Source organism: Stenotrophomonas maltophilia, from assembly GCF_006970445.1.
GTDB lineage: Bacteria > Pseudomonadota > Gammaproteobacteria > Xanthomonadales > Xanthomonadaceae > Stenotrophomonas > Stenotrophomonas maltophilia_AU.
In genome coordinates, this window is sequence record NZ_CP033877.1 from 4,222,132 (window position 1) to 4,448,877 (window position 226,746).

205 protein-coding genes, 2 tRNA genes and 2 pseudogenes (2 of these 209 cut by a window edge) are annotated in these 226,746 nt (G+C 67.3%); 81 read left to right on the top strand and 128 right to left on the bottom strand.

From position 1 onward, the window contains the following. Positions 1–315: the 3' portion of a hypothetical protein gene (locus EGM71_RS19375; RefSeq protein ID WP_188486485.1), read on the top strand. It extends 129 nt beyond the left edge of the window; only the last 315 of its 444 coding nucleotides appear in the window; its start codon lies off the left edge, out of view; its stop codon occupies positions 313–315. A gap of 670 nt (positions 316–985) precedes the next feature. On the opposite strand, the gene EGM71_RS19380 is transcribed toward EGM71_RS19375, so the two are convergent. Beyond that, entirely contained in the window at positions 986–1,255 is a 270-nt protein-coding gene (locus EGM71_RS19380) for a helix-turn-helix transcriptional regulator (RefSeq protein ID WP_188486487.1), read from the bottom strand. A gap of 1,082 nt (positions 1,256–2,337) precedes the next feature. On the opposite strand from EGM71_RS19380, the pseudogene EGM71_RS19385 reads away from it, so the two are divergent. Continuing rightward, positions 2,338–2,946: pseudogene (locus EGM71_RS19385) on the top strand (ATP-binding protein); the annotation flags it as partial. Between the two features lie 240 nt (positions 2,947–3,186). On the opposite strand, the gene EGM71_RS19390 reads toward EGM71_RS19385, so the two are convergent. The 3 genes from EGM71_RS19390 to yidA all read right to left on the bottom strand — a co-directional run bounded on the left by EGM71_RS19390 (position 3,187) and on the right by yidA (position 7,222). Then, a complete protein-coding gene (locus EGM71_RS19390) occupies positions 3,187–3,573 on the bottom strand; it encodes a hypothetical protein (RefSeq protein ID WP_188486488.1) in 387 nt (128 codons plus the stop codon). Between the two features lie 122 nt (positions 3,574–3,695). Next, positions 3,696–6,014 (bottom strand): TonB-dependent receptor, encoded by a 2,319-nt coding sequence (locus EGM71_RS19395; protein ID WP_188486490.1) that lies wholly within the window; start codon positions 6,012–6,014, stop codon positions 3,696–3,698. 374 nt (positions 6,015–6,388) lie between these two features. Then, the gene (yidA, locus tag EGM71_RS19400; RefSeq protein WP_188486492.1) at positions 6,389–7,222 is read right to left on the bottom strand and encodes a sugar-phosphatase; all 834 of its coding nucleotides are present in this window, start codon (positions 7,220–7,222) and stop codon (positions 6,389–6,391) included. A gap of 149 nt (positions 7,223–7,371) precedes the next feature. Here yidA and EGM71_RS19405 point away from each other — a divergent pair, with 149 nt between their 5' ends. Next, complete coding sequence (locus EGM71_RS19405) at positions 7,372–8,028, top strand: exopolysaccharide biosynthesis protein (protein WP_188486494.1); 657 nt, start codon at positions 7,372–7,374, stop codon at positions 8,026–8,028. 65 nt (positions 8,029–8,093) lie between these two features. On the opposite strand, the gene EGM71_RS19410 is transcribed toward EGM71_RS19405, so the two are convergent. From EGM71_RS19410 to EGM71_RS19425, 4 genes are all read right to left on the bottom strand, one after another. After that, positions 8,094–8,774 (bottom strand): hypothetical protein, encoded by a 681-nt coding sequence (locus tag EGM71_RS19410; RefSeq protein ID WP_188486495.1) that lies wholly within the window; start codon positions 8,772–8,774, stop codon positions 8,094–8,096. Positions 8,775–8,849: 75 nt separating this feature from the next. Then, positions 8,850–10,160, bottom strand: coding sequence for a PQQ-dependent sugar dehydrogenase (locus EGM71_RS19415; RefSeq protein ID WP_188486497.1), 1,311 nt, complete (start codon positions 10,158–10,160; stop codon positions 8,850–8,852). Then, positions 10,153–10,593, bottom strand: a complete 441-nt coding sequence (locus EGM71_RS19420; protein WP_188486499.1) for a DUF2231 domain-containing protein — start codon at positions 10,591–10,593, stop codon at positions 10,153–10,155. The genes EGM71_RS19415 and EGM71_RS19420 overlap by 8 nt, the downstream gene beginning before the upstream one ends. Before the next feature lie 108 nt (positions 10,594–10,701). Then, positions 10,702–11,112 carry a hypothetical protein gene (locus EGM71_RS19425; protein ID WP_223224506.1) on the bottom strand — a complete coding sequence of 137 codons (411 nt, stop codon included), beginning with the start codon at positions 11,110–11,112 and terminating at the stop codon, positions 10,702–10,704. A gap of 252 nt (positions 11,113–11,364) precedes the next feature. Between EGM71_RS19425 and EGM71_RS19430 the strand changes: the two genes are divergently transcribed. Then, complete coding sequence (locus tag EGM71_RS19430) at positions 11,365–13,131, top strand: S8 family serine peptidase (RefSeq protein WP_014038799.1); 1,767 nt, start codon at positions 11,365–11,367, stop codon at positions 13,129–13,131. Beyond that, a complete protein-coding gene (locus tag EGM71_RS19435) occupies positions 13,131–13,709 on the top strand; it encodes a hypothetical protein (RefSeq protein ID WP_014038800.1) in 579 nt (192 codons plus the stop codon). Before EGM71_RS19430 ends, EGM71_RS19435 begins: the two co-directional genes overlap by 1 nt. Before the next feature lie 143 nt (positions 13,710–13,852). Here EGM71_RS19435 and EGM71_RS19440 read toward each other — a convergent pair whose 3' ends face one another. Genes EGM71_RS19440 through cyoA form a run of 5 tightly spaced genes read right to left on the bottom strand, consistent with a single transcriptional unit; the run spans position 13,853 to position 18,398 of the window. Further along, a complete protein-coding gene (locus EGM71_RS19440; RefSeq protein ID WP_188486503.1) occupies positions 13,853–14,533 on the bottom strand; it encodes an SCO family protein in 681 nt (226 codons plus the stop codon). An 11-nt stretch (positions 14,534–14,544) separates the two neighbouring features. After that, positions 14,545–14,877 (bottom strand): cytochrome o ubiquinol oxidase subunit IV, encoded by a 333-nt coding sequence (gene cyoD, locus EGM71_RS19445; RefSeq protein ID WP_006399830.1) that lies wholly within the window; start codon positions 14,875–14,877, stop codon positions 14,545–14,547. Between the two features lies 1 nt (position 14,878). Beyond that, the gene (cyoC, locus tag EGM71_RS19450) at positions 14,879–15,514 is read right to left on the bottom strand and encodes a cytochrome o ubiquinol oxidase subunit III (RefSeq protein ID WP_005414759.1); all 636 of its coding nucleotides are present in this window, start codon (positions 15,512–15,514) and stop codon (positions 14,879–14,881) included. After that, positions 15,511–17,487: a cytochrome o ubiquinol oxidase subunit I gene (cyoB, locus tag EGM71_RS19455; RefSeq protein WP_188486505.1), complete on the bottom strand. Its 1,977-nt coding sequence runs from the start codon at positions 17,485–17,487 to the stop codon at positions 15,511–15,513. Before cyoB ends, cyoC begins: the two co-directional genes overlap by 4 nt. Positions 17,488–17,492: 5 nt before the next feature. Further along, the gene (cyoA, locus tag EGM71_RS19460; RefSeq protein ID WP_188486507.1) at positions 17,493–18,398 is read right to left on the bottom strand and encodes a ubiquinol oxidase subunit II; all 906 of its coding nucleotides are present in this window, start codon (positions 18,396–18,398) and stop codon (positions 17,493–17,495) included. Between the two features lie 183 nt (positions 18,399–18,581). Between cyoA and EGM71_RS19465 the strand changes: the two genes are divergently transcribed. The 4 genes from EGM71_RS19465 to EGM71_RS19480 are packed head-to-tail and all read left to right on the top strand — an operon-like array spanning position 18,582 to position 22,454. Next, entirely contained in the window at positions 18,582–19,997 is a 1,416-nt protein-coding gene (locus tag EGM71_RS19465) for a PLP-dependent aminotransferase family protein (RefSeq protein WP_188486509.1), read from the top strand. A gap of 55 nt (positions 19,998–20,052) precedes the next feature. Next, complete coding sequence (locus tag EGM71_RS19470) at positions 20,053–20,331, top strand: hypothetical protein (protein WP_223224508.1); 279 nt, start codon at positions 20,053–20,055, stop codon at positions 20,329–20,331. Continuing rightward, on the top strand, positions 20,331–20,930 hold the full coding sequence (locus EGM71_RS19475) for a DUF6436 domain-containing protein (RefSeq protein ID WP_188486511.1): 600 nt from the start codon (positions 20,331–20,333) through the stop codon (positions 20,928–20,930). The genes EGM71_RS19470 and EGM71_RS19475 overlap by 1 nt, the downstream gene beginning before the upstream one ends. A 9-nt stretch (positions 20,931–20,939) precedes the next feature. Then, on the top strand, positions 20,940–22,454 hold the full coding sequence (locus EGM71_RS19480; protein WP_188486513.1) for a PLP-dependent aminotransferase family protein: 1,515 nt from the start codon (positions 20,940–20,942) through the stop codon (positions 22,452–22,454). 107 nt (positions 22,455–22,561) lie between these two features. Here EGM71_RS19480 and EGM71_RS19485 read toward each other — a convergent pair whose 3' ends face one another. The 3 genes from EGM71_RS19485 to EGM71_RS19495 form a co-directional block, all read right to left on the bottom strand. Next, positions 22,562–23,863, bottom strand: a complete 1,302-nt coding sequence (locus tag EGM71_RS19485; RefSeq protein ID WP_188486515.1) for an aminotransferase class V-fold PLP-dependent enzyme — start codon at positions 23,861–23,863, stop codon at positions 22,562–22,564. Then, the gene (locus EGM71_RS19490) at positions 23,863–26,265 is read right to left on the bottom strand and encodes a TonB-dependent receptor plug domain-containing protein (protein WP_188486517.1); all 2,403 of its coding nucleotides are present in this window, start codon (positions 26,263–26,265) and stop codon (positions 23,863–23,865) included. Before EGM71_RS19490 ends, EGM71_RS19485 begins: the two co-directional genes overlap by 1 nt. 226 nt (positions 26,266–26,491) lie before the next feature. After that, positions 26,492–26,875, bottom strand: a complete 384-nt coding sequence (locus EGM71_RS19495; RefSeq protein ID WP_223224509.1) for a hypothetical protein — start codon at positions 26,873–26,875, stop codon at positions 26,492–26,494. A 189-nt stretch (positions 26,876–27,064) separates the two neighbouring features. Between EGM71_RS19495 and EGM71_RS19500 the strand changes: the two genes are divergently transcribed. From EGM71_RS19500 to EGM71_RS19510, 3 genes are read left to right on the top strand one after another with little or no spacing between them, the layout of a single operon-like run. After that, positions 27,065–27,892, top strand: a complete 828-nt coding sequence (locus EGM71_RS19500; protein WP_188486521.1) for an AraC family transcriptional regulator — start codon at positions 27,065–27,067, stop codon at positions 27,890–27,892. A 13-nt stretch (positions 27,893–27,905) separates the two neighbouring features. After that, complete coding sequence (locus EGM71_RS19505; protein ID WP_188486523.1) at positions 27,906–28,985, top strand: alpha/beta hydrolase family protein; 1,080 nt, start codon at positions 27,906–27,908, stop codon at positions 28,983–28,985. Between the two features lie 54 nt (positions 28,986–29,039). Next, a complete protein-coding gene (locus tag EGM71_RS19510) occupies positions 29,040–29,726 on the top strand; it encodes a VOC family protein (RefSeq protein ID WP_188486525.1) in 687 nt (228 codons plus the stop codon). Between the two features lie 19 nt (positions 29,727–29,745). Here EGM71_RS19510 and EGM71_RS19515 read toward each other — a convergent pair whose 3' ends face one another. Next, positions 29,746–30,273 carry a hypothetical protein gene (locus EGM71_RS19515; protein WP_188486527.1) on the bottom strand — a complete coding sequence of 176 codons (528 nt, stop codon included), beginning with the start codon at positions 30,271–30,273 and terminating at the stop codon, positions 29,746–29,748. 81 nt (positions 30,274–30,354) lie between these two features. On the opposite strand from EGM71_RS19515, the gene EGM71_RS19520 reads away from it, so the two are divergent. Continuing rightward, positions 30,355–30,981, top strand: a complete 627-nt coding sequence (locus EGM71_RS19520) for a YiiX/YebB-like N1pC/P60 family cysteine hydrolase (RefSeq protein ID WP_188486529.1) — start codon at positions 30,355–30,357, stop codon at positions 30,979–30,981. 54 nt (positions 30,982–31,035) lie between these two features. Here EGM71_RS19520 and EGM71_RS19525 read toward each other — a convergent pair whose 3' ends face one another. From EGM71_RS19525 to ubiA, 3 genes are all read right to left on the bottom strand, one after another. Further along, complete coding sequence (locus tag EGM71_RS19525; protein WP_188486530.1) at positions 31,036–31,200, bottom strand: hypothetical protein; 165 nt, start codon at positions 31,198–31,200, stop codon at positions 31,036–31,038. 273 nt (positions 31,201–31,473) lie between these two features. After that, positions 31,474–32,898 carry a short-chain fatty acid transporter gene (locus EGM71_RS19530; protein ID WP_188489915.1) on the bottom strand — a complete coding sequence of 475 codons (1,425 nt, stop codon included), beginning with the start codon at positions 32,896–32,898 and terminating at the stop codon, positions 31,474–31,476. A 373-nt stretch (positions 32,899–33,271) separates the two neighbouring features. Further along, positions 33,272–34,165, bottom strand: a complete 894-nt coding sequence (gene ubiA, locus EGM71_RS19535; protein WP_005411493.1) for a 4-hydroxybenzoate octaprenyltransferase — start codon at positions 34,163–34,165, stop codon at positions 33,272–33,274. A 149-nt stretch (positions 34,166–34,314) separates the two neighbouring features. On the opposite strand from ubiA, the gene EGM71_RS19540 reads away from it, so the two are divergent. The 3 genes from EGM71_RS19540 (at position 34,315) to EGM71_RS19550 (ending at position 37,554) form a co-directional block, all read left to right on the top strand. Continuing rightward, positions 34,315–34,391: transfer RNA gene (locus EGM71_RS19540), tRNA-Arg, on the top strand. 72 nt (positions 34,392–34,463) lie between these two features. After that, the gene (locus EGM71_RS19545; RefSeq protein ID WP_188486532.1) at positions 34,464–35,594 is read left to right on the top strand and encodes a helix-turn-helix transcriptional regulator; all 1,131 of its coding nucleotides are present in this window, start codon (positions 34,464–34,466) and stop codon (positions 35,592–35,594) included. Between the two features lie 82 nt (positions 35,595–35,676). Next, positions 35,677–37,554, top strand: coding sequence for an aspartyl protease family protein (locus tag EGM71_RS19550; RefSeq protein ID WP_188486534.1), 1,878 nt, complete (start codon positions 35,677–35,679; stop codon positions 37,552–37,554). Between the two features lie 91 nt (positions 37,555–37,645). On the opposite strand, the gene EGM71_RS19555 is transcribed toward EGM71_RS19550, so the two are convergent. The 15 genes and pseudogenes from EGM71_RS19555 to EGM71_RS19625 form a co-directional block, all read right to left on the bottom strand. Further along, entirely contained in the window at positions 37,646–38,095 is a 450-nt protein-coding gene (locus tag EGM71_RS19555; protein ID WP_188486536.1) for an adhesin, read from the bottom strand. After that, positions 38,092–38,526, bottom strand: a complete 435-nt coding sequence (locus EGM71_RS19560; RefSeq protein WP_188486538.1) for a hypothetical protein — start codon at positions 38,524–38,526, stop codon at positions 38,092–38,094. Before EGM71_RS19560 ends, EGM71_RS19555 begins: the two co-directional genes overlap by 4 nt. Before the next feature lie 88 nt (positions 38,527–38,614). After that, the gene (locus tag EGM71_RS19565; protein ID WP_188486540.1) at positions 38,615–38,881 is read right to left on the bottom strand and encodes a hypothetical protein; all 267 of its coding nucleotides are present in this window, start codon (positions 38,879–38,881) and stop codon (positions 38,615–38,617) included. Positions 38,882–39,086: 205 nt separating this feature from the next. Next, complete coding sequence (locus tag EGM71_RS19570) at positions 39,087–39,380, bottom strand: hypothetical protein (RefSeq protein ID WP_188486542.1); 294 nt, start codon at positions 39,378–39,380, stop codon at positions 39,087–39,089. A gap of 682 nt (positions 39,381–40,062) precedes the next feature. Beyond that, positions 40,063–40,560 carry a hypothetical protein gene (locus EGM71_RS19575; protein WP_223224510.1) on the bottom strand — a complete coding sequence of 166 codons (498 nt, stop codon included), beginning with the start codon at positions 40,558–40,560 and terminating at the stop codon, positions 40,063–40,065. A 563-nt stretch (positions 40,561–41,123) separates the two neighbouring features. Then, positions 41,124–41,513 (bottom strand): ankyrin repeat domain-containing protein, encoded by a 390-nt coding sequence (locus tag EGM71_RS19580; RefSeq protein ID WP_188486543.1) that lies wholly within the window; start codon positions 41,511–41,513, stop codon positions 41,124–41,126. Positions 41,514–41,811: 298 nt separating this feature from the next. Next, entirely contained in the window at positions 41,812–42,177 is a 366-nt protein-coding gene (locus tag EGM71_RS19585; RefSeq protein WP_188486545.1) for a hypothetical protein, read from the bottom strand. Next, positions 42,174–42,419: a hypothetical protein gene (locus EGM71_RS19590; protein WP_188486547.1), complete on the bottom strand. Its 246-nt coding sequence runs from the start codon at positions 42,417–42,419 to the stop codon at positions 42,174–42,176. The genes EGM71_RS19585 and EGM71_RS19590 overlap by 4 nt, the downstream gene beginning before the upstream one ends. Before the next feature lie 259 nt (positions 42,420–42,678). Next, positions 42,679–43,188 carry a hypothetical protein gene (locus EGM71_RS19595; protein WP_188486549.1) on the bottom strand — a complete coding sequence of 170 codons (510 nt, stop codon included), beginning with the start codon at positions 43,186–43,188 and terminating at the stop codon, positions 42,679–42,681. A gap of 445 nt (positions 43,189–43,633) precedes the next feature. Then, positions 43,634–44,569, bottom strand: a pseudogene (locus EGM71_RS19600) (RHS repeat-associated core domain-containing protein); the annotation flags it as partial. A 231-nt stretch (positions 44,570–44,800) separates the two neighbouring features. Then, positions 44,801–45,211 (bottom strand): DUF4279 domain-containing protein, encoded by a 411-nt coding sequence (locus EGM71_RS19605; protein WP_188486551.1) that lies wholly within the window; start codon positions 45,209–45,211, stop codon positions 44,801–44,803. Next, on the bottom strand, positions 45,208–49,890 hold the full coding sequence (locus EGM71_RS19610) for an RHS repeat-associated core domain-containing protein (RefSeq protein WP_223224511.1): 4,683 nt from the start codon (positions 49,888–49,890) through the stop codon (positions 45,208–45,210). Before EGM71_RS19610 ends, EGM71_RS19605 begins: the two co-directional genes overlap by 4 nt. Positions 49,891–50,205: 315 nt before the next feature. After that, the gene (locus tag EGM71_RS19615) at positions 50,206–51,561 is read right to left on the bottom strand and encodes a Gfo/Idh/MocA family protein (RefSeq protein ID WP_164115020.1); all 1,356 of its coding nucleotides are present in this window, start codon (positions 51,559–51,561) and stop codon (positions 50,206–50,208) included. A 65-nt stretch (positions 51,562–51,626) separates the two neighbouring features. Further along, on the bottom strand, positions 51,627–54,602 hold the full coding sequence (locus EGM71_RS19620) for a TonB-dependent receptor (RefSeq protein WP_188486553.1): 2,976 nt from the start codon (positions 54,600–54,602) through the stop codon (positions 51,627–51,629). A 133-nt stretch (positions 54,603–54,735) separates the two neighbouring features. Then, positions 54,736–58,095, bottom strand: a complete 3,360-nt coding sequence (locus EGM71_RS19625) for a TIM-barrel domain-containing protein (RefSeq protein ID WP_188486555.1) — start codon at positions 58,093–58,095, stop codon at positions 54,736–54,738. 322 nt (positions 58,096–58,417) lie between these two features. Between EGM71_RS19625 and EGM71_RS19630 the strand changes: the two genes are divergently transcribed. The 6 genes from EGM71_RS19630 (at position 58,418) to EGM71_RS19655 (ending at position 65,759) form a co-directional block, all read left to right on the top strand. Continuing rightward, complete coding sequence (locus tag EGM71_RS19630; protein WP_188486557.1) at positions 58,418–59,584, top strand: SIS domain-containing protein; 1,167 nt, start codon at positions 58,418–58,420, stop codon at positions 59,582–59,584. Continuing rightward, a complete protein-coding gene (locus EGM71_RS19635) occupies positions 59,577–60,515 on the top strand; it encodes an ROK family protein (RefSeq protein WP_188486559.1) in 939 nt (312 codons plus the stop codon). The genes EGM71_RS19630 and EGM71_RS19635 overlap by 8 nt, the downstream gene beginning before the upstream one ends. A 16-nt stretch (positions 60,516–60,531) precedes the next feature. Next, entirely contained in the window at positions 60,532–61,866 is a 1,335-nt protein-coding gene (locus EGM71_RS19640) for a D-tagatose-bisphosphate aldolase, class II, non-catalytic subunit (protein ID WP_188486560.1), read from the top strand. A gap of 33 nt (positions 61,867–61,899) precedes the next feature. Beyond that, the gene (locus tag EGM71_RS19645) at positions 61,900–62,676 is read left to right on the top strand and encodes a DeoR family transcriptional regulator (protein ID WP_188486562.1); all 777 of its coding nucleotides are present in this window, start codon (positions 61,900–61,902) and stop codon (positions 62,674–62,676) included. Then, the gene (gene nagA / locus EGM71_RS19650) at positions 62,673–63,788 is read left to right on the top strand and encodes an N-acetylglucosamine-6-phosphate deacetylase (protein ID WP_188486564.1); all 1,116 of its coding nucleotides are present in this window, start codon (positions 62,673–62,675) and stop codon (positions 63,786–63,788) included. Before EGM71_RS19645 ends, nagA begins: the two co-directional genes overlap by 4 nt. A 168-nt stretch (positions 63,789–63,956) precedes the next feature. Continuing rightward, on the top strand, positions 63,957–65,759 hold the full coding sequence (locus EGM71_RS19655; protein ID WP_188486566.1) for an MFS transporter: 1,803 nt from the start codon (positions 63,957–63,959) through the stop codon (positions 65,757–65,759). Positions 65,760–65,810: 51 nt separating this feature from the next. Here the strand turns inward: EGM71_RS19655 and EGM71_RS19660 are convergent, their stop codons facing one another. The 6 genes from EGM71_RS19660 to EGM71_RS20895 all read right to left on the bottom strand — a co-directional run bounded on the left by EGM71_RS19660 (position 65,811) and on the right by EGM71_RS20895 (position 69,819). After that, complete coding sequence (locus tag EGM71_RS19660; RefSeq protein WP_188486568.1) at positions 65,811–66,281, bottom strand: SecDF P1 head subdomain-containing protein; 471 nt, start codon at positions 66,279–66,281, stop codon at positions 65,811–65,813. Continuing rightward, positions 66,278–66,829 carry an HdeD family acid-resistance protein gene (locus EGM71_RS19665; RefSeq protein WP_188486570.1) on the bottom strand — a complete coding sequence of 184 codons (552 nt, stop codon included), beginning with the start codon at positions 66,827–66,829 and terminating at the stop codon, positions 66,278–66,280. The genes EGM71_RS19660 and EGM71_RS19665 overlap by 4 nt, the downstream gene beginning before the upstream one ends. A 58-nt stretch (positions 66,830–66,887) precedes the next feature. Then, positions 66,888–67,583: a ComF family protein gene (locus EGM71_RS19670; RefSeq protein WP_188486572.1), complete on the bottom strand. Its 696-nt coding sequence runs from the start codon at positions 67,581–67,583 to the stop codon at positions 66,888–66,890. Positions 67,584–67,667: 84 nt separating this feature from the next. Next, positions 67,668–69,008, bottom strand: a complete 1,341-nt coding sequence (locus EGM71_RS19675; protein ID WP_188486574.1) for a chloride channel protein — start codon at positions 69,006–69,008, stop codon at positions 67,668–67,670. A 241-nt stretch (positions 69,009–69,249) separates the two neighbouring features. Further along, positions 69,250–69,492, bottom strand: coding sequence for a DUF3658 domain-containing protein (locus tag EGM71_RS20890; RefSeq protein WP_317608640.1), 243 nt, complete (start codon positions 69,490–69,492; stop codon positions 69,250–69,252). A gap of 18 nt (positions 69,493–69,510) precedes the next feature. Continuing rightward, entirely contained in the window at positions 69,511–69,819 is a 309-nt protein-coding gene (locus EGM71_RS20895; RefSeq protein ID WP_223224512.1) for a hypothetical protein, read from the bottom strand. Between the two features lie 159 nt (positions 69,820–69,978). Here EGM71_RS20895 and bioB point away from each other — a divergent pair, with 159 nt between their 5' ends. From bioB to bioC, 5 genes are all read left to right on the top strand, one after another. Further along, on the top strand, positions 69,979–71,022 hold the full coding sequence (bioB, locus tag EGM71_RS19685; RefSeq protein WP_188486576.1) for a biotin synthase BioB: 1,044 nt from the start codon (positions 69,979–69,981) through the stop codon (positions 71,020–71,022). A 67-nt stretch (positions 71,023–71,089) separates the two neighbouring features. Further along, positions 71,090–72,313, top strand: a complete 1,224-nt coding sequence (bioF, locus tag EGM71_RS19690) for an 8-amino-7-oxononanoate synthase (protein ID WP_188486578.1) — start codon at positions 71,090–71,092, stop codon at positions 72,311–72,313. An 18-nt stretch (positions 72,314–72,331) separates the two neighbouring features. Next, on the top strand, positions 72,332–73,111 hold the full coding sequence (gene bioH / locus EGM71_RS19695) for a pimeloyl-ACP methyl ester esterase BioH (protein WP_188486580.1): 780 nt from the start codon (positions 72,332–72,334) through the stop codon (positions 73,109–73,111). A 29-nt stretch (positions 73,112–73,140) separates the two neighbouring features. Beyond that, a complete protein-coding gene (locus EGM71_RS19700; protein WP_188486582.1) occupies positions 73,141–73,920 on the top strand; it encodes an SDR family oxidoreductase in 780 nt (259 codons plus the stop codon). A gap of 12 nt (positions 73,921–73,932) precedes the next feature. Then, the gene (bioC, locus tag EGM71_RS19705; RefSeq protein ID WP_188486584.1) at positions 73,933–74,817 is read left to right on the top strand and encodes a malonyl-ACP O-methyltransferase BioC; all 885 of its coding nucleotides are present in this window, start codon (positions 73,933–73,935) and stop codon (positions 74,815–74,817) included. Positions 74,818–75,022: 205 nt separating this feature from the next. Here bioC and EGM71_RS19710 read toward each other — a convergent pair whose 3' ends face one another. Then, positions 75,023–75,667: a YdcF family protein gene (locus EGM71_RS19710; RefSeq protein WP_188489919.1), complete on the bottom strand. Its 645-nt coding sequence runs from the start codon at positions 75,665–75,667 to the stop codon at positions 75,023–75,025. Beyond that, positions 75,652–76,614 carry a pyridoxal-phosphate dependent enzyme gene (locus EGM71_RS19715; RefSeq protein ID WP_188486586.1) on the bottom strand — a complete coding sequence of 321 codons (963 nt, stop codon included), beginning with the start codon at positions 76,612–76,614 and terminating at the stop codon, positions 75,652–75,654. Before EGM71_RS19715 ends, EGM71_RS19710 begins: the two co-directional genes overlap by 16 nt. Positions 76,615–76,774: 160 nt before the next feature. On the opposite strand from EGM71_RS19715, the gene EGM71_RS19720 reads away from it, so the two are divergent. Together EGM71_RS19720 and mnmG are read left to right on the top strand one after the other, a co-directional pair. Next, on the top strand, positions 76,775–77,263 hold the full coding sequence (locus EGM71_RS19720; protein WP_188486588.1) for a hypothetical protein: 489 nt from the start codon (positions 76,775–76,777) through the stop codon (positions 77,261–77,263). Between the two features lie 548 nt (positions 77,264–77,811). Continuing rightward, a complete protein-coding gene (gene mnmG / locus EGM71_RS19725) occupies positions 77,812–79,701 on the top strand; it encodes a tRNA uridine-5-carboxymethylaminomethyl(34) synthesis enzyme MnmG (protein ID WP_188486590.1) in 1,890 nt (629 codons plus the stop codon). A 205-nt stretch (positions 79,702–79,906) separates the two neighbouring features. Here mnmG and smeC read toward each other — a convergent pair whose 3' ends face one another. From smeC to smeA, 3 genes are read right to left on the bottom strand one after another with little or no spacing between them, the layout of a single operon-like run. Next, positions 79,907–81,322 carry a multidrug efflux transporter outer membrane subunit SmeC gene (smeC, locus tag EGM71_RS19730; protein ID WP_188486591.1) on the bottom strand — a complete coding sequence of 472 codons (1,416 nt, stop codon included), beginning with the start codon at positions 81,320–81,322 and terminating at the stop codon, positions 79,907–79,909. Continuing rightward, on the bottom strand, positions 81,319–84,468 hold the full coding sequence (gene smeB, locus EGM71_RS19735; RefSeq protein ID WP_188486593.1) for a multidrug efflux RND transporter permease subunit SmeB: 3,150 nt from the start codon (positions 84,466–84,468) through the stop codon (positions 81,319–81,321). The genes smeC and smeB overlap by 4 nt, the downstream gene beginning before the upstream one ends. Before the next feature lie 12 nt (positions 84,469–84,480). Continuing rightward, positions 84,481–85,677 carry a multidrug efflux RND transporter periplasmic adaptor subunit SmeA gene (smeA, locus tag EGM71_RS19740; RefSeq protein WP_188486595.1) on the bottom strand — a complete coding sequence of 399 codons (1,197 nt, stop codon included), beginning with the start codon at positions 85,675–85,677 and terminating at the stop codon, positions 84,481–84,483. A gap of 117 nt (positions 85,678–85,794) precedes the next feature. Here smeA and baeS point away from each other — a divergent pair, with 117 nt between their 5' ends. From baeS to EGM71_RS19790, 10 genes are all read left to right on the top strand, one after another. After that, a complete protein-coding gene (gene baeS / locus EGM71_RS19745) occupies positions 85,795–87,198 on the top strand; it encodes a sensor histidine kinase efflux regulator BaeS (RefSeq protein ID WP_188486596.1) in 1,404 nt (467 codons plus the stop codon). After that, complete coding sequence (locus tag EGM71_RS19750) at positions 87,195–87,884, top strand: response regulator (protein WP_188486598.1); 690 nt, start codon at positions 87,195–87,197, stop codon at positions 87,882–87,884. The genes baeS and EGM71_RS19750 overlap by 4 nt, the downstream gene beginning before the upstream one ends. An 83-nt stretch (positions 87,885–87,967) precedes the next feature. After that, positions 87,968–88,789 (top strand): nucleotidyltransferase domain-containing protein, encoded by an 822-nt coding sequence (locus tag EGM71_RS19755; RefSeq protein ID WP_188486600.1) that lies wholly within the window; start codon positions 87,968–87,970, stop codon positions 88,787–88,789. Positions 88,790–88,946: 157 nt separating this feature from the next. Next, entirely contained in the window at positions 88,947–89,477 is a 531-nt protein-coding gene (locus EGM71_RS19760; RefSeq protein WP_188486602.1) for a gamma carbonic anhydrase family protein, read from the top strand. Between the two features lie 123 nt (positions 89,478–89,600). After that, the gene (locus tag EGM71_RS19765) at positions 89,601–90,290 is read left to right on the top strand and encodes an RDD family protein (RefSeq protein WP_049444195.1); all 690 of its coding nucleotides are present in this window, start codon (positions 89,601–89,603) and stop codon (positions 90,288–90,290) included. Beyond that, the gene (locus EGM71_RS19770; protein ID WP_188486604.1) at positions 90,287–91,279 is read left to right on the top strand and encodes a stage II sporulation protein M; all 993 of its coding nucleotides are present in this window, start codon (positions 90,287–90,289) and stop codon (positions 91,277–91,279) included. Before EGM71_RS19765 ends, EGM71_RS19770 begins: the two co-directional genes overlap by 4 nt. Then, on the top strand, positions 91,269–92,885 hold the full coding sequence (locus EGM71_RS19775; RefSeq protein WP_188486606.1) for a DUF4129 domain-containing protein: 1,617 nt from the start codon (positions 91,269–91,271) through the stop codon (positions 92,883–92,885). The genes EGM71_RS19770 and EGM71_RS19775 overlap by 11 nt, the downstream gene beginning before the upstream one ends. Then, positions 92,882–94,066: a DUF4350 domain-containing protein gene (locus tag EGM71_RS19780; protein WP_188486608.1), complete on the top strand. Its 1,185-nt coding sequence runs from the start codon at positions 92,882–92,884 to the stop codon at positions 94,064–94,066. The genes EGM71_RS19775 and EGM71_RS19780 overlap by 4 nt, the downstream gene beginning before the upstream one ends. Next, positions 94,063–95,049, top strand: a complete 987-nt coding sequence (locus EGM71_RS19785; RefSeq protein WP_012512415.1) for an AAA family ATPase — start codon at positions 94,063–94,065, stop codon at positions 95,047–95,049. The genes EGM71_RS19780 and EGM71_RS19785 overlap by 4 nt, the downstream gene beginning before the upstream one ends. Further along, on the top strand, positions 95,046–96,344 hold the full coding sequence (locus tag EGM71_RS19790; RefSeq protein WP_188486610.1) for a DUF58 domain-containing protein: 1,299 nt from the start codon (positions 95,046–95,048) through the stop codon (positions 96,342–96,344). The genes EGM71_RS19785 and EGM71_RS19790 overlap by 4 nt, the downstream gene beginning before the upstream one ends. A 768-nt stretch (positions 96,345–97,112) precedes the next feature. On the opposite strand, the gene EGM71_RS19795 is transcribed toward EGM71_RS19790, so the two are convergent. From EGM71_RS19795 to EGM71_RS19805, 3 genes are read right to left on the bottom strand one after another with little or no spacing between them, the layout of a single operon-like run. After that, positions 97,113–97,772 (bottom strand): hypothetical protein, encoded by a 660-nt coding sequence (locus EGM71_RS19795; protein WP_188486612.1) that lies wholly within the window; start codon positions 97,770–97,772, stop codon positions 97,113–97,115. Then, a complete protein-coding gene (locus EGM71_RS19800; RefSeq protein ID WP_188486613.1) occupies positions 97,772–98,950 on the bottom strand; it encodes a glutathionylspermidine synthase family protein in 1,179 nt (392 codons plus the stop codon). The genes EGM71_RS19795 and EGM71_RS19800 overlap by 1 nt, the downstream gene beginning before the upstream one ends. Before the next feature lie 7 nt (positions 98,951–98,957). Beyond that, entirely contained in the window at positions 98,958–99,530 is a 573-nt protein-coding gene (locus EGM71_RS19805) for a DUF1190 domain-containing protein (RefSeq protein WP_100441825.1), read from the bottom strand. A gap of 484 nt (positions 99,531–100,014) precedes the next feature. Here EGM71_RS19805 and ilvD point away from each other — a divergent pair, with 484 nt between their 5' ends. From ilvD to EGM71_RS19820, 3 genes are all read left to right on the top strand, one after another. After that, positions 100,015–101,853, top strand: a complete 1,839-nt coding sequence (ilvD, locus tag EGM71_RS19810; protein WP_188486615.1) for a dihydroxy-acid dehydratase — start codon at positions 100,015–100,017, stop codon at positions 101,851–101,853. Positions 101,854–101,961: 108 nt separating this feature from the next. Next, entirely contained in the window at positions 101,962–103,134 is a 1,173-nt protein-coding gene (locus tag EGM71_RS19815; protein WP_188486617.1) for a DUF418 domain-containing protein, read from the top strand. A gap of 27 nt (positions 103,135–103,161) precedes the next feature. Further along, positions 103,162–103,755, top strand: coding sequence for a hypothetical protein (locus tag EGM71_RS19820; RefSeq protein ID WP_188486619.1), 594 nt, complete (start codon positions 103,162–103,164; stop codon positions 103,753–103,755). 12 nt (positions 103,756–103,767) lie between these two features. Here EGM71_RS19820 and dinG read toward each other — a convergent pair whose 3' ends face one another. The 3 genes from dinG to aroE all read right to left on the bottom strand — a co-directional run bounded on the left by dinG (position 103,768) and on the right by aroE (position 107,239). Next, positions 103,768–105,870 (bottom strand): ATP-dependent DNA helicase DinG, encoded by a 2,103-nt coding sequence (dinG, locus tag EGM71_RS19825; RefSeq protein WP_071228543.1) that lies wholly within the window; start codon positions 105,868–105,870, stop codon positions 103,768–103,770. Positions 105,871–106,036: 166 nt separating this feature from the next. Then, positions 106,037–106,390, bottom strand: coding sequence for a hypothetical protein (locus EGM71_RS19830; RefSeq protein WP_188486621.1), 354 nt, complete (start codon positions 106,388–106,390; stop codon positions 106,037–106,039). 3 nt (positions 106,391–106,393) lie between these two features. Then, positions 106,394–107,239, bottom strand: coding sequence for a shikimate dehydrogenase (gene aroE, locus EGM71_RS19835; RefSeq protein ID WP_188486622.1), 846 nt, complete (start codon positions 107,237–107,239; stop codon positions 106,394–106,396). 49 nt (positions 107,240–107,288) lie between these two features. On the opposite strand from aroE, the gene EGM71_RS19840 reads away from it, so the two are divergent. Further along, positions 107,289–108,161, top strand: coding sequence for a TolB family protein (locus EGM71_RS19840; RefSeq protein ID WP_188486624.1), 873 nt, complete (start codon positions 107,289–107,291; stop codon positions 108,159–108,161). 140 nt (positions 108,162–108,301) lie between these two features. Here the strand turns inward: EGM71_RS19840 and EGM71_RS19845 are convergent, their stop codons facing one another. From EGM71_RS19845 to EGM71_RS19860, 4 genes are all read right to left on the bottom strand, one after another. Then, the gene (locus EGM71_RS19845) at positions 108,302–108,571 is read right to left on the bottom strand and encodes an SHOCT domain-containing protein (protein ID WP_188486628.1); all 270 of its coding nucleotides are present in this window, start codon (positions 108,569–108,571) and stop codon (positions 108,302–108,304) included. Positions 108,572–108,603: 32 nt separating this feature from the next. Beyond that, complete coding sequence (gene hemB / locus EGM71_RS19850; protein WP_006400669.1) at positions 108,604–109,593, bottom strand: porphobilinogen synthase; 990 nt, start codon at positions 109,591–109,593, stop codon at positions 108,604–108,606. A 19-nt stretch (positions 109,594–109,612) separates the two neighbouring features. Then, positions 109,613–110,530: a bestrophin family protein gene (locus EGM71_RS19855; protein ID WP_188486630.1), complete on the bottom strand. Its 918-nt coding sequence runs from the start codon at positions 110,528–110,530 to the stop codon at positions 109,613–109,615. Positions 110,531–110,653: 123 nt separating this feature from the next. Continuing rightward, entirely contained in the window at positions 110,654–110,902 is a 249-nt protein-coding gene (locus tag EGM71_RS19860) for a hypothetical protein (protein WP_005420185.1), read from the bottom strand. Positions 110,903–111,088: 186 nt separating this feature from the next. On the opposite strand from EGM71_RS19860, the gene EGM71_RS19865 reads away from it, so the two are divergent. Then, on the top strand, positions 111,089–111,553 hold the full coding sequence (locus EGM71_RS19865; protein ID WP_014038879.1) for a hypothetical protein: 465 nt from the start codon (positions 111,089–111,091) through the stop codon (positions 111,551–111,553). A gap of 341 nt (positions 111,554–111,894) precedes the next feature. Here EGM71_RS19865 and EGM71_RS19870 read toward each other — a convergent pair whose 3' ends face one another. The 4 genes from EGM71_RS19870 to EGM71_RS19885 all read right to left on the bottom strand — a co-directional run bounded on the left by EGM71_RS19870 (position 111,895) and on the right by EGM71_RS19885 (position 117,380). Beyond that, the gene (locus EGM71_RS19870) at positions 111,895–113,694 is read right to left on the bottom strand and encodes a DUF885 domain-containing protein (RefSeq protein ID WP_188486632.1); all 1,800 of its coding nucleotides are present in this window, start codon (positions 113,692–113,694) and stop codon (positions 111,895–111,897) included. Positions 113,695–113,761: 67 nt separating this feature from the next. Next, positions 113,762–114,277: a cytochrome c oxidase assembly factor Coa1 family protein gene (locus EGM71_RS19875; RefSeq protein WP_188486633.1), complete on the bottom strand. Its 516-nt coding sequence runs from the start codon at positions 114,275–114,277 to the stop codon at positions 113,762–113,764. Positions 114,278–114,302: 25 nt separating this feature from the next. Beyond that, positions 114,303–116,528: a S9 family peptidase gene (locus tag EGM71_RS19880; RefSeq protein ID WP_188486635.1), complete on the bottom strand. Its 2,226-nt coding sequence runs from the start codon at positions 116,526–116,528 to the stop codon at positions 114,303–114,305. A 162-nt stretch (positions 116,529–116,690) separates the two neighbouring features. After that, positions 116,691–117,380: a glutathione binding-like protein gene (locus tag EGM71_RS19885; protein ID WP_188486637.1), complete on the bottom strand. Its 690-nt coding sequence runs from the start codon at positions 117,378–117,380 to the stop codon at positions 116,691–116,693. Positions 117,381–117,492: 112 nt separating this feature from the next. Here EGM71_RS19885 and EGM71_RS19890 point away from each other — a divergent pair, with 112 nt between their 5' ends. Continuing rightward, the gene (locus tag EGM71_RS19890) at positions 117,493–118,113 is read left to right on the top strand and encodes a TIGR00645 family protein (RefSeq protein ID WP_135967433.1); all 621 of its coding nucleotides are present in this window, start codon (positions 117,493–117,495) and stop codon (positions 118,111–118,113) included. A 200-nt stretch (positions 118,114–118,313) separates the two neighbouring features. After that, positions 118,314–119,327: an energy transducer TonB gene (locus EGM71_RS19895; RefSeq protein WP_188486639.1), complete on the top strand. Its 1,014-nt coding sequence runs from the start codon at positions 118,314–118,316 to the stop codon at positions 119,325–119,327. A gap of 81 nt (positions 119,328–119,408) precedes the next feature. Here EGM71_RS19895 and EGM71_RS19900 read toward each other — a convergent pair whose 3' ends face one another. Continuing rightward, positions 119,409–119,663: a hypothetical protein gene (locus EGM71_RS19900; RefSeq protein ID WP_188486641.1), complete on the bottom strand. Its 255-nt coding sequence runs from the start codon at positions 119,661–119,663 to the stop codon at positions 119,409–119,411. Between the two features lie 78 nt (positions 119,664–119,741). On the opposite strand from EGM71_RS19900, the gene EGM71_RS19905 reads away from it, so the two are divergent. Continuing rightward, positions 119,742–120,539, top strand: coding sequence for an AraC family transcriptional regulator (locus EGM71_RS19905; RefSeq protein WP_188486642.1), 798 nt, complete (start codon positions 119,742–119,744; stop codon positions 120,537–120,539). 99 nt (positions 120,540–120,638) lie between these two features. After that, positions 120,639–121,349, top strand: coding sequence for a transposase (locus EGM71_RS19910; RefSeq protein WP_188486644.1), 711 nt, complete (start codon positions 120,639–120,641; stop codon positions 121,347–121,349). A gap of 22 nt (positions 121,350–121,371) precedes the next feature. Here the strand turns inward: EGM71_RS19910 and EGM71_RS19915 are convergent, their stop codons facing one another. The 4 genes from EGM71_RS19915 to EGM71_RS19930 form a co-directional block, all read right to left on the bottom strand. Continuing rightward, on the bottom strand, positions 121,372–122,556 hold the full coding sequence (locus tag EGM71_RS19915) for an ABC transporter permease (protein WP_188486646.1): 1,185 nt from the start codon (positions 122,554–122,556) through the stop codon (positions 121,372–121,374). Next, entirely contained in the window at positions 122,553–123,299 is a 747-nt protein-coding gene (locus EGM71_RS19920; protein ID WP_135967438.1) for an ATP-binding cassette domain-containing protein, read from the bottom strand. The genes EGM71_RS19915 and EGM71_RS19920 overlap by 4 nt, the downstream gene beginning before the upstream one ends. Next, positions 123,296–124,822, bottom strand: a complete 1,527-nt coding sequence (locus EGM71_RS19925; RefSeq protein WP_188486648.1) for an alpha/beta hydrolase — start codon at positions 124,820–124,822, stop codon at positions 123,296–123,298. The genes EGM71_RS19920 and EGM71_RS19925 overlap by 4 nt, the downstream gene beginning before the upstream one ends. A 68-nt stretch (positions 124,823–124,890) precedes the next feature. Beyond that, positions 124,891–126,093 (bottom strand): GGDEF domain-containing protein, encoded by a 1,203-nt coding sequence (locus EGM71_RS19930; RefSeq protein ID WP_188486650.1) that lies wholly within the window; start codon positions 126,091–126,093, stop codon positions 124,891–124,893. 154 nt (positions 126,094–126,247) lie between these two features. Between EGM71_RS19930 and EGM71_RS19935 the strand changes: the two genes are divergently transcribed. The 3 genes from EGM71_RS19935 (at position 126,248) to EGM71_RS19945 (ending at position 129,490) form a co-directional block, all read left to right on the top strand. Beyond that, positions 126,248–126,733 (top strand): DUF1203 domain-containing protein, encoded by a 486-nt coding sequence (locus tag EGM71_RS19935; RefSeq protein WP_188486652.1) that lies wholly within the window; start codon positions 126,248–126,250, stop codon positions 126,731–126,733. A 233-nt stretch (positions 126,734–126,966) separates the two neighbouring features. After that, a complete protein-coding gene (locus EGM71_RS19940; RefSeq protein WP_188486654.1) occupies positions 126,967–128,136 on the top strand; it encodes a lytic polysaccharide monooxygenase in 1,170 nt (389 codons plus the stop codon). A 178-nt stretch (positions 128,137–128,314) separates the two neighbouring features. Next, entirely contained in the window at positions 128,315–129,490 is a 1,176-nt protein-coding gene (locus EGM71_RS19945) for a lytic polysaccharide monooxygenase (RefSeq protein ID WP_188486656.1), read from the top strand. 113 nt (positions 129,491–129,603) lie between these two features. On the opposite strand, the gene EGM71_RS19950 is transcribed toward EGM71_RS19945, so the two are convergent. Further along, on the bottom strand, positions 129,604–130,353 hold the full coding sequence (locus EGM71_RS19950) for a ferredoxin--NADP reductase (protein WP_188486658.1): 750 nt from the start codon (positions 130,351–130,353) through the stop codon (positions 129,604–129,606). Between the two features lie 84 nt (positions 130,354–130,437). On the opposite strand from EGM71_RS19950, the gene EGM71_RS19955 reads away from it, so the two are divergent. From EGM71_RS19955 to EGM71_RS19975, 5 genes are all read left to right on the top strand, one after another. After that, positions 130,438–131,406 carry an ABC transporter ATP-binding protein gene (locus EGM71_RS19955; RefSeq protein ID WP_188486660.1) on the top strand — a complete coding sequence of 323 codons (969 nt, stop codon included), beginning with the start codon at positions 130,438–130,440 and terminating at the stop codon, positions 131,404–131,406. After that, entirely contained in the window at positions 131,403–132,194 is a 792-nt protein-coding gene (locus EGM71_RS19960; RefSeq protein ID WP_188486662.1) for an ABC transporter permease, read from the top strand. Before EGM71_RS19955 ends, EGM71_RS19960 begins: the two co-directional genes overlap by 4 nt. Before the next feature lie 434 nt (positions 132,195–132,628). Beyond that, positions 132,629–133,396, top strand: coding sequence for a hypothetical protein (locus EGM71_RS19965; RefSeq protein ID WP_188486664.1), 768 nt, complete (start codon positions 132,629–132,631; stop codon positions 133,394–133,396). Positions 133,397–133,696: 300 nt separating this feature from the next. Further along, positions 133,697–134,635, top strand: coding sequence for a 2-dehydropantoate 2-reductase (panE, locus tag EGM71_RS19970; RefSeq protein ID WP_188486666.1), 939 nt, complete (start codon positions 133,697–133,699; stop codon positions 134,633–134,635). Beyond that, the gene (locus tag EGM71_RS19975) at positions 134,632–135,516 is read left to right on the top strand and encodes an epimerase (protein ID WP_223224513.1); all 885 of its coding nucleotides are present in this window, start codon (positions 134,632–134,634) and stop codon (positions 135,514–135,516) included. The genes panE and EGM71_RS19975 overlap by 4 nt, the downstream gene beginning before the upstream one ends. 27 nt (positions 135,517–135,543) lie before the next feature. On the opposite strand, the gene EGM71_RS19980 is transcribed toward EGM71_RS19975, so the two are convergent. Continuing rightward, on the bottom strand, positions 135,544–136,341 hold the full coding sequence (locus tag EGM71_RS19980; protein ID WP_032129204.1) for a TatD family hydrolase: 798 nt from the start codon (positions 136,339–136,341) through the stop codon (positions 135,544–135,546). 67 nt (positions 136,342–136,408) lie between these two features. Here EGM71_RS19980 and hrpB point away from each other — a divergent pair, with 67 nt between their 5' ends. Further along, positions 136,409–138,913: an ATP-dependent helicase HrpB gene (gene hrpB / locus EGM71_RS19985; protein WP_188486668.1), complete on the top strand. Its 2,505-nt coding sequence runs from the start codon at positions 136,409–136,411 to the stop codon at positions 138,911–138,913. 162 nt (positions 138,914–139,075) lie between these two features. Further along, positions 139,076–139,450 (top strand): hypothetical protein, encoded by a 375-nt coding sequence (locus EGM71_RS19990; protein WP_005420251.1) that lies wholly within the window; start codon positions 139,076–139,078, stop codon positions 139,448–139,450. Positions 139,451–139,543: 93 nt separating this feature from the next. On the opposite strand, the gene EGM71_RS19995 is transcribed toward EGM71_RS19990, so the two are convergent. The 3 genes from EGM71_RS19995 to EGM71_RS20005 all read right to left on the bottom strand — a co-directional run bounded on the left by EGM71_RS19995 (position 139,544) and on the right by EGM71_RS20005 (position 141,371). Continuing rightward, a complete protein-coding gene (locus tag EGM71_RS19995; protein WP_049447048.1) occupies positions 139,544–140,083 on the bottom strand; it encodes a pseudouridine synthase in 540 nt (179 codons plus the stop codon). A 68-nt stretch (positions 140,084–140,151) separates the two neighbouring features. Further along, a complete protein-coding gene (locus tag EGM71_RS20000) occupies positions 140,152–140,418 on the bottom strand; it encodes a hypothetical protein (protein ID WP_223224514.1) in 267 nt (88 codons plus the stop codon). A 95-nt stretch (positions 140,419–140,513) separates the two neighbouring features. Further along, complete coding sequence (locus EGM71_RS20005; protein WP_188486672.1) at positions 140,514–141,371, bottom strand: class I SAM-dependent methyltransferase; 858 nt, start codon at positions 141,369–141,371, stop codon at positions 140,514–140,516. A gap of 169 nt (positions 141,372–141,540) precedes the next feature. On the opposite strand from EGM71_RS20005, the gene EGM71_RS20010 reads away from it, so the two are divergent. The 4 genes from EGM71_RS20010 to EGM71_RS20030 all read left to right on the top strand — a co-directional run bounded on the left by EGM71_RS20010 (position 141,541) and on the right by EGM71_RS20030 (position 145,974). Then, on the top strand, positions 141,541–142,497 hold the full coding sequence (locus EGM71_RS20010) for an aldo/keto reductase (protein WP_188486674.1): 957 nt from the start codon (positions 141,541–141,543) through the stop codon (positions 142,495–142,497). 646 nt (positions 142,498–143,143) lie between these two features. Next, positions 143,144–143,216 (top strand) — tRNA-Thr (locus EGM71_RS20020). A 356-nt stretch (positions 143,217–143,572) separates the two neighbouring features. Further along, positions 143,573–144,697, top strand: a complete 1,125-nt coding sequence (locus EGM71_RS20025; RefSeq protein ID WP_188486676.1) for a slipin family protein — start codon at positions 143,573–143,575, stop codon at positions 144,695–144,697. Positions 144,698–144,753: 56 nt separating this feature from the next. Continuing rightward, the gene (locus EGM71_RS20030) at positions 144,754–145,974 is read left to right on the top strand and encodes an RtcB family protein (RefSeq protein WP_188486677.1); all 1,221 of its coding nucleotides are present in this window, start codon (positions 144,754–144,756) and stop codon (positions 145,972–145,974) included. A gap of 78 nt (positions 145,975–146,052) precedes the next feature. Here EGM71_RS20030 and EGM71_RS20035 read toward each other — a convergent pair whose 3' ends face one another. The 4 genes from EGM71_RS20035 to EGM71_RS20050 all read right to left on the bottom strand — a co-directional run bounded on the left by EGM71_RS20035 (position 146,053) and on the right by EGM71_RS20050 (position 149,835). Continuing rightward, on the bottom strand, positions 146,053–146,673 hold the full coding sequence (locus EGM71_RS20035) for a ParB-like protein (RefSeq protein WP_188486679.1): 621 nt from the start codon (positions 146,671–146,673) through the stop codon (positions 146,053–146,055). Continuing rightward, positions 146,670–148,340 (bottom strand): SulP family inorganic anion transporter, encoded by a 1,671-nt coding sequence (locus EGM71_RS20040; RefSeq protein ID WP_188486680.1) that lies wholly within the window; start codon positions 148,338–148,340, stop codon positions 146,670–146,672. Before EGM71_RS20040 ends, EGM71_RS20035 begins: the two co-directional genes overlap by 4 nt. Before the next feature lie 144 nt (positions 148,341–148,484). Beyond that, entirely contained in the window at positions 148,485–149,390 is a 906-nt protein-coding gene (locus EGM71_RS20045; RefSeq protein WP_188486682.1) for an NAD(P)/FAD-dependent oxidoreductase, read from the bottom strand. After that, a complete protein-coding gene (locus EGM71_RS20050; RefSeq protein ID WP_188486684.1) occupies positions 149,380–149,835 on the bottom strand; it encodes an Rrf2 family transcriptional regulator in 456 nt (151 codons plus the stop codon). Before EGM71_RS20050 ends, EGM71_RS20045 begins: the two co-directional genes overlap by 11 nt. Positions 149,836–150,018: 183 nt before the next feature. Here EGM71_RS20050 and EGM71_RS20055 point away from each other — a divergent pair, with 183 nt between their 5' ends. Both EGM71_RS20055 and dkgB read left to right on the top strand, forming a co-directional pair. Beyond that, a complete protein-coding gene (locus tag EGM71_RS20055) occupies positions 150,019–152,139 on the top strand; it encodes a methyl-accepting chemotaxis protein (protein ID WP_188486686.1) in 2,121 nt (706 codons plus the stop codon). 257 nt (positions 152,140–152,396) lie between these two features. Further along, the gene (gene dkgB / locus EGM71_RS20060) at positions 152,397–153,206 is read left to right on the top strand and encodes a 2,5-didehydrogluconate reductase DkgB (protein WP_188486688.1); all 810 of its coding nucleotides are present in this window, start codon (positions 152,397–152,399) and stop codon (positions 153,204–153,206) included. 113 nt (positions 153,207–153,319) lie between these two features. Here dkgB and EGM71_RS20065 read toward each other — a convergent pair whose 3' ends face one another. Further along, complete coding sequence (locus EGM71_RS20065; RefSeq protein ID WP_188486690.1) at positions 153,320–154,027, bottom strand: alpha/beta fold hydrolase; 708 nt, start codon at positions 154,025–154,027, stop codon at positions 153,320–153,322. Positions 154,028–154,125: 98 nt separating this feature from the next. Between EGM71_RS20065 and EGM71_RS20070 the strand changes: the two genes are divergently transcribed. Next, on the top strand, positions 154,126–154,506 hold the full coding sequence (locus EGM71_RS20070; protein ID WP_100441868.1) for a YbjQ family protein: 381 nt from the start codon (positions 154,126–154,128) through the stop codon (positions 154,504–154,506). Positions 154,507–154,534: 28 nt separating this feature from the next. Here EGM71_RS20070 and EGM71_RS20075 read toward each other — a convergent pair whose 3' ends face one another. Together EGM71_RS20075 and mgtE are read right to left on the bottom strand one after the other, a co-directional pair. Then, positions 154,535–157,255, bottom strand: coding sequence for a bifunctional acetate--CoA ligase family protein/GNAT family N-acetyltransferase (locus EGM71_RS20075; protein ID WP_188486692.1), 2,721 nt, complete (start codon positions 157,253–157,255; stop codon positions 154,535–154,537). Between the two features lie 86 nt (positions 157,256–157,341). After that, positions 157,342–158,712, bottom strand: coding sequence for a magnesium transporter (mgtE, locus tag EGM71_RS20080; RefSeq protein ID WP_188486694.1), 1,371 nt, complete (start codon positions 158,710–158,712; stop codon positions 157,342–157,344). Between the two features lie 346 nt (positions 158,713–159,058). On the opposite strand from mgtE, the gene EGM71_RS20085 reads away from it, so the two are divergent. Then, positions 159,059–160,846 (top strand): monovalent cation:proton antiporter-2 (CPA2) family protein, encoded by a 1,788-nt coding sequence (locus tag EGM71_RS20085; RefSeq protein WP_188486696.1) that lies wholly within the window; start codon positions 159,059–159,061, stop codon positions 160,844–160,846. A 196-nt stretch (positions 160,847–161,042) separates the two neighbouring features. On the opposite strand, the gene EGM71_RS20090 is transcribed toward EGM71_RS20085, so the two are convergent. From EGM71_RS20090 to EGM71_RS20220, 27 genes are all read right to left on the bottom strand, one after another. Beyond that, positions 161,043–164,381: an ankyrin repeat domain-containing protein gene (locus EGM71_RS20090; RefSeq protein WP_188486698.1), complete on the bottom strand. Its 3,339-nt coding sequence runs from the start codon at positions 164,379–164,381 to the stop codon at positions 161,043–161,045. Further along, positions 164,374–164,634 (bottom strand): YcgL domain-containing protein, encoded by a 261-nt coding sequence (locus tag EGM71_RS20095; RefSeq protein WP_014648833.1) that lies wholly within the window; start codon positions 164,632–164,634, stop codon positions 164,374–164,376. Before EGM71_RS20095 ends, EGM71_RS20090 begins: the two co-directional genes overlap by 8 nt. A gap of 160 nt (positions 164,635–164,794) precedes the next feature. Then, entirely contained in the window at positions 164,795–165,235 is a 441-nt protein-coding gene (locus EGM71_RS20100) for an excinuclease ATPase subunit (protein ID WP_100441874.1), read from the bottom strand. Positions 165,236–165,294: 59 nt separating this feature from the next. Beyond that, positions 165,295–166,533: a beta-ketoacyl-ACP synthase gene (locus tag EGM71_RS20105; protein WP_014038923.1), complete on the bottom strand. Its 1,239-nt coding sequence runs from the start codon at positions 166,531–166,533 to the stop codon at positions 165,295–165,297. After that, a complete protein-coding gene (locus EGM71_RS20110) occupies positions 166,533–167,264 on the bottom strand; it encodes a 3-ketoacyl-ACP reductase FabG2 (protein WP_188486700.1) in 732 nt (243 codons plus the stop codon). The genes EGM71_RS20105 and EGM71_RS20110 overlap by 1 nt, the downstream gene beginning before the upstream one ends. Next, positions 167,261–167,716, bottom strand: coding sequence for a hotdog family protein (locus tag EGM71_RS20115; RefSeq protein WP_188486702.1), 456 nt, complete (start codon positions 167,714–167,716; stop codon positions 167,261–167,263). Before EGM71_RS20115 ends, EGM71_RS20110 begins: the two co-directional genes overlap by 4 nt. Further along, a complete protein-coding gene (locus EGM71_RS20120; RefSeq protein WP_188486704.1) occupies positions 167,713–168,897 on the bottom strand; it encodes a beta-ketoacyl-ACP synthase in 1,185 nt (394 codons plus the stop codon). The genes EGM71_RS20115 and EGM71_RS20120 overlap by 4 nt, the downstream gene beginning before the upstream one ends. Next, positions 168,894–169,451: a DUF3261 domain-containing protein gene (locus EGM71_RS20125; protein WP_188486706.1), complete on the bottom strand. Its 558-nt coding sequence runs from the start codon at positions 169,449–169,451 to the stop codon at positions 168,894–168,896. The genes EGM71_RS20120 and EGM71_RS20125 overlap by 4 nt, the downstream gene beginning before the upstream one ends. Next, positions 169,439–170,689 carry an NAD(P)/FAD-dependent oxidoreductase gene (locus EGM71_RS20130; RefSeq protein WP_188486707.1) on the bottom strand — a complete coding sequence of 417 codons (1,251 nt, stop codon included), beginning with the start codon at positions 170,687–170,689 and terminating at the stop codon, positions 169,439–169,441. The genes EGM71_RS20125 and EGM71_RS20130 overlap by 13 nt, the downstream gene beginning before the upstream one ends. 53 nt (positions 170,690–170,742) lie before the next feature. Continuing rightward, positions 170,743–173,097, bottom strand: a complete 2,355-nt coding sequence (locus tag EGM71_RS20135) for an MMPL family transporter (RefSeq protein ID WP_188486709.1) — start codon at positions 173,095–173,097, stop codon at positions 170,743–170,745. Further along, positions 173,090–173,713, bottom strand: coding sequence for a LolA family protein (locus EGM71_RS20140; RefSeq protein ID WP_188489925.1), 624 nt, complete (start codon positions 173,711–173,713; stop codon positions 173,090–173,092). Before EGM71_RS20140 ends, EGM71_RS20135 begins: the two co-directional genes overlap by 8 nt. A 2-nt stretch (positions 173,714–173,715) precedes the next feature. Then, the gene (locus tag EGM71_RS20145; RefSeq protein ID WP_014038931.1) at positions 173,716–174,147 is read right to left on the bottom strand and encodes an acyl-CoA thioesterase; all 432 of its coding nucleotides are present in this window, start codon (positions 174,145–174,147) and stop codon (positions 173,716–173,718) included. Further along, positions 174,134–175,684: an HAL/PAL/TAL family ammonia-lyase gene (locus EGM71_RS20150; RefSeq protein ID WP_188486711.1), complete on the bottom strand. Its 1,551-nt coding sequence runs from the start codon at positions 175,682–175,684 to the stop codon at positions 174,134–174,136. The genes EGM71_RS20145 and EGM71_RS20150 overlap by 14 nt, the downstream gene beginning before the upstream one ends. Further along, positions 175,674–176,615 carry an acyltransferase gene (locus EGM71_RS20155; protein WP_188486713.1) on the bottom strand — a complete coding sequence of 314 codons (942 nt, stop codon included), beginning with the start codon at positions 176,613–176,615 and terminating at the stop codon, positions 175,674–175,676. The genes EGM71_RS20150 and EGM71_RS20155 overlap by 11 nt, the downstream gene beginning before the upstream one ends. A gap of 1 nt (position 176,616) precedes the next feature. After that, positions 176,617–177,387 carry a glycosyltransferase family 2 protein gene (locus tag EGM71_RS20160; RefSeq protein ID WP_188486715.1) on the bottom strand — a complete coding sequence of 257 codons (771 nt, stop codon included), beginning with the start codon at positions 177,385–177,387 and terminating at the stop codon, positions 176,617–176,619. Beyond that, positions 177,377–179,062, bottom strand: coding sequence for an AMP-binding protein (locus EGM71_RS20165; RefSeq protein ID WP_188486716.1), 1,686 nt, complete (start codon positions 179,060–179,062; stop codon positions 177,377–177,379). The genes EGM71_RS20160 and EGM71_RS20165 overlap by 11 nt, the downstream gene beginning before the upstream one ends. Continuing rightward, entirely contained in the window at positions 179,055–179,606 is a 552-nt protein-coding gene (locus tag EGM71_RS20170; RefSeq protein WP_188486718.1) for a hypothetical protein, read from the bottom strand. The genes EGM71_RS20165 and EGM71_RS20170 overlap by 8 nt, the downstream gene beginning before the upstream one ends. Before the next feature lie 22 nt (positions 179,607–179,628). Further along, positions 179,629–179,886 (bottom strand): acyl carrier protein, encoded by a 258-nt coding sequence (locus EGM71_RS20175; protein ID WP_005411609.1) that lies wholly within the window; start codon positions 179,884–179,886, stop codon positions 179,629–179,631. Positions 179,887–179,903: 17 nt separating this feature from the next. Beyond that, positions 179,904–180,161 carry a phosphopantetheine-binding protein gene (locus tag EGM71_RS20180; RefSeq protein WP_005411610.1) on the bottom strand — a complete coding sequence of 86 codons (258 nt, stop codon included), beginning with the start codon at positions 180,159–180,161 and terminating at the stop codon, positions 179,904–179,906. Further along, complete coding sequence (locus EGM71_RS20185) at positions 180,148–180,945, bottom strand: lysophospholipid acyltransferase family protein (protein ID WP_049416042.1); 798 nt, start codon at positions 180,943–180,945, stop codon at positions 180,148–180,150. The genes EGM71_RS20180 and EGM71_RS20185 overlap by 14 nt, the downstream gene beginning before the upstream one ends. Beyond that, entirely contained in the window at positions 180,938–181,681 is a 744-nt protein-coding gene (locus EGM71_RS20190; RefSeq protein ID WP_188486720.1) for a beta-ketoacyl synthase chain length factor, read from the bottom strand. The genes EGM71_RS20185 and EGM71_RS20190 overlap by 8 nt, the downstream gene beginning before the upstream one ends. A gap of 216 nt (positions 181,682–181,897) precedes the next feature. Further along, the gene (gene cydB, locus EGM71_RS20195; RefSeq protein WP_100441889.1) at positions 181,898–182,911 is read right to left on the bottom strand and encodes a cytochrome d ubiquinol oxidase subunit II; all 1,014 of its coding nucleotides are present in this window, start codon (positions 182,909–182,911) and stop codon (positions 181,898–181,900) included. A gap of 1 nt (position 182,912) precedes the next feature. Then, on the bottom strand, positions 182,913–184,310 hold the full coding sequence (locus EGM71_RS20200; RefSeq protein WP_188486722.1) for a cytochrome ubiquinol oxidase subunit I: 1,398 nt from the start codon (positions 184,308–184,310) through the stop codon (positions 182,913–182,915). Between the two features lie 248 nt (positions 184,311–184,558). After that, a complete protein-coding gene (locus tag EGM71_RS20205; protein ID WP_188486724.1) occupies positions 184,559–184,774 on the bottom strand; it encodes a hypothetical protein in 216 nt (71 codons plus the stop codon). Continuing rightward, positions 184,771–185,424 carry an RNA polymerase sigma factor gene (locus tag EGM71_RS20210; RefSeq protein WP_188486725.1) on the bottom strand — a complete coding sequence of 218 codons (654 nt, stop codon included), beginning with the start codon at positions 185,422–185,424 and terminating at the stop codon, positions 184,771–184,773. Before EGM71_RS20210 ends, EGM71_RS20205 begins: the two co-directional genes overlap by 4 nt. Before the next feature lie 37 nt (positions 185,425–185,461). Beyond that, positions 185,462–185,791 carry a hypothetical protein gene (locus tag EGM71_RS20215; RefSeq protein WP_005414880.1) on the bottom strand — a complete coding sequence of 110 codons (330 nt, stop codon included), beginning with the start codon at positions 185,789–185,791 and terminating at the stop codon, positions 185,462–185,464. 70 nt (positions 185,792–185,861) lie between these two features. Then, on the bottom strand, positions 185,862–186,314 hold the full coding sequence (locus EGM71_RS20220; protein ID WP_188486727.1) for a hypothetical protein: 453 nt from the start codon (positions 186,312–186,314) through the stop codon (positions 185,862–185,864). Positions 186,315–186,475: 161 nt separating this feature from the next. On the opposite strand from EGM71_RS20220, the gene EGM71_RS20225 reads away from it, so the two are divergent. From EGM71_RS20225 to EGM71_RS20255, 7 genes are all read left to right on the top strand, one after another. Beyond that, positions 186,476–188,845 carry a S9 family peptidase gene (locus EGM71_RS20225; protein ID WP_188486729.1) on the top strand — a complete coding sequence of 790 codons (2,370 nt, stop codon included), beginning with the start codon at positions 186,476–186,478 and terminating at the stop codon, positions 188,843–188,845. Next, the gene (locus EGM71_RS20230) at positions 188,842–189,261 is read left to right on the top strand and encodes an NUDIX hydrolase (RefSeq protein WP_119006932.1); all 420 of its coding nucleotides are present in this window, start codon (positions 188,842–188,844) and stop codon (positions 189,259–189,261) included. Before EGM71_RS20225 ends, EGM71_RS20230 begins: the two co-directional genes overlap by 4 nt. A 30-nt stretch (positions 189,262–189,291) precedes the next feature. Next, positions 189,292–189,852, top strand: coding sequence for a hypothetical protein (locus EGM71_RS20235; RefSeq protein WP_188486731.1), 561 nt, complete (start codon positions 189,292–189,294; stop codon positions 189,850–189,852). Positions 189,853–189,887: 35 nt separating this feature from the next. Continuing rightward, positions 189,888–191,009 (top strand): hypothetical protein, encoded by a 1,122-nt coding sequence (locus EGM71_RS20240; protein WP_188486733.1) that lies wholly within the window; start codon positions 189,888–189,890, stop codon positions 191,007–191,009. A gap of 37 nt (positions 191,010–191,046) precedes the next feature. Beyond that, entirely contained in the window at positions 191,047–192,663 is a 1,617-nt protein-coding gene (locus EGM71_RS20245; RefSeq protein ID WP_188486735.1) for a hypothetical protein, read from the top strand. A 54-nt stretch (positions 192,664–192,717) separates the two neighbouring features. Continuing rightward, entirely contained in the window at positions 192,718–193,614 is an 897-nt protein-coding gene (gene hemF / locus EGM71_RS20250) for an oxygen-dependent coproporphyrinogen oxidase (RefSeq protein ID WP_188486737.1), read from the top strand. Between the two features lie 98 nt (positions 193,615–193,712). Beyond that, positions 193,713–195,233, top strand: a complete 1,521-nt coding sequence (locus tag EGM71_RS20255) for a hypothetical protein (RefSeq protein WP_188486739.1) — start codon at positions 193,713–193,715, stop codon at positions 195,231–195,233. Positions 195,234–195,310: 77 nt separating this feature from the next. Here the strand turns inward: EGM71_RS20255 and EGM71_RS20260 are convergent, their stop codons facing one another. Both EGM71_RS20260 and polA read right to left on the bottom strand, forming a co-directional pair. Further along, a complete protein-coding gene (locus EGM71_RS20260) occupies positions 195,311–195,790 on the bottom strand; it encodes a DUF421 domain-containing protein (protein ID WP_188486741.1) in 480 nt (159 codons plus the stop codon). A gap of 372 nt (positions 195,791–196,162) precedes the next feature. Further along, positions 196,163–198,937 (bottom strand): DNA polymerase I, encoded by a 2,775-nt coding sequence (polA, locus tag EGM71_RS20265; RefSeq protein WP_188486743.1) that lies wholly within the window; start codon positions 198,935–198,937, stop codon positions 196,163–196,165. Between the two features lie 98 nt (positions 198,938–199,035). Here polA and EGM71_RS20270 point away from each other — a divergent pair, with 98 nt between their 5' ends. After that, the gene (locus EGM71_RS20270; RefSeq protein ID WP_014038952.1) at positions 199,036–199,320 is read left to right on the top strand and encodes a DUF2782 domain-containing protein; all 285 of its coding nucleotides are present in this window, start codon (positions 199,036–199,038) and stop codon (positions 199,318–199,320) included. Between the two features lie 225 nt (positions 199,321–199,545). On the opposite strand, the gene EGM71_RS20275 is transcribed toward EGM71_RS20270, so the two are convergent. Beyond that, positions 199,546–199,992 carry a universal stress protein gene (locus EGM71_RS20275; protein ID WP_005411629.1) on the bottom strand — a complete coding sequence of 149 codons (447 nt, stop codon included), beginning with the start codon at positions 199,990–199,992 and terminating at the stop codon, positions 199,546–199,548. Positions 199,993–200,175: 183 nt separating this feature from the next. Between EGM71_RS20275 and EGM71_RS20280 the strand changes: the two genes are divergently transcribed. Then, positions 200,176–200,322 carry a hypothetical protein gene (locus tag EGM71_RS20280; protein ID WP_188486745.1) on the top strand — a complete coding sequence of 49 codons (147 nt, stop codon included), beginning with the start codon at positions 200,176–200,178 and terminating at the stop codon, positions 200,320–200,322. Positions 200,323–200,370: 48 nt separating this feature from the next. Here the strand turns inward: EGM71_RS20280 and EGM71_RS20285 are convergent, their stop codons facing one another. From EGM71_RS20285 to EGM71_RS20330, 10 genes are all read right to left on the bottom strand, one after another. Beyond that, entirely contained in the window at positions 200,371–200,925 is a 555-nt protein-coding gene (locus EGM71_RS20285) for a hypothetical protein (RefSeq protein ID WP_188486746.1), read from the bottom strand. Positions 200,926–201,010: 85 nt separating this feature from the next. Further along, the gene (locus EGM71_RS20290) at positions 201,011–201,337 is read right to left on the bottom strand and encodes a low molecular weight protein tyrosine phosphatase family protein (RefSeq protein WP_032129196.1); all 327 of its coding nucleotides are present in this window, start codon (positions 201,335–201,337) and stop codon (positions 201,011–201,013) included. Positions 201,338–201,444: 107 nt separating this feature from the next. Beyond that, positions 201,445–201,912, bottom strand: coding sequence for a DUF695 domain-containing protein (locus EGM71_RS20295; RefSeq protein WP_188486748.1), 468 nt, complete (start codon positions 201,910–201,912; stop codon positions 201,445–201,447). A gap of 179 nt (positions 201,913–202,091) precedes the next feature. Next, complete coding sequence (uvrD, locus tag EGM71_RS20300; protein ID WP_049398649.1) at positions 202,092–204,284, bottom strand: DNA helicase II; 2,193 nt, start codon at positions 204,282–204,284, stop codon at positions 202,092–202,094. 9 nt (positions 204,285–204,293) lie between these two features. After that, positions 204,294–205,715 (bottom strand): FAD/NAD(P)-binding protein, encoded by a 1,422-nt coding sequence (locus EGM71_RS20305; RefSeq protein WP_188486750.1) that lies wholly within the window; start codon positions 205,713–205,715, stop codon positions 204,294–204,296. A 45-nt stretch (positions 205,716–205,760) separates the two neighbouring features. Further along, positions 205,761–207,179: a cardiolipin synthase gene (gene cls, locus EGM71_RS20310; RefSeq protein ID WP_188489927.1), complete on the bottom strand. Its 1,419-nt coding sequence runs from the start codon at positions 207,177–207,179 to the stop codon at positions 205,761–205,763. A gap of 271 nt (positions 207,180–207,450) precedes the next feature. After that, positions 207,451–207,618 (bottom strand): 50S ribosomal protein L33, encoded by a 168-nt coding sequence (gene rpmG / locus EGM71_RS20315; RefSeq protein WP_169411268.1) that lies wholly within the window; start codon positions 207,616–207,618, stop codon positions 207,451–207,453. Between the two features lie 10 nt (positions 207,619–207,628). Then, positions 207,629–207,865 (bottom strand): 50S ribosomal protein L28, encoded by a 237-nt coding sequence (gene rpmB, locus EGM71_RS20320; RefSeq protein ID WP_005411638.1) that lies wholly within the window; start codon positions 207,863–207,865, stop codon positions 207,629–207,631. Between the two features lie 247 nt (positions 207,866–208,112). Beyond that, entirely contained in the window at positions 208,113–208,622 is a 510-nt protein-coding gene (locus tag EGM71_RS20325; protein WP_188486752.1) for a DNA polymerase III subunit epsilon, read from the bottom strand. 55 nt (positions 208,623–208,677) lie between these two features. Next, on the bottom strand, positions 208,678–209,571 hold the full coding sequence (locus EGM71_RS20330; RefSeq protein ID WP_188486754.1) for a LysR family transcriptional regulator: 894 nt from the start codon (positions 209,569–209,571) through the stop codon (positions 208,678–208,680). A 109-nt stretch (positions 209,572–209,680) separates the two neighbouring features. Between EGM71_RS20330 and EGM71_RS20335 the strand changes: the two genes are divergently transcribed. The 5 genes from EGM71_RS20335 to EGM71_RS20355 all read left to right on the top strand — a co-directional run bounded on the left by EGM71_RS20335 (position 209,681) and on the right by EGM71_RS20355 (position 216,887). Beyond that, on the top strand, positions 209,681–210,079 hold the full coding sequence (locus EGM71_RS20335; RefSeq protein ID WP_019661743.1) for a RidA family protein: 399 nt from the start codon (positions 209,681–209,683) through the stop codon (positions 210,077–210,079). A gap of 743 nt (positions 210,080–210,822) precedes the next feature. Next, positions 210,823–211,155: a hypothetical protein gene (locus EGM71_RS20340; protein WP_164115421.1), complete on the top strand. Its 333-nt coding sequence runs from the start codon at positions 210,823–210,825 to the stop codon at positions 211,153–211,155. Between the two features lie 56 nt (positions 211,156–211,211). After that, positions 211,212–212,465 carry a TolC family protein gene (locus EGM71_RS20345; protein WP_188486756.1) on the top strand — a complete coding sequence of 418 codons (1,254 nt, stop codon included), beginning with the start codon at positions 211,212–211,214 and terminating at the stop codon, positions 212,463–212,465. Beyond that, the gene (locus tag EGM71_RS20350) at positions 212,462–213,667 is read left to right on the top strand and encodes an efflux RND transporter periplasmic adaptor subunit (protein WP_188486757.1); all 1,206 of its coding nucleotides are present in this window, start codon (positions 212,462–212,464) and stop codon (positions 213,665–213,667) included. Before EGM71_RS20345 ends, EGM71_RS20350 begins: the two co-directional genes overlap by 4 nt. 10 nt (positions 213,668–213,677) lie before the next feature. Beyond that, positions 213,678–216,887, top strand: a complete 3,210-nt coding sequence (locus EGM71_RS20355) for an efflux RND transporter permease subunit (protein ID WP_188486759.1) — start codon at positions 213,678–213,680, stop codon at positions 216,885–216,887. 92 nt (positions 216,888–216,979) lie between these two features. Here the strand turns inward: EGM71_RS20355 and EGM71_RS20360 are convergent, their stop codons facing one another. From EGM71_RS20360 to EGM71_RS20400, 9 genes are all read right to left on the bottom strand, one after another. Then, positions 216,980–218,755: a DUF885 domain-containing protein gene (locus tag EGM71_RS20360; RefSeq protein ID WP_075676707.1), complete on the bottom strand. Its 1,776-nt coding sequence runs from the start codon at positions 218,753–218,755 to the stop codon at positions 216,980–216,982. Between the two features lie 343 nt (positions 218,756–219,098). Beyond that, complete coding sequence (locus EGM71_RS20365) at positions 219,099–219,446, bottom strand: lipid-A-disaccharide synthase N-terminal domain-containing protein (protein ID WP_188486761.1); 348 nt, start codon at positions 219,444–219,446, stop codon at positions 219,099–219,101. Then, on the bottom strand, positions 219,446–220,168 hold the full coding sequence (locus EGM71_RS20370) for a glycosyltransferase family 2 protein (RefSeq protein WP_049443806.1): 723 nt from the start codon (positions 220,166–220,168) through the stop codon (positions 219,446–219,448). Before EGM71_RS20370 ends, EGM71_RS20365 begins: the two co-directional genes overlap by 1 nt. 89 nt (positions 220,169–220,257) lie before the next feature. Further along, positions 220,258–221,223, bottom strand: a complete 966-nt coding sequence (locus EGM71_RS20375; RefSeq protein WP_057500911.1) for an NAD-dependent epimerase/dehydratase family protein — start codon at positions 221,221–221,223, stop codon at positions 220,258–220,260. 51 nt (positions 221,224–221,274) lie between these two features. Next, positions 221,275–222,006, bottom strand: a complete 732-nt coding sequence (locus tag EGM71_RS20380) for a suppressor of fused domain protein (RefSeq protein ID WP_188486763.1) — start codon at positions 222,004–222,006, stop codon at positions 221,275–221,277. Positions 222,007–222,131: 125 nt separating this feature from the next. Further along, a complete protein-coding gene (locus tag EGM71_RS20385) occupies positions 222,132–223,055 on the bottom strand; it encodes a ParB/RepB/Spo0J family partition protein (RefSeq protein ID WP_019338308.1) in 924 nt (307 codons plus the stop codon). Then, positions 223,055–223,852: a ParA family protein gene (locus tag EGM71_RS20390; RefSeq protein ID WP_188486765.1), complete on the bottom strand. Its 798-nt coding sequence runs from the start codon at positions 223,850–223,852 to the stop codon at positions 223,055–223,057. The genes EGM71_RS20385 and EGM71_RS20390 overlap by 1 nt, the downstream gene beginning before the upstream one ends. Positions 223,853–223,964: 112 nt before the next feature. Then, positions 223,965–224,603, bottom strand: coding sequence for a 16S rRNA (guanine(527)-N(7))-methyltransferase RsmG (rsmG, locus tag EGM71_RS20395; protein WP_188486767.1), 639 nt, complete (start codon positions 224,601–224,603; stop codon positions 223,965–223,967). Between the two features lie 39 nt (positions 224,604–224,642). Next, entirely contained in the window at positions 224,643–225,242 is a 600-nt protein-coding gene (locus tag EGM71_RS20400; protein ID WP_188486769.1) for a 4'-phosphopantetheinyl transferase family protein, read from the bottom strand. Between the two features lie 84 nt (positions 225,243–225,326). Here EGM71_RS20400 and EGM71_RS20405 point away from each other — a divergent pair, with 84 nt between their 5' ends. Further along, positions 225,327–225,578: a GlsB/YeaQ/YmgE family stress response membrane protein gene (locus tag EGM71_RS20405; RefSeq protein ID WP_005411656.1), complete on the top strand. Its 252-nt coding sequence runs from the start codon at positions 225,327–225,329 to the stop codon at positions 225,576–225,578. A gap of 72 nt (positions 225,579–225,650) precedes the next feature. Here EGM71_RS20405 and xth read toward each other — a convergent pair whose 3' ends face one another. Together xth and EGM71_RS20415 are read right to left on the bottom strand one after the other, a co-directional pair. Further along, positions 225,651–226,418 carry an exodeoxyribonuclease III gene (xth, locus tag EGM71_RS20410; RefSeq protein WP_188486771.1) on the bottom strand — a complete coding sequence of 256 codons (768 nt, stop codon included), beginning with the start codon at positions 226,416–226,418 and terminating at the stop codon, positions 225,651–225,653. 173 nt (positions 226,419–226,591) lie between these two features. Beyond that, positions 226,592–226,746: the end of a coniferyl aldehyde dehydrogenase gene (locus EGM71_RS20415; RefSeq protein ID WP_188486773.1), read on the bottom strand. It continues 1,255 nt past the right edge of the window; the window shows 155 of its 1,410 coding nt (coding positions 1,256–1,410); its start codon lies off the right edge, out of view — the gene reads right to left on this strand; its stop codon occupies positions 226,592–226,594.

Genomic DNA, 226,746 nt, shown 5'->3' on the forward strand with positions numbered 1-226,746 from the left:
TTTACGACGGTGCCCGAAGAGCGCTTTCGCAACATCGCCAACTTATTGGTTCATGAGGGAAGCGCACCTCCATGGTTTGCGAGCCTTCATTACATCGATTGGACGGGTAACACCAAGGATCTGCGGCTAGCCGCACCGCATCTAGGTGAGGCTTTGCTACTAGATGATCATGGCCCCTATGTACACCCAGGGCAGGAGCATCTCTGGGTGCGGATACCACTGTTTGCATCTCCCTATGCGCCAGAGGACGATGGACTGGCGATCGCATTTGGACTATTGCTTGATCGCATCAACTCAACGAGTAGCTTCATCTAGGCGTCGCTCCAAACAAAGCTAGAGCCCCAAGCCAAAGCGACGGGTACTCTAGGTCGTTCAGAAGCCTCCTCGTACTGCCAAGAGATCCTGTACGACGCCTCCGTCAAGCGGGATGAACTTGCCACGCAGTGGTGCAGCGCTTCCACAGTTAGTTCCCGACTCGGGTCGTCGTTGCCCAACGGTAGTGACCCGGCCGGTCAGCTGCGCGGAGCCGGCCAACTACTCGGCGTCTATGTCACGAAGTCAGCGCCCAGCTATCGCCACCTAGACTGGCAGTTCGGTGCGGCTGGCGAGCCTATCGACCATTTGGCAGAGATATTGTCAGTACTTCGCGAATTTGGTCCGTTCGAGATCGAGTCTGACGGACTAGCTCGCAGCAATGATTGGGTGAGGCTGAGTGGTTCCTCTCACCGCACGCATTGCTCGAAGGCGTCGCCCCCGCCGAAGCCCTGGCCACCGATCCGGCACGCGTGTTGCGGGCGGCCCGTAGCGAGTTCGAGCAAGGTAACTCATAGCTACGGGACCGATTCTCTTCGCTGGAAGCGCTCAAATCACCGCTTTGAGGCCGGGATAAACGCTACGCCAGAGTCAGCCGCAGGCTTGAACTATTGACCATCAGTAATAGAACTAGCAGCCACGCCATGATGGCGGCACGATGCTAATCCACGCGTCACCGAACTGGAAAGACACGCATAGTCTTCCACTCAGACATCAGAAGCGTGCTCGCCTCGGCAGCACTCATGCCAAGAGCCGAGGTCAGCCTGAGGTACTCGAGCAAGTCCAACCTCCGGGCACCAGCCTCAATGGAGGAGATGGTCTGCTGAGGCCAGTCCAGGCGTGAGGCAAGCGATACTTGGCTAATTCCCAAAGCCTCCCGTCTCGCTCGAAGTTGCTCTACGAGACGCCGATACGCTTCTTGGTAGATCGTCTTGGTTGCCATTCCGCCCACTCGTGGAAGCGGACAGCAATCTATGGTCCATCCTTGCTTTACACGAAAATCATGTAGACAGCCCAGCTGGCCGCTCGGTAAGATCACTCACTGGTAGGAGCCCTTGGAACTGAGTGCGCCATGGCCTTGACCAACCGACCCTCTCGACTCCAAGGCCAGACTTGGCCTCTCTGGTCGCGTCTCTTGGCCCCTACTACTCGTGCCTGTGGTGTGCGCTTGAAGACTCTGTCACAAGGAATGCGCCAGTCGCCTCAGATGACGAGCCTGTGCGGAGTTTGCTACGAAGCCTCCAAGCGGCAGGAGTAGTGCTGGCAAATACGAGCGAGTCTTCGTCCACTCGAAGGTCGCTTTACCACCCTATCTCTTGGACATACTCTCCAGCGTGGGATGCTCACCCAGCCCTTCGTGGCGCAATAGCCCTTGCCCTGAGGAGCTGGCAAGGGCCAGCCCATACGGAAGCTCGGGTCGCTCTCTGGGGGCGGCTTGTCAACGACGAGATCTCTGCCTATTTGGCAAACATCCTTCGACGGCACCGAGTAAGTCCAGAACGGGCAGACGGCGTCATCGCAATGCAAGAAAGCCCGTGGTTCAATCTCAGTTCGGGCAGACGGCGATATGTCGTTTGGTCGGGGATGCGTGTGGCAGCGAGTGTCATGTTGCAGACAGGGATGGATGAAGTGGCAGCCATACAAGCCCTGGGTAAAGAGATGCAACTTAGGTCGCGATGGCTTCAGCGACGTGAGCAAGAAGCTAGACTGGGCCCCAGAGAGTTCTGCTTCTTGCCCAATGCCGACTGGCGCAGCCCCATAGTTATTGAAGTCGCGCTAGAGAGCCTCTTGGGATCGAACTGTAACTACTGGACCCTGTGCCCTTCCGCATTACGTCTTAGAGACGAGGCAAGATCTAGCCGTCAGCTTTGAGAGGATCGATCACATCAATCTTGGTTCCAGCGAGCTGCGTAGGCAACTACATCGTGCTGCCTAACACTTAGTATTGTGTCATCGTTGCGCAACCGGTGTAGGCAGCACAGACATCGCGTCTCACCGGGGCTTGCGATCATGCCAATGGAGAGCTTCCAGCGCAAAATTCCAGAGTGGAACCGAAGTGCGTTGGAAACCCTGCGCGAGCCGCTGGAATCCGGCCACATCCGCATCGCCCGCGCGGCGCGGAGCGTGCAGTATCCCGCACGGTTCCAACTGGTGGCAGCGATGAACCCATGCCCGTGTGGCTGGGCCGGGGACCGTAGCAACCGCTGCCTGTGCAGCGACGAACGTATCAACCGCTACCGCGCGCGGGTGTCCGGTCCGTTGCTGGACCGCATCGACCTGCACATCAGCGTGGCACGTATGGACGCGGCGGAGCTGCGGGAGAGTACGCCGCTGGGTGAGCCCAGTGCTACGGTACGTGCACGGGTGGAAGCCGCCCATGCCCGGCAGCAGGCGCGTGGCGGGCTGAATGCCCATCTGCCACCGGCGGCGCTGCGGGCATGCACGAAGCTGAGCGAGGCCGATCAGGACTTACTGGAGCAGGCAATTGAACGCCTGCAACTTTCCGCGCGGGCCATGCACCGGATTCTGCGCGTGGCGCGCACGATTGCGGATCTGGCAGGTTGCGAGGTGATCCAGACGGCGCATCTGTCTGAAGCGATTGGCTATCGGCAGTTGGATCGGGGAAATGCATGAGCCTGATTGCCTGGAGCCCTCGTCCGCACGGGAGCAGCAACAATCAAAAAAATACCCCGGCCGCATGCCCAGAAGGACAGAGACGGTACCGGGGTGTACCTGACCACGCTACCGCACGGGAGACAAGCATTGCAATCCGCCGCAGTGGATGCGGCAGGTACATCTGCCACGCACGGCCTTCTACCTACAGTTGGACGCGAAGAGCGGTCGACTGACAGTCGACCCTACCAAGGGCAGGCATCAGGCTGCGGAATCAATCCGCCCGCGCCTCGCCAGCAACGCCACCCGACGGCTGACCAGCGCGTGGAGCTCCGCCAGCTCCGCCGCCCGGCCAGCCGTCATGTTGTCGCCGAACAGCACCCGCGACAGCCCCGCCGCCTCGCTGTCCTCCGGGCGCTGCCAACGGTCGCGATAGACCTTCTGGCAGACCAGCCACGCCTGCGGGAGCCCACCGCCGGGCAGCGGGCGGACCACGCGTTCGTAGACCTGCCAGAACTGGTACTCGGCCCGCAGGTCGATTGCAGGCGCCACGGACAGCGCCTGCCGGGGCCGTCCTGGGCCCCGGATGCCGAACAGCGGGGTTCGCGGGTTGTGCTGTGCCATGCCGACAGCATGACCCAGCAACATTGTGGGAACCTTGCGTCGCCGCCAGAAAATCCCTGTTGTTTGCGCAAGGCAGGTTTGTAGGCGGGTTTTGGGGGTCAGAGCCCTTTGCGCAGCAAAGGGCTCTGACCCCGCCACCCCTTGCCTCAGAACGCCATTGAGGTACTGAACATCAGCTGCCGGGGGGCGCTGCGCTGTAGGGTCTGGTAATCGCCCGAGAACGACGAGCCGGCGATGGTGGCGGTGCCGATGTTGTGGCGGTTGAACAGGTTGCTCACGTCCAGCCGCAGCTCCAGCCCCGGCACCACGCTGTCCGCACCGAAGCGGTAGGCGGCATAGGTATTGACCTGCCAGAAGGTCGGCACGCGGATATCGTTCTCGTAGGTGAAGGGCTGGCGCAGGTAGGAGGTGCTGGTGGCACCGAAGCGCCAATCACCGAAGTGCGCGGAAAGATCACTCACCAGCGAGATCTGCGGGTAGCCCGGTTGGGCGTTGCCCTTGATCGGGTACACCGTGTCGCCCACCACGAAATCGCTGTCGTAGTACGAACGGGCCACGGCCACGCCCTGGTAGAACTGCAGGTGGTCGGTCAGGTCGGCGGTGATGCCGAGGTCGGCACCAATCACGTGCATCTTCGGCATCAACCGCACGGTATTGATCTGAGCGAACTGGGTGCCGATGGCGGCCGATAGCAGGCGGTTGCGGATGTCGTTGTAGAACACATCGCCGGTGATCGTCAGCCGGTCGAAGCGGTGCGATGCGCCCACGGTGAGGTTCCAGTTCTTTTCCGGGCGCAGGGTGCCCGCCACGCGGTCGAACTCTTCCTGGTCGGTGATGGTCCATGCCGAGGCGGTGTAGCCGATGTTGCCACGCTGGGCCACGCGGTAACCGTTCATGGTATTGGCCAGGTCGATGAAGGCGTCGGTGGATTCGGTCGGGCTCCAGAACAGCGAGACGTGCGGCAGGAAGTTGCTTTTCGCGCGCAGCGTGCCGTTCACCGGCCGGTCCTTGGCATCACCCAGGCCGCCACCGCTGGTGCGGAAGTCCACGGCCTTGAAGCCGACACCCAGCTTCAGCGTGTCGTTCAACACGATGTCGTCCTGCAGGTAGAACTGGCGCGAGCGGGTCACCCAGCTCGATGCGTTGTCGGTCTTGAACGCGGGACCGTACACATCGAACGGACCGGTGGCCTTCAGCGGCGGGCCCTCGCCCAGCAGCGGCTGCTGGTACCACTCGGTCTTGGCCGCAGCCTTGCTCTTCTCCTGCCAGAAGCCGGCGGTGAAGGTGTGCGCGCCGGTCTCGAACTGCAGGTTGAGCATGCCGCCCAGCCGGTTGAGGCGCGGCGTCTGCACCTGTTCGGAGAATGGCGCGCCGTTGGGCGACGGTACGGTCGGGTCGGTCAGCGTGGCCTGCGTATGGCTGTTGGCGTTGTACAGCTGCACGTTGCCGCTCAGGGCCGGGGTGATCTGGAAGCGATGGTTGATCGAGGACACGCGGTCGCGGGTGGTCTGGCCGGTGTCGTACGGAATCAGTTCGGACAGCTCACCGCAGGTGTAGGCGCCGCAGGATTTGTCTGCGTTCTCGGGCGAGGCCACGTACCAGGCCCACGCGTAATCGGGATAGAAGATGTCGGCCTTCCAGCCCAGCTTGCGGATCATGTCGAAGGAAATGTTGTTGTAGCCCCAGACCTTGGCCTTGCTGTCAGACAGGAACACGGTGAAATCGCCCCAGGCGACGTCCTGCTGCAGCTTCAGGTCGCCGCGCAGGAAGTTCTGCGTGCCCTCGCCCTGGTACTTGTCGGCGGACACGCGCTGCAGGTCGACCAGCACTTTCGGGCCATGCTCGCCGAGCTGGCCGCTCTGCCCGGATACGGTGGTGACCAGCGTGTTGTTGCTGCCCACGCCCTGCTTCACGCGCAGGCTGGGCGTGTCCTGCAGGTCGCGCAGACGATATTCCAGGCTGCCGCCGTTGACGCTGCTGGAGAACACGCTGACCGGGGCGCCACCGGGGCTGACCGTGATCGCGCCGATGCCATCGGGCACGCCCACGTTCACCACGCTGGTGCCGGTAAGCGAGAGGAAGCCGTTGTCGTTCAGCGGCACGCCTTCGAAGGTGATGCCCATTTCATTCATGCGGAAGCCGCGCACGAACAGGCTGGTGGCGGAGATATCCAGGCCCAGCCCGTCGGTGGCGGTGTAGCTGGCGCCCGGCACCTGCTTGAGCATGGCCAGGCCGTTGTTGCCGGTGACCATCGCGTCGAGGTCTTCGGCCTTGATGATGTAGCGGTTTGGACCGACCACCTGGGTGGGCGCAACGGCCGCACCGCGCGGGGTAGCGATGACCTGCAGGGCGTTCAAGGTGGTGGGGGTGTCATGTGCTGCGTCGTGAGTCTCGGCGGCGTACGCAGGTGCGGTGATGGCCGTGATGATGGCCAAGGCGAGGCGCGTCGTGGGTGGGGTGTTCATGGGCAGATCCAGGTGCAGGGAGAGAGCGGCGCAGGCGCACGCCCAGCGCGTTGCAGCACCGATGGCGGCGCCCTGGCTGGCGATGCGATTGCGTTGAGGGAGTGACGGCGCAGTGCGCGGCGGTCAGTGGCAGAGGAAGTCGTTCGTCTGCCGCAGGATTCGATCGCGTGATTTCGACGTGCGAAATTCTTGCATCGCATTGCCGCATCCGCCATTGCGCCGTGGTACAGCGCCGATGGCGATGGGGATGGGTGGGTTATACGTGGGTATAGGTCGGTGCTTGCCCTTCATGTGTGCCAACCAAGGTTGGCACCTACCGGGGTGTCATGCGCGCCAACCAGGGTTGGCACCTACCAGGGCAGATGGGCGCGCGGTTACTGCAGAACGAAACGCTCGATCGCGCGCGCCACGCCTTCGTCTGCATTGCTGGTGGTCTCGAACCGCGCCACCGCCTTCACCGCGTCGATGGCATTGCCCATCGCCACGCTGGTACCGGCGTACTGCAGCATGGTCAGGTCGTTCTCCTGGTCACCGATGGCCATCACGTTGGCGCGGTCGATGCCCAGGTGCTCGGCCAGCTTCTGCAGGCTCGGCCCCTTGCCGGCGCGGTGGTCGAACACTTCCAGGAAGAACGGTGCGCTCTTCAGTACCGCGAAGCGCTCGGTCAGCTCGCTGGGCAGGCGCGCGATGGCGGCATCCAGCACGTCCGGCGCGTCGATCATCATCAGCTTGATGAAGGACATCGACGGGTCCATGTCGGCCACGCGGCGATACGACAGCGGCATCCGCGAGAGATGCGAGTCGGCCACGGTGTAGTAGCTGATGTCCTGGTTTGGCGTGTACATGCGCTGGCTGTCCAGCGCCTGGAAGTGCACGCCCAGGTCGCGGGCCACCTGCTCGCAGAACAGGAAGTCGTCGAAGCTGAGCGGATACTCGACCACGGTTTCGCGCGTACCGATGCGCTGCACCAGGCCACCATTGCAGGCGATGCAGTAGTCGTCGTCGCCGGTGATGCCCAGCTCGTGCAGGAATGGTTCCAGGCCCGGAACCGGGCGGCCACTGGTCAGCACGATGTGCACGCCCAGCGCGCGCGCCTGCGCGATCGCCTGTTTGGCCCGCGCGGTGAGCGTGTGGCTGGGGTCCAGCAGGGTGCCATCCATGTCGATGGCGACCAGTTCGATGGTCGATTGCCTGCGGCCCATGTCCATTGCGTTCAACTCGTGCGGGGCACGCCAGTTTAACCCCTCATGCCCGGTTCACCTCTTTGCCCACGTTGGCCGGGATACTGCGGGAGCCTGTGCGTCCCCCACCGCAGGACGGCCCATTGACCGCCCTTCCCTGGAGAACCTTGCGACGCATGACCTACCGTGCCCCCGAAACCAATGACAGCGCGCCCCTGGCCCAGCAGATCGAGCAGATGATCGACGAGCTGCCCGGCGACCAGGTGCGCGTCGGCACCCTGCTCAGCGCGCTGGGCGATGAAGGCCTGCTGCTGATCGTGATCCTGCTCTCGGCCATCTTCATCATCCCGGTGTCGATTCCCGGGCTGAGCACCGTATTTGGCGCCTCGATCCTGCTGATCGGCCTGAGCCGCGTGCGCAACCGCCCGCTGTGGGTGCCGCAGAAACTGGCGCGCCGCGAGATCGCCACCGACAAGCTGAAGGCCAACCTCGGCCGTGCGCTGAAGTGGGTGCACCGCATGGAGCGGTTGTCGCGGCCGATGCGGCTGGCGGTGATGGTGCGCTCGAAGAAGATGATGCGGTTGAACAACCTGATGCTGGTGTTCGCAACCCTGCTGCTGATGGCCCCGGCCGGGCCGATTCCCTTCAGCAATACCTTGCCGGCGCTGGCCCTGATGTCGTTTGCGATTGGCTTCATCCAGCGCGATGGTGCCGCGGTGGCGGCCGGTTACGGTTTCGTGGTGGCTACGGTGGTGTATTTCGGCGTGCTGCTGGGTGGCGTGGGGTTTGCTGCCGAGTCGGTGTTCAGCGGGCTGCGTGGCAACTCAAACTGATACTCGGCTGCGGGGTCGGGCATACGCGCAAGGCCGCGCCACGGTGGGCGCGGACGCACGTCACATCACATCACAAAGGTTCTACGCGGGCTGGGGCCGGGCGCGTTGTCGATCCAGAGCTTGAGTTCGGCGAGGTTTGCGAACTCCTTGGTGTACAGCTCACCGCCGACGACACAACACATCAACAGTTCGACGTCGTCGGCAACGTCACTTTCGCCTTTATCGTCGGTGTCATCATCCAGTGACAGCAGCCAGCGCACGTAGTCCCTGAAACCCTGAAAGTCGATTCCGACCTTCTGCGACACCATCGCCTGTGCAAACTCCTGGACCGTCTCGCACTGGATGGAGATGGGGCTGCTGAAGGTGATATCAGCCTGAGGAAGTTGGATGATCTCGGGAGTACAGACATAGGTTCCGTAGCTCCTCACGGGAAACTCGATATTGGCCCCCTGGGTCGATCGCCAGCCGATCAGATGGCAGCTTGCATGGATGTCAGACCACCCATCCAGGAGGCGGCACAGCTTCTTCCTGCGCGGCTTTCTTGCTTCAGTGGCTGCATCGCGCTTCTCATCCTTGAACTCTATCAGCGAGAAGTTCCGGCCATCTGAGGCAAGCACGTCCGCACCCAGCCGAACATCCTGATGGTCGGTTGGCGCGATGTAGGCACTATGACCCAGGTTCTCCAGTTCGCGTTCCAGGTTCCTGCTGAACGCGGCCACGTTGGACGTTTCATGATTCAACTTCATACGATGCTCCCTATCGACGGGGAGCATCGTAACGAAATGACCAGCATCGGGTCATCCGGTGCCGGCCAGCGGCCTTCATCGTGCCGACACCCGCCACACCACGTCGCCCACGTCGTCGGCCACCAGCAGCGCGCCTTCGGCATCCATCGCCATGCCCACCGGCGCACCCATCAGGGTCTTCTCGTCCTTCGAGGCGAAGCCGCTGACCACGGTCTGCGGCCGCCCGGTCGGCTTGCCGTCCTTGAACGGTACGTAGACCACTTCGTAGCCGCTCAGCGGCGAGCGGTCCCAGCTGCCGTGCTCGCCGATGAAGGCGCCGCCGTGGTACTGCGCCGGCAGTGCCTGGCCGGTGTAGAACAGCAACCCCAGCGGCGCCACGTGCGAGCCGATGGCGTAGTCCGGCACGATCGCCTTGGCCACCAGGTCCGGCCGCTGCGGCTGCACGCGCTCGTCCACGTGCTGGCCGTAGTAGCTGTAGGGCCAGCCGTAGAAGCCATCTTCCTTCACCGAGGTGAGGTAATCAGGTACCAGGTCGGCGCCGATCTCATCGCGCTCGTTCGCAACCGCCCACAGCGTGCCGGTGCTCGGCTCCCAGTCCAGCCCGGTCGGGTTGCGGATGCCCGACGCAAAGATGCGGCTGCCACGGGTGGCCACGTCCACTTCCAGCACCACCGCGCGGCGGTATTCGACGGCCAGGCCGTTCTCGGTGATGTTGCTGTTGGAGCCCACGCCCACGTACAGCTTGCTGCCGTCACGGCTGGCCAGCAGTTCCTTGGTCCAGTGGTGGTTGATGGTGCTGGGCAGGTCAGTGAACTCGCGGCCCTTGTCGGACATGCGGGTTTCACCGGGTACGTAGTGGTACTGCACGATGTTGCCGGTGTTGGCCACGTACAGCGTGTCACCGACCAGTTGGATGCCGAATGGCGAGTGCAGGCCCTCGATGTAGACGTGCTGGGTCCAGGTGTTCGTGCCCGGCGTGCGGCGCAGCAGGGTGACCCGGTTGCCGCCCTTGCCGGCCTTGCCCGAGCGCGCCTTCACCTTGCCGGCAATCCACTGCTTGGGCGTGGTGACCGGTTCTTCGCCGGGGCCGTTGCCTTCCACCACCAGTACATCGCCGTTGGGCAGGGTCAGCAGCCGCCGCGGATGCTGCAGGTTGGCGGCGATGCGTTCGATCTTCAGGCCCTCGGCCACCGTGGGCGACTGGCCGTCGGCCCAGCCGACGCCCGTGGGCACCTGCATCGGCGGCATCAGGAAGTTCTTCGGTGCCGGCAACGGCGGTTGTGCACCGGACTGGTCAGCGGGATGGTATTCGGCCTTGCCGGCACAGGCCGACAGCATCACGGCCAGCGCCAGGGCGGCCACGGTGGGCAGGATGTGCTTAGCCATGACGACCTCCCTGCAGCACCGGCGGCTGCATCGACAGCAGGATCAGGCCCAGTGCGATCAGGGCCACGGTCAGCGCCGACAGGATCGTGCCCGGCACTGCAACGGCATAGGCATCGCGGCTGTGCACGAAGGCGTTCCAGATGGCCAGCACCACCGCGACCAGGTTGAGGAAGAAGTCGATGCGGTCGATGCGGGTGGCGGTACCGTTGCGGCGCCAGACCGCGAACAGGTTGATCAGGCGCGGCACGATGGCGATCAGCAGGCCGAAGGTGATCAGCCAGGCGGCGGCCTTGCCCCACATCACCTCGGCGCTGTTGAGATAGATCGCGTCGAAGATCAGTGCGCCGACGAAGAAGCCGAAAGGTATCGGGTTCAACAGGCTGAACAGTGTGGTGCCGAGGCCGCGATGGGCCTGGGCGAGCGGATTGACCATCATCGTGCTCCGTGCGGAAGGGTGCACGGGCTGTAGTAGCACAGCAGGATGTGAGGGCGCGCGATGACGCCCCGGCGGGGCTGCCACACCCACCGCGCAGGCACCGCGCTACGTGGATTCGTCCTCGCGCACCTCGTGGAAGGGCAGCATCGTCTCGAAGCCGAATTCGTGTTCCATGCTGGTGCGGACCAGGCCGCCGATGGCGTAGCGGCTGGTGTTGGCATGCACGTCTATGCCACCGGGCCGCCATTCGGTGCGCAGATGCAGCGTCTCTGCGCGTCGCATGACGATCCGTTCCTCCTGCAGCAGCGCGCGACGGTGCTTCTTCATCAGCAGGCGCAGCGGTTTCACCGTGGTGATGCCGAATGCTGCCAGTTCGGGCAGCAACTCGGCGATATCGGCATCGTCGCCATAGTCGTGGCTGCGCGTATGCACGGCCAGCACCACTTTGCGGATGGCGGCAACCGAGAGCGGGGTCTGGTCCGCGCGCGCACGCCCGCGCTGCCGTTCGTTCTTCATGTGTGTGGTCATCTGCAAGTAGTTCTCCCTGTTTCCCACGACTCAAATTCAACCGCGCGAAGATGGCGTGAAGATGTTTGTGCGCACTGTCATAACCAGACGTACTAAGTGTTTGTGACGCAATTGGCACATCTGCAGATTGCTTGTGTGAAGAGGTAGGGGGTTGTTCGTTGTGTCGCGTTTGGCTCGTTGCGATGGGGCAGTTCCGCCCCGCCGTCCTGCCATGCCGATTCACAACAGAAGGATTCGTGTATGAAGCGACACACGCAACGCTCCGCGCCACCGCGCTCCGCGCGCCTGGCCCTCGCCACTGCCCTGGTGCTGGGCAGCCTGGCCGCCACCGCCCAGGCCCAACAGGCCGATCCGCTGGCGGGCATCCAGTGGCACCTGCTCAACACCGGGCAGACGGTACCAGCCGACACGCTACCGGTGGCCGGCAACGATCTGAACGTGGATGGCCTGTTCCGCAATGGCATCCGCGGCCAGGGCGTCACCATCGCCATCGTCGATGACGGCCTGCAGATCGCGCATCCGGACCTGGCCGCCAACGTGGCGGCGGTGGCCGGCAAGAACTTCACCAACGGTTCGAACAACCCGACCCCGACCAACCCGGATGTCGACAACCACGGCACCATGGTCGGCGGCATCGCCGGTGCGGTGGGCGCCAACAACCTGGGCGTACGCGGTGTGGCCCCGGCGGCGACGCTGAAGGGCTTCAACCCGATCTCGCGCTCAGCCCTGGGCAACCAGCAGAGCAACATCGAGTACGCCTGGTGGGATGGTGCTGAATCGGCCGACGTGCAGGTGTTCAACAACAGCTGGGGCGCCGGGCCGGGCAATCCGAACCTGCCGCTGGCGTACAGCGAAAACACGATTCGTTCGTATGAGCAGGCCCTGTCGGGTACGCGCGGTGGCCGTGGTGGCATCTACGTGAAGTCGGCCGGCAACAACTTCAACAATGCCTCGATCAGCCAGACCCAGGATGTCTGCACCACCGACACCAAGAACCGCAACACCGGCTGCGTGCCGGCCGGCCGCGATCCGCGCAACAACCTGTTCAACGTGATCACCGTAGGCGCGGTGCGCGCCGATGGCGTGCGCTCGTCGTACTCCTCCACCGGCTCGGCCCTGTGGGTGTCGGCCTTTGGCGGCGAGTACGGCCTGCAGGCCCAGTACGCCCCCGGCCTGGTGGCACGCGCGTACGACCCGGCCATCGTCACCACCGACGTGACCGGGTGCGCGCAGGGCAGCAACAAGAACACCAACCGCCAGAACACGCTGGACAGCAACCTGTCGGCCATCGACAGCACCTGCAACTACACCGCCAAGATGAACGGCACCTCGGCGTCGGCGCCGATGGTCTCGGGCGTGGCGGCACTGGTGCTGGAAGCCAATCCGAACCTGTCCTATCGCGATGTGAAGTACATCCTGGCCACCACCGCCACCCGCAACCACCCGAACCAGCCGGCGGTGACGCTGGCCGACGGGCGCACGCTGGTGCCGGGTTGGACGGTGAATGCCGCCAACCGTGCCTACAGCAACTGGTACGGCTTCGGTGTGGTCAACGCTGCGCGTGCAGTGCAGGTCGCCGAGAACTTCCAGTCGCTGGGACCGCTGGTCGACAGCGGCTGGCGCAACACCACGCGTACCGTGGCCATCGGCAACACCTCGGCCGCCGCCGCACGCCTGACCTTCCAGTTGGCCAACGGCGCGCGCAACATCGAAAGCGTGCAGCTGGGCTTCCGGGTCAACCACCGCAACACGCGCCAGCTGCAGTTCGTGCTGGTGTCGCCCAGCGGTACCCGCAGCGTGGTGCAGCCGGCGTTCACCGCGATCGGTTCGGGCACGGGTGGCGCGCAGAGCAACTTCACCAGCTGGGACCTGCTGTCCAGCAATGCCTTCCTGGATGAGAATGCCAGCGGCACCTGGACGCTGGAAGTCACCGACATGGGGCAGGCCGCGACCGCAGCATCGCGCGGCAACCTCGAATTCTTCAAGATCCGCGTTCTGGGGCACTGATGATGAAGACCACCATTCTGTTGAGCACGCTCGCCTTCGCGGCGATGACCTCCCCTGCCTGGGCACAGAGCTCGGGGCAGACCCCTCCGGCCAGGACCCTGTCGACCGTGGATGCGCAGGAACTGAAGGCGTCCGCTACCGGCCGCTCGTTCGATGTGGGCGGCACGCGCTTCCAGCTGTCCCCCTCGACCACCGTGAAGCAGGCCAGCGGCGGTCAGTTCACGATCACCCCGCAGGCGGCGGCGACCACCAGTTCGCGCACCAAGCGTTCGCTGGATAGTGCGGCGGCCGCGCCTGCTGATGCCGGTGCCGGCAAGTTCGCGGCAGCGGTCTCCCGTGACGGAGCGCCGGTGGTGGCGACGTCGCGGGTCAAGGTGTTCTTCACCGATGCAGCCTCGGCCCAGCGCGCGGCAACCGCCACCGGTGGCACCGTGGTGAAGGTTTCCAAGGCTTCGGGCCAGGCGATCGTGGAGTACCCGTCGGTGAACGCGGCACTGGATGCGAGCACCAAGCTGCTGTCCACCGCCGGTATCCGTGCGACCGAGCCGGACGTGGTGCAGTGGGAAGAGACCAAGTAAGGCGTTGAGTGGTGCCCCTGGCCGGTTGGCTCTCCTGGCCGGCCGGGGATTGCTACTGGAGGATGTGCGTGTCGACCAAGGTCGACACCTACCGGGGTAGCGCGCGCGACCAAGGGTCGGCACAAGCCGGGCTTGGCCCGGGATTACCGCGCGGCGAGTGTGCCGCTGTGCTTGAGGTGGCAGCTGGCCAGTGCGTCGTTGCCGGCGGCCGGGTGGCCGGGTTCGAGCAGCAGGCGCTGCACGTCCGAGAACAGCTTTTCCACCGGCATGCCGTACGGCGCGAACAGGCGCAGGCGGCCCTGGCGGTCGAACACGTAGCCACCGGCGATGTGGCTCATGGTGTAGGTATCCGGTACCTGGCCGGGCTCTTTTTCGTAGAACGCCTTGAAGTCGCTGGCCATCGCTGCCAGCTGTGCTTCGTTGCCGACCAGCGCGATCGCCTTGGGGTCGAACGCTTCCACATAGGTGCGCGCGACCTCCGGCGTGTCGCGGGCCGGGTCGACGCTGACAAACATCACCTGCAGCTGATCGGCATCCTTGCCCATCAGGTGCTTCACCTGGCTGAGCTCGACCATCGTGGTCGGGCACACATCCGGACAGCTGGTGAAGCCGAAGAACAGATAGGTCACCTGCCCCTGCAGATCCTTCGGGCCACGCACGGTGCCGTGGCTGTCGGGCATCGACCACTGCTGGCCAAGTTCTTCGCAGGCGATGTCCTTCGAATAGAAGTCCATGCGCGACTGCGCACTGCAGCCGGCCAGCAGGCCGAGCAGCAGGCCTGCGGCCAGCCGCAGGCCACGATGGGGGAACGCAATGCCTTTCACGGTTCGCAGGCTCAGTTGATCATCATGTGGTAGTGCATGCTCCAGATGATCCAGACCGACAGTGCGACGACGATGAACAGGATCACCAGGGTGAACACGAAGCTGGCCAGGTTCCAGCCACCTTCGGACTTGCGGTCCATGTGCAGGAAATAGACCAGCTGCACCAGGATCTGCGCCACCGCGAAGCCGACCAGCAGGAACAACGTGAGCGGCCGCGACAGCACCGGGTTCATCACCAGCGCGAACGGCACCACGGTCAGCAGCGCGCACAGCACGAAGCCGATCAGGTAGGACTTGGTGGAGCCGTGCGCATTGCCGGCGCGCGAGGTTTCGACGTGGGCCATGTCAGAAGGCTCCGATCAGGTAGACGAAGGTGAAGACGCAGATCCACACCAGGTCCAGGAAGTGCCAGAACAGGCTCAGGCACGAAACACGGGTGATGTTGGTCGGGGTCAGGCCACGGCGGTAGACCTGGTGCATGACCACCGCCATCCAGATCAGGCCGCTGGCCACGTGCAGGCCGTGGGTGGCAACCAGCGCGAAGAACGCCGACAGGTAGGCACTGGTGCTCGGGCCCGCGCCTTCGTGGATCAGGTGCGAGAACTCGTAGATCTCCATGCCGATGAACGAGGCACCGAGCACGAAGGTCACGCCCAGCCAGCGCAGCACCGCCGAGGTGTCGTGGCGATGCATCGCCAGCACGGCCTGGCCGTAGGTGATGCTGGAGACCAGCAGCAGGAAGGTCTCGGCCATCACGAACGGCAGCGAGAACAGCTCCTTGCCGGTGGGGCCGCCGGCATAGGCGGTGCTGAGCACCGCGTACGAGGCGAACAGCGAACCGAACAGCACCAGGTCGGACATGAGGTAGACCCACATGCCGAACACCTTCATGCCGCCCTGCTCGTGGCCATGGTCGTGTTCGTGGTGGTCCTCGTGCGCCTGCGTGTCGCTGGCCAGCTCCGGGCGGGTCAACAGGTTCATGCGCGTACCTCCTTCAACTTGGCCAGGCTGGCCGCTTCGGTGCGCGCCACCTCTTCGGAACTGACGTAGTAGTCCACGTCCTCGTCGTAGGACCGCACGATCAGGGTGACGATCATCGCGATGAAGCTGGCCGCGGCCATCCACCAGATGTGCCAGACCAGAGCGAAGCACAGCACCAGGATCCAGATGTTGAGGATCAGCGGCACGCCGGTGTTCTTCGGCATGTGGATCGGTGCGTACTTCTTCGGCGGCGGCGGCAGGCCACGCTTCTTCGCCTCATGGAAGGCGTCCAGCTCATCGGCCTTGGGCACCACGGCGAAGTTGTAGAACGGCGGCGGCGACGGCGTGGCCCATTCCAGCGTGCGTGCATTCCACGGGTCGCCGGTCAGGTCCAGGTTGCGCTTGCGGTCGCGCACGCTCACGTAGATCTGCACCAGCATCAGGATGATGCCCGCGAACACGAACAGTGCACCGATGAAGGCGGCGATCAGGTACGGCGTCCACGCCGGGTTGTCGTACTGGTTCATGCGGCGGGTCATGCCCATGAAGCCCAGCATGTACAGCGGCATGAAGGCCAGGTAGAAGCCGATCACCCAGCACGCGAACGACCACTTGCCCAGGCGCTCGTTGAGGGTGAAGCCGAACACCTTCGGGAACCAGTAGGCGAAGCCTGCCAGGTAGCCGAACAGCGCGCCGCCAATGATGGTGTTGTGGAAGTGGGCGACCAGGAACAGGCTGTTGTGCAGCAGGAAGTCCGCGCCCGGGATGGCCAGCAGCACGCCGGTCATGCCACCGATGGTGAAGGTGACCAGGAACGCGATGGTCCACAGCATCGGCACGCTGAACTCGACGCGGCCGCCGTACATGGTGAACAGCCAGGTAAAGATCTTCACGCCGGTGGGAATGGCGATGATCATCGTCATGATGCCGAAGAAGGCATTGACGCTGGCACCGGAACCCATGGTGAAGAAGTGGTGCAGCCAGACGATGAACGACAGGATGCCGATCGCCAGCGTGGCACCGACCATCGACTTGTAGCCGAACAGCTTCTTGCGCGCGAAGGTGGCGGTCACTTCAGAGAAGATGCCGAACGCCGGCAGCACCAGGATGTACACCTCCGGGTGGCCCCAGGCCCACACCAGGTTCACGTACATCATCGGGTTGCCGCCCAATGTGTTGGTGTAGAAGTTGAAGTCCAGGTAGCGGTCCAGGGTGAGCGCACCCAGCGCCACGGTCAGGATCGGGAAGGCGGCGATGATGATCACGCTGGTGACCAGCACGGTCCAGGTGAACACCGGCATCTTCATCAGGGTCATGCCCGGCGCACGCATGCGCAGGATGGTGATGAACAGGTTGACGCCGGTCAGCAATGTGCCGATGCCCGAGGCCTGCAACGCCCAGATGTAGTAGTCGACACCGACCCCTGGACTGAACTCGATGCCCGACAGCGGCGGATAGGCCACCCAGCCGGTCATGGCGAACTCGCCAACGCCGAGCGAGATCATCATCAGCGCTGCGCCGACCACGAAGATCCAGAAGCTGAAGGCGTTGAGGAACGGGAACGCCATGTCGCGTGCGCCGATCTGCAGCGGCACGATGATGTTCATCAGGCCGACCACGAACGGGGTGGCCACGAAGAAGATCATGATCACGCCGTGCGCGGTGAAGATCTGGTCGTAGTGCTCAGGTGGCAGGAAGCCATCGCTGCCCGGCCCGGCCGCGGCCAGCTGCGCGCGCATCATCAGCGCGTCGGCGAAGCCGCGCACCAGCATGACCAGCGCCACCACCACATACATGATGCCGATCTTCTTGTGGTCCACGGTGGTGAACCAGTCACGCCAGAGCGGGCCCCACAGCTTGAAGTAGCTCACCGCGCCAAGCAGCGCGAGGCCACCCAGCACCATGGCTGCCAATGTGACCACGACGATCGGCTCGTGCAGTGGCACGGCCTCCCACGTCAATTTACCCAACATGTTCGTTACTCCTGGGAAACCTGGGCACCGCCGGCAGCACCGGCCGGGGTGGCAGCAGCGGTGTTCTCACCGACGCCGATGAACTGGTCGATGACCTTCTTGAACAGCAGCGGTTCAACACTGGAGAAGTGCTGCACCGGCGCGTTCTTCGACGGTGCGGCCAGCGCCTTGAACTGGTTGAAATCCAGCGTCTGTGGTGCGCTGCGCACCTCGGCCACCCAGCGCTCGAAGTCTTCGTTGCTGCTGGCGGTGGCGATGAACTTCATGTTCGAGAAGCCATGCCCGCTGTAGTTGCCGGACATGCCACGGAACTGGCCGGGCTCGTTGGCGATCAGGTGCAGCTGCGTGCGCATGCCGGCCATCGCGTAGATCTGCCCACCCAGCTGCGGGATGAAGAAGGTATTCATCGTCGAGTTGGAGGTGATGTTGAACGCCAGCGGGCGGTTGGCCGGGAAGTTGAGCTGGTTGACCGTGGCGATGCCCAGGTCCGGGTACACGAACACCCACTTCCAGTCGGTGGCGATCACATCCACGTGCAGCGGTTCACCGGCCACGTCCAGCGGCTTGTACGGGTCCAGTTCGTGGGTCGACTTCCACACGATCACCGCCAGGCCGGCAATGATCAGCAGCGGCACGCCCCAGACCACGATCTCCACCTTGGTGGAGTGCGACCAGTCCGGCGTGTATTTCGCTTTGGTGTTGCCGGCACGGAAGCGCCAGGCGAACACGAAGGTCAGCACGATGGCCGGTATCACCACGATCAGCATCACGCCGATGCAGATCAGGATCAGGTCGCGCTGGGCGAGCCCGACCATGCCCTTCGAATCCAGCAGCACCCAGTCACAGCCCGACAGGCCGACGCAGGCCAGGGCGACCAGCGCCAGGCGGATGCGGTTCCAGCAGATATTCATTGGAGGTCAACCCTGTTGAAGAAGCGCGCTTGACCGGCTCGCCTGCGCGCAGCGCCCGGGCGTGGAGCGGCTACACTGTGGGTACGAGGTCGCCTACAAGAGGGCGAACCACTCCAATCAAGCCCATACAAGATACATCATTGTATGGACTTGTGCACCTGCACGTATGGAAAAGCCTGACCGATGACGCCACCTGCCGCCGGCCGCCGCCTGAAACACCCCAATCGCACCTGGGTTCGCCCCTTCCGCGAGGGCGCCGGCCCGCTGTACCTGCAGATTGCCCAGCAGGTGCGCGAGGCAGTGGATGACGGCGTGCTGCGCCCGGGCGACCGGCTGCCGCCGCAGCGCGACCTGGCCCAGCAGGTGGGCGTGGACCTGACCACGGTCACCCGCGCCTTCGCCGAGCTGCGCCAGGCCGGCCTGCTCGATGCGCAGGGCGCCGGCGGCACCTTCATCGCGCTGTCGGCCGGCAACCGCAGCACCTCGGTGGACCTGAGCATGAACATCCCGCCGCTGCTGGGCAGCGCGCCGTTCGCGCAGGGCATGGAGTCCGGTTTCCAGCACGTCGGCCAGCAGCTGGGCCAGGGCGAACTGATGAGCTACCACGTCGGCGCGGGCACCCGCGAGGACCGCGCCGCCGCCGTGCAATGGTTGGCCCCGATGCTGGGCACGGTCGGCGCCGACCAGGTGGTGATCTGCCCCGGCGCGCAGACCGCGCTGTGCGCGCTGATCCTGGCCCGCACCCAGCCGGGCGAGCTGATTGCCGCCGAGCAGCTGACCTACCCGGGCCTGCTGGCCGCCGCGCGCGTGCTGCAGCGGGGCGTGGTGCCAGTGGCGATGGACGCCGAAGGCATGCTCCCCGACGCACTGGAGGAGGCCTGCCAGCTACGCCGCCCGCGCCTGCTGTACCTGGTGCCGACCATCCAGAACCCGACCACGGCGACGATGTCGGCACAACGCAGGCAGGCCCTGCTGGCGGTCGCGAAGCGCCACGATCTGACCGTGATCGAAGACGATCCCTACTGGTTGCTGGCCGGAGACGCCGCGCCGCCGCTGGCCGCACACCGCGACGCCGGCTGTCCGGTCTATTACATCTCCACCCTGTCCAAGTGCCTGGCGCCGGGCCTGCGCACCGCCTACCTGGTGGTGCCGGCCGGCGAGCCGATGGAACCGGTGCTGGACGCGCTGCGCGCGATCGCGCTGATGCCGACCCAGTCGATGGTGGCGGTGGCCTCGCAGTGGATCCGCGGCGGCCAGGCCCAGGACATGGTGCAGCGCTTCCAGCAGGAGCTGCGCGAGCGCCAGGCGATTGCCGCCCGTTATCTGCCGGCCCGTGCCCAGGCACACCCGGCCGGCCTGCACGTGTGGCTGCCACTGCCGCCGCGGCTGGACCAGTATCGGCTGATCCAGGCCGCACAGGAGCAGGGGCTGGGCATCGCCAGCTCCGATGCCTTCAGCGTGGAAGAGCCGCCACCGGGCAACGCCATCCGCCTGTCACTGGGCGGCGCGGTCGACCAGGGTGCGCTGGCCGGGGCGCTGGCCAAGCTGAACGAGATCCTGTCTGAAGCTCCCGAGGCCCGGCACAACGCCATCGTCTGAACGGGGCGCATGGCGCTTTATCCATACAAGATGATATTTTGTATGCAATGTATGGATGAAGGGACGTGCCGCGATGCGCGCCGAGAAACTGAAGTTCCACCTGGTGATGGCCGGCTGTGGCGGCTTTGTGGTGCTGATGCTGGCCGCGCTGGCCTGGGTCTGCCTGCAGCCGCAGACCGTGGATGTACAGGCCGCCGAACGCCACGCCATCGAGCAATGCATGCAGCGCAGCGAGGATCCGTCGCGTAGCGAGATCCAGCGTCGCGCACAGGCTGATTCCTGCCGCGAGATGCGCAAGCAGTACGTGCATAAGTTCGGCGGGGACGCGTCCTGATGGGCGCAGCCGCGCCGCGCCGCCGCTGGCTGCTGCCGATGATGATCGCCCTCGCCTGCCTGTTCATGGCCGGCGTCGCGGCCGCGCTGTGGCAGTACTTCGGCTATAGCGCGCAATCCACGTTCACCGAACAGGCCATCGTCTTCGACGACTCGCAGCTGCGCCTGCCGGCCGATCTGGCCGGTGACACCGGCCGCATCCGCGTGGTGCATTTCTGGGACCCGGCCTGTGCGGTCTGCAACCGCGAAACCGGTGCGCACCTGAGCTACCTGATCAGCATGTACCGCCGCGCCGGCATCGACTTCTATGCGATCCGCCGCCCGGGTACCCAGGGCGAGCTGCCCAAGCCGCTGCGCGACAAGGTGATCAACCTGCCCACCATCGAGGGCATCGAGCACATTCCGGCCAGCCCCGCTGTCGCGATCTGGGATCGCCAGGGCCACCTCGCCTACGCCGGCCCGTACAGCATCGGCATGGTCTGCAACTCAGCCAACAGCTTCGTCGAACCACTGCTGGACAAACTGGTGCGCGGCGAAACCGTGCGCCCGAAAGGACTGCTTGCCGTGGGCTGCTACTGCCCCTGGCAGGCCAAGCGCTGAGGACGCGCAATGACATCACTGACGCTGGCCGGCGTGGCCGCCGCAAACAACAACGGCGGTCACCTGTCCGAACCGACCGATGGTTATGGACAGGCTCCCGCCGTTGAAAGCAACGATACGCCCCGACATGCTCCGTACATGCCGCGACCGGATGTCGCAGCCCGCGAATGGGTGCAGGACGTACTCGCGCACAACGGGCCGATCTATCTGCGCATCGTCAATTCGCTGGAGCGCACGGTGCGCCGCGGTGGTCTTGCACCGGGGCAACGCCTGCCCTCACAGCGCGCGTTGGCGCAGCAGCTCGGCGTCGACCTGACCACGGTAACGCGGGCATTCGACGAAGCGCGCAAGCGCGGCCTGATCGAAGCGCGTGGACCGCAGGGCAGTTTCATCGCACCGCCCAAGGCCGGCTTCGACCAGGTGGTGGACCTGAGCATGAACGTACCGCCGGTACCCGACGCCGATGCGCTGGCCGAAACGCTGCGGCGTGGTGCGGCCGCCGTGCTTGCGCGCAGCAACGCGCCGAACCTGATGACCTATCACCTGGGCGGCGGCAATCCGACCGATCGCCACGCGGCGGCACGCTGGTTGCAGCCGATGTTGGGCGCGGTGGACGATGCCTGCCTGCTGCTGACCGAGGGTGCGCAGGTGGCGCTGGCCGCGATCCTGCTCAGCCAGGGCCGCGATGGCGACGCGATCCTGTGCGACACGCTGGTCTACCCAGGGCTGCTGCAGGCCGCGGGGGCGCTTGGGCGGCGGCTGGTGCCGGTGGACGGCGACGAACACGGCATGTGCCCCGAGGCGCTGGTGCGGCAGGCGCGCGGGAGTGGCACGCGGCTGGTCTATCTCAACCCCACCTGCCAGAACCCGACCGCGCTGACGTTGTCGTTGCAGCGGCGCGAAGCGCTGGCGCGTGTACTGGAGAGCGAAGGCCTGTTGGCGATCGAAGACGATCCGTACTGGCACCTTGCCGAGAACACGCCGATACCACTGGCAACACTGGCACCGCGTCATGTGTTCCATGTGGCGACGTTGTCGAAGGTGATCAGCCCCGGCCTGCGCACCGCCTTCGTGCGCTGTCCAAGTGCCACGCACGCCGAAGCAATGGCATCGGCCCTGCGGGCCACCCGGCTGATGGGGCACCCGCTGGTGTCGGCGCTGGCCAGCCAGTTGCTGCTGGATGGCTCGGCGCAATCGCTGCTGGCGCAGGTGCGCATCGAGGCGCGCGAGCGCATGCGCATGGCGCGCTACCTGCTGGCGCCTTCGCTGCTGCTGCGTGCCGAAGGCCTGCATGCCTGGTGCCGGGTGCCAGTGCCATGGACCGACGCCACGCTGGTGCGGACCGCGCAGCTGCAGGGGCTGGCCATCGCTCCTTCATCGGCGTTCTGCCCGCCGGGGGTGCAGCATCAGAACGGCGTGCGGCTGTCGCTGGGGCTGGCAGCGGATCGCCGGCAGCTGGAGAGCGCGTTGCGGCGGATTGACCGGTTGTTGTTGTCGGACGCGTTGCCCGCGATCGAGCGGTAGGCGGGGAGCATCCACGCGGGGCGTGGATGTGCGCTGGACCTGGTAGTGCCGGCCGCTGGCCGGCAACGGCATGCACGGATCAGGAGGTTGCCGGCCAGCGGCCGGCACTACCCCAATGCCACCAGCGCCTGCACCAGCGCATCCATCTGCTCCGGCCGGGTGAACACCGACGGCGTCACCCGTACGCAGGCGCCGGTGTCCAACCCGTCGCGATGGGTGGTGAACACACGATGCTCGTCCAGCAGACGCTTCTGCAGCGCGACGTTGTCAGCCACGCTGGTGCGCCCGCGCAGGCGGAAGCTGGCCAGAGCGCTGGCCAGCGCCGGATCGGGCGAAGACAGCACTTCGATGTGCGCCATCTGCCGCGCTGGCAGCGTCCAGCGCTCACGCAGGTAGCGCAGGCGCGCCTGCTTGTTGGCCGCGCCGATGCGCTGGTGCAGCGCGATCGCTTCCGGCAGCGCCAGGTAGGCGGCGAAGTTGACCGTGCCGGTGTGTACGCGGCTGCCCACGCGGCCGTCGTCGGTCTCGCCCATGTACGGGTCGAGATCCGCAACGCGGCTCCTGCGCACGTACATCGCGCCGACGCCGACCGGTGCGCCAATCCACTTGTGCAGGTTGATGCCAACGAAATCGGCCTTGAGCTGCGGCACCGCGTAGTCGATCTGGCCAAAGCCGTGCGCCGCATCGACAATCACGTCGATACCCCGTGCGCGTGCACGCTCGGCGATCTCGGCCACCGGCAGCACCAGCCCATGGCGATGGCTGACCTGGGTCAGCAGCACCAGTTTCAGGCGTGGCAAGCGCGCGAACGCGGCCTCGTAGGCCTGCAGGATCTGCGCGTGATCGGGCACTGCCGGCAGCGCGATGCGCTCGACCTGCACGCCACGGCGCTGCTGCAACCAGCGCATCGCGCCGATCATGCTGTCGTAGTCGATGTCGGCGTACAGCACCTGGTCGCCGGGCTGCAGGCGGTTGTAGCCGCCGATCAGCGCCAGCATCGCCTCGGTGGCGCCACGGGTCAGTGCGATCTCGTCGGCGCCCACGCCCAGCAGTTCGGCCACCTGCCGCTGCACCGCCATGTACTGTGCCGGGAACTCACGACGGCCGTACCAGGCGTTGCCACGGTTCACTTCAGCGGTATGGCGCTGGTAGCTGGCCAGCGTCTCGCGGCCCATCGCGCCCCAGTAGCCGTTCTCCAGGTGGTTCACTTCATCGGTGATGTCGAAGTGGCTGGCCACGGTGGCCCAGTAGCCTTCATCGCGGGCCAGCACATCCGGTGCCGCGGTCGTTGCGGGAATCTGCATGGGCGCAGCGTAACGCGTGGCAGCCATGGCCGGCAGTGAAGACAGTGCGGCTGCGGCCGGCAGCAGGGTGCCGGCACGCAACAGGGAGCGACGGGTCGGGTCCATCAGAAGCTCAGCCGGTACTGTGCGTACAGGTTGGCGCCGTCGGTGTCATACGGCGCGTTGCGCGAGTAGACCAGGCCGCGGCTGGCCTGGAACACCGCCTCGTCCGGGTAGCGATCGAGCACGTTGTCGGCGCCGACGCGCAGGCTGTGGTGTTCGTTGATGCGATAGCCAACGGCCAGATCGAGGAAGCTCATCGCACCGAAGCGCTGGTAGATATCGCCCACCGCATTGCCACTGGAGTCGGTCCAGGCACCGTAGTAGCGCATGCGTGCCATCAGCGACCAGGCGCCGACATCCCAGCTGCCGGTCAGGCTGCCCTTGTGCTCGGGCAGGCGATCTTCGAACAGCACGCGCTGGGTCTCATTGGTGGCCACCGAGGTGCTGCCGTTGTCCACGCGGGTGCGGTTGTAGTTGTAGGCCAGGGTCAGCGTCATGCGACCGGCGCCAAGGTCGTGCAGGTAGTTGCCGACCACGTCCACGCCGGTGGTGGTGGTATCGAAGTCGTTGGTGAAGTAGTTCACCGAGGTATAGCCCAGCGGATTGGGCGTACCGGCCGGAATGGCGAAACTGGCCGACTGGCTGAAGCGGTCGGTGAGCTTGATCTGGTAGACATCCACCGAGCCGGACAGGCCCAGGTCGGTGCGCCAGGTCAGGCCCAGCGACGCGGTACGCGATTCTTCCGGCTTCAGCGGCCTGGCACCGAGCAGCTGCGCCAGCGGGTCGTTCGGCGACAGGCGGCCACTGGTGAAGATCTGCAGCGTGCGCGTATCCAACCCCTGGGTGGTGCTGGTGGTGTTGAGCTGCGCCGGGGTCGGTGCGCGGAAGCCGGTGGACACCGTACCGCGCAGGGCTACGTCCGGGGTGATCGCGAAGCGCGCCGAGAGCTTGCCGTCCAGCGTGCTGCCGAAGCTGGAGAAGTCCTCGTAGCGGCTGGCTGCACCGATGCTCCAGCGCTCGCCCAGCGGTACTTCCATGTCCACGTAGGCGGCCTTGCTGCGCTGGCTCCACTGCCCGGCCTGGCTGGCCGAGAAGCCCGGCGCACCGTTGGAGTTGGCTTCCAGGCCCGCGGCCGCGCCCGGACCCACTGCGTACGAGGCCGGGTCACCGGCGCGTACCTGGTAGGTCTCCTGGCGGAACTCGCCACCGAAGGCGACGTTGATCGGCTTGGACAGCGCGCCCACGTCCCACTCGTAGTTGAAGTCGGCGTTGGCGTTCTTCTCGGTCTGGGTCAGGCGGCCGAGATCGAAGTCGGTCGGGCTGGCCGGGCCGAGCGAGGCATTGATCGAGTTCTTCAAGCTGTAGTCGATGGCGTTGCGGCCATACGAGGCGCTGACATCCCAGCGCAGCTTCGGCGTGATCTTGCCGCGCAGGCCACCGACCAGCTGCAGGTCGTTCTGGACGTTGCCGTACTGCGGGCTGAAGCCGACCGGATACAGCGAGCGCAGGTTCCAGCCCGGGAAGATGGCGGTGGTGCGATACGCGCCGGTGGTGGTGTCCGGGTTGCGCCAGTTGAAATCACTGACGCCATCGCTGTGGCTGTACAGGCCGAAGGCATAGAGCTCCAGCGTATCGCTGGCATTGGCCTTCACGTTGAAGCCGACGCGGCGGCTTTCCAGTTCCGGCTGGCCCCAGCGCTGCACCGGATTGGGCACGTCCAGCTCCGGATGTGCAGCCTGGAAGGCGATCGCGTCCGGGCGCTGGCGCGTGCGCGAGGTAGCGTCGGAGTTGGACGATTCGGCGAACAGCACCAGGCTGCCATAGTCACCCAACGACCAGCCGGTGCGCGCACTGAAGTCGCGCGAGGCACCGTCGCCCTGCGCGTACTGCGAATAGCCGGCGGTGATCTCGGTGCCCGGACCATCCTCGAGGATGATGTTGATGACACCGGCGATGGCGTCCGAGCCGTATTGCGCCGACGCACCATCACGCAGCACCTCGATGCGCTTGATCGCACTGGTGGGAATCTGTGCCAGATCAGCGGCCTGTGCACCACGGTTGCCGAGCAGCGCGCTGCGATGGAAGCGGCGACCGTTGACCAGCACCAGGGTCTGGTCCGGCGACAGGCCACGCAGCGTCGCCGGACGCACGAACACCTGGCCATCTGCCATCGGCAGCCGCTGCACCACGAACGATGGCACCAGCTGGGCCAGCACGTCTTTCAGATCCGTGGATTCGACGGACCTGATGTCTTCCTTGGTGAACACGTCCACCGGCGCCAGCGTTTCGAACTGGGTGCGGTTGGACGCGCGGGTGCCGGTGACCAGCATCGCGTCGAGCTGGGTGGGTGCGGTGCGGCTGCCGCCTGCGGCATCGACCGCATCGGCCTCCTCTGCGATCGCGCCTCCTGCGCTGGCCATGGAAAGGGCAAGGAGGATGGAACGCGAAAGCTTCGAACGATGCACGGCAGGGCTCCGGGAGGACGCGACAGGGCCAGCACCTGTGCGGACACAACAGGCCTGGACAAGGCGCGCAGTCTCGGCCCGATGTGTGAAGGAGGCATGACGTCAGTACGACAGCTTGATGCGCCGACCATGGTTGGCCCCTGCCAGGGCCCATCCGTAGATCCACGCCATGCGTGGATGGGGAATGCCGACGGACACCCGGCCCTTCATGGCCGCGCACACCGCGTCAGCCGTTGCTCTCGTCGTCGAAGCCGAAGCGTGCCGGCCGTGCCGTTCGCAGCGGGACGAACATCGCGAGGACGAACACCACCAGGAAGGGAGCGGACAGGAACCCGAAGTCCTTGCTGCCAAAACCGATGAAGCTGGCACGCAGGTCACCGATCCATTCCAACCGCGCCAGCACCATCACCAGTCCACCGATGGTCGGGCCAGGCAGCCCACCGTGACCGCCCATCAGCAACGTGGGTGACAGCAACCCGGCCAGGAACGCGAAGCCGGCGCGGTAAAGCCAGGGATTGCCCTTCCAGCGCGACGCGCGCTTCACCATCAGCACCAGCAAGGCCAGTGTCAGCACCGCGGGCAGCACCAGGTAGACAAGTACCAGTTCCATCATGGGCTTGGCTCCGCTGGCCTGGCATCCCACGTCGTCGATCGCATTTTCCTGTCCCCATAACGTCCATGAAGCGCGCATTGTTGCCGGTACGCAGGCACACGCAAAGCCCCGGCAGCGCAAGAACTGCTAAACGCCACGCCTGCCGATCCGCTACTGTGCCCGGCATCGGATTCGGGGAACGGCAGGATGAGCGCGGCAGGCAAGGCGTTGTGGTACATCGAAACCCATGCGGACCAGCCATTGGCGCTGGCCGATATCGCCGCCGCAGCGGGGCTGTCGCCGTTCCATCTGTCACGCCTGTTCCAGGCCCGCACTGGCACCTCGGTGGTGCGCTATCTGCGGGGACGGCGCCTGACCGCTGCCGCGCAGCGGTTGGCCACCGGGGCGGGGGATATCCTGCAGGTCGCGCTGGGAGCCGGCTATACCACCCACGCCGCGTTCACCCGTGCCTTCAACGAACAATTCGGGCAGACACCGGAGCACGTACGCGAACAGGGCACCGATGGCCTGGCCCTGGTACAGGCGATCCGCGTGGACGATGCGCCGGCGCCCTGCGGCGAAGCGCCGCAGCTGCTCGACACGCCCGCTTTCCAGGTGGCGGGCATCGGCATGCGGCATACCCGCGACAGTGGCGGCGCGATTCCCGGCCAATGGGCGCAGCTCAACCGCGAATGGCCGACGCCCGCTCCAATCAGCTTCGGTGTGTGCTGCAACAGCGACGACGATGGCGGCTTCGATTACATTGCCGCACTGCCCGCCAGCGCGCTGCCGACCGTGCCGGCGCATTGGCAACGGGTGGACGTGCCGGCGCGTCGCTATCTTGTGGCCTGGCACGGCGGGCACATATCAGCCATCCGCTCGACCTGGTTCTGGCTGCTGGATCATTACCTGCCAGGCTCCGGCCTCAGCCTGGCCAACGCACCCGATCTGGAGCGCTACGACACCCGCTTCGACGAGCACACCGGCAACGGCGGCGTGGAGATCTTGTTGCCGGTGAACGAACGCCCACGCTGACAAGGAGTTGAGGATGCGCATGAAAGCCACTGTGATGGGAATGATGCTGATGTGCCTGGCGACCACCGCCACTGCCCGCGAATCCCAAGCGGCCGGCGAGCGGCATGGCACCACGTCGGTGGCCAGCGCCGCCGTGCGCGATGCGCAGCACCGCGACACCCTGCGCTACACGGCCTGGTACCCGGCACTGACCGGCAGCCGTGAAACCGCGCTGACCCTCGGACCACCCGATGCGCCGCTGTTCGACATAGGACGTGCCGCAATGGATGCGCCGGTGGCGGGTGATCGCCTGCCGACCCTGCTGATCTCGCATGGCAACGGCGGCAGCGCGCGCATGATGGGCTGGCTGGGCACCGCGTTGGCACGGGCGGGCTACCTGGTGATCGCAGTCGATCATCCGGGCAACAACGGTGCCGACACGATGACCCTGCCCGGCAGCGTGCTGACCTGGCTGCGCGCGGATGATCTGCGCGCCGCGCTGGTGGCAGTACAGGCGGATCCCGTGCTCGGTCCCCACGTCGACGCCGAGCGGCTGGGTGTCGCCGGATTCTCCGCCGGTGGCTACACCGCGCTGCTGGCCGCCGGTGCACGACCGGACCTGCAACGACTGCTGTCCTTCTGCACCGCGCATCCGTATGACGGTGTCTGCCGGCCCCAGCAGGAGGCCGCCACGCACACGATGGAGGCCCGTATTGCCGCTGCAGGCTCGCCGGAACTGTCGCCATGGATCTCCCGCGCCAATGAATCGCGCACGATCCCCGGCGTGCGCGCAGTATTCCTGCTGGCGCCAGCAATCGTGCAGGCCTTTGCGCCCGAGCAGCTGTCCTCGTTGCGGCAGTCGGTATCGATCGTGCTGGGCGAAGCGGACGCGGTTGCACCTCCACAGAGCAATGGCGAGGCCATGCACGCGGTGATGCCGGGCACGGAGCTGCAACGCCTGCCCGATGTGGGCCATTACGACTTCCTGGCCGCGTGCACTCCGGCAGGACAGCAGCGGTTGCCAGAGCTGTGCACCACGTCAGTGCCGAAGACCCAGACCCACGCGCTGGCGGTGGACGCAGCGCTGCAGTTCTTCGCCCACTCCCTGCGCTAGTGGCGACCGGGCGTGGCCCGGCGCTACAGTGGATGCGTCCAGGGAGGATCGATCATGCGCCTGCTGCACCTCACTCTGCCGGTATCCGATGTCGCCACCGTGGCCGCGTACTTCCGCGATGTGCTGCAGCAGCGCGTGGTCGGCAACCATGTGCACATCGGCTGGAGCACGATCGAACTGCAGCCTGCGGCAGGGCGTCCGGTCGGTGGCGTGCATCTGGCCTTCAACGTGCCGGACAACCGCTTCAGCGAGGCGATGGCCTGGCTGCGCGAGCGTACGCCACTACAGCGCAACCCGGCAGGACTGGATTACTTCGCGCTGGAAAGCAGCTGGCAGTCGCAGTCGGTGTACTTCACCGGCCCGGACGGCCTGATCCTGGAACTGATCGGCCGCCGCCGCTTGCCAGCCAGCGCGCGCGGCGGCGCCTTCCATGGCAGCGAACTGGCCTGCCTGAGCGAAGTCGGCCTGCCCAGCCGCGATGTCGACGCGGTGCGCGAACAGTCCAGTCAACGTTTCGGCCTGCAACCGATCAGCCCGCCTTCGCCGCAGTTCGCACCGATGGGCGACGACGAAGGCCTGCTGATCGTGGTCGCCGCTGATCGCACCTGGTTCCCGGAACAGAAAGACCTGCCCAATGCGCAGGGGCTGCTGCTGCAGATCAGCGATGTGGCTGGCCCGGGCGTTGTGGAAGACGTTGCATTGGGTTGGCGGGTGTCTTCATCACCAGCGCCCCGTCAGTGACCGCTGATCCGCTGCCGTCTCAGATCGACTCATCCTCACGCTTGACCAGCATCCAGCAGGGCGACTGCGCGAAGGTGTAGGTCTGCTGATCGCTGCTGTCTGGCGTGCGGATCTGTACCTGTCGCTGCCCGTCGGCCAGCGTGCTGACCTGCATCTCGCGGCCCTGCCCGGCCAAGGCGGCAGGATCGGGCATCACCGGCCACTCGACATCGGCCAGCGCCAGACGGCTTTCCACCTTGCGCGGTTCCGGCTCGGCCTCGGCATCGATGTAGCTGTCCAGCAGCGGATCGGCAGTGGCCTTCTCCTGCAGCGTGATCTCGTTGCCGAAATGCTTCAGGAACGCATCGAATTCCGGGTAGGGGCATTCGCTGCGGGCAGGGACCGGCGCGGGCTCCACCGTTGCAGCGGTGGTCGCTGGCGCGGCTCTGGGCGGCGGCGGCGTGACAGGCGTGGCCTCGGCGGGCGGTGCCTGCGGCGCCGGCGCGCAGGCAACCAGTGCCACGCCACAGGCGAGCATCAGCACTGCGGCAGAGCGGTATCGACACATGGGCTCATCCTGAATCCGGTCCGGTCGCCCCATGCTACCGCGCCCCCTACAATTCCGGCATCCCGCCTGCCCGAGACTGCCATGCACCGCCTTCTGCTCCTGATCGGCCTGCTGTTGCCCGCCCTGTGGCCGGCCGTGGCACTGGCCGTCGACCTCCACGAGGGCGATCTGCTGTTCGTCACCGCCGGCCGCAGCGGCCTCAGCGCAGCCATCGACGATGCCACCGGCAAGCAGGGGTCGACCAGCTTCGATCATGTCGCGCTGATCGCCTCCGCGCCGAAGGGCTGGGAGGTGTTGCACGCTGATGAGAAAGGATCGCGCCGGCAGTCGCTGTCCGATTTCCGCCAGGACGCGCGCGCAAAGCAGCGGCAGATCGTGGTCTATCGCCTGCGCGCGCCGCAGCAGTCCGCCATCAGGGATGCGGTTGCGACCGCGCGCACGATGCTGGGCAAACCGTACAACACGTCATACGTGTTGAACGAGGACAGCTACTACTGCTCGGACTTCATCGAGCGTGCGTTCCGTGCGCACCACATGTTCGCACTGCAACCGATGAACTTCCGCAACCCGCAGACCGGCGAGATCGCCCAGCACTGGGTCGATCTTTACCGCGGCATGGGCATGGAGGTGCCGCAGGATCAGCCCGGCACCAATCCGAACGACATGTCGGCAGCACCGGTGCTGCAACGTATCGGCGTGCTGGAATAAGCGAAGCCCCGCACAGGGCGGGGCTTCGCCAGTCACTCCGCGTGCGCGGCGCGGTCATTCTTCTTCGTCGTGGCCGCCCTGCTGCTGGTTGCGCTCTTTGCGCTGCTGATCCTGCTGCTGTTGCTGCTGTTGCTGCTGGTCACGACGGCCCTGCTGCTGATCCTGCTGGTTCTGCTGGCCCGGCTGCTTCTGGTTCGGGTTCTGGTTCTGCTGTGCCATGTCCGTTCTCCGAAAGCCACGCGCGAAATGCGGTGGACGGGGCCATCGTCTGCAGCAAAGAGTTAATCGCGCGTTGGTGGACGGCTACACCCGTGTGTACGCGCGTGAATGAACGCGCAGAGCCCCTTGCGGCACAAGCGGATGAAGGATTCATGCGGGTTCGGCATGTGCTCATGCCGGCCTTGCGGCCAGGCGCATTCATCGCATCCGCTGTCGGAAACACGCGCTGAACGAGGCTGGCGTCCACGTCGTGCACGGACGCCAACCCTGCATTCAGGGCATCACCGGTGGCACATACGCCAGGGTCATGCCCAGCAGCCACAGCAGGCCCAGCACCAGCGGGATGTGCACCAGCAACTGGATGAAGGTGAACCCCACGATGTCGCGCGCCTTCAGGCCCAGCACGCCCAGCAGCGGCAGCATCCAGAACGGGTTGATCAGGTTCGGCAGGGCTTCGGCCGCGTTGTAGACCTGCACCGCCCAGCCCAGGTGCGCCTTCAGTTCGTTGGCAGCCTGCATCACGTACGGCGCCTCGATGATCCACTTGCCGCCACCGGACGGCACGAAGAAGCCCAGCACCGCCGAATAGACGCCCATCACCAGCGCGAACGAATCCGTGCTGGCCACGTGCACGAACAGGCTCGACAGCCGGTGCGCCAGGGTCTGCCCATCACCGCCAGCGGCGTGGGTGAGGATCATCGCGATGCCGCCATACAGCGGGAACTGGATCAGCACGCCGGTGGTGCTCGGCACCGCCTTGGCCACCGCGTTGAGGAAGCTGCGCGGCCGCCAGTGCAGCAGCAGGCCCAACGAGATGAACAGGAAGTTGTAGGTGTTGAGGTTGGCGATGGCAGTGATCGCCGGCTTGCTGGCGAACTCGTTGAACAGCCAGCCGAATGCCAGCAGCGAGAGCAGCACGGTCAGCAGCGGGCTGTATTCCAGCCATTCGCCCGGGCGCGTGCGTCGCTGCAGAGGTTCCGGCTCGGCCTGCGCGGCGCCGGGGAACTCCTCGGCAGTACGCGCACTGCCGGCCGCGGGCGCGGTCAGCCAGGCGATCAACAGCGAGACCAGGATCAGCACCGAGGTCAGCGCGATCGACTGCCACAGGAAGATGGTTTCGGTGAACGGCAACACGCCGGTGATTTCCACCAGCCCCGGCGGCATGCTGGCCGGGTTGGCCTGCAGCTGTGCGGCCGACGAACTCAGCCCCATCGCCCACACCGCCCCCAGGCCGAGGTAGGCCGAAGCGCCAGCGGCGCGATAGTCCATGCGCAGTTCGGTACGGCGGGCCAGCGCTCGGACCAGCAGGCCACCGAACACCAGCGAGAAGCCCCAGCTGAGCAGCGAGGCGAGCATGCTGACCAGGCCCACGTACACCACCGCACCACGGCCAGTGCGCGGCACCCGGGCCAGGAAGTCGATGAAGCGGGCGACCACCGGCGCGGTCGCCACGGCGTAGCCACCGATGACCACGAAGGCCATCTGCATGGTGAAGGGGATCAGGCTCCAGAAACCGTCACCGAAGGCGCTGGCAGTGGCCTGCGGGGTCGAGCCGAAGCCCATCGCGGCCAGCGCGACGATGACCACGCCCAGCACCGCGAACACGTACGCGTCGGGGAACCACTTTTCCGCCCAGGCCGCCGAACGCAGCGCTGCGCGCGCCATCCAGCCGTCCTGTACTGCTGCCGTCGAGGCCATCATTCACCCTCCCAGGTTCAATGGATCGATTCTGGGCGGTGGGGTGCGGGCTGTCAGCCACCTATTGGTCGTAGGTGGCACAGAACGGTAGTGCCGGCCGCTGGCCGGCAACCTCGGGATCGCGCACGGGTGCAGCCGGCCAGCAGCCGGCTCTATCAAAACCCAGGGATCGTCGTAGGTGGGAGGATGGTAGTGCCGGCCGCTGGCCGGCAACTTCGGGATCGCGCACGGGTGCAGCCGGCCAGCGGCCGGCTCTACCAAAACCCAGGGATCGTCGTAGGTGGCAGGACGGTAGTGCCGGCCGCTGGCCGGCAATTTCCCAATCGGGATGGTCGTGCAGCCGGCCAGCGGCCGGCTCTACCAGGCCTTGGGCTCAACGCAGCGCCAGATCCACGGCGATACCCGCAAACAGCGCGGCACCCACCCAGTTGTTGTGCAGGAACGCCTTGAAGCACGGGCCGCGTTCGCGGTTGCGGCAGATCCAGAACTCGTACACCACCAGCGCGGTGGCGACGGCCACGCCGGCCAGGTAGTACCCGCCCAGCCCGCCGCGCACGCCAACCAGCGCCATCGTGGCCAGGAACAGCGCGTACAACACGCCCTGGATGACCAGGTCGAGATCACCGAACAGGATCGCGGTGGAGTGCGAGCCCATCTTCAGGTCGTCCTCGCGGTCGACCATGGCGTACCAGGTGTCGTAGGCGGTGGACCACAGGATGTTGCCGGCATACAGCAGCCAGCCCAGCATCGGCACCTCGCCCTGCACGGCGGCGAACGCCATCGGGATGCCCCAGCCGAACGACATGCCCAGGTAGACCTGCGGCAGATGGGTGTAGCGCTTCAGGTACGGGTAGCTGGCGGCCAGGAACACGCCGATGAAGCTGAGGCCGATGGTCAACCCGTTCAGGGTCAGCACCAGGCCGAACGCCACCAGCATCAGCACGGCGAACAGTGCCAGCGCGGCACGGCCGCTGATTGCGCCGGTGGCCAGCGGGCGCGCCTTGGTGCGCTCCACATGCGGGTCGAGCCAGCGGTCGGCGTAGTCGTTGATGACGCAACCGGCCGAGCGGGTCAGCCACACGCCGGCGGTGAACACGAACAGCGTCCACAGCGGCGGCAGGCCGCCCGCGGCCAGCCACAACGCCCACCAGGTGGGCCACAGCAGCAGCAACGTGCCGATCGGGCGATCAGCGCGCATCAGGCTCCAGTAATGCCGCCAACGCGGCGTCGCCGGCGACTGCGGCGAAGTGAGGGGGGTATCAGCCATGGCGATAGGATACTCCTGCCCCTCTGGCAGGGCTTTGCCCGTGGGGGGAGATTTGTTCGGCGAAACTGGATAGAATGCCCGTCCCGCATCGCCTCATGGCGCTGCGATGCCCGCCCCGGCACTGGCCGACGGCGCGGCGGTTCTACAACGCGCCCGTAGCTCAGCCGGATAGAGTAGTGGCTTCCGAAGCCATTGGTCGGGGGTTCGAATCCCTCCGGGCGCGCCATCTTCCCCTGTGTTGCCTGCACGTCGCCAGCTCGCGCTGGACGTTGCCACGTGCTTCATCAACACTGCGCGCATGACGCCACCGGATCTGCTGCAGCTGGCGGCAGGCGCTGCGATTCTGGGCCTGGCCGCCTTGTCCACCGGAGTGAGCTTCGGCCGCGCCCGGCGTGGCAGCCACCTGCTCACCACCTTCTTCGCCTGTTTCGCCGCCGCCAATCTGTTCGGACTGGTGCTGTTGGGTGGCCAGGCCTGGCTTTCGGCCGACGCGGTGCGCTGGTTGCGGGTCATTGAAGTGCCGCTGGTCTATCTGCTCGGTCCGCTGCTGTATGGCCATGCGCGTGTGCTGCTGTCACCTGCACCGGACCACGCATCGTCGCTGTCGCTCGCGCATCTGCTGCCGGCCATGCTCGCGTTCGTCGTTTCCCTGTTGAATGCTGTTGCCCCTTTCGACGTCTCGCCGCTGGGCAGGGTGCTGTTCCAGCTCAGCTTCCATGGCTGGCTGCTGCAGGGCACGCCCTACCTGCTGGCCACGCTGTGGCTCTCGCTGCGTAGGTCTTCGGCCCCACGCGGAACCGCGATCCAACGCAGCGGACTGCGCGGGCTGGCGATCGTGATGGCGGGCTGCTGGCTTGCCAGCGCGATGAACCGGTGGCCGCCGGACGCCGCTCCGCTGCTGGCCAGCATCGGGCTCAGCCTGCTGACCACCGCCGGCATGTATCTGCTGGCCTGCCGCGTGGTGCGGCAGCAGCTGCGCGCGCCTGCGAGTGCCGCCGCACCGGGCGTAGGGAATCTCATCCCCGCGCCCACCGAGGACGTCGCCGTCGCACGCTACGAACGCTCGGGCATCGACGCAGCACAATGCGCGGCCATCGCCAGCGCGCTGACCGCATTGATGCAGCACGAGCGCCTGCATGAGGCCCCGGGGCTCGATCTCCAGGGCTTGAGCCAGCACAGCGGCTGGTCCCCCAACCAGGTCTCGCAGGCGCTCAACCAGGGTTTGGGCCAGAGCTTCTCCGAGTTCGTGACCGGCTTCCGCATCACGGCCGCGAAGTCCTTCCTCTCCGACCCCGCCGACCCACGCAGCGTGCTGGACATCGGCCTGGCCGCCGGCTTCGGCAGCAAGTCCACCTTCAACAGCGCGTTCAAGCGCGCCACCGGGCAGACACCGAGCGAGTACCGCCGCAGCCGCGCCACCTCCGGCTGAACGTCCAATCCTTCACGCCCGGTCGAACGGCGCCCGCCGCTGCGTTGCCATCAGCGCTCGACCCGACGAAGAAGGTGATGCGATGCGATGGCAACGGATGATGTTCGGCCTGCTGTGGATGCTGGCGGTTCCCGTGCAGGCTGCGGTGGGGGATGCGGCGAGTGTGCTGGCCCGGGCCCGTGCAGCCAGTGGCGGCGAGCCGTGGCTGTCGGTGCAGCGCCTGCAGGCTGAGGGCGAGCAGTCGCTCGGTGGCTTGCACGGGCGCTGGCAGCTCAACCAGGACCTGCGCGCCGGTCGCTATGCCGAACAGGCCCAGCTGGGAGCCTTCACCGTCGCCCAGGGGTTCGACGGCCAGCTGTCCTGGCGGCGTGACTATGGCGGCGAGGTGGGCCTGCTGGACGGCAGCGTGCCACGCCGCACCGTGCGCACGCAGGCGTGGCTGGCCACCCGCGCCTACTGGTCCAGCGCCTATCCGGCCTCGCGCTTTGCAGGCCCACGCACCGAGGCCCACGACGGGCAGCGCTATGACGTGCTGGCGACGACGCCGGAGGGCGCGGACCCGATCGAACTCTGGTTCGACACCCGCAGTGGCCTGCTCGGCCGGGTGGTCATCGCCTCCGCGCGCACACCCACCGCCACCACGCTGGAAGACTACCGGGCGGTCGATGGCCTGCTGCTGCCCCATCGCCTCATCACTGACACCCTCGATGCCCAGGGCCGTGCCGATCCGCGGCTGCGCAGCGACGTGCAGGTGCAGCGCTACCGGGTGGATCTCCCTGTGCCGGATGGGCTGTATGCACCACCAGCGATGGCCGACGACAGCTACATCGAGGATGCCAGCGGCACCACCCGCGTCCCGTTCGACCTGATCAACAACCATGTCTACATCGAGGCCGACGTGGACGGCCAGCCGGCGCGCTTCCTGGTGGACACCGGCGCCATCAACCTGCTGACACCGATCGCCGCCAAGCGCCTGGGGCTGACCACAGCGGGCCGCCTGAGCGTGCATGGTGCCGGCGACAACGCCAGCGACCTGGGCCTGGCGCAGGCCCGCCACCTGCGCATCGGTGGCGCGCACCTTGCAAACCCGGTGTTCCACATCATCGACCTCGGCCAGCAGATCAACTCGATGGGCGTGCCACACGATGGCTTCATCGGCTACGAGACCTTCCTGCGCTTCGTCACCACCTTCGACTACGGCGCGCGCGTGCTCAGCTTCACCCGACCGGGCCACTACCAGCCGCCCGCCAACGCGGTGGTGCTGCCGTTCGAACAGGACGACCGCGCACCGGTACTGAATGGCGAACTGGACGGCATCCCGCTGCGGTTGTGGCTGGACACCGGTTCTCGCAATTCTCTGAGCCTGAGCAGCCCGTTCGTGCGTACCCATGGTCTGTTGGAGAAGTACCACGCCAGTGAGGAGGCGGTGCTTGGGTGGGGCCTCGGAGGCCCGGGCCGCGCGCGACCGGCCCGGCTCGGTGTGCTGCGCATGGGCAGCATCGAGGTCACCGGCCTGGTCGGTGACCTGTCCAGCACCGACAAGGGCGCGCTGGCCCTGGCCGACTATGGCGCGATTCTCGGTGGCGGCGTGCTGCGGCGCTTCTCCATGGGCATCGACTACGATGCCAAACGTCTCTATCTGGTGCCCAACGCTGAAAGCACGCAGGCCGATGCCTTCGACCGCAGCGGGCTGTGGTTGCAAGCCGAGCACGGTGCACTGCGTGTGGCCGATGTGGCGCCGACCAGCGCTGGTGCGCGCGCGGGGCTACGAAGGGATGATCGCATCGTCATGATTTCAGGCGAGCCGATTGCCACGCGGAGACTGGCGGACTGGCGTGCGCTGCTGCGTGAGCGCCCGGTTGGGACGCGCGTGGGCATCCGTTATCTGCGCGATGGCCAGCAGGTGGATACCGAGCTGGCGCTGGCGGACCGGGTGAATGAGCGCTGGTCTGCCGATTGAGATCGCGCAGACCGCTGTGGGGCACCCTCTGCGCATGCGGTGGGTGCCGCTGAGCGGGGGTGACCGGGAATCTCGCACAGCGGTGGCAACGTCAGGGAATGAACGATGCCGAGCGACGCTCGCAACCGGCTGCATCCCGTACCACGATGGAGTACTCCGTGTCCGCGCTGGATTGGCCGGGCAGGAATACGCCATCACCATCGAACAGAACGCTCTGCTGTTCACCCTGCCCGATCGACAGCCCGATCGCTCCCGGTGTGATTTCCTCAAGGATCACGTTGTAAGGCCGCCAGGCATCCTCGCCTGTACGCCTCATCTCTGCGCGAGCGGTCCTTGAGTTCAACCTGCGTCTTTCATCCACCCACAGCTGAAGTGGCTGATCAGCGTTGTGGGTGATCTGGAAGCGCCCGAAGGTCAACCCGTCGACTCTCTCGGTGCCAACATAGGTGAAATGGGCCGGCGGACACTTCGTGGTGCGGTTCGGATGCGCCGCACAGGATGTCAGTGCAACCACGAGGCAAAAGGCAGTCAAGCGCTTCATGGGTTCGAGGCCTGATGTGGGTTGTTGTCGCGGCGGCATGCGGCGGTGAGGGCAACCAGCACTACGCCCCAGAGCGGCGTGAGCAGCACGGCGCTCATCACCATCAGCGAAACCGGTACCTGCCAGAGCAGCGATGGCCTGAACCCGCTGAATCTATAGGCTTCCAGTGCAAGCACCACGACCTGGGCCAGAAGGCCCGCGAGCAGCCCCAAGCCAGCCCCCTTGGCAAGCCGCCTGATCGTCAGGCGACCAGCGGCGGGAACCCGTGCGCCAATTCCCAGCAACAGAAGGCTGACGGCATACAGCCAGAAGAAAACTTGATGTGAGTCGAAGGCGTAAAGCGCCCTGCCCACAATGTGCAGGAACAGCCAGAGCGCTCCACACGACACCGCGTAGGCCAGCCCGTACCGAAGAATCTGCCTGGCTTTCATCTTGTATCTCTCCGAGAGCGTGCAGACCGATCGCGTTCTTTTGTGGAGGAGCGCGGGAGCTCATGCACCTTGCCTCCCGCTTGGCGCCCTACTCGCGCAATGCATCGCGCAGCGCTCGAGAGTACCTGCCTGCCTCCAGCATTTGCAGCTGGACCAGTGGAATCCGATATCTCCTGAACAGTGCAGCCAGTTCCCAGACCTCCGCCTCCAGAACCGCATCTGGATCCAGGGGTAGATAGATGACATCCCCTCTGCCGACCACATTCCCGATGCAGCCGATTCGACCAATCCACTCGAAGAAGAACCGTTCATCCTGCTGAGAAAAGAAAACTACCCTTTTCGCTTCAAGCTCCATGGTAAATCACCGTCCATTCAACCAAGTAATTTGGATTACCCATCCCATTCCAGCCTTTGCACTGATTACTCTGGACCGGCGACAACGAACAGAGCTGTCAGCGCGCTGCAGAACATCCTGCGAAGACACTGTTGGGCTTCTCCTTCAAGCTCACAGCGATCACACGGCGCATGGGATGCTCCGGAACCTGCACGCATATCTGCAATCACACTTCTTCACTCAACCTCCCCCCTATCTCGTAGAGAAGGCAGGCCAGGGCGGAAAGATGATAGGCCAGTGGTTCCTGCTGCCCCAATGCGACTCTTTGAGTACCAGAGTAGTCATCGAAAAGACCTCCAACTTCAAGCTCCACCCGCTCACCGCCGATGGAGTGGCGTTCCGACCACGGCACCACGCGGTAGAACACGTCCTCCACTTCAATCTCTTGCAAGCCCCTGGAGCGCAGCTCGTCGAACAGTATTGATGAGACCTTTTCCAAGGTGTCCAAATTCATCTTCATGCTAGACATCAAATTCTAATTTCATAGGGCCAGGGTGGTACTGAAAAGAAGATTGCGCCTACCGACCCACAGCGGGCATCTGCGCCCCATACTGGAGGTGAGACGGAGAGTATCTGAAAATCAATATCTGCATATTTCCCGCATCCTGCCGAGAACGGCCGCACTTGCCCGTCCGACTTCGAGCTTCCGTATCAATCCAGCACATTCAGGCCGATCACCAGTTTTCGCTCCATAGATCACGGGCTCACCCTTCCTATCTACTCCATCCAAATAGAGCACTGCGCAATCACCAGCGATCGTACCAACGCGCACCGCACGAACCTTCTCGATACTGGCGTCTGGACCGGCTGCACCCTCGCACATCCCACCGTAGTACGCACTACTCAGCTCAGCGTAGATGGGTTTCAGCTGCAGCTCCCCTAAGCGGTCATTCCCGCATCCGCTCAGGGCGAGCACACAGACGGACGCGAAAGACAAAGCGCGTAGGAAGAAGCCTTTTGCATCGAGAGAACTCCTGAGCAACCCCGATTTCATTTGACTGCTTTCCATTACTCCCCAGAACGATCTGCTCGAACGCATTGGTCGTGCCGCGCAGATCCCCCTTGTGGTTGCCGAACGCGCCATTGGTCGCACCCCTGGCGTCATCCGCCAGATAGTAGGCGGAGCTCGACGCTTCAGCGCACTATAGCGCCGCCGAGCATCGACCGAATACGTTGGCGGGCTTCTCCCGAAGGCTCACGGCAACCACCCGTTGCTTCTGCTCACCGCAGCCCCCCATCACCCCATACATGATGAGAAGTCCCTTGTCGTTGACGTAGCCGATGAACTTGCCCCTACTTTCATCCGAAGCAGCCCTGGCGAGATAGACGCTCTCCCCGGGCGCTGGCTTCAGGTCACTCAACGGCATTGGACCGATCTTCCCTTCAACCTCTGATGCCGATACCACGACCAGCGAATGCTTCAACATCCACTCCGCAATGGCTGCTTCACTAGCAGGATCAAGCGTGGAAATGCGGTCAAGCGGCAGGGTCGTTGAATTGCCAGGGAAAATCGCACCGGACGAAACATCTACCCAGTCCGACTTCCATTCCGTATGTTGAAACTGGTGAATGCTGCAGCCCCCCAGCATTGGCAAGAGCAGCACCGCTGCACGCAAGATGCCAGCCTTCGGCATAGACATGAGAGCCCCAGAAAGGGCCGGCCAAATGCTAATTGCCATCTGCAACCCGTTCTGCAAAACGATCCAGGATTTGTACCTCGCGCCCAAGATGGTATGTCATCTTTTGACTTCCCTATCATGGGCTGGCGCTTGGCGTGTCGCTACTCTGCTCCGGGTTTGCGGCAGCGTGCGTAGTCGAAGCACCCGGCCTGCGCGCATAGCTGTAATCGGGATCCCGGCAGGCGCGCACGATCGGACTTCGTGCGTGCCTGATCACGCCCGGGAACCAGCACAGCACCAGCACTACCAGACAGATCATTCCCAGCCGTGTCCATTCACCCGCGACACTGGCCCCGATCAGCGGCAATGACGCCACCAGAATGATGACCTGTGTGTACAGAAGATAGAGCGTGTACGTGCCCAACCGCGGGTCTGAACGAAGCTCGACGCGACACCCCCGGCAGGACGTCTTCGCTTGACGCTTTCCAGCAAATCGCAGAGGAAAGCGCTGCCCGCTAGCGCCACAAAGTGGGCAGATGAAGGTCATCAGGCGCATCGGTAGAACTTCTCTTCAGAAATTTCCATCACCAGGCTCCATCTGCGGCGTCGACCATACGCACCACATCATCAAACCTCGGGTCCTGGCACATCATTTCCAGTGGTGTCCGATCAAGCTCATTCCCTGCGTGTGGGTCTGCACCACACCAGAGGAGATAGGCCGCTGCCGCGACGCTGCCATGTGCCACCGCGCTTGCCAGCGGCGTCAGATCAAGATCACCACGCACATCGATGGTGGTCACGAAGGGCATCAATGCGCTGAGGAGGGCCACATCGTTGTAATAGGCCACCACATGCAGGGGCGTGTCCTCATAGGCTCCCTGGGTCTCCGGACAAGTCAGCACCGTATCGCCGAAGTCAGTGTCGACACCGAGCCGGGAAAGCAGTTCGCTGAGTACAGGATCGATGATGTTCATCGGGCTGCAGGCACGGTAGAGCCCATTGCGTTGGCCCGATGGTGGTCCGTCCTGTAATCCATCTCTCCGTCAGCTCCCTGCCGGCCTACATGCCGCGCAGCCCGCCCCAGCTCAAACCAGGCGGTGTGTGCGCCGTGGAGCGATGCCCTCAATCGGTCAATGCGCCACCAAATCCGATCACTCCGCACCCACGATGGATTCACGCGGAAATGAAAATTCCGTCCCCATCCGGCGTGTCCGTCTGCTGTTGCCCCCGTGATCGATAGCTCGATTGCCCCCGGGAAGCTCTGCTCAAGAATCATGATTTGACGGGAATCAACCGGCCTTCCCAAGTGCCCTCTACTAGAAGTGCAATCTCTGCGCCGACAGAGGCCTCAATGAAGACCAAGGTGTCGCCATCGACAATTTCCCGGGCAGCCATTTGGTCTAGACCAAGGAGGAAGCAACACCGCTGGAATTCAAAGGAATCTTCCTTTCGATTGAAGACCTTAAGATCGAGCACGACATTCTGGCTAGAGAAACCATCAACGCTTGCTCTCCTGACTCGACCAAAGACCAAATCATAGGATGCCTGCGAAGATTCATCGAACAGAGAAACAGTCACACCTGACACCGGATCAAGACGAATTCCAGCCAGCTGGAAATCGTGGATATCAATACTCATAGGCGCACCTCTTTGGCCAATCGCTTGCCGGAACCCCCGTCTACTTCAACTGAGTGAATGCCATCAAAGATCATTAACCCAGGCTGGGGGCCAGGATACTCCGGCAACCCATTAAAGTTAGCATTGATATCAAAGATCGAGATTTCCAGGCGATTCGCTTCACACCATGAAAATCCGTTGGCCACGCAATCATGGAGACCACCATTTTCCTCAATGAATTCCTCCAAATCCTTAATCAACATTCAGCCCCCCTTACGGCACCGGCACTAGATTTCTCGGCGGGAACAAGCGCGACCCCTCCAAGAAAATGAGGCAGCTTGATGCGGTGCGCAGCCATGCGTCCCAATCAGTGCGCCAACCTTTTCCTTCTGCATCAAGATCAATCGGCGAGTGTGCCGTAGGCGTACTTGACCTGCGACCGTGAGCTTTCACGGCACTTCAATTCGGCAGCCGTCGCGGCCAATCCAGTCTACGTCAAGGCCAACTCCGCGCGAGTTGGCCTCAGAACTGGCGCAACCCATTCCCAACAGGTCTGCAGAGGACAGCCTCCAGATCTCGATCATTGCGACGATTCCACACGTATTGCCGCTGACCATCCGAGCCCATCATTATTATTTCTCGAGCATTCTTGCGAACATCCTGCAGAGGAACTGAAGGAGCAGCACACCTGTAATAGAGAGAGATGTTTGGCGGCAGCTCAGCATTAAATCCAAGCGAATCGCGAATCAGGGGCACCGACTCATTTCCAACCTCCAACATCCCGTTTTCCTCAATATAGCGCACCACATAGCTTGTATCATATGAAATATAGTAGAGGCCCGCCTCAGTATCCGACCGAATATTGATAGACGTAGCGTCACCAGGAATCGCCACAGCCTTTGCGACAGACAGATCACCTTCGTCAACTATTTTTGATAACGAATCATAGCTACGCCCCGCCTGATTGCAGCCGGAAATAATGACCACAAAAATCAATAGTGAAAATGCCAGTCCATTTACCTTAGTCTGCACCTTTCCACTCCGGAATGTAATTCTTCAGAAAAACACGAGACGAAACCGGGACATAGCTGGCACAACGCCTCGCACAATCTTCACCCAGCTTACACGCCGCTCCTTTGCGGTTTGCGGCCATGTCTCCATAGTTATCTATCTGCATCTCTGAATGACCCCTTGGACGGCCATCCCCGTAGAGGCCGACCCGGCCTGCATAGTAGTCCTTCACCTCTTTCAGCGCCATTAGCTCCAACACAACTCCGGGGTTACTTGTTACTTGGGTTGCCCGACAAGCCGCTAAGCAATGATAGAACTGATCTGAACCGGTTATTTTTCTCGACTTCATCTCCGAGTTATATCTTATAAGTATTCTGCCCGCCACGAGCGCATCACCGATGTCTGTCGCTGGCGGCGCCTCAGGCTGCTTCATTCGATACTTTCCGAACTGGAATTGCCCAGACTCCAAACCTAACGCATCCAGATTTGAGTTCGGATTCGACTCGGCATATGAGTATGTCGACACACCTGCTTCCAACCCAATCGGATCACTCTGCGAGTACCGCCCCACTGCTGGGTCATACTCACGCTGGTAGTTGTAGAACAACCCACTCGCACTCGTTGCCTGCTGGCCCGGGAAGCGCAGCGCCAGCTCGAACGCCACACCATCCCCATCCGGGTCGGTACTCGGAATCTGGTTGCCGAACACCTCGCTCTTGTTGCTCCACTCCCAGATCGCCACATCGCGCGCCGGGTCGATCACCACGCGCGGGGTACCCAGATGATCCGGCTGGACGTGGGCCAGCTCTGGCACACCTGCGCTTGGCACACTGATCAGCGCCACCGGGTAGTTGTCCAGCCAGATGGCCTGCTGCTGCGCCTGGCCCGTGGCCGAGTAGTTGCCCAGCCACTGCCCAGCCTCGTCGTACAACGTGATCTGCGCAACGCCACCGGCCGGGGTACGCAGCACGCGCTCACCGCGGTGGTTGTAAACGTAGTTTTCCAGCACGGCATCACCCTGCTTCACCGCGTTCATGCGGTTGGCATCGTTGTAGGTGAACGTCTTGCCGCCGATGCCGGTGGTGTTGCCCGCCGCGTCATGGCTGCGTACCTCGCCGTCCACGGCAGTCAGCCGGTGGCTGGTTGCGGGATAGGTGTAGCTGGCGGTGCCTGCCGAGGTGGTCAGCGCGGTGCGATTGCCGGTGGCGTCATAGGCATAGGTTTCAATCGGCGTACCGGTCGTACCGTCCTGGGTCTGGGTCAGACGGCCGAGCGTGTCGTAGGCGCACGTGGCGAGCACCGCCGAGCCTGCGCCGTTCTTCAGCTCGGTGATCGAACCGACCGGGTCATAGCCATAGCCCAGCGACAGGCCGCCCGCGGCCGGTTCATGCACCGCCTGCGGCCAGACACTAGGTCGCCCGGCCGCAGGGGCTCTGAGGACGGGGAATCTCAGGGGGGCGAAGCTGAACGCGCCTTTGCGCCGACCAGCCTTCCCCAGCTGTGCACCTCTTAGTGAACAGTACGTCCAAGAATGCGAACCGCCACAGCTTCCCAGGCGCGATGCGCTTGACCGAAGTCGAGCGCAGCACCTATCAGCGCAGTGTTGCGATGACTGCCACGTCATCGCCGAGCCTCAACTTGGGTATATATCGAACGAGAGATCTAAATCCAGGTCAGCAAGATGACGAAGAGTCCGACTTTTCAGGACGAAACCCGAATTAGTGGAAGAGAACCATCCTATAAAGAACTCGGCACGACCACCAGATGCGGCTATGCGCCTAAGGAAATCTTTCTTTCTCTCCAGCCCCATCACCAACTTATCCAATGAGGCTTCAAGCTCGTCGCCATCTTCAATCGAATACGCATGGCACCAGAATGATTCCTTTCTGACACCACCAATTTCCCTGCCATTCCCCGCTAGCTTTGGATCGCCAGCCGTGTAGAAAATCTCTGGAGCAAGCCCAAGCTCCCCCTCAAACAAAGAGGCGTCCATATCAGGGTGCGTGATTCGCAATGAAATAGCATATGTCGTTTTCTCAATCATGGCAGATAGTCATCCAATTTTCCCTGATCAGAGGCTTCGCCGCCCTCATTCACCCAGATCGAGCGATCAGGACTGACGCCGACCCAATCCTTTCCTCGAGCATTGATCCCACGCTTTATTCTGTGAATATCGCTACTGCTTAGTCCTGGGTATTGATCGATCGGCTTGGTGCCTGCGGGGCAGTCTTGGGGTCGCTGCTCTCTATCTGGCTTTGCGGCCATCTGAATCAGCGGTCGCACCGGACTTATGGGGCTCGTGATAATGCCAATTCCCTTTAGAACGATGTCTTGGGCAATGGCATCTGTATTGATGTAAATGTCTCCGGACTGTCCGTACTCGCCCCCCCCTCGATCCGGGTTGTAAGGAACATAGCCTGGTGGAGCAACTGGCAGAGGCAGGGGAATGGCCTGGAGTCCCAGGCTATCAACTCTTTGCAGAGAATTCCCTCCAACGTATCCGTAGGTGCTGATCCCACCTTGTAACCCAATCGGATCACTCTGCGAATACCGCCCCGCCGCCGTGTCGTACTCGCGCTGGTAGTTGTAGAACAACCCACTCGCATCCGTCGCCTGCTGGCCCGGGAAGCGCAGCGCCAGCTCGAACACCACGCCATCGCCGTCCGGGTCGGCACTCGGAATCTGATTACCGAACACTTCGCTCTTGTTGCTCCACTCCCAGATCGCAACATCGCGCACCGGATCGATCACCACGCGCGGCGTACCCAAATGATCCGGCTGTACGTAGGCCAGCTCTGCCACACCTGTGCTTGGCACATTGATCAGTGCCACCGGGTAGTTGTCCAGCCAGATGGCCTGCTGCTGCGCCTGGCCCGTGACCGAGTAGTTGCCCAGCCATTGCCCCGCCTCGTCATACAGGGTGATCTGCGCAGCGCCACTAGCCGGGGTACGCAGCACGCGCTCGCCGCGATGGTTGTAGGCGTAGCTTTCCAGTACGGCATTGCCCTGCTTAACCGCGTTCATGCGGTTGGCATCGTTGTAGATGAACGTCTTGCCACCGATGCCGGTGGTGTTGCCCACCGCGTCATGGCTGCGTACCTCGCCGTCCACGGCAGTCAGCCGGTGGCTGGTTGCGGGATAGGTGTAGCTGGCGGTGCCTGCAGAGGTGGTCAGGGCGGTGCGATTGCCGGTGGCGTCATACGCATAGGTTTCAATCGGCGTGCCGGTCGCGCCGTCCTGGGTCTGGGTCAGGCGACCCAGCGCGTCGTAAGCGTACTTGGCCAGCACCGCCGAGCCTGCGCCGTTCTTCAGCTCGGTGATCGAACCCACCGGGTCATAGCCGTAGCCCAGCGACAGTCCGCCCGCGGCCGGGTCGTGCACCGCCTGCGGGCGATAGTCCAGGTCGAGCGGACGCTGCAGCTGGCGGCCATTGCCATAAGTCCAACCGGTCGCCGCGCCGAAGGCCGCATAGGTCACGTTGTTCACCACGATCTGGCGCGCCTGGCCGGGCCGGGTCAGGCCGATCTGGCTGATGCGCCCCTGGGTATCGCGCACGTAGTCGGCCACACTGCCATCGGGGTAGGTCAGCGCGGTCAGGCGACCCGACTTGCTGTAGGCATAGCGCAGCGTGCTGGCAACGCCGTTGACGGTCTGCACCTTGCGGGTGACCTGGCCGAAGCGGTCGTGGCAGTACTGGGTGCTGCCATTGGCGTGCAGCACCTGCCCCAGCCGTCCCTTCGCGAAGCGCTCGTCGGCGGCACAGGCGGTCGGTGCCACGTCGTAGTTGTAGCCCACGTCCAGGTTGGGGTCCGGGTAGGCAATGCCGATCAGGCGGTTGAGTGCATCGTAGTGATAGGTGGCGGTGACGCCGCGTGCATCGGTAGTGGTCTTGCGGTTGCCTGCCGCATCCACGGTGAAGCTGCTGGCGCCACTGTCCGGGCTGACCTGGCCGGTCAGGTCACCGAACCCGTTGTAGGCGTAGGTGGTATGCAGGCCCTTCGGGTCGGTGACCTGGGTGACCTGGTCCAGCGCGTTGTACTGGCTGCGGATCTCGGCCGCGACGCCGCCGACGTCCTGCAGGGTCTGCGCCAGGCGGTTCAGCGGGTCGTACTGCTGGCTGGTCACGCGCTGCAGGGCGTCGGTGATCGTCTGCGGGTTGCCGTTGGCGTCGTAGACAAAGCCGGTGGCGTGATTGCCTGCGTCCTTCAGCGCGGTCAGCTGGCCAAGCGTGTTGAAGGTCCGTGCCAGGGTGCGACGCAGGGTTCCGCCGGTGTCCAGCGTGTCTTCCTTGAGGCGGTTGCCGGCGTTGTCCAGCGCATAGTGAATGGTGTTGCCCGCACTGTCCGCGATGTCCGTCAGCCTCTGGGCGGCGTCGTAGACATAGGTAACGCTGCTGCCGTCAGGCTCGGTGACCTGTTGCACCTGGCCGGTCGGCCAGTAGCTGATCTGGGTCACTCGATCCTCGGCAGTGGTCGCGCCGCGTACGGTGATCGAGGTCGGCCAGCCACGTGCATGGTAGGTGTAGGCGGTGACCACGCCGTTGGCATCCCTCGCCGACAACGGCCGCCCGAGTGCGTCGTAGGCCAGGGTCTCAACCGTCTGGCCCAGCGCATTGGTCACACTGCGCAGGTCGCCCTTGCGATAACTGCAGGCACCATTGGCCGCGCATCCCGCGTCGTCCGCGGTGTAGTAGGCATAGGTGGAGACATCCGCCACATCACTGCGTGGGCCATCCACGCTACGCAGCAGTCCTACCAGCGGGCACTCCGGGCCCTCGGCCTCACAGTAGGTCTGCGTGGTGACGCGGGTGTCACCGGTCACCATGTCGCGCACCGTGATGGTGGTTGGCTGGAGGCGTGCATTGCGTGCGATGCGGATCTCACGGTTACCGACGGTCTGCTGCACCAGCCGATTGCTGTCCATGGCCACGCGCGTTTCGCTGACGCGCTGATCCGGGGTACCCGCCGCTTCCGTCGTGGTGGTCACGCTGACGGCGCCTGCGGCAGAATCGCTGGCCTCAGCATAGGCGTAGCTGGTGACAACACCACGGCGATCGGTCAACGACTGCAGCCGACGCCGGAAATCGGTGCCCTCGGGCAGATAGGCGCGAGTGATGCTGCCGTTGCTTTCGGTGATGCCATTGACCTTGCGCGGAAGGCCGCTGGTACCGCTGGCGGTCAATGCGTAGGTGCTCTGCTTGCCCAGTGCGTCGGTAACGATGGTGGTGCCTGCCGGGGTGTACTCCAGGCGCACGCCATCAATGCCCACGTCGGCTTGACTGCAATCGCCGGAATGGCGGCTGCAGGTGACCCGCCCTTGCGTGTCATAGCCGTACCAGCTGTAGCGCTGGTTGTCTTCGGCGGTAATGCCAGTCAGGTAACCCGGGAAGCGGGCGTCTTCATAATGGTAAGTACGACTGGCGCCGTCTGCGTAGGTCGCACGGATCAGTTCGCCGGCCGGTGAATAGGCGTAGCTCACCACAGGCTGGCCGGCGACCATCACCGCGGAGATCAGCGAGTCGTCACCTGGCAGGAGGTACTGAATATCCAGACGCCGCCCGGTTGAATGGGTGACGCTGAGCAGGCGGCCACGGCTGTCGTGCGCATAGGTCAGCGACGTTCCGTCCTCGAAATCGCGACGCTGCATCAGGCCGGTGGAACTGAACAGGATGCGCTCCCCGGCGCGTGAGAGCAGCCAGTTGGAACCCTGCTGCGTTACCCGCTCGCCGCTGCCGTCATTGGCTTCGTAGTAGGCGCCGCGCTTGGGGAAAGCGAGGTGCGTGCCGTCCTGACCGATCCGACCGACCTTCACTTCGGTGCCCGGTGGGAACGTGGTGCTGTCCACACCGACCGTCAACCGCAGGTTGTGCGAGTGCGTCCAACCCGTGCCCAAGGCGGCTCCAGGCGTGCTGGTCAGCGAGTGGTAGTGACGGCGGAAGCTGATCCAGCCCAGATCGAAATCGGGCTCGGGCTGGGTCTTGTCACCTGTTGTCGGGTCGCATGGATTTCCAGGTGCATCACACTGTTGCGCGATCATCGGGCTGTGGTATCGGCGGGTCATCGCCGCCGTCCCCGTCTCAAGCGCCGGGGGCATGCCGCACATCTGCAGATCTTCACGCCACTTCATGATGGTGCTGCTGGTATTGGGGCACTTCACTTCCCGTGTCCGCTGGACAGGGCGTGGCGCTGTCATCGGCTCGCAGGTTGCACTGCCTGCATTGAAGAAGTGGTAGGAAACGGTGGCCACGCCCTGCTCACCCACATTGCTGCCATCGGCGCCGGCACCTGCGCCACCGCCAGGGATCCCCGTCCACGCCTGTGTCATCGAAACCTGCGGCGCCGGGCAGGCGGGCTCCATGGGCACCGTCAGCCTGAGCGCCTCGAACAGGGCCTCCTCCGAGCCATGCGCCTGGCTGTCGAAGCGGTATGTCCAATCAGTCTTGATCAGCTTCGCGGGCTTGATCGCGTAGTCATAGATGATCTTGTCGGTCAGGGTAGTGGTCCCCCGCATCTCCCAGCTGAAGGGGCCATAGGCCTGATGGGCGGCAAAGCGGGTTTCAATGTCCTTCTGTACCAGCTTCTCCGTCGCACGGGGCTGGTTGCCGGACGCGAACGCGAACCACTGCTTCTTCACCTCCTGCGCCTGAACCGCAGAGGTGCCCATGCATCCCAGCGCGGCCATCGCCAGCACTGCGCTCGACAGATCCTTCAATCGCTTCAACATCCCTGTTCTCCTTCCTGGACGAACACAGCACCGGCAGGAACGAGAACGTGGGGCGGTTGCCTCACCACGTCATGCGTCGGATCGTCCCTGGTCCGGAATGCGGGCTGACCGCACGGGGGACGTTATCTCCGATGTGGTTTACACATTCAAGTCAGAAACTGTGGAATGGGTCGGATTTCAGAGTTTTCTGATAAAGCGGGCGGCCGACCGAACGGGCGGCCGAGCGTGGGCCCGGCGCTACAGGGGCCAGTACGCCATATACAGCAACGCCGGGCATGGCCCGGCGTTTCCGTCACAGCATGGAAGGGGTAAACCTCAGTACTTCCCGTCGAATGCGAAGATCGGCTTGCGCTGCTTCCACGCACCGGCGGTGAAGTCCGGGAACTCCAGCGTCTGGAAGCTGTTCGCGATCGACTGCTCGCTCAACGGGGTGATCGCACTCCAGGTCACCGCGTCGTAGATGTCGATCGGCATCGGTGCCTTGGCCTTCAGCGCTTCAACAAAGGCATGGATGACGAACCAGTCCATGCCACCGTGGCCGGCGCTGGCGGCGGTGTCGGCATTCTGCTTCCACAGCGGGTGCTCGTACTCGTCCTGGTACTTCTTGAACTCTTCCCACTGGTGCGGCGGGCTGCGGCCTTCGATGTGGATCGAATGGTTCACGTCCATCCACAGGCCCTTGGTGCCCTGCACGCGGAAGCCCATCGAATACGGGCGCGGCAGCGAGGTATCGTGCTGCAGCAGGATGGTCTCGCCGTTCTCGCAGGCCAGCGTGGTGGTGACGATGTCGCCCAGCTTGAACTTCACCTTGGTGCTGGGATGGGTGGTGCCGCCACTCTTGGCCACAGTGTATTCGTGCAGGCCGCGCGCCTTGGTCGCGAAGGCGTTGATGTGGGTGAAGCGGTTGCCGCGGTTGATGCCGGTGTACATCGCGCAGGGGCCGATGCCGTGGCTGGGATACAGCTCGCCGTTGCGCTCCACCGAATGCTCGGTGCGCCAGCGTGCTTCGCTCCAGCCCTTGGGACCGAATTCCACGCCGCTGTCGTAGGGCTGGTTCGGGTCGCCGGAATTGAACTTCACGCCGCGCAGGTCGTGCTGGTAGCCGGCCTGCAGGTGCACCAGCTCGCCAAACAGGCCCTGGCGCACCATCTGCAACGCGGCCATCACGTCGCGGCGGTAGCAGACGTTCTCCAGCAGCATGTACGGGGTGCCGGTACTCAGCTGGGTCTTCAGCACGTCCCAGTGGTCCTGCAGGGTGATGCCGGCCACCACTTCACAGCCCACGGCCACGCCGGCCTGCATCGCGGCAATCGCCATCGGTGCGTGGTATTCCCACGGCGTGGCGATGATCACGCCATCGATGCCCTTCTGTTCCAGCAGTCGCTTCCAGGCATTGGTGTCGCGGTCCTGGCCATAGGTCTTCGGCGCCGGCTTGCCGGCCTTGGCCACCATGTCCACGGCGCGGCCAAGCATGATCGGCTCGATGTCGCACAGGGCGACCACCTCGACATCGTCGCGCCGCACCAGCTCCTTCAGCAGCACCAGGCCGCGCATGCCGGTACCGATCATGGCCAGGCGCACCTTGCGCCCGCGTGCCCAGGCCGGGGTCTGCGGCAGCAGGCTGCTGGCGGCGACAGCGGCACTGGCCGCGATGAATTCCCTACGCTTCATGGCAAACATCTCTCCTCTTGGCAGCGTGCCGGCCGCAGCCGGCACGCCAGGTCACGCAAACGGAATTACTTGAACCGGTAGCCGATGGTCACACTGTAACCACGGCCGAAGATGGTTGCGTAGTCACTGGAGTCACCCAGGAAGCTGTTCGGATCGTAGAACGGCAGGCGGTTGAACAGGTTCTTGACGGTGAAGCTCAGGTTCCACGCATCATCCGGGCGCCAGGTGACGCTCATGTTGGCGGTCCACCACGACGGCGCGCCGTCACACTTGCTCTTCTGCAGGGCCAGGTAGCCGCCGGTGCAGGTTTCCTTGTTGTTGCTCACTTCATCGACCTGGTCGGTGGCCCACTTGGTGCCGCCGACGTAGTTGACGAACATGCTGGTGGTCACCTGCTTGTAGGTCCAGTCGGCATTGAGCGTGGCACGCAGGCGCGGGTTGTTGTAGTAGCCCACCACGTCGCCGTAGTACCAGCCGTTCTCCGCGTCCATGTAGAAGCGGTTGCGGTTGGCGATGGTCGCGGCCAGGCCGATGTTCAGGTTGCCCCAGTCGCCCAGCGAGAAGCGGCTGCGCGCATCGATGTCGAAGCCGTCGATCAGGGTCTTGCCGCGGTTCTTGTACTGGCCCACCACGCTGGCTACGTTGCCGGCCGAGTAGCCCGGCAGGTTCGTCGGGCAGCTCACGCCGCTGGCGGGGTCGGCGCACATCGCCGCCAGCTGGGCCAGGTTGGCACGGTCGCTGTCGGTGATCGGCGAGCGCGACATCGAGATGATGTCTTCCATGCGGCGATAGTCCGGCGCGACGATTTCATTGTTGCGGTAGATGAACCAGTAGTCGGCCGACACCGACAGCCAGCTCGCCGGCTCGTAGACGAAGCCAAGGGTGGCGATCTTCGCCTTCTCCGGCTTCAGGTCCTTGTTCGGCTGGGTCATGCGCGCCACGGTGCGGCTGCAGTCGACGTTGAGCAGGGTCTTGCCGAGATCGACATCGCCCGGCCGCTGCGACTTCAGCAACAGGTTGGCGATGGCGTTGGTCTCGTTGCAGCGCAGCTCGTCACGGAAGCCGCCGAGCTGAGCGAACACGCCACCGTTGCCGGACTCGGCCAGGCTCGGTGCACGGAAACCGGTGGAGTACGTACCGCGCAGCATCAGCTGGTCGAACGCCTGGTACTTGAAGCCGATCTTCGGCGCGACGTTGGCGCTGAAGTTCGGGTACTTGTCCACGCGCACCGCGGCATCCAGTTCCAGCTTGTCGGTGATCGGTGCCACGGTCTCGGCGAACAGCGCGTAGGTGTTGCGCTTGCCGTCGAACCACGATCCGCCCTGCTGGGAAATCAGGCCATTGGCTGCATCGGCGTTGCCCGGGGTGTAGAAGGTTTCGCGGCTGGCGTTGAAGCCGAACGCGGCGCGCATCTCGCCGGCCGGCAGCTGGAACAGCGGGCCTTCGATCTTGCCGTCCAGGGTGTGCAGGCGCGTCCACGACTGGATGTCGAAGGTCGGGAATGCTTCGCGGATCAGCGCAGCGTTGGCTTCGCTGATCTCGCCGAACTTGTACGCCGGGTGGTCGGAGATGATCACGCGACCCGTGGTCGGATCGATCGAGTACGGGCCGAAGGCCTTTTCGAAGCCCTTGATGTTGACGTTGATCGTCTGGTACGTGGTGGAATGCGTACCGGCGCTGGCGAACGCGGTCTCCCAGTTCCAGTCACCCCGGTTGCCACGCGCGCCGGCCAGCACGCGGTAGCTCTTGTCGGTGTTGCGCTGGCCGAAGTAGTTCGGGCCGGCATCCTGCAGCAGGTAGTTCAGGCCGACCACGCCGCCCATCATCGCCTTCATTTCCGGGCTGGCGTGGTTGTACTCGTTGTTCGGGCCCAGGAACGGGTACAGGAACTGGTTGACGTTGTTGCCGGTGTTGCGCGAGAACCAGCTGGTCGGGTTGCCGGTGGTGGTGCCGTAGGTGCGCGGCGTGCCGCCGTTGGCACGCAGGTCGATATCGGTGTAGGTCGCCTCGGCGAAGATCTCGGTGCTGTCACCGACCAGGAAGGTACCGTTGAGGTAGGCGGTGTTACGCTCCGATTTTGCGCCCGCATCGACCTCGTTGTTCATCCAGGTTTCCCAGACGCAGCGCGGGCCGGCCGCTTCGCTGGTCAGCACGTTCTTGCAGCCGGGTGCAGCTTCCTGCACGCGGCGGCCGGTGACCGGATCGAAGGCGAAGTAGCTGCCCGGATTGAACTCGCCCGGCTTGCTGCCTACGCCCAGGCGCAGGTTGTTGAGGTAGTTCGGATTGTTGACGTAGTACTGGTCGGGCCGCTTGTCATAGAAGTCGGCCAGCGGAATCGCATCGCGGCGGTACATGTTGACCGCGCCGTAGATGTTGAAGCGGTTCTCGGTGAGGTCACCGAAGCCGGCGGTGATGCTGGCCTGGCGCTCGCCGTAGGAATCGATGCGCGACGAGGTGTCGTTGGTGAAGCTGACCTCGGCGCCCTGGAAGTTGCGCTTGGTGATCACGTTGATCACGCCGGCCACCGCGTCGGTGCCGTACACCGCCGAGGCACCGTCGGTCAGCACTTCCATGCGCTCGATGGCCGCGGCCGGGATCGCGTCGATGTTGACGAACTGGGTCTGGAAGCCGGCGGGCGCACCGTAGTACGACAGGCGACGTCCGTTCAGCAGCACCAGCGTGCCCTGTGCACCCAGGCCGCGCAGGTTGGCCTGCGAGGCACCATCGGAACCGGTGAACAGCGAGCGCGCATCCTGCTGCGCCGGGCGTGCGGCGGGCAGGTTGTCGAGCACCTGCAGCAGCGTGCGCGCGCCCATGTTCTGGATGTCCTGCTTGCTGATTACCTGCACCGGCGAGGCGGTTTCAACGTCGGTGCGGCGGATGTTGGAACCGGTGACCTCGATGCGGGCCAGGTCGGTGGCTTTGTCCTTGCTCTCCTGGGCGAAGGCAGGAGCGGCAATCGAGAACAACGCGCCGGCAATGGCCAGCGTCAGCGGAGCGATCGAGCGACAGGGGGGGCGGTGGTGGCGGGCGGGCAACATCGGGGTTCTCTCCTGGCAGGGGTGCGGCGCAAAAAGTGAGCGCGTGGGCGTTCGGCGGGCAAAACGCTCCCGGGCCACGGCCATGAGGGCCGTAGTCGGAATGGGCGGGGGGAGGAGCGGTGTTACGTAGGGGTCATGGGGCGACGATGCTGGCGGAGTCGCCCTCCTGGCCGATCAGTACGGCGTTGGCCCAGTTGGCGCAGACCTGGGCGGGTTGGCTGCCCTGCGCACCCAGCGTGCGCAGGCTCAGGGTGGAAAGGCCTCGGATGTCCAGCTCCGGCTTGACCACGCCGGGCGCCTTCACCAGGCCGCTGTCATACAGCAGGCGGTTGTCGCCCCAGACCTGGAACTGCAGGCCACCGGCGTTGCGGCAGGCGTCGTCGATGCCGAGGTCGGCCCGCAGCAGGTGCCAGCCGCCCTGCAGGCGCAGGTCGATGCGGCTGTTGGCGCCGACGCCCAGGCCACGGCGGAACTGCAGGCCGTTCATGCGCATGCCGGTGTCGCCACGGAAGGACTGGTCGGTGCGCAGCTGGCTGGCCAGCGCGGCCGGCACCGGCAGCTCGGAGAGATAGCGCTGCCGGGCCGGTCGCTCCGGTTCCTGGTGTTCAAGAATGTGGAAGGTGGACAGTGCGATCGGGCCGACATCGCGCGGCTGCAATGCATCGAACGCGCGGGCGCTGCCCTGTGCGGCGGTCACCATCGGGTCGGTGCTGCTGGCGCCGTCGCCTTCGGGGTTCTGCACGCTCAGCACGCGGAAGCGCAGCAGGCGGCCGGCGTGGGCCGGGAAGTCGATGCGCTGCACGCCTTCCTTCAGCTGCAGGCGGCCGCGGGCGATCGGCTCGCCCCACTCGCCATTGCTGTCGCCCAGGTACACCTCGTAGTCGCGGACCTGGCCGTGCTTCCAGTTCTTGTCGTTGCGCGGCGCGATGTCGATGCCATCGATCATCTTCCGCTCGCCGAAGCCGATCACCCACTCATGCGCGCCGGTGCGCACGGCCTGGTTGCGCACGCTGCGGAACCAGGTGCCCGGATCATCATCGAAGGCATTTTCCAGCGCATGGCCGGGTTCTTCGGCCGGGCGGTTGACCACCAGCAGGCTGTCAGCCGGCAGTTCGCGGCCCAGCACCGGCGCGGCCGGATAGGCATCGTCGGCGGCCGCGGCGGCCACCGCGAAGTCCAGCTGCAGCTGCAGTGGCTGGCGGATGTCCTGTGTGGCCGTGCGCACATGCACGGTGCCACGGCGCTCCTTGGCATCGAAGTACCAGCCTTCGGGCGCACTGTTGAAGGCGGCGGCATCGGCCAGCGCCGGCAATGCACGACCACCGGCCTGCACCGCGCGCGGCGCCTGGCGGCTGAGCACGCGCAGGCCGTAGCGGCGCTGCGCCAGCTGGCCGTTGTACTGGCCTTGCACGGCGTCGATCTGCACCTGCACCGGGCCACTGCCTTGTGCCGGCGCCTGCACGCGGATCTGCTGCGTGCTCGATTCGCCCTGCTGGTAGCGGCGGGTGTTGCCGTCATCTTCGTACAGCGTGTACTGCGAATCGCCCTGCGGGTACAGGTCGAACGTCACTTCATCGAGTGGTTTTTCGCCATCGAACAGCATCGACGGATACATCGGCAGGATCGCACCGGCACGCACGAATACCGGCAGCGTGGCCAGGTCGACCTGGCGGTCGAGCTGGCGGCCATCGGCGGCGGCCTGCACGCGGCGGCCGTCCCAGTAGTCGATCCAGCCGCCGGCCGGCAGGTGGATGTCGCGGCGCCAGCCACGACTGGCGGCCTGGCTGCGGTACACCGGCGCGACCAGCAGGTCGCGGCCGAGCAGGAACTGGTACTTGTAGGTTTCATCCTGCGCATGCGGGTCGCGCGGGTTGTCCCACATCAGGCCACGCACCGGTGGTGCACCGGTCTGCGCGGCCTCGTGCACCAGGCCGTACATGTACGGGGTCAGGCGCATCTTCAACTTCAGGTAATCGCGGTTGATGCTGCGATAGGGCTCGTCGTACCACCACGGGTGCTTGCGCGCATTCGACGACCAGCCGCTCATGCCCATCAGCACCGGGGTGAACGCCTTCCACTGCAGGTCGCGGGTGAAGGTCTCGGCGCTGCCACCGAAGATCGCGTCGACGTCGCCGCTGGCGTAGGCCATGCCGGACAGGCCCGAACCGACCAGGGTCGGCACGTGCCAGCGGATGTAATCCCAGCTGCTGCTCTGGTCGCCGGTCCAGGCCACGGCATAGCGCTGGATGCCGGCCCACCCCATCACCGTCCACAGGAACGGGCGCGAATCGGAATTGTCGAGGATGCCGTTGAAGGCCTGGCGGTTGGCGTCCATCGCGAACTGGTAGCCCTTGCCGGTCCAGGCCACGTCCAGCTTCTGCACGCGGCTGCCGGCCTTGCCCACTTCCCAGGCGATCTTGTCGACGCCGTTCTCGGTCCACAGGCCGGTGCGGAAACCATACTTGGCCAGGCCCTGCACGGTTTCCGGCAGCTGCTTGTAACCGCAGCCATAGCCATCGTTGGGCAGGATCCAGCCACCGGGCATGTCGTTGGCGCGGTACTGCTTGGCCACGCTGTCGATCACATCGGGCGTGGTGCCGGTCGGGCCGTCGCTCCAGCCTTCGGGCACGGTGCCGGGCTTCTTGCTGTTGTCGCCGTCGTTGTAGCAATCGGCATCGCCGTAGGACAGCGCCCAGCGCGCGACCATGTTGGGGCGGCCGGTCAGCTGCGTGTAGCGCTCGATCAGCTTCGGCAGATCGGCGCCGACGAAGTAATAGGCATCGAAGCGGTCTTCGCGATGCAGCAGCGTGGCCTGGTCGGGCTCGCGCAGATCGTAGCTGCCATCGCTCCACGTATTGCGCAGCATGCCCCAGCCGCGGCTGCTCAGCAGCATCGGTGCCGGGCTGGGGCGGTCGCCCTCTTCCCAGCCACCGGAATAGGACACTTCCAGCTCGCGGCCCTTGAACTGGTAGCGGCCGTTCTGCTGGCCACCGCCGTAATAGCCTTCGTCGGCCTGCGAGGACAGCACCTGCACGCTCTGCGTGGCATCCAGGTCCAGTGGTTGCAGCTCCTGCCAGAGGGCGGTGGGCTGGCCGTTGTCCAGCCGCTCCAGGCGCAGGCGCAGCGGCTGCCGTTGTACATGCAGCACCAGTGCATCGGTGCGCACGCGGATCTCCTGCGCGTCTTCTTCCAGCTGCGCCTGCACGTTCGCCTTGGGCTGCGGCAGCACGATCGGCGCGGCCTTGTCACCTGCACCGGTCAACTTGCCGTTGCGGCCAGCCTGCACGCGGATGATGTCGGTGGCCGGCAGCTCGATGCGGATGCGCGCGCCCTTGTCGGTCTGCAGGTCCCAGCCCTGCACGCCGTCGCGGCTGTCGCTGGCGGCCACCGAACGCAGGTTGCCGACCGGCTCGGCGCTGGCCGGCATGGACGCCAGCATCAATGCCGGCAACAGGGCCAGCATCAGCGGCGAGCGACGAACGCAGTTTTCCACGCGGACTCCCAACCCGTTCACCGGGCGTTTCGAAAGCGGTTGGGCCGACTCTAGGGCAGCGATTCGAAAGATGTCAACAAATTGAAAGGAAAAAGGAAGATATATTCTATTGAAACGAAAGTTGTTGCGCCGCAATACTTTGTGTAAGCGCTTGCAGGTGCCTGTTAAGCATTGTGCGATACGGCATTTCGTCGGTCCTTTCGTTTTCCCGGGCACCTCACGACGCGGAAAGTCACTCACCCATTTTCTTTCCTTTTACTTTCGATGTTTGACATTTCGAAAGAAAACACTGATGGTGCGCTGGCCCAACTGGAACCTCCGAATGGACGTCACCCTGCTTTCCGATGTGTCCGCCTGGCAGCGCCTTGGCGGAGCCGATACCGCTACCGAAATCGCCCAGCAGCCTGCGCTGTGGGAAGCCCTCGCACAGGACCTGTCGCGTGCCCGCGACCGCCTGCAGGCCTTCCTCGGCGACAGCCTCAATGATCCCAACCAGCGCGTGCTGTTCACCGGCGCCGGCAGCTCCGGCTTCATCGCCGAAATGGTGGCCGACGCGATCAACGCGCAGTGGCCAGCTGATGTACGCGTGGTGCACACCACCAGCCTGCTGACCCACCCGGCGCTGTACCTGCAGCGCGACCGCCCGACCCTGCTGGTCTCGTTTGGCCGCAGCGGCTCCAGCCCGGAGAGCGTGGCGGCAGTCGACCGCGTGCGCAGCGACGTGGATGACGCGCGCTTCCTCGACATCACCTGCAATGCCGATGGCGAACTGGCCCGTCGTGGCGCCGGCCGTGCCGATACCTGCACCCTGCTGATGCCTTCGGCCAGCTGCGACCGCGCCTTCGCCATGACCAGCAGCCTGACCTGCATGCTGCTGGCCGCGCTGACCGTGTTCGATCGTTCGCCGTGGGATGCGCGCGTGGCGCGCCTGAAGCAGATCGCCGCGCTGGCCCGCGAAGGCCAGGCGCAGTGGGATGCACCGGTGGCGGCGCTGGCGCAACGCCCGTTCAATCGCGTGATCTACCTCGGCAGCGGCCCGCTGGAAGCGCTGGCACGCGAGTGCGCGCTGAAGGTGCTGGAGCTGACCGCCGGCCGCGTGCTGGCGCTGGCCAACACCCCGCTGGGCTTCCGCCATGGCCCGAAATCGACGCTGGACGGCAACACCCTGGTGGTGGTGGTGCGCAGCGTGCAGCCGCTGGCGCGCCGCTACGAACAGGACCTGCTGGAAGAACTGCGCCGCGATGGCGTGGCCGGCCAGGTACTGGCGATCGGCCCGCATTCGGACATCGGTGCCGACGACGAGTACACCCTTGTGGTGCCGCCGCTTCACACCGCATCCGACGATCCGTGGCTGGCACCGGTGTGGCTGGGCTTTGCGCAGTTGTTCGCGCTGCAGCGCTCGGCCGCGCTGGGCCTGACCCCGGACAACCCGTTCCCGGACGGCACCGTCAACCGCGTCGTCAAGGGCGTCACCATCCACCATGGCTGAGCTGATCGCCCACGCCTGCTACGGCATCGACATCGGCGGCACCAAGATCGAGCTGGTGGCGTGCGATGCGGCGATGCAGGTCACCTGGCGCCGCCGCGTGGCCACGCCGCAGGGCGACTACGACGGTTTCCTGCAGGCGGTGGTGGCGCTGGTGGCCGAGGCAGACGCCGCACTTGGCCGTAGTGATGCGGCCATCGGCATCGCCCTGCCCGGTGTGCGCGACCGCCGCAGTGGCCGCCAGCTGAGCGCGAATGTACCGGCGTTGACCGGCCACAGCGTGGCGGCCGACCTGCAGGCGCGCCTGCAGCGGCCGCTGCATTTCGGCAACGACCTGCAGTGTTTTGCCCTGTCTGAAGCACACGGCGGTGCCGCCGACGGCTATCCCAGCATGTTCGGCGCCATCCTCGGCACCGGCGCTGGCGGTGGTTTCTGCCTGCAGGGCCGGCTGCTGTCCGGTTTCAACGGGCTGGCCGGCGAATGGGGCCACTGGAGCGTGCCCGGTCATCTGCTGCAGCGCCACGGCCTGCCGCTGATCGACTGCGCCTGCGGCCTGCAGGGCTGCGTGGAGCGTTATGTCTCCGGCAGTGGCGTGGCGATGATCGAACGCCACCTTGGTGGCAGCGCCGCCGACGCCAGCGCGGTGATCGCCCTGGCCGAGGCCGGCGATGCACGTGCGCGCAAGGCGCTGGACATCCACCGCGATCTGCTTGGCCACAGCCTGGCCGCGCTGGTGCTGGCGCTGGACCCGCACGTGATCGTGCTCGGCGGCGGCCTCTCGCAGTACGCACCGCTGTACCAGCTGCTGCCAGCGGCCATCGCCGCCCACCTGTTCAACGGCGTGCAGGTACCGCCGATCGTGCCGCCGCGTTTCGGCGATGCCGGCGGCGCACGCGGTGCCGCCCTGCTCGCCTGCCAACCCTCGTTTTCCTGATGTCCGGAGCCTGACCATGTCCCCGTTGCAGACCCTGCTTGCCTCCCACCGCGCCGGTGCCAACGTCGGCCTGTACAGCGTCTGCTGCAGCAACGAGCAGGTGCTGCGCGCGGCCATGCACGTGGCACTGGCACATGGCACCGTGCTGCTGATCGAGGCCACCTCCAACCAGGTCGACCAGTTCGGCGGCTACACCGGCATGACCCCGCCGCAGTACCGCGATTACGTGGGCACGCTGGCCGATGAAGAAGGCTTCCCGCGCGAGCGGCTGATCCTGGGCGGCGACCACCTCGGCCCGAATGCCTGGCAGAAGCGCCCGGCGGCCGAAGCGATGACCCACGCGCGCGTGCTGATCGAAGCCTACGTCGCCGCCGGTTTCCACAAGATCCATCTGGATTGCAGTATGTCCTGCGCCGACGATCCGGTGCCGCTGCCCGATGCCATCGTCGCCGCGCGTTCGGCTGAGCTGGCCGAGATCGCCGAACGCACCGCTGCCGAACATGGCCTGCCGGCGCCGGTCTACGTGATCGGTACCGAAGTGCCGATTCCCGGTGGCGAAGCCTCGCTGGCCGAGGGCCTGCAGGTGACCACGCCGGCCGCCGCCGCGCAGACCCTGGCCATCCACCAGCAGGCGTTCGACACGCCGCAGCTGCGAGATGCGTGGCAGCGCGTGATCGCGATGGTGGTGCAGCCCGGCGTGGACTTCGACCACAGCAGCGTGCACGAATACGACGCGGCCGCCGCCGGCACGCTGGCCGATTTCCTCGAACAGCAGCCGCGCATCGTGTTCGAAGCGCATTCCACCGACTACCAGCGCGAAAGCGGCCTGCACGCGCTGGTGCGCGACCACTTCGCGATCCTCAAGGTCGGGCCGGCGGCCACCTTCGCCTACCGCGAGGCGCTGTTCGCGCTGGCCGCGATCGAAGCCGAACTGCTGCCGGCCGCACAGTGCTCGCGTCTGCCGCAGGTGCTGGACGAGGTGATGGTGGCGCAGCCGAAGTACTGGCAGTCCTATTACCAGGGCGATGACGCCGCGCTGCGCCTGCTGCGCAGCTACTCCTTCAGCGACCGCTGCCGTTACTACTGGGGCGAGCCCGCGCTGGTGCAGGCGGTGCAGACCCTGTTCGCCAACCTGGAGCAGCACGCGCCGCCACTGGTGCTGCTCAGCCAGTATCTGCCGGAGCAGTACCGCGCCGTGCGTGAGGGCACGCTCGCCAACACCCCCACCGCACTGGTGCAGCACCGCATCGGCCTGTGCCTGGGCGAGTACGCCCGCGCCTGCAGCGCCAACCAGGCCGGAACCCGCGTGCAGAGCGCAGGTTCGGCTGCCAGCGTTCTTGCGAACGGCTAATCTCTACCTTTCCCCGCGAAACCGAGAATGGCCATGCGCAACACCCGCTCCCGCCGGCAACAGATCCTGCAGTTGCTGATCGAGCACGGCTCGGTGCAGGTCGCCGATCTGGTCGAGCGCTTCGGCGTGTCGGCGGTGACCATCCGTGCCGACCTGACCCACTTCGAGTCGCAGGGCCTGGCCAACCGTACCCACGGCGGTGCCACCCTGGTGCGCACGCCGCCACAGGAACAGGACATCCACGAGAAGGACGCGCTGAACCTTCCGCTGAAGGAATCCATCGGCGGCTGTGCCGCGCGTCTGGTGCAGCCGGGCGACAACATCATCATCGACTCCGGCTCAACCACGATGACGCTGGCGCGCCACCTGCGCGCGCACCGCGACGTGACGGTGATGACCAACGGGCTGAACATTGCCTGGGAACTGGCCAACGCACCGGGCATCAACGTGCTGCTGACTGGCGGCCTGCTGCGCCAGCAGTCGCTGTCGCTGCAAGGCAGCCAGGCCGAAGCCAGCCTCAACTCGTACAGCTTCGACACCCTGTTCCTGGGCGTGGATGGCCTGGACCTGCAGTTCGGCCTGACCACCCACGACGAGGCCGAAGCCCGCCTCAACCACCGCATGGTCGAGCGCGCGCGCCGCATCGTGGTGCTGACCGACGCCTCCAAGTTCGGCCGCGTCAGCCTGCACCGCATCGCCCGCCTCGACCAGATCCACGCCATCATCACCGACGCCGGCATCGACGACGCAACCCGCGAAGGGCTGCAGCGGCTGGGCATCGAAGTGATCATCGCCGAGCCTCCCGCATGACCGACACCCGCTCCCTGCACGGCCGCATCCTCACCCCGCTGGGTTGGCGGCGTGGCCACGTCCACTTCGATTCACATGTGCGCCAGCTGCAGGTGGATGACCACAGCGGCGCTGACGACCTGCAGCTGCCGCTGATCCTGCCCGGCTTCATCGACCTGCACGTGCATGGTGCGGCCGGCGTGGACCTGATGCAGGGTGGCGATGTCGCGCGCACCATCGCACGCACCCATCTGCGCTTCGGTACCACCACACTGCTGGCGACCACCATGACCGCCGGCCTGGACGAGATCGAGCACGCGCTGCACGGCGTCGCTGCGGCGATGGCGGCGCCCGATGCCGACGCCGCCAGCATCGTCGGCGTGCACTTGGAAGGACCGTTCATCAGCCCGCAGCGCCTGGGTGCACAGCCCAATCGTACGATCGAGGCGACGCTGGCGCTGGTTCAGCAGTTGCACGCGCTGGCGCCGATCCGGGTGATGACGCTGGCTCCGGAAATCGGCGAGCACACCGCACTGATACCCGCGCTTTCGGCAATGGGCATCCGCGTACAGCTCGGGCACAGCGCCGGCACCTATGAAGAGGGCGTGGCCGCGCTGCAGGCCGGTGCCTCCGGCTTCACTCACCTGTTCAACGGCATGACCGGCGTCGATCACTATCGCCCGGGCATCGCGGCGGCAGCACTGGCGCATGCACAGTACGCCGAGATCATTCCCGACCTGCAGCACATCCATCCCGGCGTGATCCGCCTGGCCGCGCGTGCGATTCCGCGCCTGTACGCAGTAACCGATGCCACCGCCGCCACCGGCATGCCCGACGGCGAGTACGCGCTGGGCGAGCAGCGCGTGCACAAGTGCGGCGGCTGCGTGCGACTGGCCACGGGTTCGCTGGCCGGCAGCGCCCTGACCATGGACCAGGCGCTGCGCAACCTGGTGCGCGTCGGCCTGGAGCTGGCCGACGCCTCGCAGCGCGTTTCCACCTTCCCGGCCGACTACCTGGGCCTGGGCGATCGCGGCCGCATCGCGCCCGACGCCCGCGCCGACCTGGTGGTGCTGGACGCCGAACTGCGCCTGCAGCGGGTGGTCATTGGCGGGCGCGTGGTCGATCTGAACTGAGCCGCGCATTGCTGTAGAGCCCAGCCATGCCCGGCTGCTTTTCGTACCGACATCGATGACGTCCGCGCCGTGCTTCGCGCGGCAAGCCGAGCATGGCTCGGCCTACATGAAGCGCGCAAGCGCAATGCCTCAGCCACGCACCATCCCCGTTATTCCAGGAATACGCCGATGACCGCAGCCGCCGCACCTGCCGTACCCGCTTCCACCGCTCCGCGCTGGCCCGTACGCTACCTGCTCTTCATCGGCGGCCTCGGTGGCCTGTTGTACGGCATCGACATCGGCATCATCGCCGGTGCCCTGCCCTATCTTGAAGCCACCGCCAGCCACGCGTGGCAGCTCAGCAGCCAGCAACTCGGCTTCGTGGTGGCGGCGGTACTGCTGGGCAGCGTGTTGTCGTCGCTGTTCGCCGGCATGGTCGCCGACCTGATCGGCCGCCGCGGCGCGATGCTGCTGGCCGGCCTGCTGTTCACCGCCTCGATTCCGATCATGGCGCTGGCCTCGGGGTATACACCGCTGCTGCTGGGCCGCCTGCTGCAGGGTGTCAGTGGTGGCCTGATCGGCGTGGTGGTGCCGCTGTACCTGGCCGAAGTGCTCAGCCCCGAGCGACGTGGACGCGGTGCGGCGATGTTCCAGCTGCTGCTGACCATCGGCCTGGTGTTGGCCGCACTGATCGGGCTGTACCACGCACATGCGGTGGATGCCGCCGCCGAAGCCGTGCGCTCGCTGCCGCTGGGGCAGCAGGCGCAGGAGCTGTTCACGGTGAAGGACCACGCCTGGCGCACCATCTTCTGGAGCTGCCTGGCCCCAGGCCTGCTGTTCTGCGCCGGCATCTTCTGGCTGTCCGAATCGCCGCGCTGGCTGGTGCGCCGCGGCCGCGTCGACGACGCCCGCCGCAGCCTGCAGCGGGTGCTGCCTGCGGCGCAGGTGGAACCCACCCTTGCACAGATCCAGGCACCGGAGTCGAGCAGCAACGATGGCAAGCGTGACCCGCTGCTCAGCCGCCGCTACGTGGTCCCGTTCGTGCTGGCCTGCGTGGTGCTGGCCTGCACCCAGGCCACCGGCATCAACTCGGTGCTGGCCTACGCGGTGAACATCCTCAACCAGGCCGGCCTGTCCGGCTCGGTCGCCAACGGCGCCGACGTGGCGATCAAGCTGCTCAACGCGGTGATGACCGTGGTCGCGCTGCTGCTGGTCGACCGCAAGGGCCGCAAGTTCCTGCTGATGCTCGGCAGCGGCGGCATCTGCGTGGCCCTGCTGGCCGCCGCCACCCTGTTCTTCCAGGCCGAGCGCGGCCGTGCCGACGTGCAGCCGCACCTGCAGGCCGCAGTCAGCGGCGACAGCCTGCAGCTGGTGCTGGACGACGCACAGTGGCAGCGCCTGGGCGGTGGCATCGACAGCGAAGGCCGGCCGATGCAGCTGACCGTGTCGTACGCCTACGGTGACTTCACCAATGTGCGCGCCCTGCGCAGCGACAGCCTGACCGACCGCGAGCTGCGCATCGAGCGTGCCGGGACCGTGCAGCCGGACAGTGTGATCGGCGCGTTCTTCCGCAAGCTGCATCTGAACCCGTTCGCCGACCCGGCCAAGGCCGCGCAGGCACCGCTGCACATCGAGCAGGCACGCATCGGCCCGGTGCCGCCGCCGGCCCACGGCTGGGCGGTGGCCGCCTGCATCCTGGTGTTCGTCGCGTTCTTCGCGGTCGGCCCCGGCGTCTGCGTGTGGCTGGCGCTGTCGGAGCTGATGCCCAACCGCATCCGCTCCAATGGCATGAGCATCGCGCTGCTGATCAACCAGTTCGTGTCCACCACCATCGCCGCGATCTTCCTGCCGACGGTGGGCCACTACGGCTATGCCAGCATGTTCGTGTTCTGGGCGGCATGCACCTTCGTGTTCTTCCTGGTGGCCGCATTCTGGCTGCCGGAGACCAAGGGCAAATCCCTAGAGGAGATCGAAGCTCGCTTTGCCCGGTAGCGGTCGACCTTGGTCGACCTCCGCGCGCAGCGCGGGTTCATGGCGCGCCCGTCATTCGCCAGTGATGTGCTTCGCCAGCTCCCGCGCCTCTGCAACGCTGGACAGCCCGCTCAGCATCATCGTTTCACCGAACGGCCCCTGCACCGTCGCCACCATCAGCACGCGGCCATCCACGCTGATCGCCGCACGCTGGCCGACCAGCGCTGCCGTACCATCGTGGATGCGCTGATGGGCTTCTGGCCGATAGCGGATCTGCAATGCCGGTTGCCCATTCGAGTCCTGCACGTAGCGCACATCGGCAATGTCCGCACTGCCGGCAATCGGCGGATCACGCAACGCCAGGGTCTGGCCCTGCCACTGCGCCGGGGAGCCCTTGCCGTCCGCATCGACCGCACTCAGGCGCACATCCACGCCGGCGCGCGGCGCATGATCCTTGCCTGCCAGCACACCGGGCGTGGCACCCGGCATGCATCCGGCCAGCACCAGCGCCGCGCCCAGCAGGAGCGGAAGCGCAACCCTCACTTCAGCTTCCGCAGCTTGAACGCCACCAGCACCTGCAACAGCCCGTACAGCAGGCTGCCGATGCCGATCCACAGCGTGGTCACCGCCACGCCTGCATACGGATTGGCAGCGAACAGCAGGCCCAGCACCACCGCCAGCACGCCGCTGAGAATCAGCAGCCACTCGCCCTGGATCTGCTTGCGCACCCGGATCGCGAACACGATGCGATAGATGCCGGCCACCAGCAGCCATGCCGCCAGGAACAGCACCAGCACGCTGGCGGTGGCCAAGGGATTGATCACCGCCAGGATGCCGAAGCCCAGCGAGGCGATGGCATACAGCGCCAGCCAGCCGCGCGAGGCACCACTGCCTCCGCTGACCAGTGCGAACAGGCTGATCACCCCTTCGACAATGGCCATCACGCCCAGCGTCCACGCCAGTGCCATCGCCGCCGACAGCGGCCAGCCGACGGCAACGATGCCGAAGCCCAGCGCAACCAGCCCATACAGCAGCAGGATCCACCAGCTGCGTGCAACCGCTGACAGCAAGGGAGACAGGGGGGAATTCATGGCTACTCCTTCAGTCCAGTACCGGCCTCATCCTAGCCCCCGGCGATGAAGAGAGCGATCACGGCACGCGCGCACAGACCCACACGCGCACTTCTTCTGCGCCTGCGCAGCGCAGTGTTTCGGCAATCTCCACCACCGTGCTGCCGGTGGTCATCACGTCGTCGACTACGGTCAGGCGCGTGGGCACCGGCCCATCGACATCGAACGCATCGAACAGGTTCTCCCGGCGCTGTTCGGCCGTGCGTTCGGACTGTGGCGCCGTATGCCGCTGCCGGTACAGCCCGTGCCAGACCGGCATCGGCAGCAGGCGACACAGTTCGGCGGCCTGGTTGTAGCCGCGCTGGCGCAGGCGGCGCCGGTGCAGCGGTACCGGCACCAGCGGTGGGCATGACCAGGGCGGCGGTGCGCGTCGCATCAACTGCGCCAGCAGGCGGCCGGCCGCCAGGTCCTGATGAAACTTGTAGCGCACCAGCAGCTGGTCGACCGGTGGCAGGTACAACAGGCTGGCATGGGTGGCCGTCTGCGGTGGTGCTTCCTCGCGGCAGCTGCCGCAGACGATCAGCGCGTTGTCGGGCAGCGGCAACGCGCAACGCAGGCAGGCGCGGCCGGACCACGGCAGGTCGGCAAGGCAGGCGCGGCACAGGTCAAGATCATCGTGGCCCGGGTCGCCGCAGACCAGGCACCGCAGTGGCAACAGAACGCGAAGCAGCGCACGGGGGACGGTGCTTGCCAGGTGCAGGACGTTGATGCGCATGCGCCAGCCTTCCATCGCTGCGCTGGTTTCGCCATCGGCGAAGCACGTGCTGCGGCGTCGGTGCTATCCGTCATCGCGTCCCCGTCAGGAAGGACGTTCGCGATGTCCAGCATCCGACGGCGGCGCAGCCGGCATCATCAACAACTCCGCCAGACCACGATAGATCGGCACCCGGCACACGAGCCCGGACACACCACGCGCGATCAACACCGTGGCCAGGATCGGCAGCAGCAGATCGCCGCTGTCGGTCAGCTCCAGCGAGATCACCGCCGAAGTCAGCGGTGCCTGGGTGACACCGGTCAGGTAGGCGCACATGCCCAGCAGCACGAACGCGCGCGGATCCACGCCCGGCATCAGCACCGCCAAGTTGTGGCCGAGGCCGGCACCGACCGCCAGCGCTGGCGAGAACAGGCCACCGGGGATACCCGCCACGTAGGACGCCAGATTCGCCAGCAGCTTCATCAGACCGAATTCATGGCCCACCATCGCCTGCCCCTGCACCAGGCTGCGCGCCTGTTCGTAGCCGGTGCCGAACGCCCCTTCGCCGAACGTCAACGCCAGCGCCACAACCACCAGGCCGCAGCCTGCTGCCAGCAGGACGGGATGCCGCTGCCGCAGCTGGCCCAGCCAACGCGGGCGGCCCGCGGCACTGGCCAGCACCGCGCGCGCGAACAATCCACCCAGCAATCCGGCCACTACGCCACACAGCAGGATCGCCAGCCAGCCCTGTCCCAGCGGAAGCCGCGCGCTTACATGGCCGAAATAGGTGTAGTTGCCGAGCAGGCCCAGCGACACCACGCCACCGACGATCACTGCGGTCAGCAAGGTGCCGGAAAACCGATGCTCGAAACGGCCGCTGAGCTCCTCGATGGCGAAGACGATGCCGGCCAGCGGCGTGTTGAACGCCGCCGCAATGCCCGCTGCACCACCGGCCAGCAGGAAGTGCGAGAGCTCGCGTGGATCCTTGAAGCCGAACCAGCGGCCAAACAGGTACATCAGGCTGGCGCCCACATGCACGGTGGGTCCCTCGCGCCCGACCGACGCGCCACCGAGCAGCGACAACGACGTCAGCAGCAGCTTGCCGGCTGAGACCGCAGGCGAAAGATTAGTCTTCCGGAATGGCTCATCGGGCTTGTCCAACGCAGCGATGACCTGCGGAATGCCGCTGCCCCGCGTGGGTTTCAGCACACCGGAAGTGAGCCACGCCAGCAGCGCGAAGATGCCCGGTGTGAGCAGCAGGGCCCACCACGGCGAATGCGAGGTGATGCGCTGGAACAGGTGGAAGGCCGCGTCGCTGGCCTTGGCGAACAGGATGGCCACCAGTGCCACGGCCACGGCGCCGCCCCAGAGTGCGGCGCGGCGCCGCCAGGCCTCACTGAGAACCAGCGCGGTGATGCGGCCGCGGAGGCGATGGAGATCGGTCATGCAGGGCAGTCTGGACGCTGCGGAGGAAGGCGGACAGCGGCTACTGTGGCTGAAGGCCTTGCAGGATGCGGTGAAATGCCCGGGCATGGATCCTGCTGACAGCCTGCCCCGTGCGTGCGCCGCTAGACGGGCAGCCGCTCCCGCCACCGGCGCTTTTCCACGCTGCGCACGTTGGGCTGCTGCCGCAGCCACTCCAGATAGCGCGGCAGATGTGCCAACTCATCATCGCTCGCATCACCGGTCAGGGCTGCTGCCGGATGTGCACTTCGCCATGGCGCATGCGCGCCAGGTCGCCCTGTGCTTCCAGTACGCCGCGCGCGACCAGTTTGCGCACGCGCTGGGCGTAGAAGACATCGGCAATGCCGGGGCGGCGCTGCGGGTCCAGCGACATCGCGTTGCCCACGATGCAGGCGATTTTTCGGAACTGCCCATCGCAGTGGGAAAGCAGTTGTGCATCGATCCGGGCGATGCCTCCATCGGTCAGCGCGGCGGTGTTTTGCCGCTACTGGTCAGTGAGATGGACATCGCTGTCGGGGCCTTCGTCCGTATCACGCAGGCAACCGTTTATCGCCAACAAGCGAACCAAGACATAGTGACCGAATGCTTCGAGTTCCTCCTTCGGCAGCATCGCCGGATCGAGCTCTCCTGCTGGGTAGTCCTTGAAGGTCACGAAGGCGTGATTCTTCCACTGCCCCGGCGCATTGGCCTGGCGCAGATCATCCATCACCACGCGCAGGCCGCCGTCAGGCAGTTCGGCCAGGCTGCACAGCACCGCATCGCGGCGGATCGGGTAGGGCTGGTGGCTGTCCATGGCACATGCTCGCGAGTCCGTATGCAGCAATGAAGTTACACCGTAGCGTGCATTTCCGGCGGTCGATTTCTGTAAACCACGAACGAATATTTAAGTTGACAGCTCGGGCGCACCCACCCACACTGCCGCCCTCGCTCCATTCGTACCCAAGGTCCCGCCATGGCTGCTGCCATCCGCCACGACTGGCAACACGACGAACTGCAGGCGCTGTTCGATCTGCCGTTCCCCGAGCTGCTGTTCCGCGCCGCAGCGGTCCATCGCGAGCATTTCGACCCCTCGCAGGTGCAGGTCTCCACGCTGCTGTCGGTGAAGACCGGCGGCTGCCCGGAAGACTGCGCGTACTGCCCGCAGGCGCAGCGCTACAGCACCGGGGTGAACGCGCAGAAGCTGATGGAAACCGATGCGGTGCTGGCCAAGGCACGCCAGGCCAAGGCCGCCGGTGCCTCGCGCTTCTGCATGGGTGCCGCGTGGCGTTCGCCGAAGGACCGCGACATTCCGAAGGTGGCGGCAATGATCGCCGGGGTGAAGGCGCTGGGCCTGGAGACGTGCGCCACGCTGGGCATGCTCAGTCGCGAGCAGGCGCGTGCGCTGAAGGAGGCGGGCCTGGACTACTACAACCACAACCTCGACACCGCGCCGGACTACTACGATTCGATCATCCACACGCGCCAGTACCAGGACCGTCTGGACACGCTGGAGCACGTGCGCGATGCCGGCCTGAAGACCTGTTGCGGCGGCATCGTCGGCATGGGCGAGACGCGCGCGCAGCGCGTCGGCCTGCTGCTGGCGCTGGCCACGCTGCCGGCACATCCCGATTCGGTGCCGATCAACAAGCTGGTGCAGGTGGCGGGCACGCCGCTGCACGGCAGCGCCGAGCTGGACCCGTTCGAGTTCGTGCGCATGATCGCGGTGGCACGCATCGCCATGCCGCGCTCGATGGTGCGGCTGTCGGCCGGGCGCGAGGCGATGAGCGACGAACTGCAGGCGCTGTGCTTCCTGGCAGGTGCCAACTCGATCTTCTACGGCGACAAGCTGCTGACCACCGGCAACCCGGAGAGCGAGCGCGACCTGGCCCTGTTCGCTCGGCTGGGATTGCAACCGATGGCGGTGCAGGTGGATGCCGAGGGCCATGACCACGGCGGTACCGTGCACGCCGATATCAGCGCCGATGCGCCGGCCTGTGGCTGCGCTCACGCGGCCTGAGACCGGCCGCAAGCAGGCGCCGCAGCAACGCGCTACCCTAGCCGCCCCGTCGCCGCATTCAGCCGCCATGGCCCGCCCCGACCTGACCGCCCGCCTCCACGCCCAACGCGCCCTGCGCGATGCCCAAGGCCGTCGCCGCACGCGGCGCACGGTCACCCGTCGTGACGGCGTCCGCCTGGAAGTGGACGGCCAGTGGCTGACCGGCTTCTGCAGCAACGATTACCTGGGCCTGGCCCAGCAGTTCAGCGTGGTCAACGCACTGCAGGATGCGGCCGCACGCGAAGGCACCGGCGCGGGTGCCTCGCATCTGGTCTGCGGCCACCACGCCCTGCATGACGCGCTGGAGCGCGAAGTGGCAGAGTGGCTGGGCTACCCGCGCGCGCTGCTGTTCGGCAGTGGCTTCGCCGCCAACCTGGCCGTGCAGCAGGCGCTGCTGAGCGAAGAGAACGATGTGTGCGTGCAGGACAAGCTCAACCACGCCAGCCTGCTCGATGCGACGCGGCTGGCCGGTGCGCGCCTGCGCCGTTATCCGCACCTTGATGCCGAAGGCGCGATGCGCCAGCTCAAGCACGCGCCCGATGGCGCGGCGATGCTGGCCACCGATGGTGTCTTCAGCATGGATGGCGACATCGCACCGCTGCGTGCATTGTCGCTTGTGGCACGCCTGCAGCAGGCGCTGTTCTATGTGGACGATGCGCATGGCGTGGGCGTGGTGGGCGATGGCCGTGGCGCGGTCGCGGCTGCCGGACTGGGCGTGGACGATGTGCCGCTGCAGCTGGTCACGCTGGGCAAGGCACTGGGCGGTTCCGGCGCGCTGGTGCTGGGCCGCGACGACCTGGTCGAGCACCTGGCCGAAACCGCGCGCCCCTACATCTACACCACCGCGATGCCGCCGCCGCTGGCCGCCGCCGCACTGGAAGCGGTGCGCCTGGCGCGCCGTGACAACTGGCGGCGTTCGAAACTGACCGACCTGATCGCGCTGTTCCGCGGCGAAGCCCGCCGCCATGGCCTGGACCTGATGGCCTCGGAAACGCCGATCCAGCCGCTGCTGTGTGGCGACGACCACCGCGCCGTGGCGATGTCCAAGGCGTTGCAACAGGCCGGTTGGCTGGTCGGCGCGATCCGCCCGCCCACGGTTCCCGAAGGCAAGGCGCGCCTGCGCGTCACCCTGTCCGCGTTGCACACCCCCGAGCAGGTGCGTGGCCTGGTCGAAGCCATCGCCAGCGCGCGCGATCGCGTCGACCTGGCCGCGCGTGAGGCCGCGCCACCGCCGCTGCCTGTCTTTGCCTGAGCCTGCTGCCGTTTTCCCATGCATATCGACGTCACCGGCCAGGGGCCGGACCTGGTACTGATCCATGGCTGGGCCCTGCAGGGCGGCGTGTTCGCGCCGTTGGTGCAACGCCTGGCCGATCGCTTCACCCTGCATCTGGTTGATCTGCCGGGCCACGGCCACAGCCGCGAGGACACCACGCCGCTGCGCCTGCCGTTCGTGGTCAACGCCATTGCCGCGGCCACGCCGCCGGCGGTGTGGTGTGGTTGGTCGCTGGGCGGCCTGTTCGCGCTGCACGCCGCCGCAACGCTGCCGAAGGTGCGCGGGCTGGCGATGATCGCGGCCACGCCGCGCTTCGTGCGTGGCGAAGACTGGCCGCATGCAGTGGAACCGGCGGTGTTCGAACAGTTCGGGCGCGAGCTGGCCAGCGATTTCGGCGGCACGCTGGAGCGCTTCCTGGCGCTGGATGTGATGGGCTCGGCACACGCCCGCGAGGAGCTGCGCACGCTGCGCCAGCGCCTGGTCGAGCGCGGTGCACCCACCGAACGCGCCCTGCTGGAAGGCCTGCGCCTGCTGGAAAGCACCGACCTGCGCGGCGCGCTGCCGACGCTGGGCAAATCCAGCCTGTGGATCGCCGGCCAGCGTGACCGGCTGGTGTCGCCGACGGCGATGCAGGCCGCTGCGGCACTGGCCCCGGGCGGGCAGGCGCTGACCATCGCCCACGGCGGCCATGCGCCGTTCCTCGGCCATGCCGACGAGGTCGCCGCGGCCCTGCAACACTTCGTTGCCGGCCTGTCACCGGCCGATGGCGGACAATGAGCCCCCTCCGAATTCCGCAGGATTGACGCATGGATCTGGGTATCAACGGCCGCTGGGCACTGGTCTGCGGCGCAAGCAAGGGGTTGGGCCTGGGCTGCGCGCGCGCGCTGGTGCGCGAGGGCGTCAACGTGGTGGTCGTGGCCCGGGGCGAAGCCGCCCTGCAGGCTGCCGCTGAAGCACTGCGCGCCCTGCCCGGCGCTGCTGAGGTGCGCGCGGTCGCCGCCGATGTCACCACCGAGGCCGGTCGCTCCGCAGCGCTCGCCGCGTGCCCGCAGGTGGACATCCTGGTCACCAATGCCGGTGGTCCGCCGCCTGGTGATTTCCGCAGCTTCGAGCGCGACGACTGGATCGCCGCACTGGACGCCAACATGCTGGCGCCGATCGCGCTGATCCGCGCCACCGTGGACGCGATGATCGCGCGCGGCTTCGGCCGCATCGTCAACATCACGTCCTCGGCAGTGAAAGCCCCGATCGACATCCTGGCGCTGTCCAACGGCGCGCGCAGCGGCCTGACCGGCTTCGTCGCCGGCCTGTCGCGCCGCACCGTGGCGCACAACGTCACGATCAACAATCTGCTGCCGGGCCAGTTCGACACCGACCGCCTGCGCGCCAACTTCGCCCACACTGCGGGCAAGGACGGCGATGCCGGCGAAGTGGCCGAACGCCGCCGCCAGCAGATTCCCGCCGGCCGCTTCGGCACCCCGGATGAATTCGGCGCCGCCTGCGCCTTCCTGTGCAGTGCACAGGCCGGTTACCTCACCGGGCAGAACCTGCTGATCGACGGCGGCGCCTACCCCGGTACGTTCTAAGAGACTTTCGCAATGCCGTCCCACTTCGATGCCCGCCATGTCCGCCGCGCGTTCGCCCGCGCCGCCAACAGCTATGACGCCGCCGCCGCCCTGCAGCGCGAGGTGCAGGCGCGGCTGATCGAATCGCTGGACTACCTGGAGGCGCGCAAGCCCGAGGTGGTGCTGGACATCGGTGCCGGTACCGGCCACGCCAGTGCGCTGATGAAGAAGCGCTGGCCGAAGGCGCAGGTGATTGCGCTGGACGTGGCGCTGCCGATGCTGGACCAGGCCAAGCGCCAGGCGGGCTGGTGGAAGCCGTTCCAGCGCCTGTGCGGCGACGCCGCCGCGCTGCCGCTGGCCGACAACAGCGTGGACGTGATCTTCAGCAACCTGTGCCTGCAGTGGGTGGACGACCTGCCGGCGGTGTTCGCCGGGTTCCGTCGCGTGCTCAAGCCCGGTGGCCTGCTGTTGTGCTCCACTTTCGGCCCGGACACGCTGGTCGAACTCAACGAAGCCTTCGCGGCCGCCGATGACCGCCCGCACGTGAGCCGCTTCGCGCAGATCGCCCAGTTCGGCGATGCGCTGATGATGGCCGGCTTCCGCGACCCGGTGCTGGACCGCGATCTATTCACCCTGACCTACGACGACCTGCCCTCGCTGATGCGCGAGCTGCGCGCGATGGGCGCGACCAATGCGCGGGTGGACCGCCGCCACACGCTGACCGGGCGTGGCCGTTTCACCGCTGCGGCAGCGGCGTATGAGCCGATGCGGCGCGCCGACGGCAAGCTGCCCAGCAGCTGGGAAGTGATCTATGCCCACGCCTGGGCACCGGACCCGGGCGCACCAATCCGCGAAGGCGGGCACGACGTGGCCTCGGTGCCGGTGTCGGCGATTCCGATCCGGCGCAAGCAGACCTGATCGTCCGGTGGTGCTGGCCGCTGGCCGGCAACCTCACGATTCCATAGTGGGCATCTGCCGGCCAGCGGCCGGCACTACCGCATTCCACACCGCACGCGAATCGCTCCGGTAGGTGCCAACCTTGGTTGGCACACCCCATCAGATCGCGGTGCCGCCAGCAGTGTGCCGACCAAGGTCGGCACCCACCCAAATGCAGGCTTCCGCCTCAGGTATTGGCCGGCGAACTCAGCGGCGGGCGCACCAGGTCGCGGTGGAAGAAATAGATTTCCTGCACCAGGAAGCGCCAGCTGGTGTGGAAGCTGCGGAAGCGCGTGCTGGGCGTGGACGAGGCCAGCGCATCGATGCCCAGCGCCTTGCTCAGGCGCAGCGCGCGCGCCATGTGCAGCGGGTCGCTGACGATGATCACCCGGTGCAGGTCGCGCTGGTCCATCAGCCGCTTGGCTTCGACCAGGTTCTGCACGGTGTTGCGCGAGGCGGTCTCGATCAGGATCGCATCGTCCGGCACGCCATGCTTGAGCGCATAGCGCCGCGCCACCTGCGATTCGGAAAAGCGCGCGCCGGTACCACCGTAGCCGCCGGTGAAGATCAGCAATGGTGCGTACCGGGCTTCATAGAGATCCAGGCCATGACGGATGCGTTCTTCGAACACCGGCGACGGCTTGGCGTCATAGGCCGCCGCACCGAGCACGATGATGGCGTCGGCCTTGGCGGCCTGGTCACGCTCGCCGACCCAGACGATCCAGGCGGTCACGCCCAGCAGCCAGATCACCAGCACCACGAACAGCCGCCACAGCCAGCCCAGCAGGCCGGTACGAGGACGATGCCGGTCGCGGCTCACGGCGTCCCCCAGCGTAGTGCGGGCAGGTCGACATTGCCGCCGGACAGCACCAGGCCCACGCGCAGGCCGGCGAAACGTTGCGGCTGTGCCAGCACCGCGGCCAGCACGGTGGCCGAGGACGGTTCGACCACCTGCTTGAGCACCTCCCACAGCAGGCGCATCGCCGCCATCGTCGCGGCATCATCGACCACGATCACCTCAGCACCGGCCGCACGCAGCAACGCAAAGTTGGGTGCGCCGATCAGGGTACGCAGGCCATCGCAGATCGTGTCCGGGGTGACGGCCGCCTGGCGCTCGCCTGCGGCCAACGAGCGCGCGGTGTCGTCGGCGCCGGCCGGTTCGGCCAGCACCAGCCGGGTCTGCGGGCTGGCGAGCTGCAGGGCCCGGGCGGTACCGCTGGCCAGGCCACCGCCGCCCACCGGCACCACCAGCACATCGAACGGGCCGTCGCTGTGCAGCAGTTCCAGTGCCGCGGTGCCCTGCCCGGCCATCACCGCCGGGTCCGAATAGGGGTGGACCAGCGTGGCGCCGGTATCAGCCTGTACTTTGGCGCAGGTGGCCTCGCGGTCGGCGATGGTGGGCGGGCAGCGCCAGAGCGTGGCGCCGTGGCGGGCAATGTTGGCCAGCTTGGCCGCCACCGCACCTTCGGGCACCACCACGTGGCAGGGAATGCCACGGGTGCGCGCGGCCAGGGCCAGGGCGGCGCCGTGGTTGCCGGAGGAATGGGTGACCACGCCGGCACGGGCGCGATCGGCATCCAGCGACCACACCGCATTGCAGGCGCCGCGGAACTTGAATGCGCCACCGCGCTGCAGATGCTCGGCCTTGAACGCCAGCTGCGCGCCGGCCAGCGCATCAAGCGTGCGCGAGCGCAGCACCGGGGTCACGCTGGCGTGCGGCGCGATCCGCGCAGCGGCAGCCAGGACATCATCGGCACGGGGCAACAGTGAATCGCTCATGACGCAAGATTAACGTATGGCTCCACGCTGGCGACCCCGGCACAGGTCATGCCAGCATGAGGGCCTTCACCTCCATTCATCCTGGCCAGTGAAGTTAAGGGCCGATTCAACGCCTGCGCACGAAGCTGACTGCACAACCCGTCCTCTGGGGGGACCCACCATGAAAACGCGCCTGATGCTTGCCGGTGGCCTGATGCTGGCCCTGACCGGCTGCACCACCTACGACTATGTCGGCGGTGGCCGCAGCGGCAGCTACTACCACGGTGCGCCGTCGGTGGAATACCGCTACCCGGCCGGCTATCCCTACAACTACGGCTACCCGTACTACGGTGGCTATGGCGGCTACTACGGCGGCTATGGCAACCCGTACTACTCGCGCCCGGTCTACCGCCCGCCGCACAACCACCGTCCGCCGCCGCGCCCGCCCGGCAACGGTGGCGAGAACCGTCCGCCGCCGTCGCGGCCGTCGTACAACGGCGGTTCGCCGTGGCGGAACATGGACTCGATGCGTCGCCCGCCGCAATCGAACATCCAGCCGTCGGCACCTCCGCCGCAGGCCCGTCCGGCCCCGGCGCCCAGTGCGCCGAGGATGAACGGCTCCCCCTGGCGCAACATGGATCGTGGGACGCAGCGCACAGTTGAGCGCTGAACCGTATTGCATTTCACACGGTCCAAGCCGCACTCTACGGGACCAGTGACGGCCCGCGTCACAAAGTGACAAAAACGACACGGGCCGCCGCAAAAAGCTCTACGTCGATATCCGACAGGAACATCTGGATCCCCCCTGTTCCGGCCCTGTCGGATGTCGGCACCTCTGAAGGCAGACGGCCCCGCAGCGCGGGGCCGTTTGTTTTGCCGGGGCGCCCCAACCGGCGAGAGCCCCAGCGTCAGTGGATCCACGCCATGCGTGGATCGCGCCTTCCCGGCAGCCAAAAAAAACAGGGCCGGACAGTCCCCCGACTGCCGGCCCTCTGCTCCCCCACCGTGCGCCTGTACCGGCCCCTGTTCCAATTCCGGTCACGGGCGCCTACGGCGCCAGCCACGGTGGGTGCTATTGGGTTATCTGCAAAAATCCTGCCAACTTTAGGGCTGATTTCGACGCCGGCCGGCCGGTGCCGACGTCCCGGCCCCGAATGGCGCTAAAATCGCCACCCCGGCGCCGCCCCGGCCGCGCCCGCCCCCAGCTGAACAGCCCCCATGAACCCGTCCTTCCATCGTTACGACGTCATCGTCATCGGCGGTGGCCACGCCGGCACCGAAGCCGCGCTGGCCGCGGCCCGCACCGGCGTGCGCACCCTGCTGCTGACCCACAACATCGAGACGGTGGGCGCGATGAGCTGCAACCCGGCCATCGGCGGCATCGGCAAGGGCCACCTGGTCAAGGAAATCGACGCCCTCGGCGGTGCGATGGCGCATGCCGCCGACCGGGCCGGCATCCAGTGGCGCACCCTCAACGCGTCCAAGGGCCCGGCCGTGCGCGCCACCCGCTGCCAGGCCGACCGCAACCTCTACCGCATGGCGATCCGCGCCATCGTCGAAGGCCAGGCCAACCTGACCGTGTTCCAGGCCGCCGTGGACGACCTGGTCATTGAAGGCGACGCCGTACGCGGGGTCATTACCCAGACCGGGCTGCGCTTCGATGCCGAGGCCGTGGTGCTGACCGCTGGCACGTTCCTGGCCGGCAAGATCCATGTCGGCCCGACCCAGTACGCCGCCGGCCGCATGGGCGACCCGCCGGCCACCACGCTGGCCGCGCGCCTGCGCGAGCGTCCGTTCCAGGTGGACCGCCTGAAGACCGGCACGCCGCCGCGCATCGACGGCCGCTCGCTGGACTACAGCGTGATGGATGAGCAGCCCGGCGACTCGCCGCGCCCGGTGATGTCCTTCCTCGGCTCGGTGGACGAGCATCCGCAGCAGGTCAGCTGCTGGATCACCCACACCACGGAACAGACCCACCAGATCATCCGCGATGCGCTGCACCGCTCACCGCTGTACAGCGGCCAGATCGAAGGCATCGGCCCCCGCTACTGCCCGTCCATCGAGGACAAGGTGGTGCGCTTCGCCGAGAAGGCCAGCCACCAGATCTTCGTCGAACCCGAAGGCCTGGGCATCGTCGAGATCTACCCCAACGGCATTTCCACCTCGCTGCCGTTCGACGTGCAGCTGGAGATGGTGCGCAGCATCCGCGGCTTCGAGAACGCGCACATCACCCGCCCCGGCTACGCGATCGAGTACGACTTCTTCGATCCGCGCGGGCTGAAGGCCTCGCTGGAAACCAAGCTGGTCAACGGCCTGTTCTTCGCCGGCCAGATCAACGGCACCACCGGCTATGAGGAGGCCGCCGCGCAGGGCCTGCTGGCCGGCCTCAACGCCGCGCGCCAGGTGCGCGGGCTGGACAGCTGGTGCCCGCGCCGCGACGAGGCGTACCTGGGCGTGCTGGTGGATGACCTGATCACCCACGGCACCAACGAGCCGTACCGCATGTTCACCAGCCGCGCCGAGTACCGCCTGCAGCTGCGCGAGGACAATGCCGACCAGCGCCTGACCCCGGCCGGCCGCGAGATGGGCCTGGTGGATGACCGCCGCTGGAACGCGTTCGAGACCAAGCAGGCCGCCGTCGCCGCCGAGCGCGCACGCCTGGGCGCACTGTGGGCAACCCCGGCCAATGCGCTGGGCCGCGAGGTGCAGGACACGCTGGGCGTGGCGGTCAGTCGCGAAACCAACGTGCTGGATCTGATCAAGCGCCCCGAGCTGGATTACGCGCAGCTGATGCAGGTGCCATCGCTGGGCCCGGCCGTGACCGACGCCAAGGTGGCCGAGCAGGTGGAGATCGGCGTGAAGTACGCCGGCTACCTGGACCGCCAACGCGAGGAGATCGAGCGCCAGCAGCGGCATGAAGCCACGCCGATCGCCGAAGCCTTCGACTACGCGACGGTGCGCGGGCTGTCGGCCGAAGCCTTGCAGAAGCTGGAGCGCGTGCGCCCGCAGACCATCGGCCAGGCACAGCGCATCCCGGGCATGACCCCGGCGGCGATCTCGCTGCTGCTGGTGCACCTGGAGCGGGCGCGGCGCGGCCGCGTGGCGTAAGCGGTCGCACCTGCTCTGGTGGGTGCCGACCTTGGTCGGCACGAATCATCAGATCGCGATGCTGCATGCATTTGTGCCGACCAAGGTCGGCACCTACCAAGGCCTCCCCCCCCGGTAGATCCACGCCATGCGTGGATGAAGGCATTTGTGCCGACCAAGGTCGGCACCCACCGGAGCGGAAGACATACACACATTGGCGGGCGCGTTACCGTGCGTCCGCGCCACCGCCCAGCACCTTGAACAACGTCACCCGGTTGCCCGCCTCCTGCTGCTGCAGGGCGATCAGGTCCTGCTGCGCGGCATACAGGCTGCGCTGCGCATCCAGCGCCTGCAGATAGCCGTCCAGGCCGGTGCGATAACGCGCGTCGGCCAGCGTGTAGCTGCGCTGGCTGGCGGCGACCAGTGCACGCTGGGCGTCCATCTGCGTGGCCAGGTGATCGCGCGAGGCGAGGGCATCGGCCACTTCACTGAAGGCCTGCTGGATCGCCTTCTCGTACTGGGCGATGCCGATGTCCTTGCCGATCTTCGAGGCATCCAGCGAGGCCTTCAGCGCGCCGGCGTGGAAGATCGGCGCAGTGATGCTGGGCGCGAACGACCAGCCGCGGGTGCCAGCCGAGAACAGCGTCGACAACGCGGTGGAGCTGTGGCCGTAGTTGGCAGTCAGCGTCAGCGTCGGGAAGAACGCGGCGCGCGCGGCACCGATATCGGCATTGGCCGCCTGCAACGCGTGTTCGGCAGACAGCACGTCCGGGCGCTGCAGCAGCACGCTTGACGGCAGGTTGGAAGGCAACGGCGCCAGCGCCACGGTGCCGTCCAGTGCCTGCGCGCTGGGCAGCAATGCCACGTCCAGCGGCGCGCCCACCAGCAACTGCAGCGCGTCACGATCCTGCGCCTGCTGGGTCTGCAGCTTGGCCAGCGCGCCGCGCGCGGCGTCCACGCTGGTCTGCACCTGCGACAGGTCCAGGCCCGAGGCCAGGCCCTGTGCATGGCGGGCTTCGGTGCGCAGCAGGGTCTGCTGCTGGCTGTCCAGGGTTTGCCGGGTGAACGCCAGCGACTGTTCGTCGGCCGCCAGCGCCAGCCAGGCCGTGGCCACTTCGGCGACCAGGCTGGTGCGCGCGGCGCGCTGGTTCTCGGCACTGCCCAGCCAGTTCTGCAGGGCCTCGTCCTTCAGGCTGCGGACGCGGCCGAACAGGTCCAGCTCCCAGCTGCTGATACCGACCTGCACGCTATCGGATTCGGTCACCTGGGTGACGCCGATCTCGCTGTTGGCATCGCTCACCCGCGAGCGGGTGACACTGCCGCTGGCATCCACCGACGGCAGCAGCGCCGCGCGCTGGATGCGGTACTGCGCGCGTTCCTTCTCCACCTGCAGCACCGCCACGCGCAGGTCGCGGTTGTTCTGCAGCGCCAGCGTGATCACCTGCTGCAGGCGCGGTTCCAGGAACACCTCGCGCCAGGCCGGCACCGCCAGTGCCGGCCCGGCCTCGCCGGTGGCGGCATTGCCGAACTGTGCCGGCACCGGCGCCTCGGGGCGCTGGTAGTGCGGTGCCATGCTCACGCAGCCGCCCAGCACGGTGGTCATCGTTGCGGCCGCCAGGGCGCGCAGCAGCATCGGCTTCATGGGCTTGCCTCCGGGGCAGTGGCTTCGGCCGGTGCGCGGCCCGGGAACATGCGGCGCACCAGCAGGTAGAACAACGGCACGAAGAACATGCCCAGCACCATCGAGGCAACCGTACCGCCGGCCACGCCGGTACCCAGCGAACGGCGCGCAGCCGAACCGGCGCCGGTGGCGAACACCAGCGGCAACACGCCCATCAGGAACGCCAGCGAAGTCATCACGATTGGCCGCAGCCGCAGATAGACGGCCTGCAGGATCGCTTCGCGGGTGCTCTTGCCCTGCTGTTCGAGGATGCGCGCGAACTCGACGATCAGGATGCCGTTCTTCGCTGCCAGACCAATCGTGGTCAACAGGCCGACCTGGAAGTACACGTCGTTGTTGAGGCCACGCAGGTTCATCATCAGCACGGCACCGAACACGCCCACCGGCACCGCCAGCATCACCGCGAACGGCACCGCCCAGCTTTCATACAGCGCGGCCAGGCACAGGAACACGAACAGCAGCGAGATGGCATACAGCATCGGCGCCTGATTGCCCGACAGCTGTTCCTGGTAGGCCATGTCCGACCAGGCATGGCTGAAGCCTTCCGGCAGTGTGTCGGCCAGGCGCGCGATCTCGGCCATCGCTTCACCGGAGCTGACGCCCGGCGCCGGCTGGCCGGTGATTTCCATCGCCGATACGCCGTTGTAGCGCTGCAGTGCGGCCGGCGCGCTGGTCCAGTGGGCGCTGACCAGCGACGACAGCGGCACCATCTGCCCGGCCTGGTTGCGCACGCTCCAGCGCTCGATGTCCTGCGGCTGCATGCGCGCTTCGGCCGTGCCCTGGATGAACACCTTCTTGATGCGGCCCTTGTAGATGAAGTTGTTGACGAAGTCGCCGCCCAACGCCGCGTTCAAGGTGTCATTGATGTCCTGCGGATTCACGCCCATGGCCTGTGCCTTGGCGTCGTCCACCTTCACCGCGTACACCGGCGCGTCTTCCAGGCTGGCATAACGCACGTTGACCAGCTTCGGATCCTTGGCGGCGTCCCGCAGCAGGGTATTGCGCGCGGCCACAGCGGCGGCATGGCCGGCACCGCCTTCGTCCTGCAGTTCCAGGGTGAATCCACCCGCATCGCCCAGGCCGAGGATGGCCGGTGGCGAGGTGATGAACACCTGCGCATCGGGCACGCTGGCCATGGCGGCGGTCAGCCGCGCGGCGATGGTATCGGCGTCGTCCTTGCGGTCATCCCAGTCCTTGAGCCGGATGAAGGCCTGGCCGACGTTCTGGCCGCTGCCGGTGACACTGAAACCGGCGGTGGCCTGGATCGACAGCACGCTGTCGTCCTTCACTGCGGCGGCACTGAGGCGATCCATCACCGCACGGGTCTGCTCCAGGGTGGAGCCGGCTGGCAGCTTCACCAGCGCGTTGAGCATGCCCTGGTCCTCATCGGGCAGGAATGCACCCGGCAGGTGCCACAGCAGCAGGCCGGTGGCCACGCTCAGCACCAGGTAGAACAGTACCCCCAGCGTGCGCCGGCCAAGGAAACCATCCACGCGATGGCGCAGGCCGTTGGAAGTGCGCTCGAAGCGGTGGTTGAACCAGATGAAGAACTTGCCCAGCAGGCTCGGCTCGCCAGCGTGGTCGCCATGCGGATGGCCGCCCTTGGGAATCTGATGCAGGATGCTGCCGCACAGCGCCGGGGTGATGGTCATCGCCACCAGCACCGACAGGATCATCGCAGCAGCGATCGTCACCGAGAACTGGCGATAGATCACGCCGGTGACACCGCTGAAGAACGCCATCGGCAGGAACACCGCGGTCAGCACCAGCACGATGCCGACCAGCGCACCGGTGATCTGGCCCATCGCCTTCAGCGTGGCCGGCTTCGGTGCCAGCCCTTCGAAGGTCATCACCCGCTCCACGTTCTCCACCACGACGATGGCATCGTCCACCAGCAGGCCGATGGCCAGCACCAGCGCGAACATGGTCAGCGTGTTGATCGAGTACCCGAACGCGGCCAGCACGCCGAACGTGCCCAGCAGCACCACCGGCACCGCGATGGTCGGGATCAACGTGGCCCGCCAGTTCTGCAGGAACAGGTACATCACCAGCACGACCAGCGCGATCGCCTCGATCAGGGTGATCACCACTTCCTTCAGCGAGATGGTCACGAACGGCGTGGTGGTGAATGCCACATGGGCGGTGTAGCCATGAGGCCAGTACTTCTGCAGCTGCTGAAGCCGTGCATCGATGGTCTTGGAGACGGCGATCGCGTTCGCACCGGCATTGAGTTCAATGCCCAGCGAGGCCGACGGCTTGCCGTTGAAGGTGCTGATGCTGTCGTAGCTCTCCGGCCCCAGGCCGATCGTCGCCACGTCGCCCAGGTGCACCACGCTGCCGTTGGCATCGGCCTTGAGCACCACCTGCGCGAACTGCTCGGGCGTGTGCAGGCGGCTGCGCGCGGTCACGGTTGCGTCCAGCTGCTGGCCCTTCAGCGCCGGCTGGCCACCCAGCTCACCGGCCGACACGTCGGTGTTCTGCGCCTGCAGTGCGGTCTCGATGTCCGACGGCATCAGTGCGTACTGGCGCATCTTTTCCGGATCCAGCCAGATGCGCATGGCGTATTCCTGGCCGATCGGCTGGATGTTGCCGACGCCGCTGACACGGCTGATCTGATCGTCGATGCGCGCTTCCATGAAGTTGGCGACATCGAAGTTGTCCATGCTGCCGTCTTCGCTGGTGAACGACAGCACCTCGAAGATCGAACCACTGGACTTGGTGATGGTCAGGCCGTTCTGCTGTACCGCCTGCGGCAGTGTGGCCATGGCGGCCTGCAGCTGGTTCTGCACCTGTACCTGCGCGGTATCCGGGTTGGTGCCGGTGGCGAACACCAGGTTGACCTGTGCCGAACCATCGGAAGCGCTGGTGGAGGTCATGTACATCAGGTGGTCCAGGCTCTGCTGGGACTGCTCGATGACCTGGGTGACCGCGTTTTCCACGGTCTGCGACGAGGCGCCGGTGTAGGTGGCGCGGATGGTGATGGTGGGCGGGGCAATCTGCGGGTAGCGGTCCACCGGCAGGATCAGGATCGCGAGCAGGCCGAGCAGGCTGACCGCGATGGCGATCACCCAGGCAAAGATCGGCCGGTCGATGAAGAAACGAACCATGCGCGGCAGGCCTCAGTGCGACTTTTCGTCGGTGTTGCCGTTCGGGTCGATCGCCGGCATTGCTGCCAGCTGTGCGGTGGTGGCCGCCACCGCCTTCACCTGCTGGCCGAGCGAAACCCCACTGCCGTTGCTGACGATCACCCGCTCGCCGGCCTTCAGCCCCTGCGTGATCTGCCACTGGTTGCCCACCACCTGGCCGGTGCTGACCCGCCGCTCGACCACGCGATCCTTTGCGTCGAGCAGGCGCAGCAGCGGCTCGCCACGTTCATTGCGCAGCACCGCCTTCTGTGGCACCAGCAGGGCACGCGCGTCGGTGGCCATCGGCAGCACTGCCTTCAGGTACATGCCCGGCAGCAGCAGGCCGTCCGGGTTCGGAATGACCGCGCGCAGCACCACGTTGCCGGTGCCCGGATCGACCGCGCTGCCGACGAACTCCAGGGTGCCTTCATGGGCATAGGTGCTGCCGTCCTCCAGCAGCACCTTCACCTGCGCCTTGCCGTCGATGGCCTTCACCAGGCCGGCATCGAGCTGCTTGCGCAGCGCCAGCATCTGCGTGCTGGACTGGGTGACATCCAGATAGACCGGGTCCAACCGTTGAATGGTCGCCAGCGCGGCATCCTGGCCGGCGGCGACCAGCGCGCCGGCGGTGACGCTGGAGGTACCGATGCGGCCCTCGATCGGTGCGGTCACCCGGGTGTAGTCGAGGTTGATGCGGGCGGCCTGCAATGCGGCGCGAGCGGCGATCACATTGGCCTGGGCCTGCTTCAGTGCCGAGGTGGCATCGTCGGCGTCCTGCTTGCTGGCCGCATCCATGCCCAGCAGCGTGCGGGTGCGCTCGGCCTTCGGCTGCGCCGACAGCACGGTGGCCTCGGCCTGCGCCAGCTGGCCACGCGCGGTATCGAAGGCGGCCTGGTACGGCGCCGGATCGACCTGGTACAGCAACTGGCCGGCCTTGACCTGCTGGCCTTCGGTGAACAACCGCTGGCGGATCAGCCCACCGATCTGCGGCCGCACCTCGGACACCTCGAACGGCACCGCCCGACCAGGCAGGGTCTGCTGCAGTGCCAGCGCCTGCGCACTGGCAGTGATGACGCCCACTTCGGGGGTGGCCGGGGCTTCGGTCCTGCCCGCCGAGCAGGCCGCCAGGGCCAGCAGCAGGGGCAGCAACAGCGGACGGGGGGAGCAGGACAGCGGACGCAGGAGTGACATGGGGGGCGTGGGGGCCTTTCGTTGACCCGTGCACGCTGCCGTGGAACTGTGCAGAGAATATGGAGATTGTGCGACCGGCTCAGCTGGCGCTTGCTTTCGGCGCCGCATGCGCCGCTAATGGCCCCCGCGATGGCGAAGATTCGACTCAAATTCGGCCTGACCGCGAAGACCTTCCTCGCGATCTTCACCGCCTGCCTGCTGGTGCTGGCAGTGAACGGCATTGCCAGCCGCGTGGCGTTCCAGACCGGCTTCCTGGACTACCTCAACGATCAGGGCGATCTGCGCATGCAGCGCCTGATGCCACACCTGCAGCGCGAGTACAGCGCGCACGGCGGCTGGGAGCATCTGCGCGGTGACAGCGACCGCTGGGCGCGACTGCTGCGCCCGGATCTGGCCCATGGGCACGAAGGACCGGTACCACCGCTGTCCGACCAGACCGGCGTTCCTTCCCGGCTGGGCCTGTTCGATGCGCAGCATCGATTCGTGGCCGGCAACCCCGATGCCACCAGCGATGACGAGCCGCATCCGGTACAGCTGGATGGGCGCACCGTCGGCTGGCTGGGCATGGTGCCGTTCCAGACCGTCATCGCCACCAACGACCTGAATTTCTACAACACCCAGATGCGCGCATGGTGGGTGATCGGCATCTCGCTGCTGCTGGTGACGGTGTTGCTGGCCTGGCTGGTGTCACGCGCGCTGCGCCAGCGCCTGGCCAAGCTGGCCGCGGCCACCCACCGGCTCGCTGCCGGCGACTACGCCACCCGCATCGAGCGCACCAGCGATGACGAGCTGGATGCACTGGTCAACGACTTCAACCGGATGGCGCAGGCGCTTGATGACACCGAGCGCAACCGCCGCGCCTTCATCGCCGACATCTCGCACGAACTGCGCACGCCGCTGGCGGTGGTGCGCGCCGAGCTGGAGGCGATCGAGGACGGCATCCGCCCGCTGGACCGCGCCAACCTCGGTGCGCTGCAGAGCGAGATCCGCCAGCTGGGCAAGCTGGTCGACGACCTGCACGATCTGTCGATGACCCAGTCCGGTGGCTTGGCCTACCGCTTCGCCCCGCTGGACCTGGTAGCGCTGCTACGCAGCGAGCTCAATGGCATGCGCGTGCGCTTCAACACTGCGGGGCTGGCACTGGAAGAAGACCTGCCCGCCACACCGCTGCAGGTATCCGGTGACGAGCGACGCCTGCAGCAGGTCCTGGCCAACCTGCTGGAAAATGCGCTGCGCTATACCCATGCCGGCGGCCACGTACGTGTGCAGGCCGCGCGCGTACCGGCCGGCGTGCAGCTGATCGTGGAAGACACCGCGCCGGGCGTTCCGGCCGACAAGTGCGCACTGCTGTTCGAGCGCTTCTACCGGGTGGAGAGCTCGCGCAACCGGGCCAGCGGCGGCAGCGGGCTGGGCCTGGCCATCAGCCACAACATCATCCTCGCCCACCGCGGCCACATCCATGCCGAGCCCTCGCCGCTGGGCGGGCTGCGCGTGGTCATCACCCTGCCGGAGTCTGCATGAGCGCGTCCCCCGCCACGTCCGCGAAGATCCTGATCGTCGAGGACGAGCCACGCCTGGCGTCGGTCCTGCGTGACTACCTGGCCGCCGCCGGCATGACCAGCGAATGGGTGGACGATGGCGGCCAGGTGATCGACGCGTTCGCGCGCTACCAGCCCGACCTGGTGCTGCTGGACCTGATGCTGCCGCAGCGCGACGGCGTGGACCTGTGCCGCGAACTGCGCGCCGGCAGCGACGTACCGGTGATCATGGTCACCGCACGAGTGGAAGAGATCGACCGCCTGCTGGGCCTGGACATCGGTGCCGACGACTACATCTGCAAGCCGTTCAGCCCGCGCGAAGTGGTCGCGCGGGTGCTGGCGGTACTGCGCCGCTACCGCCCGGACCCCGCTGCACGCGCCAACAGCGGGCTGCACATCGACGAACCGGCGGCACGCGCCACCTGGAACGGCAAGGGCCTGGACCTGACGCCGGTGGAGTACCGCCTGCTGCGCACCCTGCTGGCCACGCCAGGCCGGATCTGGGCGCGCGATGAGCTGCTCGACCGCCTCTATCTGGACCATCGCGTGGTGGTCGACCGTACCGTCGACAGCCACGTGCGCAACCTGCGCCGCAAGCTGGCCGACGCCGGCATGGAAGGCGAGCCGATCCGTTCGGTATACGGGATGGGCTACAGCTACGAACCGTAGCGGGCCGTGCCGGCCGCTGGCCGGCACGACCCGTGCGCACCTGCGTTACAGTCGAGCACGCTCGACATTACGAACACAACTGCATGGACGACATCCACCCGATCGCGCCGGACAAGCGCGCCGCCATTCTTTCCAGCCTCGCCGACATCGAACAGCGCCACGATGTGCGTGTGCTGCTGGCCTGCGAATCCGGCAGCCGTGGCTGGGGCTTCTCTTCGCCGGACAGCGACTACGATGCACGCTTCATCTACGTGCATCGCCAGCCGTGGTATCTCAGCGTCAACGAGAGCACCGGCCCGGGCGATGCCCAGCGCGATGTGATCGAGCTGCCGATCGACGATGAGCTCGATGTCAGCGGCTGGGACCTGCGCAAGGCATTGCGCCTGGTTTCAAAATCCAATCCGACACTGATCGAGTGGCTGCGCTCGCCGATCGTGTACCGGCAGGAGGACGCTGCGGTGGCGCAGCTGTGGGAAGCGGCGAAGGGGTTCTATTCGCCGCTGGGCAGCTGGTGGCACTACATGAGCATGGCCAGGACCACGCACAGCCGCCATCTGGGTGAGCCCACCATCAGCACCAAGAAGTACCTGTATGTGCTGCGCGCCCTGCTTGCCTGCCAGTGGATCGAGAGCGAGCCCACGCCGCCGCCGATGGCCTTCGAGGATCTGCTGGACCGGTTGTTGCCGGACGGCCCGGTGCGCCACGCCATCGACGCATTGCTGGTGGTCAAGCGCGCCAGCGCCGAGGTCAGCGCCCGCCCGCGCATCGCGCTCATCAGCGAGTACATCGACCATGCGATGGCTGTTCGCGCAGCGCAGGCTCCGCAGCTCCCGGCCGGACAGGGCGACAGCGCCTGGCTGGACGTGCTGTTCCGGCGGATGCTGGCCGAGCACGCACCGGCATGAAGAGCCGCAGCTGCGCCTGGTAGTGCCGGCCGCTGGCCGGCAACCGCAGAAATCCAGATGCGCCCATGAGGTTGCCGGCCAGCGGCCGGCACTACCACGCGGCGTGGGGACCACGCGCGTATCATCGCGGTGAACGCCCTGATTTCCGGAGACACCGATGAACCCGCTGCGCCCCTTCCGCGACAAGATGCCCGTCCTCGGCGAGCGCGTGTACATCGATCCGGCCTGCACCGTGATCGGTGACGTGGAACTGGCCGAGGACGTGTCGGTGTGGCCGGGCACGATCATCCGCGGCGACGTCAACTACGTGCGCATCGGTGCGCGTACCAATGTGCAGGACGGCACCATCATCCACGTCAGCCACCACAGCCCGTACAACAAGGCCGGCTACCCGACCCTGATCGGCGAAGGCGTGACGGTCGGTCACGGCTGCATCATCCACGCCTGCACCATCGGTGATTACAGCCTGATCGGCATGGGCGCCTGCATCCTCGATGGCGCCCGTGTGGAACGCCATGGCTTCGTCGGTGCCGGTGCGGTGGTCGGCCCGGGCAAGGTGGTCGGCGAAGGCGAGCTGTGGGTGGGCAACCCGGCGCGCCCGGCGCGCACGTTGAGCGACAAGGAGATCGAGTCGCTGCACTACTCGGCCGACCACTACGTGCGGCTGAAGGACGAATACCTGGGCTGAACGGCCAACGCCGCCATGCGGCTCTGCTAAAGTCTGGGCCCGACCAGGACCTGTCGAGACCCCCATGCCTGTGGCTGCCTGCCGGAGAGGACTCCGCCGCCCACAACGAAGGCCATCGCACTGATGGCCGCACCGATGCTCGATACCTACCGCGAGGTGGTGACGCCGGAGGGTGTGCCGCTGCAGTTGCCGGCGGCCGGCCCGGTGCCACGGGCGATGGCCTGGCTGGTGGATCTGGGCGTGCGCATCGCGGTGCTGGTGATGATGTCGATCCCGCTGGCATTGCTGGACAAGTTCGGCTCCGGCCTCTACCTGGTGCTGATGTTCCTGGTCTACTGGGCCTACCCGATCGTCTGCGAGGCATTGTGGGGCCGTACCCTGGGCAAGCGCGCACTGGGCCTGCGCGTACTGTCGCGCGATGGCGCACCGGTGGGCTGGATGGCGTCGATCACCCGCAACCTGCTGCGCACCGTGGACATGCTGCCGTTCGGCTATGCATTGGGCCTGATCAGCAGTCTGTTCGACCCGCATGGCCGCCGCCTGGGTGACCTGGTGGCTGGCACCGTGGTGGTGCACGCGCCTGCGCTGTACCTGCCGCCTCCGTCCACCATCGACAGCGTGCTGGCCCCGCCGCAACCGCTGCGGCCGGAAGAACAGGCGGCGCTGATGGCCTTCGCCGAGCGCGCGCCGCGCTTGTCGGCGGCGCGCCAGCAGGAACTGGCCGGCATTGCCGAACCGCTGACCGGCACCCACGGCCAGATCGGCGTGCTGCGCCTGTATGCCATGGCCAACTGGCTGCTGGGGCGACGATGAAGCAGGAGCAGTTCGTCGCCCGCTACCAGCAGGAATGGCAGGACCTGGAACACTGGCTGCTGCTGCGCGCCGGTGCTTCACGCCGCACGCGGCGCAAGGCCAGCGCGCTGGCGCTGGACGATACCGCCTTCCCGCAGCGCTACCGGCGCCTGTGCCAGCAACTGGCGCTGGCCCGCGAGCGCGGCTACAGCCCGCAGCTGGTTCAGCGCCTGCAGCAGTTGATGCAGCAGGGCCACAGCGTGCTGTACCGCACGCCGCCGACGCGCTGGCGCGGTGCACTGGAATTCCTGGTGGCCGACTTCCCGCTGCTGGTGCGCAGCCAGGCGCGCAGCATGTGGGTGGCGCTGGCGATGTTCGCGCTGCCGGCGGTGGCCTGCTTCGTGCTGGTGCAGGTCTTCCCGGACCTGATCCACATGGTGATGGACAACCGCCAGATCGCCGAGATGGAGCGCATGTACGATCCGGCCGCCGAGCGCCTCGGGCGCGACAGCGGCACCGATTGGATGATGTTCGGCCACTACGTCATGAACAACATCAGCATCGCCCTGCGTACCTTCGCCAGCGGCCTGCTGGCCGGCCTGGGCACGCTGCTGGTACTGCTGTTCAACGGCGTGACCATCGGTGCGGTGGCCGGCCACCTGCAGCACATCGGCCACGGTAGCCCGTTCTGGCGCTTCGTGGTCGGCCATGGCGCCTTCGAGTTGACCGCGATCGTGATCGCCGGCGGTGCCGGCCTGCAGCTGGGCATGAAACTACTGGCACCCGGCCGGCGCAGCCGCCTGGATGCGCTGGTCGAGGGCGGCCGCATCGGTGCCCGCCTGTGCCTGGGCGTGGCGTTCATGCTGCTGGTGGCCGCCTTCATCGAGGCCTTCTGGTCGTCGATTGCCGAAGTGCCGGCGTGGGGCAAGTTCAGCGTGGCCGGCGTGCTGTGGGCCGGTGTGCTGCTGTGGCTGTGGCGCGGCGGACGCAGAGGCGGCAATGCGAATTGACCGCCTGGACGTGGTGCTGCGCGCACGCAGTGGCTGGGAAGCGATGGAGCTGGGCAGCGCCCTGTCGCGCCGCCACGCACGTGCGGTATGGGGCAGCTGGCTGCTGGCCAGCGCACCGCTGTTCGTGATCTTCAACGCGCTGGGCTGGTGGCTGGATGCGTTCGGCTGGGCCTGGCTGGCGATGTGGTGGTGCAAGCCGCTGTTCGAACGAGCGCCGCTGTACGTGCTGTCGCGCGGCATCTTCGGCGAGCCGGTCGGTACGCTGGCGGCGCTGCGCGCGCAACGCAGCTGGGGCAACAGCGGATTCTGGGGCTATCTGGGCTGGCGCCGTTTCAGCGTGCTGCGCAGCCTGTGCCTGCCGGTGAACCTGCTGGAAGGCAATGCGCCGGCCCAGCGCGGCGCACGCCGCCGCGCCGTGGTCGCCGGTGCCGCGGGCGCCGCTGTCGTGCTGACCGTGGCCTGCATGGCCTTTGAAGCGGTGCTGGTGTCCGGCGCAATCGGCGCGGTGTTCATGTTCATGCCACTGGAGCTGATGTCCGAATCGTGGCGGGCCGCATGGGACATGATCGGCCAGGACACGCCTGCATGGGCGCGGCTGGGCTTCAACCTGGCGTGCTGGCTGGCGTCGGTGCTGATCGGGCCGTTCTACGTCGGCGCCGGCTTCGGCCTGTACTTGAACCGGCGCACCCAGATGGAAGCCTGGGACGTGGAGATCGCCCTGCGCCGCCTGCGCGAGCGGCTGCTGCCGGCGGCGTCGACACTGGCCCTGCTGCTGTGCCTGGCACTGCCGCTGGTGTCCATGCCGGTGCATGCGCAGGACGCGCAGACGGTCGCGGAGCAGGCAGACGATGCCGACGAGGACGAAGACAGCGCGGAGGAACCCGCCACCGCGGCGAACGATCCGGCCAATGCACCGGCCATGATCTTCGGTGCGGCGCCAGTGGACACCGCCGGTTTCCGCCAGGCGGTGAACCGCGCCTATGAAGACCCGCTGCAGCGCCCGACCCGCCAGGTCACGCGCTGGAAGCCGATCGAACAGGCCGAGGAAAAGAAGAAGGAAGACACGTCGCCGCAGGGCGACAGCAGCAACAAGGGCGAGCGCAGCAACCGCAAGGCCGGCATCGCCTGGTTGGCGCGCCTGGCCGAGTGGGGCCTGTGGGGCCTGCTGGGCGTCCTGCTGCTGGTGCTGCTGTTGACCGCACGGCTGTGGCTGCCGTGGCTGCGCGGCAGTGGCCGGCGCAAGGCCGACGCTGCACCGCAGGTGGTGGAGGAACAGGTGGAGCTGCCGGTGGTGCTGCCGCCGGACGTGGCCACCCAGGCCGGCCTGCTGTGGGATCAGGGCCGGCCGCGGCAGGCGCTGGCCCTGCTGTACCGCGCCAGCGTGCGCACGGTGGGCGAACGCAGTGGTATCGCGCTTCCGCCCGGTGCCACCGAAGCGCAATGCCTGCGCGCCTCGCGGCGTATGCCCGATGCCACCGACCGTGACCTGTTCGCGCGCATCGTGCGCATGTGGCAGTACGCCGCCTACGGTGGCCGCCTGCCCAGCCGCGCCGATTTCGATGCATTGGCCGATACCCTGCGCCAGCAGTACAGGTGGCTGGCATGAGCCCGCGCCTGTTCTGGTCGCTGCTGCTGGGTGGGCTGGTGCTGTTCGGCGTACCGCTGACGATCCTTTACCTGCGCACGCACGAACGCGTGACCGAGACCGTGCAGCTGCCGCCGCAGGGCGAAGCGGGCTACAACCCGCTGTACGTGCTCGGCCAGGCCCTGCGTGCCGATGGCATCGACGTGCACTCGCGGCCCCGATTGGACCTGCAGCAGATGGCGCTGGGCCCGCACGATACGGTGGTGCTGCTGCAGGACAGCAGCGAACTGCCGGCGCCGGCGGCCAGGGCCCTGCTGGACTGGGTCGGCGGCGGTGGCCATCTGCTGGTGCGCACGCCGCCACCGGCCGAGGACGACGCCAGCAGCACGCAGGGGCCGCTGCTGGACCAGCTGGGCGTGGACAGCCTGTACCAGCAAAGCGACTGCCAGCCGTTCCACGTCATCGACGATCCCAGCCATGTGGAATTCTGCGGCGGCCGTCGCTTCACGCTGGGCTTTGCCGCCAGCGCGCAGGCCGAACGACGCTGGGGCAACGAGCGCAACCTGGTGTTCGCGCGACTGCGCCATGGCCAGGGCAGGGTGAGCGTGCTGGCCGACATGGAATTCATGCGCGGCGAGGTGGACTCGCCGGCGGCACGCCTGGCGTCGGCTGCGGGCAAGGCCAGCGACGGCCTGCACGATCTCTCGCACCGCGACCTGACCCGTTACCTGCTCGATCCGAACTACGGAAAGGGCGTTTTCTGGCTGGTCTACGCCAGCCGCCCGCCGTCGCTGTGGGCGCGCCTGTTCTACCAGGGCTGGCCGGTGTGGGCGCCGCTGCTGCTGGCGCTGCTGGGCTGGCTGTGGGGCCGTTCGCAACGCTTCGGCAGCCGCCTGCCGTCGCCGGTGCTGGAGCGTCGCTCGCTGCTGGAACACGTACGTGCCAGCGGCGAGCTGCTGCTGCGTTTCGGACACGGCGCGCGCCTGTACGACGCCGTGCTCGCCCTGTTCCTGCATCGCCTGCGCCTGCGCGCACCGGTGGCCGCCGCACTGGAGGGCGCACCGCGCGAACAGGCCATCGCCGAACTGCTGAAGTGGCCGCAAGGCCGCGTTGCCAGCGTGCTCACGCCACCTCCGCCGCACGATTCCTCCGCCCTGCGCGAGCGCATCCGCTTGCTGCTCCAGATGAGATCCCTGCTATGACCGAAGTCCCCGAGCTGCCGGCGGCCGCCAATGCCCGCCTGATTGAACGCGTCGATGCCATCCGCGATGCCATCGGCCACGCCTTCATCGGCCAGGCCGAAGTGCTGGACCAGATCCTGGTGGCGCTGTTGGCCGGTGGCCACGTGCTGATCGAGGGCGTGCCCGGTCTGGGCAAGACCCTGCTGGTGCGTGCGCTGGCACAGGCCCTGGAACTGGATTACGGCCGCGTGCAGTTCACCCCCGACCTGATGCCCAGCGACGTCAGTGGCCACGCGGTGTACGACCCGAAGAGCGAGAGCTTCAAGATCCGCCGCGGCCCGGTGTTCACCAACCTGCTGCTGGCCGACGAGATCAATCGTGCGCCGGCCAAGACCCAGTCGGCACTGCTGGAAGTGATGCAGGAAGGCCAGGTGACCATCGAAGGCAAGGCCTTCACCCTGGCACCGCCGTTCATGGCGCTGGCCACGCAGAACCCGCTGGAGCAGGAAGGCACCTACCCGTTGCCGGAAGCACAGCTGGATCGTTTCCTGCTGAAGGTGCTGATCGACTACCCGCAGCTGGAGGACGAGAAGCGCATGGTGACCGCGATCACCAGTGGCCGTGCCGCCAGCGATTTCGACCTGAGCCAGGTGCCACGTGTACTGGGGGCTGGCGAGCTGCTGGAACTGCAGCGCGCGACCGCGGCGATCACCGTCGATGACGAAGTGATCGACTACGCAGTGCGCATCGTCGCGGCGACCCGCCAGTGGCCGGGCATCGCGGTCGGCGCTGGCCCGCGCGGCAGCATCGCGCTGGTGCGTGCCTCGCGCGCGCAGGCGGTGCTGGCCGGCCGCGACTTCGTCACTCCGGACGATGTGCGCGACATCGCGCGCCCCGCGCTGCGCCACCGCATCGCGCTGGCCCCGGAACTGCAGATCGAAGGCCAGGACGCCGACGATGTACTGGGCGCGCTGCTGGCCAAGGTGGAAGCACCGCGCCGATGAGGCCGGCCCCGCTGCTGCTGGCGCTGCTGCTGGCCTGGGCTGCCCTGGGCGGCCTGGTGCTGGGTGGGTTGCTGCCGCGCTGGAGCTGGGCGCTCGCGGCGCTGGCGATTGCCGTGCCGGCGCTGATGGATCTGTGGCGGCAGTCGCGGCGCCCGTCGCCGCATGTACAGCGCGAACTACCCGAAGCGCTGGCGCTGGGCGTGCGCCGCGAGGCGGCGCTGCGGTTGCAGGCAGACGCGTCGATGAGCGTAGAGGTGTTCGACCTGGTGCCCGGCGGCTGGCCGCTGGAAGCGCTGCCGCAGCGCGTGCGCCTGCAGGCGGGCACCGCTGCCACCCTGCACTATCACCTGCAGCCGCTGCAGCGTGGGCACTTCCGCTTCGAGGGCGTGCACCTGCGCATGCGCTCGCCGTGGCGCCTGTGGTGGCAGCAACGCACGCTGCCGCCCGCGCTGGACGTGCGGGTCTATCCGAACTTCGTGCCGCTCACCCGCTTTGCGTTGTTCAGTGCCGACCAGGCCTCGCGGCTGGTTGGTGCGCACGTGAAGCGCCGCCGTGGTGAAGGCACCGACTTCCACCAGATGCGCGAGTACCGCATCGGCGACAGCCTGCGCCAACTCGACTGGAAGGCCACCGCGCGTGCGCGCAAGCTGATCTCGCGCGAATACCAGGACGAGAAGAACCAGCAGCTGCTGCTGATGCTCGACAGTGGCCGGCGCATGCTGGCCAGCGAAGGCGGACTCTCGCACTTCGACCACGCATTGAACGCCTCGCTGGTGGTGGCCTACCTGGCGCTGCGCCAGGGCGATGCCGCCGGCCTGTTCGCTGCTGGTGGTGAACGCCGCTGGGTGGCGCCGCAGCGCGGCATGGGCACCGTCGAGCACCTGCTGCGCGCCAGCTACGACCTGCAGCCGCGCGCGGTGGCCACCGATTACCTGGCCGCCGCCACAGAAGTGTCGCTGCGCCAGCGCCGGCGTGCGCTGGTGATGCTGGTCAGCAACGTGCGCGACGAGGACATCGAAGACCTGCTGGCGGCGGTGCGCCTGCTGCAGCGGCGCCACCTGGTGTGCGTGGCCAGCCTGCGCGAGCGCGAGCTGGACGGCGCACTGGAGGGTGAGGTGCAGACGCTGGAGGACGCCACCCAGGCCGGTGCCGCAGCGCTGTACCTGCAGCAGCGCGCGAAGGCGCATGAAGCGCTGCGCAGCGAGAAGGTGATGGTGCTCGACGTGACCGCCGATGCCCTGCCGGGCGCGCTGGTAGAGCGCTACCTGGCGGTGAAGCGCGAAGGTCTGCTCTGATACCAACGATCGCTCTGGTGGGTGCCAACCTTGGGTGGCACGGAACCCACAGCGCCGATCAAGCATCTACCAACAACGGCTGCCGGCCAGCGGCCGGCACTACCCATGCAACAGCCGGCACATCTCTCTGGTGGGTGCCAACCTTGGGTGGCACGGAACCCACAGCGCCGACCAAGGTCGGCATCTACCAGCACCGGCTGCCGGCCAGCGGCCGGCACTACCCCTGCGGCAATCGGCGCATCGCTCTGGTGGGTGCCAACCTTGGGTGGCACGGAACCCACAGCGCCGACCAAGGTCGGCATCTACCAACAACGGCTGCCGGCCAGCGGCCGGCACTACCCCTGCGGCAATCGGCGCATCGCTCTGGTGGGTGCCAACCTTGGTTGGCACGGAATCCACAGCGCCGACCAAGGTCGGCATCTACCAGCACCGGCTGCCGGCCAGCGGCCGGCACTACCCCTGCAACAGCCGACGCATCGCTCTGGTGGGTGCCAACCTTGGGTGGCACGGAACCCACAGCGCCGACCAAGGTCGGCATCTACCAACAACGGCTGCCGGCCAGCGGCCGGCACTACCCCTGCAACAACCGCTGCATCGCTCTGGTGGGTGCCAACCTTGGGTGGCACGGAACCCACAGCGCCGATCAAGCATCTACCAGCAACGGCTGCCGGCCAGCGGCCGGCACTACCCATGCAGCAGCCGGCACATCGCCCGGGTAGGTGCCAACCTTGGTTGGCACGAAACCCACAGCGCCGACCAAGGCCCGCATCACCCCTGCAGCAATCGCCGCTGCAGCCGCTCCACCGCTCGCTGCAGCAGCACCCGGTTGCGGGCCAGCTTCATCCACTGCGGCAGGCGCGAGAACATGGAGCCATTGGTGACGCCCGCGCGCTCGCGCAGAGGCGCGGCGGCATAATCGTGCAGTGCCTGCAGATGGGCCTCGTTGTAGGCCCACAGCACGCCCGCCGCCGTCTTTTCGACCAACCGCAGCGGCAGGCCGAAATGCGGGTCGATCGCCTCATTGCCACGCCATCGCGACAGCGTGACCTCCACCTCGCTGCTACGTCCGCACTGACTGCAGTCCGCCGCCAGCGTCCGCAGTGGCGGCGTCGCACGTGCACGATGCACTTCAGCGCTTACCCACTTGTGGCCGCAGTAGCCGCAAGGCCGGTAGCCGCCGTAGCGCACCGGTCCCACCCAGTCACCCGGGCCACAACGACTGCAGCCGCAGCCTCCGTTCAGTGCTTCGCTGCAGCCCAGGCAGCGGAAGCGTCGCGATTCCGACGTACCCACCACCCAGCCGGGGGTATCGCAGCGGTGGCAACGCACCGCGATACGGTCGGCATAGCGCCACAGGGCGTGGCCGTCATCCAGATGCCGACCCGGCAGCGGCGCAGGCCGCAGGTCGCGATTGCGCCGCACCGTCATCAGACGTAGATCCGCGTCGGCGCCTCATCAACGATCGCGTGCGGCACGAAGCGCGCACTGTCGCGGGTGATCGCGCTGTCGTCCTCGCGGATGCCGATGCCGCAGGCGCGGTCGCCCACCACCCAGCTGCCGATCAGCGGATAGCCGCCTTCGAAGTGGGTCAGCGGATGGGCGCGCTGGATGATCGCCGGGCCATCGTAGGGACCGTCGCTGCGCTGGGTACTGCCATCGGCCAGGTGCATCTCGATGTTGGCACCTTCGCGCGAGAACAGCGGCTTGCGCACCCAGCCCGACGCCAGCGTGCTGCCGTCGTCGAAGTGCGCTTCCAGCAGGTTCGGATGACCCACGTTGCGCTGCCACAGCAGCGGCAGGATGCCCTTGTTGCTCAGCACCGCCTTCCAGGCCGGTTCCAGCAGCTGCACGCCCGAACCGGGCAGCGCGCGGCCGAACTCTTCGGCCATCAGGTCTTCCAGCGGATACAGCTTGAACAGCGTGCCGATCACCGAGTCGTCCAGCGCGGTGAAACGGCCATCCTCGGACAGACCGATGTCCTCGATGGCGATGGCCTGGCCATGCAGACCGGCCTGCGAGGCGCAGTCGCGCAGGTAATCGACGGTGCCACGGTCTTCTTCGGAACTGCCCACCGCGCTGAAGTACAGCGGCGGTGGCAACTGCGTGGCCAGCTCGCCGAAACGCTCGACCAGCGCCTCGTGGATCGCGTTGAACTGGTCGGCGTGCTGCGGCAGGCGACCGGCATTGCGCTGGTCTTCCAGCCACTGCCACTGGAAGAAGCTGGCCTCGAACAGCGAGGTCGGCGTGTCGTAGTTCAGTTCGTACAGCTTGGCCGGACCGGTGCCGTCGTAGGCCAGGTCCAGGCGGCCATAGAGGTGTGGCTGGCGCTGGCGCCAGCTGTCGGCGATCCAGTCGCGGTAGTGCGACGGAATCGCCAACTGGTCCATCAACCGTTCGCTGCCGATGACATCACCGACCAGGTCCAGCGCCATCTGGTGCAGCTCGGCGCTGGGGTCTTCGATGTCCTGTTCGATCTGGCGCAGGGTGAACGCGTAGTACGCGCTTTCATCCCAGTACGGCTGGCCGTCGATGGTGTGGAAGCGGAAACCCGCCTCTTCCGCGCGTGCCCGCCACTGGGCACGCTCGGCAATCCGGATGCGCTGCATGGGTCAGTCAGCCGCCGTAGCTGCCGCTGGTGCTGCGGCGTTCGCTGCTGTTGCCGAAGCCACCACGGCTGGCCGTGACCGCACGGTTCGGTTCACTGGTGACCGGGGCCAGGCCGGCCTTGCCTGCGCCGATGCCGCTGGCGGTGTTGAGGCCACCGCTGCCGCCCGGGGCCGGGCGCGCCCAACCGGCGCTCTTGTCCTGGTAGGCCGGCGACGCCGCCGGCGCCTGCGGGGCCAGGCCGCCGCGGTTGCTCAGCATCTGCGACATGAAGAAGCCCATCATCATCGGGCCGATGAACGAGGTACCGGCCGAGGTGTGCTGCTGCACGCACTGTTCCGGCTTGTAGTCCTTCTCGCAGGCTTCCTTGCTGGCGTACTTCGGCGCCGCATCGGCAGCCTGCTTCTGCGCTTCGGCGAAGGCGTTGCGGCACGACGACGGATCGCCGGTGGCCTCGGTGCAGGACTCGACCGAGGTGTACAGGCCTTCCTGCACCTTCACCTCCGGCTCCTTCTGGCAGGCGGTGAACAGCAGCGGCGCGGCGCTCATCAGCAGCAGCGCAGTGGTGCGGGAACGTTTCATGGCCTCATGCCTTGTCGACGGATCAATGCCCCAATGATGCCAAATCCGGACCAGCAACCGGAATCGGCAAAGTGGGAAAGATGAACGGCCTTTCATTTTCGTCGATCTCCATCATCCACGCATGGCGTGGATTACCGTGTCGACCAGGGTCGACACCTACCAAAGTCAACGCAGAGCGCCGGCCCCGACAGATCGCAGGAAACTGTCGAAGGCGGGGTGGGTCAGGTTGCGGGGGCGTGAGCGCCATGGATGGCGCGACCGAGGCTACATGGACGTACTTGCGCCGTCCCCCACAGCCGGACCCACCCCGCCATCCCACGGATAGCCCAGCTGTTGCTGTTGAGGTTGCCGGCCAGCGGCCGGCACTACCGCGGGTGCCGGGCGCAGCCCGGCCGGACCACCTCCGGTGGTTGCAGCAGCAACCGAAAAAATTGGCCATGATCAGGCGACCCCCACGTCGTACGGCCCGCCCGTTCCGCCAGCCATGCCCGAATACCGTTCCCGCACCTCCACCGCCGGCCGCAACATGGCCGGCGCCCGCGCCCTGTGGCGTGCCACCGGCATGAAGGACGGCGACTTCCACAAGCCGATCATCGCCATCGCCAACTCCTTCACCCAGTTCGTGCCCGGCCACGTGCACCTGAAGGACCTCGGCCAATTGGTCGCGCGCGAGATCGAGCAGGTCGGCGGCGTCGCCAAGGAATTCAACACCATCGCCGTGGACGACGGCATCGCGATGGGCCACGACGGCATGCTGTATTCGCTGCCCAGCCGCGAGATCATCGCCGACGCCGTGGAATACATGGTCAACGCGCACTGCGCCGACGCGCTGGTGTGCATCAGCAACTGCGACAAGATCACCCCCGGCATGCTGATGGCCGCGCTGCGCCTGAACATCCCGGTGGTGTTCGTCTCCGGCGGGCCGATGGAAGCGGGCAAGACCAAGCTGTCCGAGCACAAGCTGGACCTGGTCGATGCGATGGTGGTGGCTGCCGATGACAGCGCCTCCGATGAGAAGGTTGCCGCGTTCGAGCGCAGCGCCTGCCCCACCTGCGGTTCCTGCTCGGGCATGTTCACCGCCAACTCGATGAACTGCCTGACCGAAGCGCTGGGCCTGTCGCTGCCCGGCAACGGCACCACGCTGGCCACCCACGCCGACCGCGAGGCACTGTTCCGCCGTGCCGGCCGCCTGATCGTTGAGCTCTGCCACCGCTGGTATGGCGGCGAAGATCCCAGCGCGCTGCCGCGCGGCATCGCCACCCAGGCCGCGTTCGCCAATGCGATGACCCTGGACATCGCCATGGGCGGCTCCACCAACACCATCCTGCACCTGCTGGCCGCAGCACAGGAAGCGGAGGTCGACTTTGACCTGACCCACATCGACGCGCTGTCGCGGCGCGTGCCGCAGCTGTGCAAGGTGGCGCCGAACACGCCGAAGTACCACATCGAGGACGTGCACCGTGCCGGCGGCGTGTTCGGCATTCTCGGTGAACTGGACCGCGCCGGCCTGCTCGATGCCACGGTGCCGACCGTGCACAGCGCCAGCCTGGCCGAAGCGCTGGAACGCTGGGACGTGGTGCGCTGTGACAACGACACCCTGCACACCTTCTTCAAGGCCGGCCCGGCCGGTATTCCCACCCAGGAGGCCTTCAGCCAGGCCACGCGCTGGCCGACACTGGACGTGGACCGCGCCGAGGGCTGCATCCGTTCGCTGCAGCACGCGTACTCACTGGAAGGCGGCCTCGCCGTGCTGCGCGGCAACCTGGCCGTCGATGGCTGCGTGGTGAAGACCGCCGGCGTGGACGAATCGATCCACGTGTTCGAGGGCCCCGCGCGCGTCTACGAAAGCCAGGACGCCGCCGTCGCCGGCATCCTCGCCGACGAAGTGCAGCCGGGTGAGGTAGTGGTGATCCGCTACGAAGGGCCGAAGGGCGGCCCCGGCATGCAGGAAATGCTGTACCCGACCAGTTACCTGAAGTCGAAGGGCCTGGGCAAGCAGTGCGCACTGCTCACCGACGGCCGCTTCTCCGGGGGGACCTCGGGCCTGTCGATCGGCCACGTCTCGCCGGAAGCCGCCAGCGGCGGTGTCATCGGCCTGGTGGAGAACGGCGACCGCATCCGCATCGACATCCCCGCCCGCCGCATCGACCTGCTGCTGGATGAGGCCGCGCTGGCCAAACGTCGCACCGATGCCGATGCGCGCGGCTGGAAGCCACGCGCACCGCGCCCGCGAAAGGTCACCAGCGCGTTGAAGGCCTACGCCCTGCTCGCCACCAGCGCCGACAAGGGCGCCGTACGCAACACCGCCCTGCTCGGCGATTGATCCCCGTGCGGTAGTGCCGGCCGCTGGCCGGCATCTGCACAATGCGTCTGCACGTCAATGAGGTTGCCGGCCAGCGGCCGGCGCTACCGATCCGGTACGCTGCGCGGCATGACCCATCGCCCGCCGCGCCAACCCCTCCTCGATGCCCTGCGTGGGTTCGCGCTGCTCGGCGTATTCCTGGTCAACCTGCGCTTCTTCTCGCTCGATGCGTTGATGACCGAGGCCGCGCAGCAGGCGCTGCCCAGCGCGGCACTCGACCACACCATCCGTACCGGCATGGAATGGCTGGTGGACATGAAGGCGATCACCCTGTTCTCGCTGCTGTTCGGCATGGGCGTGGCGATGCAGATGGATGGCAATGCGCAGGGCAGCATGGCTGCGCACCTGCGCCGCATGGGCGTGCTGCTGGTGATCGGCCTGCTGCATTCGATACTGCTGTGGTGGGGTGACATCCTGCTGGTGTATGCGCTGGTGGGCCTGCTGCTGCCGTTGTTCCGTCACCTGGGTGATCGCGCACTGCTGTTCAGCGGGGTGTTCATTGCCCTGTTGCTGCCACCGCTGCTGTCGCCGTGGATCCGCGAATGGGTCGCCCTGCTCACACCGCGCGCGCCGATGAACGCCATGGCGCTCGATGCTCTGGCGCACGGCACGCTGGCGCAGGCGTGGTGGCACAACCTGCAGCTGGCCGCATGGCTGAAGCTGAGCAACTGGGCGCTGCTGTTCTTCGTGCTCGGCCGCTTCCTGCTGGGCTACTGGGCCGGCCGTCGCGGGCTGCTGCTGCAGCCGCAGGCGCATCTGCCGCTGCTGCGCTCGATCGCCATCGGCAGCCTGCTGCTGACGGCGGTGTTCCTGTGGATCGATGCCCAGGCCGATGCGCTCAAACAGGCATCGCCGGCGCTGCGGGCGGGCGTGCCCGGCTACCTGCTGCGCGTGTCCTATCGCGTTGCGCCGCTGGCACTGGGCATTGCTGCGGCGGCGATCTTCACCCTGCTCTATCTGCGCCCGTGGGCCGAGCGCATGCTGCGCGTGTTCGTGCCAGCCGGGCGCATGGCACTGAGCAACTACCTGCTGCAAAGCGCGATCTGCGTGCCGCTGTTTGCCGGCTTCGGGCTGGGTATCGGCCCGCAGCACGGGCTGTGGCCAGTGCTGCTGGTGGCGGCGGTGGTGTTCCCGCTGCAACTGTGGGCGAGCGCGTGGTGGCTGCGTGGCCATCGCTTCGGGCCGGTCGAATGGCTGTGGCGCAGCGCCAGCGAAGGGCAATGGCTGCCGCTGCGGCGCTAGAGTGTGCGCGGTCTGCAGGAAGCCCCCATGAAATTCTCCCGCGTGGTCCTGCTGCTGGCACTGGCCGGCGCCTCCGCCCCGGCGCGGGCCGACGACTGCCGGTTCGACGATCACGCCGGACTGCAGGCGATGACGCCCGAGGCGTTCAACCGCGGGCCTGGCGATGGCTGGGACGCACTGATCGAGCGCTCGGGCTGCCAGCTGGAGATCGCTGACCTGTTCGCCGCCTACCGCCGACAGTCCAAGGCGGCCGGGCATACCGAGCTGACCTGGCATGAGGCGCAGCTACGCGCCGACGCAGGGCAGCGCGATCCCGCCAGCGCCTTGATGCGGCTGACCTACAGGCCCCGCAACGCTGATCCGGAGGGATGGAACCTGTACGTCGACGCCACCATTGCGTTTCTCGATGACGACCTGCCGGCACTGCGCCGCATTCGCGCGCGACTGGCTGCACTGCCACCGCCGGCGGGCAGCGGGCTCAACGATGGGTCGGCGCTGATGCAGGCCGTGGATGGCGCGCAGAGGGCGCCTTGGCCGCCACGGTTGAAGATCGTCGATGCCCTCATCCGCTGCATGTACCAGCCCTACGCGCTGGCGTCCGGATCGTGCCCGGAACCGTAGTACGGCCCCCGGTCAGCCGATCACGCGCTTGAACGGCGGCAGCGCGTCGATGATGCGCTTGCCGTAGCGGCGGGTCAGCAGCCGCGAATCGAGAATGACCACGCGGCCGGTGTCGGTGGAGGTACGGATCAGGCGGCCGGCAAACTGGGTCAACGTGCGCAGCGCATGCGGAATGGCGATCAGGTTGAAGGCATTGAGCCCGCGCCCCTCGAACCACTCGCTGAGGGTGGCGGTCTGCGGGTCGGTCGGCACCGCGAACGGCACCTGGGTGATCACCACGGTGGTGCAGGCCTCGCCGGGCAGGTCGAGGCCCTCGCCGAACGAGTTCAGGCCGAACAGCACCGAGCCCTCGCCTGCCGCCACACGCCGCAGGTGCTCGTCGATCAGGCGGGTCTTGGACATCTCGCCCTGCACCAGCACCTGCTTGCGGCGCGCGGCCGACATCAGCCCGGCCACCTTCTCCATCTTCCAGCGCGAGGTGAACAACACCATCGAACCCTTGGCCCAGTCCAGTTCGGTGTCCAGATAGCGCGCCACTTCACGCGGGTGGCCCTCGCGGTCGTCCGGCGTGACCGGGAACTTCGGCACGATCAGCTCGGCCTGGTTGGGCAGGTCGAACGGCGAAGACAGCGAAACCATCTCGGCCTCTTCCGGAATACCGTTGTCGATCGCCAGCGACTGGAAGTCGCCACCGCCGGTCAGCGTCGCCGAGGTCATCACCACCGAGTCCACTTCATCCCACAGCAGCTTGCGCAGCACGTGCGCGGCCGACACCGGCGAGCCGTGCAGCACCAGGTCGCCGTCGCGGGTGGCGGTGACCCAGCGTGCCATCGGCGGCGCGCCGTCCTTGTCCTCGCGGCGCCAGGCCTGCCACAGGTTGTACTGCTGCTCGATCATCTCCAGCGCCATGCCCAGGTTGCGCTGCAGGCGCTCGCGCGCGGCATCGTCCGGCTTGCCCTTGGCTACCTGTGCGGTGGCGGCGTGCGCCCAGTTGTAGAGGCTGCGGGTATCGTCAGCCAGCGCCTCGATCGGCTCGCGCCAGGCCTCGGGCAGGCGCCCGTTGGCCGCGCGCCACATCGGCTCTTCGTCCGCCGGCGCCGGCATCCACACCCGCTCGACGTGGTCACGGAACGCACGCAGCTGCTTGGCCACGTTGCTGGCGACCTCGATCGCTTCGTTCGGCAGCAGGTTGCCCAGCCGATCCTTGTCGACCGCGCGGTAGGCACCGGCAATCAGGATCTGCAGGCGGCCGGTGCGCTTGGCCATCTCGTCCAGCGCCAGGCTGGCCGCACCCTGGTCGATCGCCACGTTGCCGATGTGATGGCCTTCGTCCAGCACCAGCAGCATGTCCGACGGCGGCGCGATCAACGGCTGGCCGTTGTCGCTGTCGCCGATCGACAGCGCCGACAGCAGCAGCGCGTGGTTGGTGACCACGATCTGCGCATCGCGCACGGTGTTGCGTGAGCGCAGCACCGCGCACTGCGCCGAATAGGCGCAGCGGCGCCCGGCGCAGCCCGAAGCCGGCGTGGTGATGCGGCTGCGCAGGCCGGGGCTGATGGTCTCCGGTGCGTTGTCGATATCGCCGTCCCAGCTGCCGCCGGTGAAGGCGTCAGTCAGGCGCTTGGCGATGTCCATCTCGATCGGCGCCAGCGGCCGGTCGAACAGTGGCGCGTCATCCTCGAACATGCCGCCCTGCGAGCCCTCGCCCTGCGCTTCGGCGGCATTGCGCGTGCACAGGTAGCGGGTACGGCCCTTGGCCAGCGCGACGGTTGCTTCCAGGCCGGTGGCCTTGAGGAAGTTCGGGATATCGCGCTCGACCAGCTGCGACTGCAGCGCCACGGTACCGGTACTGATCACCAGCTTCTTCTTGCTGGCCAGCGCAATGGGTACGCCTGCGGTGAGATAGCCCAGGCTCTTACCGACGCCGGTGGGCGCCTCGACCACGCCGACGCCGCCACTTTTCGACAGCGCGCGCGACACCACGCCGATCATCTGGCTCTGCGAGCGGCGGGTGGAAAATCCGGGCGTATTGGCCTGCAGCGTCGTGTACGCCTTGCGGATTGCATCCTTCAAGGTGTCATCGAGCGTGCGCGGAGCGGCGACGGTTTCGGTCACGCCGGGAATTACCGTGGCTGGATCAGGCCGGTCATTGTCGCATGGCCGGCCGCATTCACCGTTGCCGGCACCCTGAACGGGCCAGCGGCGACGCTCGGCGGCGGCCACGGTCCGAAGCCCGCGCCGCTCCAGGGCGAGATACGCCGGGCATGCCCGGCGCTACCGCTCAGGACGCCGGGATGGAACGGGTACGCAGCAGGCGCACCAGCGCCCACACCAGCAGGACCACGCCAATGGCCTCGACCATCGCCAGTGCGAAATGCACCACACCCAGGATGGCGCTCATGCCCGAGATGGCGCTGAAGTTGCCATTGCTGACCAGCCACATCGGCAGCATGCCCGCGGCCAGGCCGCCCAGGCTGGACAGCAGCAACAGCAGCAGGCCGACCAGCGCGCCGGTGCGGGTGGCATCGCGCGGCGCACCGACCACCCAGACCAGGCCGACGCACAGCGCGATCAGCACCGGCAGGCGCACGCCGACCATGCTCAGCACGGTCACCATCAGGGCAGTGCTGTCCATCGATCAGTCCTCGCCTGCCAGCACCGCCGAACCCTGCCGCAGCGACTGGTAGACCTCGCCGGTCTGCGGGCGCACGCCGTGCCACTGCAGGAAGCTCTCGGCGGCCTGCTCGACCAGCATGCCCAGGCCGTCGACGGTATTGCGGCACTGCGCCGCACGGGCCCAGGCCAGGAAGGCGATGGCTGCCTCGCCGTAGTTCAGGTCGACGGCGGTGGTCATCGAATTGACCAGCGACAGCGGCAGCTTGAACTCGACGTCGCGGTCACGGCCGGCGGAGGTGGCGTTGACGATCAGCTCGAAGTCGCCCAGGTCGCGCAGGTCTTCCCAGTAGCGGCTGATCGCGCGGCCCGGTTCACCCATGGCATCGATCAGTTCGTCGGCACGTTCCGGCGTGCGGTTGACCACCACCAGTTCGGTGATGCCGGCATCGAGCAGCGCCGGGGCGACACTGCGCGCCGAGCCACCGGCACCGATCATCAGCACGCGACGGCCACGCAGGTCCAGGCCGTGGCGGTCGGTCAGGTCGCGCACCAGGCCGATGCCATCGGTGGTGTCACCGTGCCAGCGGTCGCCCTTGCGCAGCAGCGTGTTGACCGAGCCGGCGCGGCGCGCCCGTGCGGTCAGCGTGGTGCACACCGAGAACGCGGTTTCCTTGTGCGGCAGGGTGACGTTGGCACCGACACCGCCTTCGGCAGCGAAGGCCTCCAGGCCGGCCAGGAACGCATCCGGGGCCAGGTCGATCGCGCGGTAGTCGATGGCGATGCCTTCCTGGCGACCGAACGTCGCATGGATCTGCGGCGACTTCGAGTGGGCAACGGGGTGTCCGAAGACGGCGTAACGGTCGGTCATGGAATCCTCAAGCTGGCTAGACTGATGCTCTGTTCGTGCATGGAACCGGATGATGCGCATCACCCCGCCCCTGCTGGTGCTCGCCGCCAGTCTACTCTCTGCCCCCGTGGCGATGGCGTTGAACGAGTACGGCATCGAAGGCATGGGCGTGGTCTCGACCCGCGCCGACGAGGGTCGCGCCACGATCAGCGCCGATGGCCAGCGCATCGTCTTCGCCCGCCGTGGCGAGGCCGGCTGGGGCCTGTGGCAGGCACGCGTGATCGATGGCCGCTGGCAGCAGGCACAGGCGCTGCCGGTGGGCGTGGCTGGCGAGGCCCGCGATCCCTACTTCAGCCGTGACGGCCGCTGGCTGCTGTTCGCGGCCGGCCGCGAGGGCGCGCTGGCGCTGTACCGCGCCGCATTGGCCGCCGACGGCCAGCTGGGCCATGCGCAGGCGCTGGCCGGTGATGGCGGTCGCCGGGAAGAGCGCGGGCCGGCCCTGAGCGCGGATGGCAAGCAGCTGATGTTTGCCCGCCAGCAGGGCCGTGGCGCCGGCTGGGACCTGTTCGTGGCGACGCTGGATGCGCAGGGCCTGCGCGGCCCGGCCAGCGCACTGAGCGCGTTGAACAGCGCCGACGACGAGACCGACGGTGACTGGCTGGGCCATGACGGCGCCGTGGTGTTCAGCCGCGGCAGCGGCAGTACCGCGCAGGTCTGGAGCAGCGATTGTGCGTGGAGCGGCGTGGCGCTGCAGCCGCTGGGACTGTCGTTCAACCAGGCCGGCGGCTGGACCGGCGCGCCGGTGATCGACAACGCCAAGCCGGGCGAGATGGTGGTCGCCAGCAGCGCGGCGAAGGCACCACGTGCCGGCGGCGTGGATGTGTACCGGTTGGCGGTGCCGAAGGTGGCGGCGGTGGCTGGGTGCGTGCCGAGCGCTCGGTAGATGCCAACCTTGGTTGGCCTGTGTGAAAGCGCCAACCAAGGTTGGCGGCTACCAGTAGATCCACGCCATGCGTGGATGGCGCCCGCGAAGGGGTCAGAGCCCCTTCCTGCGGAAAGGGATCCGACCCCGGGCATTGCCCGTCAGCGCGACAACACCTTGGCGCGCAACTGCTCGTACTCCACTTCGCTCAGCTGGCCGTTGTCCTTGCGCTGGTTCAACGCGGCCAGCTCGGCCTGCACGTTGTCCGGCAGGGCCTGCTCACGGGCCACGTGGCGAGCAGCGGAGAGCTGCTCCGGCGGGCGCTTGCCGGCCCGCCAGGCGGCGATGAAGACACCGACGATGATGGCGCCGAACACCAGCGTACCGATGCCCCAGATCAACCATTGCATCCATCCCAGTTCGGGTCCCATCGCGTATTCCTCCGTCTATCGTGGCGCTATTGTCAGCGCTCGCGCAGCCATCGCGCCACCTGCGGCGCGAAATAGGTCAGCACACCGTCGGCACCGGCACGCTTGAAGCCCAGCAGCGACTCCAGCACGCAGGCGCGTTCGTCCAGCCAGCCATTGGCGAAGGCGGCCTTCATCATCGCGTACTCGCCACTGACCTGGTAAGCGAAGGTCGGCACGCCGAACGTCTCCTTCACCCGGCGCACCAGGTCCAGGTACGGCATGCCCGGCTTGACCATCACCATGTCGGCGCCCTCTTCCAGGTCCAGCGCGATCTCGCGCAGGGCCTCGTCGCCGTTGGCCGGGTCCATCTGGTAGGTCTTCTTGTCGGCCTTGCCGAGGCTGGCCGCGCTGCCCACCGCATCACGGAACGGACCATAGAACGCCGAAGCGTACTTGGCCGAGTAGGCCATGATGCGCACGTTGATGTGGTTGTCGGCATCCAGCGCACGGCGGATCGCGCCGATGCGGCCGTCCATCATGTCCGACGGCGAGACGATGTCCACACCGGCCTCGGCGTGCGACACCGACTGCTTGACCAGCGCCTCGACAGTGATGTCGTTCAGCACATAGCCCTTGTCGTCGATGATGCCGTCCTGGCCGTGGGTGGTGTACGGGTCCAGCGCCACGTCGGTCATCACCCCCAGTTCCGGGAAGCGCGACTTCAGCGCGCGGATCGCGCGCTGCGCCAGGCCGTCCTCGGCCCACGCCGCCGATGCATCCAGCGACTTCAGCGACGGGTCGATCACCGGGAACAGGTCGATCACCGGAATGCCCAGCTCCAGCGCCTCTTCGGCCACCTTCAGCAACTCTTCGATCGACAGCCGCTCCACGCCCGGCATCGACGGCACTGCGGTGCGGCCAGCCAGTTCGTGCACGAACACCGGGTAGATCAGGTCGTCGGTGGTCAGCGTGTTCTCGCGCATCAGGCGGCGCGAGAACTCGTCGTGGCGCATGCGGCGCGGGCGGTAAAGCGGATGGGACATGGCAGGCTCCGAGGAGTGGCTATTGCAACAGGTAACCCTGCGGCAGCAGGGGTTCGGGCAATGGGCGTTCGCCGAGCGCGTCGAGCTGGTCGATCTCGATCGTGCGCACCAGCGCGTCCAGCGGCAGGTCGTTCGGCTCCAGGCCGAACGGGTCTTCCATTTCTTCGCCCAGCTGATCCAGGCCGAAGAAGGCGTAGGCCAGCACCGCCGACAGCACCGGCGTGCCCCAGCCCAGCGAACTGGCCAGGCCAAACGGCAGCAGCACGCAGAACATCCACGCGCAGCGATGCAGCAGCAGGGTGTAGGCGAACGGCAGCGGCGTGGTGAGGATGCGCTCGCAGCCGGCCTGGATCGACGACATCGCGTGCAGGCGCTCCTCCAGCTGGGTGTAGAGGATCGGATCGAGTTCGCCGGCGCGCAGCGCCTGGGCCAGCTCGGCAGCGATCATCGAGAGCAGCGCGTCGGGTACGTTCTCGCGCTGCCCGAGTTGTTCGCGCTGGCGCTTGTCCAGCCACGGCAGGGCCATCAACGCCACGATGCGCCCGCGCAGGCGCCCGGCCAGGGCATGGGCGAACGCGGTGGTGAGGTAGGCGATGCGGCGGCGGCGACCGGCGTCATCGGCCAGCAGCAGGTTGACCTGGCGCGCCAGCGAACGCGATTCATAGACCAGCTGGCCCCACAGCTTGCGGCCTTCCCACCAGCGGTCATAGCAGGCGCTGTTGCGGAAGCTGAGGAAGATCGACAGGACCAGGCCAAGCAGGGTGAACGGCGTGACCGACACGCGTTCGATGCCGGTCGGCGGCGCCAGTTCCACCACCGCGGCCACCGCGATGGACAGGATCAGGATGGCCAGCACCTTGGGCGCGATCGCTTTGACGATCGAGCCGCGCAGGATGTACAGCAGTTGCCAGCCGTGGGGACGGGGTCGGATGATCATGGGGCAGCCGCGCCGGGCGCGGATTCACAGGCACGCGGGGGGCTCGCGCAGCCGTTCATTGTACGCCCCTGCCCGGCCCGCGGCCGTGTACCTGCGACGCCCTGTCGCACCCGGCGACGCGGCTCAGATCACGCCGCCACCCAGGCCCAGGCGCAGGATGCCGACCACCACCACGATGCCGTTCAGCACCAGCCCGGCCCAGGCCCGGCCACGCTTGGTCGGGTGGGTGAACAGGATGCCCAGCGCGGCGATCACCGCGCCCACGGCGGCGAACGGGATCAGGAACCAGTTGCCCCAGCCCAGCAGCGGAATCAGCGCCAGGATCATCCACAACAGCGCCAGTACGCCCCACAACAGACTGATCACACCCATTCCGCTCTCCCGCAGTTGGTTCCTGTCTGTCCACCATAGTCGTTCCCGCGGTCGCCGCCTACTGCCGTTGGCGGGGCTGTCACCGGCAGCGTGCTAGCGTGCTGCCGTGCGTGCTCTGGGCCGGGTGTTGGCGCCGATTCAGAGTGGCCCGCCGATGATCGCAACCAGTCCTACAGGGGTCGTGCCATGAACATCCGTTGGGCCGCGTTGGCGGCCATCCTGCTGGTCGCCGCCGGCTGTGCCAGCACTTCCAAGGTCATGCTGGGGCGCGCCCGCGCGCCGATCGATCCGGCACTGGTGCAGATCTATTCGACGCCGCCGGCCGGCTCCCAGGAAATCGCCCAGCTGGAATCGGCGTCTGCCGTGGGCTTCGGCACGCAGGGCCAGACCGATGCGGCAGTGGCACGCCTGAAGCGTGAGGCAGCGGCACTGGGCGCCAATGGCGTGGTGCTGATGGGCGTGGGCAGCAGCGGCTCGCCGGTCGGCATGTCGGTGGGCGCCGGCACGTTCGGCTCGCATGTGGGCGGTGGCGTCGGCATTGGTATTCCGACCACGCAGAAGCGCGCCGCCGGCGTCGCGATCTGGGTACCGAACCCGGCACCCCCGGCACGGCTGCCGACGCAGGTGATCACGCCGCAGCCGCAGCGTTGACCCTCCCGGGTCAACGCCGGTAGTGCCGGCCGCTGGCCGGCAACCTCAGGAATGCTTCCTGCGCCAAGGGAATGCCGGCCAGCGGCCGGCACTACCCCTGCAACAACCGACGCATCGTTCTGGTAGGTGCCAACCTTGGTTGGCACGAAACCCGCGGCGCCGACCAAGGTCGGCATCTACCAACGGCGATTGCCGGCCAGCGGCCGGCACTACCCCTGCAACAACCGACGCATCGTTCTGGTAGGTGCCAACCTTGGTTGGCACGAAACCCGCGGCGCCGACCAGGGTCGGCATCTACCAACGGCGATTGCCGGCCAGCGGCCGGCACTACCCGATGATGCTCAGCGCTTGTACTTCGGCACGAACACCTTGTTCACCGCATCGGCCAGCTGGTCCGGCGGCAGCAGGCCCTGGTCGAGCAGGAAGTTGTTGAACGCCAGGCGATCAAACTTCGCACCCAGTGCCAGCTCGGTCTGCATGCGCAGTTCCAGGATGCGGGTGTAGCCGTAGAAGTAGCTGCCGGCCTGGCCCGGCATGCGCACCATGTAGCGGTCCAGTTCCTGGGTGGCCATCGCCTTGGACAGGCCGACCTGCTCCATCAGCACTCGCTCGCCGTTGGCACGGTCGGTCAGGCCGAGGTTGAGCATCGGGTCGAGCATCGCGCGTGCGGCGCGCAGCAGGCGGAACTGCAGGGCGATCATCTGCCCGTCCAGCGGCTCGTACGGCACCATCTCGGCTTCGGCATACAGCGCCCAGCCTTCCACGTTCACCGAATTGAACGCGAACATGGTGCGTGCCAGCGACACGCCGCGCTCGACCATGGCGGTGAACTGCAGCTCGTGACCGGGGCGGCCTTCATGCGCGCTCAGCGTCCACGCCGCCGCACCGAAGTTGAAATCGTCGTACTGTGCGCCTGGGCCCGCCGCCGGGTTGCCCAGCGGCAGCACGAAGGTGCCCTGCTGCCCGGTGTTGTTGACCAGCGGTGCCGGCAGGAAATGCGGGGCCGGGCTGGCCGCGCTCTCGGCCGCCGAACCCAGGCGCATCTGCATGGCGCGCTTGGGCACGTCGACGATGGCATGCTCGCGGATCAGCGGATCGATCGCGTCGATCACCTTGCGGTAGTGGCCTTCCAGATGGTCGTCGGCGATCTTGTCGGCCTTCAGCGCACGGATCACCGCCACCGGGTCGCTCGGGTCGGCCACCTTCAGGCCCTTGTCCTTCGCCACCAGCGGCGCCAGTTGCTGCATCGCCGAACGGGTTTCCATGAACTCCAGCTGCGCGCGCTGCATCAGCAGCTTCGGGTCGATATCGATACCGACCTGCTTGAGCTGGTAGGCGTACAACGGTGCCGGCAGGCGCGCGTCGGCACGCGCCTTCGGCAGCACGGTCGTGCGCGTCCAGCTGGCGTAGTCCTTCATCTGCCCGGCCAGAGCCTTCATCGCTTCATCGGCGCCGGCGATCTGGTACTTCTTCAGCAGCGACTCGATGCCGGTGATGTAGGTCTCGACGTTGTCCAGCGACTGCTGCACTTCGATCTTCGTCGGCTGCAGCCGGCTGCCGTCCTTCAAGCGCTCTTCGTAGCGCTGGCGGGCCAGCGTGGTGAACGCGGTGCCGCCCGGCTGCAGGCCGGCGTAAGCCTTGAGGCGGTCGAGTGCCTTGGCCCGGCGCTCGGCCGGCACCTGGTCGGACAGCAGCAGGTTGAGGCCACTGAACACCGTCTGCGGCGCGTCACTCCACGGCAGCAGGTACTTCTCGTTGAGCTCGCTGCCTTCGATGTTCTGGTTGGCGGCGTGGATCATGATCTCCAGGTCCTGGCGGACATTGGGATCCCTTTCGGTGGCCAGCTTCGCCTTCAGTTCGTCGCGGGCCTTGGCCATCGCGGCGCGGTAGCGCTTGCCGTTGTCCGGGCCGAGGTCGGCCACCTTGTCGTCGTAGCCGGGCACGCCGAAGAAGCCGGTTTCTTCCGGCTGGAACGGGCCCTGCGCATCAAGCAGGATCTGCGCCAGTGCATTGCTGCGGGCCACCCAGGCCGGGCTGGCAGGAGTAGCGGACTTGGCGGCAGGTGCAGCCAGCGCCGGCGGTGCGGACAGCAACGGGGCAGCGGTCAGGGCCAGGGCAACGGCCAACGCGATCGGCTTCATGGTGCACTCCAGGACAGGGTTGCCCGCACCCTACGCGCTCAGCGCGGTGGCGACAATCGGCCGGAGGTCACAACGCCGCGGTCAGCGGGCATTCGCCACGTTCGCGGCAGGCCTGCAGCTCGCATTCCTGCGCGGCCTCATCGTCATCCAGCGCGGTCAGGTCGAAGGTCTGCTTGTTCTCGCCCAGCACGTACATCACCGGGTAGTCCCACACGTCGTCGCTGCGGGTGCCCTTCACGAACAGCCGGCCGTGCGCATGCGGTCCTTCCAGGGCCACGGTCAGGCCGACATCGCGCTGGCCGTTGATCGCGGTCTGCATGCTGCCCAGCGGCATCGATTCGGTACGCAGCGGTTCGCCGAAGGCTTCCACCAGTTCGATGCTGCATCCGGCGCGACGCATCGCCTCGCGCATCGGCGGGCTCTCGCGTGCCGCCTCGCTCCAGCGCAGCACGCTCCAGGCCACCACGCCACCGGCACCGGCCAGTACCAGCAGCACGGCCAGCGGCATCGCCCAGCGCCAGTGACGGCACCACCAACCGGCAGGCTTCGGGCCATGGGTGGGAATCGGCGGTGGCAGGGTCATCGGCGGGCTCCTTCCCGTTGGTGCATCAAGGCTTCAGGCAGCGTCCCAGGAAGGCTTCGGCCACACGGTAGCGATGCAGGGCATCGGCGCCGGACAGGCCATGCTTGGCACCCGGATAGGTCATCAGTTCGAACGGCTGGCCGCGCTTCTGCAACGCGCTCATCAGGCTGGTCGAATTGGTGAACAGCACGTTGTCGTCGGCCATGCCATGGATCAGCAGCAGCGGCGAACGCAGGCCATCGATGTGGGTCAGCACGCGCGCTTCACGGTAGCCGGCGTCGTTGCGCGCCGGCAGATCCATGTAGCGCTCGGTGTAATGGCTGTCGTACAGGCCCCAATCGGTGACCGGTGCGCCGGCCACGCCGCAGGCGTACTGGTTCGACGCCTTGGCCAGCAGCATCAGGGTCATGTAGCCGCCGTTGGACCAGCCCTGCACGCCGATGCGCGCCGGGTCCACCCACGATTGCTGCTTCAGCCAGGTCACGCCGCGCAGCTGGTCGGTCACTTCCACCGTGCCCTGCTTGCCATACAACGCGCCACCGAAGTCGCGGCCGCGGCGCGGGGTGCCACGGTTGTCCAGCGAGAACACCACGTAGCCCTGCTGGGCCAGGTACTGGTTGAACAGGTGGTCGCCACGGCCGGGCCAGCTGTCGGTGACGGTCTGGCTGGCCGGGCCACCGTAGACGTACACCGCCACCGGGTAGCGCTTGGACGGATCGAAGCCGGCCGGCTTGATCAGGCTGTAGTTCAGCGGGGTCTTGCCATCGGCAGCCATCAACGTGCCGAACTCGACCGGACGCTGCGCATCGCGGTAGCGCGCATACGGGTGCTTGGGATCGGCCAGGTCGTTCTCCACCAGCGTAGCGATCTTCTCGCCGTTGGCGCGGAACAGTTCAATCTGCGGCGGCGTGGTGCTGTTGGACCAGCTGTCGACGTAGACGCTGGCATTGCGGGCGAACGTGGCGCTGTGCATGCCCGGCGCCCTGGACAGGCGCTGCGGCTCTCCACCCTGCAGCGACACCGCGTAGATCTGGCTTTCGCGCGAGCTCTCGATGCCGGCACGGAAGTAGGCCTTGCCAGCCTTCTCATCGACCGCCAGCAGTTCGTCCACCGGCCAGTTGCCGTGGGTCAGCGCGGTGGCCTTGCCCTTGCTGTCGATGCGGTACAGGTGCTGGAAGCCAGTGCGTTCGGACGACCACAGCACGCTGCCGTCGTCGAGGAAGCGCAGGCTGTTGTGCAGCGGCACCCAGGTCGGGCTGGTCTCGTGGGCGAGCACGCGCTGGCGGTTGGAATCGAGCGCCACTTCCACCAGGTCCAGCTGCTTCTGGTCGCGCGACTGGCGCTGGAAGCTCAGGTGCTGCGCATCGCGCCAATCGACGCGGGCCAGGTAGATGTCCTGTTCCTTGCCCAGATCGACCCAGCGCGGCTGCGCGTCGGCGGCCGGTGCGATCACGCCCAGCTGCACGCGCACGTTGGCGTCGCCGGCGGCCGGGTAACGCTGCTCGATCACATCGGTGCGGTCGGCATAGACCTCGTAGCGCTTCTGCACCGGCACCGGTGCCTCGTCGATGCGGGCGAAGGCGATGGCCGAATCATCCGGTGCCCACCAGTAGCCGGTATGACGGTCCATCTCTTCATCGGCGACGAACTCGGCGACGCCGTTGCCGATGGTGGTGCTGCCGTCGCGGGTCAGCTGCAGCTGCCTGCCACTGGCCAGCTCGATCACCCACAGGTTGCGGCCGCGGATGAAGCTGACGAAGCCGCCCTTGGGCGACAGCTTGGCGTCGGTGGCGAAGCCTTCACCGTGGGTCAGCTGGTGCACGGCCGCCGCCCCCTGCTGCTTGAGGTCGTACAGGTAGAGTTCGCCGCCCAACGGGAACAGCAGGCGCTGCGCGTCCGGCGACCACTGGTAATCGACGATGCCGGTCATCGCGGCAATGCGCTGGCGCTCGCGGCGGGCCTTTTCCTCATCGCTGAGGGTTTCGGTGCCGGGCAGCACCACCTTGGAATCGACCAGCAGGCGGGTCTGGCCGCTGCCGATGTCGTAGGTCCACAGATCCAGCTGGTTGCGGTCGCTGTCCTTGCCGCGCAGGAAACTGACCTGCGAACCGTCCGGCGCCACCTTCGGCTTCATCAGGGTCGGGCCGGACAGCGGCAGCGGGCCGGTGATGGCTTCCAGGGTCAGCTTTTCGGCGTGGGCGGCGGTGCTGGTGGCGAGCATGAGGGCGAGCGAAGCGAACAGGTGGCGCATGGAGGATCCCGGCAAACGGCAGGTCCGCCCTGCGGCGGGCGCCGGGCGGTTGTCCCCCATCCTAACCAAGCCCGTGCAGGAAGGCAGCATGACCTTCTGCCCATGCTGCGGTGCTGGGGTCAGAGCCCTTTGTGCAACAAAGGGATCCGACCCCGCGGCGGGTCAACGCTGGCCGAACAGGTGCTTGCGCTCCTCGTCGCTGAGCGGCTTGCCGGCGTTCGGGTTCACCTGCTGGCGCAGGGCATAGGCGCGCTGGGTGGCCGGGCGCGCGGCGATGGCCTCGTGCCAGCGCTTGAGGTTCGGGAAGGCGGCGAAGTCCACCGGCAGCTTGTCGTAGGCGCCGATCCACGGGTAGCTGGCCATGTCGGCGATGGTGTACTCGTCGCCGGCCAGGAAGGCATGCTCGGCCAGGCGCTTGTCCATCACGCCGTGCAGGCGGCGCACTTCGTTGTCATAGCGCTCGACCGCGTAGGGGATCTTTTCCGGCGCATACACATTGAAATGCCCCATCTGGCCGCTCATCGGGCCCAGGCCCGCCATCTGCCAGAACAGCCATTCCAGGGTGGTCACGCGGCCGCGCGGGTCGCTGGGCAGGAAGCGGCCGGTCTTCTCGGCCAGGTACAGCAGGATCGCACCGGACTCGAACACGCTCTGCGGGGCGCCGCCATCGGCCGGGGCCTGGTCGACGATGGCCGGCATCTTGTTGTTGGGCGAAATGGCCAGGAATTCCGGCTTGAACTGGTCGCCCGAGCCGATGTTGACCGGGTGGATGCGGTATTCCAGGCCGGCTTCTTCCAGCAACAGGGTCACTTTGTGGCCGTTCGGGGTGGGCCAGTAATACAGGTCGATCATGGCGTCGGCTCGGGGTGCGGAAAGGAACCTGAAGTCTAGTGCGTGAGTTGGGTTGGCACCGTCATGGCGGGCCGGTAACCTCGCCTCTCCCCCGAAACGCAGCATCCCCCGCATGAGTGCAAACCGCCCGCCGCTCTCCCCGTTGTCCACGCTGATCTTCGCCTCGCGCTGGCTGCAGCTGCCGCTGTACCTGGGCCTGATCGTGGCGCAGTGCGTCTACGTGTTCCTGTTCGGCAAGGAACTGTGGCACCTGATCTCGCATTCCGCCTCGATGGGTGAACAGCAGATCATGCTGATCGTGCTGGGCCTGATCGACGTGGTGATGATCTCCAACCTGCTGGTGATGGTGATCGTCGGCGGCTATGAGACCTTCGTCTCGCGCCTGCGCCTGGAAGGCCACCCGGACCAGCCGGAGTGGCTGAGCCACGTCAACGCCAGCGTGCTGAAGGTGAAGCTGGCGATGGCGATCATCGGCATTTCCTCGATCCACCTGCTGAAGACCTTCATCGCCAGTGGCGCGCTGAATGGCATCCCGCTGTGCACGCCGGAGCAGATGACTGTGGCCGCCGCCAACATCGGTGTCGCCCGCTGCTCGATGCTGACCCCGGACGGCGTGCTGTGGCAGACCATCATCCACTGCGTGTTCATCCTGTCGGCGATCGGCATCGCCTGGACCGACAAGCTGATGTCCAACGGCCACAGCAAGCACCACGACAAAGCGCAAGACCACTGAGGTCGTTGCCAGCAGCGGCATGACGCCGTTGCCCGTTCCGGCCACCGCCCCTTGTACGCGGCGGTGGCCGGGATGCTAGATTGCACCCTCGCCGTTGCCGGCGGTGGCGTCGGGAAACGTCACCCTGCCGCGCCCGGACCGCAGGTCCCGGCCATGCACATCAATGATTTACGTCACGTCGTCTTCTAGAGGGGAGCAGGATGTCGCACGTCTCAACGATCACCGCCGCGCGCCGGTGGCTGCCGGTTGCCCTGGCACTGGCACTGGCCGCCTGCTCGGGCAAGGAAGAAACCGCAGCACCGGCCCCGGCCGCCGCACCCAGCGCCGCTGCACCGGCCGCACCGGTGGTCGCTGCCAAGGTGCAGTCGATGGGCACCGAGCAGCTGCGTGAGTCGGCCAGCCAGGCGCTGCGCGAGAACCGCATGTACGCGCCGGCCGGCGACAACGCCATCGAGTACTACCTCGCCCTGCGCGACAAGACCCCGGACGACGCCTCGGTGAAGAGCGCGCTGACCGACCTGCTGCCCTACACCCTGATCGCCGCCGAACAGCACCTGGGTCGCGAGGACTACACCGAAGCGCAGCGCCTGGTGGCGCTGATCGAGAAGGTGGATGCGTCCGCACCGGCGCTACCGCGCCTGAAGGAAGGCCTCGCCAAGGGCGTGCAGAACGCTGCCAAGCGCACCGAGGCCGAAGCCGAGAAGGCGAAGAAGGACGCCGACGACCGCAGCAAGCAGCAGACCGAACAGCAGCGCCTGGCCGAGCAGCGCGCCAAGGAAGCCGACGCGGCCAAGCAGATCGCCGCGCAGCAGGATGCCGCCCGTCGCGACAATGAACGCCAGGAAGCCGAGCGCCAGGCCGCCGCCCGCCGCGAAGCCGAGCAGAAGCAGCAGCAGGCCGCCGCCCAGCAGGCCAGCGCCGCGCGCCAGGCCGCGGCTCCGGCGGCCGCTGCGGCCCCGAACCTGCGCCCGGTCAGCACCCCGGCACCCCGCTATCCGTCCGAGGCACTGCGTGCGGGCACCTCCGGCGAAGTGCTGGTGGAAATCACCGTCGGCACCGATGGCTCGGTGATCAACGCCCGCGTGCTGCGCGCAACGCCGTCGCGCGTCTTCGATCGCGAAGCAATGAACGCCGTCAAGCGCTGGCGCTTCGAGCCGGTCAGCGCACCGGTCACCACCCGCCGCACCCTCGTATTCGCCCCGGGCGGCACCTGACCGCAAAAGGGGACGGAGGGGATTAAGTCGTTTCCGACCCGCAATGACGACACGGCCCGGCATGTCCGGGCCGTACTCGTTTCAGGAGAGACTGTCGATCAGGCGCTGCAGTGCCGGATCGCGTGCGGCCAGCACCTGGAACAGGCCCAGCGCATGCAGGCCCGGCAGCAGCGCACGCAGGTCGGCTTCGGCGGTGGCGCGGAGGGCGGAATCACTGGCCGGGTCCCGCCAGTCGCGGACGCTGGCAAGGAAGGCACCGACGCTGCCCTTGCGCACGGTGACGCCGTTCACCTGCACGTCGTTCTGGTGGTCGGGAAGAATGTCCTGTGGCTGCATGGGTGATGCTCCTGTGGGATCGGGAGCCCAGTGTGCCGCCCAGCCAGCGGCACTTCTGCCGTATAACTGCCATTGGATATGGCAGATCAGACATCACCTGCGTTGATTGACCCCGCTTTGGCGAACGCCGAAGGCGGTCCCCTCGTCATGGCCTCCCAGCTGCGGGTGCCCGGACGGCGCCGCACCGCGCGCCACCAGCACGTGCGCGGCCAGTTGCTGGGTGCCCACCACGGCATGCTGCGGATCGCGGCCGGCGACCTGCACTGGCTGCTGCCGGCGGGGCATGTTGCCTGGATTCCGCCCTTGCTGCCCCACGCACTGGTGGGGGCGGAAGGGTTCGATGGCTGGAGCCTGTACTTCTGCGCCGAGGCCTGCCTGGATCTTCCCGCCCAACCGCGTATTTTCCAGCCCAACGCGCTGTTGCAGGCCGCGATGACGCGTGCGCTGCACTGGCCACACCAGGCACTGGACGCCGCGCAGGCACGCCTGGCCGGCGTGATCGCCGATGAGATCACCGCCAGCACGCCCCTGCCGCTTGCCCTGCCACAACCGCAGGATCGGCGGTTGCAGAAGATCGCTTCGGTGCTGGCGCGTTCGCCGGACGACCTGCGCAGCATCGAGGCGTGGGCGGCCGCCAGCGGGCTGTCCAGCCGCAGTCTCGCCCGCCGTTGGCAGGCCGAAACCCACATGACGCTGAGCCAGTGGCGGCAACGCCTGCGCGTGCTGCTGGCGCTGCCCCGTCTGCTGTCCGGCGAGCCGGTGATCAGCGTCGCGCTGTCGATGGGCTACGACACGCCGAGTGCCTTCATCACCGTATTCAAGCGTGAGATGGGGGTGACGCCCGCGCGGTACGCAAAAGGGGACGGAGGGGATTAAGTCGCTTTCGACTCATCCGACACGGCTTCGCGGCGTTGCCTGATGTCCTGCTCCGCGGCCGCGATGACAGGCTGGAAACCCCTTCAGTCTTCGAATCCCATGCCCCGACAAGCGCGCCTGATGCTGGCAGGCCAGGCCTATCACGTGGTCCAGCGCGGTGTGAACAAGGGTGCGATCTTCGTCGACGACATCGACCGCCAACTGTTCCTGCATCTGTTGCACGGTGCTTTCCTCAAGCACCACGTCGCGTTGCATGCCTATGTCCTGATGGGCAACCACATCCACCTGCTCGCCACGCCCTCCACACAGCAGGGACTAGCGGGCGCAATGCGCATGCAGGGCAACAACTACGTGCAGGCCTTCAACCAGCGGCACGGACGCAGTGGGCCGCTGTGGCAGGGCCGCTTCCATTCCTCGATGATCGACAGCGATGCTTATCTTCTCAGTGTGTACCGCTACATCGAACGCAATCCCGTTCGTGCCGGGATTGCGGTCAGCGCCGAAGATCATCCATGGTCCAGCGTGCACGGCAACCTTCAACGACGCGATGATCCGATGCTGACACCGCATCCTGCGTTCAAAGCGCTGGCAGCGACTGCCCGGAAAAGGGCAACGTTGTATGCCGAGTTCCTGCGCGACGTGAATGCATCCGCCGATGTACCTGCGATCCGCAACCACAGTGCCAGGCAACGCCCAATGGGGGACGCTGCATTCCTGCGGATGGTGGAACAGACGCTGGGATGCCCCGTGGTGATACGCAGACGAGGGCGCCCGCGCAAGCAGGGGACGGGAGAGGCAGAAACGACTTAATCCCCTCCGTCCCCTTTTTGGGTCAGCCGGAGATCGCCAGGCGCTCGTTGTGGTAACGGCGAACGGCGGCGAACCACAGCACCGCGGCCAGGCCGAGGCTGGCGCCCAGGTAGATCGCCCAGACCGTCGGGGTGATGGTCTCGTGGCGGATCACCTTCAGCAGCATCTGGTTCTGCGACAGGAACGGCACGGCGTACTGCCACATCTCGCTCTTCAGCGGATAGGCCACCAGTGCGTAGCCGGGCAGCATCGGCAGCAGCATCAGCCAGGTCATGTGGCTCTGCGCTTCCTTCATGCTCTTGGCCGCGGCCGACAGGAAGGTCAGCAGCGAGGTGCCGATCAGCAGCATCGGCAACATCACCAGCAGCATCTGCAGCATCGAGCCGACGTTCATGTTGAACTGGCGACCGATGTTGCCGGGCGCGATCTGCGCGCTCACCTTGAACGCGACCAGCGTCAGCAGCAGCGACACGAAACCGACCACGCAGGCGGCGGCGATCTTGCCGCTGACGATCGCGCTGCGCGAGCCCGGCGTGGCCAGCAGTGGCTCCAGCGACTGCCGCTCGCGCTCGCCGGCGGTGGCGTCCATCACCAGGTAGGCGCCACCGATGAACGAGGTAAGCGTCAGCAGTACCGGCAGCAGCATCGACAGGATCATGCCGCGCTTGGCCTCGGCACTGGCCAGGTCCTGGCGCGCCACGTCCAGCGGGCGTGCCACCTGTGCATCGATGCCGCGCGCCATCAGACGCAGTGCTCCGACCTGGCCGTTGTAGGTGGCCAGCGCCGCCTCCAGGCGGGCGCCGGGCACTTCGGCAGCGCGCCGCGTGCTGTCCTTGATCACCTCCACCAGTGCCGGCTTGCCATCGGCCCAGTCCTTGCCGAAGTCATCGCTGATGCGCAGCGCCACATCGATGTCCTGGGTACGGATGGCCTCGGCCAGGTCCTTCGGTGCCGGTGCGGCATTGAGGCCCTGTGCGGCGAGGAAGCGCACCAGGTTCGGTGCGTTCTCCGCGCCGATGGTCGGGATCTGCAACGGCTCTTCGATCTGGGTGCGCACCCGGCTCTCGGCCAGCTTGCCCATGCCCAGCAGCAGCACCGGGTACAGCAGCGGCCCGAACAGCAGGGTCAGCAGCAGCGTGCGGCGGTCACGCGACAGGTCGCGCAGTTCCTTGCGCATCACCGTCATCAGGGTCGACATCATGCTCATGCGTGCAGGCCCTCTTCGCTGCCGATCAGTTTCACGAACGCGTCCTCAAGATTGGCTTCACCGGCCTGTGCGCGCAGCTCGTCGGCGCTGCCGGCGGCCATCACCGTGCCCTTGGCGATGATCACGATGTGGTCACACAACGCGCCCACCTCCTGCATGATGTGGCTGGAAAGGATCACGCAGCGGCCCTCTTCGCGCAGGCCCAGCAGGAAGCGGCGCAGCGCGCGCGTGGTCATCACGTCCAGGCCGTTGGTCGGTTCGTCGAGGATGACGTTGCGCGGGTCGTGCACCAGCGCGCGGGCAATTGCGGTCTTGGTGCGCTGGCCCTGCGAGAAGCCATCGGTCTGCCGATCGAGGATGTCGCCCATGTCCAGCGCGTGCGACAGCACCTCGATGCGTTCGCGGATGCGCTCGGCCGACAGGCCATGCAGCTCGCCGAAATAGGCGATGTTCTCGCGCGCGGTCAGGCGCTTGTAGACGCCACGCGCATCAGGCAGCACGCCCAGGTGGCGACGCACCTCCACCGGATGGCGCGCCGCATCGATGCCATCGACGGTGATGCTGCCCTGGTCAGGCGTCATCAGTGTGTAGAGCATGCGCATGGTGGTGGTCTTGCCGGCACCGTTGGGGCCGAGCAGGCCGGTGATCTGCCCATCCCCGGCGCGGAAGCCGACGTTGGCGACCGCCTGGATGCGGCCCGTGCGGGTATCGAAGGCCTTGTGCAGGTTGTCGGCGACGATCATGGTTCCCATCCGTTGAACGAGGTGAACGCCGGCACGTAGCTCAGCGTGTCCAGGCAGCCGGCATCCAGCGCCTTGGCATCGGTCTTGTCGATGAACTGGCCGAGCAGGCGCGGCATGCAGCCGGCGGTCAACGTGCCATGGCCCTGGCCACGGGCGACCAGCGCACGGCCATTGGGCAGGCCCTTGAGCACCTGCGCGGCGTAGCGCGGCGGGGTCACCGGGTCCAGCTCACCGGACAGCAGCAGTGCCGGCACGTCGCTGCGCAGCGGCACGGCATCGGTTGCCGGCGCCGGACGATGCGGCCACACCGGGCAGGCGGCGAAGAAAGCACTGGCGACTTCGTTGCCGAACAGCCGCTCGGGGTCCTCGGCCGGCGCGTGGTAGCGCGGCGCATCCTCGCTGCAGATCACCGACCACTGCATGCCGCGGTTGATCTGGAAATCCATGCTGCGGTTCGCGCCCCGCGCCAGCGATGCCAGCGGTGCGTAGCGACCGTGTGCGGCCTCATCCAGCACCAGTGGCAGCAGCGAGGAATACTGCGGCACGTAGGAGAAGGCGAAGGCCAGGCCGACCACGCTGTCCGGCGTCAGGACATCCTGCCGCGGCGCGTTGGTACCCGGGTCGCGATACTCGACCGAGACCGGCGCGCGGCGCAGGGTGTCGACCACGCTGCGCAGCTGCGCGCGGGTGTCGGTCGGGAAACGCTTGCTGCACGCGGCATCCTTGCGGCACTGCGCCGACTGCAGGGCGATCGCATCCTCGAACGTGGTCGCAAAGTCACCGCCGACCACCAGCTCGTTCGGCACCACGCCATCGATGACGATGCTGCGGGTGTGCTGCGGGTAGGCCCCGGCATAGCGCTGGGCCACGCGGGTGCCGTAGGAGCCGCCGACCAGGTTGAGCTGGTCCACACCGAGCGCCGCACGCACCGCATCCAGATCGGCGATGGCCTCGGTGGTGGTGTAGAAGCGCGCATCGGCACGCCCCTGCAGCGACGCCGCGCAGCGCTGGGCGTAGTCGCGCAGCGATGCCTCGGAAGACGCGGCGTCCTCGTCCACCTGCAGCGGCTTGCCGTCCGCGCCCAGGCAGCTGAGCGGGTTGGAGCCGCCGGTGCCGCGCTGGTCGATCAGGAACACGTCGCGCTGCTTGCGCACCTGGCGGAGCGCGGTATCGACGATGACCGCCACCTCGCTGGCCGCCTGGCCGGGGCCTCCGGCCAGGAAGAACACCGGATCGGGCTGGCTGGCACCGCTGCTGCCCGATTCCAGCCAGGCAATGCGCAGGCCGATCCGGCGGCCATCGGGCTGGGCCCGGTCCTCCGGTACCTGCAGGGTGGCGCACTGCGCCTCCACGTTGGCGCTGGCGCCTTCGGTGGACAGCGTGCAGGGCTGGAAGTCGATCGTGCCGAAACGGCGGCTGGGTGCATCGCTGGCGCTTCCGGCGTCGGCCGGCGGCGGCTGGCTGCACCCGGCAAGCATCAGGCTGGCCAGCATCCCGGCCAGCGCGAGGTGGTGTCTTTGCATCGTGCTCGTTTCCCCTGGAGGACGTTCCTGTCGACCACGACGGGCTGCCGCGGAAGATGTGACCCAACTTACACGGGCAGCGCGCCGACGGCGATGGGCAATGAAGAATCCGCCGCCGACGGCGCGCAGACCAGGCGGTCCCGCCCCTCGGCCTTGGCCCGGTACAGGGCGGCATCGGCGGCGGCCAGCAAGGTCGACAGGTCGCCCTGCCCCGCGTCCATCGCAAGGCCAACGCTGGCGGTGACCCGCACCGGTCCGTCGGCCAGCAATGCCGGCCGCTGCTGCAGGCGTGTGCGGATCGCGGCTGCCCGCTCCACCGCGTCGCCGCGCGTGCTCCCGGCCAGCACCAGCACGAACTCTTCGCCGCCGTAACGGCCCAGCAGGTGCTCATGGCCCTGCACGCAGTGCTGCAGCGTCGCCGAAAAATGGCGCAGCACCTGGTCGCCGGCCAGGTGCCCCCACCGATCGTTGATCTTCTTGAAGTGGTCCACGTCGATCAGCAACAGCACCAGCGGGCGGCGCTGGCGACGCAGCTTCTGCAGTTGCGCCTGGCCGTCGGCCAGTACCGCACTGCGATTGAGCAGCCCGGTCAGGCCATCGGTGCGGGCCGCACGGCGCAGGTCGACCAGCATGCGCTCGACCAGCAGCAGCACCATCGCGAAACAACGCGCCAGTTCCAGCATCACCCCGGCTATGTAGGTGGCGAACATCGGCGAACCGGTCCGCATGATGTCCTCACCGGCGTCGGGCGCCACCGGCAGGAACAGGCGTATCGCATACAACGCCGCTTCTGCCAGGAACACGGCAGCGGCCAGGCGGCAGCTGGTGCGTTGCTGCGGCGGTGCATGCCGCAGCAGCAACCCGGCGATCCAACCGTCGACGATCAGTGCGAACACACTGAACACCTGCAGGCGCATGCCCAGGTTCGGCCACAGCACCAGGAAGGCGAAGATGCAGGCCATGAACGCGGCCGCCACCAGCAACGGCCGCCACAGCGGCAACGGCTGCTCAAGGTGCAGGGCCACGCCGCGCAGCATCATCAGACCGCAGCCGGCCATCGCCGCATTGCCGGCCAGCACCGCCGGTACCAGTGGCAGGTAGGGCCGCAGGGCCAGCAGGGTCACCCCCAGGGTCAGCAGCCACAGGCTGATGGTCCACTGCCGCAGCACCGGTTGCCCGCGCAGTACGACCAGCAACAGCGAGAACCCCACCGCAATGCCGATGCAGAGCAGGAAGCCAAGCACGGTGATGGTGGGGAAATCCAGGGACATGCGGCGCTCGTCAGCCGGGGCGGCGCGCGCATCTTAGCGCCTTGCGATGCGATCCCCGTGGCGTGTTCCGGCCCGAGGGCGATGCGGGGTCCGAAAACGGCGAGCACGGCAGCCGGTGCACGCGCAGAATCCGCGGCAGACCCAGGAGACGCCCATGCACGCGTGGTACCTCGGTGGCATCGACCACCGCCCGTTCCTGCACCTGTTCGAGATGAGTGACAGCGCGCTCGCCGCGCTCGGCATCCAGCGTCGCTGGGCGGGCGACAGCGGCGGCCATCCCTGCAGGATCAGCCTGAGCGATCCCGCACCTGGCAGCGAACTGCTCCTGCTGTCCCACGCCCACCTGCCGCTGCACTCGCCGTATCGCGCCGCCGGCCCGATCTTCGTACAGCGTGGCGTGACCCGTTGCGTGCTGCCGCCCGGCGAAGTGCCGCCGTATGTGCAGCGCCGGATGATCTCGGTGCGCGCCTATGACCACGCCGCACTGATGCACGGTGCCCAGGTCTGTGCGGGCACCAACATTGCCGACCGGCTGGATGCACTGTTCGCCGACCCCGCGGTGGCCTTTGTCCAGTTGCACAACGCGGCGCATGGCTGCTTCTCGTGCCAGGCGGATCGCGTGGATATACAGACCACGTAGTGCGATCTCCATGACGTGATCGATGCCACGCCGATCACGTGACGTCCAGCGCATCCGTTCAGCCCTGCGTGAAGCCTGCGGGAAGGGCTTCACATGCGCAGTCACGGATCGGCACTGCGATGGTTCCGTCGCCTGCATCGCCACTCGATACTCGCCGTGGTGCCGCCGAAAGTCCGCCGCGCAGCGCAGCTCCTGCGGTCACCGTTCCCTTTCGACGACCACAAGGATGCGCCATGTCATTCCGATCCACACCGCTGCTGCTGGCCACCTCGTTCGTGGCTGCGGGCCTGTGCCTGGCCGGCAACGCGTTCGCCCACGGCACCATGACCACGCCGGTCAGCCGTGTCTATGCCTGCTTCCAGGGCAATCCCGAGAACCCAACCAACCCGGCCTGCGCTGCGGCCAAGGCCATCGGCGGTTCACAGGCGTTCTACGACTGGAACGGCATCAATCAGGCCAATGCCAACGGCAACCACCAGGCCGTGGTGCCCGACGGCAAGCTGTGCAGCGGCAACAACCCGACCTTCCGCGGCCTGGACGTGAACCGCAGTGACTGGCAGACCACGCCGATCCAGCCTGATGCCAATGGCAAGTTCACCTTCGTGTTCAAGGCGACCGCGCCGCACGCCACCCGTGACTGGCGCTTCTTCGTCACCCGCGAAGGCTGGCAGCCGGGCAGCCCGCTGCGCTGGGCCGACCTGCAGGAGTTCTGCACGCTGGGCAATACGCCGCTGTCGGCCGATGGCACCTACAAGCTGCAGTGCACGTTGCCGCAGCGCACCGGCCAGCATGTGATCTACAACACCTGGCAGCGCTCGGATTCGACCGAGGCGTTCTATACCTGCATGGACGTGCGCTTCCAGGGCGGTGGAGGCACTACACCGGCGCCGCAGTGGCAGGATGCCGGTCCGGTCACCGCGCGCGTTGAGCTGCCGGTGGGTACGACGCTGGCACTGCGCGTGTTCAACGCCAACGGCAATGACGTCGAACGCGTCGAGGCCACGCTGGCCAGTGGCCAGACCGGGGCAACGCAGTGGCCGTTGGCGCTGGCCCGCAAGGTCAATGCCAGCGCACAGCATGCACGCGTGGGCGTGCTCGCCAATGGCGTGATCACGCCGGCGGCCTCGGCCACCGACAACCGCGTGTACCTGAAGGACGGCAACCGCTTCCAGCTCGATACCCAGGTGCCGGACCCGGGTACGCCGTCGCCGGGCGGTGATTTCGACCACGTGTACCCGGCGGGCATTGGCAGCTATGTGCCGGGCCAGACCGTGGTGAAGGGCAGCGACGGCAAGCTGTACGCCTGCCGCCCGTTCCCGGAGGGTGCATGGTGCAACGTCAACGCCGAGGCGTACCGGCCGGGAGTGGGTGCCGCCTGGCGCGATGCGTGGATCGCGTACTGAGGCGCCGATGCGGGAGGCGGTGCAGCGTGCACCGCCTTCTGCCTGCAAAGCGGCACAGTGAGCACCGTGTTGCAGATCGATCACGGCCGCCATCGAATTCAAACTTGTCCGATGTTGCCGGCGGGCCTGCATGTAAAGACTGCGCGAGGTTTCCCACACTTCGCAAAGGAGTTCCTGCATGCACCTGTCCCATCGGGCAGTCCTCGTTCTGTCCGTCGTTGCCGGCCTGGCCCTGTCCAGCAGTGCCTTCGCCCACGGCACCATGACCAAGCCGCTCAGCCGCGTGAAGCAGTGCCACGAGGGCAATCCTGAGAATCCGACCAACCCGGCCTGTGCCGCGGCCAAGGCGATCGGCGGCGCGCAGCCGTTCTATGACTGGAGCGCGATCGCCCACGGCAACGCCAATGGCAACCACCGCGACCTGGTGCGTGATGGCGAGCTGTGCAGCGCGAGCATCCCCAAGTACCGCGGCCTCGATCTGAACCGCAGCGACTGGCCGACCACGCCGGTCCGCGCCGATTCGCGCGGCCGCTACACCTTCGAATTCCGGGCGCCGGCGCCGCACGCCACCCGCGAATGGAAGTTCTACGTCACCCGTGATGGCTGGCAGCCGGGCAGCCCGCTGCGCTGGGCCGACCTGCAGGAATTCTGCACGCTGGGCAACGTGCCACTGTCCGAAGGCGGTGTCTACAAGCTGGACTGCCCGCTGCCCAAGCGCAGTGGCCAGCACATCATCTACAACACCTGGCAGCGCTCGGATTCGCAGGAAGCGTTCTACACCTGCATGGACGTGCGCTTCGAAGGTGGCGGTGGCGTGGTTCCGCCGCCGCAGTGGCAGGATGCCGGCGCGGTAACCGCCAATGGTGCACTGGACGTGGACAGCACCGTGACCCTGCGCGTGTTCAATGCCAACGGCAATGACCTGGAGCGTGTGGAAACCAAGCTGGCGACCGGCCAGACCAGCCCGACGCAGTGGCCGCTGGCCCTGGCTCGCAAGGTCAATGCCAGTGCACAGCATGCGCGCGTGGGTGTGATGAAGAACGGCGTGATCACGCCGGTCGCGTCGGCCACCGACAACCGCGTGTACCTGAAGCCGGGCAACCGCTTCCAGCTGGAAACCCAGGTGCCGGGTCCGGGCCCGATCGATCCGGTCGATCCGCCGGGCGGCGACTTCGACTTCGTGTATCCGGCCGGCCTCGGCAGCTACAAGCCGGGCGAGACCGTGGTGAAGGGCAACGACGGCAAGCTGTACGCCTGCCGCCCGTTCCCGGAAGGCGCCTGGTGCAACATCAACGCCGATGCCTACCGCCCGGGCACCGGCTTTGCCTGGCGCGACGCCTGGATCGCGTACTGAGGCAGGGCACCGGGGGCGGCGCGATGCCGCCTCCGGTTCATGGGGTTGCCGGCCAACGGCCGGCACTACCAGGGTCCATGCGATTGCCGGCCAGCGGCCGGCACTACCCGGGATTATTTGCTGCTGACGTACTTCTCGCGGCGGATCTGCGGGTTGCCCAGGCCGGCAGCCTTCAGCAGTTCGGCACAGGCATCGACCATGTCCGGGTTGCCGCACAGGTAGGCGATGTCGGTGGCCGGGTCCGGGGTGAAGCCGGCCAGCGCCTGCTGCACGTAACCGTGCTGCACGTCCGGGTGCGGGTCGGCGGGCAGTTCGCGCGACAGGCACGGAACATAGCGGAAGTTCGGGTGCTTTTCGGCGAAGCTGTAGAAATCTTCGCTGTACAGCAGCTCACCGGGGCTGCGCGCGCCCTGCAGCAGCACGATCTGCACGCCGCGTTCGGCCATGGCCTTCTCCAGCAGCGGCAGCATCGAGCGGTAGGGGGTCACGCCGGTACCGGTGGCGATCAGCAGGTAACGGGCGTTGTGGTCGCCGGGGTTCAGGCAGAAGCGGCCGTAGGGGCCGGACGCACTGATCTGGCCGCCGTGCTCCAGCGCCTCGAACAGCGCCGTAGCGGCGCCACCGGGCACGAAACTGACCGCGATATCGACCGCTTCGCCCGGACCCAGCGCGTGGTCGTGGATGGTCGCCAGCGAGTAGCTGCGCTTGGTTTCGGTGCCGTCGGCGTAGCTGAAATGGACCTGGATGAACTGGCCGGGCTGGAAATCCAGCGGCTGTCCATCGTCACGCACGAACTGGTAGTGGCCTACGGTCGGGGCCAGCATGCGGCAGCCGACCAGCTTGAGGGGGAATTGAACAGGCACGACTTTTCGGGACAGTGTGTAGCCGGGGCAAGCCCTCGGGGTCTTCTATAATAGCCCCTCCCCGCCCCTCTCCAGCGCCAGCCCATGGGCGCGAAGGCTTCGAGCTTGGCATCCCAGAACGATATGGCGCCCGCCCTGCGCGTGCGCGACCTGCGCAAGACCTACGACAACGGCACCCAGGCCCTGAAGGGGGTTTCCCTGGAAGTGGCCCCGGGCGACTTCTTCGCCCTGCTCGGCCCCAACGGTGCCGGCAAGTCGACCCTGATCGGCATCATCAGCTCCCTGGTCAACCTCAGCGAGGGCAAGGTGGAGGTGTTCGGCAGCGACCTGGTTCGCAACCGCAGCGCCACCATGCGCCTGATCGGGCTGGTACCGCAGGAGATCAACTTCAACCTGTTCGAAAAGCCCTTCGACATCCTGGTGAACTACGCCGGCTTCTACGGCGTGCCGCGCGAGGAAGCCGAGCAGCGCGCCGAAGAGGAACTGAAGCGGGCGCACCTGTGGGAAAAGGCGCAGGTGATGAGCCGTACGCTGTCCGGCGGCATGAAGCGCCGGCTGATGATCGCCCGCGCGATGATGACCCGCCCGCGCCTGCTGATCCTGGATGAGCCGACCGCCGGCGTGGACATCGAGATCCGCCGCGACATGTGGCGCGTGCTGAAGGAGATCAACGCCGCCGGCACCACCATCATCCTCACCACGCACTACCTGGAAGAAGCCGAGTACCTGTGCCGCCACCTGGCGATCATCAACCACGGCCAGATCGTCGAGCAGGGGCCGATGCGCACCCTGCTGGCCAAGCTGGACGTGGAAGGCTTCCTGCTGGACATCGACGGTGACCTGCCGGCGCAGCTGCCGGTGATCGAAGGCGCGACGCTGACCGCGCCGGACCCGCATACGCTGGACATCGACATGCCGCGCGCGATGGACCTCAACCGCGTGTTCGCCACGCTCAACGAGTCCGGCATCCGCGTGCGATCGATGCGTACCAAGAGCAACCGCCTGGAGGAGCTGTTCGTGCGCCTCACCGGCAACCAGGAGAAGCCTGCATGAGCACCACCGAGCTGACCGACGGCCAGCGCAACCGCATCGCACTGATGACCATCGTGCGCCGCGAAGTCGCCCGCATCATGCGCATCTGGGGCCAGACCCTGGTGCCGCCGGCAATCACCATGACCCTGTACTTCCTGATCTTCGGCCGCCTGATCGGCTCGCGGGTTGGCGACATGGGCGATTACAGCTACATGGAGTTCATCGTGCCGGGCCTGGTGATGATGAGCGTGATCCAGAACAGCTACGGCAACATCAGTTCCTCGTTCTTCGGTGCCAAGTTCGGCCGCCACGTGGAAGAGCTGCTGGTCAGCCCGATGCCGAACTGGGTAATCCTGTGGGGTTACGTGGCCGGCGCCGTGCTGCGCGGCCTGATGGTGGGCGTGATCGTGCTGATCATCGCGATGTTCTTCACCCCGGTGCGCATCCCGCACCCGCTGGTGATGCTGACCACGGTGATCCTGGGTGCGACGATCTTCTCGCTGGCCGGTTTCATCAACGCGGTGTATGCGAAGAAGTTCGACGACGTGGCGATCGTGCCGACCTTCATCCTGACCCCGCTGACCTACCTGGGTGGCGTGTTCTATTCGGTGAAGCTGCTGCCGGGCTGGGCCGAAGCGGCCACGCATGCGAACCCGATCTTCTACATGGTCAATGCGTTCCGCTATGGCCTGCTGGGCAGCAGCGATGTGCCGCTGCCGGTGGCCTACGGGTTGATGCTCGGCTTCGTGGTGGCGCTGACGGCGCTGGCGCTGTGGCTGCTGCGTCGCGGCGTGGGCATGCGCAGCTGAGTTTTGCGTGCAGGGCCTGCGGCCCTGCACCCGCTGAATCAACGTCAACTTCAACGGCAACTGCAAAAGCTGACTATCCGTGGGATGGCGGGGTGGATCCGATTGCGGGAGACGCCGTAAACCCCGCTCCGCGGTCCGGCCCAGCCGCTGGCGGCTGTGCGTTCGGGCGCTTGCGAAGCAGTGCTTCGCAAGCAAAGCGCCCTCACCCCTGGGGGCTTGGCCGCGGCATCCATGCCGCGGACACTCCCGCAGCCGGACCCACCCCGCCTTCGACAAATTCCTGCGACTTGCCGGGATGTCGTTCTGCGCTGCTGTTGGTGGGTGTCGACCTTGGTCGACACGGTAGATCCACGCCATGCGTGGATGAAGCGTTCCCTGTAGAGCCAAGCCGATGCTTGGCTCTTTTCGTTTCGGATTACGGCTAGTCTGTGGCGATGAAGATCACTTCCATTGCATTGGACAAGGCCGTATCGGATGGTCCGATCGATGCCTTCAGCCATGTCCTGCTGAGCGAGTCGCCCACGCTGGATGAGGTGCTGGATTGCCTGGCCTCGCTGCACATGGCCGATCCCCGCCATCGCTACCTGTGCACGCTCGATGATGTCGGCCAGTGCCGCTACACCAGCATGCATGCGTCCGACGACGAACGCATCGCGCTGTACGAGGACGAAGACCCGGCGACGCCGGAAGATGCGTTGGCGGCACGCGAGCGGTTGCTGGCGCATGTGGTCGCGCAGCTTGAGCATTCCACGCATCGGTTGGAGTGGACAGCGCTGGCGGGCACGTTGATGTGCAGCGACGAGGACATCGAGGCGCTGGTCGCCGCCAATGCGACACCGGATCTCATCGTCGACGACGTCGTCTGCGTGCAGCAGGTGCCCGTGACCCGTTACGACCTGCTGATCGCCGCCCTACCCAACGGCTACTTCAGCGCGGACTGGGACATCTTCCAGAACCACGCCCTGATCCAGCACCTGCAGCAGCACTATGACTACCGCCTGTTCGGACTCGGTGCGTCGTGGCTCGGCTTCCAGCGCGACCGCGCACCATCGCCTGCAGAGGCGAGCGCGTTGGTCGCGGACCTGCAACGCATCTACGCGGCCGGAACCCACGGCACCTGGTCACAACTGGCTGCAACGCTGGCCACCCGCACCACACTGCTGTTGGGCTACACCGAAGACTTCAGCGAACAACTGCCCTGAGCACCGCTCTACACGAGCTCGCGCAGCGAGCGACCCGCTTCCGCTCTTGATCTGTTTTCCGTGGTGGCCGCGCCCGGAACATGTCCGTGGCCGGGCGGGTAGGTTGCGCAGGGGCGTGAGCCGCATGGATGCGGCGACCGAGCTTACAGGGATGTACTTGCAGCGCACCCTGCGCGGCCTACCCGCCCGGCCAACCCCAATGAACAGTGCATTCCGCGAACCACCACGAGGGGCACCGCCGTTGGCCGCAATCTCCGGCACAATCGAAATCCTGATTCCCCAGAAAACGGTGAACGTGCAATGCGCATCCTGATCCTCGGCGCCGGTGGTACCGGCGGTTACTTCGGCGGTCGCCTGGCCCAGGCCGGCGTCGACGTGACCTTCCTCGTGCGCCCCGCACGCGCCGCCCAGCTGGATCGCGACGGCCTGGTCATCCGCAGCCCACTCGGCGATGCCCGCTTCCCGGTGCAGCACGTCACCGCTTCTGCGCTGCCCGCATTGGCCGCGCAGAAGCCGTTCGACCTGGTCATCCTCAGCTGCAAGGCCTACGACCTGGACAGCTCGGTTGACGCCATTGCCCCGGCCGTTGGCGCAGGCACCACCGTACTGCCGATCCTCAATGGCCTGCATCACTACAACGCGCTGGATCTGCGCTTCGGCCGCGATGCCGTGCTCGGTGGCCTGTGCTTCATCAGCGCCACCAAGGCGCCCGATGGCGCAGTGCTGCATCTGGGCAAACCGGCCAAGCTCACCTTCGGCGAGCGCGACGGCGGCGCGGTCTCCGCGCGCGTGCGCGAATTCGCTGCGGTCTGCGCGCAGGCCAACCTGGATCACCTGGCCAGCGAACGCATCGGCCAGGAACAGTGGGTCAAGTACACCTTCCTGACCGCGCTGGCGGCAGCGACCTGCCTGCTGCGCGCCGACATCGGCACCCTCGTCGCCACCGATGACGGCGAGGCCATCGTGCGTGGCCTGTACGACGAATGCCTGGCCGTGGCCGAGGCCGCCGGTGAACCGATTCCCGAGGCCGCGCAGGACACCGCGCGCGGCACCCTGACCCAGGCTGGCTCGGCATTGAAGGCATCGATGCTGCGTGATCTGGAAGCCGGCCAGCAGGTGGAGGCCGAACAGATCGTCGGCGACATGCTGGCACGTGCGCGCAAGGCCGACCAGGAAGCCCTGCTGCTGCAGGTCGCGTACAGCAGCCTGCAGGCTTACCAGGCACTACGCGGCGCGTGAGCCTCACCTTGCAGGACACCGCGCTGCCGTCGCGGGTGCTGATCCTCGGCCTGGGCTGGAGCGGACGCGTTCTGGCCCTGCACCTGCAGGCGCAGGGCGTGCGCGTAGCCGGCACGGTGCGCGCCCCCTCGGCGACGCCGGACGATGGCCTGCTGCGGCATCCACTGCGCAGCGATATCCCGCCATCGCCTGCCCTGCTCGATGAGATCGCACGGGCCGACGCCGTGCTGAGCAGCGTGCCGCCGGATGCCGAGGGCGACCCGGCACTGCGCCTTCTGCTGCCGGCACTGCAGGGCAGCCCGGCACTGCGCTGGGTCGGCTATCTGTCGTCCACGTCGGTGTATGCCGACCGCGCCGGGGGTTGGATCAACGAGCGCAGTGAGGCTGATGCCACCGAAGTGGCCGGCGTGCAGCGTGTGCGCGCCGAGGCCCTGTGGCGTGCCCTTGCGGAAGAACGTGGTATCGCCTCGGCGGTGTTCCGCCTGCCGGGGCTGTATGGTCCTGGCCGCAACGCCCTGCTGCAGTTGGCCGAGGGCCGTGCCCGCCACGTGATCCGCCCGGGCCTGGTGTTCAACCGCCTGCATGTGCAGGACCTGGCAACCGTCATCACCGCAGCGATGCGGCGACCGACCCAGCAGGGGCTGTACCTGCCCAGCGACGACGCCCCGGCACCGCCGCAGGATGTGCTGGCCTTCGCCGCACAGCTGGGCGGGTTTGCGATGCCGCCTGCCGTGGCCTGGGACGATCCGGCATTGAGCCCGACGTTGCGGCGCTTCTACGAGAGCAACAAGCGCATCGATAGTCGAGGCACGCGTGAAGCATTGGGCTGGGAACCGAGGTTCCCCAGCTACCGTGAGGGCCTGCGCGACCTGCTCCGGTAGTGCCGGCCGCTGGCCGGCACTACCCGATCAACCCGCGTCGGGCAGGCGGAAGAACGTACGCGTCGCGGCAGTCGCGTTGGCCGCCGTCACTGCCACGTCCTCGCCACGGTCACGTGCCAGTTCCTCCACGATGTGCGAGAGGAACATCGGTTCGTTGCGGCGATCCTTCGGCATCGGCTTCAGCGTGCGCGGCAGCAGGTACGGCGCGTCGGTCTCGATCATCAAGCGGTTGGCCGGGATGTTCTTCACCAGTTCGCGCAGGTGCGCGCCGCGGCGCTCGTCACACAGCCAGCCGGTGATGCCGATGTACCAGTCCTGGTCGAGGTAATCGAACAGCTCATCGCGTTCACCGGTGAAGCAATGCACCACCGCCGGGCCGATGCGACCTTCGAAGTTCTTCATCTGTGCCATGAAATCGGCATGCGCGTCGCGCTGGTGCAGGAACAGGGGCTTGCCATTGTCCGCGGCCAGCTGCAGCTGGCGCTCGAACGCACGGTGCTGGGCCGGGCGCGGCGAGAAATCACGGAAGTAGTCCAGCCCACACTCCCCCACCGCCACCACTTCCGGGTGGGCATGCAGCGCGCGCATCTCGGCATCGCATTCCTCGGTGTATTCCACCGCGTGGTGCGGGTGCACGCCGGCGGTGGCGTACAGGAAGCCGGGGTGCTGCTGCGCCAGCTGCACGGCCAGCGGTGAGTGCTCGCGGCTGGCACCGGTGATGACCATCTGCACCACGCCGGCCTGGCGCGCGCGGTCCAGCACGGCATCGCGATCGCGGTCGAAGGAGTCGTGGGTCAGGTTGGCGCCGATATCGATCAGGTGCATGGTCATCGCGGGGGAAAAGTGCCCGCGCATTGTACCTGCGCCCGCCGTGGCCCCTTATCCTTTGCACATGAACGCCCCGCTCTTCCCGATTTCCCCGCTGCTGCCGCAGATCCAGCAGCACCTGGCCGTGCAGCCACGACTGGTGCTGGAGGCCCCACCCGGTGCCGGCAAGACCACCCAGGTGCCACTGGCGCTGCTCGATGCACCGTGGCTGCAGGGGCGGAAGATCATCCTGCTGGAACCGCGCCGGGTCGCCGCGCGCAGCGCCGCGCTGTTCATGGCGCGGCAGCTGGGCGAAGAGGTCGGTGGCACGGTCGGCTACCGCATCCGCTTCGAGAACAAGGTTTCGGCGCGCACGCGCATTGAAGTCGTCACCGAAGGCATCCTGACCCGCATGCTGCAGGACGACCCGATGCTGGAAGAGGTCGGTGCGATCCTGTTCGACGAATTCCACGAGCGCCATCTCAGCGGCGACCTCGGCCTGGCGCTGGCGCTGGATGTGCAGGCGCAGCTGCGCGATGACCTGCGCCTGGTGGTGATGTCGGCCACGCTGGACGGCGAGCGGCTGGCACGCTTTCTCGACGCGCCGCGGCTGAGCAGCGAGGGCCGCAGCTACCCGGTGGCGATCAGCCACTTCCCGGCGCGCCGCGATGAGGCACTGGAACTGCAGGTGCGCCGCGCGGTGCAGCAGGCCCTGGCCGAACACCCCGGTGACCTGCTGGTGTTCCTGCCCGGCCAGCGCGAGATCGCGCGGGTGCAGGCTGGCCTGCAGGAATCACTGGATGCCGGCGTCGAAGTGCTGGCGCTGCACGGTGAACTGCCGGTGGAACAGCAGGCGCGCGTGCTGCAGGTGGCCAGTGATGGCCGCCGTCGCGTGGTGCTGGCGACCAACGTCGCCGAGTCGTCGGTGACGCTGCCCGGCGTGCGTGTGGTGATCGACAGTGGCCAGGCGCGCGAACCGCGCTACGACCCCAACAGTGGCTTCACCCGGCTGGACGTGGTGGCCATCGCGCAGGCATCGGCCGACCAGCGCGCGGGCCGCGCAGGCCGCGTCGCCGAAGGCGTCGCCTGGCGGCTGTGGCCGCAGTCGCAGCGGCTGGAGCCGCAGCGCCGCGCCGAAATCGACCAGGTGGAACTGGCCGGACTGGCGCTGGAGCTGGCGGCCTGGGGCAGCAGCGATCTGCGCTTCCTTGATCCGCCCCCGGCGGGTCCGATGGGGGCGGCGCGCGAACTGCTGCAGCGGCTCGGCGCGCTGTCCAGCAGTGGCGCGATCACCGCGCTCGGCCGGCGTGTGCTGGCGCTGGGCACGCATCCACGAATGGCGGCGATGCTGCTCGCGGCGCCCGATGCCCGCGCGCAGGCGCTGGCCGCCGATCTGGCCGCCCTGCTGGAGGCGCGCGATCCATTGCGCCAGGGCGGTGACGCACTGGCGGCGCGTTGGCGCGCACTGGCCGCGTTCCGCAATGGTCGCGCGCCGGGCGATGCCAACCGCAGCGGTCTGGCCGCCATCGATGCGGCCGCCAAGCAGTGGCGACGTCGCCTGCGCTGCGATGCCGCGCCACCGGCCAGCATCGAGGCGCACGAGCTGGGTGACCTGCTCGCACATGCATTCCCGGACCGCATCGGTGTCCAGCACCCCAGCGATCCGCTGCGCTACCTGCTGGCCAATGGTCGCAGCGCACGCCTGCATGAGCTGAGCGACCTGCGAGGCGAACCGTGGCTGGTGGCCAGTGAACTGCGCTTCGAGGCACGCGACGCGCTGCTGCTGCGTGCCGCACCGGTGGACGAAGATCGGCTGCGCAAGGCGTGGCCGGAGCGCTTCGTCACCGAAGACGTGGTGCGCTGGGACAGCGAGCGACGCGCCCTGGTGGCACTGCGCGAGACCCGTTTCGACCGGATCGTGCTGGACAGCCGCTCGGCCGGCCGGGTCGATCCGCAGCACGCCGCGCAGGCGCTGACCGACGCGGTGGCCGAGCTCGGCCTGCAGGCGCTGCCGTGGACCGAAGGCCTGCGCCAGTGGCAGGCACGGGTGGAATCGCTGCGGCGCTGGATGCCCGAGCTCGGCCTGCCCGACTGCAGCGACGACGCCCTGCTGGCCACGCGCGCGCAATGGCTGCAGCCCGCGTTCGCCGGCAAGACGCGACTGGATGCGCTGGATGAGTCCAGCTTCGGCGAGGCGCTGAAGTCACCGCTGGAGTGGTCACAACGGCAGCTGGTCGAACGCCACGCACCGACCCGCATTACCGTGCCGTCCGGACTGGAGCGGCCGATCACCTATGCGCTGGACAGCGAGAGCGGCGATCCGCTGCCGCCGGTGCTGGCGGTGAAGCTGCAGGAACTGTTCGGCCTGGCCGACACGCCGCGCATCGCCGATGGCCGCGTGCCGCTGACCCTGCACCTGCTCTCCCCCGGCGGCCGCCCGCTGCAGGTCACCCAGGACCTGCGCAATTTCTGGGAAAACACCTACGCCGAAGTAAAAAAGGAAATGAAGGGTCGTTACCCACGCCATCCGTGGCCGGATGATCCGTGGACAGCCACGGCCACGCACCGGGCCAAGCCGCGCGGAACCTGAAGGCCGGGGTCAGAGCCCTTTCCGCAAGGGAAAGGGATCCGACCCCACCCTGCCTGATCCTGAATGGCTGGGGTAGAGTCACACCACGTGCGTCCCCGACTGACATACCGTTTACGGGCAACGCGCGACACTGGACTTCGACCCGAGGCAAAGGACCCCCGCATGAGCAAGCTGACCGTAATCACCGACCGCGCTCTGGAGCGCGCCCTGGAGCTGGCCCACACCGCCGGCGATGGCCTGAAGAGCGCCGGTGGCAGCCTGCGCAATGCGGACTGGATCAAGACCGGCGCCGCCATCGGCGCAGTGAAGACCGGCGGCAAGGCCGCGACCAAGTTCGTGCGCCGCAATCCGGCAGTGGCCGTGGCCGCTGCAGCGGTGGGTGTCGGCCTGCTCGGCTATGCGCTGTACCGCAAGCAGCAGAAGAAGAAGGCCGCCAATGGCCACGTGGTGAATGGGCAGGCGCAGCGCATCAGCGCGCGTGACCGCCGCAACGACACCGTCGTGGACGAGCACAGCGATATCGGCAGCGATGCGTGAGTCTGCCCGGGTCAGAGCCCTTCCTGCGGAAGGGGTCTGACCCCACCAGCTACGAGAGGGTCGGGTACCGGAAGGTATCCGGCCCTTTCTGTTTCAACCGATCTGCCGCCACTGTCCCGGCTGCAGGTCGTCCAGCCGGTACGGTCCCATCGACACCCGCACCAGCCGCAACGTCGGCAGGTTCACCGCCGCGGTCATCCGCCGCACCTGGCGGTTGCGACCCTCCCGGATCGTGATCGCCAACCAGCTGTCAGGCACGGTCTTGCGGAAACGTACCGGCGGGTCGCGCGTCCACAGCGACGGCGCCGGATCGAGGCGCTCGATCTTCGCCGGCAGGGTCGGCCCGTCGTTGAGCACCACGCCATCGCGCAGCTGTTGCAGCTGCTCGTCACTGGGCATGCCTTCCACCTGCACCCAGTAGGTCTTGTCGGCCTTGTGCTTCGGGTCGGTCAGCTTGTGCGCCAGCGTGCCGTTGTCGGTCAGCAGCAGCAGGCCCTCGCTGTCATGGTCCAGCCGGCCTGCGGCATACACGCGCGGCGGCAGGCCGAACCCGGCCAGGGTCGGTCGCGGCGGCACGCTGCGGTCGGTGAACTGGCAGAGCACGTTGAAGGGCTTGTTGAAGGCGATCAGCATTGCGGGCACGGCGGGTGGCAGGTAAGGCATTGTCCCATTCCCACATCGCCGCCGCGATCACCGGCTACTCAGCCGAAGACCTTCCTTTCCATCAACAGCGCGACGAGCACCAGCACGACGCCGCACGTGGCGGCAGCGTTGGCCTGGTACCGCAGCCGCGCTACCGGTGGGCAGGCCCTGCGCGCACGCTCGTCCCAGAGGCCACCAACGAGCAGCGCCGCAAAACCTGCCGCCGCCACGAGGTCATGCAGGTGACCCGCATGGAACACGAAGTCGTACAACCGCGGCAGCGCCATCAACGCGAAGGCGAAGTACAGCACTTTCTTCAACAGCACACTCCATTGACGGCAGCGCCGGGCATTGCCCGGCGGCTACCCATTCCATCCGACACCGCGCTGCGCGCTGACCGGACGCAGCCCGGCGCCACCGGCTACGGCTTGATGAAGCGCAGGGTCATGCGGTCGCTTTCGCCGATCGCCTGGTACTTCGCATCATCGGCCTTGTCGTGCTGGTTGGTCGGCGGCAGCGTCCACACACCGTTCGGGTGGTCCTTGGTGTCACGCGGGTTGGCATTGACCTCGCTGCGTGCGTCCAGCTTGAAGCCGGCGGCTTCGGCCATCGCGATCACCTGCTGCTGGCCGACATAGCCGGTGTCATCGTCGTCGGCCACATCGGTCTTGGCGCGATGCTCGACCACGCCCAGCACGCCGCCAGGTTTGAGCACGTTGAAGAAGCCCTGGAACATGCCCTGCGCCTGGCCGGCCTTGCGCCAGTTGTGCACGTTGCGGAAGGTCAGCACCACGTCGGCTGAACTCGCTGGGCCGAACACCGGCTTGGCCGGATCGTAGGCAACCACGGCGGTCTTGCCGAACTGTGCCGGGGCGCCGGCGTACTTCTTTTCCAGGCTGTCGCGGCTGCGCTGCTGGTAGTCACGGCCGCGGCCTTCGGGCACGGCCATCGGGTCGACCACGGCGGCAACATAGTGGCCCTTGTCATGCAGCAGCGGCGCCAGGATTTCCGAGTACCAGCCGTTGCCGGGGGTGATCTCGATGACGGTCTTTTCCGGCGTCACCTTGAAGAACGACAGCGTCTGCGCCGGATGACGGAAGCCATCGCGCTTGACGTTGCTGGCATCGCGGGTCGGCGCCTTCACCGCCGCGTCGATGGCCGGCGACACCTGGATCTTCGCCGGCGCCACCGTGGCAGGTGCGGCGAACGCGGGAACAGCGGCAAGCAGGGCCGAGGCGAGCAGCAGGCGGCAACCACGCAGGGACGAAGCAGGCATCATCGGGACGACTCCAGCGGAAGATGCGGCGAGACTAGCAGCCGCGGCGTCCCAGGTGTTCACAAAACGTTAGCCCGGTGCAGGTTGCGGAACACTGTTTTGTGGTCACCGCCGCAGCACGGTCACACAACGCGCTCTATTCTGGAGCACTTCCCCCAAGGAGTCCGTGCCCATGACGGCAACCCGCGAACTGGGCCGTTCCGGCCTGCATGTACGTCCGCTCGCCTTCGGTGGCAACGTGTTCGGCTGGAGCGCCGATGAGAAGGCCAGCTTCGCCCTGCTCGATGCCTTCGTCGATGCCGGCTTCAACCTGGTCGACACCGCCGATGTGTATTCGGCGTGGGTGCCGGGCAATGCCGGCGGCGAATCGGAAACACTGATCGGCAAGTGGTTTGCCCGCAGCGGCAAGCGCGACAAGGTGGTGCTGGCGACCAAGGTGGCCAAGTGGGCCGAGCGCCCCGGCCTGACCCCGGACAACATCAATGCCGCGGTCGAGGATTCGCTGCGCCGCCTGCAGACCGACGTGATCGATCTGTACCAGGCCCACGAGGATGACGAGTCGACACCGCTGGAAGCGACCCTGGCCGCGTTCGGCCGGTTGATCGAAGCCGGCAAGGTGCGTGCGATCGGTGCTTCCAACTACAGCGCCACGCGCCTGGCCGATGCGCTGAAGGTGTCCACCGACTACAAGCTGCCGCGTTACGAAACCCTGCAGCCGGAGTACAACCTGTATGACCGCGCCGGCTACGAGAAGGAACTGGAACCGCTGGTGCAGCGCGAACAGATCGGCGTGATCGGCTACTACGCGCTGGCCAGTGGCTTCCTCAGCGGCAAGTACCGCACGCCGGCCGATGCAGCCAAGAGCCCGGCGCGTGGCGAGAACGTGGTGAAGCGCTATCTGAACCCGCGCGGCCTGCGCATCCTGCAGGCACTGGATGACGTGGCCAGCAAGCACAGCGCCAGCGCTGCACAGATCGCACTGGCGTGGCAGATCGCACGGCCGTCGATCACCGCACCGATCGTCAGCGCCACCAGCGTCGAACAGCTGCACGATCTGCTGGCGGCGGCCAACCTGTCGTTGAGCGTGCAGGATGTCGCGCAGCTGGATGCCGCCAGCACAGAAGCCTGAGTTGTAGTGCCGGCCGCTGGCCGGCATTGCACACATACCGAAGAAAATAATTGAACAAAATGGTTGCACGCGACTAAATCGTGGTTTATCGTGCGCACCTCGTTTCAACAACCGCTGGAAACTTCCCTTGAACGCGCATTCCGTCGCCATCGCCAAACTGCTGCCATGCCTGCGCATGGACGGGCCGGCGCGCGCGTTCGGCAAGGAAGACCAGCTGACAACGGCCTGATACCCGCCCTGCGGAGATCGGCCACCCCGATCTCCGAGGCTTGACGACGCCCTCGGAACGCAAGTCCCGGGGGCGTTTTCGTTTGCGTCGGCACAAGGACCCGCGATGCCAGAACTGCCCCCCGCGCGGCGACCCGCCGCCCACTGACCCAGGCTTTTCCCTCCCCGCCGAAGGATTTACTTCGCGCGATCGGCAGCGCCTGGACATTATCTGCATCGCATCAAAACATTATCGCTCGCCGATAATGTCGATGGCCTGCACCCTCGATTCTCCAACGGTCCCGTTTCAACCACGGGCTGGTGCGCGCGGCGTTGCCGTGGCGTATGCCGGAGGTCGCGGACATGCCATCGTCTGGATCGCCTGCTGGAGGCAGGCGCCGGTTCGCCGGTACGCGGTTCGATTCCGCGCGGTCCCCAACTGGATAGCTCAGTAGGGTAGAGCAACGGATCCGTAATCCGTCTGTCGTGGGTTCGACTCCCACTCCAAACCACATGACCTGTCACGTCATGACTTGAAGCAACACCCGGGGCGCAAGCCCCAGCGGCCATCGTCGCCGTCCACCGTCATCGCCTTCGGGCGGGGCGTGGAAGGCAGCGGACCGCACGCCGGGCCCCGGTCCGCCGCCACTGCCAGCCACGTTCCGCCCCGGTGCTGCCTGCCGGGAACGACGATGGCGGCACTGCCGGTGCACCGGAGGCTCCGCGCGCGGACCGTCCGCCGATGGCCGCCCTCTTCCGCTGCCTGCACGTGGTGTGCAGGCGGCCCTGCCACGACCTGATCGACCCGGGTCAGGGCGATTCATCCGCAACGGGTCGAACCACCAGAGCCATACAAGGAGAGACTCCCATGTTCTGGACCATCAAGGTCGTGATCGGCGACGGCGAGCGCGGCCTGGTATATCGCAACCGTCGTTTCCAGCAGATCCTGCTGCCGGGCGTGCACCGCCTGTCGCCGTTCGGCGGCCGCCCGCACGTGGACATCCACACTGCATCGAAGGGCGCGGCCTACACCGGCAGCGACCAGGACAGCCTGATCGAGGCACTGGGCGCGCGGTTGGACACCCACTTCGTGCTGGCCAACGTCGGCGCCAGCGAGGTCGGCCTGTTGCTGCGCAACGGCCGCATCGATGAAGTGCTGCCGCCGGGTAGCCGCCGCCTGTACTGGCGCGGTTCGGTCGACACCCAGGTACGCGTGATGGCGCTGGGCGACGAGCCACGCATTCCGGCGGACGTGCAGCAGCGCCTGGGCCAGCTGGGCGTGCTGCCGCGTGTGGCGGTGATCAGCACCGTGCCGAGCGAGTCGGTGGGCCTGCTGTTCATCGATGGCACGCTGCGGCAGACGCTGGACGCCGGCCTGCACGCGTTCTGGAACTTCAACGGCAACGTGTCGGTGGAGCGTGTGGAACTGCGTGCACGTTCGCTGGACGTGTCCGGCCAGGAGCTGCTCAGCCGCGACAAGGTGACCCTGCGGGTGAACCTGGCCGCGACCGTGCAGGTGATCGACCCGGTGCGTGCACACCGCACGCTCAGCAATGCCGATGAGTTCGTCTATCGGCAGCTGCAGTTCGGCCTGCGCCAGGCGATTGCCGCGCGCAGCCTGGACGAGCTGCTGGGCGACAAGGCGGCACTGGACGGCGAGATCGCCGCCCATGTGCAGGCGGCGATCGAGGGCCACGGCGTGCGGCTGCTCGGCGTGGGCATCAAGGACGTGATCCTGCCGGGCGAGATGAAGGAGATCCTCAACGGCGTGGTGCTGGCCGAGAAGCAGGCCCAGGCCAGCGTGATCCGTCGTCGCGAGGAGGCCAACGCCACGCGTTCGCAGCTCAACACCGCAAAGCTGATCGAGGACAACCCGGTGCTGATGCGCTTGAAGGAGCTGGAGGCACTGGAGAAGGTCACCGAGAAGATCGACAAGCTCACCGTGTTCGGCGGCCTGGATGGCGTGCTGAAGCAGCTGGTGACGATCAGGTAGGGGGTAGCGGTGGCGCAGGGACGCGCCGCCGGCCCATCAAGGACATACACGAAGACATGGACATTCAACACAACTATCAATGGCTGCACGTCGAGGGCACCACGCCGATCAAGGGCTGGGTCAACGGTGTGCCGCTGGAAGCGCAGGCGCATGAGCAGCTGCGCAACATCGCCGCGATCCCGTTCGTCGGGCCGTGGCTGGCCGTGATGCCGGACGTGCACCTGGGCAAGGGCGCGACCGTGGGCTCGGTGATCCCGACCCGCGGTGCGATCATCCCGGCCGCGGTCGGCGTCGACATCGGCTGCGGCATGGCGGCGGTGCGCACCACGCTGCGCGCCAATGACCTGCCCGATGACCTGCGGCAGCTGCGCAACAGCATCGAGCGCAGCATCCCGGTCGGCAACGGACGTGGCGGCGAGCATCAGCGCATGCCCGACAGCATCCACACCCGGCTGGTGCAGTCCGGGCTGGCCGCCGGCCTGGAGAAGATCAAGGACAAGCACCGCAGGATCCGCACCGACAAGCTCGACCGCCAGCTGGGTACGCTGGGTGGCGGCAATCACTTCATCGAACTGTGCCTGGACGAGACGGACACGGTGTGGGTGATGCTGCACAGCGGATCGCGCGGCACCGGCAACCTGATCGGCACCTACTTCATCGAGAAGGCACGCGAGGAACTGGCCCGGCGCGTGCTCGGCTTCCACCTGCCGGACAAGGACCTGGCCTTCTTCATGGAAGGCGAGCCGCTGTTCGATGACTACGTCGAAGCCGTGTCGTGGGCGCAGGACTACGCCCGGCAGAACCGCGAGGCGATGATGTCGCGCGTGCTCGCCGAGATGCGCCACCGCTTGCCGAAGTTCCAGCTGGCGGCGATGGCGGTGAACTGCCACCACAACTACGTGCAGAAGGAAACGCACCGCGGGCAGGAGCTGCTGGTGACGCGCAAGGGCGCGGTCAGCGCGCGTGAGGGTGAGCTGGGCATCATTCCCGGCAGCATGGGCACGCGCAGCTACATCGTGCGTGGCAAGGGCAACGCGGACAGCTTCCACAGCTGCAGCCACGGTGCCGGCCGGGCGATGAGCCGTGGCACGGCGCGCCAGCAGATCACGCTGGCCCAGCACCGCGAGGCCACGGCGCATGTGGAATGCCGCAAGGACAGCGGCGTGCTGGACGAGTCACCGGCCGCGTACAAGTCGATCGACGACGTGATGGCCGCGCAGCTGGACCTGGTCGACGTGGTGCATACCCTGCGCCAGGTGCTGTGCGTGAAGGGATGATGGAGCGGTGCCGGTCAAGGCCGGCACCCACCGCGCGTGGATGCAGCGGCGCAGACCACGCCTGGCATCCACCGTGGCTCAATCGTGCTCGATCCCACACCAACCCGGCAGATAGCGGGCATCGGCGTGCCGTGCATGTTCGGTGGCGTTGGCCACTGCCTGCTGGAAATCGCGGCGGATCTGCTTGCGGGTCATCCGCTGGCGGAAATGATCGGCCCACAGAAACTCGGCGAAGGGCTGCACCGATTTGGCGTAGCCGCCGCGACGGCGAACCTCGCCGGCCAGCGAGCGATGCGGATCGTCGGCCAGCTCCAGTAGCGATTTCGGCATCGCCGACGGCGGCTGCCGCACACCCTCGGCATCGAACGGATGCGCCCAGCAGTAGCGCTCCATCACCGTCCAGAACAGTTTCCTCGGCAGGTGTGACAGATCCGCCTGCACTACGGTCAGCACATGTTCGATGCCCTCCTCGTGCAGGGCCAGCGCCAGATGGTGATGGTCGACCAGGTACAGGCGGTTCGACGGCCCCACCACCACCGGCACCATGTGCCGCCCGAGGTAGCGCTCCTCGCCTTCGTTCGGCAAGGTCTTCCACTGCGCGCGCTTGCGCTGCACCTCCAGCAGGCCCACGCTCATCTGCGTCGGCCGCAGGTCGAGGATGGCGACCGGCGAAAGCCGCGGTTCGGGAATACGGGTCATGGCGTACCTCGTGTGCGGTAGTGGTCAACGGCCTGCTGCACGCTGTGGGTGGCTCCGTCCGGCCCCAGCAGGGCGGCGATGCCGAAACGCTCCAGCGCCTGCATCGCGCGTACCGAGCCCAGCCGCGCAATGACGAACGCGATGCCCTGCTGCTGGCAGAGACCAATCATCTCGCGCAGGGTCTGCGCTGCGCTGTAGTCGATCTCGACGATCGCGCTGCCTTCCAGCACGATCAGCCCCGGCGCGGGCGTCGCATCGATGCTGGCCAGCAGCTGCCGCTTGAAACTGTCGGCGTTGGCGAACAGCAGCGGTGCCTGGAACGCCAGCACGGTCACGCCCGGCTCGGTCTCGCCACGGCTGCCCGGCCACCAGACCGTGCTGCCCGGCAGGCGGGTCAGCGTCATCATCGGGCTGTGCGCGATCATCCACACGCCATGCAGCAGGGCCAGGCCCACACCCATCGCAATGCCCGACTGGATCGGCAGGCAGACCACCGCCAGGAAGGTCAGCACCGCCAGCAGCGCTTCGCCGCGCGCGCGGCGGGCAATGTCGATCAGCACGCGCAGGCGGAACAGGCGCACCGCCACGAACAACAGCACACCGGCCAGCGCTGCATCGGGAATGGCACCGAGTACCCTGCCGCCGCAGAACGCCAGCAGCATCACCAGGGCCGCGGCGATCAGCGCGCCCAGCTGCGACGTCGCACCGGCCTCCACCACCACGGCGGTGCGTGGTGGGCTGGCATTGACCGGAAACGCACCGAACGCGGCCGAGAGCAGGTTGCCGGCGCCGACACCGAGGAAGTCCTTGTTGACGTCGGGCTCTTCCTCGCCGGGAAACGCGCGGTCAACGGCGGCCACCTGCATGATGATGACCAGGGTCAGCAGCAGCGCCAGCGGGACCAGGGTCGTGAGCGTCGCCAGCGCGGGCAGCTGCCACGGCGGCGGATACGGAGACACTGCGCCGAGGGTTGCCACGCCCAACCGCTCGGCGCCCAGCAGGGCAACCAGCAGCGTGGCGATGGCCACCGCGATCAGCGCGCCGGGAATGCGCGGATTGATGCGGTCGCACAGGCCCATCGCCAGCAGCACGCCAAAGCTGATCAGGGTCGGCAGCAACTGCGCGTGCGGAAGGGTCCACAGCAGTTCATACAGGCGTTCGGGCAGCTCACTTGAAGACAGGCTGACACCCAGTGCCACCGGCAACTGCGAGGCCGCGATATGCACGGCGATGCCGCCGAGGAAGCCGGTCACCACCGGCACCGACAGCAGCGCGGCGACCACGGCGATCCGCAGCAATGCCGCCAGTGCCAGGAACACGCCGACCAGCAGCGCCAGCAGCACGGCACTTCCGGCCAGCGCGCTGGCCTGTTGCGCGGCCAGCCCAGCCAGGGTGAGCGCGAAGATCGGCGTGATGGTGGAATCGGCACCGACCGTCAGCCGGCGGTTGCGGCCCAGCAGCACGAAGCCGAGCGTGGCGCCGACGAAGGCATAGAAACCAACCTGCGGCTCGAAGCCACCCAGCCGTGCCGTCGCCATCTGTTCGGGCAGGGTGATTGCCGCCAGGGTTATGCCGGCGATGGCATCGCGCGTAGCCTGCGCCGGTCGCCAGCCACGCAGGCCCTGCAAAGGGGCCAGCAGCGATCTGAGGCGGTTTGCTTCGTCCATGCCGGGCCCGGGCTGCGTGGGTGCGTTGCGTCCACTATCAGCGTGGGGAAGTGGAAATGGTGTCAGGGGTCGGATCCCTTTCGCAGAAAGGGATCCGACCCCAAGGGCGCCGACCAAGGTCGGCATCTACCAGAGCAAGCCCGTTCAGCGCGGTACGCAGTCTTCGCCGACCAGCGCGTGATGCACGCCGATGCCGGCGCGCACGCCCTCGGCGGTGGCCAGGGTGATGTTGCCGACCGTCGTCGCATCGCCTGCCGCATACACGTTCGGCACCGAGGTCTGCTTCATCGCGTCGACCTCGATCAGCACGCCCAACGGGCTCTCGGCCAGCGCGCAGCCCAGCTGCTGCACCAGCGGCGTGGCCATCGCCTGGGTGGCCGGCACGAACAGCGCACGCTGGGCGATACGGCGGCCATCGGCCAGCTCCACTTCCAGCCAGGTCGGCTGGTCACCCTGCACGCCCAACACCGGCGAGGTCTCGATCTGCACGCCGCGCTGCTGCATGGCCGCCCGTTCCTCATCGGTGATGTCCAGTCCCATGCTGAAGAACGTGACATTGCCCCAGTCGGCGAACAGCGGCGCCTTGCTGGCGGACATCGGATGGCCGCCGAGCAGGCCGATTGCACCGCCACCCACTTCGTAACCGTGGCAGTAAGGGCAGTGCAGCACGGTGCTGCCCCAGCGCTCGGCCAGCCCGGGCAGCTCCGGCAGCTGGTCGGCGATACCACTGGCCAGCAGCAGCTTGCGCGCGGCCAGCACCTGCCCATCGGCGGTACGCACTTCCACGCCCTCTGCGCTGGCGGTGGCCTGCACCGCCTCGGCCTGCACCCAGCGCACGCTGGGGTAATCCAGCAATTGCTGGCGCGCGGTCTTCAGCAGCTCGGCCCCGCTGATGCCATCCAGCCCCAGCACGCCGTGCGAATGGCTGGCAAAACGGTTGCGCGGCGAACCGGCGTCGATGACGGTAACCGGGCGGCGGGCACGGGCCAGGATCAGGCCCGCGGCAATGCCGGCATAGCTGCCGCCGACGATGAGCACATCAGGATTCATGGTGACCTTCCAGGGAACGGTGATGGGCGAGATGGCGGGCGAAGTCGGCGCCGAGCTGGTCCAGCGTGGTCGCCTGCAGCCGCGCTTCGAGCAGGCGCTGCGCCTCGCGTGCACCCTCGAGCAGGGCGCTGTTGACCAGCTGCTGGATCGGACAGCCGCCGCCGGAATCGCGGGCGCCGACGTGCACCAGCGGTGGTTCGCCGACGGCCAGATAGATGTCATGCAGGGTGATCGTTGCGGCATCGCGGGCCAGCTGGCTGCCCCCGCCATGACCGCGGGTGCTGCGCACCAGGCCGGCCTTGTGCAGCTGCGCCAGCAGGCGGCGGATTACCACCGGATGGGTGGGCAGGCACGATGCCAGCTGCTCGGAGGTGCGCGGGGCGGCCTGGCCGACCAGGTGCGCCATCACATGCAGGGCGTCGGAAAGCGGGTTCGCGGATTTCATGTAACAACAATAGTTACATTTAAATCCCCTGTCGAGGGTCCGCATTCGTTCCATCTGGACACATTTGTCCTATGAAATTATTTCTTCACATCACTAAACGAAACGCGAATGTGATGCGTGTCGCACTTCAGCGCGTGCGTAGCGGGTCGATACCGCAGTGCCCCTTCCCGAGAGTTCTTTCCCATGAATGCGTCTGTCCGTGCTCCGCGCCTGCAGTCCAAGCTGCTCGGCGCGGTTTCTGTTGGTCTGGCCGTGGTCCTGCTGTGCGCTCTGGCGGGCCTGGCCTCCGCCTGGTTGAAGTTGTCCACCGAGGTTCCGCCCGAGGTCGCGCACAGCCGCGATGCGGAACGCCTGCAGCGTGAGTTCCGCGGCCAGGTGCAGGAATGGAAGAACGTGCTGCTGCGCGGCCACGACGATGCGCTGCGCCAGCGCCACCTGGAGGCCTTCGACAGCGAAGGCCGCCTGGTCGAGCAGCTGGCCATGGGCCTGGTGAGCAGCCCGGATGCGCGCACCCGTGAACTGGCGCAGGCGTTCATCTACCTGCACGCGCAGCTGCAGCAGGACTACCACGCGGCGCTGCAGGCGTTTGCCGGGGCCGGTTACGATCCCGCCGCCGGCGACGATCTGGTACGCGGCAAGGATCGCCCGGTGGCGACGGCACTGGATGCCCTGAGCACGCACGCCACGCAGGTGGCTGAAGCGGCGGTGGCAGCGCGTTCGCAGCAGGCACGCCAGACCCTGCTGCTGTGCGCGGTACTGACCGTACTGGCCGCCGTGCTGCTGCTGATCGGCCTGGCCTGGTGGCTGCGGCGTGCAGTGGTGCAGCCGGTACTGGCGGTCGAAGCCGCCGCACGCGCGGTGGCCGCTGGCGACCTGCAGCACGTGGTGCAGGTGCGCAGCCGCGACGAGATCGGTCGCCTCGCGCAGGCCATGCAGGCGGTGCAATCCACCCTGCGCGGCGTGCTGGATGCGCAGACCGCGATGGCACAGGCGCACGAGGCCGGCAGCATCAGTCACCGCATGGACGCCGCTGCCTTCCCCGGCGCGTTCGGCACCATGGTGGGCGACTGCAACACGCTGGTCGATGCGCACATCCAGGTGAAGATGCGCGCGATCTCGATCATGGGCCGCTATGCGGTCGGCGACCTCAGCCAGGACATGGAGCGCCTGCCCGGCGAGAAGGCGGTGATCACCGAAGCGCTGGACGCGGTCAAGCACAACCTCGGTGCGATCAACGGCGAAATCCGCCGCCTGGCCGAAGCGGCGGCCGCCGGTGACTTCAGCCAGCGCGGCGACAGTGCGCGCTTCGAGCATGATTTCCGCGCGATGGTCGAGGGCCTGAACCGCCTGATGCAGACCACCGAGCTGAACCTGGCCGAGGTCTCCAGCATGCTGCGCGCCATCGCCGATGGCCGTCTCGGCGCGCGCATGCACGGTGATTTCCAGGGTGTGTTCGCGCGTATCGCCGGCGATGCCAATACCACCGCCGCGCAGCTGGCGACCATCGTCACCGACATCAAGCACGCCTCCGGCAGCATCCACACCGCCGCCGCGGAGATCGCCGCCGGCAACAATGATCTGTCACGCCGTACCGAGCAACAGGCCGCCAACCTGGAAGAGACGGCGGCATCGATGGAGGAACTGACCTCCACCGTGCGCCAGAACGCCGAACATGCACGCCAGGCCAACCAGCTGGCGATCGGCGCCCATACGGTCGCCTCCCACGGCGGCAGCGTGGTCGGCCAGGTGGTGGCAACGATGGGCGCGATCGAGACCTCGTCGCGGCAGATCGCCGACATCATCAGCGTGATCGATGGCATCGCCTTCCAGACCAACATCCTGGCCCTGAACGCGGCAGTGGAAGCTGCGCGCGCCGGTGAGCAGGGCCGCGGCTTCGCGGTGGTCGCCAGTGAAGTGCGCACCCTGGCGCAGCGTTCGGCGGCGGCGGCAAAGGAGATCAAGACGCTGATCGAAGCCTCGGTGGAGCAGGTCGGCCATGGCGCGCAGCGCGTACGCGAGGCGGGCGACACCATGGCCGAGATCGTCGCATCGGTGCAGCGCGTGACCGACATCATGGCCGAGATCTCCGCTGCCTCGCAGGAGCAGAGCGCGGGCATCGAACAGGTCAGCCAGACCGTGATCCAGATGGACGGCACCACCCAGCAGAACGCCGCGTTGGTGGAGGAAGCCAGCGCTGCCGCGCGCAGCCTGGAACAGCAGGCAAACCGATTGATCGATGCGGTGGACGTGTTCGACCTTTCGAGCACGGCGGCGGCGAAAGGCGGGTTGGCACGCGCGGCCTGATGGATCCGGTTGCCGGCCAGCGGCCGGCACTACCGTAAAACGCGTACAGGGGTAGTGCCGGCCGCTGGCCGGCAGCGTCCAACGCTGCATGGGTTGTGGCGTGAACAGTGCGGACCAACGGTCCGCACCCACCGGGGCCTGCAACGGCCTCGCGGTAGTACACGGTGGTGCAATGCACCGTTGCCGGCATGCACGCGGTCACTGGCCTACCCTTTGCCGGATATTCCCGCCTCCCTCCCCCTCTGCTGGAGCCCCCCATGACTGTCCCCGCCTTCGGTCTCGGCACCTTCCGCCTGAAAGACCAGACCGTGATCGACTCCGTGCGCAACGCGCTGGAGGTCGGTTACCGCGCCATCGATACCGCACAGATCTACGGCAACGAAGCCGAAGTCGGCCAGGCCATCGCCGATTCCGGCGTGCCGCGCGATGAGATCTACCTGACCACCAAGGTCTGGATCACCGAGTTCAAGCGCGATGCGCTGCTCGCCAGCCTGCGCACCAGCCTGGAAAAGCTCCGCACTGACCAGGTGGATCTGGCGCTGATCCACTGGCCGTCGCCGAACGACAAGGTCGACGTGCCGATGGAGGAGTACTTGACCGCACTGGCCGAGGCCAAGGCACAGGGCCTGACCCGCGAGATCGGCATCTCGAACTTCACCATCGCGCAGACCCGCAAGGCGATCGGCATCCTCGGTGCCGACGCCATCGCCACCAACCAGATCGAGATCCACCCGTACCTGCAGAACCGCCTGCTGGTGAAGTTCCTGCAGGACAACGGCATCCATATCACCGCCTACATGAGCCTGGCCTATGGCGAAGTGATCAAGGACCCGGTGATCCAGGCCATTGCCGGCCGGCACCAGGCCACCCCGGCGCAGATCGCACTGGCGTGGGCGTTGCAGCAGGGCTTCTCGGTGATCCCGTCGTCGACCAAGCGCGGGAACCTGTCGGCCAACCTGGAAGCGGCAGCGATCCGCCTGACCGATGAAGACATGGCACAGATTGCCCGGCTCGATCGCGGCCATCGCCTGGCGAATCCGGAAGGGATTGCCCCGGCCTGGGATTGATTGCAACGACGGCGTGCAACTGCTCTGGTAGACGCCGACCTTGGTCGGCGCAGACGTCTGATCGATCGATGAAACACCGTGCCGACCAAGGTCGGCACCTACCAACGTCAGGGCTACCTCCCGCCCTGCAGCAGCCACCCACGCATCGCCGCACTGACCTCGTCCGGCTTCTCCATCGGCGCCAGGTGCCCACAGTCGGGCACCACCACCAGCTGCGAGTGCGGCACCATCGCGTGCATTTCCTCGCTCACCGCCAGCGGCGTGATGCGATCGTTCGCGCCGCACACGATCAGCAGCGGATCGCGGTAGCCAGCCAGCACGTCATGGCCATCGCGGCGCTCCAGTGCGCTCTGGCGCAGGAAGACATCCGCGCCCAGGCGGGCGGTCATGTCACGCACGCGTTGCACCAGCACATAGTCATCCAGCCGCGAAGCATCGATGTAGCTGCGCATCAGCACGTCACCGAAGCCGTGGAATTTTCCCGGCAGGCGCACGCTGGCACGTTGGCTGCGGCGCTGGTCGGCCCGCTCGGGTGAGTCGGCGTGGATCGAGGTGTCGATCAGCGCCAACTGCAACACCCGTTCCGGCGCGATGCGCAGGATCTGCTGGGCCACGAAGCCACCCAGCGAGAACCCGGCCAGCGCAACGCGCTCCGGTGCCTGCGCCAGCACGTCCTCGGCCACCGCCTGCAGGGTCTCGCCTCGGGTCTGGTCGCCCACGGTGCAGTCGGCGATATCGGCCAGGTCGGCCAGCTGCGCGCGCCACAGCTCGGCATCGTTGAGCAGGCCGGGCAGCAGCAACAGGGGGATACGGTCGGTCATGGGGGTATTGTCGCGCCAGCGCGGTGACGGAACCATGCCGCAACGGGCGATTGCGTTGTAGAGTCGCGCAAGCTCGACCCTACGATACGGACGCGACCATGGCAGACCCCTACAACAGCGGCACCCCTTCCCCGCCCGCACTGCGCTTCGACGATTCACTGGTCACCACGGCCTTCGAGCTGCCCGGGCACCGTGTGGTGCGCAACCTCGGTGTGGTGCGCGGCATCACCGTGCGCTCGCGCTCAATCGTCGGCAACTTCCTGGGCGGCATCCAGACGATCTTCGGTGGCAACATCACCATCTACACCGAACTGTGCGAACAGGCTCGCGAGGAAACCTACCGCGACATGGTCAAGCATGCGCGGCAGCTGGGCGCCAACGCGATCATCGGCATGCGCTACGACGCCACCGATGTGATGACCGGACTGACCGAAGTGCTGTGCTATGGCACGGCGGTGGTGGTGGAACCGTTGCGGTGACGCTGTAGGGCCGAGCGAGGGCTCGGCTCTACAATGGGGTTTCAGGCACCTCGACCTGCTGCACCGGCAGGGTCACCATCATCACCGTCGGGTCGTCCGGGTCCAGCCGGGTCTTGAAGCCCAGGCTCTGGCACATCGCCAGCATGGTGCTGTTCTCGCGCAGCACCTGGCCTTCGACCACGTCCAGGCCCAGCCACTTGGCGTACTCGATCATGATCGCCATCAGTCGCCAGCCGATGCCGTGGCCCTTCAGGTCCGAGCGGATCAGGATGCCGTACTCGCCACGGTGGTAATCCGCGTCGGCGTGCAGGCGCACCGCACCCAGCATCTCGCCACTGCGCGGTTCGATCGCCACCAGCGCGATCGAGCGTGCGTAGTCGAGCTGGGTCAGGCGGGCGATGAACTCGTGGCTGAAGTGCTTCACCGACTGGAAGAAGCGCAGGCGCAGGTCCTCGTCGCTGACACGAGCGAAGAACGCGCGGAACAGTGCGTCGTCCTCCGGCCGCACCGGGCGCACGAAGGCGCGGCCGCCATCGGACAGTTCGATGGTGCGCTCCCACTCCTTCGGGTATGGGAACACCGAGAAGCGTGGATGGCCACGGCCCTTGTGCAGGATGCGCGACGGCGCCACCGCCACGCGCGCGTCGAGGGCGAGGATGCCCTTGCCGTCGACCAGCAGCGGATTGATGTCCAGCGTGCGCACTTCGGGAATGTCGGCGGCCAGCTGTGCCAGCTTGACCAGCGCCAGCGCCAGTGCGCGCTCGTCGGCGGCGGGCACATCGCCGTAGGCCTTGAGGATGCGCGAGGCACGGGTCTGGCCGATCAACTCATGGGCCAGGCGCAGGTCCAGCGGTGGCAGCGCCAGCGCCTTGTCGTTGATCACTTCGACCGCGGTACCGCCACGACCGACCACGATCACCGGGCCGAACGTTGCGTCATCGGCAATGCCGACGATCAGCTCACGCGCCTTCGGACGCACGATGGTCGGCTGCACCAGCAGGCCGTCGATGCGCGCATCCGGCCGCAGCTGGCGCGCACGCGACAGGATCGCGTTGGCCGCGCTCTGCACCGCCGGCAGCGTGGACAGGTTGAGGCGCACACCATCCACTTCCGACTTGTGCGGAATATCCGGCGAGAGAATCTTCAGCGCGACCGTGGCACCGCGCTCCAGCAGCGGTTGCGCCAGGTCCATCGCCTCGTGCGCATCGCGTGCATGCATCACCGGCGCGGACGGAATGCCGTAGGCCTTGAGCAGCTCATGCGTAGCCAGCGGGTCCAGCCATTGCTGGCCATTGGCCAGCGCAGCATCGACCAGTGCACGCGCGGCTGCCGCATCGACATTGAAGTCCTGCGGCAGGCTGGGTGGCGTTTCCATCAAGGCGTTCTGCGCTTCGCGGTAACGCACCAGATGCTGGAAGCCACGTACTGCCTCCGCCTCGGTCGGATAGGTCGGCACCCGCGCCGCGTTGAGCGTGGCAGTGGCCTGGTCATCGTTGCCCAGCCACACTGCGAACACCGGCTTGTCGCGGTGGTGGCGCGGGCGCAGGCCGAGCGTGCGGGTGAGTGCCTGCGCAGCGTCTGCGGAGGAGGTGAATGCGGTGGGTACGTTGACCACCATCACCGCGTCATTCTCGTTGTCGGCCAGCAGCGCTTCGATGGCCGCGGCATAGCGGTCACCATCGGCGTCGACCACGATGTCCACCGGATTGCTGCGCGACCAGCCCTGCGGCAGTACGGCGTCGAGTTTCTCGACCGTGCTGTCGGACAGGTTGGCCAGCGTGCCACGCAATGCGACCAACTGATCCACGGCGAGACGGCCAACACCACCGCCATTGCTGAGGATGGCCAGGCGGCGACCGGGGAAGGTCCCCAACCGGCCCAGCGATTCGGCAGCAGTGAACAGTTCGTCCAGCGCGCTGACACGCAGCAGGCCGGCACGGTTGAACGCTGCACCGTACACATCATCGGCGCGGGCCAGGGCCTGCACATGGGTATCGCGGCTACCTGGCTGCACGCGCTCGGCGCGGCCGGACTTCACCACCACCACCGGCTTGGCGCGGGCGGCGGCACGCGCGGCCGACATGAATTTGCGCGCGTCCTTGATCTGCTCGACATAGAGCAGGATGGCGCGGGTGCGGTAGTCGGTGGCGAAGTAATCGAGCAGATCGCCAAAGTCGACGTCCATCGTGTCGCCCAGCGAGACCACGGCGGAGAACCCGACCGAGCGCGCCACGCCCCACTCCACCAGCGCGGCGGCAATGGCGGAGGATTCGGAGATCAGGGCGAGGTCGCCTGCCTGCGGGAAATGTGCGGCGATACTGGCATTGAGTCGCGCGTGCGGCGCGATGACGCCCAGGCAATGCGGCCCGAGGATGCGCAGGCCATGCTTGCGCGCCACCGCCTCCACCTGTGCGGACAACGAACCCGGGCCTTCGCCCAGGTGCGCGGTGAGGATGATCGCCGCCTGCACGCCACGTTCGGCAGCAGTGCGTACCACCTGCGGCACGATCGCCGCGGGCGCGGTGATCACCACCAGGTCGGGCACCCAGTCCAGGTCCTTCAGCCGCTTGATCGTGCGGATGCCATCGATCTCGGCATGCCGCGGGTTGATCCACGCCACCTTGCCGGGGAAGCCGGTGCCGCGCAGATTGCGCATCACCGCACGGCCGGCCGAACGCTCGCGCGGGCTGCCGCCGATCACCGCGACCGACTGCGGGCGGAACACGGACTGCAGGTGGTAGGTACTCATGCGCCTACGGTACCCAAAAAAGGGGACGGAGGGGATTAAGTCGTTAGTGCCACAAACGACTTAATCCCCTCCGTCCCCTTTTTTTGTTACAGCAGCGTGCCGTGCAGGATCATCGCGGCGATGCTGAAATAGATCACCAGGCCGGTCACATCCACCAAAGTGGCCACGAACGGGGCCGAGGCGCTGGCCGGGTCGAAGCCGAACCGCTTCAGGATGAACGGCAGCATCGAGCCGGACAGCGAACCGAAGGTGACGATGCCGACCAGCGCGGCACCGATGGTGATCGCCAGCAGGATCCAGTGCTCGCCGTAGTCGTGCAGGCCGCCCAGCTGCCAGATCACGATGCGCACGATGGCCAGGCAGCCAAGGATGGCGCCCAGCACCATGCCGGTCGGGATCTCGCGCAGGGCCACTTTCCACCAGTCGCGCAGGCGCAGTTCGCGCAGCGCCAAGCTGCGGATCAGCAGCGAGGTGGCCTGCGAACCGGAATTGCCGCCCGAACTCATGATCAGTGGGATGAACAGGGTCAGCACCACTGCGCGTGCCAGTTCGTCCTCGTAGTGCTGCATCGCGCTGGCGGTCAGCATCTCACCCAGGAACAGCACGCTCAGCCAACCGGCGCGCTTGCGCAGCATCTCGAGGAAGCCGATCTGCATGTACGGCTTGTCCAGCGCTTCCATGCCGCCGAACTTGTGCGCGTCCTCGGTGGACTCCTCGATCAGCGCATCGAGCACGTCGTCCACGGTGACGATGCCCAGCATCTGCTGCTGCGCGTCGACCACTGGAATCGCCAGCAGGTCGTGGCGGCGGATCAGCCGCGCCACCTCTTCCTGGTCCATCAGCGCGTCCACTGTCACCGGCGGATTGACCTGGGCCACGTCCAGGATTGACTCCTCGGGCAGGCCAGTGATCAACCGGCGCATGGTCACCACCTGCTGCAGCTGCTGACTGGCGGGGTCCAGCACGTAGATCGCGTACACCGTCTCGCGGGTGCGCTCGACCTGGCGGATGTGCTGCAGGGTCTGCGCCACGGTCCAGCTGGCAGGCACGCCCACGTACTCGGTGGTCATCAGCGCGCCGGCGGTGTTGGGCGGGTAGCTGAGCAGCTTCTGGATGGCCTGGCGGGCGTCGGTGCCCAGCAGCGGGATCAGCCGCGCGCGCTCGTCCTCGTCCAGCTCGTGGACGATGTCGGTGGCGCGGTCGTCGGCCATCAGCCCAAGCAGGGCGGCGGCGCGGGCCGGCGGCAGCACGGCCACCAGCTCGCCGCTGCGCTGCAGTTCGGGCGCTTCGAGCATCTTCACCGCACGCGGCAACGGCAGCGCGGCCAGCGTTTCGGCGGCGCGGGTCAGTTCCAGCGTGTTGAGGAATTCCACCGCGTCGGCGGTGTTGTAGTTCGCCAGCGGCGCGGCCAGTGCGGCGGCATCGGCCACCGGGCGCAGCAATTGCTTCTGGTTCATCGGTTTTGCCTTGTGGGGGTGCGACCTCGCGCAACGCCAACGCAGGCAAACCGTCCCGATGTCAGGCGGCGGCCATCGCTGGCGTCGAACGAGGTCGACTTCTACTGTCGCTGGACATGGGTTGGGGACTCCGGGATGCGTGTGCCGGCGGACGCGCCGCCAGCGGCGGGCAGTCTGGACCCGTGGGCCATGCAGGTCAACCCGGCAGCCCGGCGGCGGGCAGCGGCGCGGCCGGATGTTCTCGTGCGTACACAGGCCGGCGCGCATAATGGTGCGGTGGCGCTCGCCACGCTTTCCCCCACCCGAACGGACGCACTGCGGGCTTCCCCGATGACCAGGTATTCCCATGCATAGCGGTGGTCTGGAACTGGCCCTGGTGCTGCTGCTGGCGGCGGTCATCGCCGTGCCGGTGTTCAAGAAGTTCGGCTTCGGCGCGGTGCTGGGCTACCTCGCCGCCGGCGTGGTGCTGGGCCCGGACGGGCTGGGCTTCGTGCAGGATGCCGACCGCATCCTTGGCGCCGCCGAGATCGGCGTGGTGATGCTGCTGTTCGTGATCGGCCTGGAGCTGTCGCCGGCACGCCTGAAGGTGATGCGGCGCTCGGTGTTCGGCGCCGGTGCGGCGCAGGTGGCGCTGTCCGGGCTGGTGCTGGGCGGCCTGCTGCTGCTCGATCACTTCCAGTGGAAGAGCGCGCTGGTGGTGGGCGTGGCGCTGGCGCTGTCATCCACCGCGGTGGGCCTGCAGCTGCTGTCCGAGCACAAGGCGATCAACAGCGACCATGGCCGGCTCGGGTTCGCCATCCTGCTGTTCCAGGACCTGATCGCGATCCCGCTGCTGGCGGCCATCCCGCTGCTGGGCGGGGTGAAGAACGAGACCCTGCGCATCGAGGATGCGATGGTGGCACTGGGTGCGCTGGCGGTGGTGATCCTGTGCGGGCGACCGGTGCTGCGCAAGGTGTTCAGCATCATCGCGCGCACCCGCAGCCCGGAAGTGTTCACCGCCACCGCCCTGCTGGTGGTGCTCGGCACTGCCTGGTTCATGCAGGAAGCTGGCCTCAGCCCCAGCCTGGGCGCGTTCCTGGCCGGCGTGCTGCTGTCCGATTCGGAGTTCCGGCACGAACTGGAAGCGCAGATCGAGCCGTTCAAGGGCCTGCTGCTGGGGCTGTTCTTCATCGCCGTGGGCATGGGCATCGACTTGGACCGCATTGCCGCCGAGCCGTGGCTGATCGCCGCTGGCGTGGCGATCCTGCTGGTGGTCAAGTTCGGCCTGCTGTACGCAATCGGGCGTATCGCCAAACTCAGTTCGCGGCAGTCACTGCTGCTGGGCAGCGTGCTGTGGCTGGGCGGCGAGTTCGCCTTCGTGGTGTTCAACGAAGCGCAGCGCGCGCACCTGCTGGGCAACGCCAACCACGACCGGCTGGTAGCGATCGTCGGCCTGTCGATGGCGATCACGCCGCTGCTGATGATCGCGCTGCTCAAGCTGCTGGGCCAGGAAAAGGCCACGCCGCGCGCGGCGGCCGAGGCCGACAAGGTGGCGCCGGACAACCGGCCCAAGGTGCTGATCGCCGGCATGGGACGCTTCGGCCAGGTAATTGCACGCCTGCTGACCGCGCAGAAGGTGCCGTTCGTCGCGCTGGAGGCGAACCCGGACACCGTGGCCGACCTGCGCCGCTTCGGCAACCAGCTGTACTACGGCGACCCGACCCGGCCGGAGATGCTGCGCGCTGCGGGCGGCGAACACATCGATGTGTTCGTGATCACCGTGGACGACCCGGAGACCAACCTGCGCGCGGTACGCATGGTGCGCCGGCTGTACCCGGACGCGAAGGTGCTGGCGCGTGCACGCAACCGCCAGCATGCATGGCGCCTGATGGACATGTCGGCCGAGCCGTTCCGCGAGGTGTTCGGCACCAGCCTGGAGATGAGCGGCCGCGTGCTGACCGCGCTGGGCGTGGCACCGGACGTGGCCGAGCGCCATGTGCAACGCTTCCGCGAACACGACGAACAGCTGCTGCGCGACCAGTACCTGGTGTACGACGATGAAGCGGCGGTGATCCAGACCTCGCGCGATGCACGCAACGACCTGATGCACCTGTTCGAGGCCGACGCGGAAAGCGACGGCGACAAGGAGCGCTGACGCCGCCCGGTCGATGGCGGACCCGGTAGCGCCGGCCGCTGGCCGGTAATCCCGGGATTCAGGAGGCTTCATGAGGTTGCCGGCCGGCGGCCGGCACTACCCACTACGGATTTCGGCAGTAGATCCACGCCATGCGTGGATGGCGCGATCCCGGGGTCAGAGCACTTTCCGTGGGAAAGGGATCCGACCCCGGCGCTCAGCCGTTGTCGCGCAGGAACCGCGCCATCGACGAAACGCCCGGCACGCGCGGTTCGAACTCGCCGGCCACGTCGATGAAGCCGCGCATCACCGCGATCTCGCGCGGGCTGCGGTTGAGGCTGTCGCGCACTTCCGGATCGGCACCGGCACGCAGCAGGCGCTGCACCAGCAACGGCAGGCCATGCAGCGCGGCCAGGTGCAGCGGCCCGAAGCCGCGCGGATCACGCACGTCCAGGCTGACGTCTTCATCCAGCAGGCGCTCCACCGCCGCCATCACCACCTGCTCGTCGCAGGCGGTACCCGGCTCGGCGCGCGCACCCAGCAACAGCAGCAGCGGCGTGACCGAACCGGCGGCGGCCTGGTCCGGTTCGGCACCGGCCAGCAGCAGGGTGTCGAGCAGGGCCAGCAGGCGCGAACGGTCGCGAGCGCTGAAGCCGTACAGCGCGGCACAGTGCAGCGGACCCAGCTGCTGCGCGTCACCGGCATGCACGTCGGCACCCGCAGTGAGCAGGCGCGCGACGATGTCCGGCAGGCCCAGCGCCGAGGCCAGCATCAGCACGGTCACCCCACCCGGCAGGCGGTGCTCCAGCTTGGCGCCGGCATCGAGCAGGGCCGAAACGATGTCCACCTGGCGCATGCTGACCGCCGCCGACAGCGGCGTCGCACCGCTTGCAGCGGCGTGCTGCGGATCCGCACCGCGCGCCAGCAGCAGGTCGGTCACGGCCAGGTGGCCACCACCGGCCGCACGCAGCAGCGCGGTGCAGCCCTGTGCATCGACCGCGTCGACGGCAAATCCCAGATCGATCAGGCGGCGCACGGCGTCCACATCACCCGCCATCGCGGCAGCCGGCAGATCGGCCTCACGCAGGGTACGGCGCGGCAACGGCCACACCCGCCAGTCCAGCCAGTCGGCCAGATCGCGGCGACCGATCGACAGCGCCACGCCCAGCGGCGTCTGGCCGTCGGCGGCACGTGCTTCCGGCGAGGCACCGTGCTGCACCAGCAGCTTCAGCGCGCCTTCGCGGGCCAGTGCGGTGGCCAGGTGCAGTGCGGTCATGCCATGGCTGTCGCGCGCTTCGCGATCGACGCCAGCCTTGAGCAAAGCCTGCTGCAGGCGCAGCCAGCCCAGGCGCACCGCCAGTGACAACGGCGGGTCACCCGCCGGGGAGGCAGCGAACGGATCGGCGCCACGTTCCAGCAGTTCCAGTGCCAGCTGTTCCAGGCCGCGGGCGGCCTGGTCGTGCTGTGCGCAGGCTGCCAGGAAGCGCGCCAGGCCACCCCGGCCAGCCGGCGACAGGCCACGCTGCAGCATCACCTGCAACGCAGGCACCGCGTCGATGCCACGCGACAGCAGCGCGAACATCGGGGTGTCGGCGCAGGCATCGCGCACGTAGGGATCGGCGCCGTGGACCAGCAGCCAATCGACCGCGCGCGGCTCCAGCGCCAGTTCCGGATCGAGCAGCAGGCCGCCCAGTTCTTCCGGCTGGCACAACCTGGCCAGCGCGGCCATGCCTTCGGTGTTGCCGAAGCCCAGTGCTTCGCGCAGCAGGGTCAGCGGCGGGCGGTCCGGCAGCAGGCCGCTGGCGCTGGCGGCTTCGCCGCGCTCGGCCAGGCCATCGCTGACGGCGGCCGGCAACGGATAGGATGGATCCAGCAGTGCGACGATCGCCCAGCGGCCCGCTTCAGCAGCGTAGTCCACCGCGCGCCGGCCGACCGGATCGGCGGCATCGGCAGCGATGCCCAGCTCGACCAGACGCTTGATCAGCAGCGGCGATACATCCTCGGCCATCGCCGCCAGCTGCACCGCATTGCGGCCATCGCCGTCCACCGCGACCAGGTCCGGCTTGTGCGGCAGCAGGTGCTCGACCACGGCGGCACGGCCGGCACGGGCCGCTTCCAGCCATGGCGTGCGCCCCAGCGCATCGCGCGCTTCCAGATTGGCGCCCGCGCCGAGCAGCACGCCGATGATCTCTACGTGGCCGGCCAGGGCCGCCTCGTGCAACGCACTGCGGCGCTGGCGATCACGCGCGTCGGCCCGTGCCTTGTGCTTGAGCAGCAGCTGCACGCCGGCCGGATCGTCGTCCTCGGTGGCGGCGGCGGCCAGCAGCACCGGGGTGCCTTCGGCCGGTTCGCTGCGTGCACCGCGTTCGAGCAGGAAGCGCGCCAGGCGCCAGTTGCCGACCTGGCAGGCCACCGCCAGCGGCGACCAGCCATCGCGGTTCAGCGCATCGACTTCGGCAGCGGCATCGCGCAGCAGCGCGGCCACGCCCGGGTCGGAACTGCGTGCGGCATGGTGCAGCGGGGTGTTGCCATCACTGTCGGTGGCGCGCGAATCGGCGCCGTTGGCGAGCAGGGTCATCACCGCTTCGGGGCGGCCATGCCAGCTGTCGCGGGTCGCGGCCAGCAGAGGGGTCATGCCCCGGTGCGGCGCATTCACATCGACGCCGCGGGCAATCAGTTCGCGCAGCAGGCGCAGGTCCGGCAGCACCGCGGCCAGCACCGCCAGGCTGCGTTGGTCACGCCAGTTCGGGTCCGGCAGCGCATACGGATCGGCACCGGCCTGCAGCAGCTGCAGGCCCCGGTCGATGCGGCCCTGGCGGGCGGCTTCATACAGCGCCGGTGTCAGTTCCTGCGGCGCCATGGCCTCCAGCGGCACGGTTTCAGCCGCCGCCGGGAACATCGGTTCGTGTTCACCGCTGGACGCTGCCAACGGGCTGGACCGCAACGACACCAGCGGCGCGGGCGCGACCCGCTGCAGCAGCAGGTGCAGCAGCGGCGACAGCAGCACGACCGCCAGCGCGGCCGGCCAACGTGCACTTTCCGGCAACAGGCCGGGCCAGGCCGGCAGCACCACCAACGCGGACAGCGCGATCACCAGCGCAGCCACGCCGAGGCCACGCCAGGCGGTCAGGTCGCGCCCGGCCAGGGCCTGCCAGTGCTGGGCCAGGCTGCCATCAAGGCGTTCGACATCGTTCCACAACGGCCAGGTGCGCCAGGCCGCCAACAGGCCGGCACTGACCAGAACACTCAGGCCAAGCACCGCCGCCAGGCTGCCGCTGTCACGCAGCGCCGCGAGCGGCCAGGCCAGCAGCAGCGCCAGCAACAGCGGCGCGGCCGCCCACAATGCCAGCAGCGCCGGCAGGTCCTGGCGTGCGACCACCTTCAGCGGCAGCAGCGCGCGGCTGCGGCGCCACCACGATATCGCCAGCGCGAACGCTGGCTGTGCCAGCGCGGCAAGGATCGCACCCGGGATCCCGCCCACGGCGGCGCCCAGCGCCAGCACGGCACCCACGGCGAAGGCGATCGACAGGGCGCGCGGTCGGGAGGTGTCAGTCATAGTGTCGCGGCATCAGGCTGGCCACCGACGGCGGCACCTGCAGGTAGAACCCGCGTTCGCTCATTTCGCTGCGGACCTTTTCGGGATCGGCCTGGGCCAGGCGGCGCTGGGCATCCAGGGCAACCTCCAGGACGAAGGCAAGCGTACCCAGCGAGGTGAGCAGCGGCGCAGGCAGCGCGCTGAAATCATCGCGTCGGGGAACGTAGACGTAGGTGTCCGGCTTGAGTTGGCTTTTATAGACGTAGGCGTGCATGTCCGCGGGACGATAACCCGGGAAGAGCCATGATTGTGTCGGAAAGCCGACACCGGGGAAAGCCGTCAGCCGACGATGGCGGCGCGATCGGCGGCGTTTCCCCTGCGGGGTTCAGCAATGTGGCGGCGACGTTCAGCCAACGCCGCCGCCACACGGGCGCTTACTTGACCTTGGCGTAGGTGCCCTTCAGCGCGACACCGGCGAGGATGGTGCCGGCGTAGCACTCGTAATTGGTGCTGCTCTTGAACTCGTTCTTCTTGTAGTAGCTGACGATGTCGACCACGGCGTTGGCGCCGCGCGACTTGGCGCCGTCCTGCAGCGCGCGCAGCGCCGACAGCGCGACCCAGCGGCAGGCCTCGGCATCGCTCTTGTTGGCAGCGTTGGTCTTCTTGTTGGTCACGTCTTCGCCCAGGCGCTGCTGCACGCTGACCGGCTGGCCGGCCAGGTAGAAGCGCACGCTGCCGTCGATGCCGGCATCGCGGGCGGCCTGCGAGTTGACCAGCTCCTGCAGCGGCTGCTCGACGCGGGTATCACGGGCGGAAGCGGTGGAAGTCAGGGCCAGCAGCGCGGTAGCCGTGGCGATCATGAGAGTGCGGCGCATCGAAACATCTCCTTGTCGAGGGTGCGGGAGTAACGGGAACGGTACGGTGGGGCGGTGGATCACTCGCTCCAGCGGCGGAACACCAGCGAGGTGTTGATGCCGCCGAAGGCGAAGTTGTTGCTCATCACGTACTCGGCCTGCAGTTCGCGGCCCTGTCCGGTGATGAAGTCGAGCTGGCCGCAGCGCGGATCGACCTCGGCCAGGTTCAGGGTCGGCGCGAACCAGCCGGCGCGCATCATCTGGATGCTCAGCCAGGCCTCGAACGCACCACAGGCACCCAGCATGTGGCCGACGTAGCTCTTCAGCGAGCTGATCGGCACGCGGTTGCCGAACACCTGCGCGGTGGCCTGGGTCTCGGCGATGTCACCGTGGTCGGTAGCGGTGCCGTGGGCGTTGACGTAGTCGATCTGCGCCGCGTCCAGGCCGGCATCCTCCAGCGCCAGGCGCATCGCCTGGGCCATGGTGTCGGCGCTGGGCTGGGTGACGTGCTGGCCATCGCTGTTGGTGCCGTAGCCGACCACCTCGGCCAGGATGGTGGCGCCACGCGCCTGCGCGTGCTCCAGGTCCTCCAGGATCAGCGTGCAGGCGCCCTCGCCCAGCACCAGGCCATCACGGCCGGCGTCGAACGGGCGCGGGGTGGTCTGCGGCGCATCGTTGCGCACGCTGGTGGCGAACAGGGTGTCGAACACCGCCGCGGCGGTGGCATCGAGCTGCTCGGCACCGCCGGCCACCATCACCGTCTGCTTGCCGCTGCGGATGGCCTCATAGGCCGCGCCCACGCCCTGGCTGCCCGACGTGCAGGCGCTGGAGGTGGTGTAGACGCGCCCGGACAGGCCGAAGAACACGCCGATGTTGACCGGCGCGGTGTGGCTCATCATCTTCAGGTAGGTGGTCGCACTGATGCCTTCGGTGGTGAACTCGTTGAGCATGCGCCCGAATTCGCCGGTGGCCTCGTGGCTGCCGGACGAGGACCCGTAGGCCACGCCGGTACGGCCACTGCGCAGCACCGGATGCTCGTGCAGGCCAGCTTCGCGCAGCGCCACTTCGGTGGCGCGCACCGACATGATCGCGACCTTGCCCATCGAGCGGGTGGTCTTGCGGTTGTAGTTCGGCGGCAGCTCGAAGTCCTGCGCCGGCGCGGCCAGCTTGGTGTTCAGCCCGGCATAGACATCCCACTCGGGCATCGCGCGCACCGCGTTGCGGCAGCTGCGCAGGTGTGCCTCGATGGTCGGCCAGTCGTGGCCGAGCGGACTGATGGCGGCGGCACCGGTGACCACCACGCGACGATCGGCGGCCATCAGAGCATGCCCCCGTTCACCGAGATCACCTGGCGGGTGATGTAGCCGGCCGGTTCGGACAGCAGGAACGCCACCGTGGCCGCCACTTCGTCGGGACGGCCGACGCGGCCGGCGGGAATCAGCTTGAGCGCGTGTTCAACCACTTCGTCGTTGAGCATTTCGGTCTCGATCAGGCCCGGGGCCACGCAGTTGACGGTGATCTGGCGGCTGGCCAATTCCAGCGCCAGGGCCTTGGTGGCACCGATGATGCCGGCCTTGGCGGCACTGTAGTTGACCTGCCCGCGGTTGCCGGCCAGCCCGGACACCGACGACAGGGTGACGATGCGGCCCGGCTTGCGCCGACGCACCATCGGCATGATCAGCGGATGCAGCACGTTGTAGAAGCCATCCAGGTTGGTGTGGATGACCTGGTCCCAATCGTCCGCCGACAGCGCCGGGAAGGCGCCATCGCGGGCGATGCCGGCATTGCAGACCACGCCGTAGTACGCGCCATGCGCTTCGACATCGGCCTCCAGCGCGGCCCGTGCGGCCTCGCGGTCGGCCACGTCGAACGCCAGCACGCGGGCCTGCTGGCCCAGTGCCTGGATCTCGGCCATCACGGCCTGCGCCTCTTCCACGCGGCTGCGGCAATGCACCACCACGTCGAAGCCGTCACGCGCGATGCGCAGCGCAATGGCCCGGCCGATGCCCCGGCTGGCGCCGGTCACCAGCACGCTTCGATTCCCTGTCATGCCTGTCCACTCTCCAGATAGGCCATCGCGTCGGCCGGTTCGAACACCGACACGTTGGCTGTCGCCCATTCTTCCTCGCCTGCCAGGATGCGGCAGGCGAACATCCCCAATCCATTGTCACCCAACAACTCGCAGCGCGCCTGTACGCGCAGCCGCGAACCGCTGGGGAAGCTGCTGCGCAGGCAGCTGTAGCGGCGGCTGCCGAGCAGGAAGCCCAGCTGCGGCGGCCTGCCGGCGGCGCGCGCGCGGCAACCGGCCCAGGCCGCGATGGCCTGTGCCATGTATTCGATGCCGACCCATGCCGGCACCTGGCCATCCTCGACGAACAGGCCGGCCTCGGGCACCACCAGTTCGGCCTCGATGGCGTCCTGGTCCCACTGTGTGATGCACTCCAGCAGGCACATGTCCTGGCGATGCGGCACCACGTCTTCGATCGCGTACAGCGTGTTCATCGACGCTCCAGCGCCAGCACGGCATTGCTGCCGCCGAAGGCGAACGAATTGCTCAGCACCCGCCGCGGCGGCTGCGCCAGGCGGGTGGCCGGCGCGACCAGCGGCAGCACCGGCAGTGCGGGGTCGGCCACACCGTCCCACCAGTGCGGCGGCAACTGCTGCTGCGGGTTCTCGGCCAGCAGGATCCAGCACAGCGCCGCCTCGATCGCACCCGAGGCGCCCAGCGTATGGCCGGTCAAGGGCTTGGTCGAACTGGCCGGCACCTGGTTGCCCAGCACCTGCGACACCGCCAGGCTCTCCATCGCATCGTTGTGACCGGTCGCGGTGCCATGCAGGTTCACGTAGTCCACTTCGTCGGCGGCCCAGCCGGCACGCAGCAGCGCCTGCTGCAGGGCGTCGATGGCCCCCAGCCCCTGCGGGTCGGGGGCGGACATGTGGTGCGCGTCGGCCGACTCGCCCCACCCGGCCAGACACACCGGCCCAGGTTCGCGGGTGAGCAGGAACAGCGCGGCACCCTCGCCGATGTTGATGCCGGCACGATGCTGCGAGAACGGATTGCAGCGCAGTGCCGAGACCGATTCCAGCGCGCTGAAGCCGGCCACGGTGAAGCGGCACAACGAATCGGCGCCACCGGCGATCACCGCATCGACGATGCCGGCGCGCAGCATGCGCGCGGCCGACATCAGCGCCTTGGCACTGGACGAGCAGGCGGTGGACAGGGTCCATGCCGGCCCCTGTGCACCACTGCGCTGGCGCACGAACTGCGCGGCGGTGCCCATTTCCTGCTGGGCGTAATCGAAGCCCTGCGGCCACTGCCCCTGTTCGGCGTGGCTGCGCAGTGCATGCTCGGATTCACCGATGCCCGAGGTGCTGGTGCCCAGCACCACCGCCACGCGCTCGGCGCCATGGCGGGCGATCGCCGCGGCCACTGCCGGTGCGATCTGTGCCAGTGCCACGTCCAGCAGAGCGTTGTTGCGCCCGCGCAGGGCCACCGGCAGGTCATCCAGGGTCGGCAGCGGCGTGCGTACTTCTCCCAGCGCCAGGGTGCGCCCCGGCAACAGGCTGTCGTTGTCGCTGAGCCCGCCCGGCGCGTCGGCGAACAGTGCCGACGTCACCGCGGCGCGGCCATCGCCGAGCGCACAGACCACACCCAGGTCGTTCAGGTAGATCGGTGCGCTCATCGGTCCGGCCCGGCCATGTCGATCGATTCGATGCGCAGCGCATAGCCTTCGGCGCGGTTGTCCAGCTGCACGCTGCCATCGTCCAGACGCTGCAGCTGCAGCCACACCGTGCCATCGCGCGACAGGCTGCGCTGATGGCCATCATCACTGACCTGCCAGCCGGCCGGCAGCGCAGCGGCAATGGCCGCGGTCGGCCACAGCGCGAACTGCAGGTCATCCAGCACGCGCTCGGCGCGCACCTGCGGCGGCAGCCATGGCGCGCGCTGCTGGGTCAGCTGCTGGCCGTCCCATTGCAGGCGCACGCCGGTCTGGCCCATCGCCTGCACCGCCAGCTGCACCTGCTGCGCGTCGGCTTCCAGCAGAGCGTCGAGGTCGCGCTCATGCGTGCCGAAGCGGAAATGCAGCTGCTGCTGCAGCGCCAATGGCGCCGGCAGGCTGGCCGGCGACAGGCGCAGCGGCGGCAGTTCCACCTGCGGCTTCGGCATGCGACCGGCGCAGGCGGCCAGCAGCAGGCACAGCATCAGTGCTGCGGTACGGGCGATCACGCGCTGCACAGCTGCTCCAGCACGCGCATGCGGCGGCCACTGTCGTCGGCCACATACGGGTTGTTGGTGTCCCAGGCGTAGCCGGCCAGGATGGAACTGATCATGTCGCGCACTTCGGGCTGCTGCTGCGGGTGGTAGATGATCTTCTGGAAGCCGCCCTCATACCAGCTTTCGACGAAGCGGCGGAAAGTCTTCACGCCGGCGCGCAGCGGGATCGAGAACTCGGCTTCCCAGTCGACGGTTTCACCGGCATAGCGGCGCGCCAGGCACTCGCTCGCCAGCTGCGCGGACTTGAAGGCGATGGTGACGCCGGAGGAGAACACCGGGTCGAGGAACTCGCCGGCATTGCCCAACAGCGCGTAGCCCGGGCCCCACAGCGAACTGACGTTGGCCGAGTAACCGGTGATGCGTCGCACCGGCAGCACCGCCCATTCGGCGTTGACCAGCAGGCGGGTCAGGTTGGGGTCCTCGCCGACGATGGCCTGCAGCTTCTGCAGGTCGTCGCCCTCGTAGCACTCGAAGAACGACGGCTCGGCGACCACGCCCAGCGAGCAGCAGCCGTTGGAGAACGGGATCGTCCAATACCAGACGTCGATGTGTTCGGGGTGGGTGGTGATCAGGATCTTGTTGCGATCGAAGTCCGCTTCGGCCGGAATGTTGTCGCGCACGTGGCAGAAGATCGCGCCGCGCACCGGGAAGTTGGACGGCGTTTCCAGCTGCAGCAGGCGCGGCAGCAGGCGCGCGAAGCCCGAAGCGTCGAGGATGAAATCGGCCTCGATGCGGTACTCGCTGCCGTCCGGGCGCCGCACGGTCACCGCCGGCTGCTCGCCCGCTTCGACCGACAGCACTTCATCACCGAAGCGCAGCGTGGTGCCCATGCGCTCGGCGCCGCGTGCCAGCACGTTGTCGAAGTCGGCGCGCTGCACCTGGTAGGTGGTGCCCCAACCCGGCGAGAACTTCTTCCTGAAGTCGAACGCGGTGCGTGCCTCGCCATGCACGAAGGCGGCGCCGTTCTTGTGCTGGAAGCCGGCTTCGACCACGTCCTGCAGCAGGCCGGCGGCCTCGATGTACTCCATGCTCTGCGGCAGCAGGCTTTCACCGATGGAGAAGCGCGGGAACTGCTGGCGCTCCAGCATCAGCACCTGGCGACCCTGCTGGCGCAGCATCGCCGCAGCCACGGAACCGGCCGGGCCGGCGCCGATGATCAGGATTTCAGTACGTTCGACAGCATCCACAGCAGTATTCATCGGTGCGTCCTTGTTGCTCGATCAAGTGGAAAGAAGGAAGTCGGAGAACAGGCTCAGGCCGGCGGCAGATCGTGCGGCGGCGGCCGGAACAGCGGCGAGATCAGCCAGACCAGGCCGATGCCGAACAGCAGGGTCAGGCCGAACGCGCGCAGCGCCGGGGTCTGGGACAGGCCCAGCAGGCCGAACGACAGCCAGGTGCTGGCCGCGCCCACGCACACCGCCAGCCAGGCACTGGCATCGCCGCGGTGCTCGATCAGGAAGATGCCGTAGTCGATGCCCATGCCCAGCAGCAGCATCAGGGCCAGCACGTTGAACAGCTGCAGCGGCTGGCCGAACAGGCCCAGCAGGCCGAGGGTCAATGCACCGGCAATCAGGGTCGGTGCGAACACGCGCCAGGCCTGGCGGCGGTAGCGCAGCCACAGCGCGCCGAATACCAGCACGATGCCGACCAGCAGCAGCCCGCCCATCAGCTTGCGGTAGTGGCCCAGCAGCTGCGAGAAGTCGGCGGTACGGTCCACCCAGCGCACACCGGGCAGGCCCTCGGCCGCCCCACGCAGGGTGGTCAGCGCATCGGCGCGCGACAGGTCATCGACCATCACCACGCTGATCATCTGCCCGCCGACCTCACCCACCCACAGGTGGCGGAACGGCTGCGACGCCGGCGAGGCCAGGAACGCCTCGGCGGTCAGCGGGGTAGCGGCGAAATCGGGGCGCGGCAGCGGTTCGCCGACTGCATCGGATACCGCATCCAGCACACCCGGTTCCACCTTCGCGGTCAGCGCGGCATCGGCCTGCTGGCGTGCCGGCGACGGCAGCCAGTCGCTGATCGCGCGGTAGCCACCAATCCGCTGGTCGTGGGCGAGCGCACGCAGGCGTTCGGTCAGCGCTTCTTCGCGTTGCAACAGCTGGGCAGCGTCACTGCCCTGCACCAGGTAGAACTGCGCCGGGCTGGGCATGCCCAGCAGCTGGCTCAGGCGGATCTGCTGCGCCATCAACGCCGGCGGCGAGGACTGCAGGCTGCGCAGGTCGTCGTTGCTGTGCAGGCGGGTGATGCCGATGGCGGAGAACGCCAGGGCAATCAGCACGAACACCGTCACCGGGCGACGGCCATGCAGGCGCGGGAAGCGTTCCAGGGTGTTGCCCAGCCACTGCGAGAAACGGGTCTGGCGGATCTCACCGCCATCCAGCCACGGGAACCAGAAGATCACCGTGAGGAAAGCAGCGGCCAGGCCGACCACCGAGAAAAGTGCCATCTGGCGCAGGCCCGGGAACGGGGCCAGGCCCAGCGCCAGATAAGCCAGCGCGCTGGTCAGCAGGGCCAGCCACAGGCCCGGCAGCAGGTGCCGCAGCAGCTTCCAGCGGCGATCGGCCGGCTCGGCCTGGCGCGAAGCGAACCAGTGGATGCCGTAATCCTCGGCCACGCCCACCAGCGACGCACCGAACACCAGGGTCAGCACGTGCACCTTGCCGAACACCAGCACGGTCACCGCCAGCGCCACGCCACAGCCGATCAGCAACGACGCGGCGACCAGCAGGATCGGCCGCAGCGAACGGAACGCCAGCCACACCAGCAGCAGCACCGCGGCCAGCGAGCCCCAGCCGATCGTATTGATCTCCTGGTTGGCCTGCACCGCGGCCGCCTCGGCGTGCAGCGGCACGCCGGCATGCAGGATTTCCAGCTCCGGCGCTGCCGCCTTGGCAGCCTGCCCGGCACGTTCCAGCAGGCCATCGAGATGGCGCTCACCATCAAGCTGGAACGCCGAACCCGGCGTATCGAACTGCAGCGCCGCCCAATGCTTGCCCTCGGCTTCAAGCAGGCCGTCATCGCCCAGCCGCAACCCCGACCCCTGCGCCTGCTGCTGCCACCATTGCGGCCACAGCGACAGCGGATCTTGCCGCCAGTCGGTCAGGCGCGGGGCGCCCATCGGGCCGTACAGCGCGGCCAACGCCTGCTCGGCCAACGCGGCCGGTTCGCTGCCCTGCAGCTGCTCGCGCTGGGCCGGTGTCAGCAGGCGGTCGCGGTACGGCGCGTAGAACGCGCGCGCCTCGTCGAACCAGCCTTCGATCGAACCACTGGGCACCAGCAATGCATGGTCGGCGTCCTGGGCCATGGCCGCAGCGAAGGCTGCCTGCGCGCGCTTGGCGGCGGCGCCGTCCTTGCTCCCCAGCAGCACCACCACCTGGCGCGAGCTGCCGTCGGCGATGCGCCGGGTGACATCACTCAACAGGCGGTCATGCGCATCCTGCGGCAGCAGGGCGAGGATATCGGTGTCGATCCGCGACTCCTGGCTCCACAGGCGCCACTGCTGCGCGCCCATCACCAGCAGCACCAGCAGCCAGGCGATGCCCAGCCAGTGCCACCAGCGCCGCAACCGGTCCGGTGCGTTCGATGCCACGACCTCACTCAAAGCGGCGGGCCTCGTCGGCGTTGAGCGTGGCCGGTGCCTCGCTCAATTCGCTGAACTGGATCTGCGTGCGGTCCTTGTTGGCCTCGACGATCTCGACCTGGCGCACGTAGCGGTCACCCTGCAGGGTCAGCGACTGGAACGCCTTGGCCAGCATCGCCGACTTCGGCGTCAGGCGCAGTCGCCAGCCCTGCCCTTCACGGCTGGCCGCCACGTTGAACTGGCTGGACAGCGCCTGCACGTCGCCGCTCATCAGTGCGAACATGATCGCGTTGACCGAACGCATCGCCGGCTGCTGCCGTGCATCGAGCTCGACACGGGTGCTGCCATCGCGCTGGCGGCTGAGGATGCGGTCGGCGGTGACCACCACTTCGGAAGGGAACGGCTTGAGCGTGGTCCAGATCACGCCGTGCTGGCGCGCGACCACGAACTGGCCCTGCGAGCGCAGCGGGTTCTTGAAGCCGCTGACCTGCTTTTCCTGGCTGAACTGGCCACGCAGTACATCTGGCCGCGCCACCGCCTGGGTGATCGCATCGATGGCGGGGTCGGCGGCCTGCACGCGCGGTGCGGCAACGAGCATCAGCGCGCACAGCAGCACGCTGGGAAGACGGGCAAGCATGGTCACGGCGCAGGCACTCCCAGGCGTTCCCACAGTACCGGCGGGCACTGGTACAGCATTTCCTTGCTGGCCGCGTCCACCGCGACCTGGATGGTCATCGCGCGGGTCAGCACCTGGCCACTCTGCGCATCGACGATTTCGTACTCGATCTTCAGCCGGTTCTCCCATTCCACGATGCGCGCGATCACGCGCAGCGCCTGGTTGAACAGCAGCGGGCGCACGTACTTCACCCGGGCATCGACCACCGGCCACAGGTAGCCCGATTCGAGCATCTGCGGGTAGTCGTAGTCGTAGCGCCCGAGCAGCGCGCAGCGCGCGATCTCGAAGTACTTGAAATAGTTGCCATGCCAGACCACGTTCATCGGATCGCAGTCATGGAAGGCGGGGGTCAGCGCAATCTCGCCGACCCGTTCGATGGCCTCATTCACCGGCATACAGCTCCCAACGTTGCGCGCGGATCTCCACCAGCAGTTCCCGCAGTTCGCGATCCAGCGCGCGGTCTTCTTCAACCAGGGCGATGCGCTGCCCCAGGTCGGCGTACATGTCGGCCAGACTGCCATGCAGCTGCGCGTTCAGGCCAACCCGTTCGCGCAGGGCCAGGCCCTGGCGGGCGGCGATCAGCATCGCGGCCACCACCTGTTCAGTCAGCTCGATCACGCGCAGGCAGTCGCGCGCGGCGATGGTGCCCATGCTGACCTTGTCCTGGTTGTGGCACTCGGTGGAGCGCGAAAACACGCTGGCCGGCATGGTCTGCTTCAGCGCTTCGGCAGTCCAGGCCGACACGCTGATCTGCAGCGCCTTCAGGCCATGGTTGATGGCCGCGCGCGGGCCGGTGGCCGCCGACAGGTTGGCCGGCAGGCCATGGTTGTAACGGGCATCGACCACCAGCGCCAGCTGCCGGTCGAGCAGGTCGGCAACGTTGGCCACGGTGTTCTTCAGGGTGTCCATCGCCAGCGCGATGTGGCCGCCGTAGAAGTGGCCGCCATGCAGGATGCGCTCGCCGTCGGCATCGATCAGCGGATTGTCGTTGGCACTGTTCAGTTCGGTTTCGATCAGCTGGCGCAGGAACGGCAGGCTGTCCTCCAGCACGCCGATCACGTGCGGCGCGCAGCGCAGCGAATAGCGGTCCTGCAGGCGCTGTTCATTGCGCGGCGGACGCTCGCTGTGCAGGTCTCTGCGCAGGCGCGCGGCGATGCGGCCCTGGCCCGGGTGCGGCTTGGCCGCGAACAGGGTTTCATCGAAGTGGTGCGCGTTGCCATCGCTGGCCAGCACGTTGAACGCAGTCAGGCGCGTGGCCATGCGTGCCAGGTAGTCGGCGCGCTGCCAGGCCAGGCAGGCCAGGCCGGTCATCACCGCGGTACCGTTCATGATCGCCAGGCCTTCCTTCGGCCGCAGCTTCAGCGGGGTCATGCCGATCTTCGCCAGCACCTCGGCCGCAGGCTGCACGCGGCCGTCGTGCAGCACCTCGCGCTCGCCGCACAGCACCGCCGCCACGTAGGACAGCGGCGTCAGGTCACCGCTGGCACCGACCGAGCCTTCGGCCGGAATCATCGGCAGCACGTCGTGCTGCAGCAGCGTGGCCAGGCCCTCCAGCAGCGGCACGCTGACACCGGACATGCCGCGCACCAGCGAGGCCAGGCGCGCGGCCAGCACCGCACGGGTCTCGACCGGGTCCAGGTAACGGCCCAGGCCGCAGCCATGGTAGGTGTACAGGTGGTGCGGCAGTTCAGCCACCAGTGCCGGCGGGATGTTCACCGTGCACGAATCGCCATAGCCGGTGGTCACACCGTAGATCACGCCATCCTCGCGCAGCAGGCGGTCGAGGAAGTCGGCACCACGCTGGATGTGCGCGCGGAACGCCGGCGCGTCGCTCAGCGCGGCCTCGCACTGGCGCTGGGCCAGGGCAACCACGTCTTCGATGGTCAACGGTGCATCGCCAAAGCGGCACACGGGTACGGCGTCAGTCGTCATGCGGAGCCTGATCCCAGAAGGGGAAGAAATTGAACCAGTCCAACGGGGACTGGATGACCTGGAGTTCCAGCCAGCGCGCGAAGCGCTGTGCCTGTTCTGCCAGTGCGGCGTCGCGCGAACCACGCGGCAGCACGATGCGTTCGGCGAACTGTTCAAACGCCACGCGATAGCCTTCGCCCTGGTGCAGGCAGGCCATGGTGTAGACCGGGCAACCCAGAGCGGCGGCGAGCACATAGGCGCCGATCGGGAACGGGGCGCGGTGGCCAAGGAAATCGGCGGTGACGCTGCGGCCGCCCTGCACCGGCGTACGGTCGCCGACGATGGCGACGAAGCCACCCGCCGCCACGCGCTCGGACAGCATCACCGCCGTGGCCGGCCCCATTTCGGTCACCTGCACCAGTTCCACCGCCGCCAGCGGGTCCAGCCGCTGCAGCAGGCGATTGAAACGCTGCGCGTGCGCGGTATGCACCAGCACGGTGATGCGGAACCCCGGCACTTGCTCGGCCAGCACCTGGCACAGTTCCAGGCAGCCGATGTGCGCGGTGAGGATCAGCCCGCCTTCGCGGCGCGCGATCTTCTCCAGCACCAGGTCGCGATGCAGGTGGATGCGTTCGGCCGGATAGCGCCCGCCCAGGCCGAGGATCTTGTCCAGCATCGTATCGGCGAAGGCGAAGAAGTGGCGCAGGCTGTCACGCCGTGTCGGCGTGCGGCCGAGCACGCCGCTGTATGTCTGCAGCCGCTGCAGGTACTGCATCGAAGCCTGACGGCCGACGCGGTTGCCCAGCCAATGGCAGGCCACCACCGGCCACACGCACAGGCGGAACGGCCAGCGCCCGAACCAGCGGTGCACCCAGCACAGGAACAGCACGCCGGCCACCGACGTCGATTCGCCGATGTCGGCCCAGTGCGGGGCACCCTGCGCGGCCGCCATCTCAGCGCTGCCCCCGCAGGCGGCGCCACAACAGGCGCGGTGCGCGCCAGAGCATGCCGAAGAACAGGCGGGTGTGCATGCGGCTGATGCGCACGTTGTCGCGCCACACATCGAAGTGCGACACGCCATCGGCGGGATAGGTCACGCGCGTGGCCAGGTGCTCGACCGGCAGCCGGCGCCAGTACAGGCGCACCATCACTTCGGTATCGAAATCCATGCGCCGGCCGATGGTCTCTTCACCGATCAGGCGCAGCACCGGCGGCAATGGATACACGCGGAAGCCGCACATGGTGTCGCGCAGGTGCAGCGACAACGTGTTGATCCAGACCCAGACGTGGGTCGCGTAGCGGCCATACAGGCGTGCCTTGGGAACACTGGCGTCGTAGGCCGGAATGCCGCAGATCACCGCATCGGGATGCGCGCGCGCGGCCTCGATGAAGCGTGGCAGGTCGGCGGTATCGTGCTGGCCGTCTGCATCGATCTGCAGCACGTGGCTGTAGCCACGCGCACCGGCCTCGGCAAAACCGGCCAGCATCGCCCCACCCTTGCCCTGGTTGACGTCCAGGCGCAGCAGATCGACCCCCTGGCGCTGTGCCAGCGAGCGCAGCACCGCCGCGCAGGACGCACGCGAACCATCGTCGACCAGCAGGCAGGGCAGGCCCGCGGCCTGCACGCCGTCGACCACCGCCACGATGGCGTGCTCGTGGTCGTAGACGGGAATCACCACCAGTGGCGCGAACGCGGCACCGGCAACGGCCGGGTCAGTCCGCATCAGCGAAAACCACCTTGCCGCTGGCATGCACACCGTGGCTGGAGGTGTAGCGGAAGGCCAGCACGTTGCGTGCGGCATCCCAGTCCAGCTGCAGGGTCAATTCATCTCCCGGGCGGGCCACATGCTGGAACTTCACTGCGTCCATGCGCAGGAATGCGGTCGGCATCGCGAACGCCTGGCGGCCGAAACGCACTGCCCAGTCCAGCTGTGCCACACCGGGCAGGATCGCTGCCTGCGGGAAATGACCCTGGAATGGCCGCAGCGCCGGATCGAGGGTCATGCGCAGCGTGGCGCTCGCAGCATCGCGGCGGTCCCAGACCGGCACCGGCATCAGTGGCTGGAACAGCGCCGCCAATGCCGCCTGGGTCACCTTGCCCTGCGCGTTGATCGGCAACGCCTGCACCAGGCGCCAGCGGCGCGGCCGGGTCACCGCGTCATGCGCATGCGCCAGGCGGGCGCCGAGGCGTTGGCCCAGCGCACGGCGCGCGGCGTCGCCGCCGTCCAGCAGCGCCGGATCGGCCGGCACCACCACGGCGGCCAGCTGCTCGCGCTGCCCAGGCAGCACCAGCACGCGTGCGTCATCCACTTCGGCGTCTTCGCGCAGCGCGCGTTCCAGCGCATCCAGCGAGACGCGGCGTTCTTCGATCTTGACGATGCGGTCGGCGCGGCCCAGCAGGCGGAAGCGGCCATCGGCCAGGGCTTCAACACGGTCCTGGGTGCGCCACCAGTCGGGGGTTTCCAGATGCGCCGAGGCCACCGCAAGGCAGCCGTCGTCGATCCGCCACTGCACGCCCGGCAGCGGCTGCCACGGCGGCAGGTCGGTATCCCAGCGGCGCCAGGCGATACCGCCGGTCTCGCTGCTGCCATAGACCTCGGTCGGGGCCACGCCCAGCCACTGCCGCACCTGCCGCGCAGCATCCTCCGGCAATGGGCCACCGGAGGAGAACACCGCGCGCAGGCGGCCATGCAGACTGGCCCAGTCGAGCTGCCCGGGCAGGCGCTTGAGGTGGGCCGGCGTCGCCACCAGCACCGTATCGGTGCCGGCCAGCGCGCCCACCAGGTCTTCGTGGAAGAACCGGCGCGGATGGATCAGGCGACCGGCGGCCAGCGGCCACAGCACGCGGAACAGCAGCCCGTAGATATGCTGGTGGGACACCGTGCCATGGACCTGCACGCCTTCCATCTGCGCGCCGAACGCGGCCTGCAGCGCCTCCACTTCGCGCGCCAGCTGGTCCAGGCGCTTGCCGATCGCGCTGGGTTGGCCGGTGCTGCCGGAGGTGAACACGCACAGCTCGCAGGCGCGCTCGTCCAGCGCCTGAAGTTCATCGTCCAGTGCAGCGTCCAATGCCGCCAGCGGGTGGTAATCAGCGCTGACATCACCCACGAAACCGCTCACCTGCGGCTGCAGTGCCTGCAGCGTGGCGGGCAGGTTGTCGGCGGCCAGGAATACCCGCTTGCCGGCATGCCAGGCACCAAACAGCGCCGCGGCGAAGGCCACGGCGTCATCGAAGTACAGGGCCCAGTCGCGGCCTTCGGCCGCCGCAAAGGCGGCGCGCCAGCCCAGCACGCACTGGCGGAAGCCGGCGTGATCGATCACCTCGCCGTCGCAGAGGCCGACGCCGCGCTGTGGCCGTGCCTCCAGCAGCAGCCGGTCCAGGGCAATCCACTCAGCCATGCGCGTGCGCCGCCTTCACCCGCCGCCGCACCAGCCACTCACCTGCGAACAACACGCCCATCATCACGTACGCCAACAATCCGTTGTAGAGCATCCAGACCCGGTCCGACGCATACAGCGCGGTCAGCAGGGCCAGGCTGCCGTTGAGAACGAAGAAGCCGCACCACACCTGGGTGACGCGGCGGGTATAGGTCACCGCGAACGGGGGCAGGTCCGGCTCCTGCAGCCGTGCCAGGCGCTCCACCAGCGGCGGCCCGAAGCGCAGGCTGGTGCCGAACACCGCCAGCATCACCACGTTGACCAGCGCCGGGTACAGCTTCAGCGGCAGGGCCTGGTTCAGCACGGTAGCCAGCACCGCCAGCAGGCCGGTACCGGCGGCGGCGGCCCACCACAGCGGCTGGCGCGTGCTCAGCGCACGCAGCAGGGCCAGGGTGAACAGCAGCAGCGACAGCCAGCGCGGCTCGAAACGGCCCATCGCCAGGTACACCAGCAGCGGGTAGGCAAGCGAAATCGCTGCCACCACGACGGTACGTGCGCGAGCCATGGCGAAGCCGCCGGCGCTGCGGTCAGGCGGCTGCCTGGTCCGGCAGCAGTCCATGTACGACATCAACGATGTCCTGCACGGTGCGCACGGCCTTGAACGCTTCCGGCTGCAGATTGCGGCCGAGCAGCGGCTTGAGCTGCACGATCAGGTCGACCGCATCGATGCTGTCGATGTCCAGGTCGTCGTACAGGCGGGCCTCGGGGGTGATCCGGGCGGTTTCGATCTCGAAGCTGTCGGTCAGGATGCTGACGATGCGTTCGAACAGTTCATTCTTGGTCATGGCAATTCCTGGCGCCGTTACGACTGGCGGGCGGCGACGAACTCGCCGAGCGCGCGCACGCTGGAGAAATGGCGACGGGTTTCTTCCGAATCGGCCGAGAGGCTGACACCGTACTTCTTCTGCAGCGCCAGGCCCAGCTCCAGCGCGTCGATCGAATCCAGGCCGAGGCCCTCGACGAACAACGGCGCGGTCGGATCGATGTCCTCCGGCGTGATGTCCTCCAGCGAAAGGGAGGAAATGATCAATTCCTTGATCTCGTGCTCAAGTGCTTGCACGGGGCGGATCTCCAGACAGGTCGAAATAACGAGAAAGGTGCTCGGTGACGCGGCGTGCTGCCAAGGCATCCCCCCTTGGCGAGTCGTCATCGGCCAGGAAGGGCGCGATCGGGATATCTTCGCCGATCTGCAGCCGAACGTGAAAGCGACGTGAGGGGACACGATACCACTTCTGTCCCTTGGTCAACGTGGGCGGGGTGCAGGTGATCCGCACCGGGGTGATGTCCAGCCGGCCGCGGACGGCGATGTTGGCGGCCCCGCGCTGCAGCCGCGGCGGCTGGCCCGGCACGCTGCGGGTGCCCTCCGGGAAGATCACCAGGGTGCCGCCGGCATGTACCGCCGCCACGCAGTCATCGACTAGGCCGGCCCCGTCATCATTGGCGATGTAGCCGGCCGCCCGCACCGGGCCGCGCATGAACGGATTGCAGGCCACGGCCCGTTTCACCACGCAATCGGCATTGGGCAGCAGCGAGATGAGGCAGACCACGTCGATCAGGGTCGGGTGATTGGCCAGAACCAGCAGACCGTCACGCTGCAGGCGTTCACCGCCCTCGATCTGGTAGGTCATCACCCCCAGCGCCCGCATCAGGCGCAGGTGGCTGGCAAAGGCGACCTGGACCACGCGGCGGGCCCGGCGGCGGCGGACCACCGGGTCGCGCATCAGCAGCAGCACCGGCATCACCAGCACGCCCAGCAGCAGGCCGCCCACGCCAAATGCGGCAAAGCTCAGGCCGGTGCCAAGCACCCGCCAGGCGTGATCGAGACGGCGCAGCGCCTCAGCCACGGCGCCCCCAGCGCCAGCGCTGGCCCTGGGTCACGTGCTCCAGCGCCGGCGCGCCGGACAGCAGGAAGCGGTGCAGGTCCAGCGCGTGCGGCAGCGTGCCCGGGGAGGTGGCAGGGGCGTCCGGTGCCGCCTCCCACTGCAGCGAGAGGGTCGGCTGGCCCGGCGTCGGCGCGGTCAAACGCCAGCACCAGGCAAAGAACGGGTCGGGTTCGTCGGCGAACGTCGCGTAAATTTCGGGAAGCGGCGATTCATAGACCACCACCCGCACTTCGCGGGCGCCATCGGCCAGCAGGCCGGCCGCCTCCAGGCAGGCGGTCTCGACCGTAGCCTGGCCGGCGGCCAGCGCCAGGTAGTTGCCGCGGTGGCCGCGGGCGATCGAGTACAGCGCAGCGATCGCGTTGTGTACCGACAGGCCGAACCCGGTCGGCGACAGCGGCTGCTCGCCGACCAGCGCCCCCAGCAGGTCCATCGAACGGGCCACGTCGCCGTGGCGGCTGGCGAACACCAGCGGCACCTCGCTGCCGGCACCCTGCCCGTCCTCGCACCAGCATGCGGCCTGGATCGCCATCCGGCCCAGCCGCTCGATGCGGCGGCGCTGCATCGCCGGGATCTCGGGCAGCGCCGGCGCGTCTTCGCCAGCGGGCGGATACGGCGCATCGGCCCAGCCCAGCCACTGGCTACGCTCGCTCAGGCCGGGCGCCCAGGCTGCCCAGTCGACGATGGAGAATTCGATCATTTAGCGAAGGTGCTTCAACAGGAGAACGATAGGCACGAGCCATTACGGCGACGCGCGGCGGCCCCCCATTCCTGCAGCCGTGCGTCCGTCCAGGACGTCGCCGGCTGCCCCCCTGGCCGCCGGAAAGGAGCGCACGCTAGCACGTCCTGCACGGGGTGTGCAGGTTTCACATTCCCCAACGCGGGGCCCGGCACCGGCGGGCCCCGTTTCAATCGATCAGTGGTAACCGGTATCGGCGTGCACCTTGCCGCGGAACACCCGGTACGACCACGCCGTGTAGCCGAGGATGACCGGCAGCAGAATGACCAGCCCAACCAGGGTGAAGCCCAGCGAGGAGGCCGGCGCGGCGGCCTGCCACAGGGTCATCGACGGCGGCAGCAGGTAGGGCCACATGCCCAGCACCAGGCCGAGGAAGCCGAGCACGAACAGGGCCAGGCTGAGCAGGAACGGCGGCAGATCGCGGCGCGGATGGGTCGCGCTGCGCCACAGCGCGGCCGCCACCGCCAGGGTCAGCAGCGGCACCGGCGACAGCCACCAGAAGTTGCCGTCGCTGAACCAGCGCGCCATCAATCGCGAATCGAGAAACGGCAGCCAGCTGCTGACCAGGCCCATCGCCGCGATCACCGCCACCACCAGCGGGCGGGTCATCTGCCGTGCCAGCGCCTGCACGCGGCCCTCGGTCTTCAGGATCAGCCAGGTGCTGCCCAGCAGCGCATAGCCGGCCACCAGCGCAGCACCGGTCAGCATCGCGAACGGGCTGAACCAGGCAAACGCACCGCCCTGGTAAACGCCGTCCACCAGCGGGATGCCCTGCACCAGGGTGCCCAGGATCACGCCCTGGGCGAAGGTCGCCAGCAGCGATCCGAGGCCGAACGCCACGCTCCACAGCCGGCGTGAACGATGCGCCTTGAAGCGGAACTCGAACGCCACGCCGCGGAACACCAGCGCCACCACCAGCAGCAGCACCGGCAGGTACAGCGCCGACAACAGCACCGCATAGGCCTTGGGGAAGGCCGCCAGCAGGCCGGCGCCACCCAGCACCAGCCAGGTCTCGTTGCCGTCCCAGATCGGCGCGGCAGTGTTCATCATCAGGTCCAGCTGTTCCTCGTCCTCGGCGAACGGGGCCAGGATGCCGATGCCGAGCACGAAGCCGTCCAGCACCACGTACATCAGCACGCCGAAGCCGATCACTGCGAACCATGCCACCGGCAGCCAGGTCATCAGGTCCATGTCAGCGCTCCTCCAGCGGTTCGTCGGCCGCCGACAGTGGGCGCGCCGGGGTGTGGCTGCCGTGGTCCAGCGACGGCCCTTCGGCGTACGGCTGCGGCCCATGGCGCAGGATCTTCACCAGGTACCAGATCCCCCAGCCGAACACGAAGGCGTAGCCGACCACGTAGACGCCCAGCGACAGCGCGGTCATCCACGCGCTCTGCGGGCCCACCGCATCAGCGGTGCGCAGCACGCCATACACCACCCACGGCTGGCGCCCCATCTCGGTGACAAACCAACCGGAGATCAACGCAATGAAGCCGCTGGGCAGCATCCAGTTCCAGCCGCGCAGCAGCCACGGCGAATCCAGCAGCTTGTTCCGCCACAGCTGGAAGGCCGACACCCAGGCCAGCAGCAGCATCAGCGTGCCCAGCCCGACCATGATGCGGAAGGCGAAGAACACCGGCGTCACCGGCGGCCGTTCGCTGGCCGGTACCGAGGTCAGCGGATCGAAGGTGCCGTCCAGCGAATGGGTGAGGATCACGCTGCCCAGCTTCGGGATGGCCACTTCGAAATCGTTGCGCTCTTCCTTTTCATTGGGCAGTGCGAACACCACCAGCGGCACGCCCTCGCCTTCCCTGGTTTCATGCCAGTGCGCTTCCATCGCCGCGATCTTCATCGGCTGGTGCTTGAGCGTGTTCAGGCCATGCATGTCGCCGACGAAGATCTGCACCGGCACGGTCAGTGCGGCGAACGCCACGGCGGCGATCAGCATGCGCCGACCCGCTTCCACGTGCGTGCCCTTGCGCAGGTACCACGCGCCCACGCCACCAATCACGAAACAGGTGGTGATGAACGAACCCAGTGCCATGTGCGCCAGGCGGTACGGGAACGAGGGATTGAACACCACCTGCCACCAGTCCACCGGATGCACGATGCCGTTGACCATCTCGTAACCGGCCGGCGTGTGCAGCCAGCTGTTGGACGACAGGATCCAGAACGTGGAGAACAGCGTGCCCAGCGCCACCATGCAGGTGGAGAAGAAGTGCAGGCGCGGCGAGACCCGGCCCCAGCCAAACATCATCACGCCGAGGAAGCTGGCTTCCAGGAAGAACGCGGTCAGCACTTCATAGGTCAGCAGCGGGCCGATGACCGTACCGGCCACCTCGCTCAGCCGCGGCCAGTTGGTGCCGAACTGGAAGGCCATGACGATGCCACTGACCACGCCCATGCCGAACGACACCGCGAAGATCTTCTGCCAGAAGAAATACAGCTCGCGCCACACGGGCAACTTCGTGCGCAGCCAGCGCCATTCGATGAAGGCCAGCCAGCTGGCCGTGCCGATGGTGAAGGCGGGGAACAGCACGTGGAAACTGATGACGAATCCGAACTGGATCCGGGACAACAACAACGCGTCCAAGGGACGCCTCCTGCCTGCGACCGGTGGGATACCGGACCACTTTAGGAGGATTTCGTTAAGCCGGGATGCGACCGGGTGACGCGCTGCTTCACTTTGTCGCAGGGTGGCGTGAAGGCCGCCGGGCATGGCCCGGCGCTACCGATTGACCGCTCTGGTAGCTGCCAACCTTGGTTGGCACACACCCGGGCGCCGACCAGGGTCGGCATCTACCCACTGCGATTGAAACGGCCCCTTGCCCGGCAGTCGCCTCAGTGCCAGAAATACCATGCCGCTGCAGCCAGCAATGCGCCAAACAACAGCACCTGCACCACCACATAGCCCACGCCGCTGTCGCGCGACTCAGCGGTAATGCGCTTCTGCAGCGCCTCGCTTACATCCGGTGTCTCTTCCTGCTGCGCCTGCTCACGCAACGCCTGTGCCAGCGCGCGCGCTTCCGCATCGCGAGGGTCGGTCGATGGGTTCACAGCAGCTCTCCGGCGGTGGCATGCCGCGTCAGTTCCTGCTTCAGGACCTGGCGCGCGCGGTGCAGGTGGCTCTTGATGGTACCGCGTGCCAGCCCGGTCACCTGTTCGATCTCGGCCAGATCGAAATCCTCCAGGTAATGCAGCCCGACGATCAGACGCTGCGGTGCACTCAGCCGTTCCAGTGCCGCGCCAAGCTGGCGCCCGGCCTGCAGGGCCTCGCTCAACTCGGCGGGCCCGGGGCCTTCATCGCCGATCCCCAGTTCCTCCGGCACCTCCACCGCCACCATCCATTGCGCCTCCAACCGCCGCCGGCGCAGGTGCTGCAGTGCAGTGGTGTAGGCAACCCGGGAAACCCAGGTGCGCAGCGAGGATTCAAAGCGGAACCGGTGCAGCTGGCGGAACACGGCCAGGAAGGTTTCCTGCAGCAGGTCAGCGACCTGGTCGCGGTCGCCCACCATGCGTCCGATCACATGCGCGCAGGTGCGCTGGTGGGTCTCCACCAGCTGCGTGAAGGCCGACTGCGAGCCATCGATGATGGCCCGCACCTGGGCCTGGTCCGCGTCCAGCGGTTCGGCGGGTGCTGCCTTCGCCGCTGCATCGTGGGTGCGACGGCCCCGCAGTGCCGACAATGCTTCGCCGAGCAGGCTCATGCGCTAGGCGCCCCCTGTGCCCGTGGCATGTCCTGGCTCAGCCCTTGCGTGCGGCGGGGCGGGTGAAGTGCCAGGCCAGCAGCTGGCCCAGGCCAGCACTGCCGACCAGCGCGGCGGCGGCGCCGAAGGTCAGGTCACGTGCACCGATGGCTTCCAGCAGGGCCATGGCCAGGGCCAGGCAGACCAGGCTGATACCCCAGCGCAGCGCGCCCTGCCGGCGGCGTTCCTCTTCCAGCACGGCCAGCGAGCGGATCACTTCCTCCGGCACGTGCGGGGCCACCAGCTTGCTGCGCGCGCGCGCATCGGCAATGGCATGGATCGCGTAGGCGATGCAGATGAAGAGGGTGATCGGGATCAGTTCCTGCATGGTCGGGCTCCTGTTCGGTGGATGATGCGGGTTCAGGAGAATGGATGCGCGACCACGGCAACCGGTTGCACTAGGTGTCTGCCACCTCGTCGCTGGTGCCGGGCGCGTCCACCGGGTCCGGGAAGTAGGTCTCCACCTGAAAATCCAGCTGCAGGTCCGCCATGAGTCGCAGCAACTGCTGATCCAGCACAAAACCCGCCCATGCAGTCTTTCCAAAGATGCCGACACGCAGGCCGATCCCGGCCCCCTCCTGCAGCAGTTCCCTGATCACGTCGGCGCGTTCGCGCAGGAGATCGATCAACGCCGGCCAGGCATCCATCAGCCAGCCGTCCCTGCCCCTCTCCAGTACGAACACCACGCGGGTCTCCGTATGCACCCTGATCAGGCTGCCGTCGCGATCCCGGTATTCGGTCCCGACATCTCGGGAAAACGCGGGTTCCAGATCCAGTCGGGCGGCAATCCCGGCGCCTGCCTCTGTGGGGTGCTGCACGCCCAGAGAGATCCTGTAGTCGTAGCAGTACATATCGGTTCCATCCGAAGGGAATGGCCATCATGCCGCACACGCCGTCGCAGCAACCCGGGCGGTGCCATTTTGCCGATTCCGCTGCCATGACCTGTGGCCCCTGCCCCGGGCCCGTGCGGCTGCTACGCTTGCCCGGTTTCCTCTTCTGGTGCCGTCCGCCCATGTCCCGAGTGCTGCCCCTGTCCCTCCTGCTGTCGGCCGTGCTGGCCGCACCGGCTGCGCATGCTGCGCCGACGCCGATCACCATCGAACAGGCCATGGCCGACCCGGACTGGATCGGCCCGCCGGTCGAGAAGGCCTGGTGGTCGTGGAACAGCCAGCAGGTGGAGTACCAGCTCAAGCGCAACGGGAGCCCGGTGCGCGATACCTTCCGCCAGCCGGTGGCCGGTGGCGTGGCCGCGCAGGTGGCTGATGACCAGCGCGGCACCCTGGACGTGGCCGAGCCGGTCTACGACCGCAGCCGCAGCCGCAGTGCCTTCGTGCGCAATGGCGATGTGTTCGTGCGCGACCTGCGCAGCGGCGCGCTGACCCAGCTGACCCGCAGCAACGAGCGCGCGGGCAACGTGAACTTCGCTGCCGACAACGGCGTGATCTGGCGCGTCGGCCAGAACTGGTTCCACTGGACCGCCGCCAGCGGCGTGCAGCAGGTGGCCAGCCTGAAGGCCGAGAAGGATCCGCGCACGGCGCCGAAGGCCGACGTGCTGCGCGACCAGCAGCTGCGCACGCTGGAAACCCTGCGCCGCGACCGCGACCAGCGCGAGGCACTGAAGGACCAGGACCAGCGCTGGCGCCAGGCCGACCCGACCCGCGCACCGGGCCCGGTGTACCTGGGCGCCGACGTCGAGATCGGTGACAGCGTGCTGTCGCCGGACCTGACCCACCTGATCGTGGTGACCAAGCCGAAGGACTTCGACGACGGCCGCACCAGCAAGATGCCGCTGTACGTGACCGAATCGGGTTACGAGGAAACCGAGGACACCCGCACCCGCGTCGGCCGCAACGGCTTCGAACCGCACACCCTGTGGTACGTGGACGTGCGCACCGGCAAGGCCGAAAAGGTCGCGCTGGGCAGCCTGCCGGGCATCAGCACCGACCCGCTGGCCGAGCTGCGCCGCAAGGCCGGCAAGGACGCGCTGAAGGGCGAACGCAGCGTGCAGGTGATGAGCGACTTCATGGGCGGTGGCATCCGCTGGAGCGCCGACGGCCAGCAGGCCGCAGTGATGCTGCGTGCCAACGACAACAAGGACCGCTGGATCATCAGCGTCAACGCAGCCGATGGCCGCGTGCAGAACCGCCACCGCCTGACCGACAACGCCTGGATCAACTGGGGCTTCAACGATTTCGGCTGGATGGCCGATGGCCGCACGCTGTGGCTGCTGTCCGAGGAATCGGGCTTCTCGCACCTGTACACCCAGGCCGGCACCGCCAAGCCGCAGGCGCTGACCAGCGGCAAGTGGGAAACCTCGGCGCCGGTGCCGTCGGCCGATGGCAAGGGCTTCTACTTCCTGTGCAACCAGCAGGCGCCGCATGACTACGAAGTCTGCGCGGTCGACACCGGCAACCGCCAGGTGCGCGAGCTGACCAGCCTCAACGGCGTGGAAGACTTCTCGCTGTCGCCGGATGGCCAGCAGCTGCTGGTGCGCTACTCCGGTGCCTACCTGCCGCCGCAGCTGGCGGTGCTGCCCAGCACCGGCGGCCAGGCACGCGTGCTGACCGATACCCGCACCGCCGGCTACAAGGCGCGCGAGTGGATCCAGCCGAAGCTGGTGGCGGTGCCGTCCAAGCATGGTGCCGGCGTGGTCTGGGCCAAGTACTACGAGCCCGAGCACAAGGAACCGGGCCGCAAGTATCCGATCGTGATGTTCGTGCACGGCGCCGGCTACCTGCAGAACGTGCACCAGCGCTACCCGGCCTATTTCCGCGAGCAGATGTTCCACAACCTGCTGGTGGAAAAGGGCTACATCGTGCTGGACATGGACTACCGCGGCAGCGAGGGCTACGGCCGCGACTGGCGCACGGCCATCTACCGCAACATGGGCCACCCGGAACTGGAGGACTACAAGGACGGCCTGGACTGGCTGGTCGACACCCAGCAGGGTGACCGTGACCACGCCGGCATCTATGGCGGTTCCTACGGCGGCTTCATGACCTTCATGGCGCTGTTCCGTGCACCGGGCACCTTCAAGGCCGGCGCCGCGCTGCGCCCGGTGGTCGACTGGCACAACTACAACCACGGCTACACCAGCAACATCCTCAACACCCCGGACATCGATCCGGAGGCATACCGCGTGTCCTCGCCGATCGAGTACGCGCAGAACCTGCAGGACAACCTGCTGATCGCCCACGGCATGATGGATGACAACGTGTTCTTCCAGGACTCGGTGCACCTCACCCAGCGCCTGATCGAACTGCACAAGGACAACTGGTCGATCGCACCGTACCCGCTGGAACGCCACGGTTACGTGCGTGCCGATTCCTGGCTGGACCAGTACAAGCGCATCCTCAAGCTGTTCGAGCAGAACCTGAAGTGAGCAACGCCGCGGCCACGATACGGATCGTGGCCGCGGTCATCCTGGATGACCGCGGCCGGGCGCTGCTGGTGCGCAAGCACGGTGCCCACCGCTTCATCCAGCCCGGTGGCAAGCCCGAACCCGGCGAAGCACCGCTGCAGGCGCTGGCGCGCGAGCTGGACGAGGAACTGGGCGTGCAGCTGCGCATCGCTTCGGCCATCGCGCTGGGTACATTCGAGGACTGGGCAGTGAACGAGCCCGGCCACCGCGTGCAGGCGCAGGCCTGGTGGGTGCAGGTGGACGGCACGCCGCAGGCACGCGCCGAGATCGCCGAACTGGCCTGGGCTCCACTGCAACCGCCGCATGGCCTGCCCTTGGCACCCTTGAGCGAACACCATATCCTGCCGGCGGTCGCCACCCGGGTGACGGCCCGCTGAGCAGGCGGGCGCCGACTGCAAGGACATCGGATGTCAGTGCCGCTCCCGCCACTTCCCACGCCCGCCGCTCCCGCCGCTCACGCCTGGGTGCGGCCGATGGCGCAGGCTTCGTTCTGGCTGTGCCTGCTGCTGACGCTCTACTTCGTGCTGCAGGCGCTGCTGGTATGGCCACTGCACGGCACCGCGCTGTGGCAGTCACTGGCCGGAATGGCGCAGGCGCACCGGATGCACAGCGTCACCTGGCTGCTGGCCCACCCGGTGGGCGCCTCGATGATTACCGCGCTGATCTGCCTGGCCTCGACCGCCGCCAGCTGGGGCCTGCTGCGCGAACGCCGCTGGGGCCTGTGGGGCTTCGTGGCGCTGTTGCTGCTGAGCGCACTGGCCAACTTCGCGATCGCCTGGTGGCTGGACGCATGCATGCGCGATCTCATCGCACTGCTGGCCGATGACCCGGCCCTGCAGCAGGAGCTGCAGCCGCGGCGCTGGATGGTCACCTCCATCGTGGTCGGTACCTCGATCCTGTTCCTGGGCCTGCAGGGCTGGCTGGCCTGGCGCCTGCTGCGGCCGGACATCCGCTCCCGCTTCCACTGAGCCCTATCCGATTCCCGCTCGACAAGGACCGTCGCATGCGCTTGCTGACTCTTTTCCCTGCCCTGTTGCTGTTCGCCGCGCTGCCTGCCAGCGCCGATGCGCTGCGCTGTGGCGAGTATCGCAGCCTCGATGACGGCATGGCACTGGTGTTCACCAGCCCCAGCAGCGGCTACCGCCACAACGGCATCGGTGAGCCGGAGCCGCTGTGGGTCGATCGCAGTGCGGCACAGACCCGCCTGGTCATGCTCGACGATGGCGTGGCGGAATCGATCCGGATCAGCGCCGATGGGCAGCGCATCGAGGACAGCGTGACGGTGGTCTACACCTTGCGCCAGTCCCGGGCCTGCACCGCCGAACCCAGCGCTGTGGCCGGCAGCTGCCGCGCTGCTGGCAGCTACTGCATGGTGCAGCTGCCAACGGCCTCGCCCGGCCAGGCCAGGCGCGCCTGCGACGAGGGTGTGGGCGCCGGTTGCTCGGCGCTGCTGCAGCAGAGGCTCGAAAGCAACACCGCGGCCGCGACCAATGGCGCCGGCAGTGCGCGCTTCGAGCGCCCGCCAGCCTGCCGCGAGCACGCCCCCACCCACGATCCTCAGGTCTGCGAAGCGCTGACCGACGATGATCTGGCTGCCGCCATGCGACGGGTTGATCAGCGCCTGGAACGGGCCGAGAAGGCACCGGAGGGACCGCCGTTGCCCCTGGCGGCACTGCAACAGCTGCAGCAGCTTTGCCTGCAACACCGTGGTGGCCGCTTCTGCGTCGAAGTAGCCGCGCAACAGTTGGACGCGCTGCAACCTGCGTTGGCGGTGCAGGCCCTGCAGGTGGTCTGCGATGCTGGACGCATCAGTGCCTGCGAACGTACCGCGCCGCTGCGTGAACTCGGCGCCGATCTGCGCCTGGTGCCGCTGCAGCGGGTGCCGTGTGGCCGCTACCAGGCCGACGGTGGCCAGTTCGACAGTTTCGACTTCGGCGATGGCACGCAGGCCCGCCTGCACGAAGGCGCCGTCCAGCTGCAACAGAACGGCGAAACGTTCGTACTGCGCCAGCTCGGCAACGGCGACCTGCTCGGCATGGACAACCAGACGGCCTACCAGCGTTACCAGCCCGTGCCAGGCACGGCACACTGCACGCCCCCGCGCGAGGGCCATGGTTCGCCGTAGCGCCTGGAGTTTCCCGTTCGATCGTCAAGGAGACGACATGCATTCACCCGCACCGCGCCGCCGCTGGCTGGCCTGGGCCTTGCTGCTGGCCGCGCCGATGGCCGCCGCACAGTCACCGCAATGCGGCCTGTTCAAGGCCGACGAAGGCAGCGGCACGCTGCGCATCAGCTCACCCAACCGTGGCGAGCAGAAGCACTTCGGCAGTGCGCCGTCTCCGGTCGTGTTCCAGCAGATCGATGGAACGCTGCAACTGGTGAACCTGGAGTACGGCCTGCCCAGTGCCCTGCAGGTGCGCGATCGTGGCCGCACGGTCGAGGTGGATGGCACGGTCTACCTCCTGCAGACCCCCGCACAGTGCGCCGCAGCGGCCATACCGGCTGAAGGCAGCTGCCTGGCCGATGCGGCGGCGTGCCTGGACAACCGTCGCGAAGCGACCCCGGCCGCCCTGGAAGCGGGGTGTCGCGAGGGCGTGCCCGGCATGTGCCTGCAACTGGCTGATCGTTGGCACGAGGAGGCCAAACCTACGGTCGAGGCCGATCCCGCCCTGGCAAAGGCAGCGCTCGACGCCGCCTTGTCTGGCATCAAACTCCCCGCCGCCTGCAACAACGGTGGCTTCGAACAGGGAACCCCGGCGTGTGCCGCCGCACTCGAGGCCGACCCGGCAGTGCAGGAGCAGCTGGTCAAGGCGGCGATGACGGCAGCCATGACCGAAGCCATGGTGACGATGACGGCGCCGACCGTGCCGGTGATCATTCCGGTCGAGCGGCGGCAACAGTTGTTGCGGCTGTGCCGCGAGGTACCGCATGGCGGCTTCTGCACCCGCGTAGCTGAGCTGTCCTGGGAGGCGGGAGATCCCCTGCAGGCAGTGCAGGCCCTGGCTGCAGCCTGCACACCTGGCAATGACACCGCCACCTGCGAACGCCTGCCGGCGTTGCAGGCGGTGGGCGCATCGTTGCAGCCGCAACCGGCAACGGCCTTGCCCTGCGGCAACTACCGGGCCGACGGCGGCCTGATGGACACGCTGGACTTCGGCGATGCCGGCCTGGTTGGCGTTGGCTGGAACAGCCATCTTCGCGCGCGCGTCGAAGAGGGCGACATCCGCATCCATCACGACAGGGACGGTGACTTCGTGCTGCGCCCGCTGCCGGGCGGGCAGTTGCTGGGGCTGGATAACTGGACCCGTTTCCAGGTGTTCACCCCCACTGGCGAGGGCCCGAGCCGCTGCAGTGCACCGAAGCAGTTCAGGGTGCTGCCACTGCCGCAGGATTGCCCGCTGGCGCTGGCCAACGAGGGCGGTGCCGAAGCCTGCTGTGCCCAGGGCAAGCTGCAGGGCTGCAACATTCTCGGCAACCGCCTTGCGCTGTCCGGAAACTGGCTGCAGGCCGCCGAGCACTACACCACGATCTGCCGCGCTGGCGTCCGCGAGGGCTGCGAGAACCTGGTCACCGCTCAGGGCAACGGTGCGGATGTGGACGTACGGGCAACCCTGGAGCAGCTGTGCAAGGCCGACCGCAGCGGCCTGCATGTGGCCTGCGACGTGCTCGGAACCCAGAACTGGGAGCTGATCACGCTGGGTGGTGCCCTGCAGAAGGCGGTTGACGAGGCGGCCGTGGACGACGCTCCGGCGCCGCGCAATTCCAACCGCAAGCGCTGAGCCCGCCAGGACCTGTCCGCTGCGTCGGGCGGGCCCTGCGGTAAAGTACGCGCCATGAACGAATTCGAGCGCGTACGCGCCTACCTCACCGACCTGCAGGACCGCATCTGTGCGGCGATCGAGGCCGTCGATGGCCAGGCCCGCTTCCAGGAAGACCTGTGGCAGCGGGCCGAGGGCGGTGGCGGACGTACCCGCGTACTGCGCGATGGCGCAGTGTTCGAGCAGGCCGGCATCGGCTTCTCCGACGTGGCCGGCAGCCGCCTGCCGCCGTCGGCCTCGGCCAACCGCCCGGAACTGGCCGGCGCCTCCTGGCGCGCTACCGGCGTGTCGCTGGTGTTCCACCCGCTCAACCCCTATGTGCCGACCACCCATGCCAACGTGCGCTTCTTCCAGGCGCAGCGCGACGGCGAAGTGGTGGCCAGCTGGTTCGGTGGTGGCTTCGACCTGACCCCGTTCTATCCGTTCGACGAAGACGTGCAGCACTGGCACCGGGTCGCACGCGACCTGTGCACACCCTTCGGCGACGAACGCTACGCCGCGCACAAGCGCTGGTGCGATGAGTATTTCTTCCTGCGCCATCGCAATGAAACGCGCGGCGTCGGTGGCCTGTTCTTCGACGACCTGCACGGCGACTTCGAGCGCGATTTCGATTACCTGCGCGCGGTCGGCGATGGCTTCCTCGACGCCTACCTGCCGATCGTGCGGCAGCGCAAGGACGCCGTATACGGCGAGCGCGAACGCGAGTTCCAGCTGTACCGCCGTGGCCGCTACGTGGAATTCAACCTGGTCTACGACCGCGGCACCCTGTTCGGGCTGCAGAGCGGTGGCCGCAGCGAAAGCATCCTGATGAGCCTGCCGCCGCGGGTGCGTTGGGAGTACGGCTTCAACCCGGAGGGCGGCAGCGCCGAGGCGCGCCTGGCCGACTACCTGGTGCCGCGCGACTGGCTCTGATCTTCCGACGCCACGCCTGACGCGTGGCGCCTTCCCCGCCTGTAGTGCGTCCAGCACCGGACAGGTCCTGCTCTGCCTCCTTCAAGGATGATGCCCCAATGCCTGTCGCTGTTTCCTTCCGTCCCCGCGCTGCGGGCTGGCGCTCCCTGCTGTTGCTTGCACTGGCCTCAGCCGCGCTGCCGGCATCGGCGCAGTCAATGGCCTGTGGTACTTACACCAACAGCAGCGGCACCACCACGCTGACCCTCGAGAGCGAGGGTCACGGCCACCTGTCCGGTCCCTACCAGGCCACCGAAGAACTGCGCGTGGCCCGCGAGCAGGACGTGCTCGGCACCGGCAACCTGAGCACCGGCCGCCTGGAAAACTGGTTCTTCGAGAACGACGACCGCAACATCGTCACGCCCTATGGCGAGTTCACCCGCCAGCGCTCCGCGGCCTGCAAGGCGATGCCGGAACCGATCGAGGGCGGCTGCGTGATGAATACCTCCGACTGCCTGGAGGCGTTGCCCGAGGCCGCGCCGCCGAAGCTGCACGCCTGGTGCGCCGAAGGCGTGGGCGCGGCCTGCGTGCAGTTGCTGGAAACCTACCAGCAGCAGGCCAAGGACGCGGCCCCGAAGGCCACGCGGGCAGAGCCACCGATGCCTGAGCTCTGCAAGGAAGATTCCCCATCGTTCGACGCAGAAGGATGCGAAGCGATGGCCTCAGTGGTGGCCTGGGAGCAGATGGGCAAGCTGGTGTTCGGGCTGGAACACGCGATGGCGCCACTGCTGCCGGCCGCGCAGCTCGATGAATTGTCTGCGCTGTGCCGGCAGCAGCACGGTGAGACGTTCTGCAGCAAGGTCGCCGATGTACTGTGGAGCGCCGGGCGCACGCTGCAGGCCCGCGACGCGGTGCAGCTGGCCTGCGCACAGCGCGCGGAGGCGTCCGAGTGCGAGACCGCCAGACGTCTCGCGGTGCTGGACACGGTGCCGGCCACGGCGCTGGCACCGGTGCCGGCCATCACCCTGCCCTGCGGCCGCTACGAAGCCGAGCACAGCGTGCTCTCGCAGCTGAACTTCCTCGACGGCGGCGTGGTCGATGTCGAGGGCCGCAGCCAGCGCCTGCGCGCCAGCCTGGAAGGCGGACGCATCCTGATCCGCCGCGACGTCGGCAGCGACTTTGTGCTGCAGGCGCTGCAGAACGGCAACCTGATCGGAATCGACAGCGGCAACCGCTTCGCCTACTACCAGCGCAAGCCCTCTGCCGGCGGGGCCAGCTGCAAGCCGCCGGTGGCCTTCGTGGAGATCCCGCTGCCGCTGGACTGCCCGACCCTGGCCCGCAAGGACGGCGCCAAGGCCTGCTGCACCGATGGCAAGCTGCTGGGCTGCAAGGTGGCCGGCGAAGCGCTGTTCAAGGACGAACAATGGGCCGCGTCGCAGCCCTATTTCGAGACCCTGTGCAGTGCGGGCGTACGCGAAGGTTGTCTGGCACTGGCCGCGGTGTATGCGCACACGGCGGACCCGAAGGTGCCGCAGGCCATGGCGGCGATCTGCGCGAAGGACGGCAAGGGCACGCATGTGGCCTGCGATGTGGACGCCACCCGCAACTGGCCGGCACTGAAGGCTGAAGCCGCTCCCTGACGCCCGGCACCTGTAGCGCCGGGCGCATGCCCGGCTCCGGTCGCAAGGCAGCCGAGCCTGGGCTCGGCGCTACAAGGTCAGGCGCTCTTCCTGGGAATGATGGTGATGTGCCCGTTGATCTCCAGCAGGGCCAGCTCGACATCCTCCACGCCCAGGCAGCCCTGCTGGCGCATGGCGGCTTCGAAATCCGAGCGGGTGACCTGTTCGCGACGCAGAACGGCGTCGAACAGGCGCCCATCGCGCGCGATCACCACCGGTTCCCCCTCGACCAGGCGTTCAATCCGCCGGCTGCGGGTGCTCACCCAGCCCACCCCGTAGTTGAGCAGGATCAGGGTCGCCGCCAGCAGCAGGCCACCGCCCAGCGAGGTGTCGGTACCCAGCAGCGCGTTCTGCACCGCATTGCCCAGCAGCACGACCAGCAGCACGTCGAACGGGGTGATCTGCCCCAGCGGGCGCTTGCCGCTGAGCCGGACCATGCCCAGCACCACGACATACACCACCACCGCGCGCAGGATGAATTCCCACCACGGCATCGCCAGTGCGAACAGATCGGGCATTGCGGGTTCCCCTGCTGGACAGTATCCCAGCCTAGCACCTGGGGTCAGATCCCTTTGCCCACCGGGCGAAGGGATCTGACCCCATCCGAGAGGTTCCGGCGGCACAAATAAAAAGCCCCGCTGACCAGGGGGAGGTCAACGGGGCCGGGGAACGGGCACTTGGGGAGGAGTCCCCGTTCCGAGATCTGCTCCAGGGGATGGGAGAGATCCACAACAGGCATTGCGCCTGTCGAGAGTTATAGAAGCACTCCGAACACTAACGGTTCGTGAAGGGGCCCCATTTAATGAATTTCAATCGGGGCAACATTCATGGTCGAGTCAGAAACCCCCGACTCATGAACAAATTCACGTCGTTTTCGGCCTGAAATGCCGTCAGTGCGCTTCGTCCCAGTTGTTGCCGATGCCCGTATCGACCACCAGCGGCACCCGCAGTTTGGCCGCTTGCGACATGCGCTCCACCACCTGCAAACGCAAGTCTTCAACGAAACTGCTTTCGGTTTCGAAGACCAGTTCATCGTGCACCTGCAGGATCATCCGTGCCGGTGCCCCGCTGTCGCGCAGCCACTGGTCCACATCCACCATCGCGCGCTTGATGATGTCGGCGGCGGTGCCCTGCATCGGCGCGTTGATCGCCGCGCGCTCGGCACCTGCGCGCAGGCCCTGGTTGCGGGCGTGGATGTCGTTCAGGTACAGGCGGCGGCCGAACAGGGTTTCCACGTAACCCTGGTCACGGGCCTGCTGGCGCATCCGCTCCATGAAGTCGCGCACGCCCGGGTAGCGGCTGAAGTACAGCGCCACATAGTCCTGTGCCTGGCCACGGTCGATGCCCAGGTTGCGGGCCAGGCCGAAGGCGCTCATGCCGTACATCAGGCCGAAATTGATCGCCTTGGCGGCGCGGCGCTCGTTCGGGGTCACCTCCTCCAGCGTGCGCCCGAACACCTCGGCGGCGGTGGCACGGTGCACGTCGGCGCCCTGCTCGAAGGCACGCACCAGGCCCGGGTCTTCGGACAGGTGGGCCATGATCCGCAGCTCGATCTGCGAATAGTCGGCCGCCAGCAGCTGGAAGCCCTCCGGGGCGATGAACGCGCGGCGGATGCGGCGGCCGTCCTCGGTGCGGATCGGGATGTTCTGCAGGTTCGGGTCCGACGAGGACAGGCGGCCGGTGGCAGCACCGGACTGGTGGTAGCTGGTATGCACCCGGCCGGTGTCCGGGTTGACCATCTCCGGCAGCTTGTCGGTGTAGGTGCTGCGCAGCTTGGCCAGGCCCCGGTAGTCGAGGATCACCCGCGGCAGCTCGTGCTGGTCGGCAATCGCCTCCAGTGCTTCTTCATTGGTGCTGGGCTGGCCCTTCGGAGTCTTCACCACCGCCGGCAGCTTCAGCTCGTCGAACAGCACCGCCTGCAACTGCTTGGGCGAATCCAGGTTGAAGCTGCGACCGGCCAGCTCGGTGGCCTTCTGCTGCGCGGCCAGCATGCGCGAGGACAGGTCCTGGCTCTGCCGACGCAGTTCGTCAGTGTCGATCCGCACGCCGTTGGCTTCGATCGTGGTCAGCACCGGCACCAGCGGCATCTCGATGTCGCGGTACACGCTGTCCAGCGCCGGCTCGGCCAGCAGCTGCGGCTGCAGCGCGTGGTGCAGGCGCAGGGTGACGTCGGCGTCCTCGGCCGCATAGCGGCTGGCTTCGTCGATGCCCACCTGCGAGAACGGAATCTGCTTGGCACCCTTGCCGGCCACGTCCTCGAACTTGATGGTGCTGTAGCCCAGGTAGCGCAGGGCCAGCGAATCCATGTCGTGGCGGGTGGCGGTGGAGTTGAGCACGAAGCTCTCGAGCATGGTGTCGTCGTGGTAGCCCTGCACCTCCACGCCGTGGCGGCGCAGCACATGCAGGTCGTACTTGCCATGCTGGCCCAGCTTCTTCTTCGCCGGGTCCTGCAGCACCGGGCGCAGAGCATCGAGCACCTGCTGCATCGGCAGCTGGGCCGGCGCACCCGGGTAATCGTGGCCGACCGGAATGTAGGCCGCCTTGCCCGGCTCGACTGCCAGGCTGACGCCGACCAGGCGCGCGCGCATCGCGTCCAGCGCATCGGTTTCGGTATCGAAGCTGATCAGCTCGGCGTGCTGCAGGCGCTCGACCCAGGCCTGCAGCTGCTCGCTGGTCAGCACGGTCTCGTATTCACCCGGCGCGGCCAACGCCGGATCCAGCGTGCCCGCGGCGGGCGCCTCGGCGCTGCCACGGGCGAAGCCGGCGGCGGTGCCACGCAGGCTCGGGGTGGCTTCGCTGGCCGCTGCCGGTGCCGGCAGCGGTGCACCCAGTTCCTTCAGCGCCTGGGTGAAGCCATAACGCGTATACAGTTCGGTCAGCTCCGGCACGTCCTGATCGCGCAGGGCCAGCGTGGTCGGGCCGGCGTCCAGCTCCACGTCGGTGCGGATGGTCACCAGCTCACGGTTCAGCGGCAGGCGCTCCAGCGCAGCGCGCAGGTTCTCGCCGATCTTGCCCTTCATGGTCGGCGCGGCCGCCATCACCCCGTCCAGGTGCTGGTACTCGGCCAGCCACTTGGCAGCGGTCTTCGGGCCGCACTTCTCCACGCCCGGCACGTTGTCGACGGTGTCGCCCATCAGCGCCAGCAGGTCGATGATCTGGTCGGCGCGCACGCCGAACTTGTCCATCACCGCCGCGTCCGAATCCATGCGGCTGCCGGTCATGGTGTTGACCAGCTCGATACCCGGGCGCACCAGCTGGGCGAAATCCTTGTCGCCGGTGGAAATGGTCACCTTCAGGTCCTGCGCCACGCCCTGCAGGGCCAGCGTGCCGATCACATCGTCGGCCTCCACGCCGGGAATGCGCAGGATGCTGATGCCCAGCGCTTCGACGATGCGGCACATCGGCTCGACCTGGCTGCGCAGCTCATCGGGCATCGGCGGGCGGTTGGCCTTGTACTGGTCGTACAGGTCGTCGCGGAAGGTCTTGCCCGGCGCATCGACCACGAACGCCACGTAGGCCGGGCGCTCCTTCAGCGTCGAACGCAGCATGTTGACCACGCCGAACAGCGCGCCGGTGGGTTCACCCTGTGCATTGGACAGGGGCGGCAGCGCGTGGAACGCGCGGTACAGGTAACTGGACCCGTCGATCAGGACTAATCTGCTCATGGGCCGATTCTACGCGCCCGTGCCTGCATCGCGGCGACACGGCAGGCACCCGGCGATGGGGCATAATCAGGGCTCTTACCAGGCAAAGGCTCCCGCCGATGAAGACCCTGATGCTGGCTTCCCTGCTCCTGCTCGCTGGCTGCGCCAGCATGGGTGGCGCAGGCGCTCCCCCGGTGGACGTCAAGGGCGCGGATGTGTCCAAGCGCACCATGGACAACGGCGACACCATCGAGGAATACCGTGTGTCCGGCCAGCTGCGCATGGTCAAGGTGACCCCGTCGCGCGGTGCCCCGTTCTACATGTACGACAAGAACGGCGACGGCCGCATGGACAACGACAAGGACGGCGTGTCGCCGGTGTACTGGAAGCTGTACAGCTGGTGATGTGACCGGGGTCGGATCCCTTTCCACAGGAAACGGCTCTGACCCCCTCAAGGCGATCGGCACGGCCCATCCACGCATGGCGTGGATCTACCGGGACAACGAACGTGGATCCACGCCATGCGTGGATATGGCCTTCCCGCCCCCCCACAAAAAACAACGCCGGCGCGCATCCTGCGGCCGGCGTCGGGTCCCCTCCCCGGGAACGCTTGAATCAGTGGGTGTGGATCAGCGGATGACCAGTACCGGCAGGGTGCTGCGCGCCAGCACTTCGGCGGTCTGGCTGCCCAGCAGCACGCGGGTCACGCCACGGCGGCCGTGCGAGGTCATCACGATCAGGTCGCTGTTGCGCTCCCCTGCTGTCTCGATGATGCCGTCGGCGGCGTAGCGGTCCAGCACATGCACAGGGTTGGCGGTGATGCCCTGCTCGGCCGCCTTGGCCAACGCCGGCTGCAGCACCTTCTGTGCACCTTCCTCGCGGTCGGCCTTGTACTCGGGGCTGTTCATGTAGCCCACGCTCCAGCCCATGGCGTCGTACATGCCGACGGCCCACGGCTCGGAAACCGTCACGATATCGACCTCGGCATTGAGGTCCTTGGCCAGCTCCAGGCCCTTGGCCAGGCCCTTGTCGGCCAGCTCGGACCCGTCGGTGGCAATCAGGATGCGCTTGTACATGGTGGGGCTCCGTGGCGGTCTGCCAGATGGGAACAACACCATTGCACACCGGATGTGCAGGCCGCGCCTTGAGCAGGATCAATCCGGCGCCGTGCAGCGGCCTGTGCGCACCGCCAGCTTGCGTACCCACTGACCGCGGCGCATGCTGACCAAGCGGTATCGGGCCGCCCCGGGAGAACGTTGATGCAGGACAGCAAGCCGACATCACAAAGCACCCTCAGGATCATCCTGTGGAGCCTCGCCGCCACCTTCGCCCTGTTCTGCGGCGGCTATTACCTGGGCAAGGATCTTGCCCAGCGCGACAACGCCCGGCAGTCAGCCGGCCGATAACCTGCTTCTGTAGAGCCGAGCCCATGCTCGGCTCCACAGTTGAACGTCTCAGGCGATCTGCACCACGCGTGCGTTCTGGCACAGCGGATAGCTGCCCACGAATTCGGCAATCGCATCACGCATCGCTTCGAACGATTCGCCGTACATGTACAGCGCGGTCTCGGTCGGGCCCTGCCACCAGCTGCAGATCTCGCCCAGGCCGTCGATGTTCTCGGACAGCTGCTCGAACACGTGGTTGGAATCGCACTGCTCGTAGACTTCGTCCGGCAGGTTCAGGCCATCCAGGTAGATGCCCAGGCCTTCGGTCACGCCGAAGGCGCGATCAACCTCGTCCGCACGCTGCACCTGCGAACCCTTCGGCGCACCCAGCTGTTCCAGCAGGTCGATCAGCTTCGGCACGCCATCGGCATCGACCAGCGCCACTTCGATATCGCCGTACTCGACCTCGCCCAGGTCGGAGATCGCGGTACCGCCGCCGACGATCTCGCCGATCTCGGCGGCCTGCATCAATGCGTCGAGCGGATCCTCGAACAGTTCGTGGCGATGCTCCGGCTGCAGCCGGGCGTTCAACTTCACGGTGACGTGCAGCGTGGGTTCGGTCATGGGGGCGTTCCTGGAAGATGTCAGGCCCCATTGTAGAGTCGAAGGTAGCGGCAGGAGCCGCTGCCCTCGGCTCTACAACAGCCTGTCAACGCAGGAACGGCGTGACCTTGCGCTTCAGCAACTCCACCAGCACCGGGTCCATGTAGTCGTAGTCGTCCGGGATATCCAGGACGATCACCCGCTTGCCCTTCAGCCATGCCTTGTAGCGGCTGGACAGCCGGTTGCGGTGGGCGCGCTCCATCACGAACACGATATCGGCCCACTGCAGCAGCTCGGGGCTGAGCACTTCCTCGGCATCGGCCAGCAGCCCGGCCGAGGCGGTCTCGATGCCTGGCCAATCGGCGAACACCTGCTCGGCGGTGGGGCTGCGCAGGCGGTTCTGGCTGCAGAGGAAGAGCACGTTGCGGGTCATGCCCGCAGCCTAATGGGGGTCAGATCCCTTTTCCAACGGGAAAGGGCTCTGACCCCACGGAGTACTTCGGCGAATCGGCATAACTCTCTCGCTTGCTGCCCCGCCTTTTAGAGGCAATCCTCCGGGACGATGTCCTGAAAAAAGTGGCTCCACCCAGGATCGAACCAGATGTCCGGTGTGGATGCCTCATTTGAATGATTGATGGCAATCGTGCTGAAGCGCTGGACAAACTGCTCGGAATTCTTCGCATAGAAGACCCACTTGCGAACACCGGCGTTTGTGATGACTGCAACAAGCACGCCGAGGACGTCGCGCTCCACCTCATCGACCAAGGCAGCCTCGAAGTTGTTCATGGCTATCAATTCATCCGGTGATGGCATGCCGCTCGGGTGCTCGGAGTAGCTCCATTGGGCGATGATGAGATGCGGATGATTGGATAGATCTACATTACGGGTGAGCTGCGATCTATAGCGAATGAGAAGCGGTGTACCCATGTACTCACCCTCACCCCCATTCCATGCATCGCATTCAGTAAGAAGGCGAGTATCCATATGCCTATGGTTATTCAAAGTCATGGCGAGTACTCGCTCAGAGTGGCTGGTGGACCCTCAAAGCTATCGCTGCAGATCATCAGAAACCATAAGAATCATTGCAAAAAATCACGGAGAGCCGTTTCTGCCACAGAGAAAAGTCCGCCGTGAACAACCGGGGGCAGAGCCCTCCCTGCAGGAGGGATCCGACCCCTCGACGGTGATCAGATCACCGTCAGGTTGGCGTAGGCCATCACCAGCCACTTGCTGCCGGCGTCGGCGAACTCGACCTGCACGCGGGCGTGGGCGCCGTTGCCTTCGTAGTCGGTCACCATGCCTTCGCCGAACTTGGGATGGGTAACCAGCGCGCCGAGCTTGATCGGCGGTGCCTCGATCGAGGCATGGCCCATCACCCGGCTGGCGCCCATCGAGGCCGGCCGCGAGACCTGCACCTTCGGGCGGACTTCGTGCAGCAGCTCGCGCGGGATCTCGCGCAGGAAGCGCGACGGCAGGCTGTAGTTGTCCTGGCCATGGATGCGGCGCGATTCGGCATAGCTCAGCACCAGCTTCTGGCGCGCGCGGGTGATGCCGACGTAGGCCAGGCGGCGCTCTTCTTCCAGCCGCCCGCTTTCCTCCAGCGAACGTGCGCTGGGGAACAGGCCTTCTTCCAGGCCGGCCAGGAACACCAGCGGGAATTCCAGGCCCTTGGCCGAGTGCAGGGTCATCAGCTGCACGCCGTCCTCGCCCGCCTGCGCCTGGCCTTCACCGGCCTCCAGCGCGGCATAGGCCAGGAACGCGACCAGCTCGTCCATGTCCTCGCCCACTTCCTCGATGTCGTCGGCGCGGCGCACGAAGCGCGAGGCCACCGAGACCAGTTCGTCGAGGTTATCGGTACGCGATTCCGAGTCCAGCGCGTTGCGGCTTTCCTTGCTCCAGTGCTCGCGCAGCTGCGAGCGGGCCAGCACGTGGTCCACGCGCTCGGCCAGGGTCATGTGCAGAGTCTGCGCCTGCAGCTCGTTGACCAGCACCAGGAAGCCGGCCAGCGCATTGCGCGCACGTGCGGCTAGCGCGCTGCCCTGGGTGACCAGCATGGTCGCTTCCCACAGCGAGATGCCCTGCGCTCGCGCCTCGCGGCGCACTTCGTCCAGCGTGCGGTCACCGATGCCACGGGTGGGCGTGTTGACCGCGCGCTCGAACGCCGCGTCATCGTTGCGGTTGGACAGCAGGCGCAGGTAGGCCAGCGCGTCCTTGATTTCGGCACGCTCGAAGAAGCGCATGCCGCCGTACACGCGGTACGGCACCTGTTCGCTCAGCAGCGCCTCTTCCAGCGCGCGCGACTGCGCGTTGCTGCGGTAGAGCACGGCCACTTCGGTATAGCTGCCACCGTCACGCACCCACTGGCGGGCACGCTCGACGATGTAGCGCGCCTCGTCCATCTCGTTGTACGCGGCGTACAGGTCGATCGGCTCGCCGTCGCCGCTGTCGGTCCACAGCTGCTTGCCGATGCGATCCGGGTTGTGCGCGATCACCGCATTGGCAGCGCCGAGGATGTTGGCGGTGGAGCGGTAGTTCTGCTCCAGGCGGATGGTCTGCGCGCCCGGGAAGTCGCGCAGGAAGCCCTGCACGTTCTCGACCTTGGCACCGCGCCAACCGTAGATGGCCTGGTCATCGTCGCCGACCACGAACACGTGGCCGGAATCGCCGGCCAGCACGCGCACGAAGGCGTACTGGATGGCGTTGGTGTCCTGGAACTCGTCCACCAGGATTTCGCGGAAGCGCGCGCGGTAGTGCGCCAGCAGGGCCGGGTTGTCGCGCAGCAGTTCGTGCGCGCGCAGCAGCAGTTCGGCGAAGTCGACCAGGCCGGCGCGGTCGCAGCGCGCCTGGTACTCGATGTAGGCCTGGCGCATGGTTTCCAGCCACGCGTCGTGCGGTTCGGGCTGGATGTGCTGTGGGCGGCGGCCTTCGTCCTTCTGCGCGTTGATCCACCACGCGATCTGCTTGGCCGGGTACTTGCCGTCGTCCAGTTCCAGCGCCTGCACCACGCGCTTGACCAGCCGCAGCTGGTCGTCCGAGTCCATCACCTGGAAGCCTTCAGGCAGCTTCGCGTCCTGCCAGTGCAGGCGCAGCAGGCGGTTGGCCAGGCCGTGGAAGGTACCGATCCACATGCCACGGCTGCCATTGGGCAGCTGTGCGTCGATGCGGTGGCGCATTTCGCCGGCCGCCTTGTTGGTGAAGGTCACCGCGAAAATGCCGTGGGTCGGCACGCCATCGACTTCATGCAGCCAGGCGATGCGGTGGGTGAGTACGCGGGTCTTGCCGGAACCGGCACCGGCCAGCACCAGGTGGTGGCCGGGGGGAGCGGAGACGGCTTCGCGCTGGGCCGGGTTCAGGCCATCAAGCAGGTGGGAGACATCCATGCCCCCATTTTACGGCATCGCCGTCGCGGCTCCTGCGACCACCTGGGTGGCCAGTGCGTGCGCCTGCTGACGCAGTTCAGGCACCGCCAGGCTTTCCCACAGGCTGCCGATGCGCAGGCTGCCGAGCACGCCCAGCCGCGCCTGTGGCTGGCCACCGGCCGCACACAGGCGGTCGCCCGGCACCGTGCTGTCCAGGCCCAGCCCGTGCGGGCCGGGGCGGGCCAGCCCATCGGCCTGCAGCTGCTGCAGCAACGGATTGCGCAGCGCGCTGGCGCGGGTCTCCACGCCGGTAGCGTTGATCACGCCGCCGATCGTCCACTGCTGTTCATTGCCGGAGGTGTCGCGGCCAGACAACCGCAGTGCATCGCCTTCGCGCCAGACGCGTTGCAGGCGCGACCGGTGGATACGCAGCTGGCCGCTGTCCTGCAGCGCCTGCAACTGCGCATCCACCTCTTCGGCGATGCGGTGGCGATGCACGTCCCAGTAGCGCACCACATGGCGCAGGAAACGGCGCTGGTCAGCCTCGTCGAGGCTGCACCACAGCGCCTGCCCGTGCGGACGGATGCGGTCCATCACGCCCTGCCACGGCAGGCCGTCGGCCTGCGCCTGCCGAGCGAACCCGCGCAGCGCGCGCAGGCGCTGGCGCAGGTTCATCGGCAGCAGCGTGGGCGGGTCGAACGTGGGCAGGCCGCCATGCGCATGCGGCAACGGCAGCAGGCCATGGCGCGAGATCACGTGCAGCGGTCCGGTGTGGCCAGCAGCGACCAATGCCAGCACGGTGTCGGCCATGCTCAGGCCGGACCCGACAATGGCCACGGCCTGTTCGCCGGCCAGGGTACGCACGCCGTCGTAGTCCCAGGCCTCGATCACGTCGTCGGCGGGCAGTGCCTCGGCACCGGCCACCGGCAGCGGCCGCATGCTGTTGCCGGTGGCGAGCACCGCCTGCGCGGCGTGCAGCGTCTGGCCATCGCCCAGCTGCAGCAGGTAACCATGGTCATCCGGCTGCAATCCCAGCACCGGCTGCGCGATCACCTGCAGCTGCGCCGGACTGGCCGCGGTGGCCTCCTGCAGGCGCTGCTGCAGGTAGGCCGCAAAGTAGTGGCGGCATACGTAACGCTCGCCCAGCACCTCGCGCGCCTCGCCCGGGTAGGCATTGGCCGCCATCAGGTAGTCGAGGAAATCGCCGGGCTGGTCGGCAAACGCGCTCATCTTCGCCGCCGGCACGTTCAGCAGATGCTCCGGCCATGGCGTGGCGTAGGCGATGCCCTGCGCCAGCTGCGAGGCCGGTTCGAAAATGGCCAGCGCCAGCGGCGCGTGGGCTTGGCGCAGTACCTGGATCGCCACCAGCACGCCGGCCGCACCACCACCGATGATTGCCAGGTCCAGTTCGCCATTACGCGGTGAATCAGTCATGCGCCGATTGTAGGCCATCGGTGATGACGGGCCGGATTGCCGAAATGGGCGGCCGGCATTGCCTTACATCAACGCATCGGCCAGCCGTGCGATGCCCTCGCGGCTGCGCCGCCACGTGGGACGGCTGCGCCATTGCTGCAGATCCAGCTGCCGCGCTTCACGCAGGTAACCGTCCTCGATCGCGCACAGCTGCCGGACCAGCGCACGGTCGTAGCAGATCAGGCCGATCTCGGCATTCAGCGCGAACGAGCGGATATCCATGTTGATCGAGCCGAGCACGGCGATGTCCTCGTCCACGCTCATGTGCTTGGCGTGCAGGAACTGCGGTTCGTACAGGGCGATGCGCACGCCACAGCGCAGCAGCTCGTCGTAGTACGCCTCCTGCGCCCACGAGGTCAGCCGCTGGTTGTTGCTGGCCGACAGGATCAGCTGCACGTCCACCCCGGACAATGCGGCAATGCGCAGCGCGCTCAGCGTGGCTTCGTCAGGCACGAAGTACGGGGTGACCATCACCAGCCGGCGCCGCGCCAGATGAATCAGCGCCGCCACCGCATCGCGTGCGTTGCTGTAGGGATAGGCCGGGCCGCTGGGCAGCAGCTGGGTGGCGATGTCGTCGCTGCACTCGGGCACATCGGCGATCACATCCAGGCGCTGGCCGGTTTCCATGTACCAGTCGCTGGCGAACACCGCTTCCAGATGCGCCACTGCCGGGCCGCGCACGCGCGCCACCAGCTCGCGGTTCGGGTGGCCGGGCACGAACTGCGGGCCGGCCAGGTTCTGCGAACCGACATAGGCCACTTCGTTGTCGATCACCGCGATCTTGCGGTGGTTGCGCAGGTCCATGCGCCCGCTGCGGCGCCAGCGCAGGCCACCGGGCAGCATCGCGCGCACTTCGATGTCACGTGCCTGCAGGCGCTTGCTGTAAGCGCGCAGGCCGCGCTTGGCACCCACCGCGTCGAGCAGCACGCGGCACTGCACGCCACGTGCAGCCGCACGCTGCAGGGCCTCGACAATGGCCTCGCCGACCGCGTCATCGAACATCAGGTAGTACAGCAGGTGCACGCGGTCTTCGGCCTGGTCGATGTCGGCGATCAGCGTATGCAGCGATTCGTCGTAGTCGGTCAGCAGGTCGACTGCGTTGCCGTGCACCGGCATGAAATCGCCCTGGCGCTGCACCAGTGGCACGATCTCGGCGCTGGCGGTATCCGGCTGCGGGGTCCAGCGCAGGCGATGCTGCAGCGCCTGTTCCTCGCGGATCACCTGCGAGGCCTCGGCCTGGCGGCGGATGCGCTCGCGCGACAGCCACGGGTGGCCGAACAGCAGGTACAGCGGCAGGCCCAGCAGCGGCACGAAGCCGACCAGCAGCAGCCAGCTGCGCGCGGCCCCCGGCGTGGTACGGGTGGGGATCCAGCACAGCGCGACCAGCCGGATCAGCCAGTCGATCAGCAGCAGGTACGAACCCAGCAACCACTCGAACAGCATCGTGTCGCCCGTCGGGAGGTGATGGGCCATTCTGCCCACCGGCCTTTGTAGAGTCGAGCCGCGCTTGACGGCCTTGAACCAGCGTGTCGACCAAGGTCGACACCTACCAGGCGCGGAGACAGCGTGCCGACCAAGGTTGGCACCTACCGGGGGTGGAGGGAGTGTGCCGACCAACGGTCGGCACCCACAGGCACCCACCACGGGAACATCGGGCATGAAAAAACCCGCCACATGGGCGGGTTTCTTCGCGGGGACCAGCAATCCTTGCGGATTACTTGATCTTGCCTTCCTTGTACAGGACGTGCTTGCGCACGACCGGATCGTACTTCAGGAATTCCATCTTCCCCGGGGTGTTCTTCTTGTTCTTGTCGGTCGTGTAGAAGTGGCCGGTACCGGCCGAGGAAATCATACGGACCTTATCGCGCTTGCCTGCCATGATGCTTTACTCCTCAGACCTTTTCGCCGCGCGCACGCAGCTCAGCCAGAACGGAATCAATGCCGTTCTTGTCGATGGTGCGCAGTGCATGCGCGGAAACACGAAGCTTGACCCAGCGGTTCTCGCTGGCCACCCAGAAACGGCGCTCGTGCAGATTCGGCAGGAAACGACGACGGGTCTTGTTGTTGGCGTGCGAGACGTTGTTACCCGTCTGCACTCGCTTGCCGGAAACCTGGCATACGCGGGACATTGCGCACCTCGATAGTAATAGTTGTCAGCCCGTAGCCCGGGAGACGGCGGCCTCGATGGTTGCCCACCACACGTCAAGAGAATCAAAGGGTTACGCTGGCGTTGGGCGGCCGGGGACGTGCTCCCGGGGACGCCGCCCGGTAGAAAACCGGACACAGCGAGCCGCGCATTATGCACGTGTTCAAGCACTTGCGCAAGTTACCCACAGGCTGGGGCTGAATGCGACGGCCGCTCCCTGTAGAACCAGCTCAACGCAGGTGCGGGATCACCTGGGCCAGCAGATGGGCATCCTTCAACGCGCCGTGCAGGCCCCGGTTGCCGGGAATACGCAGGCGCTGCAGCACATCGTCCAGCTTGTTGCCCTGCCCCGGCCAGCGCCCGCGCGCCAGCTTCAGGCTGCAGGTGATGCGGCAATGCTGGGCCAGCGTGCCGGGGATGCCCGCCAGGCGCAGCTCGTTGTCCAGGAAACCCACGTCGAAGGTGGCGTTGTGCGTGACCATCTCGCTGCCGCGCAGGAAGTCCAGCAGTTCGGCGGCCTTGCTGGAGAACAGCGGCTTGCCCACCAGCATCGCATCGCTGATGCCATGCACGCGCTGTGCGCCCCAGTCCACCCTGCGCTGCGGCTGCAGGTAGGTGTGGAACTGGCGGCCGCTGAGCTGGCCATCGATCAGTTCGACAGCACCGATTTCGATCACCCGGTGCCCCAGGCGGTGGGAGATGCCGGTGGTTTCGGTATCCAGTGCGACGATGCGGCTCATCAGGGTGTGCGTTCTCCAGTACGTGCACGCCGATTTTCGCACGCGACCGATGCACTCACCCCAACGCTTCCACCACCCAATCGATGAACACGCGCAGCCGCTGGCTCATGTGCCGGTTCGGCGGGAACATCACATGCATCGGCATTGGCGGCAGCTGCCAGTCCTGCAGCAGCGGCAGCAGCTCGCCACGCGCCACGTGCGGTTCGGCCATGTAGCTGGGCAGCGCCACCACGCCGAGCCCAGCCAACGCAGCGGCCAGATACGCATTGCCGTCGTCGAAACCGACCGTGTAGCGGCCCTGCACCTCAACGCGTTCATCGCCGCGCTGTGCGCTGAATACCCGCGCCCGGCCACTGCGCGGGCTGAGGAAGCCGACCATGTGGTGGTCGGGGCCTTCCAGCGCGCGCGGGTCGGTCGGCAGGCCGAAGCGCTGCACATAGCCGGGGCTGGCGTGGAAACTGATCGGCAGCGCCGCCAACGGCCGCGCCACCAGCGCTGGGTCGGCCGGGGGGCCACCACGGATCACGCAGTCGACGTTGTCGGCGATGACATCGACCTCGCGGTCACTCACGCCGATATCCAGCTGGATCTCCGGGTAGCGCGCCTGGAAATCCGGCAATGCCGGCACCAGCCGCAGCCGTGCGTACGGCCCGGGCACATCCACGCGCAGGCGCCCGCGCGGCTGGGTGGCCGCGTCGCCCAGCCCGCCCTCCACCTCTTCCAGCTCGGCCAGCAGGCGGGCGATGCGCGGGTAGTAGGCCGCGCCATCGGCAGTGACGCTGACCCGGCGCGTGGTGCGGTTGAGCAGGCGCAGCCGCAGGTGCGCCTCCAGCTGCTGCACCAGCTGGGTGGCCGTGGTGCGGCTGATCTGCAGGGTCTTTGCGGCACGGGTGAAGCTGCCGGTCTCCACCACCCGGGCAAACGCCCGCATCGCCTCGAAACGGTCCATGGCGGGCCATGATTGTTTGGAATCAGCAATCAATCTAGGCCGATCATCGCGGTTTATCCAGACAGCGCTGGCGCGGAGGATGGGCGTTCTCTCCCACGGGTTCCTTCCCATGTCACAGCGTGATGTCGTTTTCCCCGCCGGCCGCCAGGCCCTGTACGAGCGCAACCGCTACTCGCCGGCAATTCGATCCGATGGCTTCCTGTTCGTCTCCGGCCAGGTCGGCAGCCGCGAGGACGGCTCGCCCGAGCCGGACTTCGAAACGCAGGTGCGCCGTGCCTTCGAGAATCTCAATGCGGTGCTGGCTGCTGCGGGCTGCACGTTCGATGACGTGATCGACGTGACCGTGTTCCTGGTCGATCCGGAAACCAACTTCGAGAAGGCCTGGGCGATCGTGCCCGAGTACTGGGGCGAGGCGCCGCACCCGACCCTGACCGGTATCGGCGTGACCTGGCTGTATGGGTTCCAGTTCGAGATCAAGGTGATCGCGAAGCTGCCGGCAGACCGGTAGTGCCGGCCGCTGGCCGGCAATGTGTCGGGAGTCGAAAAGCGTGTCGACCAAGGTCGACACCTACCAGGGCAGTCGGCGTGACCTGGCTGTATGGGTTCCAGTTCGAGATCAAGGTGATCGCGAAGCTGCCTGCAGACCGGTAGTGCCGGCCGCTGGCCGGCAATGTGGTGGGGTCGAAAAGCGTGTCGACCAAGGTCGACACCTACCAGGGCAGTCGGCGTGACCTGGCTGTATGGGTTCCAGTTCGAGATCAAGGTGATCGCGAAGCTGCCCGCAGACCGGTAGTGCCGGCCGCTGGCCGGCAATGTGTCGGGGGTCGAAAAGCGTGTCGACCAAGGTCGACACCTACCAGGGCAGTCGGCGTGACCTGGCTTTACGGGTTCCAGTTCGAGATCAAGGTGATCGCGAAGCTGCCTGCAGACCGGTAGTGCCGGCCGCTGGCCGGCAATGTGGTGGGGTCGAAAAGCGTGTCGACCAAGGTCGACACCTACCAGGGCAGTCGGCGTGACCTGGCTGTATGGGTTCCAGTTCGAGATCAAGGTGATCGCGAAGCTGCCCGCAGACCGGTAGTGCCGGCCGCTGGCCGGCAATGTGTCGGGGGTCGAAAAGCGTGTCGACCAAGGTCGGCACCCACCAGGGCAGAAGGCCCCCCGGGCTGCCCACCTGAACGGGAGATTCCGACGTATTCCCGAAGCGGCCATTGATATTGTATCCGGCGAAAACCGCTTGCTAGCCTCCCCTCCATGCGCCGGATCTCCCGCCACCTTCGCTCGTACCTGCTGATGCTGCTGATGGCGGCATTCGTGGTCGTGCCGGTGGCCGACGCACTGGCCTGCACGGTGGAACCGCACGCCAGCACGGTGCATGTGGAGTCCGCACCGGATTCCGATGGCGACAGCGACGGCAAGCATGTGGGTGCCTGTGGCCACAACCACTGCCACCACTCCAATCTGAGCCTGCCGGCCAGCACCCTCGCCGCCTTCGGTGCGCCACTGCCGGCGCGCTGGATGAATGCCGGCGACGCGGCGACCTACGCGGTCGCCCAGGATGAACTGACGCGTCCTCCCCGGGCGTGAGTTGAGCGCGTCCCGCGATTGCGGGCTCCCGTTTCACTCACAACCGGAATCCCCCTATGTCGATCCTGACACCTCGGTCGCCGCGCGCGGCCGGGCTGGTCGTCGCCGTGTTGCTGGGCCTGGCCCCGGCAATGCAGGCGTCGGCACAAGCCGCCCCTTCCTACGACATCCTGCTTGAACGCCTGGACCAGCTGCCCGGTACCCGCGTCGGCACAGCGCTGGCCGAGGCCGCCGACGCGCGCGCCGACCAGGCCCGTGCGTTGCCCAACCCTTCTCTCTCCTACTCCGCCGAAAATGCCTGGGGCACCGGCTCCTATGGCGGCATGGGCAAGGCCGATACCGTGCTCACCCTGTCCCAGCCGCTGGAGGTCTGGGGCCAGCGCGGCGCGCGCGTCCGTGCGGCCCGCGCCGAAGCACAGGCGGCCAATCTGCGTGGCGCGCAGAGCCGCAGCGACGTGGCCAGCCAGCTGGCGGTGGTCTACGCACAGGCGGAAAGTGCACTGCGCCGCTACACCCTGGCCGAAGAGGCACTGAGCCTCACCCGCGATGACGCCAACGCCGTCAACGCGATGGTCAAGCAGGGCCGCGAACCGCAGCTGCGTGCGGTGCAGGCGCAGAGCGAAGTGGCCAACGCCAGCGCCTCGCTGGATGAAGCGCAGGCCTTCCGCGATGCCGCGCTGGCACGCCTGGCCGGTGCCGCGCTGCTGGATGCGCCGGTGCAGTCGATCGACAACAGCCTGCTCGACCGTGCGCCGCCGCTGCCACGGGGTGCCACCGATGTGGCGCTGGCGGTGCGCATCGCCGAAGCCGAAGCCGATGCGGCAGGCAAGCTGGTCGACGTGGAGCGCAAGCGCGCCCTGCCCGATCTGAGCGTCACCGCCGCGCAGACCCGCTTCCGCGAAGGCGGCGAGCGTGCCTACAACCTCGGGGTCAGCCTCAGCATCCCGCTGTTCGACCGCAACCGCGGTGGCATCCGCGCCGCCAATGCCGACCAGCGCGCGGCCGAAGCACGCCTGGACCAGCAGCGCCGCGACAGCGAGGCCGCACGCCTCTCCGCCGTGGCCGGACTGAAGGCGGCCGGCAGCCGTACCCGCGCCGCCGATGAAAGCGTGGTCGCTGCCGAAGAGGCGTATCGCCTGGCACGCGTCGGCTTCGACGCCGGACGCATCTCGCAGCTGGAACTGCGCAGCACGCGCAGCGCCCTCATCGCCGCCCGCGGCACCGCCGTGGATGCGCGCCTGTCGCGCGTCGGCGCGGAAATCGATCTTGCCCGCCTTGAAGGGCGCGCACCTTTTGTGGAGGCCCAATGACTCTCTCCCGCACTTTCCCGCTGATCGGCGGCGTGCTGCTGACCATGCTGCTGGCCGGCTGCGCTGGCAACGCGCAGACGCCTGCAAATGAAGACCCGACTGCGGCCAAGGCCGGCACCGACGACGGCCATGGCCATGCGACCGACAGCAAGGAAGCCAAGGCCGAATCCGCCAAGGCCCCCGCCGATGCGGATGAGGGTGTCGTGCAGTTGACCCCTGAGCAGATCAAGGCGTCTGGTATCGAAGTGGTCGCGATCGGTCGCGGTGGCGGTGGCTCCACGCGCCTGTCCGGCCGGGTCGAACCGTCGGTGGGCGCCCGCGCCTCGGTGGCTTCGACCGTGACCGGCCGCGTCGAACGCGTGCTGGTCGCACCGGGCACCGCGGTGAAGCAGAACCAGGCACTGGCCATCGTAGTCAGTGGCGAAGCCGCGGTGTTCCGCGCCAATGCGCTGGCCGCATCGGCCGAAGCCGAGGCTGCCCGCCTGGCCTATGGCCGCGACAAGGCACTGGTCGACCAGGGCGTGGTCGCCCGCCAGGAAATGGAAGCCTCGCGCGCACGTTCGCTGGCGGCACAGGCCCAGGCCGCTGCCGCGCAGGCCCAGGCCGCCGCCAACGGTGCGCCCGATGCCAGTGGCCGCGTACGCATCACCAGCCCGGTGGCCGGCATCGTCGGCAACGTGCAGGTCACTCCGGGCGGTGTGGTCGCCGCCGGCAGTGCAGTCGCCGATGTCGCCGACCCGACAATGAACGAGCTGGTGTTCACCGCACCGCCGGCGCTGGCCGCACAGGTCTCTCCCGGCATGAAGCTGGAAGTGAGCGTGCCGGGTGGCAGCTTCACCGCCACCGTCACCGGTTCGGCCGCCGATGTGCGCCAGCAGGGCGGCGTCGCGGTGATCCGCGCCACGCCGGTGGACGCTTCGCTGCCGCCGGCCGGTTCGCCGGTTTCGGCAGTGGTGGTCACCGAAGGCCAGGACGGTTCGCTCAGCGTGCCCGCCGATGCGGTGCAGAACGTCGATGGCAGCAGTGCGGTGTTCGTCGCCGTCGAAGGCGGCTTCAAGGCGCAGCCGGTCCTGGCCGGGCGCCGTGCCGGTGACCGCATCGAAATCCTCGGTGGGCTGACCGGCAGCGAACGCATCGTCGGTGCCAACGCCTTCCTGCTCAAGGCCGAACTGGCCAAGGGCGAAGCCGAGCACGGCCACTGAGGAGGCGACCATGTTCAAGCTGATCATTGAAACAGCGGTGCGCCACCGCTGGCTGGTGGTGTTCATGGCGGCGCTGATCGCCGCCGTGGGCCTGTTCCAGCTGGGCAAACTGCCGATCGACGCGGTGCCGGACATCACCAACCGCCAGGTGCAGATCAACACGGTGGCACCAGCGCTGACGCCCGAACAGATCGAGCGGCAGGTGACCTATCCGCTGGAAACCGCGCTGGCCGGCATTCCCGGCCTGACCACCACGCGTTCGCTGTCGCGCAATGGCTTCTCGCAGGTGACCGCGATCTTCACCGATGCGACCGACATCTACTTCGCCCGCCAGCAGGTGGCCGAACGCATGCGCGAAGCGTCTGAAGACCTGCCCGATGGTGCGTCGCCGATGCTGTCGCCGGTCACCACCGGCCTCGGCGAGGTGCTGATGTGGACGGTGGACTTCACCGCGTTCGATCCGGCCAAACTGGCCAAACCCGGTGAAGCGGGCTGGCAGGCCGGCGAGGTCTACCGCACACCGGAAGGCAATCTTCTGCGTACCCCCGAAGAACGTGCGACCTACCTGCGCACCGTGCAGGACTGGATCATCGCGCCGCAGATGCGTTCCAGCCCGGGGCTGGCCGGCGTCGATACGGTCGGCGGCTATGTGAAGGAATACGGCGTGCATCCGGACAGCGCCAGACTGGCCGCGCACGGCCTCGGCCTGGCCGACCTGGTCACTGCCCTGCAGCGTTCCAACGTGCAGGCCGGTGCCGGTTTCGTGCAGCGTGCCGGCGAAGGCCTGGTGGTGCGGGCCGATGGCCTGGCGCTGACCACCGACGACCTGGCACAGGCCCCGGTAGCGACCCGCAATGGCGTGGTGGTACGCGTAGCCGATGTGGCCGACGTCGACCTGAGCCGCGCGCCGCGACTGGGTGCGGCCAGCCGCAACGGCCATGAGGCCGTGCTGGGCACCGCGCTGATGATTGCCGGTGGCAACAGCCGCACCGTGGCGCAGGCAGCTGCGGCGCGCCTGGAACAGGTGAACACGTCGCTGCCGGCCGACATCGTGGCCGCGCCGGTGCTGGACCGCAGCGTGCTGGTCAATTCCACCATCAAGACCGTGGCCAAGAACCTCACCGAGGGCGCGCTGCTGGTGGTGGTGGTGCTGTTCCTGCTGCTGGGCAACCTGCGTGCAGCGACGATCACCGCGCTGGTGATTCCGCTGTCGTTCCTGTTCGCAGTGATCGGCATGAACCGCTTCGGCATCAGCGGCAACCTGATGAGCCTGGGTGCGCTGGACTTCGGCATCCTGGTGGACGGTGCAGTGATCGTGGTCGAGTCCACGCTGCTGATGCTGGGCCAGCGCCGCGCCGAACTGGGCCGTGCGCTGACCGCGATGGAGCGCCTGCGCGTGGCCGCCGATTCGGCGATGAAGATGGCGCGCCCTGCGGCCTTCGGCCAGTTGATCATCCTGTTGGTGTTCGCCCCGATCCTCACGCTGGAAGGTGTGGAGGGCAAGACGTTCCACCCGATGGCGGCGACCTTCATGCTGGCCCTGGTCGGTGCCTTCATCTTCTCCTTCACCTTCGTGCCGGCGATGGCCGCGCTGCTGGTGCGCGAGCCCAAGGTGAAGGACGGCGACGCGCATGCGGACGACGGCGAGCACGAAACCAAGCTGATCCGCGTGCTGCGTGCGCGCATCGAACCGGTGGTGCGCAAGGCCGTGGCACATCCGCGCACGGTGCTGGCCGGTGCGGTGATGATGGTGGTGGTGGGCATCGGCTCGTTCTCGCTGCTGGGCCGCGAGTTCATGCCTACGCTGGATGAAGGCAACGTGGCGATGCAGGCCCTGCGCGTGCCGTCGACCTCGCTGGAACAGTCACTGGCGATGCAGCTGGCACTGGAAAAGGCGATTGCCAAGCAGCCGGAAGTGGAGACCGTGTTCTCGCGCACCGGTACCGCCGAGGCGGCGATCGATCCGATGCCGACCAACATCTCCGACAGCGTGATCGTGCTGAAGCCGCGCAGCGACTGGCCCAACCCGAAGCTGGAAAAGGAAGCACTGGTGGCACGCTTCGAGAAACTGGCCGGGCAGCAGCTGGGCAACAGCTTCGAGTTCAGCCAGCCGATCGAACTCCGCTTCAACGAGCTGATCTCCGGCGTGCGTACCGACCTGGCGGTGATGATCTTCGGCGATGACTTCAGCCAGCTACAGAAGGTGGCCGACCAGGTGGCGCTGAAGCTGCGTGCGGTGAACGGCGCGGCCGACGTGCGGGTGGAACAGATCTCCGGCCTGCCGACGCTGAACGTGGCGATCGACCATGTGGCAGCGGCGCAGTACGGGCTGACCGCGGCGGACGTGAGCGATGCACTGTCCACGGGTATTGGCGGTACCGCGGCGGGCAAGATCTTCGAAGGCGATCGCCGCTTCAACGTGGTGGTGCGCCTGGACGATGCCTCGCGCAACGATCCGGACCAGCTCGCTTCACTGCCGATCGCCACGCCGTCGGGGCTGGTGATTCCGCTGTCGTCGGTGGCGCGCATCACGGTGAGCGAAGGGCCGAACCAGATCAGCCGCAACAACGGCAGCCGGCGCGTGGTGGTGCAGGCCAACGTGCGTGGCCGCGACCTGGGCGGCTTCGTCGGCGAAGCGCAGGCCGCGGTGGCCGACGTGGCACTGCCGCCGGGTGCCTACCTGACCTGGGGTGGCCAGTTCGAGAACCTGCAGCGCGCGGAGAAGCGGCTGGCGACGGTGGTACCGGTGGTATTCCTGCTGATCGGCAGCCTGCTGTTCATGGCCCTGCGCAGCGGCAAGGAAGCCATTCTGGTGTTCAGCTGCGTACCGTTGGCGCTGGTCGGCGGCATCCTCGCGCTGCTGCTGCGTGGCATGCCGTTCTCGGTGTCGGCGGCGGTCGGCTTCATTGCCGTCTCCGGCGTGGCCACCTTGAATGGCCTGGTGCTGATGCAGGCCATCCGCGAGCGCCTGGATGCCGGCGACCTGCCGCTGCAGGCGGCGATCAACGGTGCCTCCAGCCGCATCCGCGCGGTGCTGACCACGGCGCTGGTGGCGATCGTCGGCTTCATTCCGATGGCGATCGCCAGCGGTTCCGGCGCGGAGGTGCAGAAGCCGCTGGCGACGGTGGTGATCGGTGGCCTGATCACCGCCACCGTGCTGACCCTGCTGGTGCTGCCGACCTTCGCTGCACGGGTGGCCAAGCCGCGGGCGGTGGGCTGAGGTTGGGGGTCGGAGCCCTTTCCACAGGAAAGGGATCCGACCCCGTGACAGGGTCGGATTGCCGGCCGGCGGCCGGCATTACCCTGGTGTGGTCAGGCCTTCTTGCGCTCGGCGATGTAGGCCTGGATCTGCTGTTCCAGCACCGGCAGCGGCACCGAGCCCTGCTTGAGCAGGGTGTCGTGGAAGCCCTTGATGTCGAACTTGTCGCCCAGCTCCTTCTCGGCCTGCGCACGCAGGCGCACGATGGCGATCTCGCCCAGCTTGTAGCTCAGCGCCTGGCCTGGCCAGGAAATGTAGCGGTCCACTTCGGTGGTCACTTCATGTTCGCTCAATGCGGTGTGGTCACGCAGGTAGGCCAGCGCCTGCTCGCGGGTCCAGCCCTTGCTGTGCACACCGGTGTCGATCACCAGGCGCGCAGCGCGCCACATCTCGTAGGTCAGGCGGCCGAAATCCTCGTACGGGGTTTCGTAGATGCCCATCTCCACGCCCAGCTTCTCGCAGTACAGCGCCCAGCCTTCGCCATAGGCGGAGATGTAGGCGTTGCGGCGGAACTCGGGCAGGTTCTTCTGCTCCGCGGCGATCGCGCCCTGCAGCGAGTGGCCCGGATCGGATTCGTGCAGGGTCAGTGCCGGCAGGTTGTACAGCGGGCGCGACGGCAGGTTGTAGGTGTTGAGCCAGTAGGTGCCCATGCCACCACGGCCAGCGGTCCAGAACGGTGCGATGTCCGGCGGCACCGGCACGATGGTGAAGCGCGCGCGCGGCAGCGTCATGTACTTGCCGAGCTGGCCGTCCGCCCGCTTGGAGATCCACGCGGCACGCGACAGCAGCTCTTCCGGCGTCTTGGCATAGAACTGCGGATCGGTGCGCAGGAAGGTCAGGAACTCGGCGAAGCTGCCCTTGAACTTCACCTGCTTGATGATGTCGTTCATTTCCTTCTGGATGCGCTCGACCTCACCCAGGCCGATGCGGTGGATCTCGTCCGGCGACAGGTCCAGCGTGGTGTATTCGTGGATCTGCTGCTTGTAGTACGCCTTGCCATCAGGCATCGCTTCGGCGGCCAGGGTGGTACGCGCCTGCGGCACGTATTCGTTGACGAAGAAGGTGCGCAGCTGCTGGAACGCCGGCACGACCTTGCCGCTGATCGCCGCACGCGCCTGCGCCTGCAGCTTTGCCTGTTCGGCGGCCGGGATGCTGTTGGGCAGCTTCTTGAACGGCGCGTACAGCGGCGACTCGGTCGGGTCCTTCAGTTCGGCAACGGTGGCGATGGACACTTCGCGACCATCGAGCACGGCACGCGGCACGCTGAAGCCACGCTTCAGGCCGGCGCGCATGTTCTCGGTCTGCTGGCCGAAGTAGCGCGGCACATCATTCAGGCGTGCGATGTAGTTCTGGTAGTCCTGCGCGGTCTTCATCTCGCGCCGGGCCATGAAGGACAGGTTGGACCAGAACGAGGAGTCGGCGTTGAACGGCATCTCGTAGCCGCGCAGGCGCGTCTCTTCGGCCAGGTTGAACACCTGGTCGTGGTAGATCGCGTAGTTGACCTGGTTGTCGGGTGACAGGGTCTTCGGGTCGATCTTCTTCAGCGCGGCCAGGGTCTCGTCCCACACCTTCAGGCGTGCCTGCTGCGCGGCCGGGCCGATGTCGGGCATGCGGGTGGCGTTGGCCGGGGCGTCTTCGTCCTCGCTGGCTTCACCGCCGCCCTGCTGGCGCCATTTCCATTCCTTCTCGTACAGCGCGCGGAAGGCAGCATCAGCGGGCGATTCGGTGGCCACGCTGGCCGGCGCGGCGGTTGCGGCGGGCGCAGCGGCCAGAGCCACGGCGGGGGCGGACAGGGCGATCAACAGGGCAACGGCAAGACGGGTTTTCACGAGCACAGGTTCCCGGGAAGGCAGACCCCGATCATGGCACCGCACACGGCCCGTGGCATGGGACGAAGGTCCTGCCTGGGCCGTGCCCGGTAGCTACCGACCTTGGTCGGCGCTGGCTTTCCCCGTGTGCCAACCAAGGTTGGCAGCTACCCGGCACGGCTGCCGGGCATGCGGTAGATCCACGCCATGCGTGGATGCGCCGGGTCCGGATACACCTGTGCCGACCAAGGTCGGCACCTACCGGAGCGTGGCAGACCGGGGTCTGGTGGCGGCCGACCTTGGTTGGCCCCCAAACCCAGCGCCGACCAAGGTCGGCATCTACCGGATGGGGGACCCGGGGGCCTCAGTGGCTGGCCCTGTCGCGCTTCCAGCCCCGGTGCTTGATGTCCAGGTGCAGGCTGTACAACGCGGTGAACGCCGGGAACAGGTTCTGCAGCACGCCCACCGAGTCCTGCTTGGCCGAGAACAGGAAGTAGCTCAGCGTCATCAGGCTGCCGACCACGCTCATGTACCAGAACAGGCGCGGGATGACCGGCTTGCCGGCACGCTTGGAGGCGACGAACTGGACCAGCCAGCGGCCACCGAACATCAGCGCGCCGGTGTAGCCGATCAGCTTCCAGCCGGTCACATGCAGGCCGGTCCAGTACAGCCAGGTCAGCGGCTGGTCGAGCCAGTGCAGTTCCAGGCCCATCACCGTTCTTCCACCGCGGTGCGCTTGCTGCGGGTGATCAGCCAGGCCACGCCACGCAGGTCACGGATGCCGACCAGTGCACGGCCCAGGTTGTTGTACTTGGACACGCCGGCGGTGCGGTGGCGGTGGTTGACCGGCACGCTGGTGGTCTTCCAGCCGGCGCGCTGCATCAGCGCCGGCAGGTAGCGGTGCATGTGGTCGAAGTACGGCAGGTCGAGGAACGCGCTGCGTTCAAACAGCTTGATGCCGCAGCCGGTGTCGGGCGTGTCATCGCGCAGCATGCGCGCGCGGATGGCGTTGGCCCAGCGGCTGGCCCAGCGCTTGCTGCCACTGTCCTGGCGGTTGACGCGCCAGCCGGCGAACAGCTTCACCTGCGCCTCGGCGGCATCGCGCGCGGCCAGCAGCTTGGGGATATCGGCCGGATCGTTCTGGCCATCGCCATCCAGGGTGGCGATCCACGGTGCGCGCGCGTGCTTGACGCCGGTGCGCACGGCGGTGCTCTGCCCGCTCTGGTTCACATGGTGCAGCACGCGCAGTTCCGGGGTGGTCGCCTTCAGCCCCTGCAGCACCGCCAGGGTGTCATCGCGCGAGTGATCGTCGATGTAGACGATCTCGAACGGCAGCCGGCCACGCAGCGCAGCGGTGATTTCGGCAACCAGCGGGGCGACATTGTCGCGCTCGTTGAACACCGGGACGACAACGGAAAGCTCGGGTTGGCTCATAAGGCACTCGGCCAAGGGGGGACAAAGACCGCGCATTCTCCGAAACCGAGGTTATCCGAAGATGAACCCGGCGGCGTGAGGATCCGTCCTCAGGCGCGATCGCCAAAATACTCGCGGCACCACTGCACCACAGGTGGCAGGCCTTCTTCGATCGGGGTCACCGCATCGAAGCCGAACGCGTCATGTGCGCGCCGGGTATCGGCCATCGTGCGCACCATGTCGCCGGGCTGCATGGGCTTGTAGACCTTCTGCGCGGGGCGGCCGGCGGCCTGCTCGATCACGCTGATGAAGCGCTCCAGCTCGACCGGCGTATGGTTGCCGAGATTGAACACCCGGTGCGGCACCGGACCGTCGGCCGGATGCGCGAGGGCGCCGAGGATACCGGACACAATGTCGGAGACATGTGTGAAATCGCGCTGCATGCGGCCTTCGTTGAACACGTCGATCGGCCGCCCGGCCAGCACCGCGCGCGAGAACAGCAGCGGTGCCATGTCCGGCCGGCCCCAGGGGCCATACACGGTGAAGAAGCGCAGGCCGGTGGCATGCAGGCCGTAAAGCTGCGCGTAGGTGTAGGCCATCAGCTCGTTGGCGGCCTTGGTCGCCGCGTACAGCGAACGCGGCTGGTCCACGCGCTGGTCCTCGGAGAACGGCGGCGTGGCCGAATCGCCGTACACCGAGCTGCTGGAGGCATACACCAGGTGTTGCACGCCACGGTGGCGGCACAGCTCGAGCATGTTGACGAAGCCGACCAGGTTGCTATCAACGTAGGCGTGCGGGTTTTCCAGCGAATAGCGCACGCCGGCCTGAGCGGCCAGATGGATCACCGCCGTCGGCTTCACTTCGTCGAACAGCGCGGCCAGGCCCTCGCGGTCGGTCAGGTCGAGGGTGCGCAGGTCCAGGGTCGGGCACAGTGCGGCCACACGGTCGCGCTTGATCTGCGGGTCGTAGTAGTCGTTGAAATTGTCCAGGCCGACCACCGGCTGGCCCGCCTCCAGCAGCGCGCGGGCGGTGTAGGCACCGATGAAGCCGGCAGCGCCGGTGAGCAGGATGGTCATTGCAGTTGCCTGGAAATCAATGAGTACAGGTGCAGAGGATACGCTGCGGACTCAGAACAGCCCGAAACGCTTCTTGGCCACGTTGGTGCGGCCGGGTTCGATCACGTCCTGGATCTTCTTCGCATCGAAGCGGTCGAGCAGCGCCTCGGCGCCCTTCTTCAGCTTCAGATCCATCTCTTCCGGATACAGCGGAACCAGGGTCATGAAGCTGATGGTCTTGCCGTCGTCCAGTTCCAGCGTGGCGAATTCTTCCGGGGCAGTCACCGGTGGAAGCACGATGGCACCGTCGAAACCCACGCCCGGCGCGTAGGGCTGGCTGGGATGGCCGTTGGGAATGGTGTGGCCGAAGCCCAGCCAGGTGTCGTACTCGTGCGGCAGCCGCGCCATGCCCTTCAGCAGGCGCACCGGCCAGTAGTTGCGTTCGTCCTCGAAGGCGTCCTGCGTGATCGGCCAGTCGGCCGGCAGGGTCACCATCAGCTCCATGTAGCGCGGCACGTCCGTGTCCACCTCGGCGGGCACGGTCATCGGCAGGTCGCTCATGCCGGAGGTGACCAGACGCAGGTACGGGAACTGGTCATTGGCCGGTACCACGTGCACGTCGATGTGCACCAGGTCGGAGATGATCTCGTGGAAGACACCGGACACCGGGCCCAGATGGCGCTCGATGTGCGCGCCGATCGCCTCGATGTGTTCTTCCCCCTGCGGCGGGGTGAAGTCCTTCTGCCGGCTGTGCACCATGATCGGGCTGCCGCCCGGGCTGACGTCGTCGAATGTGTTGCTCATGTCCTGCTCCCTGGATGAGGCCACGGACCGGAGAGCAGGCATCCCCCGGCGCGCGCGGCGGTGCGTTCCCTGTCATCTACAGGACGCGGCAGGAACAGGCCGCATCCCCTGGCGCTGCGCCGGGCTCAGCCCTGGCGCGTACGCAGTTTTTCCAGCACGCCGTCCAGGGTATCCAGGTCGGTGTAATGGATGATCAGCTTGCCCTTGCCACCCCGGCCGTGGCTGATCGCCACCTTGGCACCCAGCGCTTCGGACAGTTCGGTTTCCAGCGAGGCGATGTCGGCCTGCTGCACTTTCGGTGTGGCGACCGGGCGGTTGCTCGGCACCTTGCCGGCCGCGAAGGCCTGCGCACGGCGCTCGACCTCGCGCACCGACCAGCCTTCATCGGCCGCTTCCTGTGCCAGCTTGCCGGCCAGCTCGGGGGCCAGTGTCAGCAGCGCGCGGGCGTGGCCCATTTCCAGGCGGCGGGTTTCCAGCAGCAGGCGGATCGCCACCGGCAGCTCCAGCAGGCGCAACAGGTTGGACACCGCCGCGCGTGAGCGGCCGACGGCCTCGGCGGCCTCGGCATGGGTCAGGGTGAATTCGCTGATCAGGCGCTGCAGCGCCTCGGCTTCTTCCAGCGGGTTGAGGTCTTCGCGCTGGATGTTCTCGATCAGCGCCATCGCGATGACGGTGCGGTCTTCCAGCTCGCGCACCACCACCGGCACTTCGTCCAGGCCGGCCAGCTGCGATGCGCGCCAACGGCGCTCACCGGCGACGATTTCGTAGTTGCCTGCCGGCAGCTGGCGCACCAGGATCGGCTGGATCACGCCCTGCGACTTGATCGAGTCGGCCAGCTCGGAGAGCTTGCCCTCGTCCATCTCGCGGCGCGGCTGGTACTTGCCCGGCTGCAGCTGGCCCACCGCCAGCTTGCGCAGCACTTCACCCGGCAGCGGCTCGATCACCGCGGTGGTGGCCTGCACCTGGCTGACCGCGCCTTTCGGGCCCAGCAGCGCATCCAGGCCACGGCCGAGGCCTCGCTTCTTGGCTGCCGGCTTGCTGCTGGTCATCAGACGGTCTCCACGGCCTTGGTGGCCTTGTTGCGTTCGTTGTTGCGGCGGATGATCTCGCCGGCCAGGCCCAGGTAGGCCACGCCACCGCGCGAGGCGCGGTCGTAGCCGACGATGCTCTGGCCATGGCTCGGCGCCTCGGCCAGGCGCACGTTGCGCGGCACGATGGTGCGGAACACGCGGTCGCCGAAGTGCTCGGTGAGCTCGGCCGAGACCGCGTTGGCCAGGTTGTTGCGCACATCGAACATGGTGCGCAGCACGCCTTCGATCTCCAGCGCCGGGTTGAGGTTGGCACGCAGCGCTTCGATGGTTTCCACCAGCGCGCTCAGGCCTTCCAGTGCGTAGTACTCGCACTGCATCGGCACGATCACCGAATCGGCGGCGGCCAGCGCGTTGAGCGTCAGCAGCGACAGCGCCGGCGGGCAGTCGATCAGGATGTAGTCGTACTCGTCGCGGATCGGTGCCAGCGCGCGCTTCAGCCGCTGCTCGCGCTCGCTCTGCGCCATCAGCTGGATCTCGGCAGCGGTCAGGTCGATGTTGCCGGGCAGCAGGTCGTAGCCTTCGGTGGTCTGCACGCGCACATCGGCGGCGCTGGACTCGCCCAGCAGCAGATCGTAGGTGGAGGAGACCAGCTCACGCTTGTCCACGCCACTGCCCATGGTCGCGTTGCCCTGCGAATCCAGGTCGACCAACAGCACGCGCTTGGGTGCGTTGGCCAGGGAAGCGGCCAGGTTGACGGCGGTCGTGGTCTTGCCGACGCCACCCTTCTGGTTGGCGATGGCGATGATGCGGGCCATGCGGGTGTGCCTCGTCGACGTGTGCTGGGACCGGTCATTATGCGTACAACCGGCCCCTTGCGGAAATCGTGGATCGCCAACCCGTTGTTCCACAAAGGGCTGGCGGCGGGAATCAGGGGCCTGTAACAGTGACCAGGTGGCGTTCGCCGGCCAGGCCGGGCACGCTCAACGGGGTCACCTCACGCACCTGCCAGCCATCCGGCAGGTCCGCGATCTCTTCATGCGGGTAGACGCCCTTCATGGCCAGCAGTACGCCGCCGGGGCGCAGCAGGTGGCCACCGACGCGGACGATCCCCGCCAGGGTGTCCATCGCGCGCGCGGTCAGCTGGTCGTAGCGGCCGGCCTCGTCCAGCGCCTCGGCGCGCGATTCGGCCACGCGGGCGTTGTCCAGGCCGAGCTGGCGCACGGCCTCGCGCATGAAGCGCGCCTTCTTGCCGTTGCTTTCCACCAGGGTGACCTGCAGGCCCGGGCAGGCGATCGCCAGCGGGATGCCGGGCAACCCGGGACCGGTGCCGAGGTCGGCCAGGCTGCCATCAGCCACGAACGGCTGCATCGCCAGCGAGTCGAGCAGGTGGCGGGTGACCATCTCCTGCGGATCGCGGATGGCGGTGAGGTTGTAGGTGCCGTTCCAGCGGTGCAGCAGGGCCAGGTAGCGCAGCAGCGGCGGCGCCAGCGCGGCGTCCAGGCCCATGCTGGCCAGGCCCTGTTCCAGCGTGGCAGACACGCTGGCGGGAAGTGGGTGTTCGCTCATGCCGCCATTATCGCCGGTTTTGCGCGCTGATTCCCCGCTTCAGTGTGGATACCAGGCCAATGCCGCACGGAACTGGCCAGTGGCCTGCCATTCGTGCAGGTGCCAGCGCGCGGCCTCGCCCAGTTCCGGGTCGCACCAGCGCAGGTGCAGGGCGCCATCGGCCCCCGGCGCCAGCTGCAGGCGGTGCAGGCCGAACGAGATGCCCTGGCCGTGCGCCTTCAGGATGGCCTCCTTGATGCACCACACGCGGAAGAACCAGTGCTCGCGCCCGGCCGCGTCCAGGCTTTCCAGCCAGGCCACCTCCTCGGGGTGGAAGAAGCGCTGCACGATCTCCAGCAGGCGGGCCCGCGGCCGCAGCAGCTCCAGGTCCACGCCCAGCCGCACGCCTTCGCCCAGCGCCACCAGCAGCACCTCGCCGCTGTGGCTCCAGCCGGTGCCGTAGTGGGCCAGCGCGCCGCTCAGTTCCGGTCGGCCCTTGTCATCGCGGACCAGCGGCAGCGTCTCCGGGTCGGCGCCCAATGCCTGCGCCAGCACCTGGCGTGCCTGCGGTTCACCGCGGTGCCCCGGCACGTGCGGGCAGCGCCACACCGTCACCGGACCGAAGCGCCACGGGCCGTCGAGGGTGGCTGGCAGGCTCATCCGCACGCGCCCATCACGCAATTCCACGACGGGTTCACAGCCCTGCGCGTCAACTGGTCACAGTTCCCCACCGGAGGTTCGATCATGGGCATCATCATCTGGCTGATCGTCGGCGGCATCGTAGGCTGGCTGGCCAGCATCATCATGAAGCGCGATGCCCAGCAGGGCATCATCCTCAACATCGTGGTCGGCATCGTCGGCGCGCTGATTTCCGGCTGGCTGTTCGGCGGCGGCATCAACGAAGCGATCACCATCCGCACCTTCCTGTTCTCGCTGATCGGTGCGGTGATCCTGCTGGCGATCGTCAACCTGTTCACCCGCAAGAGCATACGCTGACGCGGCCGTCGTGCCGGCCGCTGGCCGGCAGACGCATCACAACGGGCCCGGCAATCGTCGGGCCCCGTTCGTTCAACCGATCTGCACCCACGCCGGCGCATGGTCGCTCGGGCGTTCCCAGGTACGCGGCTCGCGGTCGATGCCCGAGGCCACCGCACTGCCCTTCAGCGCATCGGAGACCAGGGTCAGGTCGATGCGCAGGCCCAGGTTGCGGCGGAAACCGGCGGCACGGTAATCCCACCAGCTGAACACACCGGCCTCGTCGTTGTGCAGGCGGAAGCCATCGTGCAGGCCCAGCTGCAGCAGCTTGTTCAATGCGCCGCGCTCGGCGGTGGAGGTCAGGATGTGGTTTTCGTTCCACACCTCCGGGTCGTGCACATCGCGCGCGTCCGGGGCGATGTTGAAATCGCCCATCACGATCAGCTTCGGGTGCCGCTGCAGTTCTTCGGCGATCCAGGCATGCACCGCCTCCAGCCAGCGCAGCTTGTATTCGTACTTGTCGGTGCCGATGTCCTGGCCGTTGACCACGTACAGGTTGATCACCCGCAAGTCGCCGAAGGTACCGGCGATGACGCGCTTCTGCTCGTCCTCGAAGCCGGGAATGCCGATCTGCACGTCCTGCGCCGGCTCACGCGACAGCAGCGCCACGCCGTTGTAGGTCTTCTGGCCGGCGAACACGCTGCGGTAGCCCGCGCCGATCAGCGCCGAATCGGGGAACTTGTGGTCCTCCAGCTTGGTTTCCTGGATACCGACGATGTCCGGGCCGAAATCCTTGAGCCACTGCTCCAGGTGCGGCAGGCGGACATTGAGCGAATTGACGTTCCACGAGGCGATCTTCATGGGGGCATTCTACCCGGGTGGGCCGCCCATGCCCCGGTCGTCGCCAACCTTGGTTGGCGCGGGTCGGTCCACGCATGCCAACCAAGCTTGGCACCTACCGGTAGTGCCGGCCGCTGGCCGGCAACTCCATGAACCCTCGGCGAGACCCTGCATTTGCCGGCCAGCGGCCGGCACTACCGAAGCAGCAGCTTCAACAACCCCGCAATCTTCGAATACGGCGGCCGCAGCCGGTCACTGGCGGCCCAGCGCGACTGCCACAGCACCGGCAGCCGCTTGCTCATCGCATCGAATCCGGCGCGGCCGTGGTACGCCCCCATGCCGCTGGCCC

What these genes read in the sequence shown, in the direction of transcription:
- EGM71_RS19380 (WP_188486487.1), bottom strand. Translation starts at nt 1,255, where the DNA reads ATGGCAACCAAGACGATCTACCAAGAAGCGTATCGGCGTCTCGTAGAG.
- EGM71_RS19390 (WP_188486488.1), bottom strand. Translation starts at nt 3,573, where the DNA reads ATGTTGCTGGGTCATGCTGTCGGCATGGCACAGCACAACCCGCGAACC.
- EGM71_RS19395 (WP_188486490.1), bottom strand. Translation starts at nt 6,014, where the DNA reads ATGAACACCCCACCCACGACGCGCCTCGCCTTGGCCATCATCACGGCC.
- yidA (WP_188486492.1), bottom strand. Translation starts at nt 7,222, where the DNA reads ATGGACATGGGCCGCAGGCAATCGACCATCGAACTGGTCGCCATCGAC.
- EGM71_RS19405 (WP_188486494.1), top strand. Translation starts at nt 7,372, where the DNA reads ATGACCTACCGTGCCCCCGAAACCAATGACAGCGCGCCCCTGGCCCAG.
- EGM71_RS19410 (WP_188486495.1), bottom strand. Translation starts at nt 8,774, where the DNA reads ATGAAGTTGAATCATGAAACGTCCAACGTGGCCGCGTTCAGCAGGAAC.
- EGM71_RS19415 (WP_188486497.1), bottom strand. Translation starts at nt 10,160, where the DNA reads ATGGCTAAGCACATCCTGCCCACCGTGGCCGCCCTGGCGCTGGCCGTG.
- EGM71_RS19420 (WP_188486499.1), bottom strand. Translation starts at nt 10,593, where the DNA reads ATGGTCAATCCGCTCGCCCAGGCCCATCGCGGCCTCGGCACCACACTG.
- EGM71_RS19425 (WP_223224506.1), bottom strand. Translation starts at nt 11,112, where the DNA reads ATGAAGAACGAACGGCAGCGCGGGCGTGCGCGCGCGGACCAGACCCCG.
- EGM71_RS19430 (WP_014038799.1), top strand. Translation starts at nt 11,365, where the DNA reads ATGAAGCGACACACGCAACGCTCCGCGCCACCGCGCTCCGCGCGCCTG.
- EGM71_RS19435 (WP_014038800.1), top strand. Translation starts at nt 13,131, where the DNA reads ATGATGAAGACCACCATTCTGTTGAGCACGCTCGCCTTCGCGGCGATG.
- cyoD (WP_006399830.1), bottom strand. Translation starts at nt 14,877, where the DNA reads ATGGCCCACGTCGAAACCTCGCGCGCCGGCAATGCGCACGGCTCCACC.
- cyoC (WP_005414759.1), bottom strand. Translation starts at nt 15,514, where the DNA reads ATGAACCTGTTGACCCGCCCGGAGCTGGCCAGCGACACGCAGGCGCAC.
- cyoB (WP_188486505.1), bottom strand. Translation starts at nt 17,487, where the DNA reads ATGTTGGGTAAATTGACGTGGGAGGCCGTGCCACTGCACGAGCCGATC.
- cyoA (WP_188486507.1), bottom strand. Translation starts at nt 18,398, where the DNA reads ATGAATATCTGCTGGAACCGCATCCGCCTGGCGCTGGTCGCCCTGGCC.
- EGM71_RS19465 (WP_188486509.1), top strand. Translation starts at nt 18,582, where the DNA reads ATGACGCCACCTGCCGCCGGCCGCCGCCTGAAACACCCCAATCGCACC.
- EGM71_RS19470 (WP_223224508.1), top strand. Translation starts at nt 20,053, where the DNA reads ATGAAGGGACGTGCCGCGATGCGCGCCGAGAAACTGAAGTTCCACCTG.
- EGM71_RS19475 (WP_188486511.1), top strand. Translation starts at nt 20,331, where the DNA reads ATGGGCGCAGCCGCGCCGCGCCGCCGCTGGCTGCTGCCGATGATGATC.
- EGM71_RS19480 (WP_188486513.1), top strand. Translation starts at nt 20,940, where the DNA reads ATGACATCACTGACGCTGGCCGGCGTGGCCGCCGCAAACAACAACGGC.
- EGM71_RS19485 (WP_188486515.1), bottom strand. Translation starts at nt 23,863, where the DNA reads ATGGACCCGACCCGTCGCTCCCTGTTGCGTGCCGGCACCCTGCTGCCG.
- EGM71_RS19495 (WP_223224509.1), bottom strand. Translation starts at nt 26,875, where the DNA reads ATGGAACTGGTACTTGTCTACCTGGTGCTGCCCGCGGTGCTGACACTG.
- EGM71_RS19500 (WP_188486521.1), top strand. Translation starts at nt 27,065, where the DNA reads ATGAGCGCGGCAGGCAAGGCGTTGTGGTACATCGAAACCCATGCGGAC.
- EGM71_RS19505 (WP_188486523.1), top strand. Translation starts at nt 27,906, where the DNA reads ATGCGCATGAAAGCCACTGTGATGGGAATGATGCTGATGTGCCTGGCG.
- EGM71_RS19510 (WP_188486525.1), top strand. Translation starts at nt 29,040, where the DNA reads ATGCGCCTGCTGCACCTCACTCTGCCGGTATCCGATGTCGCCACCGTG.
- EGM71_RS19515 (WP_188486527.1), bottom strand. Translation starts at nt 30,273, where the DNA reads ATGTGTCGATACCGCTCTGCCGCAGTGCTGATGCTCGCCTGTGGCGTG.
- EGM71_RS19520 (WP_188486529.1), top strand. Translation starts at nt 30,355, where the DNA reads ATGCACCGCCTTCTGCTCCTGATCGGCCTGCTGTTGCCCGCCCTGTGG.
- EGM71_RS19525 (WP_188486530.1), bottom strand. Translation starts at nt 31,200, where the DNA reads ATGGCACAGCAGAACCAGAACCCGAACCAGAAGCAGCCGGGCCAGCAG.
- EGM71_RS19530 (WP_188489915.1), bottom strand. Translation starts at nt 32,898, where the DNA reads ATGGCCTCGACGGCAGCAGTACAGGACGGCTGGATGGCGCGCGCAGCG.
- ubiA (WP_005411493.1), bottom strand. Translation starts at nt 34,165, where the DNA reads ATGGCTGATACCCCCCTCACTTCGCCGCAGTCGCCGGCGACGCCGCGT.
- EGM71_RS19545 (WP_188486532.1), top strand. Translation starts at nt 34,464, where the DNA reads ATGACGCCACCGGATCTGCTGCAGCTGGCGGCAGGCGCTGCGATTCTG.
- EGM71_RS19550 (WP_188486534.1), top strand. Translation starts at nt 35,677, where the DNA reads ATGCGATGGCAACGGATGATGTTCGGCCTGCTGTGGATGCTGGCGGTT.
- EGM71_RS19555 (WP_188486536.1), bottom strand. Translation starts at nt 38,095, where the DNA reads ATGAAGCGCTTGACTGCCTTTTGCCTCGTGGTTGCACTGACATCCTGT.
- EGM71_RS19560 (WP_188486538.1), bottom strand. Translation starts at nt 38,526, where the DNA reads ATGAAAGCCAGGCAGATTCTTCGGTACGGGCTGGCCTACGCGGTGTCG.
- EGM71_RS19565 (WP_188486540.1), bottom strand. Translation starts at nt 38,881, where the DNA reads ATGGAGCTTGAAGCGAAAAGGGTAGTTTTCTTTTCTCAGCAGGATGAA.
- EGM71_RS19570 (WP_188486542.1), bottom strand. Translation starts at nt 39,380, where the DNA reads ATGAAGATGAATTTGGACACCTTGGAAAAGGTCTCATCAATACTGTTC.
- EGM71_RS19575 (WP_223224510.1), bottom strand. Translation starts at nt 40,560, where the DNA reads ATGTCTATGCCGAAGGCTGGCATCTTGCGTGCAGCGGTGCTGCTCTTG.
- EGM71_RS19580 (WP_188486543.1), bottom strand. Translation starts at nt 41,513, where the DNA reads ATGAACATCATCGATCCTGTACTCAGCGAACTGCTTTCCCGGCTCGGT.
- EGM71_RS19585 (WP_188486545.1), bottom strand. Translation starts at nt 42,177, where the DNA reads ATGAGTATTGATATCCACGATTTCCAGCTGGCTGGAATTCGTCTTGAT.
- EGM71_RS19590 (WP_188486547.1), bottom strand. Translation starts at nt 42,419, where the DNA reads ATGTTGATTAAGGATTTGGAGGAATTCATTGAGGAAAATGGTGGTCTC.
- EGM71_RS19605 (WP_188486551.1), bottom strand. Translation starts at nt 45,211, where the DNA reads ATGATTGAGAAAACGACATATGCTATTTCATTGCGAATCACGCACCCT.
- EGM71_RS19610 (WP_223224511.1), bottom strand. Translation starts at nt 49,890, where the DNA reads ATGTTGAAGCGATTGAAGGATCTGTCGAGCGCAGTGCTGGCGATGGCC.
- EGM71_RS19615 (WP_164115020.1), bottom strand. Translation starts at nt 51,561, where the DNA reads ATGAAGCGTAGGGAATTCATCGCGGCCAGTGCCGCTGTCGCCGCCAGC.
- EGM71_RS19620 (WP_188486553.1), bottom strand. Translation starts at nt 54,602, where the DNA reads ATGTTGCCCGCCCGCCACCACCGCCCCCCCTGTCGCTCGATCGCTCCG.
- EGM71_RS19630 (WP_188486557.1), top strand. Translation starts at nt 58,418, where the DNA reads ATGGACGTCACCCTGCTTTCCGATGTGTCCGCCTGGCAGCGCCTTGGC.
- EGM71_RS19635 (WP_188486559.1), top strand. Translation starts at nt 59,577, where the DNA reads ATGGCTGAGCTGATCGCCCACGCCTGCTACGGCATCGACATCGGCGGC.
- EGM71_RS19640 (WP_188486560.1), top strand. Translation starts at nt 60,532, where the DNA reads ATGTCCCCGTTGCAGACCCTGCTTGCCTCCCACCGCGCCGGTGCCAAC.
- EGM71_RS19645 (WP_188486562.1), top strand. Translation starts at nt 61,900, where the DNA reads ATGCGCAACACCCGCTCCCGCCGGCAACAGATCCTGCAGTTGCTGATC.
- nagA (WP_188486564.1), top strand. Translation starts at nt 62,673, where the DNA reads ATGACCGACACCCGCTCCCTGCACGGCCGCATCCTCACCCCGCTGGGT.
- EGM71_RS19655 (WP_188486566.1), top strand. Translation starts at nt 63,957, where the DNA reads ATGACCGCAGCCGCCGCACCTGCCGTACCCGCTTCCACCGCTCCGCGC.
- EGM71_RS19665 (WP_188486570.1), bottom strand. Translation starts at nt 66,829, where the DNA reads ATGAATTCCCCCCTGTCTCCCTTGCTGTCAGCGGTTGCACGCAGCTGG.
- EGM71_RS19670 (WP_188486572.1), bottom strand. Translation starts at nt 67,583, where the DNA reads ATGCGCATCAACGTCCTGCACCTGGCAAGCACCGTCCCCCGTGCGCTG.
- EGM71_RS19675 (WP_188486574.1), bottom strand. Translation starts at nt 69,008, where the DNA reads ATGACCGATCTCCATCGCCTCCGCGGCCGCATCACCGCGCTGGTTCTC.
- EGM71_RS20895 (WP_223224512.1), bottom strand. Translation starts at nt 69,819, where the DNA reads ATGGACAGCCACCAGCCCTACCCGATCCGCCGCGATGCGGTGCTGTGC.
- bioB (WP_188486576.1), top strand. Translation starts at nt 69,979, where the DNA reads ATGGCTGCTGCCATCCGCCACGACTGGCAACACGACGAACTGCAGGCG.
- bioF (WP_188486578.1), top strand. Translation starts at nt 71,090, where the DNA reads ATGGCCCGCCCCGACCTGACCGCCCGCCTCCACGCCCAACGCGCCCTG.
- bioH (WP_188486580.1), top strand. Translation starts at nt 72,332, where the DNA reads ATGCATATCGACGTCACCGGCCAGGGGCCGGACCTGGTACTGATCCAT.
- EGM71_RS19700 (WP_188486582.1), top strand. Translation starts at nt 73,141, where the DNA reads ATGGATCTGGGTATCAACGGCCGCTGGGCACTGGTCTGCGGCGCAAGC.
- bioC (WP_188486584.1), top strand. Translation starts at nt 73,933, where the DNA reads ATGCCGTCCCACTTCGATGCCCGCCATGTCCGCCGCGCGTTCGCCCGC.
- EGM71_RS19715 (WP_188486586.1), bottom strand. Translation starts at nt 76,614, where the DNA reads ATGAGCGATTCACTGTTGCCCCGTGCCGATGATGTCCTGGCTGCCGCT.
- EGM71_RS19720 (WP_188486588.1), top strand. Translation starts at nt 76,775, where the DNA reads ATGAAAACGCGCCTGATGCTTGCCGGTGGCCTGATGCTGGCCCTGACC.
- mnmG (WP_188486590.1), top strand. Translation starts at nt 77,812, where the DNA reads ATGAACCCGTCCTTCCATCGTTACGACGTCATCGTCATCGGCGGTGGC.
- smeC (WP_188486591.1), bottom strand. Translation starts at nt 81,322, where the DNA reads ATGAAGCCGATGCTGCTGCGCGCCCTGGCGGCCGCAACGATGACCACC.
- smeB (WP_188486593.1), bottom strand. Translation starts at nt 84,468, where the DNA reads ATGGTTCGTTTCTTCATCGACCGGCCGATCTTTGCCTGGGTGATCGCC.
- smeA (WP_188486595.1), bottom strand. Translation starts at nt 85,677, where the DNA reads ATGTCACTCCTGCGTCCGCTGTCCTGCTCCCCCCGTCCGCTGTTGCTG.
- baeS (WP_188486596.1), top strand. Translation starts at nt 85,795, where the DNA reads ATGGCCCCCGCGATGGCGAAGATTCGACTCAAATTCGGCCTGACCGCG.
- EGM71_RS19750 (WP_188486598.1), top strand. Translation starts at nt 87,195, where the DNA reads ATGAGCGCGTCCCCCGCCACGTCCGCGAAGATCCTGATCGTCGAGGAC.
- EGM71_RS19755 (WP_188486600.1), top strand. Translation starts at nt 87,968, where the DNA reads ATGGACGACATCCACCCGATCGCGCCGGACAAGCGCGCCGCCATTCTT.
- EGM71_RS19760 (WP_188486602.1), top strand. Translation starts at nt 88,947, where the DNA reads ATGAACCCGCTGCGCCCCTTCCGCGACAAGATGCCCGTCCTCGGCGAG.
- EGM71_RS19765 (WP_049444195.1), top strand. Translation starts at nt 89,601, where the DNA reads ATGGCCGCACCGATGCTCGATACCTACCGCGAGGTGGTGACGCCGGAG.
- EGM71_RS19770 (WP_188486604.1), top strand. Translation starts at nt 90,287, where the DNA reads ATGAAGCAGGAGCAGTTCGTCGCCCGCTACCAGCAGGAATGGCAGGAC.
- EGM71_RS19775 (WP_188486606.1), top strand. Translation starts at nt 91,269, where the DNA reads ATGCGAATTGACCGCCTGGACGTGGTGCTGCGCGCACGCAGTGGCTGG.
- EGM71_RS19780 (WP_188486608.1), top strand. Translation starts at nt 92,882, where the DNA reads ATGAGCCCGCGCCTGTTCTGGTCGCTGCTGCTGGGTGGGCTGGTGCTG.
- EGM71_RS19785 (WP_012512415.1), top strand. Translation starts at nt 94,063, where the DNA reads ATGACCGAAGTCCCCGAGCTGCCGGCGGCCGCCAATGCCCGCCTGATT.
- EGM71_RS19790 (WP_188486610.1), top strand. Translation starts at nt 95,046, where the DNA reads ATGAGGCCGGCCCCGCTGCTGCTGGCGCTGCTGCTGGCCTGGGCTGCC.
- EGM71_RS19795 (WP_188486612.1), bottom strand. Translation starts at nt 97,772, where the DNA reads ATGACGGTGCGGCGCAATCGCGACCTGCGGCCTGCGCCGCTGCCGGGT.
- EGM71_RS19800 (WP_188486613.1), bottom strand. Translation starts at nt 98,950, where the DNA reads ATGCAGCGCATCCGGATTGCCGAGCGTGCCCAGTGGCGGGCACGCGCG.
- EGM71_RS19805 (WP_100441825.1), bottom strand. Translation starts at nt 99,530, where the DNA reads ATGAAACGTTCCCGCACCACTGCGCTGCTGCTGATGAGCGCCGCGCCG.
- ilvD (WP_188486615.1), top strand. Translation starts at nt 100,015, where the DNA reads ATGCCCGAATACCGTTCCCGCACCTCCACCGCCGGCCGCAACATGGCC.
- EGM71_RS19815 (WP_188486617.1), top strand. Translation starts at nt 101,962, where the DNA reads ATGACCCATCGCCCGCCGCGCCAACCCCTCCTCGATGCCCTGCGTGGG.
- EGM71_RS19820 (WP_188486619.1), top strand. Translation starts at nt 103,162, where the DNA reads ATGAAATTCTCCCGCGTGGTCCTGCTGCTGGCACTGGCCGGCGCCTCC.
- EGM71_RS19830 (WP_188486621.1), bottom strand. Translation starts at nt 106,390, where the DNA reads ATGGACAGCACTGCCCTGATGGTGACCGTGCTGAGCATGGTCGGCGTG.
- aroE (WP_188486622.1), bottom strand. Translation starts at nt 107,239, where the DNA reads ATGACCGACCGTTACGCCGTCTTCGGACACCCCGTTGCCCACTCGAAG.
- EGM71_RS19840 (WP_188486624.1), top strand. Translation starts at nt 107,289, where the DNA reads ATGATGCGCATCACCCCGCCCCTGCTGGTGCTCGCCGCCAGTCTACTC.
- EGM71_RS19845 (WP_188486628.1), bottom strand. Translation starts at nt 108,571, where the DNA reads ATGGGACCCGAACTGGGATGGATGCAATGGTTGATCTGGGGCATCGGT.
- hemB (WP_006400669.1), bottom strand. Translation starts at nt 109,593, where the DNA reads ATGTCCCATCCGCTTTACCGCCCGCGCCGCATGCGCCACGACGAGTTC.
- EGM71_RS19855 (WP_188486630.1), bottom strand. Translation starts at nt 110,530, where the DNA reads ATGATCATCCGACCCCGTCCCCACGGCTGGCAACTGCTGTACATCCTG.
- EGM71_RS19860 (WP_005420185.1), bottom strand. Translation starts at nt 110,902, where the DNA reads ATGGGTGTGATCAGTCTGTTGTGGGGCGTACTGGCGCTGTTGTGGATG.
- EGM71_RS19865 (WP_014038879.1), top strand. Translation starts at nt 111,089, where the DNA reads ATGAACATCCGTTGGGCCGCGTTGGCGGCCATCCTGCTGGTCGCCGCC.
- EGM71_RS19870 (WP_188486632.1), bottom strand. Translation starts at nt 113,694, where the DNA reads ATGAAGCCGATCGCGTTGGCCGTTGCCCTGGCCCTGACCGCTGCCCCG.
- EGM71_RS19875 (WP_188486633.1), bottom strand. Translation starts at nt 114,277, where the DNA reads ATGACCCTGCCACCGCCGATTCCCACCCATGGCCCGAAGCCTGCCGGT.
- EGM71_RS19880 (WP_188486635.1), bottom strand. Translation starts at nt 116,528, where the DNA reads ATGCGCCACCTGTTCGCTTCGCTCGCCCTCATGCTCGCCACCAGCACC.
- EGM71_RS19885 (WP_188486637.1), bottom strand. Translation starts at nt 117,380, where the DNA reads ATGATCGACCTGTATTACTGGCCCACCCCGAACGGCCACAAAGTGACC.
- EGM71_RS19890 (WP_135967433.1), top strand. Translation starts at nt 117,493, where the DNA reads ATGAGTGCAAACCGCCCGCCGCTCTCCCCGTTGTCCACGCTGATCTTC.
- EGM71_RS19895 (WP_188486639.1), top strand. Translation starts at nt 118,314, where the DNA reads ATGTCGCACGTCTCAACGATCACCGCCGCGCGCCGGTGGCTGCCGGTT.
- EGM71_RS19900 (WP_188486641.1), bottom strand. Translation starts at nt 119,663, where the DNA reads ATGCAGCCACAGGACATTCTTCCCGACCACCAGAACGACGTGCAGGTG.
- EGM71_RS19905 (WP_188486642.1), top strand. Translation starts at nt 119,742, where the DNA reads ATGGCAGATCAGACATCACCTGCGTTGATTGACCCCGCTTTGGCGAAC.
- EGM71_RS19910 (WP_188486644.1), top strand. Translation starts at nt 120,639, where the DNA reads ATGCCCCGACAAGCGCGCCTGATGCTGGCAGGCCAGGCCTATCACGTG.
- EGM71_RS19915 (WP_188486646.1), bottom strand. Translation starts at nt 122,556, where the DNA reads ATGAGCATGATGTCGACCCTGATGACGGTGATGCGCAAGGAACTGCGC.
- EGM71_RS19920 (WP_135967438.1), bottom strand. Translation starts at nt 123,299, where the DNA reads ATGATCGTCGCCGACAACCTGCACAAGGCCTTCGATACCCGCACGGGC.
- EGM71_RS19925 (WP_188486648.1), bottom strand. Translation starts at nt 124,822, where the DNA reads ATGCAAAGACACCACCTCGCGCTGGCCGGGATGCTGGCCAGCCTGATG.
- EGM71_RS19930 (WP_188486650.1), bottom strand. Translation starts at nt 126,093, where the DNA reads ATGTCCCTGGATTTCCCCACCATCACCGTGCTTGGCTTCCTGCTCTGC.
- EGM71_RS19935 (WP_188486652.1), top strand. Translation starts at nt 126,248, where the DNA reads ATGCACGCGTGGTACCTCGGTGGCATCGACCACCGCCCGTTCCTGCAC.
- EGM71_RS19940 (WP_188486654.1), top strand. Translation starts at nt 126,967, where the DNA reads ATGTCATTCCGATCCACACCGCTGCTGCTGGCCACCTCGTTCGTGGCT.
- EGM71_RS19945 (WP_188486656.1), top strand. Translation starts at nt 128,315, where the DNA reads ATGCACCTGTCCCATCGGGCAGTCCTCGTTCTGTCCGTCGTTGCCGGC.
- EGM71_RS19955 (WP_188486660.1), top strand. Translation starts at nt 130,438, where the DNA reads ATGGGCGCGAAGGCTTCGAGCTTGGCATCCCAGAACGATATGGCGCCC.
- EGM71_RS19960 (WP_188486662.1), top strand. Translation starts at nt 131,403, where the DNA reads ATGAGCACCACCGAGCTGACCGACGGCCAGCGCAACCGCATCGCACTG.
- EGM71_RS19965 (WP_188486664.1), top strand. Translation starts at nt 132,629, where the DNA reads ATGAAGATCACTTCCATTGCATTGGACAAGGCCGTATCGGATGGTCCG.
- panE (WP_188486666.1), top strand. Translation starts at nt 133,697, where the DNA reads ATGCGCATCCTGATCCTCGGCGCCGGTGGTACCGGCGGTTACTTCGGC.
- EGM71_RS19980 (WP_032129204.1), bottom strand. Translation starts at nt 136,341, where the DNA reads ATGCACCTGATCGATATCGGCGCCAACCTGACCCACGACTCCTTCGAC.
- hrpB (WP_188486668.1), top strand. Translation starts at nt 136,409, where the DNA reads ATGAACGCCCCGCTCTTCCCGATTTCCCCGCTGCTGCCGCAGATCCAG.
- EGM71_RS19990 (WP_005420251.1), top strand. Translation starts at nt 139,076, where the DNA reads ATGAGCAAGCTGACCGTAATCACCGACCGCGCTCTGGAGCGCGCCCTG.
- EGM71_RS19995 (WP_049447048.1), bottom strand. Translation starts at nt 140,083, where the DNA reads ATGCTGATCGCCTTCAACAAGCCCTTCAACGTGCTCTGCCAGTTCACC.
- EGM71_RS20005 (WP_188486672.1), bottom strand. Translation starts at nt 141,371, where the DNA reads ATGATGCCTGCTTCGTCCCTGCGTGGTTGCCGCCTGCTGCTCGCCTCG.
- EGM71_RS20010 (WP_188486674.1), top strand. Translation starts at nt 141,541, where the DNA reads ATGACGGCAACCCGCGAACTGGGCCGTTCCGGCCTGCATGTACGTCCG.
- EGM71_RS20025 (WP_188486676.1), top strand. Translation starts at nt 143,573, where the DNA reads ATGTTCTGGACCATCAAGGTCGTGATCGGCGACGGCGAGCGCGGCCTG.
- EGM71_RS20030 (WP_188486677.1), top strand. Translation starts at nt 144,754, where the DNA reads ATGGACATTCAACACAACTATCAATGGCTGCACGTCGAGGGCACCACG.
- EGM71_RS20035 (WP_188486679.1), bottom strand. Translation starts at nt 146,673, where the DNA reads ATGACCCGTATTCCCGAACCGCGGCTTTCGCCGGTCGCCATCCTCGAC.
- EGM71_RS20040 (WP_188486680.1), bottom strand. Translation starts at nt 148,340, where the DNA reads ATGGACGAAGCAAACCGCCTCAGATCGCTGCTGGCCCCTTTGCAGGGC.
- EGM71_RS20045 (WP_188486682.1), bottom strand. Translation starts at nt 149,390, where the DNA reads ATGAATCCTGATGTGCTCATCGTCGGCGGCAGCTATGCCGGCATTGCC.
- EGM71_RS20050 (WP_188486684.1), bottom strand. Translation starts at nt 149,835, where the DNA reads ATGAAATCCGCGAACCCGCTTTCCGACGCCCTGCATGTGATGGCGCAC.
- EGM71_RS20055 (WP_188486686.1), top strand. Translation starts at nt 150,019, where the DNA reads ATGAATGCGTCTGTCCGTGCTCCGCGCCTGCAGTCCAAGCTGCTCGGC.
- dkgB (WP_188486688.1), top strand. Translation starts at nt 152,397, where the DNA reads ATGACTGTCCCCGCCTTCGGTCTCGGCACCTTCCGCCTGAAAGACCAG.
- EGM71_RS20065 (WP_188486690.1), bottom strand. Translation starts at nt 154,027, where the DNA reads ATGACCGACCGTATCCCCCTGTTGCTGCTGCCCGGCCTGCTCAACGAT.
- EGM71_RS20070 (WP_100441868.1), top strand. Translation starts at nt 154,126, where the DNA reads ATGGCAGACCCCTACAACAGCGGCACCCCTTCCCCGCCCGCACTGCGC.
- EGM71_RS20075 (WP_188486692.1), bottom strand. Translation starts at nt 157,255, where the DNA reads ATGAGTACCTACCACCTGCAGTCCGTGTTCCGCCCGCAGTCGGTCGCG.
- mgtE (WP_188486694.1), bottom strand. Translation starts at nt 158,712, where the DNA reads ATGAACCAGAAGCAATTGCTGCGCCCGGTGGCCGATGCCGCCGCACTG.
- EGM71_RS20085 (WP_188486696.1), top strand. Translation starts at nt 159,059, where the DNA reads ATGCATAGCGGTGGTCTGGAACTGGCCCTGGTGCTGCTGCTGGCGGCG.
- EGM71_RS20090 (WP_188486698.1), bottom strand. Translation starts at nt 164,381, where the DNA reads ATGACTGACACCTCCCGACCGCGCGCCCTGTCGATCGCCTTCGCCGTG.
- EGM71_RS20095 (WP_014648833.1), bottom strand. Translation starts at nt 164,634, where the DNA reads ATGCACGCCTACGTCTATAAAAGCCAACTCAAGCCGGACACCTACGTC.
- EGM71_RS20100 (WP_100441874.1), bottom strand. Translation starts at nt 165,235, where the DNA reads ATGCGCCGCACTCTCATGATCGCCACGGCTACCGCGCTGCTGGCCCTG.
- EGM71_RS20105 (WP_014038923.1), bottom strand. Translation starts at nt 166,533, where the DNA reads ATGGCCGCCGATCGTCGCGTGGTGGTCACCGGTGCCGCCGCCATCAGT.
- EGM71_RS20110 (WP_188486700.1), bottom strand. Translation starts at nt 167,264, where the DNA reads ATGACAGGGAATCGAAGCGTGCTGGTGACCGGCGCCAGCCGGGGCATC.
- EGM71_RS20115 (WP_188486702.1), bottom strand. Translation starts at nt 167,716, where the DNA reads ATGAACACGCTGTACGCGATCGAAGACGTGGTGCCGCATCGCCAGGAC.
- EGM71_RS20120 (WP_188486704.1), bottom strand. Translation starts at nt 168,897, where the DNA reads ATGAGCGCACCGATCTACCTGAACGACCTGGGTGTGGTCTGTGCGCTC.
- EGM71_RS20130 (WP_188486707.1), bottom strand. Translation starts at nt 170,689, where the DNA reads ATGAATACTGCTGTGGATGCTGTCGAACGTACTGAAATCCTGATCATC.
- EGM71_RS20140 (WP_188489925.1), bottom strand. Translation starts at nt 173,713, where the DNA reads ATGCTTGCCCGTCTTCCCAGCGTGCTGCTGTGCGCGCTGATGCTCGTT.
- EGM71_RS20145 (WP_014038931.1), bottom strand. Translation starts at nt 174,147, where the DNA reads ATGCCGGTGAATGAGGCCATCGAACGGGTCGGCGAGATTGCGCTGACC.
- EGM71_RS20150 (WP_188486711.1), bottom strand. Translation starts at nt 175,684, where the DNA reads ATGACGACTGACGCCGTACCCGTGTGCCGCTTTGGCGATGCACCGTTG.
- EGM71_RS20155 (WP_188486713.1), bottom strand. Translation starts at nt 176,615, where the DNA reads ATGGCGGCCGCGCAGGGTGCCCCGCACTGGGCCGACATCGGCGAATCG.
- EGM71_RS20160 (WP_188486715.1), bottom strand. Translation starts at nt 177,387, where the DNA reads ATGCGGACTGACCCGGCCGTTGCCGGTGCCGCGTTCGCGCCACTGGTG.
- EGM71_RS20165 (WP_188486716.1), bottom strand. Translation starts at nt 179,062, where the DNA reads ATGGCTGAGTGGATTGCCCTGGACCGGCTGCTGCTGGAGGCACGGCCA.
- EGM71_RS20170 (WP_188486718.1), bottom strand. Translation starts at nt 179,606, where the DNA reads ATGGCTCGCGCACGTACCGTCGTGGTGGCAGCGATTTCGCTTGCCTAC.
- EGM71_RS20175 (WP_005411609.1), bottom strand. Translation starts at nt 179,886, where the DNA reads ATGACCAAGAATGAACTGTTCGAACGCATCGTCAGCATCCTGACCGAC.
- EGM71_RS20190 (WP_188486720.1), bottom strand. Translation starts at nt 181,681, where the DNA reads ATGATCGAATTCTCCATCGTCGACTGGGCAGCCTGGGCGCCCGGCCTG.
- cydB (WP_100441889.1), bottom strand. Translation starts at nt 182,911, where the DNA reads ATGGACCTGATGACCTGGCTGCCGGTGGCATGGTTCGCAGTGATCGGC.
- EGM71_RS20210 (WP_188486725.1), bottom strand. Translation starts at nt 185,424, where the DNA reads ATGAGCCTGCTCGGCGAAGCATTGTCGGCACTGCGGGGCCGTCGCACC.
- EGM71_RS20215 (WP_005414880.1), bottom strand. Translation starts at nt 185,791, where the DNA reads ATGCAGGAACTGATCCCGATCACCCTCTTCATCTGCATCGCCTACGCG.
- EGM71_RS20220 (WP_188486727.1), bottom strand. Translation starts at nt 186,314, where the DNA reads ATGTACTGCTACGACTACAGGATCTCTCTGGGCGTGCAGCACCCCACA.
- EGM71_RS20225 (WP_188486729.1), top strand. Translation starts at nt 186,476, where the DNA reads ATGTCCCGAGTGCTGCCCCTGTCCCTCCTGCTGTCGGCCGTGCTGGCC.
- EGM71_RS20235 (WP_188486731.1), top strand. Translation starts at nt 189,292, where the DNA reads ATGTCAGTGCCGCTCCCGCCACTTCCCACGCCCGCCGCTCCCGCCGCT.
- EGM71_RS20240 (WP_188486733.1), top strand. Translation starts at nt 189,888, where the DNA reads ATGCGCTTGCTGACTCTTTTCCCTGCCCTGTTGCTGTTCGCCGCGCTG.
- EGM71_RS20245 (WP_188486735.1), top strand. Translation starts at nt 191,047, where the DNA reads ATGCATTCACCCGCACCGCGCCGCCGCTGGCTGGCCTGGGCCTTGCTG.
- hemF (WP_188486737.1), top strand. Translation starts at nt 192,718, where the DNA reads ATGAACGAATTCGAGCGCGTACGCGCCTACCTCACCGACCTGCAGGAC.
- EGM71_RS20255 (WP_188486739.1), top strand. Translation starts at nt 193,713, where the DNA reads ATGCCTGTCGCTGTTTCCTTCCGTCCCCGCGCTGCGGGCTGGCGCTCC.
- EGM71_RS20260 (WP_188486741.1), bottom strand. Translation starts at nt 195,790, where the DNA reads ATGCCCGATCTGTTCGCACTGGCGATGCCGTGGTGGGAATTCATCCTG.
- polA (WP_188486743.1), bottom strand. Translation starts at nt 198,937, where the DNA reads ATGAGCAGATTAGTCCTGATCGACGGGTCCAGTTACCTGTACCGCGCG.
- EGM71_RS20270 (WP_014038952.1), top strand. Translation starts at nt 199,036, where the DNA reads ATGAAGACCCTGATGCTGGCTTCCCTGCTCCTGCTCGCTGGCTGCGCC.
- EGM71_RS20275 (WP_005411629.1), bottom strand. Translation starts at nt 199,992, where the DNA reads ATGTACAAGCGCATCCTGATTGCCACCGACGGGTCCGAGCTGGCCGAC.
- EGM71_RS20280 (WP_188486745.1), top strand. Translation starts at nt 200,176, where the DNA reads ATGCAGGACAGCAAGCCGACATCACAAAGCACCCTCAGGATCATCCTG.
- EGM71_RS20285 (WP_188486746.1), bottom strand. Translation starts at nt 200,925, where the DNA reads ATGACCGAACCCACGCTGCACGTCACCGTGAAGTTGAACGCCCGGCTG.
- EGM71_RS20290 (WP_032129196.1), bottom strand. Translation starts at nt 201,337, where the DNA reads ATGACCCGCAACGTGCTCTTCCTCTGCAGCCAGAACCGCCTGCGCAGC.
- EGM71_RS20295 (WP_188486748.1), bottom strand. Translation starts at nt 201,912, where the DNA reads ATGACTTTGAATAACCATAGGCATATGGATACTCGCCTTCTTACTGAA.
- uvrD (WP_049398649.1), bottom strand. Translation starts at nt 204,284, where the DNA reads ATGGATGTCTCCCACCTGCTTGATGGCCTGAACCCGGCCCAGCGCGAA.
- EGM71_RS20305 (WP_188486750.1), bottom strand. Translation starts at nt 205,715, where the DNA reads ATGGCCTACAATCGGCGCATGACTGATTCACCGCGTAATGGCGAACTG.
- cls (WP_188489927.1), bottom strand. Translation starts at nt 207,179, where the DNA reads ATGCTGTTCGAGTGGTTGCTGGGTTCGTACCTGCTGCTGATCGACTGG.
- rpmB (WP_005411638.1), bottom strand. Translation starts at nt 207,865, where the DNA reads ATGTCCCGCGTATGCCAGGTTTCCGGCAAGCGAGTGCAGACGGGTAAC.
- EGM71_RS20325 (WP_188486752.1), bottom strand. Translation starts at nt 208,622, where the DNA reads ATGAGCCGCATCGTCGCACTGGATACCGAAACCACCGGCATCTCCCAC.
- EGM71_RS20330 (WP_188486754.1), bottom strand. Translation starts at nt 209,571, where the DNA reads ATGGACCGTTTCGAGGCGATGCGGGCGTTTGCCCGGGTGGTGGAGACC.
- EGM71_RS20335 (WP_019661743.1), top strand. Translation starts at nt 209,681, where the DNA reads ATGTCACAGCGTGATGTCGTTTTCCCCGCCGGCCGCCAGGCCCTGTAC.
- EGM71_RS20340 (WP_164115421.1), top strand. Translation starts at nt 210,823, where the DNA reads ATGCGCCGGATCTCCCGCCACCTTCGCTCGTACCTGCTGATGCTGCTG.
- EGM71_RS20345 (WP_188486756.1), top strand. Translation starts at nt 211,212, where the DNA reads ATGTCGATCCTGACACCTCGGTCGCCGCGCGCGGCCGGGCTGGTCGTC.
- EGM71_RS20350 (WP_188486757.1), top strand. Translation starts at nt 212,462, where the DNA reads ATGACTCTCTCCCGCACTTTCCCGCTGATCGGCGGCGTGCTGCTGACC.
- EGM71_RS20355 (WP_188486759.1), top strand. Translation starts at nt 213,678, where the DNA reads ATGTTCAAGCTGATCATTGAAACAGCGGTGCGCCACCGCTGGCTGGTG.
- EGM71_RS20365 (WP_188486761.1), bottom strand. Translation starts at nt 219,446, where the DNA reads ATGGGCCTGGAACTGCACTGGCTCGACCAGCCGCTGACCTGGCTGTAC.
- EGM71_RS20370 (WP_049443806.1), bottom strand. Translation starts at nt 220,168, where the DNA reads ATGAGCCAACCCGAGCTTTCCGTTGTCGTCCCGGTGTTCAACGAGCGC.
- EGM71_RS20375 (WP_057500911.1), bottom strand. Translation starts at nt 221,223, where the DNA reads ATGACCATCCTGCTCACCGGCGCTGCCGGCTTCATCGGTGCCTACACC.
- EGM71_RS20380 (WP_188486763.1), bottom strand. Translation starts at nt 222,006, where the DNA reads ATGAGCAACACATTCGACGACGTCAGCCCGGGCGGCAGCCCGATCATG.
- EGM71_RS20385 (WP_019338308.1), bottom strand. Translation starts at nt 223,055, where the DNA reads ATGACCAGCAGCAAGCCGGCAGCCAAGAAGCGAGGCCTCGGCCGTGGC.
- EGM71_RS20390 (WP_188486765.1), bottom strand. Translation starts at nt 223,852, where the DNA reads ATGGCCCGCATCATCGCCATCGCCAACCAGAAGGGTGGCGTCGGCAAG.
- rsmG (WP_188486767.1), bottom strand. Translation starts at nt 224,603, where the DNA reads ATGAGCGAACACCCACTTCCCGCCAGCGTGTCTGCCACGCTGGAACAG.
- EGM71_RS20400 (WP_188486769.1), bottom strand. Translation starts at nt 225,242, where the DNA reads ATGAGCCTGCCAGCCACCCTCGACGGCCCGTGGCGCTTCGGTCCGGTG.
- EGM71_RS20405 (WP_005411656.1), top strand. Translation starts at nt 225,327, where the DNA reads ATGGGCATCATCATCTGGCTGATCGTCGGCGGCATCGTAGGCTGGCTG.
- xth (WP_188486771.1), bottom strand. Translation starts at nt 226,418, where the DNA reads ATGAAGATCGCCTCGTGGAACGTCAATTCGCTCAATGTCCGCCTGCCG.